The sequence below is a fragment of the Cupriavidus sp. UME77 genome, assembly GCF_014170355.1.
Lineage (GTDB): Bacteria > Pseudomonadota > Gammaproteobacteria > Burkholderiales > Burkholderiaceae > Cupriavidus > Cupriavidus basilensis.
This window is the reverse complement of sequence record NZ_LZZU01000018.1, coordinates 57,672-283,313: the sequence shown is the minus strand read 5'-3', so window position 1 is coordinate 283,313 and position 225,642 is coordinate 57,672. Positions and strand designations below refer to the sequence as shown.

The window sequence follows — 225,642 nt, the reverse complement described above, 5'->3', positions numbered from 1 at the left end:
TCAACGACCCCAGGTCACCGACCCCAAGTCACCGACCCCAAGCGAGGAGCAACCATGAGCACGCAGCCCGAACTGCCAAGACACGACCTGCTGATCGACGGCAAGCGCCTGCCACCCGGCACCGGGGAATACTCCACCGACATCAATCCGGCCACGGAGCTCCCGATCGCCCTGGTCGCGCAAGGCAGCGCGGCCGATGTCGACCTGGCCGTGACCGCCGCCCGCGCCGCGCTCAAGGTCTGGAGCGGCCTGCGCGCGGCCGAGCGTGGCCGCATCCTGTACCGCTTTGCCGACCTGCTGGAAGCAAACCAGGAGGAGCTGATCGCGCTGGAAAGCCTGGATGCCGGCAAGCCGCTGGCCGCCGTGCGGCGCCAGGACATGCCGGCGGTGATCGACACCGTGCGCTATTACGCAGGTTGGGCCGACAAGATCAACGGCCAGGTGGTGCCAACCCGCCCCGGCGCGCTGACCTACACCGTGCGCGAGCCGGTGGGCGTGGTCGCCGCCATCGTGCCGTGGAACTTCCCGCTGATGATCGGCATGTGGAAGATCGCCCCTGCGCTGGCCTGCGGCTGCACCCTTATCGTCAAACCCGCCGAGATCACGCCGTTGACCGCGCTGCGCGTGGGCGAGCTGGCACTGCAGGCCGGGTTGCCGCCCGGCGTGCTCAATATTGTCACTGGCAAGGGCAGCGTCGTGGGCAATGCGCTGGTGGCCCATCCCGGCATCGACAAGGTGACATTCACCGGCTCGCCCGGCGTGGGGCGCGGCATCATGCAGGGCGCCGCCGCCAACTTCAAGCGCGTCACGCTGGAGCTAGGCGGCAAGTCCGCCAACCTGATCTTCGCCGACGCCAACGTGGATGCCGCGGTACGCGCCGCCGCCTCCGGCATCTTCTTCAATGCGGGGCAAGTCTGCTCGGCCGGCTCGCGCATCCTGGCGCAGCGCGAGGTCTATGACGAAGTGGTGGAAAAGCTGGCGGCGCGCGCCGCCTCGATCCGCGTGGGAGACCCCGCCGCGCCGGACACCACCATGGGGCCGCTGGTGTCGTCCACGCAGATGAAGACCGTGCTGGACTATGTGGAAATCGGCAAGCGCGAAGGCGCCGTTGCCGTGACCGGTGGCGAGCGCGTGGGCGGCAAGGGCTACTACGTGCAGCCCACCGTGTTCGCCAACGTCGAGCACGAGATGCGGGTCTCGCAGGAGGAAATCTTCGGGCCGGTCGCCAGCGTGATCCGCTTCGAGGACGAAGCCGACGCCGTGCGCATCGCCAATGGCACCGCGTTCAGCCTGGCGGCGGGCGTGTGGAGCGCCGACATCGGCCGCGTGCACCAGGTGGCCGCCGAGCTCAAGGCCGGCACGGTGTGGATCAACACCTATGGCCACACCGACGTGCGCCTGCCCTGGGGCGGGGCCGGCGACTCGGGGCTGGGCCGGGAGCATGGCGACGCCGCCATCGACAACTTCACCGAGCCCAAGGCGATCTGGCTGTCGCTGCGGCAATAGTGGCCAAGCTGCGGCGCGGGCGCGGAGCCGGGGCGCATGGAGACGGGCGCGCCATCGATCAGCGATCCGGCCATGGGCGGCCGTGCCATCGCAGAGCAGTGGCGCCCACCGGAATCCTCCAGACAGCATGCGTGAAGAACCTGCCCTGCACTGCTTGCCCGGGACTACATCTTCGGGATGCGCAAGGTCTTGCTGATCATCAGCGAGCCGGAGAGCACGAACAGCAGCGCGAGCGGATGCAGGTCCGCAGGGCCGATCGACCACACGCCGCCGTAGAGCGCATCGCCCACCCGGCCCTGCCACGCGCAAAAGGCCAGCACGGCCGTCAGCAGCACGCTGGTGGGAATCGGCGTGCCCTCGAAATACGTCACCTTGTCGCTGCCCTCGGACAAGGTCTCGGCGGTGACATTGAAGCGTGCCAGCCGGCTCACGCCGCAGCAGACGAAGTAGATCAGCGCCGCCATGTCCCAGCCGCCGCGCATGCCCGCCGCAAACGCCAGCGTGGCCGGGCCCACCCCGAAGGAAATGATGTCGGCAAGCGAGTCCAGCTCGCGGCCCAGCGCGGAATGCTGGTGGCGCCAGCGCGCGATGCGCCCGTCCAGCACATCGAAAATGAAGGCCGCGGGCGCCAGCGCTGCCGCCGCCATGAAATGCGCCGGCAAGCCCGAGGCGATGTAGAACATGGCGAAAAACACCGATGCCATGCCGCAGGCGGCGTTGCCCAGTGTGAACAGATCGGCAAGATGCAACTCGCGGATCATGGAGAAATGCTTGGGACGTTCGGGTGTGGATGCCATGGCGGCGGGCTCCTGAATCCTCTGGCGCGTAAGACTGTCGAAATGACGGTCGGAAATCAAGGTTCGCCCGCAACAAGCGAACCAGGCAATCGATCTGGCTGGTCTGGATAGACTGGCTAGAGTGGCTAGAAATGCAATCCCGCAGCACGCAGCGCGCTTGCGGTCTGCGCGGCGCTGGCGTGATGCACGGCCTGCCAGCCCAGCGCCGTTGCCGCAGCTACATTGGCCGCGTTGTCGTCGATGAACAGCAGCTCACCCGGCGCGATGCCCGGCAGGCTGGCGTCGATGCGCGCCTGCATGAGCCGGTAGATGGCCGGATCGGGCTTGGCCAAGCCAACCTCGCCGGACACCAGGATATCGCGGAACCATGACAGGAAATCGCCGATGCGCTGGGCATAGGCATAGGTTTCGCTGGACCAGTTGGTCAGGCCGAACAGCGGCACCTGCGCGTCGTGCAGGCGCTGCAACAGCGCCACGCCATCGGCCAGCGTGCCACGCAGCATCTGCGGCCAGCGCCCATAGAACGCGCGGATCAGGCCGGCCTGCGCGGGATGCTGGGCCACCAGGGACTCGGTGGCCTCGTGCAGCGGCCTGCCGGCATCCTGGCGGATATTCCACGCCGGCGAGCACACCTCCGACAAGAACCGGGCGCGCTCCTGTGGATCCGGAATCAACTCGCGATACAGGTATTCCGGGTTCCAGTCGAACAGCACACCACCAAAATCGAACACTACGGCACGGACAGTCACGGTATCTCGTCAGCTGCGTTGAGGACAAGGCTGCATTCTCGCAGAGTCTGCGCCGCGGCCAATATGAGAATTGGCTCAATCCGCGAGCCGGCCCTGGCTTCTACGCTTGGCATCAGCAGTCCATCCGGACCCACATCGCGCCGAGACCTTGGAGGCCCATCCATGCGCCTGTTGTTGCCAAAGCCTTTCCTGCACGGCTGCCTGCCGCGCATCCTGCCACCCTGCCTGGCGTGGCTCTGCTTTGCCTTGCCCGCCCATGCAGACGCGGGCTATCGCGACCAGGCACGGGCGCTGCTGGCCCCTCCCACCGCGCAATGCGGAGCGCCGGCCACGCTGATCGCGAACCTGCGGGACGAAAGCGAGGGCACGCCGTCCATCGGGCGAAGGGTCGCGCTGGAGGCGGTGGTCACGGCCGACTACTCGGGCACCGACGGCCTCAGCGGCTTCTTCGTGCAGCAGGCCGACGCCCAGCGCCAGCGCCGTCCCGGCGTGTCGGAGGGCATGTTCGTCCATGCGCCGCGCGCGGCTGCGCGGGCAGGCGATCTGGTGCGCGTGCTCGGCACGGTGGAGGAGCGCGCGGGCCAGATGCGGCTAAGGCTGTCCGGCCCGGCCACGGTGTGCGCGGCGGGCCAGGCGGTCACCCCGGAAACCATCACGCTGCCCACGCCGCACACGGGCTCGCTGGCAGCCTATGAGGGCATGCTGGTGCGGCTGCCGCAGACCCTCGCCGTCAGCGAGACCTTCGAACTCGGCCGCTACGGCAGCGTGGTGCTCAGCCTCGGCCGCCCGCCGCTGCCCACCAACGTGGCCTTGCCCGGGGAAGCCGCCGCCGCACAGGCTGCCGCCAATGCGCTCAATCGCCTGGTGCTGGACGACGGCTACAGCCGGCAGAACCCGCCGCGCGTCATCCATCCCTCACCGGGCCTGAGCGCATCGAACACACTACGCAGCGGAGACACCGTCGCCAATGTGCGGGGCGTGCTGGAATGGCGCGCAAACGCCTGGCGCATCCAGCCGCTCCCCGGTGCGCCGCTACCGGCGTTCCAGCCCACCAATCCACGCGCCGGCGCCCCGGCGCGCGCCGCCCGCACCGATCTGCGCGTGGCGGCGTTCAATGTCGAGAACTACTTCAACGGCGACGGCCGCGGCGCGGGCTTCGATGACCCCGGCAATCGCGGCGCCAAGACGCCTGCCGAGTTCGGCCGCCAGGAAGCCAAGATCCTGAGCGCGTTGCAAGGCCTGAATGCCGACGTGATCGGCCTGATGGAAATCGAAAACAATGGCCATGGCGAGCTGAGCGCCATCCACCGGCTCGCGGGCAAGCTCGGTCCGCACTGGCGCTTCATCCATCCTGGCCGGGAGCAACTGGGCGACGACGTCATCAAGGTCGCACTGGTCTACAACAGCCGCACCGTGGAACCCGTCGGCACGCCGGCCACCCTGGCGCTGGGCGCGAGAACCCGCCAGCCGCTGGCCGCCACCTTCCGCCTGCCGGGCCATCCCGCCAAGCTCACGGTGGTGGTAAACCATTTCAAGTCCAAGCGCTGCAACGACGCTCGCGGCGTCAATGCGGACCAGCGCGATGGCCAGAGCTGCTGGAATCCCACGCGCGTGGCGGCAGCCAGCCGCATTGCCGACTGGCTGGCCACATCGCCCACCGGCGTGCGGGACGATGGCAAGCTAGTGATTGGCGACCTCAACAGCTACGCGCAGGAAGACCCGATCCGCCTGCTTGCGCAGCGCGGCTATGCGGACATGATCGCGCGCTTCGCCGAAGCCGGCACCCCATCCTACAGCTATGTCTTTGGCGGCGAGGCCGGCTACATCGACCACGCGCTCGCCGATGCGGGGGCGGCGAGCCGCACCCTCGCGGCCCGCCATTGGCACATCAACGCCGACGAGCCGATTTCCCTGGCCTATGCGCTGGCCCACAAGAGCGAGGCGCAGCAGCAATCCTTCTATGCACCCGACGCCTATCGCTCTTCCGACCACGACCCGCTGGTGGTCGACCTTGCCATGGGCGGCGATGGCGGGGCCACGGGCGGCACAGCGGGCACAGTCGGTAGCGCGGGAAGTACGAGCACTCAAAATGGCACCAGCGGTGGCACCGGCGGTGGCACCGGCGCGCATGCCAGCAAGGACTCCATCGACAAAGCGCAAGCCGGCGCTGGCGCCACGGATCCCTGGCTGCTCTGGGCGTTGGCGGGCGCCACGGCGCTCACCGCGTGGCACTGGTTTGTGCGCCGCGTCCTGCCGCGCTGGCGCGCGTGAGCCGCGTGCTTTTCCGGGGCGGCCGGGGGGAATAGGGCAAATGTATGCCAGCCATTCATGCCCCTGTCACCTGCGCTCAATAGCATCACGGACTTTGCAAAACCCAACCGATCGAGCCGCCCCACATGCGCCTGTCCGTCCTTAGTGCCGCCCTGCTTGCCATCGCCCTGCCCGCTCATGCCGACCTGATCATCAGCGAAGTCGTGGAAGGCACCTCCAACAACAAGGCCGTCGAACTGTATAACCCGGATGCTACCGCGATCGACCTGTCGCAATACAAACTGCAGCAATACAACAACGGCGCCACGGCGCCCACCAGCACCTTCACGCTCAGCGGCACACTGGCCCCCGGCGCGGTCTATGTGATGGCGCATACCAGCATGGCGGCCACACTCGGCAGCCGCCTGAACCAGGTCATCGCATTTACCTTCAACGGCGACGACGCGCTGGTACTGACGCGCGCGGGCACCGTGATCGACCGTTTCGGGCAGGTCGGCGTGCAGCCTGCCGGCGGCGCCTGGGGCACCGGCGCCTCCACCACCAAGGACAACACCTTGCGCCGCAAGGCCGGGCTGGTCACCGGCGACACCGACAGCACCGGGGCCTTCGATCCGGCGCTGCAGTGGGACGGCTTCGGCACCGACGCCTTCGCCGACCTTGGCTACTACAACAACGCACCGGCGCCATTGCCGCCGGCCACCGCGCAGTGCGGCGCCGCGGCCACGTTGATCGCGGATATCCAGGGCGCCGGCACCACCTCGCCGCTGGCCGGGCAGACGGTCGACGTGGAGGCGGTGGTGACGGCCGACTATCCCGGTACGGATGGCTTCGGCGGCTTTTTCGTCCAGCAGGCGGATGCCCAGCGCCAGAACCGTCCCGGCGTGTCCGAGGGACTGTTCGTGTACGCCCCCTCGACGAGTGCCCGTGCCGGCGACCTGGTCCACCTGGTTGGCAAGGTCGAGGAGAAGTTCGGCCAGACGCAGCTGGCGCTCGCCAGCACCGTGGCGGTTTGCGGCAACGGCCAGACCGTCACGCCCGCGGTGGTCACGCTGCCCGCGCAGACCGCGCAATCGCTGGCTGCCTTCGAGGGCATGTTGGTGCGGCTGCCGCAAACCCTCACTGTCAGCGAGACCTATGAACTGGGCCGCTATGGCAGCGTGCTGCTGAGCAACGGCCGCCTGCCGCTGCCTACCAATGTGGCGCTGCCCAAGGACAGCGCGGCCGCGCAGGCCGCGGCCAACGCACTGAATCGCCTGGTGCTCGACGACGGCTCGAACAAGCAAAATCCGGCGGTCGTGCCGTTCCCCGCGCCGGGCCTGAGCGCGGCCAACACGCTGCGCGGCGGCTACACCGTCAGCAATGTGCAGGGCGTGCTGGAAATGCGCTTTGGCAGCTGGCGCCTGCAGACCGTGCCCGGCGCGCCCGCCCCGGCCTTCCAGGCCACGGCAAACCCGCGCACCAGCGCGCCGGCACGCGCGGCCCAGACCGATATCCGGGTGGCCTCGTTCAACGTGCTGAACTATTTCAACGGCGACGGCAAGGGCGCGGGCTTCGACGACCCGAACAATCGCGGCGCCAAGACGCTGGCGGAGTTCGAGCGCCAGGAAGCCAAGATCGTGGCCGCCCTCAAAGCGCTGAATGCCGATGTCGTTGGCCTGATGGAAATCGAGAACGACGGCTACGGCGAATTCAGCGCCATCCAGCGGCTGGTCGGCAAGCTCGGTGCGGACTGGCGTTTTGTCGACCCGGGCGTGGACAAGCTCGGCGGCGACGCCATCAAGGTCGCCCTGATCTACAACAGCCGCACCGTGGAACCGGTGGGCGTGCCTGCCACGCTGGCCATCGACGACAAGAACCGCCAGCCGCTGGCCCGCACCTTCCGCCTGCCCGGCCAGTCCCGCAAGCTCACGGTGGTGGTCAACCATCTCAAGTCCAAGGGCTGCACCGGATCCACGGGCGCCGACGCCGACCAGGGCGATGGCCAGAGCTGCTGGAACCCGACCCGCCTCGCCGCCGCCGGCAAGATCGCCGACTGGCTTGCTACCTCGCCCACCGGCGTCGCGGATGACGGCAAGCTGCTGATCGGCGACCTCAACAGCTACGCCAAGGAAGACCCGATCCGCCTCTTTGCCGACAAGGGCTACGCCGACATGGTGGCGCGCTTCGTCGGGGCCGGCGCCTATAGCTATGTCTTTGGCGGCGAGGCCGGCTACATCGACCACGCACTGGCCAATGACGCCGCGGCAAGCCGCATCCGCGCGGTCAGCGAGTGGCACATCAATGCGGATGAGCCCATTGCCCTGGAGTACTCGGTGGCCTTCAAGAGCGCGGATCAGCAAACGTCGTTCTACGCACCGGATGCCTACCGTTCGTCCGATCACGACCCGGTGCTGGTGGATCTGGCACTGCGCGACGACAGCCTTGCGCCGGAGGGTGAGCAAGCGGGTGCGGGCAACGGCAATGCCGGTGGCGCCACCGCCAGCCAGGGCGGCGACACCGGGACCGGCGCAGCGGACACGTGGATGCTGCTGGTTCTGGCCGGCGCCCTGGCCGCAGCGGCATGGCGCCGCTTTGCAGGCGGCTTTGCAGGCGGCGTGGCGCGCCGCTGACATGCACGCTGACATGCACGTTGGCAGGCGGCGCGCCGCTGGCGGGTGGCTGCTGCTGGCGCTGGCGCTGGTCGCGCTCCAGGCGGCCGGGCCCGCGCTGATGCAGGCCCTGCGCTTTGACCGCGAGGCCATGCTCGCGGGCCAGGCCTGGCGCCTGCTGAGCTGCCATTTCGTGCATCTCGGCTGGACGCATTGCCTGCTCAACGTGGCGGGCCTGCTGATGCTGGCGGCGATCCTGCCGGCGCGCATGCGCGCCTGGCAGGTAGTGCCGCCATTGGCGGCCATGACAGGATTGCTGCTGCTAGCCGGCGAGCCGGAGCTGCTCCGCTATGCGGGCTTCTCCGGCATCAACTACGGGCTTGCCATGGTCGCCCTGCTGCCGCGGGCCCGCTGCGATGGCCTCGCGGCGATGCTGCTGCTCGCGCTGGCGGCGCGCGCAGGCTGGCAGATCCTGGCGGGGCCCGCCGAGGACGCAGGCGCGTGGCTGGGCGGCCCGGTCGTGGCCAGCGCCCACCTGTATGGCCTGGCCGCTGGCGCATTGCTGGCCTGGCCACGCCGGGAGGCGCCTGCGATGGCTAGGCGCCGGCCGGATTGCGCCTGATGCTGTTGGCCAGGTAGACCACGATCAGTACATTGGCGATGGCCAGCCCGATGTGAATCGCGCTGGGATGCACCACCGCCTCGTACAGTTCCACCGGAATATAGACCGCGCCCGACCACACACCCAGCCATTTCGCCCACACACGCTGACGCCACAGGCCGTAGGCCTCCGTGAGGCGCATGGCTGCGTACGTCGCGGCGGATCCGCCAATGGCCCACAGGCGCGCGTCGCTCGGATGGGCCATCAGCGACAGGAAGATGGTCGGGTAGCGGCTCCCCGGGTTCAGGTGCAGGCGGGCCACAATGGCCTCGGCCAGCGCCTGCGCGTCCCGGTGCAGCAGCGCAACCAAGCCCAGCCCCGCCAGGATCACCAGCACCCCCTTGGCGGCCTCGAACAGGGCGATGCCTTTCAGGCCAGCGCCTGTGCCTTGCTTTGCCATCTTGCTTGTCCTCGTCAGCGGTAAGGTCAGGATCGTACCCCGGCGCGGCGGGCGGCGGCAAACCGGGCGCGGCACGCTGGTAACATCCCCGTGCCGGCGCCATCCGAGGACCGCCTGAGGCCGCTCCATGAATCCCGAACACCTGCCACTCCTGCTCACCCGCACCATGCCCTACGGCAAGTACAAGGGCCGCGTCATCGCCAGCCTGCCGGGCACCTACCTGAACTGGTTCGCGCGCGAAGGCTTTCCGCCGGGCGAGATCGGCCAGCTGCTGGCCCTGATGCACGAACTCGACCACAACGGCCTGACCAGCCTGCTGGATCCACTGCGCGGGCGCTATCGGCCCGGGGCTTAGACCGCCGGAGCGCAGCGGGCCTTAGCCCGCAAGGATCCGATGAATCGACCGCCCTGCGGCATCCACCGCCACCGTGGCAGGCATGTCCTCCACCTCGAACTCATAGATGGCCTCCATCCCTAGTTCCGCGAAGGCCAGCACGCGTGCCTTGCGGATCGCCCGGGAGATCAGGTAGGCCGCGCCACCCACCGCGATCAGGTAGGCCGCGCCGTGGCGGCGGATGGCCTCGATGGCCACTGGCCCGCGCTCGGCCTTTCCAATCATCACCAGCAAGCCCGTCTGCTCCAGCAACTGCGGCACGAACTTGTCCATGCGCGTAGCCGTGGTAGGCCCTGCCGGGCCTACCGCTTCGTCGCCCACCGCGTCGACGGGCCCCACGTAATAGATCGCGCGATTGCGCAGCGGCACCGGCAGCGGCTCGCCCGCATCCAGCATGGCTACCAGCCGTTTGTGCGCGGCATCGCGCGCCGTCAGCAGGCGGCCGCGCAGCCGCAAGGTCTCGCCAACCTGCCATTGCGCCACCTCCGCGGCATCCAGATTGTCCAGGTCGACCACGCGCCCCGGCTTGGCGGTCAATGCGCCGGGAATGCCGTCCCAGGTATCGGCAGGCGGTGGCTCCAGCCGCGCGGGGCCTGAGCCATCCAGCTCCACCGTGACAAAGCGCGTGGCCGCGCAATTGGGAATCAGCGCCACTGGCAGCGTCGCAGCGTGACACGGCAGCGCGGCCACCTTGACATCCAGCACGGTGGCCAGCCCGCCCAGCCCCTGCGCACCGATGCCGAGCGCGTTGATGCGCTCGAACAGTTCCAGCCGCAGCCGCTCGGTGTCGTTCGCGGGTCCCTTGTCGCGCAGCGCATGGATATCGATGGGGCTGAACAACGCGCGCTTTGCCGCGACCATGGCCTGCTCCGGCGTGCCGCCCACCCCGACGCCAAGCACGCCGGGCGGGCACCAGCCGGCGCCCATCTGCGGGATGGCGGCGAGGATCCAGTCGACCAGCGAATCGCTTGGGTTGAGCGTGGCAAACTTCGCCTTGACGTCGCCGCCGCCGCCCTTGGCCACCACCGTCATCTTGATGGTGTTGCCGGGCACCAGTTCCAGCTGCAGGAAGCCCGGGGTGTTGTCGCCGGTGTTGCGCCGCTCGCCCAGGGCCGAGCCGACCATGGTGGCGCGCAGCGGATTGGCGCTATGCGTGTAGCCCCGGCGCACGGCAGCGTCCACCATCTGCTGCACGGACAGCTTTGCTGCACCATCGCGCGCCGCAAAGCGCACGTCCATGCCCACGGTCATGAAAACCTGCGCCACACCGGTGTCCTGGCAGATCGGCCGGTGCGCCTCGGCGCTCATGCGGCTGTTGACCAGCAACTGCTCGATGGCATCACGCGCCGCGCCAGCGGGCTCGGCGGCAAAGGCGCGCTTGAGCGCCTGCACGAAATCGACGGGATGGTAGTAGCTGACGTACTGCAGCGCGTCGGCAATGGTGTCGACGACGTCTTCCTGGAAGATCACGGTCATGGCAGGGTGGGCGCAGCAGGCCGAACAGCGGCTGCGCGAATCAATTATGTCTATACATAATGACACGTCCCGCCACCGGAAAGCAAACCCCTGGCCACCCGTCGCCAGACGATCCCCGGGCTGGCGAAGGCTCAGCCCTGACGCTGCAGCACCGTCGAATACGTGAAGCGATCGGCCGGATGCAAGCTCACCACCACTTCGAACAACCGATCCGACTGGTCGAAATACCGCCGCACGAATTCCAGCGCATGCGCATCGGGCGCGGTGCCCAGCACGTCTGCCAGCGCGGCGGGCACGCCCACCGCCCGCACGGTCTGGCGCACTTCCTTGACCAGGCGCCCGGTGGTCTTGCCAACCAGTTCGCTGATCAGGCCGGGATCTGTCTTGAGCAGCTTGCGGATCTTGGCGCCGTCAGCCGCCATCACGTAGACATCGGACCATGACAACGGATGCGATGGCGCTTCGGGATTGGTGCGCGAGGTCTCGATATGCAGCCAGCGCGAGCCCGGCGGGCAGCCCAGCCGGGTGGCCAGTTCGATGTCCAGCACGATCTCGCGCGCGCCGTGGATCACGCGCTGCGTGGCGGCGCCGTATTGCACCAGTTCGTCGATGGTGGAGAGCTTGGGCGTGTACTCGCTGCTGCGTGGCGCGGCGGCTTCCACCCGGGTGCCGGCACGCTTTTTACGCGAGACCAGGCCTAGCTCCTGGATGCGCATCAGCGCCACCCGCACGGTGCCCCGGCTGACGCCGTGCTTCTCGGCCAGCTCCAGTTCGCCCGGCAGGCTTGACCCGACCGGATAGACCCCGCTCGTGATGTCGTGAATAAGTGCCTTGGTCAACTCGGCGTGGCGTGGCTCCATGGGTTCCCTGAATGATCGATCGATGTGCCTGAGGCGAAGCAAATGCTAGCGCCTGGCGGCCCGCAAGCCAAGCGTAAAGGGTAAACGAGATGCGAATCCGGGTTGACGGTCGAGTGCCACATTCCTAAAATATGTTTGAACATATTTATTAAATGTACATATAAGCAGTACCGATCATCGCAGAACAACCAAAACCACCTTGATGATGGAGACAACAATGACCAAGCACCTGGGCGCCGCCCTGGCCCTGCTAGCCCTGTCCACCAGTGCGCTGGCGCAAAGCTACCCCACCCGCCCGATCACGTGGATCGTGCCCTTCGCGGCCGGCGGCCCGACCGATGCGCTTGCCCGCAATATCGCGGACCGCGTTGGGCGCGATCTGGGCCAGCCGGTGCTGATCGAGAACCAGGCCGGCGCCGGCGGCACCATCGGCGCGGGCAAGGCGGCAAAGGCCACGCCCGATGGCTACACCTTCCTGGTCGGGCATATGGGCTATATGGCCGCGGCGCCGTCGCTGTACAAGAAGCTGTCGTATGACCCGGTCAAGGACTTCGAGGGCGTGTTCCGCTTCCCCGATACGCCGCTGGTGCTGCTGGTCGGCGCGAACTCGAAGTTCAAGACCGTGCAGGACCTGGTCGCCTTTGCCAGCGCCAACCCGGGCAAGCTCAACTTCGGCAACGCGGGCGTGGGTTCGACCTCGCACCTGGTCGCCGCCATGTTCGCCCAGCAGGCCAGGATCAAGGTGACCCCGGTGTCGTACAAGGGCGCCGGCCCGGCCCTGACCGATGTCATGGGTGGGCAGGTGGATGGCATGTTCGACCAGACCAACACCGCCTTGCCGCAGGTCAAGGGCGGCAAGGTCGTCGCCGTCGCGCAGACGGCGAAGCTGCGCGTGCCGCAGTTCCCCGGCGTGCCCACCGTGGCGGAAACCGTGGTGCCGAACTTCGAGGCATCCACCTGGTACGGCCTGTATGCGCCGAAGGGCACACCCAAGGACGTCATCGCCCGCAACTACGCCGCGTTCGCCAAGGCCATCGCCGACCCGGAGTTTGCGAAGAAGCTGGCCGACCAGGGCATCCAGCTGCTGCCGGACACCGCCTACAAACCCGCCGCGCTGAACCAGCACACCGCGGCCGAAGTGGCCAAGTGGAAGGCCGTGATCACAGCGGCGGACATCAAGCTCGATTGATGGCGGCTCGGCGCACTCGATCAAGTCGAGTTCAACAATGGTGGCCATTCCGGCATCTAACGGCGTAGATCCCGTGGTGACCAGTCCATTCTGCGTTGCCGCCGAGGCTTTGGTCCTTGCTCTTGAAGTGGCTGGTGTCCTGCAGGCTCTCAATGTTGAGGTTGCTTCCGACGCCGGCCACCACCTGCTTGCCGCTGGCGAGCGCGCCGCGCAGGGTGGTGTCGCCACCGGACTCCAGGGTAAGGCGTTCGCCCGCGGTGACATGGGCATTGGTCCAGGTGACTTCCTTGCCTTCGCCCCTGGAGCTACTGGCATTGGCGGTGATACCCAAGGCCACGCCATCCTGACCGATACACAACCACACAACTACAGCTCACTTGCCGAGCAGGCGCCGTAACCACCCTCGCGCAGGAGCACTTGGCTGTGCTGCAGCTACCGCATCGGGATACCGTGGGCTGCGGCCATCCATCAGCAAGTCGCCGGGATAGTTGGGATGGTCAAGACAGAGGCTGTCGTCGATGCCGAAGGCCTTGGCCACCGCCACTGCCTCAACGCACCAATAGCCGAAGTACGCGCCACCTTCCGGGTTGATCTGGCCGAACGTGTACCAATAGGGAGTACGGTGGCTTGGGGGAAAACTCGGATGGCCCGCATTTTTCAAGCTGACGAACCAATGATCGAGAAACACGCGCAACGCTTTCGGCTGCTGTTCCGGCAACGCATCCACCGCATCGAGAAGCCGCTGATACACGTTCGGAAAGCATAATGTTGTGCCGATCTTGCGGTCAGACTGCCGACTGGCGATCACGCGATCCAGCAGCGCATCCTCGCCGTCGTTACCCATCAGAGCCACAAGACGCTGCCATTGCTCGTCGGGAATATTTAACGTGAGTGCCAAACCGGTTAGCCAGAAGCAAACGATGTAGTGATCGAGATTGACGGTCCAAGCGTGGCGCGTACGCGCCTGCTCGGCCGTCCATACGTTGCGGCCAAGTTTCTCAGACTCTTCCCATGTATCCAGCAGCCCTCCAAAATGCTGAACCAAGTCGGACTTTGAGTCCCCTCGGGAGTAACGACGGAGTATCAATTGAAAGTAGCTCTTGACCAGTTCAAATAGATATTGCGGGCGATAGTTAGCATCGCCCCCTGGCATAGCATCGATTTTCTTTCTATGAGCAATCGAATCGTATTCAAAATCAACCCACTCATTCCAAAACTCGGACGATCCGAGAACTTCTCGTCTCATGGATTCACTCCTAAAATTACTGAGCTTCCTGTATCAGATGGAAGCTTTCCGCTACATCACGCGATTGGAGCCCCTCATAGTTCCCCTCTCACTCCGGCATTTTTTTGTTGATAATGGCAACAACACCGGAATACAGGGCGCCCGCACCCAATCCGATCAATGAGAAGCTGACTACCCGACGAGGCGCCAATTCAGCCCAGAAAGTTGGGTTCGTCCATATTTTCTCCCAGGCATCAGGAAAGAAAGCGCCCTCACTCAAGAGCCAGGCCAGCAGTGTGCAAGCTAGCCCCCCGATGATGTACCGGAATCGATATCGGGTTAGCTTTGAATCAAGCAGTGCCAGCAGTGGCCAACCCAATATCATGGTAAAAATGGCACCTTTTATAAATTCAAATATGACAAGACTTACAGGCACATGTCCCATAAGAACTCCAGGAGCCATAAGTACGAGAGATATTCCGCCACAAACAGGCAGCGCGATAAGTCGTAACTCTTGGTTTGTGAGGGAGTGCCCCTGTGGTATGTCTTCACCATTTTCGGTTTGCTTGGACACTTTTTTGTTAATTATTGCGACGATGCCAGAATAAAGGACACCTGCCCCCAATCCAACTGATGAAAAAAGCACGATGCGGCGAGGCGCCCACTCGTGCCAGAACTTGGGGTTCGTCCAGATTTTTTCCCATGCTCCGGTATAGAAAGCCCCCTCAAGAAAAATCCAGGCCAACAGAGCGCAGACCAAGCCTCCTATAATGTACCGGAACCGATACTGGGAAAATCTCCATTCAATTAAAACCAGCAGAGGCCAACCAACAACTGCGGCTAAGACGGTTCCAATTAAAAAGAACAGGAGAGCCCCACCTAGTTCGAATGCTCCCTCTTTTGCCATCGAATAGACTATAAACGGAAGAGGAAGAGTCACCCCTCCGCATATGGGTAACGCCAAAAATCTGAAAATTCTGTTGCGGCTAGTCACTGACATACCTTCACTCGCTTTTTATCCGCTCCAACGGCATCTATGCAAGCTGGCTGCGCAGGAGTCCAAGGCAATTTGCGGTTCTTGACGCTGTTACCAATACCCTTGGAGTTTGGCCCCTACAGAGGGGTGATGGCCCAGACGTTGGAGGTGTCGCCACCGGACTCCAGGGTCAAGCGCTCGCCAGCATTGACGTGGGTGTTGCTCCAGGTGACGCCAATGCCCCTGGAGCCACTGGCATTGGCGGTGATGCCCAAGGCCACTCCATCCTGACCGATACACAGCCACACAACTACAGCTCACTTGCCGAGCAGGCGCTGCAACCACCCTCGCGCAGGAGCACTTGGCTGTTCTGCAGCTACCGCATCGGGATACCGTGGGCTGCGGCCATCCATCAGCAAGTCGCCGGGGTAGTTGGGATGGTCAAGGCAGAGGCTATCGTCGATGCCGAAGGCCTTGGCCACCGCCACGGACTCAACGCACCAATAGCCGAAGTACGCGCCACCTTCCGGGTTGATCTGGCCGAACGTGTACCAATAGGGAGTACGGTGGCTTGGGGGAAAACTCGGATGGCCCGCATTTTTCAAGCTGACGAACCAATGATCGAGAAACACGCGCAACGCTTTCGGCTGCTGTTCCGGCAACGCATCCACCGCATCGAGAAGCCGCTGATACACGTTCGGAAAGCATAATGTCGTGCCGATCTTGCGGCCAGACTGCCGACTGGCGATCACGCGATCCAGCAGCGCATCCTCGCCTTCGTTACCCATCAGAGCCACAAGACGCTGCCATTGCTCGTCGGGAATATTTAACATGAGTGCCAAACCGGTTAGCCAGAAGCAAACAACATAGTGGTCAATATTCACTTTCCAAGCATGACGGGTGTATCGCGTATCTTCATCCCATATATCGAGACCAAGTCGTTCGGATTCGTCCCATGCGTCTAGTAGACCGGAAAAATACTGCGACAACTCACTTATCGCGTCACCTCGAGAGTAGCGCCTAAGTATTAATTCATAATAATTTTTGACCATTTCATAAATATACTGTGGCCGATAGCTCGGGTTGGCCGAAGGCTGCTTCAGCGTCTCCCAGCCGTCATGGATAGACTCTTCAAGAAAAGAACTCCATTCATTCCAAAATGCCGGTGGCCTGTTTGAGTCTCGTATCATTGCTTCCCCCCTAAAATTACTGAGCTGCCTGTGGATTCACGATGAACTTTCCGGCACCATCCTGCAAGGCAACAGTCACTCAGCCGTCTTATCAGCCTGGCGACTTCGGACTTAAGCATCTCATCGCCAAACTCATACTCCTCCCTAGACTCGTATGAGTTATACATGTCCGCAGCACGAAAAATGCTTGAAAGACATTCATTTAAAGGCCGTGGATCTAGCCGAAGAAAATCGCTATCGCGTTCTATTTTCCACAGTTCAATATAGGCCTCCGCAAAAACTTCAGCAGACAGCCTTCCAGCCACAAACGACTCTGCAAACTTTAAATGGCAATACTCATCGCAACACACCATTTCCAATAAAACTATCGAACCGCATTGTTAATGCAGATACTGGATTGCCAGTATCTCGAAGGGGGAGAGTTTCCGTACGACCATTGGCAATAGTTCACTTGCCGAGCAGGCGCTGTAACCACCCTCGCGTAGGAGCACTTGGCTGTTCTGCAGCTACCGCATCAGGATACCGAGGGCTGCGACCATCCATCAGCAAATCGCCGGGGTAGTTGGGATGATCAAGGCAGAGGGTGTCGTCTATACCGAATGCCTTGGCGACAGCAACAGCCTCGATGCACCAGCGCCCAAAATATCCGCTGTCTTCCAGTTGTTTGTCTCCGAGGGTGTACCAATACGGACGATCATATACTGCGGTAGCTCCTGACAGTCCTGGCCTCTTTGGTGAGCGATGCAATTCCTCATACCAATGCTGTACGAACTCTCTCAAGAGGTTGGCCTGTTTACTCGGCGGTGCCTCAATGGCTTCCAACAATCTGGCATAAGGACTTGCCTGGCAGACTTTCGTTCCGATCTTGCGATCTAACTGTCGTGTCGCTATGACCCGATCAAGTAGTGCATCCTCGCCGTCATTACCAATCAAGACAATAAGTCGCTGCCATTGGTCGCCTGGAATATCTAGTACTAATGCCAACCCAACCAACCAAAAGCAGACTATATAGTGATCAAGATTCAATGACCATGAATGTCGCGTATTGCACTGCTGAGTCGTCCACGTTGTACGGCCCAATCGCTCGGAATCCTCCCAAAAACTCAGGAGTGGCAGAAAGTACTGAGCTAACTCCTGAGGCGCATCGCCCCGCGAATATCTCTCGAGCATCAACTGATAATATTCTTTGACAATTTCAAACAGGAACTGCGGGCGATATTCCGGATCCCCCGATAGGGACAGGGACTCCATAGTGAAACGATCAATTGTCCGCTCGGAGAAATCGACCGCCTCATCCCAATACTCAACTGTACCCTTTGTGTCTCTAATCACTTTAGGTCTCCAAGATATCGATACCCCCTTTGGGCGCCAGCACGTGGCTACCGGTCTGCTGGCAGTGGTTGCCGGCTAATCCTTGTCGCGCCTTCCCCCTCAATACTCCGAAGTCTGACTACACATCCGTTATAACCGTGCTTTACCACCTTGGTTACTGGAGAAAATACCACCCCTTCTGACAAAATCATCGATATATACTGGCGCAACGTCTGAACCCCTCTCGCAATGCTATACCGATTTCTTGATCCGATGATGAGTCAGGCAAGTTAATAAGCTCTGAGCTATCATTTGAGATTCCCGTATAACCATCAACACGATTGTGATGGGTTGGCTTTATCTCTACGTTACCGTTCAAGACCCGTATCCAACAGCAATCCATACCCTTACCCATCTCCCGCTGAGATTTATAGCCGTATTTCTTGATAGCAAAAGCATCTCTTTCCCTCCCAGATTCTTGCACAGCACCTGATTTGTAAATCTGTTGAAACTCATCCACACTCACTTTTTTTCCTGCTCCCCACGCGACCCTCAACGTACGTCCTAGTGTTTCGTCATTGACATCATTTTCCAAGTAGAAAGGTGGGACATCAGGATCGGCATAGTTAAGCAGACCCTGAGACATTGCATCTATACGAAAGAAATCGCGATGAAAATAAGCTGCAGCATATCCATCAAACAGTTTCATCAATTCACCCTAGTCAAAATTATTTGAATATTATGCGGCTCAGCATATTTAATCGACCGAGCAATAGCAGCCGTTTGTTCTGATTTGATACTGACTGGAACTGCCAACTGCGTTTTTTCCACTATACTCTCGCTTGTCAGCTGAAACCCGCTTCTTACCCCACGGCCAGTATAGTTGACCACCTGATCCACATAAAGGTTAACTTGACCAATAATATTTGATTTTTTCTGGCAAACGGATGCGGCAGTAAGCTTTCAACAAAAAGTGAAAGCCGTAGTCGGCCCCGAATCCCTGAAGGATTACCTCGACATCAGCTTCAAGGACCTTGGTGTCGCGGGCTTTGAAGGCCAGCCACTCGTATTTCATCTTGTGCCAGAGCTTCTCGATGCGATTGAGCTCCGGGCTATACGGTGGCAGCAAATACAACGTCAAGCCTTTCGGTAGCGGCCGGAGATAAGGCCGCAGTGCACGAGCCGTGTGGACCGAAGCACTGTCGAGAATCACGGTCAGCGGCTTGCCAACGTGTTCGACCAGCAGCCCTGTCAGCGTATTGCGATGAACTCGAATCCCGAACCTCGCTTCGAGTCGTGCCAGCAGTTCCGCAGCCGTCAGCGCCTCCTGCGTCGCCCACATCTTCAACTGCTCAACCGGCTCCGGCGACAGCTTCGACGGCGCACCGCTACGCGGCGCGTCCGACAGCCCTGATGCCTTTGTCCAACCAACGATAGCGCCTCTCGTACACCGCCTCCAACGTCAACTCCTGCCGCCTGGCTATCTCCTTGGCTACCGCCTACGGCGGGCCAGAGAAGTTGCACTTGTCCGCTCAGGCATCTGAGCGGACAAGTGCAACCAAACCTGGAGTGTTCGCGCTTCAAACCGCAGCGTGTGTAGGAAACTTCTCGAAATTGGTGAGAATTTTCCCAACCTGATTTGATGTTTGGCCGTAAGGCAGTTCGTGCCTGCACATCCGGGGGGGCGTGGGAGCGAGAGAATGCGCTGGCAAGGGTTATCGCCACGGGCGCCGGCAAATCCACCTGGAAAGACGTTGTCGTCACCGCCAGGCGCAGTGAGCACAAGGCCCGGGCGTTCGCGCCTGCTTTTGGTAGTACGATATCGCCCTTGCACGCGTTGCCGTGTTGTCGGGAGAGAGTTTTGCCATCAGTGGATCGCCGTAGCGCCGGCACATCGCGCGCCCGGGCCAGGACCGAAGAACCATCGCAGAATGAGCTGGCCTATGCCGGCCTGCGGGAGCGGCTGACCACGCTGGTCTACCGCCCCGGCGAGCATCTCAACATCTCCACCCTGATCGACGATCTTGACCTTGGCCGCACGCCCATCAACCAGGCGCTGCACCGGCTGGCCAACGAAGGGCTGGTCCAGATCCTGCCGCGCAAGGGCGTGGTGGTCTCGCCACTGTCCATCGACGATGCGCTGCACCTGATCGACGTGCGCCTGGCCAACGAAACGCTGTGCGCCAGGCTGGCCGCCGAGCGCATCACCGCCGCCGGCCTGCACAAGCTCGAAAGCCTGCTGAGCCAGGTGGAAGATGCCGTGGCGCAGCGCAACCTGCCCGAGGTGACCAACCTGGACCGCCTGTTCCACGAGGAAATCGCGCAGGTCTCGGGCAACCCGATCCTGATCGAAATCCTCAAGGTGCTGCACGCGCGCTCGCAGCGCTTCTGGGCCATTTCGCTGTCGTCCGAAGGGCACCTGGCCGAGGTCGGCGCCGAGCACCGCGCCATCCTGAAGGCGCTGCGCGACGGCGACGGCGCGGCAGCGGCCAGCGCGGTCACGGCCCATGTGCTCTCCTTTCGCCAGGCGCTGCTGCAGGGCCGCCGCGAAACGGTCTTCGCGACGGCGCTCGAGGGCTAGCCGAATCAGCTTTCGAGCGGCTTCTTCGCGGTTTCCCGCGCCACCAGCAGCGCCACCAGCGTCAGCGCCACCGCGGCGCTGACATACAGCGAGATCGCCAGCGTCGAGCCATACGACTTGTACAGGCTGGCGATGATCAGCGGCGCAAAGCCGCCTCCCACGATGCCCGCCAGCGTATAGGCCAGCGATGACCCGGCGTAGCGCACCCGCGTGGGGAACTGCTCGGTCACGAAGGCCGCCTGCGGGCCGTACATCATGGCGTGGATGATCAGCCCGACCACCACCGCGGCGCAGATCTGCAGCGGCTGCGCGCTGTCCATCAGGCGGAAGAACACAAAGGCCCACACCACGCCCAGCAAGGCCCCGGCGATGTACACCGGGCGGCGGCCGAGCTTGTCCGACAGGCTGCCGAACAAGGGCACCGCGATGGCGTTGCACGCCGCGCCGATCATGGTCGCGGTCAGCGCCAGCGGCCGGGACAGGTGCAGCACGCTGGTCACGTAGGTCAGCGTGAAGACCACCACCAGCGCATAAAGCACGTCGGAGCCGATGCGCACGCCGCCGGCCACCAGCAGGCGCCGCCAGTGATCCACGAACACTTCCTTGATCGGCGTCTTGGCCGTGCTCTTGCGCGCTTCCATCTCCTTGAACAGCGGGGTTTCCTCAACGCCCTTGCGCAGCCACAGCCCGAACAGCACCAGCAGCACGCTCGACAGGAACGGAACGCGCCAGCCCCACGCCTGGAAATCTTCCGGGCTCAGCCACAGCGACACCACGGCGATAAAGCCGGTGCCCAGCAGCGTGCCACACGACGGCCCCACCTGCGTGAACGATGCATTGCGCCCGCGCTGGTGCTGCTCGCCGTGCTCCATCGACAGCAAGACCGCGCCAGCCCATTCGCCGCCGATTGCCGCGCCTTGCGCGAAGCGCAGCGCCACCAGCAGGATCGGGCTCCAGATGCCCCACGACATGTAAGTGGGCAGCAGGCCCATCAGGCCCGTGGCCACGCCCATCAGGATCAGCGTGGCGACCAGCACGAAGCGCCGGCCGAGCTTGTCGCCCAGATGCCCGAACAGCACGCCGCCAAGCGGGCGCGAGACATAGCCCACCGCATAGGTGGAAAACGCCAGGATCGTGCCCGTGAGCGGATCGAACGACGGGAAGAAAACCGCGTTGAACACCAGCGCGGCCATCAGGTTGTAGACGGTGAAGTCGTACCACTCCAGCGTGGTGCCGATGGTGCTGGCCGCGGCCAGCCGGCCCATCCTGGGCTTGGCGGCGTGGGTGAGCGCATCGAGCGTGCCCGCGGCGCCCTGCGTGCTGGAAATCGTGCTTGCGTTGGTCATCACGCCACCTCCCCGGAGAAGAGCTTCCATTTCAACGCGTAGCGTGCGGCCTGCTGCATCGATGCGCCAAGACGCCTTGCCGCTTCCTGCAGCGCCTGCTCGCTCGCGGCTTCGGCGCTGCTCTCGATCACCAGGATGGGCAGCAGTTGCCGGCCGGCCAGGCTCTCCCTGGGCAACGGCTGGCTTAGCTCGGCATCGGGCATCAGCAGGTAGGACTGGACAAAGCCGGGCTGCGCGGACAGTTGCCCGCCAACCTCGCCCGCCAGGTCGATCAGTGCCAGCGGATCTTCCGGCTGCGCCAGCGGCAGCACGGCAATCCAGCTGCCGGTGCCCTGCCCGACCGTGGCGGTGACTTCGCTCACGCGGCGCATCGGCTGGCGCATGCGGTCCAGGTTGGCCACCGACCATGGCGTCTGGCGGCGAAAGGCCGCCTTGTAAGCCGCGGAGGTGAAGGCACCGAGCGACTCGGTGCGATACAGGCCGAGATACTTGGGGCCGCCCTGCACGGCTTCATAGCGCGCGGCGGAGATGAAGCCTTCGATGCGGGCGCGCTCTTCCACGTGCTCGCGGTCGTACCATTGATTGAAATCGGCCTCGTCGGCCGCATCCACATTCGACGCGACAAACAGCATGCCCTGCGGGGCCATGCCTGCCGCGCGCGCAGTCGCCAAGCTTTCGGTCACCAAACTTTCGGTCGCAAACATCTCGCTCATCAAACTCTCCGGTTGCCACGCCAATACAAAGCGGTGAGAAGATGATCGGCGCGATCGCCGTGCGCGACAAACGGGTTTTTCTTCGTGTTTCCGATCAGTTTTTCTGTTCGATCCGGCCGCGTTCGCGCACCAGCCTGGCGCGCGGCCGTGCTTCACTCCGGCGCAAACGGTGCAGGCAACGAACGCACAAAGCGATCCGATTCGCGGCAGGCCAGATCCGCCACCAGGCGAATCGCCTCCGACGCCGCATGGTCGAGATGGCTCACTACCAGCCGTTGGTGCGGCAGCGGCACATCGCAACAGATCACGCGCAGCTCGCCTCGCTCCACCTCTTCGCGCACCGGCGCCAGCGGCATCAGCGCATTGCCAAAGCCCGCCTTCACCAGCCGCACGATGGCCGCGATGGAGCTCACGCAGTGCACCTTGCCAACGGGCAGCCCGGCCTTGCGGTACAGCTCCTTGAGCGCCACGTGCGGCTGCGATCCCGGGCTCATGGTGATGGTCGGGTGCTGCAGCAACGTGGCCAGTTTCCCCTCATCGGGCTGCGCCGCACCGGGTGGCCCGACCCACCCGATCGCCATCGGCAGGCACGGCGTGCTGGTGATGCCCTCGCCCACTGCGGGGTCCGTCTGCAAGGCGATATCGATGCCGCCGGCGCGCAAGGTCTTGTGTAGCCCTTCGGTGGTCTCGGAGGTGATCTGCACCTCGATGCCCGGATAGGATGATTGCAGGTGCCGCAGGAAGTCGACCAGCCAGGTATGCACCACGCTCTCGATGGCGCCGATGCGCACCAGCCCCAACAGCTCGTGGCCAGAGCGCCCCAGCACCATGATCTCCCGCTGCAACTCCAGCAGCCGCTCGCCGTAGCCAAGCAGGCGCAATCCTACCGGCGTGAGCCGCAGGTCCCGCGCCTCGCGCTCGAACACGCGCGCGCCAATCTCCTGCTCCAGCGAGGCAATGCGATTGGACATGGCCGCCTGGGTGATGTGCAGCTTCTCGGCCGCCGCGCGAAAGCTGCCTAGCCTCGCTACCCACATGAAGGCTTCGACAAAGCGCGTGTTCATGGCGCCGGGCCTTCGCATGCACCGCCCCTGCGGCACTCATGGCACCCACCGCACCCCACCCGCGCCCCACCGCAGTGCGCGCGGCGCGTCAAATCGTCTCCCGGCCAGGGCTGGCCAGCCTCGCTACTTGCATTTTGTCCGCCTTGTGAAATTTCACAGTATTAACAGCGAATTTTTATGCAATATCCGCGCCAGTGCTGTAGTGGGATTCCCTAGCTTGCTTTCATGCCTTCCGGCGGCGGCAAGCCCCCTCTGACGAAGGGTGGCGCTCGCTGAAGCCGAGCGCGCACAAGCCAGTGCCGGGCGCCGGCCGTATTCCCCGCCAGCGTGGGCTTTATTGATCACCCCCAAACGCTACAATGCCGCGTCGCCAGCAACAGCAACAGCAGCAAGACGGACGAGATGAAACCAAGGCAACGTCCCACCCCGCAACCACCGCCCGCCGAGCCCGCCAACGGCGCTCGCTGGGTCAAGCCCTTTGCCCTCGTTGCCGCCACGCTGGCGGTGCTGCAATTCGGCCTGCGGGTGGGAGGCTACAACAGCGACAACGCCCCACTGCCGGCGCACAGCGACGGCGGCGGCAACCTGCACGCACAGTTTCACCCGGAAGCCACCGAAGCCCAGATCCGGGCCTGGCTGCTGCGCGAGGGCCTGCAGATCGTCGGCGGGCCGGACGCCACGCACGGCTATACCCTGCGTGCCGGCGATGCGCAGCGCGCGCTGCCTGTGCCCGGCCCCGACAATCCGCTGGCTCGGCGCGGTCCCTGAGCGCGCTTAGCGGGCGGCGGCGCCCGCAGGCAAGTCCAGCCGCCCGGCCAGGTCCATCAGCGCAGCCGCGCACGAGGCATCCACCTTCAACGCCAGCAGCGCATCGGCACGGGTCTGGCCAAGATTGATGGCCGCCACCGGCTTGCCCAGCTTCTCCGCCGCCAGGCAGAAACGGTAACCGGAGAACACCGTGAGCGACGAGCCGATCACCAGCAAGGCATCCGACTCATCCAGCGCCTGCAGGGACGCATCCACGCGCTCGCGCGGCACCGACTCCCCAAAGAACACCACATCGGGCTTCAGCACGCCGCCGCAATGCCCGCACGCGGGAATGTGCACGGCCTCGAAGCTGGCCAGTTCCAGATGCGCATCACCATCGGAAGCCGGCAGCGCGCGCAGTTCGGCTAGCGACGGGTTGTCCGCTTCGAGCTGCGCCTGCAGCGAGGCGCGCGGGCGGCGCGTGCCGCATTGCAGGCAGATCACGCTGCCCACATGGCCATGCAGCTCGATCACGCCGGTGCTGCCGGCGCGCTGGTGCAGGCCGTCCACGTTCTGGGTGACAAGCTGGCGCACATAGCCCGCCGCTTGCAGCCGAGCCAGCGCGAAGTGCGCGGCGTTAGGCTGCGCGCTGGCAAGCACCGGCCAGCCCAGCATGCTGCGCGCCCAGTAGCGCTGGCGCACCGCATGCGAGCGAAAGAAATCCTGCGCTTGCACGGGCGGCGTGCGCTGCCAGTTGCCCTGCGCGTCACGGTAGCCGGGAATGCCGGAATCGGTGCTGATGCCGGCCCCCGTCAGCACCAGCAGGCGCGGATGGTCCCGCACGAACGCGTGGAGATCGGCCAGCATATTCCGGTCGGTGACGGTCAAGGCAGGCTCCTTGTGTGGTACGTGCGTGGTGGTTGCGTGGTACTTGCGTGGTGCTTGCGTGTCAGGTGTGGCGTGCCAGCCGGATCAGAAGCTGGGACCACCCGTGCCAGCATCGGCCGTCTGGCCGGCGAGCGCCAGCCAGGCCTTGAGCTCGGCACGGTACTGCTCCATCGCCGCGGCGTGCAGGTCGAAGATGCAGGGATCGCAGCCATTGCCGCAGCAATCATTGATATCGGGCGTGGGCGGCGCCACGGGCTTGGGCGGCAATGCCTGCGCTGCCGGCTCTGGCGTAGTCGCCGATTCTGGGGTGCGTCCTGTGGGGGACGCCAGGTTTTCTACCGACACCATCGACTCCAAATGAATTGCACGATCAGTATACGGCCGGCGCGCGCGCATCGCTGCCGATGCCGCTGGCCAGCCATGCCTCGAACGCCTCGCTGCCCGGCTCCCCCGCTACCGCCGCATAGACCACCAGCCGCAGGTGACGCTCCTCGTCCGCAGTAAGCGTGGCATGCTCGCAGCGCACCGTGCCCACCGCATCCAGCCACAAGGCGCGGATGCCGGTGCAAACGCCCTGCACGTCGTGCTGGCGCCACCATTGCCTGAAATCCGGCGCCGCGCGCTCCAGCTCGTCCACCAGCTCAAGCAGGGTCGGATCGTCCGGTGCGCGCGCCAGGTCGCGGCGAAAGCTCGCCAGCATCTGTGGCGCCTGTGCCTCCCAGCCGGCAAAGCGCTCGCGCATGGCCGGGTCCAGAAAGATCATGCGCAGCAGATTGCGATGGCCCGGCGCGCAAGCGCCAAAGCCAAACACGCGCTCGGCCGCCGCGTTCCACGCCAGCACATCCCAGCGCAGGTTGAGCACATAAGCAGGCCGCAGCGGCAGGTCGTCCATCAACCGGCGCACCAGCGGCGGCACCGTGCACCAGGTGCGCCCGCTCTCGGCCGGCGGGCGCTGGTGCGCGAGCAGAAACAGGTGGCGCCGCTCGGCGGCGTCCAGCCGGAGCACGCGCGCCAGGTTCTCCAGGAACGCCGCCGAAACGCCGATCTCGCGCCCCTGCTCCAGCCAGGTGTACCAGGTCAGGCCCACGCCGGCCAACGCCGCCACCTCCTCGCGGCGCAGGCCCGGCGTACGGCGCCGGCCGGCGCTGGGCAGGCCCGCCTGCGCGGGCGAGATGCATTCGCGCCGCTGGCGCAGGAAGTCCGCCAGCGCGGCGCGGGTACGGTCTAGGGTGCGTGGCGGCATGGCGTTAGCGGCATGGCGTTAGTCTGTTACCCGTTGTAATAGCATAAGCAGTTAAATTGTAATACTTTAACGGGCAACTGAGAATGCGGGCCTGAGCGTTCACCAGGATCTCCCATGCCCTCTCCAAGCGACTTGCCCGCGCTGTTCGTACTGTTGCTAGGCGGCTTTGTCACCGTCTTCGACCTGTTCGTGGTCAATGTGGCGATTCCCGCCATCCAGGCCGACCTGGGCGCCAGCTTCGGCGAGGTCGGCGCGGTAGTGGCGGCCTACGAACTGGCCTACGGAGTGCTGCTGATCACCGGCAGCCGCCTGGGCGATCTCCACGGCCGGCGGCGGCTGTTCGTGCTCGGCATGGTGGGCTTCACGCTGGCCTCGGCGCTGTGCGGCATGGCCCCTACTCCGGCGCTGCTGATCGCGGCGCGCGTGCTGCAGGGCGGCGCCGCCGCGCTGCTGTTCCCCCAGATCTACGCCGTGATCCGCGTCAGCTTTGACGATGCCGCACGCCGCCGCGCCTTCGGCCTGCTCGGCATGACGCTTGGCGTGGCCGCCATCGCCGGCCAGGTGCTGGGCGGCCTGCTGGTGCAGAGCAACCTGTTTGGCCTCGGCTGGCGCCTGATCTTCCTGATCAATATCCCGGTGGGCGCGGCTGCCATGCTGGGCGCGCGGCGCATCCCCGAATCGCGGGCCATCGCAGCGCCCGGCTCGCCCGCAAGCGGATTGGACTGGCCCGGCGTGCTGCTGGCCAGCGCCGGGCTGACGCTGCTGCTGGTGCCGTTGCTGGAGGGCCCGGCGCGCGGCTGGCCGGGCTGGACCTTTGCCTCGCTGGCGCTGGCCGCCGCCTTGCTGGCCGGCTTTTTGCGCGTGGAACGGCGCCGGCCCGCGCCGTTGGTGGACCTGGCCCTGTTTGCCCAGCGCCGCTTTGCCCTAGGCACGCTGGTGGTGCTGCTGGTGTACTCCACGGCCAGCGCGTTCTTCCTGTGTTTTGCCCTGCTGTTGCAGGCCGGGCTGGGCGTCGGCCCGCTGCTGGCCGGCAGCGTGTTCGCACCGGCCAGCGTGGGATTCGTTGCCGCGTCGATGTGGGCGCCCCGGCTGGTGGGACGCTTCGGCAACGCCGTACTCGCCGTGGCGGCCTTGCTTTACGCCGGGGCGCACGCCGCCCTGACGCTCCAGGTGGTGGCGGCAGGCGCCATGCTGGTGCCCTGGCATCTGGTGCCCGCGCTGATCCTGTTCGGCCTGGCCCAGGGCATGCTGATGACGCCGCTGCTCAATCTCGTGCTCGGCCTTGCGCGGGAGACGCAGGCCGGCATGGCGTCCGGGGTGGTGTCGACCATGCAGCAAGTCGGCGGCGCATTCGGCATCGCCATCGCTGGCATGTTCTTCCAGCGGGCGCTGCAAGCCGACGGCGGCATTGGCAGCGCGCAACGCTATGCCCACGCGTTTGCCGGTGCGATGGGCTATAACCTGGCGGCGGCGTTGCTCTGTGCCTTGCTACTGTTTGCGCTGGCGCGGCCGGTGGCAAGCCCGGACGCCGCGGCCCAGGCCGCACGCTGATCAGCCGCCCGCGCCGGGCGAGGGCTTGCGGCAATCCACCCAAGTTAAGCCTCAGCAAGCCTTGTCTTGTAGGCGGCATGTCGATGAGGTTTGTGGCGAGGCGGACGTGGCTTAGCGCGATCCGGTCGCACGCGATGGGTACGTGTGCAACCAAGTGCAAGGTCTCATTCAGAGCAGCCTTGGCCCAGGGCAAGCTGAGCAGCGCCGCTGACAGGACAGGCTTGAGGGCAGTGATGGCGCAGGAACGGTTGATCCGATGGTTCGCCTCGACGCCATGTTCCTGTGTGGCGCCAAGGCACCAGAGGGTGTGGAGGTTGTCGATCTAATCCTTCAGGGATTCGGGGCAGACTACAGATTCACTTTTTGTTGAAAGCTTAGCATCTGCACGCCAATGGCGGGCCGGATGGGGCAGCCGCAAGGCTAGCAGAATTGGCGGCATGCCTGTTCGCAGTGCCATCCAAAATCCCTGTAATTTTCGCATTACTACGCATTGTCTGGGTTCAATTCCGGAATAGTCTCATAGACATCCCGTTTCCAGGTCGATAGGCTCGTGAAGCTAAATGCATCGGAGTAGCGGATTTTTTTCGGGAGCCCAAGTCACGTAAGGTGGCCTGGTTTTTTTCGCATTGTGTCAGGAATGCCCCGAGGGCGCCTGACATCAAGGAGCTTACCTGCACGGGTACCGCATTACGCGCGCCGATGGCAGCCTCATCGAAGGCGTGACCAATGCGCACGGGGAGACTGCGCTCAAGCTAGCTGAGTTCGGCGAAGCCGTAAAGATTGAAATTCTATAAGACCGCTTATGGCAACCCATTCCACACATCCTTCGCAAAAGCCGCCCGCAACAACGCCCGCGCAGCCTGCATCGTATCCTGAGTTGACCCTCAAGCCGGGCGGCGCGGTGTGCAAGGTGGCGATACCGCTGCGCCCATTGCGCATCTATTTCCAGCTGTTCCCGGGTATCTCCCGGACTGAAGCCGAGCGCGGGCTGGCCGGCCTCAGCTACAAACTGCGCATCCCTGGACAAACGGATAGCGAAGGCACGACAGAGGCCAACGGCAAGATTCTCTTGCCGGGCCTGCAACCTGGCATCACAGGCGAACTGGAGATTCTTGGCACGCTGATCCAGTTGACCGCGCGTGACTACAGCGATGACGAGAAGACCGACAGCACAACGACGATGGGCATCCAGGGTGCCAAGCGTCGCCTGATGGTGCTGGGTTACTACGACAAGCCTTATCGGTCCGTACGTCCCGGGCAAGTGGCTGTGTCGCAGATTCCCGATGACAAGTTGGACCACATCGAAATCGAGGACGCGATCCTGCGCTTTCAGGTGGACAGCGGCATCGAGCCCAATGGCGAAATTGAGCGGCACGAACTCGCTGGCAGCAAGATCGATCCGTCGCAGGTGTTTGGCTTTCACCGCGACCTCACTGGCTCCAACGTCAAGCAGTTTCACCCCGACTTCGTCGCCAAGCTGGCAGCGGGCGGCGGCAGCGCCCCTCCGGGCACCATGGAGCCATGTACCGTCCCGCCTCCGCCACAACCGAAAAACAAAGGCACAGTCGGATCTGCCACGCCGGGACGGTCACCAAAGCCGCTGGCACGCGAAATCTACGATGGACACCGGTTTGTACCGGTGCGTTTCGTGCGGTACAACGAATCGACCACCTTTCATCCGGGCAGGCCCGAACTGGACGAGCGCGGCTACCGGGAGCATGACGGGCCAATCGTGAGCCTGATGGCTGGACAGAGAATTGACCTGTTGCTGCTGCGCCTGCATGTCGGGGCAAGCGTGCCGCTGAGCTTCGTCAGCACGGATGAGAGCACGGTCAAGATCAGTCAGGCGACGGGTGATCTGATCGAGTTGACGGGAATCGCTGGTCTGCGCAACAAAGCGGAAGGAACGAACGCCGCAATTGAAGTGCACTATGGCAGTCCCAGCGGGCCGCTACTACACACCCTGGCTGTGCAGGTCTACGACCCCATCAACGTCGCTGTGGCGGTGCATTTTGTGTCCATCGGGCAGGCCGGCAAGCCGGAGATTCCACGGGTTCCTCCGTCCCTTCAGCGTCCAAAGCTTGAACCCATCTTCAACAAGATCAATGACATCTGGCGGGCAGCGGGGGTTCGCTTTGAGGTCAAGCAATGGCTGAATGACACCATTGACTTGACGCAGGCAGGGGCGATGACCGTCAAGCCTGCCAAAAACGGGCAACCCGCAGTGAACGAGTTCCCCGCGGTGACCAATCTGAATCGCAAGGCGAGGCATCTGAACATGTATGTGGTGGAATCCACAATCGGTAGTGGCATTGGCTGGGGGCTTTGCAATACCGCCCTGGTGGCCGCCGAGCAGATGCATGGCGGCCAGCCTTCCAGTCAGGATCAGCTCATCCAGACTTTCGCCCACGAGATCGGACATTTTCTCGGACTATGGCACCCCGCAACGCATAACCCCAAGGGGGACGATGTTCACGTGCAAATTCAAGGCAGGGATGAACGCCACAACCTGGAGGATTTCTGGTCTCGCCGGATGCTGATGTATGTCTATACCGGTTTGAACGGCATCGGTCCACTGGACGCCAATACCCGGCAACGAGGACGACAACAGGATGTTGGCAATGGCTGGTATGTGGGCGGCAAGATGCTGTGCTGCAAGACGGTGCCGAAGATTGTGTCCTCCCCGGAGTATTCCGAAATTGTCACGGCACGCGGGATCGCACTACTCAACAAGTCTGAATCGTCAACGGAGAAGAAAACGGCATGGTCACCACCGTCCGACAACGCTGGGCAAGGCGTCTTTGCCTGAGCCTGCTGCTCAGCTGCACCGTAGCGGTACCACAGGTGTGTGCTGCGCAAGATCAAGTCATACAGGAGCAAACGAATATGCCAAGCCTGGCACAAATGATCGACCACGAGCAGTGGGATGAAGCTTATGCCTATGTTCGTCTGCAACAGAATGCCATCGTGCCGGAGGTCCGCGCTATCGTGAGCGATCCAAGAACGAGCAGTACCGCAATGGAAATTGCCTACGGCTTTCTGCGGAAAGTTCCCACGCTTGAATCGGCAACGCTACTGGCGCAAGGCTTTAGTAAAGGAGGAGGTCAAGCAAGCGTACTCGGCTTGATCGAGAACCCTCGTTCCGAGGTTTACCCTATTCTGAAGGGGCAGATGCGACCACCTGCAAAAGAAGGCGACAGGGATCTCCTGCTCACGATGGCGCAAATCCCCGTGCCACCGGAGCAGCGCATCGCCGATCTGAAGCCCTATCTAGTGGCAAAAAACTACGGGGTGCGCGTCGGCGCGGTCTTCGGCCTCGCGCTGCTGGACGACCCCGGCAGTATGGAACTGATGACGCGTGCGTTGAGTGCAGGTAACCGCGACAGGAAAAAGGACCCACTCATGATCTTCTACCAGTTCCGCGCCTGGCGCACGCCGAAGTTCGTGCCGGTGCTGATCCCCGTGCTGAACGACCCGATGGAGATCAAGGATATCGGACTGCGCCGCTATAACGCGGATGGCAGCGAATCGGCCATGACGCCCGAAGAACTGCGCTATCTACGCGCCCGCGACTACGCGCTGAACATCCTTGTCAAGACGCTGAACATCGACGTGCCGTTCAAGATCGAGGACGACGTAACCTATTCCAAGGAGCAGCGCGAGCTGGTCAAGCAGAAGCTGCGCAACTTGGGTTACACGGTGACCGATGAGCCCCATCCGCTCACGAGCGGCGTGTAAGCAAGATGGCCGCCATGGACCCGCAAGGCATCCCCTCGCCCGAGCCGGACAACAAACCAGCAGCCGGTAACGATTCGCAGCCGACGCGAGCCGAAGGCGTCAAGCCGACACCTCGCTGGATTCCGGGGCCGCGAACTTTTGAGCAGCGTATGGTCACCACCGTCCGACAACGCTGGGCAAGGCGTTTTTGCCTGAGTCTGCTGCTTGCCAGCACCATCGCATTGCCACAAACATGGGCTGCGCAAGATCTTGAGGTTCCCCTTGTTTTTCGCCTTCCAAGGGTAAGGGAGTCAAGCCGCCATGTCCCGTGGGTGTTCCCAGTCCCGGAGGTACTGGGCCGGGGACACATAGCCGAGCGTGGAGTGTCGGCGGCTCCGATTGTAAAAGATCTCGATGTAGTCAAAGAGATCGTCTTTGGCTTGCTCGTGCGTGGCGTAGCGCTGGCCATGCACCCGCTCGTTTTTCAGACTGTTGAAGAAGCTCTCGCTCGGGGCATTGTCCCAACAGTTCCCTTTGCGACTCATCGAGCAGACCATGCCGTAATCCACCAGCTTGGCCTGGAAGGCCTGGCTAGCATACTGGCTGCCTCGGTCCGAGTGGTGAATCAATCCCGATGCGGGCTTGCGGCGGAACCAAGCCATCGCCAGCGCATCTGTCACGATATCTGCCGTCATCCGGGGCCGAATCGACCAGCCAACCACTTCGCGGTTGAACAGGTCAAGCACGATGGCCAGATACAGCCAGCCTTCGTCGGTCCAGATGTAGGTCATGTCCGCCGTCCAAACCTGATTTGGCGCTGCGGGCGTGAAGTTGCGCTCCAGTCGGTTCGGCGCGATCGGCAGCGAGTGCCTGGAATTCGTCGTTGCCCGCCAGCGTCGCTTGTGCCGGGCACGAATGCCGTTCTCGCGCATCAGCCGCTCGACCCGTTCCTTGGAGGCTGGGAAGCCTCGCGCACGGATTTCCCGGAGCATGCGTGGCGATCCATATGCGCCTTTGAGCTGGGCATGGGTCGCGCGGATCAACGCCATCATTTGCGTATCGGTCAGGCGCTTGCGCGACGGTGTGCCGCCGCGCTTCCAGGCCCGATAGCCGTTCACACTAACCGTCAGGACATTACAGAGAATCGCCAGCGGATATGTGGCTCGTTCCTGCTCGATCCAGGCGTACTTCACAGAAGGTCCCTCGCGAAGTACGCCGCTGCCTTTTTTGCGATTTCAAGCTCCATCGCCAGGCGCTTGTTCTCCGCGCGCAGGCGCGACAGCTCCATTTGTTCAGGAGTCACAGGCTTGGCACCGGCCCCATTGAGCTTGCCCGCCTCGGCGGCCTTGCGCCAGTTGCGCAGTGTCTGATCAGACACGCCCAATTCCGCAGCCAGCTCTCCTGTCGTCTTCCCGGCACGCAGTTGCCTGACCGCCTGTTCCTTGAACTCCGCAGTGAATTCCTGTTTCGGTATCTTTCGCATTTCGCTTCCTTCCAACTAGTTGAGGTTATACCTCACCTCTTGGAAGGCGAAATTTCGGGGGAAGCTCAAGCCGCCCTGCCGGGGGCAGAGCAATAAGGCTTATGTGGGGCGGTGGTTGCGTCGTACGGCCCGGAGTGTTGGCTGGCGCGCCTTACCGGCTCAAAGGGCATCGCAATTGCATGACCCATGGGTTACGTGGTGGTGCCCCTGATCGCTTTGCTCGGTGAGCGTTCGGGCATCTGCCGTTCGCGGTGCGCAACGCCACGATCCTGCCTGCATTGGTGGTTTCGTGGTTTTGTCTCTGACGGCGGACGCCCGGCCATTTGATGCCCTGCCGTACCGGCGCGAGCGGCACCTTACTTCACCCCCCACTGGTTTCGTGGTGGGCACCGTGGCCCGTCCGCGAGGGCCGCGCCCGCAACTCACCAGGCTTGCCCTCCGAGACAAAACCACGAAACCAGCCACACCCGAAACGGCGCAGCACTTCGCCCCGCGAACGGCAGATGTGGGAATGGTCACCGCACACGAGGTCAGGGGCTGCACCACGTAACCCATGGGTCATGCAGAAACGATGCCCTTTGGGCCGGTAGGATTGGCTAGCCAACACTCCGGGCCGTACGACGCAACCACCGCCCCACATAAGCCTTATTGCTCTGCTCCCGGCAGGGCGGCTTTCTTTTCGTTAGTTTTCTTTGCCGGTCAAAGAAAAGTGACCGGCAGCCCCCGCAGGGGGATGTCGTATGGCCCTTGGGTCCAAAAACCAACGCCGCACAAAGAAACAGCAACCAACCCCGCAAGGGAGATGTCGTACGGCCCTTGGGTCCAAAAACCAACACCGCTCAAAGAAACAAGCGACCAACGCCAAAAACCCAAACTACAAACAACGCCCCACAGGCACCAACTCCTCCACCAAACCCCGCATATGCCGCCAATGCGACCCCTCCCAAAACACCCGCTGGCAGCAATCGCAAGTCACGAACCGCTCCTGGCGCGCGAGCACGCCCGGCGGCACGCGGCCGTCGACCTCGGTTTTGTCGATCGTCCGCAGCGGCGCATTGCAATCCAGGCACAGCGAGAACGGCCGCGCGCTACGGGCCAGGTCGAGCCGCGCGAAGATCTCCCGCAATTGGGGCGTGGCCTTGATGGCGCGCACGTAGCAGCCATGGGTGACCCCGCGCCGTTTGAGCAGCTCGCGGTCCCGCGTGAGCACGATGCGGCCCTCGCGCATGGCGATGGCTTCGATCTCGCTATCGGCGTAATGGTTGTCGTAAAGCGTGTCGAATCCGGTCAGGCGCAACAGGTGCGCCAGACCGCCCAGGTGGGCGTCGGCAACAAAGCGGGTCGCGCGCAGCGGCTCGGCGCGCACGCGCAGCAGCGGTGTGACGTCGAAGGCCTCGAACTTGGGATAGACCGAGACGCGGTCGCCATCCTGCAGCAGGCGCTCGAAGCCGCATGACTCGCCGTTCACCAGGATCAGCTCCACCTCGGTGTGCGGCACGCCCAGCGCTTCGATCATGTGCTTGACGGTGGCGGCGCGCGCGCAGGCGCACACGCAATCCCGGCCGCGCTGCGCGCGCGGCAGGAAATCGTTCAGTTCCTCGTAGAAACGAAACGTGGCGGTGACGGTGGCAGGGTCGGTGGCCATGGGCCAAAGTATGCCACCGCCCGGCGGCGGCTCAGCCCGCCTGGTTGGCCAGCCGCAGCGTGGATTCCACGGAAAGCCGCGCCCAGGCCGTCATGGCCTCGGCCGACTCCAGGCAGGCTGGTGGAGCGCTCAGGTAATGCTGCATGGAGATCTCGCGGCCGTTGCGGCTGTAGCGGAACGGCTCGCCGCCTTCGGCCTCGAAGCCCCCGCGCGTCTGGTCGTCCACTTTCAGGTAGCAGCGCCCGCCCAGCACCAGCGCGAACACCAGTCCGTCGTAGTACAGGGCGTGCCCGCCAAACATGCGGCGCGCGGTGATCGGGCCGATGCGCGCCGCCAGCGGCCCCAGCAGTTCGAGCAGATGGTCGATGAAGGGGTCGGGGCGGCGGGCTGGCATGTCGCTGGTGCGGGCGGATGCCTTAGAGCTTCAGGCGCTGCCAGATGGCCTTGGTCGCGCTGGCCGTGTTGAGCGTATAGAAATGCAGCCCCGGCACGCCGGCCGCGAGCAGGCGCTCGCACAGCGCGGTGACCACATCCAGGCCAAAGGCGCGGATCGACTCGCGGTCATCGCCGAAGCCTTCCAGCCGCTTGGCCACCCAGCGCGGCACTTCGGCACCGCACATCTCGGAGAAGCGCATCAGCTGCGAGGAATTGGTGATCGGCATGATGCCCGGCACGATCGGTACGTCCACACCCATGGCGCGCACATCCTCGACGAAACGGAAATACGCATCGGCATTGAAGAAGTACTGGGTGATGGCCGAGTCGGCGCCGGCCTTGACCTTGCGCACGAAATTCTCGAGATCGTGGCGGGGCGACTTGGCCTGCGGGTGGTACTCGGGATAAGCCGCCACCTCAATGTTGAACCAGTCGCCGGTCTCGGCGCGGATGAACTCCACCAGTTCGTTGGCATAGCGGAACTCGCCGATCTCGCCCATGCCCGACGGCATGTCGCCGCGCAGCGCGACGATATGGCGGATGCCGCCTTCACGGTAGGTCTTGAGGATATTGCGGATGCTCTCGCGCGAGGAACCCACGCACGACAAGTGCGGCGCGGCCTCGATGCCTTCGCGCTGGATCTCCAGCACGGCGTCCAGCGTGCCCTGCTGGGTGGTGCCGCCGGCGCCGAAGGTCACCGAGATGAACTTGGGCTGCAGCGGAGCGAGCTGCGCACGCGTGTTGCGCAGCTTCTCGGCGCCCTCCGCCGTCTTGGGCGGGAAGAATTCAAAGCTGAAGTAGCGGTCTTGCATGATGGTGGCGCGCCGCCTATGGCGCGGCGCGCTGAAGAATTGGCATGGGACGCCGGACGGCGTCAGGCGCTGCGGCGTTCGCCGAGCAGCACGCTCGACAGGGCCCAGGAGATCACGCTGTAGAGGATCGAACCGAGCAGGGCCGCGCCAAAGCCGGTGACCACGAAACCGGCCAGCAGCTTGCCCACGAACAGGAACAGCAGCGCGTTGATCACGAAGATGAACAGGCCAAGCGTGAGCAGCGTCACCGGCAAGGTCAGGATCACCAGGATCGGGCGGATCAAGGTATTCACCAGGCCAAGCACCAGCGCGGCGATCATGGCCGAGCCAAAGCCGCCAAGATGAATCCCATCGATCAGGCTACCCACCAGGAACAGCGCGGCGGCGTTGATGATCCAGACGGCCAACAATCTCATGACGACTCCTTCGCTTGGGTAAAACGGATTCGGGGCAGATTCGGGGCACGGCACCCGCGGCGCGCGGGCGCCGCGGGTTGACGAACCGGCGGTCGATCAAACGCAGATCAGCCGCCGGCCACCGGCAGATCAATAGCGGTAGTGATCGGCCTTGTACGGGCCTTGCTTGTTCACACCGATATAGGCGGCTTGCTGCTCGGTCAGCTCGGACAGCTGCGCGTTGAGCTTCTTCAGCTGCAGGCGCGCGACCTTTTCGTCCAAGTGCTTGGGCAGCGTGTAGACGCCGACCGGGTACTTGCCGCTTTCGCGCTCCTGCCACAGTTCGATCTGGGCGATGGTCTGGTTGGCGAACGAGCTGCTCATCACGTACGACGGGTGGCCCGTGCCGCAGCCCAGGTTCACCAGGCGGCCCTTGGCCAGGATGATGATCTTCTTGCTGGGTTGATCGCCAACGGCGGGGAACACCACGTGGTCGACCTGCGGCTTGATCTCGTCCCACTCGTACTTTTCCAGCGAGGCAATGTCGATCTCGTTGTCAAAGTGGCCGATGTTGCAGACGATGGCCTGATCCTTCATCTTGGCCATGTGGTCATGGGTGATGACGTGGTAGTTGCCGGTGCAGGTGACGAAGATGTCGGCCTTGTCGGCAGCGTATTCCATGGTCACCACGCGGTAGCCTTCCATCGCGGCCTGCAGTGCGCAGATCGGGTCGACTTCGGTCACCCACACCTGGGCCGACAGGGCACGCAGTGCCTGCGCGCTGCCCTTGCCCACGTCGCCGTAGCCGGCCACCAGCGCAACCTTGCCGGCGATCATCACGTCGGTGGCGCGCTTGATGCCGTCCACCAGCGATTCACGGCAGCCATACAGGTTGTCGAACTTGCTCTTGGTCACCGAGTCGTTGACGTTGATGGCGGGGAACTTGAGCTCGCCCTTTTGCGCCATCTGGTACAGGCGGTGCACGCCCGTGGTGGTTTCCTCGGTCACGCCCTTGATGGCGTCCAGGTTACGGCTGTACCAGGACGGGTCCTTGGCCAGCTTTTCCTTGATCGCGGCGAACAGGAAGGTCTCTTCCTCGCTGCCCGGGTTGGCGATCAGCGATGCGTCCTTCTCGGCGCGGGCGCCCAGGTGCAGCAGCAGCGTGGCATCGCCGCCGTCGTCCAGGATCATGTTGGGGGTGCCGCCATCCTTCCAGTCGAAGATGCGGTGGGTGAAGTCCCAGTATTCCTTCAGCGATTCGCCCTTGAAGGCGAACACCGGCGTGCCCGAAGCGGCGATGGCCGCGGCAGCGTGGTCCTGGGTCGAGAAGATGTTGCACGATGCCCAGCGCACGTCGGCGCCAAGCGCCACCAGCGTCTCGATCAGCACGGCGGTCTGGATGGTCATGTGCAGCGAGCCGGCGATGCGCGCGCCCTTCAGGGGCTGGGCAGCGGCGTACTCGTCGCGGATGGCCATCAGGCCGGGCATTTCGGTTTCGGCGATGGCGATTTCCTTGCGGCCCCAGCCGGCGAGGCCCAGGTCGGCCACGAGGTAATCGTTCTTCAGGTCAGTCACTGCGTTCATGTTTCACTCCGATGAAGAGTGGCGACGAAGGACGAGTGCGGGGAATACGGCCGCGCCATGCAAGGATGGTGAAAACCAGGGCCTTTGCATAGCGGGCGGATAGGTCGACTCGCCTCCGTGTGTATGCCACGGATCAGCGAGCGCCGTTGAAGACAGTCCGAGCCTGGCGAATGGCACAATAAGGCCCATTCGTTGCAACGCTCCTCGGAGTGGCGGTATTGTAGCCTGCCCCGGCACGCTTGGCACCGCCACCGCCATGAATTTTTCTTGACCGCCGGCCCAGCACATGACCCTGACGACACACCGCCCCCCGCGCACCCTGACCATCGCCGGCTCCGACTCGGGCGGCGGCGCCGGCATCCAGGCCGATCTCAAGACCTTTGCCGCGCTGGGCTGCTTCGGCATGAGCGCCATCACCGCCATCACAGCGCAGAACACGCTCGGCGTGACCGGCGTACATGCCATCCCGGCCGACATGGTGGCGGCCCAGATCGATGCGGTTGCCAGCGATATCGGCGTGGATGCGGCCAAGACGGGCATGCTGGGCACCGCCGCCATCGTCGAGGCGGTAGCCGCCGCGGTGGACCGGCATGGCATTCGCCAGTTGGTGGTGGACCCGGTCATGATCTCCACCTCCGGCGCCACCCTGGCGGACGACGCCACTACCCAGGCCATGGTGCGCCTGCTGTTCCCGCGCGCCGTGCTGGTCACGCCCAACCTGCCCGAGGCATCCTACCTGCTGGGCCGCAAGATCACCCGGCGTGATGAAATGGAGCAGGCGGCACGCGACCTGGTAGCGCTGGGCTGCCCGGCAGTGCTGCTCAAGGGCGGGCACCTGGATCCGGCCGATGCCGGCCTGGACGACCTGCTGCTGAGTGCCGACGGCACCGTGCGCGTGTTCACGCATCAGCGGGTTGACACCCGCAACCTGCATGGCACCGGCTGCACACTGGCGGCGGCCATCGCAGCGCAACTCGCGCGCGGCGATACGCTGGTGGAAGCGGTGGAAGTGGCGCTGGATTTTGTCGCCGATGCGATCGTGGCGGGTGCTGACTTTGCGCTTGGGGCGGGCAACGGGCCGCTGAATCACGGCTTTGCGCCGCGGGTACTGGGGTGAAACACGAGCCGCCCCCTCCCAATGCGAAGCGAAGCGAGCCGTGACGGTGTTAGAGGCCGTATGGGGCGCCTTCTTTGCCTACTTTCTTGGCAAGACAAGAAAACAGGTCGCTCCCCGCAGGGGAGTGAAACTGCCTTTGACTTAGACTTTGACTTTGAGCTTCCAAGCCCTTACAACACCATGCCCACCCTCACCCACATCGACCTGCGCACCGACCCTGCCGCCGCCCCTTACCAAAAACACGAAGTAGTCCAGGTAGCCTTCGCCAAGGAACCCGGCGAACTCATCAGCCTCGAAGGCCCCAACCGCTACCAGCCAGGCGACGCCATCATCACCGGCTCAACCGGCGACCGCTGGGTCGTCTCGCGCGAACGCTTCGACCCCAAGTACGAACCGCTGCAAGCCGGCACCCACGGCCAGGATGGCGCCTACCAGAACATCCCGGGCGTGGTGCTGGCCAAACGCATGGACCAGGATTTCAGCATCGCCCGCTCAGCCGGCGGCGACGTGCTGCATGGCGCGGCAGGCGACTGGCTGATGCAATACGCGCCGAACGACTACGGCATCGTCCAGCAGGCGCGCTTCGCCCAGGTCTACCGGCCGGCCAGCGGCAACGCCTGAAGCGTCAGTCGCCGCCGCTGCTCAGCGGCACCAGCTTGAACGCAGCTCGCGCCACGCACACCACTTCACCAGCGGCGTTCTTCACTTCGCCCTCGCAAAACGCGATGCGCGCGCCGCGCCGCATGCAGCGCGCTTCCAGGTGCAGTTCACCGCGCGCTGCAGCCAGGAAATGCGTGGACATATCGATAGTGATCACGCCGGTTTCCAGCGGCGCATGCGAGCGCGCGGCGCCGCTGAGCGTGAAATCCAGCGTGGCCATCAAGGTGCCGCCATGCACGTCGCCCCGGCTGTTGACCAGGAACGGGCTGACCGGCAGGCGCGTGCGGCACAGGCCCTCTTCCATCCGCACGGGCTGCAGGCCAAGATGGCGCATCAGCGGCACGTCGATGCCGAAGTAGGGTTTCTCGGGCGTGCCCGGTGCTACCGGGACAATCTGAGCGGGACTTTCCAAAACAATGCTTCCTTATTCGCGTTATGCGAGTTCCACCACAGCCTGGCCCTCGGCGACGGCGTCGCCGGGCTGCACCAGGATGGCCTTGACCACGCCAGCATATTCGGATTCGAGCGGGATCTCCATTTTCATGGACTCGATCATCATCACGGCGTCGCCGGGCGCAATGGTAGCGCCAACTTCGATGTGGATGGCGCAGACATGACCGCTTACCGCGGCTTCGATCTTGTTCATCAGGCAGCTCTCTGGGTAGGTTGTTGGTTCTCTGCGGCAGGCGTGGCCAGCACACGCTGGGCGAGCGCGGTATCGATGCGCCCGGCCAGGAAATCGGGATGCGCGAGCACGCGCAGGATGAAAGGGATGTTGGTCTTGACGCCGGCAACTGCGAAATCCCGCAGCGCCGCGCGCAGCGTGGCGATGGCCTCGCCGCGATCGGCGCCGGTGGCAATCACCTTGGCCAGCATGGGGTCGTAGTACGGCGTGACGCAGGCGCCTTCGGCGTAGCCGGTTTCCACGCGGATGCCCGCGCCTTGCGGCGGGCGGAATACCTCTAGCAGGCCGGGCGACGGGAAGAAGCGCACCGGGTCCTCGGCATACACGCGCGCCTCGATGGCATGCCCTTGCGCGGGGACAAGGCCACCCGGCAGCACATCATCAATGCGCTCGCCGCGCGCCAGCCGGATCTGCGCGGCCACGATCTCCACGCCGGTGATCTGCTCGGTGACGGCGTGCTCCACCTGCAGGCGCGTGTTCATCTCCAGGAAGACGAATCCGGTGGCCGGCGTGTGCAGCATTTCCACCGTGCCGATCACGTCGTAGCCGATGCCGGACAGCAACGCCGAGAGCTTGGCCGCCATGGCTTGCACCTCGGCACGGTCCAGCCCGTGCGCGCGCGCTTCCTCGATGACCTTCTGGTGCCGGCGCTGCACGGAACAATCGCGCTCCCACAGGATGCGCACGCCGCCGTGGCGGTCGGCCAGCACCTGGAACTCGATATGGCGCGGCTGCTCGACCAGCTTCTCCAGGTACAACTCGGCCTGGCCAAAGCTGCGCTGCGCCACCGAGCGCGCCTGCTGCCAGGCGGCGGCCAAGCCGGCCGCGTCACGCACCGGCACCATGCCGATGCCGCCGCCGCCGCCGGCGGGCTTGATCAGCACCGGATAGCCGATACCCTGCGCCGCGGCGGCAACGGTGTCCATATCGTCGGGCAGCACCTCGGAGCTGGGCGCCAGCGGCATGCCTTGCGCGGCCATGAAAGCGCGCGCTTCAGTCTTGTGGCCAAGGCGCCGGATCCAGTGCGGGGACGGGCCGATAAAGCACAGGCCGGCGGCTTCCACGCGCTCGGCGAAAGCGGCGTTTTCCGACAGGAAGCCATAGCCGGGATGCACCGCATCGGCGCCACTGGCGCGCGCGGCTTCCAGCAGCTTGTCCTGGTCCAGGTAGCTGGCCAGCGGCGGCGCTTCGCCCAGGCGCAGCGCGGCATCGGCTTCGCGCAGGTAGGGCAAGCCGGCGTCGGCATCCGAGTACACCGCGACCGACTCCAGGCCCAGCCCGCGCAGCGCGCGGATGATCCGCGCCGCTACCGCGCCGCGATTTGCGACCAGCACTCGGCGTACCGGACATGCTGGACGCACCGGACGTAAGGTTTCACAGGCTTTCGTCGTGGCATTCATGCCGTCTCTCCCGCGCGGATCACCACCGCGTCGACCAGCACCGGCGCCACGCCGGCGCGGCTCACCATGACCGGATTGGCGTCCACCGAGCGTACCTGTCCCTGTGCCCGCACCATCCAGTCACCCAGGCGCACCAGCATTTGCGCCAGCGCATCCACATCGACCGCCTCCATGCCGCGCAGCGCGCCGAAGGCGCGCGCAATGCGCAGCCGGCCGATGGCCTCGCGCGCCTGCGTGACGTTGAAGGGCGCGACGAGAAACTGCACGTCGTCCATCGCTTCGACCAGCACGCCGCCCTGCCCCACCATCACCACCGGTCCGTAGACGTCGTCGATGTGCGCGCCCACGGCCAACTCAAAAGCGCCGCGTTGCTGGCACGCCAGCAAGACGCCGCCATGCTCGATGCCTTGGCTGGCAGACAGCCCTCGCAGCACACGGTCCAGGTCATGGAAGGCGGCCAGTGCCTGCGCCTCGTCGGCAAGGCCGAGGCGCACCAGCCCGAGCTCGGACTTGTGCGTGATATCGGACGAAACGCCCTTGGCGACCACTGGCGTGCCCAGTTCTCCCAGCGCGCGGCGCACGTCATCCGCGCTGCGGCACAGGCGATGCTGCACAACCGGCAGACCGGCCTGCGCCAGCGCCGCCAGGCTTGCCACTTCATCGAGCGATACGTGGGAGGCCGCATTGTCCTTGGCTAACACCGGCGGCAACGCGGCGGGCTCGGCCAACGCGGTGGCATTCACCTCCACGTGCCGCGCGAGCATGCCCAGTGCGCGCATGGCGGCACGCTCGCTGTCGAACACCGGCACGCCTTGCGCGCGGAACGCCTGCGCCACCCATTCCTGGTTGGCGCTGACCGCCACCGGCACGCCGCTGGCAGACGCAAAGCGGCCGGTCTGCGCGGAGAAGCCGGCAAAATCGTAGCCCTCGCCGCCGATAGGAAAGCCCACGTAGATCATGTCGGCCTGGCGCTGCGCGGCCACCACTTCCAGCGTCTGCCCGTAGATGTGCGGCTGGCCCAGCAGCGCAGTGGTCATGTCGATCGGATTGCGCGCCGACACGAACGATGGAAGCACTGCCTTGAGCGCGGCTTGCCCATCGCCTTCGAACTGGCACAGCGCGAGGCCCTGATCCTCGGCCGCATCGGCCGCCAGCACGCATGTTGCGCCGGAATTGCTGATCGCCACCACCTTGCGTCCACGCGGACGCTGCCCGCCGATAAACACCTGGCTGTACTCGACCAGCTCGCGGAAATCAGCCACACGCTGGATGCCGTGCTGACGCAGGAAGGCGTCAGCCAATGCGTCCTCACCGGCCAGCGCTCCGGTGTGCGAGCTGGCGGTGAGTTGCCCGGCCTGCGTGCGGCCAGCCTTGACCGCAAGGATGGGAATGTCGCGCTGGTGCGCGACGCGCGCGGCCTGCGCCAGCACGGCCGGGTCTTTCAGCGATTCGATATAGAGCAGTAGCACCCGGATGTCCGGATCGGCCGCGACCGCGCGCAGCACCTCTGAGGCAGTGATGTCCGCCTCGTTGCCGGTCGCCACCATATAGCGCACGCCGATGCCCTTGCGGCGCAGGCCGCCGTAGACGATGGAAGAGCCCGCGCCGCTCTGGCTGACAATGGCGACCGGCCCGTCCTGGCCGGCTTCCTCGTTGATCATGGTGGAGAAATGCAGGATCGCGCCATCGCGGAAGTTGGCCACGCCTTGCGTATTGGGGCCGAACAAGCGCAAGCCGCCCGCGCGCGCACGCTCGACCAGCCTGCGCTGCTGCGCCGCGCCGGCATCGCCAAGCTCCGCAAAGCCCGATGAATAAATCACCGCCGCGCGCGCGTTGATCGCCAGGCACTGGTCGATGGCCTGTTCGACCTCCTGCCCCGCCACACTGACCACCACGACATCGGGCGCATCGGGCAGCGCGGCAAGTTCGGGATAGGCCTGCAGGCCCTGGATCTGCGCGCGTTTGGGGTTGACCGGATACACACGCCCGGCAAAGCCGTAGCGGCGCAGGTAATCGATCGGCCGGCCGCCGGCCTTGATCGGATTATCGGAGGCGCCAAGGATGGCAACCGAACGCGGGGCGAGCAATTCAAGAATGTTGTCGCTCATCTCAATCCACCTTCACCTTGGCTTCGGTGGCCACGCGCTTCCACTTGACCAGTTCCGCCTGCACAAACGCGCCGAACTGCTCGGCATTCAGCGTGCCGGGCGTGGTTCCGCTCTGCGCCAGGTTAGCCTTGGACTCCGCGGTGTTCATGCTCTTCACGGCGTCGCGGTTCAGGCGCTCCACCAGCGGCTTGGGCAGGTTGGCCGGCCCATAGAAACCAATCCACGTGGTGGCCTCGTAGCCGGGTACGCCCTGTTCGGCAATAGTGGGCACATTGGGCAAGGCCTCGCTGCGCTTGGCCGAGGTCACGCCGATGGCCTTGACCTTGCCGTCCTTCACATAGGGCGCCATGGTCATCACGTCATGGAACAGCGCGGGAATCTGGCCGCCGAGCAGGTCCGACAGCGCCGGCGCCGCGCCCTTGTAGGGAATATGCGTCAGCGGCGTGTTGGTCATCAGCCGCAGCAGTTCCCCCGACATATGCGTGGCGCCGCCGATACTGGATGAGCCGAACGACAGGCCGTCCTTCTGCTTCCTCGCGTACGCAAGGAATTCCTGCAGGTTCGACACCGGCACATTGTTGTTCACCACCAGCACGTTGGGCGTGGTCGCCAGCAGCGCGATTGGGGTGAAGTCCTTGCTGGCGTTGTACGGCAGCTTGGGCCGCACCGCGGGATTGATCACCTGGTGCGTGGCGCTGACGAGCAGCGTGTAGCCGTCCGGGTTGGCGCGTGCCACGATCTCGGTGCCGATCTGGCCGCTGGCGCCGGCGCGGTTATCCACCACGAACGGTTGCTTGAACTCGGCCTGCATGTCGCGCGCGATGCGGCGCGCCAACAGGTCGGTCATGCCGCCGGCGGGAAACGGCACGACGATGGTGACGGGCTTCTGCGGCCAGTGCTCCTGCGCCTGCGCGCCGGTGGCGCTCAGCAGTGTGGCGCCAACGGCCAGCGTGGCAGTGACGATGGCATTGAGGGTGGGACGGTGCGCAAGGATAGGTCGGTGATTGGGCAAGGCGGTCTCCATTGTTTTGTTTGCATCTGATTTGCCTGGCGGTCTCTCGTCTCAGGGACGGATGCCGAACTTGCGCACGCCCGGCTCGCGCAGCGGCGCCGCCAGGTTGGCGAACTCGCACAGCAGCGAGCGCGTATCGCGCGGGTCGATGATGTCTTCCACCACGAAGGCTTCGGCGCTGCGGAACGGCGACGTCAGGCTGCGCACGCGCTGCTCGATCTCGGCGCGCTTTTGCACGGGGTCGTCGGCGCCTTCGATCTCGGCCTTGTAGGCGACTTCCAGCCCGCCCTCGATCGGCAGCGAGCCCCAGTTGCCGGACGGCCATGCGTAGCGGAAGTTGAAGCGGCCCATATGCTGATGCCCGGCCGCCGCCACGCCATAGGCGCGGCGCAGGATCACGGAGCACCACGGCGTGGTGGCCTGGTACACCGCGGCCAGCGCGCGCACGCCGTAGCGCATGGTGCCGGCCTTCTCGGCTTCCAGGCCGATCTGGAAGCCGGCGATATCGACCATATTGATCACCGGCAGGTGGAAGGCCTCGGCCAGGTCCACGAAGCGGATGAATTTCTCCGCGGTGGGGCCGTCCCAGCCACCGCCGTAGTGATATGGATCGCTCGCGACCACGGCCACCGGCCAGCCATCCACGCGGGCCAGCCCGGTCACGATGGCGCGGCCCCAGTGCCGGCCCATCTCGAACAAGGAGCCCTGGTCCACCAGCGTCTCGACAATGGGGCGCACTTTGTAGACGGAACGGCTGTCGCGCGGGATCGCGCTGAGCAGCCATTCATCGCGGCGGGCGGGATCGTCGGTTGGCTCAACGCGCGGCGGCAGTTCATGCACCGAGCCCGGCAGGTAGGACAGGAAGCGGCGCGCGCGCGCAAAGGCTTCTTCCTCGCTCGCCACTTCGTCATCGACCACGCCGTTGCGCGTATGGATCTGGCTGCCGCCGAGCTCGTTCTTTTCCAGTACCTGCCCAATGCGCGCCACCACCGGCGGGCCGGCGTTGAACAATTGCGCGGTGCCCTTGACCATCACCGAGTAGTGGCTCGCGGCCACGCGCGCCGCGCCCATGCCGGCCACCGAGCCCAGCGCCAGCGACACCACCGGCACCAGCGACATGTTCTCCACCACGTGCTGCCACACCTTCATGGTGGGGATGTTGGTGTAGCCCTTGTTCTCGATATTGCGCACGGAGCCGCCACCGCCGGTGCCGTCTACCAGCCGCACCATGGGCAAGCGCAGGTCGTGCGCCATCTTCTCGGCATGGATCAGCTTCTCGCCAACGGCACCGTCGTTGGCGCCGCCACGCACGGTGAAGTCATCGCCCACCAGCACCACCGGGCGGCCTTCCACCTTGGCGCGCCCCATCACCAGGTTGGCGGGCGTCAGGCCCACCAGGCGGCCGTTGCTATCGTACTGGCCGCTGCCGGTGAGCGCGCCCACCTCGCGGAACGATCCGGCATCGGCGATCGCGTCGATGCGCTCGCGCACGGTCAGCTTGCCGGCGTCCTTGTGCCGCTTGACCTTGTCGGGGCCGCCGAGCTGCGCGGCGAGTTGCTTGCGGTAGGCCAGTTCATCGATTTCGGGCTGCCAGGACACGGCGGTCTCCTTAGTGCTGTTGTTATGGTCGTGGGCTATCTAAAGGCATAAACGCAGCAAACGTGCCAGGCGCATCAGCCCTTGATTTCATTGTTCTTTTTATCGCTCGCTGATATTGTGTCCACGATAAGGACACAAAAGTGCCCACAACGGAGACACAGCATGTCGTCATCAGCGACACCAGAAGACACTTTCCCCGGCACTGAAGACAGCCTTGGCGTACTGGTCGCCAGCCACGCGGGAGACGTACTAGCCAGCCTGGGACTCGCTGCCAACGCCACGCTGGCAACCGCCGCGCTAGCCGCCAGCGCAGGGCTCGCCGGCGACGGCGACTCCCCCCAGGATGCCGGCCGCCTGTTCGAATGCACCCTGCCCTGCCCCGACAGCAAGCCCGCGCGCCGCTTCATCGCCATGCGTCTGCGCGACCGCGAGCGGCAGGTCATCCTGCTGCGCCCGGCCGAGCGTGACGCAGCCCTCTTCGACTTCCTCGGCGCGGTGCCCTTTGCCGGCGCGATCCTCGATCACTTCATCACCAACCCCTACCAGGCCATCACCGTGGCGGACCGCGCGGGCAACGTGCGCTTCATCAGCCCGGTGCACGAGAAATTCCTCGGCCTGCGCACCGGTGAAGGCACGGGCCGGCCCGCGGTGGACGTCATCCCCAATTCGCGCCTTGCGCAGGTGGCAGCCAGCGGTAGAGCCGAGATCGGGCAGCTGCAGGAGATGAACGGTGTGACACGCGTGGTGAACCGCATCCCGATCAGCGCCGCGGGCGAGGTGGTTGGCGCCATCGGCCAGATCCTCTTCAAGGAGCCTGAAGCCATCGGCCGCATGCACCGCGAGATGACGCAGTTGCGCTCGCAACTGGCGCAAACACAACGCGAGCTCGACGCGTTGCGCGAGCAGCAGGCCGGCACCGGCCCCGGCCTGCTGATTGGCGATAGCGCGCCCATGCAGCGGCTGCGCCGAGAAATCGACACGGTAGCGCGCCTGGACGTGCCGGTGCTGATCCTCGGCGAAAGCGGCACCGGCAAGGAACTGGTGGCGCGCGCCATCCACGGCGCCAGCCGCGCGGCGCAGGGCAAGCCGCTGGTCAGCCTGAACCTGGCCGCGCTGCCCGCCACGCTGATCGAGGCCGAGCTGTTCGGGCATGCGGCGGGCGCCTTCACGGGCAGCCATCGCCTTGGGCAGGCCGGCAAGCTGGAGCAGGCGGGCGGCGGCACGCTGTTCCTCGACGAGGTTGCCGATATCCCGATGGAGATGCAGGTCAAGCTGCTGCGCGTGCTGGAGGACCATATGGTGGAGCGGCTGGGCAGCCGGCAGGCGCAGCGCGTGGACTTCCGGCTGGTGGCGGCAACCAACCGCGATATCCAGGCACTGATCGATGGCGGCCGCTTCCGCCTGGATCTGTATTACCGCCTGAGCGGCGTGGTGCTGCGCATTCCCGCGCTGGGCCAGCGGCGCGAGGACATCCCTGCCCTGCTGACCCATTTCGTGCGCGGCTTCTGCGTGCGCAACCAGGTGCCGGTGCCGCAAGTGGCATCCGAGGTGCCGCGCTATCTGGCCGAGCGGCGATGGCCGGGCAATGTGCGCCAGCTCAGGCAGAAGATCGAGGAAGCGCTGGTGTTCTGCGACGCACGCGTGCTGCGCGCGGCGGATTTCGCCCGGGGCGAGGAAAGCGCGGTGGCGCACAGCCTGAACGAGCCGGCGTTGCCGTATGACCAGGCAGCGAATGAGGCGGCGGACGAGGCTGAGATCAACGCGGGTGCCGCATCGCCGGCGGACCTGCGGGAAGTCGCGTACGAGGCCGTGCTGCAGGCCATCGCGCGGCACGGTGGCAACAAGAAGCGAGCGGCGGAGCAACTACGCATTTCACGCTCGCATCTGTACAAGCTCCTGGCGCGTGGCGCGCGCGGCTGAGCGCAGGCGCTTGCCAGCGCCTACAGGATCTCCGGGACAAACCAGGCATTGAAGCGGTAGAGCGCAATGGCCGGCATCACGGAAAACAGGAACAGGCTGACGACAGCGCGCCGGTTCCTATACGGGTAGAGCGCCAGCAGATCCCGCAGCGTGTAGCTGGCAACCAGCACCACGAGCGGAACGTAGGCCAGGACGCAAAACAGGAAGATCCAGACAAAGGCGCCGCCCTGCAACGCTCGGTCAAGCATGCCAACACCGGCGATCCAGTGCGCATCCCCGCCACTGAATGTGAGAAGCAGCATCATCAGCGAAACGATCAGCGTGGGATAGCGGAGCATCTAGGCCGGCTCTCTCTCGCCGCCCGGCTCGTCGCCAAACAGCACGCGCAGCATGCGCTCGGGATTGGCCAGGAAATCGCGCGTCACGCGAAAGTGCTCGGTGTCCTGATAGTCGATCCGCGCCACGCCTTCCGGTGAGCAGGTGTAGATGACGAACTGGGACGAGATCATGGGGTTCGCCGGAGTGGATGTGGATGGCACGGCGCTATCGTAACGCAGTGCGGCGCCGGCACGGCTCACAACGCCAGGCGCATGGCGATGCGTTGGCGCAAGCCGAGCGCCGCCTCGCGCGCCAGTGCGGCGCAGAGCGCCGGGCTGAGATCGGCTTCATCGAGGCGGCGAAAGCCGAGGCTTGCGTAGAACGGCGCGTTCCACGGCAGGTGGCTGAAGGTGGTGAGGTTGAGCGACTGCAGGCCTTGCCGGCGGAAACCATCGGCCACGGCGCGCACGAGGGCGCGGCCAATGCCGCGGCGGGCATGGGCAGGGTGGACGTCCATCTCGTCAAGACAGGCATGCTGGCCAAGCACGCTGGCGAGTGCGAAGCCGGCTGGCGTGCCGTCGGGGGCGATGGCGACCCACAGGCGGCGCTCGCGCTGCGCGCGTTGCAGGTCTTCGAGCGGCGTGACTTGCTGGCGCAGCGCGGGGGGCAGGTCGGATTCGGGGAATAGTTCAGCCGCGGCGCGTTCGATGGCAGGCAGGCCGGGTACGTCTTCGGGCGTCGCTAGGCGAATGACTGGCATCGGTATGCGGCGGAATGAGCAAGCTCGGACTCCCGGAGTGAGAGCGGTCGGACGCACGCATGCGCACCCTCGCTCCGGGCCAGGCGGCACATCACGCCGCCGGAAACATCCCCAGCAGATTCGTCACCGCCGCGGGCACGTCAGCCGCCTCGGTAATCGCGCGCACCACGGCCGCGCTGCCAACGCCGACCGCCAGCACCTGCGGCAAGCGCGCCGCATCGACGCCGCCGATGCCCACCAGCGAGGGCACCACAGGCTGCATCAGCTTGACGTAGGCGTGGAAGCGGCCCAGGCCCTGCGGCGCGGTCGGCATGATCTTGGTGGTGGTCGGGAAGATCGCGCCCAGCGCAAGATAGCTCGGGCCGATGGTGGCCACGCGCAACATCTCGGCATAGCCGTGCGTGGACACGCCAAGGCGCAGCCCGGAGGCGCGCAGCGCATCGAGGTCGGCTTCGTCGAGGTCTTCCTGGCCGAGGTGAATGCCATAGATGCCGCTGTCGCCACCCTGGCTGGCGTGGTAGTCGATGGCAGCCCGCCAGTGATCGTTGATGAACAAGCGGGAAGCGCTGCCGCGCGCGGCCTTGGCGGCGCGCTCGATCTCGCCGCGCACGGCCTGCGCGTCATCGGACTTGAAGCGCAACTGCACGGTGGGCACCGCCAGCGGCACCAGCCGCTCGATCCATTCGGCGCTGGGCACCACCGCGTACAGAGCCAGCGGCGGGCACGGTGCGAAGGGCTCGGCGCGCTGCTCCGGCGCGACCAGCGCGGCGTGGCGCACGTGCGGGAAGCGCGCGAAATCCACCGGCCAGTCCAGCGAGCCCCGCTGCCAGGCGCGCGCCAGGCAGAGCGCATCGTGCGCGGGGAAATGCAGCGCCAGGCAAGCCAGCAGCACGGCGACGAAGGCCGGCGAATGCGCGGTGTCGTCGTCGGCATGGGCACTGAAGACCCAGGTGCCCATCGGCGAGCGCACGGTGTCGCTCCATTGCCCGCCTTCGCGGTCGCTCTCGATGGCGATGGCGCCGGCGCCGGCAATGCGCGCCAGCGTGGCCGCGTCGGCCTCGCCGTCGAACAGCACCACGTCGGCATCGCCGAGCGCGGCGGGGGCGTTGCCCTGCACCCACGCGCGCCAGGCCTTGTCGCTGGTGCCGAAGGTGGCGCCATAGCGCGCCAGCAGCGTATCGCGCAGCGCGGCGTCGATGCCGGCAGGCAGAAGATTGCGGGTCATGCGCGGTCCTCCGCGCCTTCGGCGTGCCAGAACGGCATGCCCACCACCGGCGTGCTGGCCTGCGCGATATCGCGCTCCGGCATGGGGCCGGCCAGGTAGGCGGTGCGGCCCGCGTCCACAGCCAGCGCGAAGGCGCGTGCCATGTTGACCGGATAGGCAGCCTGCGCCACGGCGGTGTTCAGCAGCACGCCATCGTAGCCCCACTCCAGCACCTGGGCCGCGTGCGACGGCAGCCCGAGGCCAGCGTCGACGATCAGCGGGGTATCCGGCAGGCGTTCGCGCAACAGGCGCATGGCGTGCGGATTGACGGCGCCCTTGCCGGTGCCGATGGGCGCGGCCCACGGCATCAACGCCTGGCAGCCCACGTCCAGCAGGCGGCGGCATAGCACGAGGTCCTCCGTGCAATACGGCAGCACCTTGAAGCCTTCCTTGATCAGCGTCTCGGCCACGGCGGGCAGGTTGAGCGTATCGGGCTGCAGCGTGTAGTCGTCGCCCACCAGCTCAAGCTTGATCCAGTCGGTCTCGAACACTTCGCGCGCCATCATGGCGGTGGTGATGGCTTCCTGCGGCGCCATGCAGCCAGCGGTATTGGGCAGCACCGGCACGTTCAGCGAGCGCAGCATCTGCCAGAAAGCCTGGCCGCCCTCGCCATCGCCGACCGAGCCCTGGCGGCGCAGCGCCACCGTCAGCATGGCGGGCCGGGCCACCTCCACCGCGGCCTGCAGCGTGGCGGGAGACGGATAGCGCGCGGTACCCAGCAACAGGCGCGAGGCAAACGACTCGCCATAGAGCACGAAGGGGTCGGCGAACAGGTCGCGCCGGGGTTCTGCGGAATTGAAGGTCATTTGGGGTCAGCCTCCCGTCACGGGTTGCACGAGGTCGATACGATCGCCGGCGGCGAGCACGGTGGCCGCATGCGCGGCGCGTGGCACGAACTGGCCGTTGAGCGCGGCGGCAAATGGCGGCGCGATGCCCGCGCCCGCCACCGCATCGGCCAGCGTGGCGTTATCGGCAAGGGCGAGCGGACGGCCGTTGAGCAGGATATCCATGGTCATTGTCGTTCAGTGCAGCACCGGCGAGCCGGTGACGGTATCGAGCGCGGCCGCGATCATGCCAGGCCAGCGCACCGAGGCCGGCACGGCATGCGCGGCAGGATCGCCGTCGAGCAGAGCCCGCACGACCTGGCAGGCGGCCTCGGTGACCGCCGGGGCGATCAGGAAGCCGTGCCGGTACAAGCCATTGAGGCGCACGATGCGGGCATGCTGGTCGACCCGGATGGCCGGCAGGTGGTCCGGGCGCGTCGGGCGGCGCTGCACATTGAGTTCCAGCACGCGCGCCTCGCCAAAAGCGGGGTGCAGCGAATACGCCGCGGAAAGCAGCTCCAGCGCGGAGCGCACGCTCATCGGCGAGTCATCTTCGCTTTCGAGCTCGGTGGCGCCGATCACGTAGAGGTCATTGGGCTTGGGCGCGATATAGATCGGGTAACGCGGGTGCAGCAGGCGCACCGGGCGATGCAGCTTGACCTCGGGTGCGTGCACACGCACGACTTCACCGCGCAGGCCGCGCAATCCCGGCATGCTGCCGTGCGCGGCGGGCTGCCCCGGCCAGGCGGCGCGGGCGCCCAGGCCACGGCAATCCAGCACGGTGCGTGCGCAGATCCCCAGCGCTGGCAGGTCGCCCGCTTCGATTTCACCGGCCTCCCAGACGCAATGCAGCCCGCTTGCCACCGCGCAAGCCAGCAATGCGCGCAGCGTGCCGCGATTGTCCAGCTGGCCTTCGCCGGCCAGCAGCAGCCCCTGGGAGAAACGGCCCGCGAGCGCGGGCTCGAGCGCGGCCACGCCATTGCCGTCCAGCGCGCGCATGCGCTGCGCCACCAACTCCGGCGGCGCCACCGCGCGCACCCGGCTGGTAAACAGCGACATCTCGCTGCGGTCGCGGGTATGCCATACCACCAGCGTGCCGTCCTCCTGGAAGAACACCGGCTCCGGCAATTCGGCCACCCAGGTGCGCCACAAGTCGACGCTGGCGGTGCCAAGCTCGACGATGCGGCGCTCGGCAATGGCGGATTCCGCCAGGGGCGCGAGCATTGCCGCGGCGACGTGCGCGGCCGAGCCAACGCCGTCGGGGCCACCGCGCTCGACCAGCGCCACGCGCAGGCCGGCACGCACCAGTTGCCAGGCGGAAAGGCGCCCGGCCAGGCCGGCGCCGAGCACGGCCACATCAAACGACTGCGTTGTCATGGGATGGTTGTGCCGGTGCTCGCCGCGATGGCGCGGCGAGCACCGGCCTCCTTTAAGTCATGGCGTGCCCTTCGGGGAAGGGGCACGGTACTTCGCGTGCGGCGCTGCACGGGCAGGCGCCGCACCATGGCCCTACGCCTTACGAGTAGATCTTGCTGCCGCTCTTGACGAACTCGATCGACTTTTCCTGCATGCCCTTCTCGGCTTCCGGCTTGAGCGAAGCGGCGTAGTCGCGCACTTCCTGCGTGATCTTCATCGAGCAGAACTTGGGACCGCACATCGAGCAGAAATGCGCGATCTTGGCGCCTTCGGCCGGCAGCGTGGCGTCGTGGTACGAACGCGCACGTTCCGGATCCAGGCCGAGGTTGAACTGGTCTTCCCAGCGGAACTCGAAACGTGCCTTGGACAATGCGTTGTCGCGCAGCTGCGCGCCCGGCCAGCCCTTGGCAAGGTCGGCCGCGTGAGCGGCGATCTTGTAGGTGATGATGCCTTCGCGCACGTCTTCCTTGTCCGGCAAGCCCAGGTGTTCCTTCGGCGTGACGTAGCACAGCATGGCGGTGCCCATCCAGCCGATGTTGGCCGCACCGATGCCGCTGGTGATGTGGTCATAGCCGGGGGCGATGTCCGTCACCAGCGGTCCGAGCGTGTAGAACGGCGCCTCGTAGCAGTGCTTGAGCTCTTCATCCATATTGGCCTGGATGCGTTGCAGCGGCACGTGGCCCGGGCCTTCGATCATGACCTGCACGTCGTGCTTCCAGGCCTTGTCGGTCAGCTCGCCGAGCGTGCGCAGCTCACCGAACTGTGCGTCGTCGTTGGAGTCGGCGATGCAACCCGGACGCAGGCCATCACCCAGGCTGAACGACACGTCGTACGCCTTCATGATTTCGCAGATCTCGTCGAAGTGCGTGTACAGGAAGTTTTCCTTGTGATGCGCCAGGCACCACTTGGCCATGATCGAACCACCGCGCGAGACGATGCCCGTGACACGGTCCGCGGTCATCGGCACATAGCGCAGCAGCACGCCGGCGTGGATGGTGAAGTAGTCCACGCCCTGCTCGGCCTGCTCGATCAGCGTGTCGCGGAACATTTCCCAGGTCAGGTCCTCGGCGATGCCGCCGGTCTTGTCCAGCGCCTGGTAGATGGGCACCGTGCCAATGGGCACCGGCGAGTTGCGCAGGATCCACTCACGCGTTTCGTGGATGTGCTTGCCGGTGGACAGATCCATGATGGTGTCGGCGCCCCAGCGGATCGACCACACCATCTTTTCCACTTCCTCGGCCAGCGACGACGTCACGGCGGAGTTGCCCAGGTTGCCGTTGATCTTGACGCGGAAATTGCGCCCGATCGCCATCGGCTCCAGCTCGGTGTGGTTGATGTTGGCGGGAATGATGGCGCGGCCGGCAGCGATTTCGCGGCGCACGAATTCCGGCGTCATGTCTTCCGGGCGCAGCGGCAGCGCGGCACCCAGCGCATTGCCGGGGTGCTGGCGCAGCAGCGCCTTGTATTCGGGCTTGTCGTACAGCGCTTGCAGGTTCAGCGACTCGCGCAGCGCCACGTATTCCATCTCGGGCGTGATGATGCCGCGGCGCGCATAGTGCATCTGCGACACGTTGGCGCCGGCCTTGGCGCGGCGCGGGTTGGTCAGCTGGGCAAAGCGCAGGTGGGCGGTGGCCGGATCGGCGGCGCGCGCCAGGCCGTATTCCGACGACAGGCCGGACAGCACTTCGGTGTCGCCGCGCTCTTCGATCCACTTGCCGCGTACCGAGGGCAGGCCGGCCTTCAGGTCGATATGGATGTCCGGATCGCTGTACGGGCCCGACGTGTCATACACGGGAATCGGCGGATTGGACATCTCGCCCTTGTCCGTGCGCGTGGACGTCTGCAGGATCGTGCGCAGCGGCACGCGGATATCGGGGCGGCTGCCGGTCAGGTAGGTCTTGCTGGATGCCGGATAAGCAAACTTTTTGTCGAGATCGGTTTCAAGCGACTCGAAAGATGCGGCGGGGGCGGTATTTGTGCGGGCCATGGGTGTCGTCCTCTCTCTTGCGGGGATGGACGAAACCAGGAGCCCTGTGAGCATGGCCGCGGCGGTGTGGCCGGGTCATGTGCCTTGGAGAAGGCAGGAGCTGTTCGGTAACCATGAAACTTCCCACGCCGGTACTAGCCGGATCGGGTTCGAAGGGACTCTCTCAGCCGCACGGCCCATCCGTACGGCACCCCTGTTTCATCCAACGGGGTGAATTTAAGCACAAGGCTCGGGGCTTGACCACCCCTGTTTCAATCTGGAGTGTCGTGCGTCAAGGTATGGCAGAGGGCCGCGCGGGCCCCAGGCGACAGGCATGCACACCATTGCACGCCACTACGCTGCAACGCACCATGACTTAGCGTGCGCATGCACTGCCATTCGAAACCGCAGCCACTTCAAGCCTTGAAGGTCACCCAAGGCTTCAACCGCGCCACCGCTTCGATCAGCCCGGCCTCTTCCTGTGCCTGCAGCACCGGACCGATCGGCTTGTAGGCCTCGGGCGCTTCTTCCGCCCTGCGCTCCTCGCGCAGCGTGACGCAGCGCCACCCGGCGTTGGCATGATCGCTTTTCAAGCGGCGCAAGGCCTGGCGCCGGACACTGCGGCCGGCGCCGTGGCTGCATGACGAGAGCCAGTCGGTGTGACCCAAACCTCTCACTATATAGGAAGCATCCCCCATGGAACCGGGGATCAGGGCCAGGTCGCCGTGATGCGCGGGTGTCGCGCCCTTGCGGTGGATATTGAGGCCGTTTTCGCGCAGCACCACGTTATGCGGCACGTCGACCACCAGCCGCGAAGCCGTCGCGCCGCACAACTCGGCCAGCTCCTTGCGCACGAGTTCAGCCAGCACCACCCGGTTGGCCCAGGCATAGCGTGCCGCCGTGCCCATGGCCACCAGGTACTCGTACGCCAGGCTGCCCGCCAAGCCGTACAGCCCGCTCGTCGGATGCTTCAGGCCGGCGGGCCAGGCCTGGCGCGCCCGGTCCATCCAGCGCCGTCCCACGTAGAAGCCGACATCGCGCGAGCCGCTGTGGATCATCGCCACGACATCGCCGGGCGCCAGGCCAACGCGATACGCGGCATGCCTGTCGAAGATCTCGTCCACGACCTGCAGCTCGACAAAATGATTGCCACCGCCCGGCGTGCCGAGGCAGGGATCGCGAAAGACCTCGCGATTACCGACGTGCGCATCCGGCGCATAGCGGGCACTGCCGCCAAACGCGTCCAGTCCGACGCAAGCGGCAAGTTCGGCCTCCAGCCGGGCCCGATCGACCTGCGCCCACAAGCCTTGGGGGGCCACGCGATCGATGAACGCGGCGGGTCCCTCGTCGAACAGGGCGCGGAACGCGGCGCTATGCACCGGCACGTCTCGTCCGTTTTCGAGCAGGGCACGCGTCAGCCTGCTCACAAGGGCATCCTGCTGCGGCAGCAGGGCGGCTTGCTTCAGGCCTGTGGTGATCAAGCGCATGCCGCAGTTGATGTCGGTACCGATCGCGGCAGGAATGACGAAATCCGCGTCGGTGGCAACGATCGATCCGACCGGCGCGATGCCGCCGGGATGAAAGTCTGGCGTGGCGCAGGCTTTGCAGACGCCGTGGTGGCCGTCCGGAGAACGCACCGCGGCGAAGTCGAGCAACTGCCGTACGGCCTTCGCTTCCAGGGCAAGCGTGGCGGGCAACAGCACCGAGGCTTGCGCGTGTTCGTTGCGCAGGTGATAGACACCCTGGCTGCGTTCGACATGGATGCCCTGGCGCTGCAGGGCTTTTTCAAGACGGGGAAGTGAGGACATGGCTGCTGGGAATACAAGGTACGGGGGTGCCTCCGGGGAACCGGGGCAAAAAGTACCTTCTGCGCAGCAGCGTCGAGAAAGGAGCGTGCAGTGTATCGCCGGGGAGCGGCGAACGGCAAGCGCCGGGCCCGCGAGCCCTGCCATGTCGGCGCAAAGTGTTGGGGGCCGGACACAGTGCAAGCCCACGCACATAGCGCGCCGCTTGCTCTACCATGCAATCAGACATGCCCATGCGCCGCGCGCGCAGAAGACTGCACAGGAGACCTCATGACCCAAGCTGCCACCCACCGCGTGTTCAACCAGGTCCCGGACCTGACCGGCTACAACCTGTTCACCGGCGACCCCGCGCTGCGCGCCGCGCTGGAGCGGCTTGGCGGCGGCTGGCACGCCGGTGCGCTCGATGTCTTCGGTGCACGCCTGGGCAAACCCGATGTGCAGCAGTGGGCGGCCGAGGCTAATCGCCACGCGCCCGAACTGCATACGCACAGCCGCACCGGCGAGCGCATCGACGAAGTGGAATTTCCGCCAGCATGGCACGCCCTGCTGGCCCTGCTGCGCGGCCAGCAGCTGCAGGCGCTGCCGTTCGCGCAGCCCAGGGAGGGCGCGTGGGTGGCGCGCGCCGCCGGCTATTTCCTGCAGGCGCAGGCCGAGTCCGGATCCCTGTGCCCGCCCACCATGACGTTCGCCAGCATCCCGGTACTGCAGAAGGAGGCGGCGCTGTTCACGGAGCTGGGGCCGAAGCTGTTTGCCACCGAGCACGATCCGCGCGACCTGCCCTGGCGCGACAAGCAAGCCGTGATGATCGGCATGGGCATGACGGAAAAGCAGGGCGGCTCCGATGTGCGCAGCAACACCACCGTCGCGCGCGCCGTGCGCGGCGAGGGCCGCGGCGCGGAGTACGCGCTCACCGGGCACAAGTGGTTTTTCTCCGCCCCGATGTGCGATGCCCACCTGGTGGTGGCGCGCATGGGCGCGGAGGATGGGCCGCTGTCGTGCTTCTTCGTGCCGCGCTTTCGCGACGACGGCAGCAAGAACCCGGTGCAGATCCAACGTCTCAAGGACAAGCTGGGCAACCGCTCCAATGCCAGCAGCGAAGTGGAATTCCGCGAGGCCACCGGCATCCTGATCGGCGAGGAGGGCCGTGGCATCCCGACCATCATCGAGATGGCCACCTATACCCGGCTGGATTGCGTGATCGGCAGCGCCGCCATCATCCGCGCGGCGCTGGTGCAGGCCGTCCATCACGCGCGGCATCGCATGGCGTTCGGCCGCCTGCTGGCGGAGCAGCCGCTGATGCGCAACGTACTGGCAGACCTGGCGCTGGAGAGCCAGGCCGCCACCCTGCTCATGATGGAACTGGCGCACGCCTTCGAGCGGGCCGATGCTGATCCGTTGTCGGCCGCCTGGAAGCGCATCGTCACGCCGGCGGCCAAGTTCTGGGTCTGCAAGCGGGCCATCGAGGTGACGGGCGAAGCCATGGAGGTGTGGGGCGGCAACGGCTACGTGGAGGAAGGCCCGATGGCGCGGCTGTACCGCGAGGCACCGGTCAACTCGATCTGGGAGGGTTCCGGCAACATCATGTGCCTGGACGTGCTGCGCGCGCTCCAGCGCAATCCCGAGGACGCGGGGCGGCTATTGCAGGACCTCGGCCGGCGCGCCGGCGGCCATCCGGCGGTGCGGGCCGAACTCGCCTCGCTGCAGGCGATGCTGCGCGACGCGCCGGATCACCTTGAAGCCGGCGCGCGGCGTTTTGCCCAGGGCCTCGTGCTGACCGCGCAGGCGGCGCTGATGCTCGCCCATGCCGACGCCGACGATGCCGAGCGCTTCGTGGCCAGCCGGCTCGGGCGCCAGCACGGCCGCGTGTTCGGCACGCTGGAGGGCGACGATGCCGCGCTGGCGCGGGTCATCGCCCGCGCCTGGCCGGCCTGAGGCACGCGGCCGCGCCGCTCGCCTCGTCACGCTTTTTTCTGGCCATCGCGCTACAGGCGGCGCGGGTCCTGCCGTAAACCCCTTGGTATTAATGTCATGCACTTAATACATAAGTGCGTATTGATCCCCTTTAAATGACCAAGCGGCGCGCCCGGCTACACGGCGGGTGCCGACATCCCGACATGAACATCAGCCAACGCCTGCTGCTATCTTTATCCCTGGCCCTGCTCGCCTTGCTCGTCGTGGGCCTCGGCGGCATCTGGCAACTCAGCGAGTCGGAACAGCGTTTCGAGTACTTCAACGACAACACGCTAGGTAGCGTACGCACCCTGGACACCCTCAAGGACAACGTCAACGCCATGCGTATCTCGCTTTACAGGCACACCATGAGCGAAGACCCCAAGGCCAAGGCCGAAGCCGAAGCCGCCCTGGCCCGCGCCGACGAGAAGTTCGACACCACCGCCGCAAAGTATGAGCGTGACGACATCAGCGACGATACCGACCGCAAGATGCTCGAAGCCGACCGCGCCGCGCTCAAGCGCTACCGCGCCGCGCGTGTCGCCATGCTGGAAAAATCGCGCGCCAACGATTTCGCCACGGCCCACACCATGCTGGTGAGCGGCGAACTGAACGACGCATCGATCGCCTTGCGCAAGGCAATCGACGATCACATCAACTATAACGGCGAGCTGGGCGAACTCTCCGTGAAGCACAATAGCGAGCAGTACACCACGGCGGTTCGCGTGTTCTCGGCGGTCATCGTCGTGGCGGTGCTGGTCACCGGCTTCCTGGCGGCAACGCTGTATCGCCGTATCCACGGCAGCCTGGCCGAAATCGAGGAGAGCCTGGAGTACGTCAGCGACTCCCTGGACCTGGAACGCCGCGCACCGGTGGGCCGCCTGGACGAGATCGGCCGTACCGCGGCCGCCTTCAACCGACTGCTGGAGCGGGTAGCTGTGGCGCTGCGCGAGGTGCGCCATTCGACCGATTCCGTCAGCGTGGCGGCACGGCAGATCGCCGCGGGCAATACCGATTTGTCGGCACGGACCGAACAACAGGCCGCCTCGCTGGAGCAGACCGCATCGAGCATGGAAGAGCTGACCACCACCGTGCGCCAGAACGCCGAGAACGCGCGCCAGGCGAGCGGCCTGGCCGGCAATGCCGCCAGCGTGGCCGAACACGGCAGCACCGCCGTGCAGCAGATGGTGCAAACCATGGGCGCGATCAGCACCAGTTCCAACCGCATCGCGGAGATCACCAGCCTGATCGAGGGCATCGCCTTCCAGACCAACATCCTGGCGCTGAATGCCGCGGTGGAAGCCGCGCGCGCCGGCGAACAAGGCCGGGGCTTCGCGGTGGTGGCCGGCGAGGTGCGCAGCCTGGCGCAGCGCTCGTCCAGCGCCGCCAAGGAAATCAAGGACCTGATCGACAGCTCGGTCAACACCGTGCGCACGGGCTCGGCACAAGCCGAGGATGCCGGCAAGACCATGAGCGAAGTCCAGAACGCGGTGAAGCGCGTATCGGACATCATCGCCGAGATCGCCGCGGCCTCCGACGAGCAAAGCGCGGGCATCGAGCAGGTCAACCAGGCGGTGGGCCAGATGGACGAAGTCACGCAGCAAAATGCCGCGCTGGTGGAAGAAGCAGCCGCCGCCGCGCAATCGCTGGATGACCAGGCCGGCAAGCTGCGCGACACGGTATCGACCTTCCGCCTGGCTACGGCCTGAGCGCCGGTGTGAGGGGCGAACCCCCACCCCTCGCACCGCCCCTCACACGGCCCCTCACACGGCCAATACCTCCGCGATGCGCAACACCACGCGCGGGCCGTGCCGGATCAGGTCATGCGCGCGCTCGCCGATCATGATGGCCGGCGCATTGGTGTTGCCGCCAATCAGCGTTGGCATGATCGAAGCATCCACCACGCGCAAGCCTTCCACGCCCCGCACGCGCAGTTGCGGATCGACCACCGCGTATTCGTCCATGCCCATGCGGCACGTCCCCACGGGATGGTAGATGGTATCCGCATGGGCGCGGATCATCGCGCGGATCGCGCTGTCGTCGCCGCCATCGGCCGGCAAGTGTGCCGAATACAGCTCCTTGCCGCCGAACGCCGCCAGTTGCGGCTGGGCCAGGATCCGGCGCACGATCCGCACGCCGGCCACCAGGCCGTCGAGATCCCGCGGGTCCGACAGGAAGCACGGGTCGATCATCGGCGCCTCGCGGATATCGGGCGAAGCCAGCCGTACCTCGCCCCGGCTTTTCGGGCGCAGCACGCAAACGTGGCAGGAATAGCCATGGCCCAGGCGGATGCGGCGCATATGGTCGTCGGCCATGCCGACCACGAAATGCAGCTGCAGGTCGGGCTCGTCCAGCCCGGCGTGGCTCTTCAGGAAGGCGCCTGCCTCGGCAAAGTTGGAAGTCAGCATGCCGGTGCGCTCGCGCCGGTAGCGCAGTATCTCGGCCAGCAGGCGAAACGCGCCGCCCACCGAGACCCCGAACAGCTCGGACGCCGCCACCCGCTTGTGCACGATGACGTCGAGGTGGTCCTGCAGGTTGGCGCCCACGCCCGGCAGGTCGTGCACCACGGGAATACCTAGCTCGCGCAGATGCGAGGCGGGGCCGATGCCCGACACCATCAGCAGTTGCGGCGAGCCGAACGCGCCGGCCGACACGATCACCTCGCGGCGTGCCCGCAACAGGGTCTCGCGGCCATCCTGCCGCACCACCACCCCCACCGCGTGGCGGCCCTCGAACTCGATGCGCAGCACCTGCGCGCCCGTCATCACATGCAGGTTTTCGCGCCCGCCATTGCTGGCGCGGTCGGCGGCGTCGCCGCGGTGCAGGTAGGCGCGCGCGGCATTCCAGCGCTCGCCGCCATGCTGGGTCACCTGGTACCAGCCAGCGCCCTCCTGGTCCACGCCGTTGAAGTCGTCGTTGCGGCGATAGCCGGCCTGCTGGGCCGCCTCGATAAAGCGCTGGCCGAAGGGATTGGGCGTGCGCAGGTCCGACACATGGAGCGGGCCGCTGCCGCCGTGCCAGGGATCGTCATCGCGCCCGGCCACGCGCTCATTGCATTCGGCCCGGCGGAAATAGGGCAGCACATCGTCCCAGGCCCAGCCGTCGCAGCCGGCCGAGGCCCAGCGGTCGTAGTCCGCCGGCGTGCCCCGCGTGTAGATCATGGCATTGAGCGAGGAACTGCCTCCCAGGCCGCGCCCGCGCGGCTGGTAGCCACGACGCCCGTTCAGCCCGGGCTGCGCAACGGTACGGTAGCCGTAATTATGGCTACCGGCACGCGGCAGCATGGCCGCGCAGCCCGCCGGCGTCGACACCAGCACATGGTGATCGTGGCCGCCGGTCTCGAGCACCGCCACGCTGTCGCTGCCGCTGTCGGCCAGCCGCCCGGCCAGGGCACACCCCGCCGAACCGCCGCCAACGACGAGATAGTCAAAGGTGGTTTCCATCCGTCTCCCCGCCTGGTCCGAGGTCAGTGTGCCGGGGTTGCGCCGAACGCTTCGGCAAGCCGCGCATGCCGGCCAACCCGGTCTGGCTGGCACGCCGAAAGCATGCCGCGAAATCAGTGTAGGGCTTTGCCAGGGCACTGGAAAGGGAGAAGGAGGATCGATGAATACGGTTGTTTGAAGCACGCGGCTAGTGGCCGGCCTCCATTGTCAGGCGGCGCCGCTTGGCATATGGTGCGGGGATCTAAACGCCGCGCGCGCCAAGGGCGGCGCACGACCCCAAGGAGAGCGCGACATGAGAGAAGTGCCCGAGATGTCATCCGTATTCGACGCCATGCGCGCCGCCTCACGCCGCGACCAGGCCCCGGCCTGGGCAGTGCGCGCCGACCGGCTGCGGCGCCTGCGCAAGCTGGTGACCGGGCACATGGACGAGATCGCGCAAGCCATCAGCGCCGATTTCGGCAACCGCCCGCGCCAGGAGACCGCGCTGCTCGAGGCCTTTCCCAGCGTGGCCGGGATCGACGATGCACTGCGTCATGGCAAGCGCTGGATGCGGGTGCGGCGGGTACGCACCGGGCTGTGGTTCAAGCCCGCCACGTCGCGGCTGATGCCGCAGCCGCTAGGCGTGATCGGCATCGTGGTGCCGTGGAATTACCCGCTCTACCTGACCGTGGGCCCGCTGGTGGGCGCACTGGTCGCGGGCAACCGCGCCATGGTCAAGCTCTCCGAGTACACGCCGCGCTTCGCCGCGCTATTCGCGCGCCTGGCGCAACAGGCTTTCGCCGCCGACGAGGTCACGGTGATCAATGGCGACGCGGAAGTGGCGAGCGCCTTCTCCGCCCTGCCCTTCGACCACCTGCTGTTTACCGGCTCAACCCAGGTCGGCCACCATGTGATGCGTGCGGCGGCCGCCAATCTCACGCCGGTCACGCTGGAACTGGGCGGCAAATCGCCGGCCATCGTCGGCCCCGGCGCCGACCTGGAGCGCGCAGTCGAACGCATCCTGGTGGGCAAGCTGCTCAACGCCGGCCAGACCTGCATCGCGCCGGACTATGTGCTGCTGCCCGAGGCCCTGCGCGAGCCCTTCGTCGAAGCCGCCCGCGCCTGCGCCGCCCGCCTCTACCCAGACCAGCCGGACCTGCCGGGCCATGCCGGCAACCCCGACTACACCACCATCATCAGCCCGAGGCACTTCGCGCGGCTGGACGGCCTGGTGAGCGATGCCGCCCGCGCCGGGGCCCGCGTGGTGCCGCTGTCACAGCTGCCCTCGGACCCGGAGCGCCGCCGCCTCGCGCCGGTGCTGTTGCTGGATGTCCCCGCCGACGCCACGGTGATGCGCGAGGAAATCTTCGGCCCGGTGCTACCGCTGGTGACCTACCGCACGCTGGAAGAGGCCATTGACTACATCAACGCCCGCCCACGCCCGCTGGCGCTCTACCTGTTCGAGAAAGACGGCCGCACGATCGACCACGTCATGGCGCAAACCGTGGCGGGCGGCGTCAGCATCAACGAAACGCTGCTGCATATCGCCCAGGAAAACCTCCCCTTCGGCGGCGTGGGCCCCAGCGGCATGGGCGCCTATCACGGCCAGGCGGGCTTTGAGACCTTCTCCAAGCTCAAGCCGATCTTCCGCCAATCCGGCATCAATGGCGCCGGGCTGCTGAAGCCACCCTATGGCAAGCGCTTTGAAACGATGATCAAGCTGCTGATGCGCTGAATGACAAGGAAAACCTGCGGCGTTGATCGAAGCCGCCGAACGGGCCAACGCTGCGCGCCACGACGACGGCTGTCTCTCCCTCTCCCCTCAGGGGGAGAGGGCCGGGGAGAGGGGTGGCTTAGCTAGGAGCCACGCAAAGCGAAGCCCGTGGTGTTTTCCACCCCGCTGGCGTAACTACCACCCAGCCTCAACCCACCACCATCGGCCGCCCCAGCATCCGCGCCAACACCGCTTCCGGCGAATGCGTATGGTCTGAAATCGCTTTCGGCGACAGGTAGTAGGTCTGCTCCATCATGGCCCGGCCGCGCATAGCCGCATGCAGCACCTGGTCGCTGAATACGATCCAGGTCGACCCGGGCGGGAACTGAAATTCCTGCTGCGGCACATTGGCCTGATACGCCAGGTCGGCCTTTGCAAGATCGTGCAGCTGCAGCATCCGATGGTCATACTCCGAGCGCCGGCGCTTGGTGATATGCAGCATCTCCATCACCCGCGCCTGTCCCGGCCACATGCCCTTGGTCTTCGGCACGAAACGCTTGGCGAAATCGCCAAACGGCTCGCCCACCCGCCACACGCGCGGCGCCTGCGGGTCAATGTTGTGGAACACGCGCAGCAGCCGCTGGCCCAGCATCGGGTTGGACGGGAAGGAGTCCACATGCAGGCGCGTGTCGTCCTTGCGCCAGCTCACCGGCCGCCCGGCGATCTCGCTCGGGCGCAGCGAGGTGCCGGCACGCACCATATGCGGGCCATATTCAGGGAACAGGCTGAGCACCAGCTTCTCGCTGTACTCGGCATAGCGGCGAATCAGCACGTACAGGTCTTTCAGGTCCTGCTCGCCGCCCGTCGCACCGCGCACGGCCTGGTCGTTGGCGCGCAGGTTGATGTTCTTTGACTTGCCGTCCGACCAGCGGCTGTCCAGGAATCGCTCCTCGCCGGGCTCGAACTGAAAGCGCAACTGGGGAAAGAACAGCACGGCGCCCTGCTCCAGCTCGCGGCGCAACCCCGCCTTGGTGCCGGCATCGAGTTGCGGGGCCCACTCGGTATAGGGCTGGGGCCGGATCAGGTTGAACGCGGGCGCGGCTGCCCCGGCCGTGGCGGCGGGGCTGGGCGTGGAAGGGGTAAGGGTCGAATCAAGTGACATGGGCATCCTCGGTATGCGGGCTCCGGCGGTCTTGAGCGCGCATGCGCGCGCCGCGGCAGGCGAACAAAGCGCCACTCGCCGGGCCCCCTTGCCATCCCGCGATTCTACCCTCGCGGCCATGGCGCGCCACGCCCAGCCTTGCCCCGCTTGATCCAGGACAAGGCGGTGGCAAGCCAGGAACACCATGGCTGGCGCGAAAAAAAACCGCCCGAAGGCGGTCTTTCCGATGCAAGGTTCGCAGCAGCCTTACAGGCCGGCCGCAGCGCGCAGCAGCGCGACCTTGTCGGTGGCTTCCCACGAGAATTCCGGCTCTTCGCGGCCAAAGTGGCCGTAGGCAGCGGTCTTCTCGTAGATCGGGCGCAGCAGGTCAAGCATCTGCACGATGCCCTTCGGGCGCAGGTCGAAATGCTCTTGCACCAGCGCGGCGATCGCCTCGTCGGAGATCTTGCCCGTGCCTTCGGTGTACACCGTCACATTGATCGGGCGGGCCACGCCGATGGCGTAGCTGACCTGCACCTGGCACTGGCGCGCCAGGCCGGCGGCGACCACGTTCTTGGCGACATAGCGGGCAGCGTAGGCTGCCGAGCGGTCGACCTTGGACGGATCCTTGCCCGAGAAAGCACCGCCACCGTGGGGCGAAGCGCCGCCGTAGGTGTCGACGATGATCTTGCGGCCGGTCAGGCCACAATCGCCCTGCGGGCCGCCGATGACGAAACGGCCGGTCGGGTTCACCAGGTACTTGGTGTCCTTGAGCATCTCGGCCGGCAGCACCGGCTTGATGATTTCCTCGATCACGGCTTCACGGATCTGCGCCTGGGTGATATCCGGCGAGTGCTGGGTCGACAGCACCACGGTATCCACGCTGTGCGGGCGGCCGTCGACGTAACGCACGGTCACCTGCGACTTGGCGTCGGGACGCAGCCAGGGCAGGCGGCCATCGCGGCGCAGTTGCGACTGGCGCTCGACCAGGCGGTGCGAATAATAGATCGGGAAAGGCATCAGCTCCGGCGTTTCATCGCAGGCGTAGCCAAACATCAGGCCCTGGTCGCCGGCGCCCTGGTTCAGGTAGTCGTCGGAGGCGCGGTCCACGCCCTGGGCGATGTCAGGCGATTGCTTGTCGTAAGCGACCAGCACTGCACAGCCCTTGTAGTCGATGCCGTATTCGGTATTGTCGTAGCCGATGCGCTTGATGGTGTCGCGCGCAACTTGGATGTAATCGACGTTGGCAGTCGTGGTGATTTCCCCGGCCAGGACAACCAGGCCGGTGTTGCACAGCGTTTCAGCGGCCACGCGCGCGTACTTGTCCTGGGCCAGGATGGCATCGAGGACAGCATCGGAAATTTGGTCGGCGACCTTATCGGGATGGCCTTCGGAGACGGATTCCGAAGTGAACAAGAAGTCGTTTGCCACGAACTTTTCTCCAGGTTTGGCTATTGCGCGCCAACCTCTAAGCCCGGGCGGCGACGCTTTAGCGGAATTTTCATGCCGTTCCGGTAGAACGGTATCGCCCCGCAAGTTGTCAGTTAACTCGGCGATACGCGCTATTATACGCGCCTGCAAGCTACGCTGCAGCGCCCCGGTTATCTGGCACACCTGCCAATACCGGACGCTGTCGCGGCCAGGCCGCGCCACCCGACAGGCGGCGCGTTTCCGGCCTGGCGCGAGCCTGCGGGCGGTGCAAGCCGTACGGTGGGCCCCGTAACAACACCAGATTCATTTTGATTGCCCCACTAACGGCAGCGCCCGGCAAAACATTAATGACCCACCCGGCCCGCCGGGCCGCTATCGCAATCCGATGACCTTTCTGTTCTGGCTGATTTCCCGCTTGCCGCTCTCCTGGCTGCACGCCATCGGCGGTGCGCTCGGATTGCTGGCGGCACGCCTGCCGGGGCGTTATGGCACGCGGCTCAGGGAAAACCTTCGCCATGCCTATCCCGACGCCAGCGACGCGATGGTGGCGCAGGCGGCCCGCTCGACCGGTCGCATGATCCTGGAAATGCCCTATTTCTGGAGCCGGCGCCATCCCGAGGCGCGCATGTACAGCTTTGCCGACCGGCTCTGGCCGGAACTCGACAAGCTGATGGCACAGGGCCGCGGGCTGATCATCCTGGTGCCGCATCTTGGCTGCTTCGAAGTGCTCCCACAGGCATTTGCCCTGCGGCATCCGGTCACGGCCTTGTACAAGCCGCCGCACCAGGCCTGGCTGCGCGACTGGATCGTCAAGATGCGCACGCGCCCTAACCTGGCCATGGCGCCGGCGCAGCCGCGCGGCGTGCGCATGCTGGTCAAGGCACTCAAGCGAGGCGAGGCCATCGGCATCCTGCCCGACCAGGTCCCGACCGGCGGCGAAGGCGCCTGGGCGCCGTTTTTTGGCAAGCCGGCTTACACCATGACGCTGGTGCAGCGCCTGCAGCAGCTCACGGGCGCGCCCATCGCGGTGATCTTCGCCGAACGCCTGCCGCGTGGCGCGGGCTTCCTCGGCCATATGCAGGTCATCAAAGACCCGCTGCCCGACGACCAGGCAGAAGCCGTCGCGGTGATCAACGCGGCCGTCGAGAAGCTGGTGAAGGCATGCCCGACGCAGTACCTGTGGGGCTACAACCGCTACAAGCAGCCGGGCGGCGCCGAACCGCCACCCGCCCAGCCACCTCGCGCGCCCGCAGCCGACGCTTCGCGCAACCCCCTGGAGGTGCCGGCACCGGCGCCTGTCTCCCACTCCAACGACCAAAGATGAGCCGTATTTTTACCTGGCTTGGCATCGGCCTGCTGACCGTGCTGGGCAAGCTCCCCTATCCGCTCGTGGCACGCTTCGGCGAAGGCCTGGGCAGCTTGCTCTACCTCATTCCCAGCAGCCGGCGCCGCGTGGTGCAGACCAACCTGCGCCTGTGCTTCCCCGAGCGGACCGACGCCGAGATTGAAACGCTCTCGCGGCAGACCTTTCGCACCGTCTTTCGCAGCTTTGCCGAGCGCGGCATCTTCTGGACCGGCAGCGAGGCGCAGATGCGCCGCTGGGTCCAGATCGACGATCAGGCCGACCTGGTGGCGCTGGACGGCACGCCCCACATCCTCGTCACGCTGCATCTCTCGGGCGTCGAAGCGGGCGCGATCCGCCTCACCATCCACCTGCGCGAGCACGTCAAACGCTCCGGAGCGTCGCTCTACACCAAGCAGAAGAACGACCTGTTCGACGGGTTCCTCAAACACGCGCGCGGCCGCTTCGGCGCCAAGATGATTGCCCGCAACGACAGCGCGCGCGACATCATCCGCTGCCTGCGCAAGGGCGAGGCCCTGCAACTGATCGCCGACATGGATTTTGGCGAGCGCGACTCGGAGTACATCCCGTTCTTTGGCGTGGAAGCCCTGACCCTGACCTCGGTATCACGCCTGGCGCGGCTGACGGGGGCCAAGGTTGTGCCGATCTATACCGAGATGCTGCCCGACTACCAGGGCTATGTGCTGCGTATCCTGCCGGCTTGGGAAAACTACCCTGGCGACAGCGTGACCGAGGACACCCGGCGCATGAATGCCTTCTTCGAAGACTGCATCCGCCCCCGCGTGACTGAGTATTACTGGGTGCACAAACGCTTCAAGCACCGCCCCGACGGCGAGCGCGAAAACTACTGACCACGTGGGCGCGGCGGCGGCATCGCCAGCCAGACATGCAGCCCGCGCCACCCTCGACACGCCGCCAGCAAGCGCCGGACGGCCCGACTACAATCGCACTATGAAACTCCAGTTCACCAAGATGCACGGCGCCGGCAACGACTTCGTCGTGCTTGACGGCATCCACCAGACCCTGAACCTGACCCCGGCGCAGTGGCGCGCGCTCGCCAGCCGGCATTTCGGCGTGGGCGCCGACCAGATCCTGGTGGTCGAGAAACCCACCCGGGACGACGTCGACTTCCGCTACCGCATCTTCAACGCCGACGGCGGCGAAGTGGAGCACTGCGGCAATGGCGCGCGCTGCTTCGTACGCTTCGTCACCGACCACGGCCTGACCGACAAGCGCTCGGTGCGCGTGCAAGTGATGAACGGCGTGATCACCTTGACGCTGCAGGACGACGGCCAGGTCACGGTCGACATGGGCGCGCCGGAACTCGAACCTGCCCGCGTACCATTCCGCCCCGAAGGCCTGCCGACCAGGGCCGAAGGCCGCGATACGCTGTACGGACTGGAAGTAAACGGCCGCACCGGGTGGATTTCGGCAGTCTCGATGGGCAACCCCCACGCGGTTCAGGTGGTGGACAACACCGAGACGTTCCCGGTGCTGCAGGACGGCCCCATCATCGAGCACCACGCGAGCTTCCCCAACCGCGTCAACGCCGGCTTCATGCAGGTGGTGGAGCGCCACACGATCCGCCTGCGCGTGTTCGAGCGCGGGGCCGGCGAGACCCTGGCCTGCGGCACGGGCGCATGCGCGGCGGTCGTCGCCGGCATTCGCCGCGGCCTGCTGGACTCGCCGGTGCTGGTGCACACCCATGGCGGCGACCTGACGATTGCCTGGGACGGCGAAGGCGAGTCGGTACGCATGACCGGCCCTGCCACCACGGTATTCGAAGGCAGCATTGACCTGGACCGGCTGCCTGCCTGACCATAGCGGAATGCGGCCAGCCATGGCCGCGCCCTCTATGGAGTGACAATGCCGCTCGCTGATTTCCGCATCACCTCGGGCAAGAACTTCAGCCTGGCCGGCTTCAGTCCCGACGCCAAGCCGTTCTCCGGCGGCGACAAGGTCGCCGACCAGGCCCGCCTCATCGAACTGAGCACCCAGCTCGACGCGCAGCAGGACATCTTCTATGCCGAGCACCAGCGCAAGCTGCTGATCGTGCTGCAAGGCATGGACACCAGCGGCAAGGATGGCACCGTGCGCGGCGTCTTTCGCAGCTTCGACCCGCTCGGCATCCGCGTCGTCAGCTTCAAATCCCCCACCGCCGAGGAACTCGCGCACGACTACCTGTGGCGCATCCATGCCCAGGTGCCACGCGCCGGCGAGATCGTGGTCTTCAACCGCAGCCACTACGAAGACGTGCTGATCACGCGAGTGCACGAGTGGATCGACGAGGCCGAATGCGAGCGCCGCTACAAGCAGCTACGGGCATTCGAGACGATGCTGCTGGAAACCGGCACCACCATCGTCAAGTGCTTCCTGCATATTTCCAAGGACGAGCAGAAGGCCCGGCTGGAAGCACGGCTGGCAGATCCGCAGAAGCAGTGGAAGTTCGACCCGAAGGATCTGGAGGAGCGGCAGTACTGGAAGAACTACGAAACCGCCTACGAGGCCGCCATTGCCGCGACCAGCACGCCGGAAGCACCTTGGTATATCGTGCCCGCGAATTCGAAGACGCACCGGAACCTGATGGTGGCGGAGATCCTGATGGCGGTGTTCGAGAAACTGAAGCCGGCGTATCCGCCGGGAAAGCCGGCGTTGGCGAAGCTGAAGGTGGTCTGAGGCACAAGCGCAACGCGAAGGGACCAGGCCAGGCCGGTCCCTCGCTTTGGGTCAGGCGTGCCCGTTGCCGCGATGGATGTCGTGCGTGACAAACGGCTTCTCGTGTGTCGGCATGGCCAGCCACTCCGGATGCTTCAGCGTTTCCCGGATGTCGTCCAGCCCGCTGGTCCAGTGCTCGTTCATCGTCAGCAAGCCAAACTGATAATCCTTGGCGTTGCCCTCAAACGTCTTGTCGCGATAGATCAGCTGGATCACGTTGCGGCGCGCATCGCATGCATACTCCGCCGCCTTGCGGTACCAGTCATTGTCACGCTGCCCCTGCGGCACCAGCGCCATCACCTCGCTCAGCATGCGGCGGTAGTTCTGCTGCTCGCTCATGTAATCCGTGATGGTGCGCGTGCGGCTGGAATACTGGATGTCTTTCTGCCGCTCGGCCACGTCCAGCAGGTTGTGCGGCAGCTTGCCCCGCGCGCTCCACAGGTCCACCTGGAAGATCAGCGCGTCGCGCCGGGGCTGGGCGGTCAGCACCTCCGACAGCGGCGTGTTGGACACCAGGCCGCCATCCCAATAGAACTCGCCATCGATCTCCACCGCGGGAAAGCCGGGCGGCAAGGCGCCGGAGGCCATGAAATGCTCGGCGCGCAGCTTGCGCCGGGTGTTGTCGAAATAGGCGAAATTGCCGGTCCGAACATTCACCGCGCCCACCGACACGCGCATCTCGTTATGTTGCGAGTTGATGCGATCAAAATCGGCAAAGCGCTCCAGCGTGGCCTTGAGCGGGCTTGTATCGTAATAACTGGCATTGGCGGGGCCGCACTGGCGCTCCACCAGGCTGGGCCACGGACGAGGCTGGAAAAAGCCCCGCTGCCCCTCGAAGATGGCACGCGCGGCCTCGATGCCGTCGAACCAGATGCGCAGCGGATCGGGCCAGTGCGCAGCGCCCTGCGCGGCCACCTCGTAAGGCAGCAGGCTGGGCAGCCAGGGCTGCTGGCAAATGTAGTCCCAGAATGCACGCAACTGCTCGACCCTGCGCTCGGGGGCATTGCCCGCGATCACGGCTGCGTTCAGCGCGCCGATTGAAATCCCGGCCACCCAGTTAGGCTGGATGCCCGCCTCCGCCAGCCCCTGGTACACGCCCGCCTGATACGAGCCGAGCGCGCCACCGCCCTGCAGCACCAAAGCCCGGACCGTGTATTCATGGTGAACCGGCCGCGTGCGGCCGGCGCCCTCGGGCGCGAGGTCCGGCGGCGCGCAGCCGCCGGGGGGCAGGAGGTTGGGTTCCGGCTCTCGTAGCGCTTCGGGCTTTGGCGCCTCGCGTTTGAGCGTGGGCGCCGCCGGGTTCGCTACCACGGCAGCCGCGGCGCTTTTTACAGCCTGCTTCGGCGTGCCCTTTCCCTGTGCCACTGTGTTTTCCTGTGCCACTTTATCCAGCTTCTGCCGACGTCCACCTGCCACGACCCCTCCTTGATGACTTTGCTTTCCGATCTTGCACGCGGTCATGCCGGCCGGGCGGTGGTACCGCCGCCCGGCCGCTTTTCCTGTCGCTTACTGCATGTACCAGCCGTGGCTCACGATAAAGGACTGCCCGGTCAGCGCCGCCGACGGGAAGGCGCACAGGAACAGCGCGGTCTGCGCCACGTCGTCCACGGTGGTGAAGACGCCGTCCACGGTGCCACCCAGCATGACGCGGCGAATCACCTCTTCTTCGCTGATGCCAAGCTCCTTGGCTTGTTCCGGAATCTGCTTGTCGACCAGCGGCGTGCGCACGAAACCCGGACAGATCACGTGCGAGCGCACGTTGTACTCCGCCCCTTCCTTGGCCAGCACGCGCGCCAGGCCAAGCAGCGCGTGCTTGGCAGCAACGTATGCGGACTTCAGTGGCGAGGCCTCGTGCGAGTGCACCGAGCCCATGTAGATCACGGTGCCGCCGCGCTTGTCCTTGTACATGTGCTGGAGTGCGGCCTTGGTGGTGAGAAAGGCGCCATCGACGTGGATGGCCTGCATCTTCTTCCAGTCGGAGAAGGCGTAGTTCTGGATCGGGTTGACGATCTGGATGCCGGCGTTGGAGATCAGGATGTCGATGCCACCGAACGCCTTGGCCACCTCCTCGGTAGCGCTGTTGACCGCGTCCTCGTTGGTGACGTCCATCGCCACGGCGATGGCGCGCCCACCGGCAGCTTCGATATCGGCGGCAGCTTTCTGCGCAGCCTCGAGATTCAGGTCGGCAATGGCGACCGCCGCGCCTTCCTTGGCCAGCAGGTCAGCAATGGCGCGGCCGATGCCGCTGGCAGCGCCGGTCACGATGGCGGATTTTCCTTGGAGCTTCATGGACGTTTCTCCTGTCTGGATGATTCAGGTTAGCCGGGCCGGCCGGAAGGGCCGGAACCGATGGAAACCGTTGGAAATCGTTGGATGCGTGGCCGCTCAGGCCAGGTAGTCGAACACCACCTCGCCCAGCCCCAGGGTGAGGTCGGCAACGTAATGCTTGGCGCCGAGCACTTCCAGCACCGGAAGCCCAGCCACCGGCGCGAGCGCATGCGGTGACAGCGACAGCGCCGCGGGCCCCGTCCACGCGCCCTTCATCTGCACGTCTTTCAGGAAGTAGCAGACCAGTTCGCAGATGCGAGCGGAGCCATCCACGTGCGGAATGATCTTGAGCAGGTAGTTGGGCGTGCTTGCAAGCGCCAGGCCCAGCGCGTCCTTGTCGAGCTCGCGGTGCTTGTAGCCCATGGTGCCGGTGGCGACGCGCACCGGGCCATAGTCGAGCGTACCGACCAGCGTATCGGTGTGGACCGCCAGTGCGGGGCTGGCCAGCTTCTTCGGAAAGCCCCATAGCTCGCGCCCGCCCGCCAGTGGCGGATGGTCGTCGAGGTACATGGCGTGGGTGTAGTTGCCGGGCTTGCCCTGGTAGGTGACGGGAATCACCTGGCCCGATTCGGTGTAATCGCCAAACCCGGTGGAGTCCGGCATGCGGATGAATTCGTAGTTGACCACCGCGTCGGTGATCTCCAGGGGTTCCGGCACCACCGCGCGCAACAGCTCGGGATCCGTACGGTAGGAAATGATGAAGAATTCGCGATGGATGAAGCGGTATGGCCCCATCGGATAGGCCGGATTGGTAAGCGGCATGGCGAATGCCTGCTCGCGGATCGTCTTGATGTCCATCGCCAGCCAACCTCCTGAAGAGATGCTGCGCCGCCTTGCCGGGCGGCAAGGCGAATCGCTGGCGTCGCCCGGGGGGCCGGCCAGCGAGATCAGTCAGACCGGCGATTTTCGTGCGCGGTTCCCTGTAATCTGCTGCATTGCGACAAAGAGTTGCAAGCAGCAGGCAACAGATTCCAGACTATACGCCGTAGCGCTGCCGATAGGCAGCCACTGCCTCGCGCGAGCCGCCCAGCGCGGGATCCTGCGATGCGTCCAGGTAAGCCAGCAGGTCCTTCAGGCTGGCGATGGAGATCACCGGCACGCCATATTCGCGCTGCACATCCTGCACTGCAGAATGCGTCCCGACCTGATCGGCGGTGCCACTCTTTTCCATGCGGTCGAGCGCGATCAGCACCGCGGCCGGCTCCGCGCCAGCCGCGCGGATCATCGCCATCGACTCGCGCACCGAAGTGCCGGCCGAGATCACGTCGTCGATGATCACGACCTTGCCCTGCAGCTTGGCGCCCACCAGCGTGCCGCCCTCGCCGTGGTCCTTGGCTTCCTTGCGGTTATAGGCGAAGCCGACGTCACGTCCGAGCCCGGCCAGCGCCACCGCGGTGGCGGACGCCAGCGTGATGCCTTTATAGGCCGGCCCGAACAGCACGTCGAACTCCAATCCGGATGCCAGCAGGGTTTTCGCATAGAATTGCGCCACCTGGCCCAGCATCGCACCCTGGTTGAACAGGCCTGCATTGAAGAAGTACGGCGACTTGCGGCCCGCTTTGGTCACGAATTCGCCGAAGGACAGTACGCCAGCGTCGAGCGCGAAGCGGATGAAGGTCTGGCTCAGGTCGCCAGCGCCGGGCTGCGGCGTCGTCTGCTGCGTCATCTTTTCTCTCTGATTTCAAAATTTCCCGAGATGTTACGGATTATCAGCGCCAACCTCAACGGCATCCGCTCCGCAGCCAAGAAAGGCTTTTTCGAATGGATGGGCAAGCAGGACGCCGACATGGTCTGCGTCCAGGAGCTCAAGGCGCAGGCTGCCGACATGACGGAAGCGTTCCTGGCGCCACACGGCTACCACGGCTACTTCCATTATGCTGAGAAAAAAGGCTATAGCGGTGTCGGCCTTTACACGCGCCACAAGCCGGAGCGGGTGATCACCGGTTTCGGCGTCGACGAGTTCGATAACGAAGGCCGCTATGTCGAGGTGCAGTATCCGCACCTCGCCGTGATCTCAGTCTATGTGCCGTCCGGCTCCAGCGGGGAAGAACGCCAGCAGGCGAAGTTCCGCTTCATGGAAGCCTTCCTGCCCCACCTGCTGCAGCTCAAGGCCAGCGGGCGCGAGATCGTGCTGTGCGGCGACGTCAACATCGCCCACAAGGAAATCGATATCAAGAACTGGAAGGGCAACCTGAAGAACTCGGGTTTCCTGCCGGAGGAGCGCAGCTGGATCGGCGAGCTGTTCGACGTGCACGGCTATGTGGACGTGTTCCGCAAGCTGGACCAACGCCCCGAGCAGTACACCTGGTGGAGCAACCGCGGCCAGGCCTATGCGAAGAACGTCGGGTGGCGCATCGATTACCACCTGGCCACGGCGAAGATCGCCGAGACCGCGCGAGCCACCTCGATCTACAAGGACGAGAAATTCAGCGATCACGCGCCGCTGTCGATCGACTACGACTTCCCCCTGTAACAGGTTCGGCCGAGGGCGCACCGGCTACGCCGAGCGCACCTCTTCAAGCAGCTCCGGGTGCCGCTCCAACACCTTGAGCAGCTTGACCAGCGCCAGCGGCGGCTTGGTCTTGCCAGTTTCGTAGCGCGAGAAGGCATTGACGCCGCCGCCGAATATCTCGGCGGCCTCGCGCTGGTCCAGGCTCAGCTTCTTGCGCACGGCCACGATGAAGGCGGGATCGACGATGGCGGCATTGACCTGCTTTTGGAAAGCCACCGCCGCTTCGCCGTACCGGTCCGCTTGATTCGGATCCAGCACGATTTCCCCGCACGCCGGACAAAAGCCGCCCGAGACCGCGGAAATGATGACAGTTTCGCCCTTGTACGTATAAGGCACGTCGCGCGTGTCCTGCACCAGTTCCGCACCCCCGCATTCTGGACATTTCATGGTTCCAGCTCCTTGAATGACACGACCAGCAGCGGAACTGGTCAGGCAAACCCGCCCTTCGATGGCCAAGGTCCTGATCACCGAGAGCCTGCAGTGAGGCGTATGTTTCCCCATCGAATTTAACCTACTAGGTTACAACTAACAAGGGAATTTGCGATGCGCCGCGGCATGCGCCCTGCGACGTCCCCCAACCTAGTTACAATGCTGCTTCCCATCCGATTCCGGCATGGGACCCTTCGTATTTCCGAGTGAGTCCGCCATGGTTTTCAAAGTGTTCGTAGATGGTCAGGAAGGCACCACCGGTCTCCGGTTGCTCGACTATCTCTCCGGCCGTTCCGACGTGGAGCTGCTGCGTATCGCCGACGACAAGCGCAAGGATCCGGCCGAACGAGCACGCTTTCTGAATGCTGCCGACGTCGCTTTCCTGTGCCTGCCCGACGTTGCCTCCCGCGAGGCCGTGGCGCTGGTGACCAACCCCAATACCTGCGTGATCGACGCCAGCACGGCGTTCCGCACCACCGACAGCTGGGCCTACGGCCTGCCGGAACTCACGCGCGGCCAGCGCGAGAAGATCCGCGCCAGCAAGCGCATCGCCGTGCCGGGCTGCCACGCCAGCGCCTTCCTGATGGCGGTGCGCCCGCTGGTGGAAGCCGGCGTGATGCAGGCCGACTACCCGGTCTCGGCGTTCTCGCTGACCGGCTACAGCGGCGGCGGCAAGCAGATGATTGCCGAGTTCGAAGCCGGCGGTAACCCGAAGCTGGACAGCCCGCGCCCCTACTCGCTCGGCCTCGCGCACAAGCACCTGCCCGAGATGCGCGTGCAGGCCGGCCTGGCGCAGGCGCCGATCTTCAACCCCATCGTCGGCAACTTCCTCAAGGGCCTGGCCGTGACGGTGCCGGTATACCCGGATCGCCTGGCGCGCAAGGTCACGCCGGAACAGATCGCCGATCTGTACCGCAAGCACTACGAAGGCGAGCAGTTCGTGCGCGTGATGCCGGTGGGCGACGAAGCCAACCTGGACGGCGGCTTCTTCGACGTGCAGGCCAGCAACGACACCAACCGCGTGGACCTGTTCGTGTTCGGCTCGGCCGAGCGCATCGTGCTGATGGCGCGCCTGGACAACCTGGGCAAGGGCGCTGCCGGCGCCGCGGTGCAATGCATGAACGTGCATGTCGGCGCGGACGAGGCGACTGGCCTGAGCGCCTGACACGCTTACGCGCTAATACGGCGGCACCAGCCGCGAATGAAAAAAAGCCGGCGAAACCATCGCCGGCTTTTTTTCGCCCCGGGAAATCCCTTCGGTCAGATCCCGGCCTTGACCACGACGCCCTTGAGCGCGACGCCAAGGTAGGCGCTGCCCTTGGCGCAGACGTAGGTGCTGTCGCTGGCGGTCTCGTCGTCCTTCCAGTTGCTGCGGATATTGACCACGGCGCTGCCGCCTTCCTTGGTCGCGCGCTGCTGCAACTCCTGCACCGCCTGCACGAAGAGGGTGGCGCACAACTCGTCGTCGGGCGGCGGCGGCGGTCCGCCGGTGGAGCTGCTGTTGTCGATAGGCCGGCGCATGCGCTTGACGGTCTTGAAAGACTGGCCGTCCTGCGCGCCCGGCAGCTTGTTGAAACCGAACAGCAGCCTGATCGACGGGTCCACGCGCTCCTTGGCCGCCGGTGTCGCCAGCGCCTTGTCGATCGGCATGCTCAGCAGCTGGTCGGCCGCCTGCGCACTGCCGCCCGCCAGCAACGCGCCGGCCATCAGACTGAATCGCACCCAACGCTTCATGGTCCTCTCCTCATTGCCCCGGTTCGATGTATTTATCGTACAGGATCTGCCATAAAGTGAGCCTCTCGGGTGCCTTTACTTTTTTAGTGGCTTTTGCCGGTCGTCGTCGCCGCTGTCGACCGGCGCAGCGCTCAGGTTGGCCATATTGGCCCGATAGGGCGGCAGCTTGCCGACGCTGGAATCGATGGCGCGCGCGTAGAGCGGCAACACCTCGGGCAGGTGCTTCTCCAGCTCGGCGATGCGCGTGCGGCCCGAGGGATGGGTGGAGAGGAACTCCGAGCCCGACTGCGCCGAAGATTGCGAGACCGCCCCCATCTTTTGCCACAGCGACACGGCGGCGCGTGGGTCGTAGCCGGCACGCGCGGCGATGTCCATGCCGACCAGGTCGGCCTCGGTCTCGTCCGAGCGCGAAAACCGCAGCGTGAGCAACTGCGCGCCGGTGCCAAGGGCCATATTGCCGAGGTTGCCGAAGCCAAACAGTTGCGAGATCACGTTGGCGCCCAGGTTGGTGATCTCGGACTTGGCGGCCCGCTCGCGCGCATGCTCCTGCAGCGCATGGGCGATTTCGTGCCCCATCACCATGGCGACTTCGTCATCGGTCAGCTTGAGCTGGTCGAGCAGGCCGGAGTAGAAGGCGATCTTGCCGCCGGGCATGCAGAACGCATTGACCTGCCTGGAGTTGATCAGGTTGACTTCCCACTTCCATTGCTTCGCGCGCTCGTTCCAGCGCGGGGTCTGCGGCAGGATGCGCTTGGCGATGGCGCGCAGGCGCACCAGTTGCGGGTTGTTGTCGCCGACCAGGGTCTTCTTGGCCTGCGCCTCTTCCTTGAGTTGCTCGTACTCCTGCGAGGCCTGCTGCTCGATGACCTCGACCGGCACGATCTGGCGGATGGACGCGCCGCCGCGTTGCACGCGGATGCCATCTTCAGCGTCCTGCGGCTGGGCCTGGCCCTGGGCCTGGGCCTGGGCCGCACTCATGCTCAACGCGGCGCTGGCCGCCAGCGCCAGCGCGGCCAGTCGACGTGGCAACGCAATCCCGGCCCGCCGGTGGCGGTACTGACAACGCTGGCGATCGGACATGGACGATTCCTTGGATGCGGTTTTCGGCAAGCAGGGTGAGCAAGGGTTGATGCGGCCAGGACACGGTCCGGGCCCGGCGCGCCCCGCGCATCGGGGCGGCGCTGACGGTAATGCAATAATACACGGCGCCTTGCCCAGCCTGATTGCCCCGATTTGCTCCGATTGCCCCGCTTGCCATCCTGATTCATGACCTTTCAAGCCTATCTCGACATTTTCCGCAATCGCCGCATCGGCGCCATGCTCACGCTGGGCTTCGCGTCCGGGCTGCCGCTGGCACTCACCTCCGGCACATTGCAGGCCTGGATGACGGTGGAAGGGCTGGATATCAAGACCATCGGCTTTTTCTCGCTGGTGGGCCAGGCCTATATCTTCAAGTTCCTGTGGGCCCCGCTGATGGACCGCTATACGCCGCCGCTGCTGGGCCGGCGCCGCGGCTGGCTGCTGGTGACCCAGATCGGGCTGGTGCTGGGCATCGCGGGCATGGCCTTCTGCCCGCCGCACGAGGCGCTGTGGACACTGGCGGCGCTGGCCACGCTGGTGGCCTTCTTGTCTGCCTCGCAGGACATCGTGTTCGACGCCTACAGCACCGACGTGCTGCGCGCGCCGGAGCGTGGCGTGGGAGCGGCGGTCAAGGTGCTGGGCTACCGGCTGGCGATGCTGGTGTCGGGCGGGCTGGCACTGTGGCTGGCCGACCGCGTGCTGGGCTGGCAGCAGATGTACCTGCTGATGGCGGGGTTGATGGGCATCGGCATCGTCAGCCTGCTGTGGGCGCCCGAGGCGGAATCGCCGGCGCGCACGCCGCGCTCCATGGAGGAAGCCATCCTGGGCCCGCTGCGCGACTTCTTCTCGCGCCCGGGCGCCTGGTGGCTGCTGCTGCTGATCGTGCTCTACAAGCTGGGCGATGCGTTTGCCGGCAGCCTGTCCACCACCTTCCTGATCCGCGGCGTGGGCTTTTCGGCCGGCGAAGTCGGCCTGGTCAACAAGACGCTAGGACTGGCCGCCACCATTGTGGGCGCGCTGTTCGGCGGCACGCTGATGGTGCGCCTGGGCCTGTACCGCTCACTGATGCTGTTCGGCATCTTGCAGGGGGTGTCCAACCTCGGCTACTGGATCCTGGCGGTGACGCCGCCCCACCTGTGGACCATGGGCGCCACCATCGCGGTGGAGAACCTCTGTGGCGGCATGGGCACGGCGGCCTTCGTGGCGCTGCTGATGACGCTGTGCAACCGCTCGTTCTCGGCCACCCAGTACGCGCTGCTCTCGGCGCTGGCGTCGGTCGGGCGCGTCTATGTTGGCCCCAGCTCGGGCTACCTGGTGGAGGCCTTCGGCTGGTCGGCGTTTTACCTGAGCACCGTGGTGGTGGCGGTGCCCGGCGTAGTGCTGCTTTGGGCGATGCGCAACACCGTGCATCGCTACGAAGCCCGGGCCCGCGCCGCGGCCTAGCCCCCCGACACCCAGCAGCGCGAACGCTGACTCGCTCGGAGGCTGTTTCAAAATGGCCTCTTACTGCTTGTAGTAGACGATCTGGTGCGAGGTCGCGAGCAGTTCTCCCTGCGGGCTCCAGATCTGCGCGCTCTGGTCGAAGAAGCCCTGGCGGAACACCTGCGCCTGGGCGCTGCCCAGCACGTGGCTGTTGCCCAGCGCGGCCAGGGTCGGGCCGTCGGCATGGAAGTACGTGGTCAGCGACACCGTGCCGGCCGGCACGAAGCCGGAGCGCTTGAGGAAGATCCGCGGGTAGAAGGTGTCGCACCACGCCGCCATCGCGGCGAAGTCCGGCGTACGCGCGGGCGCGTCGCGCAGCCAGAACTGGGTCACGCTGTCCGGGTTCTCGGTGCCGACCTCGACATTCGGCTTGGCGCCGCGCACCGGCCGCAACTCATACGCATCCAGCCAGCGCACCGGTGCGAAACCGGCCATCGGGGCGACATCGCTTGCCGGCGGCACCTGCGGGAACACGGCTTCGCCACAATTCCAGGTCTCGCGGCGCACGGCGAAGAAGGCGGTGGCCGTGGTCGCCACTTCATCGCCCTGGCGCAGCTCGATGGTCCAGTGCTGGGTGTTGCGGTTGGTGCGCACCGGACGCGCTTCGATCACGAACGGCCCTTCGACGATCGGGCCGGCAAAGTTGACGGTCAGCGCGGACGGATCGCCCAGCCGCTCGGGATGCTGCAGCACGGCTTGCAGCAAGGTGGCCGCCGTGATGCCACCGAAGGGGCCGATCATGTTCCAGTAGGCCGGCGTGGTGCGGCCGTGGAAGAGATTACCTCCCGCCGGCTCCAGCGCGATCGCGTGGTCGAAGGAATGGACGGTCTGGCTGGCTGGCGTGGCGGACATGTTTGGGACCAAAAAAGTACGATCGTTCGATAATACTGCAAACGGCGGACGGGCGCTGGCACCGCCTCAACCGGGCGCCCCCTCCAGTCCGCCGCAGGGTCAGCCCCCCGCCCGCGCCCGCCGCAGCGGATTCCAGCCAAGCTGGTTGCCGATCACCGCCAACAGGATCAGCGCCATGCCAGCGAGTTGCAGCGGCGTGAGCACCACCCCGAACACCAGCACATCAATCACGATGGCCACCAGCGGATAGACAAACGAGAGCGTGGCGATCGACAGCACGTTGAGGCGCTGGAAGGCGCCATACAGCAGCGTGTACATCACGCCGGTATGCACGAGGCCTAGCGCCAGCAATGCCCCCCAGGTCCGCCCGCCGAACGTCTCGACCGCCGGATGCGCCAGGGGGAACAGCATGACCACCCCCATCGCCATCTGCAGGCCCGCGATCTGCCCCGCCGGAATCCCCTTGAGGCGGCGCGTGGCCATGGTGGTGATGGCGTACAGCAAGGCCGCCAGCATCGCCAGCCCGACCCCGGCCAGCATACTGCCGGTGGCACCGCCGTGCTCCAGCCCGGTAATCGGCACCACGCCGCCAAAGGCCAGCACCAGCCAGGCAAGGCGTCCGGGCGCGATGGCCTCGCGCTGGAACAGCGCCGCCAACAGCAACAGGAAGAAGGGCTGGGTGTGATAAACGACCGTGGACACCGAAATGCCGCTGTACGAATAGGCAGAGAACAAGGCCAGCCAGTTGAAGATCAGCGTGACCCCGCCCAGCGCCAGCCAGCCCCAGTCGCGGGCGCGCATGGGCTGCCAGCCGCGCCGCAGGGCGAGCGTGCCCAGGAGCGCGGCGCCGCCGAAGATGCAGCGGAAAAACACCACGTCCAGCGGCGACTGCCCGCTGGTCACCACGAACCAGCCGATGGTGCCCGACAGGGCCATGGCGGCCACCATGCGCCAGGCACCGCCACGCCGTGCGGGTTCCGTGGCCTGCGGGGCCTGGGTGGCGGCCGGGGAAGCCACGGCGGCGCCAGATCGATCGATATTCATGGATGTCTCCTACGGAGCTTCGTACGCTTGGACGTCATTGTTCCATCGTGCATTCAGGTCAACAATTCATCCGATAAGCAATTACTATTTGATCTGTAATCATAAATGCGAGAGCCAGCCCATGCCGGTCGCGCAACTCAACGCCATGGCCGTATTCGCCCGGGTGGTGGAATGCGGCAGTTTCTCCGCCGCCGCCCGCGAGCTTGGCATGACACCCTCCGCCGTCAGCCGCCATGTGACGCGGCTGGAAGCGGCCATCGGCGGCAGCCTGCTGCAACGGACCACGCGCGCCTTCACCCTGACTGAGCTCGGACAGGCAGTGCACGCCGCGTGCGCCCGGATGGTGGCCGCGGCGCAGGAAGTCAGCACGCTGGCCAGCGACCACGGCGGCGCGCCGCACGGCCTGCTGCGGGTCAGCGCACCGGTGGTGTTCGGGCAGGCCTGGCTGGCGCCACGGCTGCCGGCCCTGCTGGACCGATTTCCCGCACTGGACCTGCAACTGACGCTGGCGGACCGCCTGGTGGACCTGGTGGAAGAAGGCGTGGACGTGGCCATCCGCATTGCGCGCGAACTGGCGCCGGGGCTGGCAGCGCGGCCAATCCGCGCGGTGCGTTACCGGCTGGTGGCGGCACCCGGCTGGCTGGCGCGGCATGGCACGCCAGCCGAGCCGGCGGCGTTAGCCGGGCATCGCTGCCTCTACCTGGGCTATGGCGCCTTTGGCGAGCGCTGGAGCCTGCGGCGCAGGCGCGACGGGCAGACCGTGGCGCTGCGCATCCCGCCCAAGGTCACGCTCAACAACAGCGCGGCCATTGTCGCCATGGCGCAGGCCGGCGGGGGCATCGGGCTGGTGCCGGACTTCTCGGCCGCCGCGGCGCTGGCGTCGGGCAGCCTGGTGCCGGTGCTGGACGACTGGGAAATCCTTGAACCCTACGTAGGCACGGCCTTCGCGGTCTACACGCCAACCCGCCACCTGGCCCCCAAGGTGCGCGCCTTGATTGACTACCTGGTGGCGCAGGCCGCGCTGGAAACCAGCGGCTAGCGCGGCGGGCGGCTAAGCGCAGCCCCCCCGCCCTCGCCGGCTCAGGTGGCGCAAACCCGGTACACCGCCAGGCTGCCGCGCCAGTTCGAGCCCCAGTTGACCGTCACGCCCTCGTGCATCACCACGCGGTCGAGGATGCGCAGGCCGACCTTGGACGCCAGCGATTCAAAGTCGCTGATGGTCAGCACCCGTACATTCGGCGTGTTGTACCACTGGTACGGCAGCGCCTCCGACACCGGCATGCGCCCGCGGAACACCGACAGCCGGTGCGGCCAGTAGCCGAAGTTGGGGAAGGACACGATGCATTCGCGCCCCACCCGCAGCGTCTCGCGCAGGACCTGCGCGGTGTTGTGGATGGTCTGCAGCGTCTGCGACAAGATCACCGTATCGAAGCTCTTGTCCTCGAACAGCGCCAGGCCGCCTTCCAGGTTCTGCTGGATCACGTGCACGCCCTTCTGCACGCATGCCAGCACGCCTTCGTCCTGGATCTCGATACCGTAGGCCTGCACGTCGAGCTCGTCCTGCAGCACGCGCAGCAGGCTGCCGTCGCCGCAGCCCAGGTCGAGCACGGTGGAATTGGGCTCGATCCAGCGCGCGATGGCGCGGAAGTCGGGGCGCAGCGCCAGGATATTGGGGTTGGCCGCGGCGTTCATGCGCCTATCTCCTCGGCGATGCGTTCGTAGTAGGCGCGCATCAGGTTGTGGTAGCGCGGGTCGTCCAGCAGGAAGGCATCGTGCCCGTGCGGCGCATCGATCTCCGCGTAGCTGACCGGGCGCTTGTTGTCGAGCAGGGCCTTGACCAGCTCGCGGCTGCGATTGGGGGCGAAACGCCAGTCGGTGGTGAAGCTGGCCACCAGGAAGCTGGCCCGCGTCTGCGACACCGCGCGCGTGAGATCGCCGCCGAAGGCCAGCGCCGGATCGAAGTAATCGAGCGCGCGCGTGATCAGCAGGTAGGTGTTGGCGTCGAAGTACTCGGCGAACTTGTCGCCCTGGTAGCGCAGGTAGCTCTCCACCTGGAACTCGACATCGAAGGAGAAACGGATGTCATCGGTCTTGAGCTCGCGGCCGAATTTCTCCGCCATGTCCTCGTCGGACAGGTAGGTGATATGGCCGATCATGCGCGCCACGCGCAGGCCGCGCTTGGGCTTGACGCCGTGCGCGTAGTAGTTGCCGCCGTGGAAATCGGGGTCCGACAGGATGGCGCTGCGCGCGACCTCGTTGAAGGCGATGTTCTGCGCCGAGAGCTTGGGCGTGGAGGCCACCACGATGCAGTGGCGCAGCCGATCCGGGTACATCAGGCTCCAGGCCAGCGCTTGCATGCCGCCCAGGCTGCCGCCCATCACCGCCGCGAACTGGGTGATGCCGAACCGGTCCGCCACGCGCGCCTGGGCATTGACCCAGTCTTCCACGGTGACTACCGGGAAGGTGGCGCCGTAGGGCTGGCCGGTGGCGGGGTTGGCACTCATCGGGCCAGTCGAGCCGAAGCAGGAGCCAAGGTTGTTGACGCCGATGACGAAGAAGCGGTCGGTGTCGAGCGGCTTGCCCGGGCCGACCATGTTGTCCCACCAGCCGACATCGCGCAGGTCGTGCGCGTACACGCCGGCCACGTGGTGCGAGGCGTTAAGCGCGTGGCACACCAGCACGGCGTTGGAGCGGGCGGCGTTGAGCGTGCCGTAGGTCTCGACCATCAGGTCGTAGTCGGCGAGCGAGGTGCCGTTGCGCAGCTTCAACGGCTCGGTGAAATGCATGCACTGCGGCGCGACGATGCCGACCGAGTCGGTCGGCAGGGCAAGCGCGGCAGGAGGCGGAGCTACGTCTGTCATGGAATAAGCCCGTTGGCAAACAGGCGTAAAAAAACCCGACCGGCCTTGCGTGGACATTGCCTGCGGATGACATCAAACCTGACATCAAGCACAGCATCAACGACGGCGCAGCCAAATCGGGTTTTGCACGGGTCTTGCGTCCCGCGTGCCGGTGCCTTGCGTGGCAGGGAACCGACCTACCTCTTTAGCCGCATTTATATTGGCTGCCGGAACCCCCAAAACCAATCCTCCAGGGGTTACCATGCCGCCGCGCGCCCGCAAGCCAGTCTTCAAATCGGCGCGACCCGCTTATTATAGAGCAAACAAACGCGCCGGCGGCGGCGCGCCGCCAGACGCCAACCAAACGCCAATCCAGCCTTGACGAAACCACCCAGCATCCTGGTCATCGAAGACGAATCCGCGATCGCGGACACCATCCTCTATGCGCTCTCCACCGAAGGCATGACGGTCGAGCATTGCGCGCTCGGCAGCGCCGCGCTGGCGCGCCTGCGCGCCCAGGCGCCGGACCTGGTGATCCTGGACGTGGGCCTGCCCGACATCAATGGCTTCGAAGTCTGCCGCACGCTGCGTACCTTCTCCGATGTGCCGGTGATCTTCCTCACCGCGCGCAACGAGGAAATCGACCGCATCGTCGGCCTGGAAATCGGCGCAGACGACTATGTAGTGAAGCCCTTCTCGCCGCGCGAACTGGCGGCGCGGGTGCGCGTTATCCTGCGGCGTGCCGGCAAGCGCGCAGCACCGCAGGCGCCGGTGCAAGCCCCGGCGCCGCCCGAAGGCTTCACGCTCGATGCCGACGGCGCGCGCCTGGCCTGGCGTGGCCAGTGGCTCGACCTGACCCGCTACGAGTACCGGCTGCTGGCCTTGCTGCTGCAGCACCCCGGGCGCATCTATTCGCGCGCGCAGCTGATGGACCTGGTCTGGCACGATGCGGTCGACACCATCGACCGCACCGTCGACACGCATATCAAGACGGTGCGCGCCAAGCTGCGCGCGCTCGACCCCGAGTGCGATTCGATCCGCACCCATCGCGGCATGGGGTATTCGCTCGAAATCTGAGCCCGGCTTCCACTTCATTCACAACCCACCCACGGCCACGCATGCATATCGGGCTTCGCATCTTCTTCGGCTTCTTCCTGATCGTCGGGCTGGCGGCTTTCCTCACGCTGCGGGTGTTCGTGCAGGAGGTCAAGCCCGGCGTGCGGCAGGCCATGGAAGACACGCTGGTCGACACCGCCCACGTGCTGGCAGTGCTGGCCGCCGACGACATGAAGAACGGACGCATTGCCAACGGCGCCTTCGCGCGCCGCCTGGCGCGGCTGCGCGAGGACAAGGTCGACGCCAATGTGTGGGGCATGCACAAGGATGCGGTGGGCTACCGCATCTACATCACGGACGAGCGCGGCATCGTGCGCTTCGATTCCGGCGAGGCCGCCGTGGGCGCGGATTACTCGCGCTGGAACGACGTCTACCGCACGCTGCGCGGCGAGTACGGCGCGCGCAGCACCCGCGCCAACCCCGACGACGACGCCAGCACAGTGATGCACGTGGCAGCCCCCATCCGCGACGGCAACAAGACCATCGGCGTGCTGACCGTGGCCAAGCCCAATGTGACCATGGCGCCGTTCATCGAGCGCAGCCAGCGCAAGATCCTGCTCAACGGCCTGCTGCTGATGGGCGGTGCGTTCGTGATCGGCCTGGCCTGCACGCTATGGCTGGTGCACGGCCTGCGCCGCCTGCAGCGCTACGCGCGTGCGGTGGCGTCGGGCGAGCGCGCCGAGATGCCGCTGCGCGGCGCCAGCGAGCTGGCCGAGCTGGGGCGCTCGGTGGAGAGCATGCGCCTGCGGCTGGAAGACAAACAGTACGTCGAGCACTATATCCATACGCTGACGCACGAGATGAAGAGCCCGCTGGCGGCCATCGGCGGCGCCGCCGAGCTGCTGCAGGAAGACATGCCGGCCGCTGACCGCAACCGCTTCGTCGCCAATATCCGGCGGCAGGCGCAGCGGCTTGAGGAAATGATCCGCAAGCTGCTGGCGCTCGCGGCGCTGGAGCAACGCCAGAGCCTGGAGACCCACGCGCCGGTCGCACTGGAGCCGCTGATCGAGCAGTTGCTGCATGAGCTGGAGCCGCGCGCCCGCCAGCGCGACCTGACGCTGCGCTTGCTGCCGCCGGGCCAGCCCGCAGCGGTGGTGAGGGGCGATCCGTTCCTGCTGCACCAGGCGCTTGGCAACCTGCTGGAGAATGCCATCGACTTTGCGCCGGCGGCCAGCACGGTCGACGTGTCCGTGGCGCACGGCAATGAGCCCGCCCACATGATCGCCGTGCGCGTCACCGATCACGGCCCAGGCGTTCCCGACTATGCGCTGCCGCGCCTGTTCGAGCGTTTCTATTCGCTGCCGCGCCCCGGCGGGCAGGACAAGAGCACCGGGCTGGGCCTGTGCTTCGTACGCGAGATCGCCACGCTGCATCACGGTGACATCAAGCTGGCCAACCGCGCCGAGGGGGGCGCGTGCGCGACGCTGACGCTGCCTGCGGCCTAGCGGCTTCACACTCAACACACAATCGCGCGAATCGCTTCACGCAGGCTTCCGCGGCGGCTCACATGGCAAGCCTAAGCTAGCGGCATCGTCACTCCCGCGCGCCTGCCGCCATGAACCGAATCCTGTTTTTCAAGTCCGCCATCACGGCGTTCCTGATCCTGCTGATCCTGATCCCGCTGCACCTCGTGGGCAACGCCGTGCAGGACCGCAAGCACTACCGCGAGGAAGCGGTGCGCAGCGTCTGGCAGAGCTACGCCGGCCCGCAAACCCTGACCGGCCCGGTGCTGGTGCTGCCGTACAAGGAGATCCTGCGCGTGACGGACAGCAGCGACCCCAAGCGGCCCAATGCCACCGTGCTGCAGGCGGAGGCTGGGCAACTGCTGGTCTTCCCCACCACGCTGCGCGTCAAGGGCGAGGTCACGCCGAGCGAGCGCTACCGCGGCATTCACAAGGTGCTGGTGTACGAGATGCAAAGCCGCTGGCAGGGCACCATCGCGCTGCCCGATCCGGCCGAGCTGCCGCGCTCGGCCGGCCACGTCGGCTTTGAGGTGGGCCAGCCGTACATCACGATCGGCATCAGCGACACGCGTGGCCTCATGGCGGCGCCTGCGTTCGAGCTGGACGGCAAGGCGCTGAAGCTGGAGCAAGGCGCACTGCTCAAGAGCCTGTCCCAAGGCCTGCACGCCGAGATCGACCTGCCGCCCGCCAAGGCCGCCAAGCCCGGCCTGGATGGCAGGTCCGCACAGGCACAGCGCGTGGTGCCGTTCTCGCTGACCTTGCCGCTGCTGGGCGCGCAGTCGCTGGCCTTCACCCCGGTAGGCGACCAGAACGATATCTCGCTCGATTCCGCCTGGCCGCATCCGAGTTTCGACGGTGACTTCCTGCCGCGCACCCGCAGCGTGACCGCGCAAGGCTTTCGCAGCAACTGGAGCGTGACCTCGTACAACACCAAGGCTCGCGGCCAGCTCGCTGGCTCGGGCGACGGCACGCTGGAAACGGTGTCGGTGACGCTGATCGATCCGGTCAACATCTACCTGCAGGCGGAGCGCGCGGTGAAGTACGGCGCCATGTTCGTGCTGCTGACCTTTGCCGGCTTCTTCATGTTCGAGCTCATCAAGCGCCTGCGCATCCACCCGATCCAGTACCTGCTGGTAGGCCTGGCGCTCGCGGTGTTCTTCCTGTTGCTGCTGAGCCTGTCCGAGCATATCTCGTTCGCGCTGGCCTACCTGGCGGCCAGCGGTGCCTGCATCGGGCTGCTGGGGTTCTACCTGTCGTTCGTGCTGCAGAGCTGGCGGCGCGGGCTGGCCTTTGCCACGCTGCTGACGGTGCTGTACGGCGCGCTCTATGGCCTGCTGCTGTCGGAGGACAACGCGCTGATGCTGGGCTCGCTGCTGATGTTCGTGATCCTGGCCGCCATCATGGTGATGACCCGGCGCATCGACTGGTACGCCGCGGGCGCCGCATGGCAGCCGCTGCGCGACAAGCCTGCCGCCCCGACCGGCGAAGAAGACGCGGCCGCGGCCTCGGCATCGGCCTGATCGAAGGAGCGACGTCATGCCAACCTACCTTCATTGCGCCCCGCCACTCGCGCTGGCGGCCGTGCTGGGACGGCGGCGGGTGCCGGCCGGCCTGCTGCTGGCCGGCGTCGCAGCGAGCATCGTGCCGGATGTCGACATGCTCAACGTCTGGTACGCCGGGGTGCGCTACAACACCTTGCTGGGCCACCGCGGCCTGACCCACTCGATCGGCTTCGCGGTAGCGCTGGGCCTGCTGGCCGCGCTGGCGGCGCGGCGCTGCGGCTGGCGGCGCGGCATCGCGTTCGTGTTCGTCGCGCTGAGCGCCGTGTCGCATCCCTTGCTGGACCTGCTGACCGACCGCGGCATCGGCACGGCGCTGTTCTATCCGTTCGCTGACCAGCGCGTGACGCTACCGTGGCGGCCACTACCACTGACCTGCGCCGGGCTGTTCGGCGCAACGCGCTTCTGGCTGGAATGCCTGTGGATCGGCTTGCCGCTGATGACGTTGGCGGCTTCCGGTGTTGCGCTGCGTCAGTGGATCGAGCGTGACAAGCCCACCCGGCAGCGTGCGCTCGCGCGCGCCTATGCGGATTGAGGCCAACATGATCACCGCTACGAAGCGCCTGCCCGATCCGTTCCAGCTGCACAGCGGCCGGCACGCCGCATCCAACCGCTTCGACCGCCTGCTCACCGCGCCCCGCCCCGGCCTGGCGCTGGCCGGCGCGCGCCGCGGACTTTGCGAGTTCCTCGCTTTCGGCGTCAAGGAGGCGCGCTCGTGCCTGTTCGCGGGACTGTTCTTCCTGGCGGTCTTCGCCGTGCCGCGCGGCGGCTGGATGGGCGTCCCCCGCTACGACCTGCTGCTGGCGGCAGCAGTCGTGATCCAGGCGGCGATGGTGTGGGCACGGCTGGAGACGCTGGACGAACTCAGGGCCATCAGCCTATTCCACGTGGTGGGTTTTGCGCTGGAGGTTTTCAAGACATCGGGCGGCATCCAGTCGTGGAGCTATCCTGACTTTGCCTACACCAAGGTGCTGGGCGTGCCGCTGTTTTCAGGCTTCATGTACGCGGCGGTGGGCAGCTACATCATCCAGGCCTGGCGCATCCTGGACGTGCGCGTGCGGCACCATCCGCCGCACTGGATGGCCGGCCTGATGGCGGCGCTGGTGTACGCGAACTTCTTCACGCACCACTATATCGGCGACTACCGCTGGTACCTGGCTTGCGGCATTGCCGGGCTGTATGCACGCAGCACGGTGCGCTTCCGCCCGCTGGACCGGGAGCGCGAGATGCCGCTGCTGCTGGCGTTCGTGCTGATCGGCCTGTTCGTCTGGATCGCGGAGAACATCAGCACGTTCTTTGCGGTGTGGCGCTACCCCAACCAGCTGGGCGCGTGGTCCGCGGTGCATGTGGGCAAATGGAGTTCGTGGTCGCTGCTGATCGTGATGACGTTCACCATCGTGGCCAACCTGAAGCACATCAAGGCCAGCATTCACGTGCCGGCGGCCTGAAGGAGAGGCGGCCCCGAGCGGGGCCGCCAGCGGCGCTTAGCCCAGCAGCACGCGCAGTTGCGCGTCCGCGTTCTCGCTGGGCAGCTTGCGAAAGCCGCTCTTGGCATAGCGATGCCACTGTCCCTGCACGGTCGCCACGATCAGCGCGGCGCGCACCGGCACATCGGCGTCGGGCGGAAACGCACCCTGGCTGATGGCGATCTTCAGGCACTGCCGCAGCGAGGCCTCGATCCGGTCCACGACCTGGTTGATGCGCTCCTGCAGGCGATCATGCTCGCCCACCAGCGCTTCGCCGGTCAGCACGCGCGTCATGCCGGGATTTTTCTCGGCAAAGGACAGCAGCATGCGCACCACGGCGTGCGCCTGGCGCAAGCCATGCTCTTCCTGGGTGGTGATCTGATTGATCAGTCCGAAGACGGTCTGCTCGATAAAGCCGATCAGGCCTTCGAACATCTGCGCCTTGCTGGCGAAATGGCGGTACAGCGCCGCCTCCGATACGCTGAGCTTGGCGGCCAGCGCCGCGGTGGTGACCTTTTCCCCGCGCGGCACTTCCAGCATCCCGGCCAGCGTCTGCAGGATCTGCACACGCCGCTCGCCAGGACGCGGGCGTTTGCGTGCCGGCGCCCCGTCCGCGCCTGTGCCCTGCCCGGCGGCGGCCGGAGCCGCACCCGATGGGTGCCCGTTACTGTGCATCATGACCCGATTCTCCGCATTCGTCGTTGGAGTTGATGCATGGATTGTACTTTTACGTCCACATAGCCGGGGCGATTTACGATCCGCGCCCGCACGCGCGGCGCCGATGGCGGCAGCGCCTGCGGCGCTGTCGTGCCAGTCGCCAGCGCGGGCGGATCCTGCGTCTCGGCCGCCACCAGCGTCACTGAATGTTCCTGCGCGGCGTGGCCGGTGTGCTGCCGGTCCTGCGCATCCAGCGTGCTGCGCAGCACGGCGTCGCCGCTGACGCCCGCCACGGCGGAGTCCGCGGGCATCGGCACGTCGTGCGGACGCGATGGCGCCAGCGTGCGCAGGTAGCCCGTCACCCAGGCCGTGCGAATGCCCGTGCCCGCGTAGCGCTTGAGGTGAGACAACGTGTCTTCCACCAGCACCGCGCGGTGCGGCGCCACCCGTTGCTGCACCAGCAACCGGCGCAACATGCGCCGGTCCGGCTTGGGCCGCAGATGGCCGTGCACCCACATGTCCTCAATCGCGACCACCCGCTCGAAACACTGCTGGATGCCAGCCACCTTCATCACCGCGCGCGCGTATTGCTCCGGTGCGTTGGTCACCAGGATCTTGCGCCCGGGCAGGCGGCGCAGGTGGCCGACCAGGCCGCGCTGCACCCGCACCATCTCCGCCAGTTCGGGGAAATCATGCGCGGCGCGCAGGAAGTCGGCCGGGTCCACGTTGTGGTGGCGGATCATGCCCAGCAGCGTCGCGCCATAGCGCTGCCAGTACTTCACCCGAACCTCGCTGGCGGTGGCCTCGTCACTGCCCAGCACGCGCGCGACATACGCCGTCATCAACTGGTTGATGGCGGGAAAGATCGCATGCGACGCGTCGTGCAGCGTGTTGTCGAGGTCGAACAGCCAGACCGTGCGGCCGGAATTGTCGCCCGCGGGGCGGCGTCGGCGCGCACCGCGCAGGTTGCGGCGCAAGGGCGGGGAAATAGAGGGCACGCGGGAAGAAAAAGAAGTGAAGCGGCAGCGCGCGGCGCGCGCTGCCGTAGATGCGTTCTAGTGCGAACGGATCATGGTGCCGAACGCTTGTTCGGTCAGGATTTCCAGCAGCAGCGAGTGTTCGATGCGGCCGTCGATGATGTGCACCGAATTCACGCCGCTCTTGGCCGCGTCCAGCGCCGACGAGATCTTGGGCAGCATGCCGCCGGAGATGGTGCCATCCGCGAACAGTTCCTCGATCTCGCGCGCCGACAGGTCGGTCAGCAGGTTGCCGGCCTTGTCCATCACGCCCGGGATGTTGGTCATCATGACCAGCTTCTCGGCCTTGAGGATCTCGGCCATCTTGCCCGCCACCACATCGGCGTTGATGTTGTAGGCCTGGCCGTCGTCGGAAAAGCCGATCGGCGAGATCACCGGGATGAAGGCGTCGTCCTGCAGGGCCTTGACCACCGCCGGATTGATGGCCTCGATATCGCCCACGAAGCCGATGTCGATGAAGGCACCGGGACTTTCGCGGTCCGGCATCTTGAGGCGCTTGGCGCGGATCAGGCCGCCGTCCTTGCCGGTCAGGCCCACGGCCTGGCCGCCATATTGGTTGATCAGCATGACGATGTCCTGCTGCACTTCGCCACCAAGCACCCATTCGACCACTTCCATGGTCTCTTCATCGGTGACGCGCATGCCCTGGATAAACGTGCCGACCTTGCCGACCTTCTTCAGGGCTTCGTCGATCTGCGGGCCACCGCCGTGAACCACGACCGGGTTCATGCCAACCAGCTTGAGCAGGATCACGTCACGCGCGAAGCCGTGCTTGAGCTTTTCCTCGGTCATGGCGTTTCCGCCGTACTTGACCACAATGGTCTTGCCGTGGAACTTGCGGATATAGGGCAGCGCCTCGGCAAGGATTTCGGCCTTGAGGGCTGGGGCAATTGCGGCCACCGCGGTAGCGGCAGGCCCAGGGGTGTCGGCGTTCATGGCAAGGGACATCCGTGAGATTCAACAGGTATCATGGCAATTCTGACCGGCGGTGAGCCATGGGTTAAGGGGCTTTTTACCCCGCATAGGCCACCTCCGGCCGCGGCAGGCGCCGATTTTACAAGAAACCGCGGCGCACGCGTGCAGACGGTGGTGCAGCGGGGGTTCAAAACCGGTGCATGCGTACTGCGGCGCACCATGGCGTTCTATCCACGCAACAGTTGTCCAACGGTTGTCCAACAGTCGCATCGCCACCGAATAGCGGCAACACAATGAGCCTGCACCCCGACGATCTTAGCGCCCTGCGCCCCCATTTGCTGCGATTTGCCCGCCTGCAACTACGCGACCAGGCACTGGCCGAGGATACCGTCTCCGACACCCTGGTAGCCGCGCTGGAACACCCGGAGCGCTTCAGCGGCCAGTCCGCGCTGAAGACCTACCTCATCGGCATCCTCAAGCACAAGATCATCGATACGCTGCGCAGCGGCCGGCGCGAAGTACGCCTGACGCTCGGCGGCGGCGACGAAGACGGCGAGGCGCAATCGGATATCGATGCCTTCGACGCCCTGTTCGCCAAGAACGGCCACTACCATACGCCACCTTCCGACTGGGGCAACCCGGACCGCGCACTGGAGCGCCGCGAGTTCTTCGAGATCCTCCAGCTGTGCGTGGACAAGCTGCCCGCCAAGATCGGCCGGATTTTCATGATGCGGGAATGGCTAGAGCTGGAAACCGAAGAAATCTGTCAGGAACTCGAGATCACGACGACTAATGCCTGGGTCATGCTGTACCGAGCCCGCATGCGCCTGCGCGAGTGCCTGGAACTGAACTGGTTTGGGCAGAAGGCGTGAGCGCCTGGCGCTCGCCCGAGCTTGTAAGCAGGCCGGGGCAGCCAGGCAAGCTGCCCCGGCCCGAAACCGCCTGTCCGACCGAAGGAAGCCATGCCTGATACGCCCTCCCGCCGCCGGCTGTTGCCAAACTGCCGCGAGATCCACCACCTGACCATGGAAAGCATGGACCGGCCGCTGAGCTGGTTCGAGCGCGTGCGCATGCGCGGGCACATGGCCATTTGCGACGCGTGCACGAACTTTTCGGGCCAGATGCGGCTGATGCGCTCCGCCATGTCCCGGCTGGGCCAGGAAGACGAACTGCCCGGGGACAAGCCGTGAGCGATCCGGCCACGGTGCTGACAGGGCAGTTGCGCCCCATCGAGCATTGCAGCGCCTGCGGCGCCGGCTTTGTCTGCGGCTATGCCGCCGGCCTGCCCCACTGCTGGTGCGCCACCCAGCCGCTGCTGGCCGCCCGCCAGATCGTGCCGGGCCAGCACTGCCTGTGCCCCGCCTGCCTGGCGCGCCGCCGCGAGGATGCCGGCCAGGCACAAGCCAAAGGCTGATCAGTTCGCCGCCTGCGCTGGCGTTGCGCCAGCCGCGCCCGCCGCGGTGAACTGCATCACCACCACCCCCAGCACCACCAGCGCAGCGCCGGCCAGGCGCCCCGGTGTCACGGCGCGCGCCGCGAAGCCCGCCAGGCCAAACTGGTCCAGCAGCAGCGCGCCCACCATCTGCCCCGCCACCACCGCCGCGATAAAGCCGCCGGCGCCCAGGCGCGGGGACAGCACCAGCGCCACGGTAATGTAGAACACGCCCGCCACGCCGCCGACCCACATCCAGGCCGGCCCGCCCGCCGCCAGCGAGGGCAGCGGGACCTTCAGCAGCCACAGCAGCGGCAGCACCACCGCCAGGCTGACCAGCAGCGAAACCAAGGTGGCCCACAACGGATGGCCCAGGCTGCGCCCGAGCGTGGCATTGGCGCCGCCCTGGAAGGGAATCAGCACCCCGGAAACGACGGTCACCAGGACAGGAACGAGGCCGGCAAGCGCCGGCGAAAAGTGATTAGTACCATGCATATCGGCATCTCCTTCGCCAAGAATCGGATGCCTCAGTGTGAAATATTGCGCCGCGAATTTCCAATTCTCGTTTCATAGCGTTAATATGCGCCGGATGAATGATCTCCGCGGTATCGACCTGAACCTGCTGGTGGTGCTGGAAGCCCTGCTGGCCGAACGACATATTTCGCGCGCCGCGCTGCGCCTGCACCTCAGCCAGCCTGCGGTGAGCCACGCGCTGGGCCGCCTGCGCCAGTTGCTGGACGACCCGCTGCTGGTGCGCGGCCAGGGCGGCCTGGTGCCGAGCGCGCGCGCCCACGAACTGGCGGGCCCGCTGGCCGAGGCGCTGGCGCAGGTGCGCATCCTGCTGGGGCCGTCCGGCTTCCAGCCCGCCACGGCGCGCCGCAGCTTCCGCCTGGCCATGTCCGACTACGGCGCCATGGCGCTGCTGCCCGGCCTGCTGCGCGCGGTGCGCAAGATCGCCCCGGGCATCGACCTGGTGGTCAGCCAGGCCAGCCGCGAAGCCATGACAGCCAAGGTCGCGGACGGCGAGATCGACCTGGCGCTGGGCGTGTTCGGGCAGCCCCCGGAAGGCGTGCACTGCACGGAGCTGTTCGAGGAAACCTATGCCTGCATGGTGGATGCGGCCACGGTGCGTGGCCTGGGCAAGCTCGACCAGGTGGCATACCTGGCCCGCTCGCATGTGCTGGTGGCGGCCCACAGCGAGCGCGTGGATGCCATCGACGCCGCCGTGGCCAAGGTGGGCGGGCGGCGCAAGATTGCCTGCGTGCTGCCCCACTGGAGCGTGGCGCCAGCGCTGATTGCCGGCACCAACCTGGTCCTGACCACGGCGCGCCGCAGCCTGGCCGCGTTCGAGGAGGACCCGCGCTTCGCGGTGTTCGATCCGCCCTTTCCCCTGCCGGGCTTTGGCTTCAGCCTGATCTGGCACGACCGTACCGACGCCGATCCCGGCCATAGCTGGCTGCGCGACCGCGTGATCGCGGTGGCCGCCGGCGACGAGCCGGACGACGCGATCAGCCTGCGCAGCTAGGCAGCCCGGCAAGCTGCCTGTACAGCTTCAGTGCTTCAGTGCTTCAGTGCTTGTGGTCACCGTGCGCGCCGGAGGCCGGCGCCGTTGCGGTGAGGTCGCGCACTTCGGCGTCGACCTTCTGCTCGATCACCTTGCCGCCCTGCTCGATCTTGAGCGTCAGCGGCACGGTGTCACCCTTCTTCAGCGGCGCCTTGAGGCCCATCAGCATCACGTGATAGCCGCCCGGCTTGAGCTCGACGTCCTGCATGCGGGGCAGGTCGAGCGCGCCGATGGCGCGCATGCGCATCACGTTGCCGTCCATCTTCATCTCATGCACTTCGGCCGTGGCGGCCGCCGGCGTGCTGACGCCGATCAGCTTGGCGGGCTCGTGCGCATGCAGGGTCATGAAGACACCGGTGGCGGTCTGCGCCGGCACGGTGCCGCGCGCCCAGGCGTTGCTGACATCGACCTGGGCAAATGCTGCGCTCGAGCACAGCGCGGCGAGCAGGGCGGTGGGCACCGCGGCGAGGAATCTGGCTTGCATCTGGACTATCTCCACTGAGATTCAAAGGACTGCACAAAGAGAACATTAGACCATGACGTCCCTGGCGACGTGAGCCAGGCGGCGCAAATCGAGGAACCGGCCGGTTGGCTACCCGGCAGCGAACCGTTCAGTCTGGCAGCGGCCCCGGCGCCGACCAATGCGGCACGGTGTCGCACGCGGCAGGCCGGGCGCCGGTCGTTGTTAAACTCGCGGCATGGATACCATCGCAGCCGTGCCGCCAGACACGGCCCCCTCCCGCCCCGGCTCCGCCACGAGCATCATCCCGGTCCGCCACAACCTGATGAGCCTGCGCCGGCTGTTCTGGCTGCGCTGGGCGCTGATGGGCGGGCAAGCGGTGCTGCTGGTTTCGTGCGAGGCCGTGGCCGGCGTGATCCTGCCGTACAGTCCCCTGCTGGCGATCCTTTCCCTGCAGGCGGTGTTCAACCTGCTCACCGGCCTGCGCCTGCGCATGCACACCAGCCGCGGCGGCATGCCGAGCGACGCCGAGCTGATGGGCCAGCTGATGGTCGACCTGACGGCGCTGTCGGCCAACCTGTTCTTCACCGGCGGCGCGACCAACCCCTTTGTCTCGTTCTACCTGCCAGGCCTGGCGATCGCCGCCGCCATCCTGCCGTGGCGCAACGTGATCGCGCTCGCCGCCTACGCGATGGCCTGCTACAGCCTGATGCTGATCGAGTATGTGCCGCTGAACCTGCACAACCCGGACAACGCCATCAACTATCACCTGGCCGGCATGTGGCTCAACTTTGTCGCCAGCGCAACCATGATCGCGGTCTTCGTGGCGCGCCTGTCCGGCGTGCTGCGCCAGCGCGACGCGGAGCTCAACCTGGCGCGCGAACAGTTGCTGCGCGATGCGCGCATCGAAGCGCTGAACGACCAGGCCGCGGCCGTCGCCCACGAGATCGGCACGCCGCTGGCCACGCTGGCGGTCATCGCCGGCGAGCTGCGCGCCGATGCGGCGGACCCGCGCCTGGCCACCACGCAAGTGTGCGCCTACCTGCCGGACCTGCAGACCATGGAACAACAGCTCGAGCTGTGCAAATCGATCCTGGCCCGCCTGCGCGACGACCACGAGACCGCGGCGCCACAGCGCATCGATGCGTGGCTGGACGGCTATGTGGAGCGCTGGCAATTGCGCCACCCCCATGCCCGGCTGGAAGCCAATGCCATTGGCGAAGCCGCGGCCCTGCCGGTGGAGGCCGCGCGCGTGGGGCAGATCCTGACGATCCTGCTGGACAACGCCGCGCGCAGCCAGCTGGCCGCGGGGCACGAGCAGATTCCGCTGCGCCTGGCCATCGCGCTGGAGGACAACCGCGCGCTGCCGACGCTGATCTTCCGCGTCACCGACCGCGGCCTGGGCATCCCGAAATCCCAGCGCGCGCGCCTGGGCGAAGCACCGATGACCAGCATGCATGGCGGCCAGGGCATTGGCGTGTACCTGGCGCAAAGCGCGGCCCAGCAGATGGGCGGCCGGCTGGCCTGGCATGACCACCACGAGGGCGGCACCGTGGCCGAGCTGCGCCTGCCCGCGCCCTCCCTGGCAGCCTTACCGGCCGCCTCACCGTTTGCCTCAACCCTGACAACGAGCCCGCGATGACCGACGCACTACACGATCCCGCCGCCGATGGCGCACAGCCCGGCGCCAGCGATGCCGCTCCTTTCCTGGTCGTCGACGACGATGCCGTGTTCGCGGGCGCCCTGGCACGCGCGCTGACGCGCCGCGGCTACGCCGTGCAGATCGCCCATAACCGCCAGCAGGCGCTGGCGCTGGCAGCACAAACGCCGTTTGACTACATCACGCTGGACCTGCACTTGAGCGCGCCGCCGGAAGCCGGCAGCACCGCGCCAGCCGAGTCTGGCCTGCAACTGGTCGCGCCGCTGCGCGCGGCGTTGCCCGATGCGCGCATCCTGGTGCTGACAGGCTATGCGAGCATTGCCACCGCGGTGGCCGCGGTCAAGCATGGTGCCGATGAGTACCTGGCCAAGCCGGCCAATGTGGATTCGATCCTGACGGCGCTGATGGCCGGGGTATCGGAAGACGCAGCCGAAGCCGCCATGGAAGAGCCGGTGCCGCTATCGGTGGCCCGGCTGGAGTGGGAGCACATCCAGCGCGTCCTGTCCGAACACGAGGGCAACATCTCGGCCACCGCGCGCGCGCTCAATATGCATCGGCGCACGCTGCAGCGCAAACTGGGCAAGCGGCCGGTATCGCGCTAGGCATCCGCCGCGAATCCGCAAGCTCAGAGGCGCAACTGCACGTAGTCCCAGTCCAGCTCCTCTTCCCGCCCGGGGGCTTGCTCGGCAATGCGCAGCGCATCGCTGGCATGGCGGTCGGCACGCGAGCCGAGATCGCCGGCCTGCACGGCCAGTTCCACCGCGGCTTGCAGCGTGGTGCCGGCCAGGACGGCGGGCTTCGCCACCACCGGCGCGCTCGCCTGGCGATGCACGGGCGCGGCCTCCGGGCGCACGCAGAGAAAGACAGTTGCCGCGGCAAGGCCGCACAGTACGCCGAACGAGGACAGTAGCTCGCGTTTCATTTCGTTTCTCCTGCCAGGTTGGTGGTTGGGGATGCGGGCGCTAACCGGCCGGCTACGATCCTTCGATCGTGCCGGCCGCCACTTTGGCATTGCATCGCAACACGCACCAGCGTGCTTACGAATGCTTACCTGTCTTACGCTTCTCTTTGCTTCTCTTTGCTTCTCTTTGCTTCTCTTTGCTTCTCTTTACCAGCGTGTCTTACCCGGGTCTCTTACCAGCGAGAATCACGCTCCCACGCCTTCAATTCCTCCTCCACGCGCTCCTTGGTGTAGCCATAGCGCTCCTGGATCCGGCCGGCAAGCTGGTCGCGCTTGCCCTGGATCTGGGTAAGGTCGTCGTCGGTGAGCTGGCCCCACTTTTCCTTGACCTTACCCTTGGCCTGGTCCCACTTGCCTGCGATCTGATCCCAATTCATGGTCGTTTCCTCTGTCGTGGATGGGTGACGTGCCGACCTGGCGTGCTGGCTCAACCTGCTGAGCCAGCATGCAGGCCAGTTACTTGGCGTACTTGGTCTTCACGTCAGCCATGCACTTGTCCTTGGCGTCGCCGGACAGTGCATCGCACTTTTGCTTGTCAGCCTTGTAGGCGGCGTCCATGGTGTCCTTCTTGGCGTCGGCGCGTGCTTCGGCGACGTCGGTGCTGGTGCCGGTGGCGGCAGCCTTCTCGACCTTGGCCGAACCCAGGGCCCGCTCGTGGGCAACCTTGGCTTCCTTCACGCACACATCCTTGTCATTGCCCTTAGCGTCGTCGCATTTTTCCTTGGCCACGCTGTAGTCGGCATCGGCCTTGACCTTGTCCGCCTTGGCGCGCGCCTTGGCCGTGCCATCGCGGGTCGCTTCGGCGTTAGCCTTGGCCACGTCCTCGTCGCGCTTGGCTTCCTTCACGCACACGTCCTTGGCGTTGTCCTTGAGGCTGTCGCACTGGGCGCGCGCGGCCTTGTAGTTGGCGCTGGCGGTCTTCACGGCCGCGTCGTAGTCCGCTTTGGAACCCGCGGGTGCGGCATGCGCCAGCGTGAAGGCGGCAGGACCGGCAAACATCATCGAACACACTGCTGCGCTCAGCCATTTCTTCATCATGTCGTGCTCCTTTTTCAGTGGCGGATATTGTGGAGGGCGGTCTCGCTCCTGGCCTATGCCGGGTGCGATCCGCGTTTGTCCACACCGTATGTACAGAGTACGCATGGGCGGCGCCTACAATCAGGCGTGACGCTCCGAAAGCCGCGTAAGACAATTCCGACATGATTTCCGGGGCACACAATGCCTGCGGCCCTGCGCCGCAGGCCCGTGGGCGTCCTTCGGCGCTAGACTGACGCGCATCCCAGGAGAATCCACATGACCGCATCCCGCCTGCTGCCCGCATTGACCATCGCGCTGGCCTCGCTTGGCGCAAGCTGGACGCCCGCCGCGTTCGCGCACATCGTGTTCGAGCAAAAGGCCGCGACGGCAGGCAGCTACTTCAAAGGCGCGCTGATGGTGGGCCATGGCTGCAACGGCAGCGCCACCCGCGCCATCACCGTGACCATCCCGGAAGGCGTGCAAGGCGCCCATCCGCAGCCCAAGGCAGGCTGGCAACTGGAAGTGAAACGCGCGCCGCTGGCCAAGCCCTACACCTCGCACGGCAAGACCGTGAGCGAAGACGTGCGCACGCTGCGCTGGTTCGCCGGCTCGCTGGCCGACGCGCATTTCGATGAGTTCGTGATGCTGATGAAGCTGCCCGAGCAGGCCGGCAAGCTGTATTTCCCGGTGGTGCAGGAATGCGAGGACGGGCGCACCGAATGGACGCAGATCCCCGCGGATGGCCAGAGCCTGCGCGAGCTGAAGACGCCGGCGGCAGAGCTGGAGCTGACCGCGCCAATGCCGGCGGGGCATGCGCACGCGCACTGAGCGGGCGTATTGCAAAACGACAAAGGGCGCACCGAAGTGCGCCCTTTGTCGTTGGATGCCGCTGAACCGGGCTAAGGCTTACAGCACGTAGCGCGACAGGTCTTCGTTGCCGGCCAGGTCGCCCAGGCGCTCATCCACATAGGCCGCGTCGATGGTGACCGTCTCGCCCGATGACTTGGTGGCATGGAAGGACAGGTCCTCCAGCAGCCGCTCCATCACCGTGTACAAGCGGCGCGCGCCGATGTTCTCGACCTTCTCGTTGACCGAGAAAGCGATCTCTGCCAGGCGGCGGATGCCATCCTGCGCGAACACCAGTTGCACCTGCTCGGTGTTCAGCAGCGCCTGGTATTGCTTGGTCAGGCTAGCGTCGGTCTGCGTCAGGATGGCCTCGAAGTCGGAGACCGACAGCGATTCCAGCTCGACGCGGATCGGGAAGCGGCCTTGCAGCTCGGGGATCAGGTCGCTCGGCTTGGACAGGTGAAAGGCGCCCGAGGCAATGAACAGGATGTGATCGGTCTTGATCATGCCGTACTTGGTATTCACCGTGGTGCCCTCGACCAGCGGCAGCAGGTCGCGCTGCACGCCCTGGCGCGACACTTCCGCGCCGCCCACGTCGCTGCGGCTGGCGATCTTGTCGATCTCGTCCAGGAACACGATGCCGTTCTGCTCGACGTTGGCGACAGCCTTGTGCTTGACCTCTTCGTCATTGAGCAGCTTGGCGGCTTCTTCGTCGATCAGCAGCTTGAAGGCTTCGTGCACCTTCATCTTGCGGCGTGCCTTCTTGCCCTGGCCCAGGCCGGCAAACATGGTGCGGATCTGCTCGGTCATGTCTTCCATGCCCGGGGGACCCATGATGTCCATGTTCGGCGAGCCGGCGGCGACCTCAAGCTCGATCTCCTTGTCGTCGAGCTGGCCTTCGCGCAGCTTCTTGCGGAACACCTGGCGCGTATTGGAATCCTTTTCCTCGGGCTGATTGAAGCCGATATCGCGCGGCGGCGGCAGCAGCACGTCGAGCAGGCGGTCCTCGGCGGCTTCCTCGGCCTTGGCGCGCACCTTCTTCATTTCAGATTCGCGCGCCTGCTTGACCGCCATCTCCGCGAGGTCGCGCACGATGGTGTCCACGTCGCGGCCGACATAGCCCACCTCGGTGAACTTGGTAGCCTCGATCTTGATGAACGGCGCATCGGCCAGCTTGGCCAGGCGACGCGCGATCTCGGTCTTGCCGACGCCGGTCGGCCCGATCATCAGGATGTTCTTGGGCGTGATTTCCTGGCGCAGGGGTTCTTCCACCTGCTGGCGGCGCCAGCGATTGCGCAGCGCAACCGCTACCGCCTTCTTGGCCTTGTTCTGGCCGATGATGTGCTTGTCGAGTTCGGAAACAATTTCCGACGGGGTCATGGTATGCGACATGGTATCCGTTCAGAGGAAGACGACGGACCGGAGCGGTGCTGCATCCGGGCCCAGGCGGCCGCGCGTCAGGTCATTGCGCGGCCGGCCGACGCTCATTCCAGCGTCTCGATGACGAAATTGGTGTTGGTGTAGATGCAGAGCTCGCCGGCAATGCCCAGCGACTTCTCGACGATGTCCTTGGGCGAAAGCTCGGTGTTCTCCACCAGCGCCTTGGCGGCCGACTGGGCATAAGCGCCACCCGAGCCGATCGCGGCCACGCCGCCTTCGGGGTCGAGCACGTCGCCGTTGCCGGTGATCACCAGCGTGGTGTCGCGGTCGGCGGTGATCAGCATGGCCTCGAGCCGGCGCAGCGCGCGGTCCGAGCGCCAGTCCTTGGCGAGGTCGACGGCGGCGCGGGTCAGGTTGCCCTGGTACTTCTCCAGCTTGGCCTCGAAGCGGTCGAGCAGCGAGAAGGCATCGGCGGTGCTGCCGGCGAAGCCAACCAGTACCTTGCCGTTGTAGATGCGGCGGACCTTGCGGGCAGTGCCCTTCATCACAATATTGCCGAGTGTGACCTGGCCGTCACCGCCAACTGCAACCTGGTTGCCGCGTCGGACGCTGACGATGGTAGTGCCGTGATACTGTTCCATGATGGCTTCGCGAGAATATGTCAGGGACGTAGGTGGCGACGGCCGCGATGAATTCAAGGGCCGCCGCAAGCGGCTCTACGTGCGCATCCGTTGCCGCACCGACGGCAACCAGAACAATATAGACGAGGCGGCCACCGCAAGCGCGGGGACGCGGCAAGCCAGGGGGATGAAAAACAAAAAGGCCACGCATCGCGCGTGGCCTCAGACTGCTGGCAAAGGTGGATCTGCGCAGGTGGTCTCCCCTCTCCCGCGTGCGGGAGAGGGGCTGGGGGAGAGGGAGTAGCCACCGTCGTCACTTCAGTCGGCGTTGGCGCATCCGGTCAGTCTGCGTAGACGCCGGCCTTCTTGATCACCGGGGTCCACTTGCCGATTTCCCCAGCCAGGAAGACCTTCAGCGATTCCGGCGTGGCGCGCTGCGCGGGCACGGCTTCGGCGCCCAGCTCAGCCATCTTGGCGCGGAAGGTAGGGTCCGTCACAGCCTTTTGCAGCGCTGCCGAGAGCTTGTCCACCACCGGCTTGGGCGTGCCCTTGGGCGCGTACATGGCGTGCCAGATCTTCACTTCGACGCCCGGCAGGCCTTGCTCGGCGGCCGTCGGAATGTCCTTGAAGGCTTCCACGCGGCGGCTCTGCATGGCGGCGTACGGCTTGAGCGCGCCCGCCTTGAGCTGGCCGGCGATATTGGTGGTCTGGTCGCACATCAGGTTGACCTGGCCGCCCAGGATATCGGTCAGCGCCGGCGCCGTGCCCTTGTAGGGCACCGTGGTCAGGTCGGTCTGGATCGCGCTCAGGAAGAGCAGGCCGCACAGGTGCGAGGCCGAGCCGATGCCCGCATTGGCCAGCGACAGCTTGCTGGCATTGGCTTTGATATAGGGCAGCAGATCCTTGAAGTTGGAGGGCGGCAGGTTCTTGTTGCCGACCATCACCATCGGCACGTCGGCGATCTCGCCCACGGTTTCGAAGTCCTTGAGCGGATCGAAGCCGAGGTTGCGGTACAGCGCCGGCGCGGTGGACATGCCGATATGGTGGACCAGGATGGTGTAGCCATCGCCCTTGGCTTGCGCAACCTTCTTGGCGCCGATGGTGCCGCCTGCGCCGCCCAGGTTCTCGATCACCATCGTTGTACCCAGGTGCTTGGACATGATCATGACCAGCTCGCGCGAGACCTTGTCGGTAGGGCCGCCCGCGGCAAAAGGCACCACCACCGATACCGGCTTGCTGCCGGGGAATTCCTCTGCTTGCGCGCCCGCATGCACTCCCATCACGCCGACCGTCAGCGCGGCAGCCACAAACTGTGCAACTCGTTTCATGCTATCTCCTGGATACCCTTCTATTCCCGTCCCGACACTGCCCCGGCCGGAGTGGCGCGCCCTGTCGGACACTGCCATTCCTGCGCTGCCAGCCCGATCCGGGCGGCAGCGCCGACCATGACGCGGGCACAGCGCATATGGCCGCGGCGGCTTGGGCCGCGCGACCGGAGCGCAATGCTATCAATGTCGAAAAGTGGCAAATATCCGGAATAACCCGCTAAGACATTTCTTCGCAAAGGCCCGCCAAATGTATCGAACTCGTCGCAGCTTGCGGGAATCGGTGCTCAACAGGAGAACCCAAAGAGACCAACGGAAGCTCAGCAGAAGATCAACGGAAGATCAACGGAAGAAGCCGAGCATTTCCTCCTGCAGCACCCCGGGCGCCTCCTCCGGGATGTAATGCCCGCAGGGCACCGCGCGGCCGCTGACCTCGCTCGCCACCTCCTGCCACAGCGACAATGGCTCGAAACAACGCGCCACCACGCCATGCTCGCCCCACAGCACGCGCAGCGGGCAATCCAGCCGGCGGCCATCGGCGCGGTCCGCCCGGTCATGGTCCAGGTCGATGGTGGCTGCCGCGCGGTAGTCCTCGCACATGGCGTGCACGTGGGCCGGATCGCGCATCGCAGCGGTGTAGGCGGCCATCGCCTCGGGCGCGAAGGGGCTCAATCCGGCGTGGCGCAGGCCCATCAGCTTGTTGAGGTAGAACTCGGGCTCGGCGTTGATCAGCGTTTCCGGGAACGGCGCCGGCTGGATCAGGAAGAACCAGTGCCAGTAGGCGGTGGCAAATGCCATGCTGGTGCGCTCGTACATGGCCAGCGTGGGAGCGATGTCCAACAGCATGGCGCGCGTGACCCGGCCTGGATGGTCCGCGATGAGCCGGTGCGCCACGCGCGCGCCGCGGTCATGGGCGCACAGTGCGAAGCGGTCGAAACCCAGCTGCGCCATCACCGCCACCTGGTCCTGCGCCATCGCGCGCTTGCTGTAGGTCTCGAAGCCGGCCTTGCCCGGCGGCGCGCTGCTGCCCCCATAGCCGCGCAGGTCGGTAGCGATCACGGTGAAGTGGTCGGCCAGCGCGGGTGCCACCTTGTGCCAGATCAGGTGGCTCTGGGGATGACCATGCAGCAGCAACAGCGGCGGCCCGGAGCCGCCGCGCACGCCGGCGATCTCCAGCTCGCCGATATGCAGGCGAAAGGGCTCGAAGTTGGGGAACAGCAGGGCGCTGGCGTCGTTCTGCATATAGTGTCTCCTCGGGTCTCGGGGGCCTGCTGGCGATAATAGACGCAAACCGCTGGCGCGACGGAGCGCGGGCCGGGGATGGGCGCCAGGGCGCCGAGTCGACGCAACTGAATTGCATCACCCGGGGCGCTATGGTTAAATCGGTCCATGAGCAGCAGCCCCTCCCCCACCCAGGCCATGCCTGGATCCGCCATGCCCCCCGCGCCGGCCATCCTGGACGCCGCCCACGAACGCCTGCGCGAGCTGAGCGCCCGTGTGACCCAGCCGCGCCTTGGCATCCTGGCCTGCCTGATGGAAAGCCATGAGCCGCTGACCCACCAGGCCGTGATCGACCGCATGCCGGCCGATGGCGAAGCGATCGACCGCGTGACCGTGTACCGCGTGCTCGACTGGCTGGTCGAGCAAGGGCTGGCCCAGAAACGGGCCGGCCACGACCGGGTCTTCCGCTTCAGCCTGGTCGAGCATGAGGCTGCCCGCGCGCAGGTGCACCGGCAGCACAGCCACTTCCATTGCAACCGCTGCGACCGCACCTTCTGCCTGGACGGCGTCAGCGCGCCGGCGCAAGCCGCGCCCAAGGTGCCGAGCGGCTTTGCCGTGGAGCACGTGGAGCTGACCGTAAATGGCGTTTGCGCCGAATGCGGCGCACGCACCCCTGGCAAGCATGGCTGAGCGGCGTCATCGCCCGCTCGCCAGATGAACGAACAAGTTACCCAAACCCGACTTACCCCGCGCACGACAGGCCAAAGCGGCATCCCTTCCCGGAGAAAACAATGTCCAAACTGATCCCGGTCACGATCCTGACCGGCTTCCTCGGCAGCGGCAAGACCACCCTGCTCAAGCGCATCCTGAGCGAGCAGCACGGCATGAAGATCGCCGTGATCGAAAACGAGTTCGGCGAAGAGAACATCGACAACGAGATCCTGGTGCAGGATGGCCGCGAGCAGATCGTGCAGATGAGCAACGGCTGCATCTGCTGCACCATCCGCGGCGACCTGGTGGCAGCGCTGTCCCAGCTGATGACCCGCCGCGACGCCGGCGAGATCGATTTCGACCGCGTCGTGATCGAAACCACGGGCGTGGCCAATCCGGGCCCGGTGGCCCAGACCTTCTTCATGGACGACGAGATCGCCCAGCGCTACCTGCTGGACGCCGTGATCACCCTGGTGGACGCCAAGCACGCCAACCAGCAGCTCGACAAGCAGGAAGAAGCGCAGCGCCAGGTTGGCTTTGCCGACGCCATCTTCATCACCAAGGCCGACCTGGTGCCGGAAGGCGAGATCGCCGACCTGCGCCACCGCCTGCTGCACATGAACCCGCGCGCGCCCGTGCGCACAGCGCATTTCGGCGAAGCGCCGATCGACACAATCTTTGACCTTCGGGGCTTCAACCTGAACGAAAAGCTGGAAATCGACCCGGATTTCCTGCGTGCCGAGGCCGAAGAGCACGATCACGACCATGCGCACGAGCACGCTCATGGCGACCACTGCGCCGATGACTGCGGCCATGACCATCATGACCACCACGATCACGGCCATGATCACAAGCACGACCACCACCATCACCACCACCACACCGACCGCATCGGCTCGTTTGTCTTCCGCAGCGAAAAACCCTTCAATTACGCCAAGCTGGAGGAATTCCTGTCTGGCATCCTGTCGGTCTACGGAGAAAGCCTGCTGCGCTACAAAGGCGTACTCTATATGGATGCGGTGGACCGGAAAGTGGTTTTCCAGGGCGTGCATCAGCTGATGGGCAGCGATATCGGCGCAAAATGGGGCGATGAAACCCCCGGTACCAAGATGGTCTTCATTGGCGTGGACCTCCCCAAGGACGCCATCCTGAAGGGACTGGCCACCTGCCTGGCTTGAAGCCGGCGGCCAGCGCCGCCCGCCCTGCCGCCCCCCCTCGTCGGAGGGGGGCCGGGATATCAGGGAAAACTCCCCGCTTTTCTCCCATATCTCCAAATTTTTTGTTCAAGTACAATAGGCTGGATTTAGTGCGGGTAACGTAGCCTTTTGTCTTTTGGCAACAGGCGATTGGCGACGGTGCCCGCAATGCAGGGCGGCGGTCGTCGTCAGCATGAGGCGGGCTGCCGGCAGGTGCGGTCGCAGTGCTTTATGCGGAGACCGCCCTCCGCTTGGGGCACCCGTCACGCGCCGTCATCGATCGACGCGAGAGAGAGGTGTCCCATGGTAGCCGCAACGAAAACGAAACAAAGCCGCAGCAAAAGCAGCAGCGCTGCGGCCGAGACGCTGAAGGCGCAGTCCATGGAGGCTGCGCCTGCTCCCCGCGGCAGTACGGCGCACGCCGGTGCGGGCGAGGCCAAGGGAGGCACGCACAGCAGCCAGTCTGCAGCCAGCCAGAGCGAAACCTCCGCGCCGCGCAAGCGGCCGGACACTGCACCCGAGCGGACCAAGACGCCGCCGGTCGCACCAACAAGAGAATCAGCAGCAACCATGAGCAGCAATAAACTTCTGACTGAAGCTGAAATCCTGAAGATGGGCGACAAGGATTACATGAACGAAGCGCAGCTCGGCTTCTTCAAACATCGCCTTGAGCAGCTGCGCGACGATATCCTGAAGAACGCCGACCAGACCACCGAGCACCTGCGCGAAACGGTCATCGTGCCGGATCCGGCGGACCGTGCCACCATCGAGGAAGAGCACGCGCTGGAACTGCGCACGCGCGACCGCGAGCGCAAGCTGCTCAAGAAGGTCGAGCAATCGCTGGCCCGCATCGAGTCCGGCGACTACGGCTGGTGCGAGGAAACCGGCGAGCCGATCGGCGTGCCGCGCCTGCTGGCCCGGCCCACCGCCACGCTGTCGCTGGAAGCCCAGCAACGCCGCGAACTGCGCCAGAAGCTGTTCGGCGACTGATTCCGCGACTGCCCGGGGCTTGCCGCCCCGCGCGCCAGACGGCCCGGTTCTCCGGGCCGTTTTGTTTGAGCGGCACGACACCGCCAGGCATCGCCGCCATTCATCTTTCGCCTTTGTGGTGTCACAGGCACGGGCCTATCATTAGGAACGCCGGGATTCGTGCGGCCATCGCGCCCTCCGAATTGCCTGCTTTCCCCCCTGCTTTCTGATACAGTCGCAACTTTGTTGCAATAACGCGCGCCCCAACCCCGGCGCGACTCGATGCCATGGCCGATCGCCTGCCCGTCACCGTGCTGTCCGGATTCCTCGGTGCCGGCAAGACAACCCTGCTTAATCATGTTCTGGCCAACCGCGAAGGCAAGCGGGTGGCCGTGATCGTCAACGACCTGGCCGACGTCAACATCGACGCCCGCCTGCTTGGCGATGGCATGCTGGCGCAGGCTGGCGAGCGCCTGATCGAGCTGACCAATGGCTGCATCTGCTGCACGCTGCGCGAGGACCTGCTGACCGAGATCGGCAAGCTGGCGCGCGAGGGCCGCTTCGATTACCTGCTGGTCGAGTCGACCGGGGTCGCCGAGCCGCTGCCCATCGCGGAGACCTTCACCTTCGAGGATGAGCAAGGCGTGGCGCTGGACACCGTCGCCCGCCTGGACACCATGGTGACGGTAGTCGATGCCGCGCATTTCCTGCAAGACTTCAACGAAGCCGACTTCCTCCAGGACCGTGGCCAGGCGCGCGACGAGGACGACGACCGCACGGTGGTCGACCTGCTGATCGAGCAGGTCGAGTTCTGCGATGTGATCGTGCTCAACAAGCTCGACCTCGTCAGCGAGGCCGAACGCGAACGCCTCGCCGGCATCCTGCATTCGCTCAACCCGCGCGCGGCCATCGTGCCGGCCAGCTTCGGCAAGGTACCGCTGGAGAGCATCCTCGACACCGGCCGCTTTGACTTCGACGCTGCCGCCGCTGCCCCGGGCTGGCTGGCGGAACTGCGCGGCGAACACGTGCCGGAGAGCGAGGCCTACGGCATCGGCAGCTTCGTCTACCGCCGCCGCCGCCCCTTCCATCCGCAGCGCTTCGCCGACCTGATCCACACCGAGTGGCTGCGCGAGCATGGCAACGTGCTGCGCTCCAAGGGCTTCTTCTGGCTGGCCACGCGCATGCATGCGGCCGGCACCTGGGGCCAGGCAGGCGGCGTATGCCGCCACGGTGGCGCCGGCGCCTGGTGGGCCGCGCTGGATTCGTCCGAATGGCCGGAAGACGAAGCAGGCCGCGCCGAGCTCGAAGCCGATATGACGGTGGATGGCAAACCCGCGCCCTTTGGCGACCGGCGCCAGGAGCTGGTGCTGATCGGCCAGGACCTTGACCGCCCCGCACTCGAAGCGCTGCTGGACGCCTGCCTGCTGACCGATGCGGAAATGGCAGCCGGCCCGGATGCCTGGGCGCAGTACGCCGACCCGTTCCCGAGCTGGGACGACGGCCTGGACGATGACGGCCACGAGCATGGCGACGACTGTGGTTGCGATGACCACGGCCACGATCACGGCGGGCATGGCCACTGACGCCGTTCGGCCCTGGCAGCGCCTGCAGCGCCGGCGCCAGCGCGGCCTCGGCCTGTGGCCTGCGCTCTGGCTGGCGCTGTGCCTGCTGCTGGCCCAGCATGCCGGGCTGACACACCGTATTCATCACGGCGGGCTGCTCAGCCTGCCGCTGCAAGCTGCCGCCAGCCACGGCGCGGCTGCCCTGCCTGTCACCGCCGCCGCCGCCGACGACGACGACGACGACGAAATCCAGGTCACCGATAGCGCCCGGGCCAATCCCGACCTGCCGTTCTCGCTCAAGCTGGCGGGGCACTTCTGCGTCTTGTTCGACGGCGCCACAGTGGCCGCCAGCCATTGCGGCACGCCGGTCGTGCCGGCGCTCACGCACCTGCAATCGCCGGTGCCGTTCAGCGTGGGCTGGCGCCGGCCCGACCTGCAACATCCCCAGCCTTTCCGCTCGCGCGCCCCTCCGGCCGTTCACGCTCTCGCCTGAACCCCGGGCCGCGGTTGCCAAGCCGCCGCCCGCCGCCTGTCGCATCGCGCCGCGCTCCTGAACCTTGCTGCCCGCCGCCGTCCCGCGCATCTAGCGCAGGACGGCGCGCGGCCGGCATCCGGACGCTGGTGCCACGCGCTCGAAAGCATCCAATAACAATGCGAGCCATGTCTTTCCGCCTCCAACAAACCAATATCTTGCGGCGCACGCCGCTCGCCGCCGTGGCGGCCCTGATCGCCTCCGCCTCCGTTTCCATGGGCGTATTCGCGCAAAGCGCCCCGGCTGCATCGACGGCTCCGGCAGCCCCGGAACCCCCGGCAGCCCCCGCCCCTGCCACGCTGCGCGAGGTGGTCATCACGGCCAACCCGCTGGGCAGCGAGCTCACCGACCTGGTGGCGCCGGTCTCCACCCTCGGCGGCGATGCCCTTGTCGTGCGCCAGGGCAGCACGCTGGGCGACACCCTGGACAAGCTGCCCGGCGTGTCCTCCAGCTACTTCGGCCCGAACGCCAGCCGCCCGATCATCCGCGGCCTGGACGGCGACCGCATCAAGGTGCTGCAGAACGGCGGCACCACCGTCGACGCCTCCACCCTGTCCAACGACCACGCCGTGCCAATCGATCCGCTGGTGGCCGAGCGCATTGAAGTGGTGCGCGGCCCGGCCGCGCTGATGTACGGCGGCAACGCCATCGGCGGCGTGGTCAACGTCATCGACAACCGCATCCCGAAGGAGCCAATCCAGGGCATCGGCGGCGCGGTGGAAGCCAGCGCCACCGCCGGCGGCGACAGCGCGCGCAACGCCAGTGGCCTGCTCGAGGCCGGCAATGGCCAGATCGCCATCCATGCCGACGCCTTCGCCCGCAAGACCAGCAACCTGCGCATCCCCGGCTATGCGCGCAGCGCCAGCCTGCGCAACAGCCAGCCGCTGCCGGAAGGCGAAAGCGAGGCCTACGGCCGCCTGCCCAACAGCAACGCGCAGCAGTCGGGCGGCTCGCTGGGCGGCGCTTATACCTGGGCCGACGGCTTTGTCGGCGCCAACTACAGCGAGTACCACAACGAATACGGCACCCCCGCCGAAGACACCGTGCGGCTGCAGATGCGCCAGCAACGTTTCGCGCTCGAGGGCGAAGCGCGCAACCTGGCCGGCAATACCGGCGGCTTCATCGAATCGGTCAAGGGCAAGTTCAGCTACACCGACTACGAGCACAAGGAGATCGAGTCCGGGCAGACCGGCACCATCTTCAAGAACAACGGCTGGGACGCGCGCTTCGAGGCAAAGCACGCGCGCATCGGCAATATGACGGGCGTGATCGGCACCCAGTTTGGCTCGACCCGCTTCTCGGCGCTGGGCGAGGAAGCCTTCGTGCCGAGCACCGACACCGACAATGCCGCCCTGTTCGTCTTCGAGGAGATGCCCCTGAGCGCCGGCGGCGACCTCAAGCTCAACCTGGGCGGGCGCATCGACCACACCAGCGTGAAGGCGCAGGCCAACGGCAACGACCGCTTCTCCGACGCCAGCCGCAGCTTCAACGCCGCCAGCGCCTCCGCTGGCCTGCTCTACAAACTGGCGCCGGCCTGGTCGCTGACCAGCAACCTGGCCTACACGGAGCGCGCCCCGACCTTCTACGAGCTGTACGCCAATGGCCCCCACGTGGCTACCGGTTCGTGGGAGCAAGGCGACCCCAACGCCAACAAGGAACGCGCAACCTCGCTGGACCTGGGCGTACGCTTCAAGTCGGGCCCGCACAGCGCCGGCCTGTCGGGCTATTACAGCCGCTTCGGGAACTACCTGGCGCTCACCAATACCGGCACCGCGCGCGACGCGCAAGGCGACTTTGTCACGCCCGGCAGCGCCGGCGCATTGCCCGTGATGCAATACATGGGCGTGCCCGCCACGCTGTACGGCTTCGAGGCCGAAGGCAAGGCGCGCGTCGCACAAAAGCTGCTGACCGGCAGCGACACGGTAGACCTGGAGGCCCGCGCGGACTACGTGCGCGGCGAGAACCGCAACACCGGCGAGCCGCTGCCGCGCCTGTCCCCGCTGCGCCTGGGCGGCGCGGTGGTGTACGGCGCCGGCCCGTGGGGCGCGCGCGCGGACGTGACCTACGCCGCCCGCCAGACGCGCGTGCCATCCAATGACACGCCCACCGATGCATACACCTTGCTTGGCGTGTCCATCACGTACAAGTTCAAGATGGCAGGCACCCAGACGCTGGTCTACCTGCGCGGCGACAACCTGACCAACCAGGACGCCCGCAGCGCCACCTCGATCCTGCGCGACATCGCGCCGCTGGCAGGGCGCAGCGTCAAGCTGGGCGTGCGCACGACGTTCTAAGCCTCTGCGCAACTGGCAAGAAACAAGAAACGGGGCGCGTGTTGCGCCCCGTTTCTTGCCTCAGGCAACGCCGTTGCACCCATGGCGTGCAAACCCTTCCCGCGCGCCAAGCCGCTTGAAGTAATCCGCCACCGCCGGATAGTCCGGATGCGGCAACGGCGTGGCGTACCACCGGTTTACCGACAAGCCGATCGGGATATCCGCGAGCGTGAAGCGCTCGCCCGCGACATAGCCGCCCGTCACCGCGAGCTGGCGCTCGAGGATGCCGATATGCCGTGACCAGCTGGCAATGGAAGCCGCGATCTCCCGCTCGTCCCGGTGCAACGGCGATTGCCTGACCAGCGCCATGAAGGCGTAGCGCCACGCGTTGTTCAGCTCCGTCGCCTGCCAGTCCATCCATTGGTCCACCCGCGCGCGCTCGCGCGCCGCAACCGGGTAGATGGCGCCATCGCCATCGCCATTGCCATACTGCGACGCCAGGTAGCGGATGATGGAATTCGACTCCCACAGCACAAAGCCGTCGTCGTCGATCACAGGCACCATCGCGTTCGGATTCAGCGCGAGGAACTCCGCCGTATCGGTGGCGCGGTAGCCCGAGCCCCAGTCCTCACGCACGAACGGCAAGCCCAGTTCGTCGCAGCACCAGAGCACCTTGCGGACGTTGATGGAGGAGGCCTTTCCGAGGATCTTTAGCATGGGCAGGGAGGCGCGCGTGGCGCAAAGAGAATGGCCTCCAATATAAAGCCGGGCTGTCAGGCCGCACAGGCACAGTTGCGCCGGTTTGCCGCCTAACAGTTGATATCCGGCAGTCGGAGAGCCGGAAGCTTGTGCCACGCGGCAGGGCAAACACCCCGCAAAACCGCACGCTCGCTGTGCATGGCCGCCTCGCCCCGGTGCATCCGGCGCTGCGGGTCTGCCCGCCTTGACATGGATGTCTGCATCTCCTGACAATGCCTGCACAGCATCTTGCCTACCAGGGACCCATCGATGACGATCATCCGCCGCGCCCTTGGCGCCGCAGCACTTGCCACAAGCCTCGCCTGCGCCGCACTCTCCCCAGCCGCTGTTGCTGCCAGCCTCACCATCGGCATGTCGGGGGACATCACCTCGCTGGATCCGCACTATCACAACGTCACGCCCAACGCGAATGTGGCCGAGCATATGTTCGAGGCCCTGATCGCCAAGGACGAGAAGATGCGCTTCAAGCCCGCGCTGGCGCTGTCGTGGAAACCGGTCGACGATACCACCTGGGAAATCAAGCTGCGCCCCGGCGTGAAGTTCCACGACGGCAGCGAGTTCACCTCGGCCGACGTGGTCTACTCGCTGAACCGCCCCGCCACGGTCAAGAACAGCCCGTCGCCGTACACCATCTACACCAAGGGCTTCAAGGACATCACCGCGGTCGACAAGCTGACCGTGCGCATCACCACCCACGGCCCTTACCCGTTGGTGCCCAATGACCTCTCCACCATCTACATGCTGTCCAAGAAGGTCGCGGAGAACGCCAGCGGCGACGACTTCAACAGCGGCCGCGCGATGGTCGGCACGGGCCCGTACAAGTTCGTCAGCTTCCGCAAGGGCGACCGCATCGAGCTGACGCGCAACGACAGCTACTGGGGCAACAAGCCGGAGTGGGACACCGTATCGCTGCGCATCCTCACCAACGACGCGCCGCGCGTGGCCGCGCTGCTCGCCGGCGACGTGCAGGTCATCGAGAACGTGCCCACCTCGGATATCCGCAAGCTCTCCGCCGATCCCGGCGTGAGCGTGTTCAAGGTGCCGACCTTCCGCATGATGTACCTGCACCTGGACAGCAACCGCGACGTCACGCCCTTCGTCACCGACAAGGCCGGCAAGCCGCTCGCCAGGAACCCGCTCAAGGATGCGCGCGTGCGCGCCGCCATCTCGCACGCCATCTCGCGCCAGGCCATCGTCGACCGCGTGATGGAAGGCGCTGCCGAGCCCACCGGGCAGCTCGTGAACTCCACGTTGTTCGGCCATGTGCCGGGCCTCAAGCCCGACACCTTCGACGCCGCGGGCGCCAAGAAGCTGCTGGCGGACGCGGGCTATCCCGACGGCTTCGCGCTCACGCTGCACGCGCCCAACAACCGCTACGTCAACGACGAACAAGTCGCGCAGGCGATTGCCTCCATGCTTGCGCGCGTCGGCATCCAGACCCGGGTCGAAGCCATGCCGTCGGCCACGTTCTTCACGCGCGCCAACAAGCTGGAGTTCTCCTTCATGCTTGCCGGCTGGGGCGCGGACACGGGCGAGGCTGGCTCGTCGCTGAAGTCGCTGCTGGCCACCTACGATCCGGCCAAGGGCTGGGGCGCATCCAATCGCGGCCGCTACAGCAATCCTGCGCTGGATGCCAAGCTGGCCACGGCGCTGACCACCATCGACGATCGCGCGCGCGAGAAGCTGCTGCAGGACGCGACCGAGATCGGGATCAAGGATTACGGCGTGATCCCGCTGTATTTCCAGATCAACGTATGGGCGGCGAAGAAGGGGTATAAGGTGGTGCCGCGCCAGGATGAGCGCACCTACGCATTCGCCATCACCAAAGGCTCCTGAGCGTTAGCCCGCCACCCCGATGACCGGCGCGCCAGCGCGCCGGTCACGCCATCGTCGCGCACCATGCCTCACGCGAAGGTGATGAACTGAGCCGACGACCACACCTTGCCGTCGTCTCGTTCCCGGCCATGGAAGTACACCGGGCGGTGGCCATGGGGCCCGTTCACCGGCTCGACGTCGACCACGCCGCTCACGTCCACCGGCAATGCCTTGTCGGTGAGCCGCTCCAGCGCGATAAACAGTTCCGTGCCGCCCAGGTCCAGCCGCAGGCTGTCATTGGCGAGTAGTTCGGCGCCGCTGACCTCCCAGCGAAAATCCGGCGCGTGGGCGAAGGGATTGCGCTGCAGCGGATCTCCCACCTTGATGAAGCTGTCGATGTGCCCTTCGATCACGATGCGCGCGGCAGCGAGGTTGCTTACGTCGATTTCCACGCTGTCCGCGTCGCCATAGGTATCGCTGCGAAAACCGATGTCGGTCGCGCCTTCGCGCCAGCAGGCTTCTTCCTGATGCTCGAAGCCGTGCCCGCCGAAGCGGTTGATCGTGCCATTGAGAATGCGGATGCGGCCTTGCCAGGCGGCCCAGCGATAGCGGTCGCGGATCCGCGCGCCACCCCAGCGCACGCGGATCAGGCGCTCGGAGAAGCCCGCCTCCCGATGCAGGTTGCGCTCCCAGATCAAGCCATTGTGATCATAGGCCGCCAGGTACTCCCAGCCGGTCTGGCCGAGAAAGCGATAGTCGAGCCGGGCCGGGCCGCGATGCGAGGCCGGCAGCGAGAACGCATCGCCCTGCACGAAGTCGCCGCAGCGCACCAGCAGCGCCGTGTGCTCGCCGGTGCTGGCCCAGGTGTGGCGCGCGCGCAGGGCACGGCCGATCGCCTGCCGGTCCAGCCGCTCGGCCAGCACGCCGGTCAGCCCGCCGCGCACGCCGAACACCTGCACGCCGGGCGGGCCGCCGCCGGGGCGGCCACGGTGCTCGTCGCCGCTGGCTGCCACGCCCAGCTGGTAGCCGCGCGCCATCACATCGCGATACAGCCAGTCGAAATGCCCCCAGCTGGAAGCGATCTCCACCAACCGTTCCAGCTCGGGATGATGCCAGTCGGGGATGTAGCGCCGCCCGCCCACGTGCGGCATGATCAGGTGCTGCTCGGGCGCGCCGACATAGGCGTCCCATAGCTCCTCGACCGGCCAGCGCCCCAGCTCGGCCGCGGTGCCCTTCATGTCCTCGTTCCAGACCAGCGTGCGATTGTGTTCGCCGCGGGCGTTGTAGGGAAAATCCGGCGTGCCGTCGCCGAGGAACACGACGTTGTGATCCCCGCCGGCCGTGGAGCTGCCGCACCACTCCTGCACCGGGTAAGCGACAAAGCGGCCGGGCTCGTTGAAGGTTTCCACGGCTTCCAGCCCAAGCTGCCAGTTGGCATCGGTGATCTGGAAATCGTTCACGGTGTAGCCGAACACATCGATGCCGCCCACGTCGCGCGCATAGGCCACGTTGTAGGCCGGGCTATTGGTGCCGACCGTGTCGTGCGCATGCACATGCAAGTCAGCGTAGAAGGCGCGCGGCGCATCGGCTGCGTCGAAGACCGTCAGCCAGGCCGAGCCCTTGGCAACGCGGGGCGCATCCGCCAGGGTAGCTTCCAGGCGCAGCGTGCCAGCGCTGGCGGGCAGGTCGTCGATGCCCACCGATGCCCAGCCCGCCTGGGGCACGGGATAATCGCGCTGGTGGACAAGCTCAAAGCCTTGCCACGCGGCAAGGCGTATCGAGCCGCCCGCCGCGGCGCAGATATTGCCCCACCTGTCCATCAGCGAAGCCCTGAGCGGCAACGGCGTGCCCGGCCGGGCAAAGCGCGGCGCCTGCAGCAGGACCTGCGCCGGCTGCCCGGCGTGGATATCGATCACCGCATCGCCCGGCACCGCCACGAAGCGCGAAGTGCCTAGCGGGTCCACATAAAGCCGGAAGCGAAAGCTGTCTTCGATAAAGGTCTGCACGCGCGTGCCGGACCCGCCGCGGCGCCGGTCGCCAAGGCGGATCAGGATGTGATCGCCGGCATTCAGGTAACCATCGACAACATCGACGATGATCGCTTTCTGGAACGGGCGCTCATGCCCCTTTTGCTCGAAGCGCACGTTGAGCGATTGCACGCTCGCGGGGCTCTGGCCAGGCACAAGCGGCGCGGCCTGGTATTCGGCGCTGATGTAATTGGCGCCGCCCGGGTCGGTGGTCTGGAACAGCGCCCAGTCGGAGTAGAACTTGAACGTCGCCTTGAGCCACGCGCCATCCGCCACGCCGGAGGCACCGACCTCGTAGTCGAGGATGATCTCGGCCCATTCGCCCGCTTCCAGCCGGCTCACGGAGCAGCTCACCCGGCCGGCGAACGGCAGCGCCTTGTTCTGCTCGTACAGGCCGGCGGGCGCGTGATGCGTGCCCAGGCGCTCGCGCAGCGCGGCGTAGCGCGCGGCCAATGTTGTCTTGCCGGTCATTGGGGGGAACTCCGATGTCAATGAAATGGCCACGGCGCGCTGGCATCCCACACCGGGATGCCCAGGTGGGCGTACCAGGGCGCCATGACCAGCAGGCCGTAGGCAATGCCGATCAGCACCGACACCACGCCCACGCGGGCATAGTCCGCCGTGGTGAAGGTGCCGCTGCTATACGCCACCACGGCCGCGGTGATCTGCGTGGGCAAGATGTAGGCAAAGCTGTCGCTGTCGCACACCAGCAAGGTGAACGCGGCGGGATGCAGCCCGAGCTTGGGTGCCAGCGCCAGCATGATCGGCGCGATCATCGTCACGGCGGCCACGTTGGACAGCATGGCCAGGCGCGCCACGTGCGTGCCAAGCATGACGATCAGCAACGCCAGCCACCACGGATGGCCCGCCGCGAAGCGGTACAGCCAGTCGGCCACCCACGGCGCCAGGCCGGTCTCGCCAATCGCGGAGGACAGGCTAAGCGCGCCGGCCAGCAGGAATAACGTGCCCCAGATCGTGCGTGCCTGGATGTCCCTCCAGCCCAGTCCCGTCACCCCGGGCACGAACAGCGCCGCCAGCCCGAGCAAGGCCACGATCTCGGAAGGCAGGCCATGCCACGACTCGGTCGCCCACAGCACGGCCACCACGGCAAACACCGCCAGGATCGATTTGGATTGCACACCTGCCGGCGGCAACGCGGCACGCTCGGCGGCAATCGCCGCCTGGCCGCCAGGCAACCGCACCGCGCGCGACTTGAAGTAGAACTGCACCCACAACTGGGTCAGCACGAACATGCCCAGGTACGGCCATTGCAGCTTGAACCAGTCGAGATAGGAGATGTGCAGGCCAAGGTTTTTCTGCAGCAGGCCGACGATCACCATATTGGGCAGGTGCGCGGTGAGAATGCACATCCCGCTGATCATCGAGCCATACACCAGCGACTGGATCACGATGGCCTTCTTCGCGCTGCGCTCACGCGGCGAGTCGCCGAACAGGCCCACGATGCCGTTGACGACCGGCAGCAACGTCGCCGCGCGCGCATTGGCCGCCGGCACAAGAAAGCCCAGCACGAAGTTGACCACGAACATCACCCAGATCACGCCATTGGCGGTACGCGTCTTCAGCTTGTCGAGCAGGAACAAGGCGATCCGCCGGTCCAGTCCGGCCGCCTGCATGATGGCCGAGAAGATGAACGCCGCCAGGCACAGGAACACCACGGGCGTGGCAAAGCCGCTGGCCGCCTTGGAGAACGGCGTCACCGCATGCGCCAGCACCAGCAGAGCGGGGATCAGCATGCCGCTCACGCCAACCGGCACGGCCTCGCTCATCCAGACCAGGCTCGCCCAGGCCACCACCGCCAGCGTGGCGCGGCCCGCGGGCGGCAAGCCCTCCGGCTGCGGGAGCACGAACAGGATGGCGAAGAAGGCAATCCACGCGGCCACGAAGCCCAGCTGCGCCTTGAGCAACGGACCCGGCCGGAACCAGGCCGGCGGCTTGTGCAGGTATGCTTGCCAACCGGCTCGCGAATGCGCCGATGGCGGATTGAGGGGAGAGTTCACTGCGGCTCCTTGGCGGTTTCCCGATACGCACGTAAGACGCCGCACTGGTCAGTCCGGCCTTGGAAGGCAATAATACGTTTTAATACAAGATGTCCAACGAAGGCATTGGCATATTGTTATGCTGTTTTTCACAAGCCATTGATACAACAGGGTTTTACATGAGTGTTGCGCGTGAGAACGCCATTTCACTGTACGAGCAGATCGCAAATTTGTTGCGCGAAGAAATCCAGAAGCGGCGCTTCGACCCGTCCGGAAAGCTACCTTCCGAGGCCGAACTGGGCGAGCGATTCGGGGTGAGCCGGGTCACGGTGCGCCTCGCGATCACGCGGCTGGTTGACGCTGGCCTGGTCGAGCGCAAGCAAGGCAAAGGCACCTTCGTGGTCGACAAGCGGCTGCGCCATGGCCTGGATACGCTGCGCGGCTTCTACGATTCGCTGGTGTTGCAGGGACACGCGCCGGAGATGCAACTGGTCGCGCTGGAGCGGATCGCCGTGCCGGCCCGGCTGCGCGGCATCTTTCCCGCCGCGCTCGGCCACTGCATCGCCTTGCAGCGCCTGCATCGTCTCGATGGCGAGCCGATTGCGCTCGCCGAGACCCACATTGCCTGCGATGCCACGCCCGGCTGGGAAGATGCCGAGCGCAATCCGTCCTACACCTTGATCGGGCAGTTGCTGGGCATGCAGGTCGATCGGGCCGACCTCGTCATCCGCGCACGCTCGGCCGGCCAGCACCTGGCGGCCGTGCTGCAGACCTCGCGCACGCATCCGCTGCTGGAACTGGAACGCACGTCGTTCACTGCGGATGGCACGGTTTGCGAGCACACGCTGTTTTCCATACGGTCGGAGCGGTATGAGTTCGCGCTCAATAGCGCGGGGGGCGTGCGGGTGCCGGCGTGAGCGGCGCCTTTTATCTCGCCTCCCCCTTGTCTTGATCTTTGTTCTTGTCCTTGTCCTTGTCCCGGGACGGGCCGGCATTGCCGTACCACGGCGGCACCAGCGAGTACATCGCCGCCGAGCACGGCACGCCGTGCAGCACCAGCCGGTTGCGGGCGATGCATTCGAACTGCGCGCCGATCTTCTGCGCCACGGCGCGGCTGACCATGTTGTGCTCGGCGGCGACCACTTCCAGGCGTGTCAGCCCGAGGCGGTGAAAGGCATAGCACGCCATCAGCTCTGCCGCGCGCGCGCCCAGTCCCTGCCGCTGCCGGCTCTGGCGGATCCAGTAGCCGAGGTTGCCGAAGTTGTAGTCCCGGTTGATCTGGTTGATGGAGACGCCGCCATACAGCTCCCTGCCGTCCGGGGCGAATACGCCGATGTCGTAGGCCTCGCCGATGGCCATGCTCTCCGTGCACAGGTCGACCCAGTTCTCGGCATCGCGCACGCTATAGCCCGCGTGGCACCACGGCAGCCATTTGCCCACGGTCTCGAGCGATTCGTGCACGGCGGCCACGAACTGGGGCACGTCGGGATAGCGGAAGGGGCGAAGGAGGAAGCCTTGGCCGTGAAGGGCTTGCATGGTGCATCCTTGGGACTCGGTCAGCGCGGGAACTTGCCGGCGCGGCCTTCTAGCAACGTAACCAGCGCAGTCTGCATCTATGTGTGGCGGTCCGGGAGATCGCGGCAAATGACCCGCTTGTCGGCCTCAGGCGCGCGCGCCCGCTGCATCTCTTAGCCTCATCTCTCGGCCTCATCTCGGCCTCATGGCTTCGCCGATCAGCAGCCTGGCCTGCACGCGCGCATGCAGCAGCGCCATGTCGGCATGGCGCAGGCTCGGGTGGCGGCTCAGCGCGGCCATTACCTTGCCGGACTGCTGGATCGAGCCCACGCCGGCATCGGCGGCGGCGCGGTCGATCAGCGCGTCGATCTCCGCGTCGGATAGGGGTCGGGCGATGCGGGCGGCCAGGCTCAGTGCCGTGTCGTCGAAGCGGGCGCCGTCGTCAAAATGAATGCGGCCCTCGATCGTCACCGGCAAGCCGTGCGGGTCGAGCTTGCCGAAGCACAATTCGCTGATGTCGACCGCGTGGTGGCGGCCGTCGAAGTAGAGCGAGCCGTCGATGTAGCCGGGCTCCGGGTTGAGCGGGAACACGAGGCGCCTGCCGGCCAGCTGTTCCAGGCTGTAGGTAGGCAGGCTCATGCCGTCGAGCCGGATCGCCGTGCGCACCGGCGCGCCGCCGAGCACGAACGGCGCGAGCTCGATCTCGAGGTCGGCGCCATGCGCGTGGATCGTGGAAGGAGAGAGGTGCGCGACCAGGGGGCGAAGCAGTGCGACGGGAAAGGCAGGCATCGACGGTTTCCTCGCAAGGGGTCAGGGACTGGCGCCAGGACATGGTGGCGCCCACGTTACCGGTGTTACCGCTCAATCCCGGTTGTACACCTCGCCGCCTTCCAGCGCCAGCGCGCCGGCGGCGGCCAGCGACGCCAGGATCCGTTCCAGGATGGCCCCCATGTCCTGCGCGGGCATGAAGCGCGCATGGATGCGCTGCATCAGCGGCGCCTGCGCCATCCACGCCAGCAGCGCGTCGCGCCGCATGCGCTGCTGCTCCAGCAGCTTGAACTTCACCAGCACCTTGATGGCATGCGTGGCGTTACGCCCGGCATCGGCGCTGAGGTAGGCCAGCCGCCCAACAGCAACGTCAAGCGCGGCCGCCACGTTGGTGAAGGGCCGCCCGTGGCCGGGAATCACCACGCGCACATCCAGTGTGGCGATGCGTGCCAGCACGGCTGCCTGCTCGGCGAAGCCGCTCTCGCCGTCGAGTTCCGGGAAGATCACGCCAAAGCCGCTTTCCCACAGGGCATCGCCCGAGATCAGGATGCCCTCATGCGGCGCGAACAGCATCACGGCATGGGGATCGTGGCCGGGCGCGCCTACCACCTGCCAGTCGAGCCCGCCCAGGCGCAAGGTGTCGCCGTCCTGCACCACGCCATCGAAAGTGAAGCGGTCGCACTGCTGGCCGGTGGCGCGGTAGCTGAGGGCGTCCACGTCCCACGCGCGCACCGCCTCGGCATCCGCAGCGGGGATCAGCGTGCGCGGCTGCCAGCGGCGCTGCAGCGTGGCGTTGCCGCCGCAGTGGTCGGAGTGCAGGTGCGTGTTCACCAGGCGCCGCAGCGCGCGCCCGCCAAGGCCGGCCTCAACCAGCGCCAGCGTCTGTGGCGCATGCGTGACGTAGCCGGAATCGACCAGCGCGGTGTCATCGCCATCGACAAACAGGATGTTGTTGGCGGATAGCCAGCCGCGCTCGAAAACGCGCATGGTGCCGGGCAGGGCGGGAGACGTGTAGGTGGTTGGCATCGGTGTGTAGGCAGTCGGCTGATCAGCGGCCGGCGGCCGGCGGCCGCTGGGTTGCTCGCTGGCGCATCGGCTCGCCCCGCGCCAACCGGCAATGCGGCTGCGGCACGTAGCGCACCGACACATCGGCTGGCAAGGCCCGGGGCAAGCGCTCGAACGCCAGGTAGGCGAACGGCGAGATCGGGTCGAAGTACCAGTCGATGGCGGTTGTCATGGCCGGGTCACGCTGTGTTGCGGGAGGGATGCATCATGGCGCCGCCCTTGCGGCCAACGCCGCGGCGCGCTGCGGCAGCAGCAGCCAGATCCTGCGCCGCCCGGCCTCGTCGCTGCCGGACCATGCGGCGATCTCGTCGATGGTGCGCAGGCAGCCTTCGCAATAGCCGCTCGCGGCGTCCATGCGGCACACGTTGCGGCACGGCGACGCAACGGGCTGCGCGCGCTGGGCGGCTTGCGCGCCGCGCGTGAGCTCGGCGGCGAGGCGGGTGGCTTGCGACATCGCCTCAGGCCTCACCCGGGATGGCGCGCATGACGCGCATGACGCCTACAAGCAGCGGCTTCATGCTGACTGGCGCTGCGCCACGTCGGCCACCTCGGCCCCGGTCATGCGCTGCAGTTCCTGGGGCGTGAGGTTGAACACGGCGTGCGGGTGGCCGGCGGCGGCCCACAGGCTGTCGTAGCGGAACAGGTCGCTGTCGAGCAGCATGACGGGCGCCACCGCGTGGCCGATCGGGCAGACGCCGCCAATGGCGTAGCCGGTTTTCTCGCGCACGAACCTGGCGTCGGCCTTGCCGAGCGGGCCCACCACGGCGGCGACCTTGGCTTCGTCGACGCGGTTGCTGCCGCTGGCGATCACCAGCACCGGCGCGTCGTCGGCGACGCGGCGAAAGATGATGGACTTGGCGATCTCGGCCACCGAACAGCCGAGGCCGGCCGCTGCCTCGGCCGAGGTCTTGCCGGTGGCAGGCAGCATGACCACGGGCTTGCCGTGGCCAAGGCCGGCCAGCAGGCCGGCCACGCGCTGCGCCGCTTCGGGCAGCGCGGCGGTATCGTTGGCGTTGTCGGGAGAGTGAGCGTTCATGTCGATAGCGTTCGGATGAAAGGCCTTATACGCAGGCAGGCGCAGCGTCCGCGGCGGCACCCCACTTGGTCAGCAGCGCGCGTCCCACGCGCGAACTGTTGGCACGGCCGATCGACTGCGAGATGAAATCGCCCGCGCGCACCACCTGCTCCAGGTCCACGCCGGTGTGGATGCCCATGCCGTGCAGCATGTACAGCACGTCTTCGGTGGCCACGTTGCCGGTGGCGCCCTTGGCGTAAGGACAGCCGCCGAGGCCCGCCACCGAGGCGTGGAAGATCGAGATGCCGACCTGCAGGCTGGCCAGGATATTGGACAGCGCCTGGCCGTAGGTATCGTGGAAATGGCCGGAGAGCCGGTCGATGGGGAATTCGGCGGCGACCGCGTGCATTACCTCCTGCACCCGGCCCGGCGTGCCCACGCCGATGGTGTCGGCGATGTCGATCTCGTCGCAGCCGAGATCGCGCATGCGGCGCACCACGTCCACCACCGCGTGCACCGGCACCTCGCCCTGGTAGGGGCAGCCCAGCGCGCAGGAAATGCTGGCGCGCAGGCGCAGGCCTTTTTCCTTGGCGGCGGCGGCGACAGGCGCGAAGCGCTCGATGGATTCGGCGATGGAGCAGTTGATGTTTTTTTGCGAGAACGCCTCGCTGGCGGCGCCGAAGATCACGACCTCGTCCGCGGACGCGGCAACCGCGCCTTCGAAGCCCTTCATATTGGGCGTGAGCACGGAGTACAGCGTGCCCGGCCGGCGCTGGATGCGCGCCATCACGTCGGCGCCATCGGCCATCTGCGGCACCCATTTGGGCGAGACGAAGGAAGCGGCTTCGATATTGACAAAGCCGGCGTCGCTGAGGCGGTTGATCAGGTCGACCTTGACCTCGGTCGGCACCATGGCCTTCTCGTTTTGCAGGCCGTCGCGCGGGCCGACTTCTACGACTTTTACATAGTGGGGCAGGGTCATGATGTCTCCTCGCTGTCTGGTAGCGGCGCGCGCGTCTTGCCGCGCGCGCCATTCAACTAATGTGCGGACATTGGGCTCGGGCTCCCGGCGGCTCATTCCGCCCCGGCGCCCGGCTTGCTCAATAGCCGCGTTGCAGGTCGACCACGCCGGCGATCGGCTGGCCCGCGCCCAGCGCGCGGATCTTGGCCGCGATCTGGGCGACGCTGTCTTCGCGCAGCGTCAGTGCCGCGATATGCGGCGTGATGGTGATGCGCGGCTCGGCCCAGAACGGATGCTCGGCGGGCAGCGGCTCGGTGCGGAACACGTCGAGCGTGGCGCCGGCGACCTGGCCCGACTGCACGGCGGCCAGCAGGTCTTGCTCGACCAGGTGCGGGCCGCGCGCCACGTTGACCAGGTAGGCCCCTTTGGCGAGCTTGCCCAGCAGGCCGGCATCCAGGATGTTCTCGGTCTCCGGCGTGAGCGGCAGCACGTTGACCAGCACGCGCAGTCCGTCGAGGAACGGCGCCTGGCCAGCCTCGCCGGCAAAGCCCTGCACCCCTTCGATATCGCGCGCCGTGCGGCTCCAGCCGCGCACCGGGAAGCCGAAGCCGGCCAGCGCCTGCGCGATCTGCGCGCCGAGCGTGCCCACGCCCATCACGCCCACGGTGAAATCGGCGCGGCGATGCGGCTTGAGAAAGCGCCAGGTGCCGGCCTGCTGGGCCAGCGCGTACTCGTCCAGGCGGCGGAAATAGCGCAGTACCGCATGTGTCACGTAGTCGATCATCTGCGCGGCCATGCCGGCATCGTCCAGGCGCACGATGGGCACACCGGCCGGCAGCGCGTCCGGGTCGGTGTCGCGCAGGCTCAGGATGCCGTCCACGCCGGCGCCCAGGTTGAACACGGCTTTCAGGTCGGTACGCCCGCGCAGCATCTCGAGCGGCGGGCGCCACACCACGGCGTAGTCGACCTGCTCGTTCTTGCTGTCTTCCCAGGTCAGGCATTGCGCTTCGGGCAAGGCCTCGGCAAAGCCGTCGATCCAGGGCTGGTAACGGCCGTCCGGTACATACAACTGCAACTTCATCTCATCTCCACTCTGGTCTTCTTTCTCTTCTATTTTCGCAGAGGATGGGCGCGGCCTGCGGTTTTCTTGCAGCGGGCGCCGCCTGAAAGGGCGGCTCAGCCGTTGCCGGCATCGAAGGACAGCAATTGCGCGCCTTCGCCGACCTGCTCGCCCACGCCATACAGCACCTCGCCCACCACGCCGTCGGCCGGCGCACTGATGGTGTGCTCCATCTTCATGGCCTCCATCACCAGCAACGGCGCACCGCGCGCGACCCGGCTGCCGGCCTGGACCATGACCGCGATGACCTTGCCGGGCATGGGCGCGGTGAGCTTGCCGCCCTCGCCTTCGCCCTCGGCGGCATGCGCGAGCGGGTCGATCCAGGTGAGGGCCACATGGCGGTGGCCACTGAATACATGGAAGGTATCACCTTCCGCGTGGACCTGCCCACGGGCGCGCCGCGTGCCGAGATCGACACGAATATCGTCCGCCGCGCACTGCGCCCGGAACGGCGCGGCCTGGTCGGCGAAGAACAGCGTGCTGCCGCGCGCATCGGTGGCGAGCGTCACATCGGCGATGTGGCTGCCCGCCGGGCCGCCCACCGAGAAACGCAGGGCGCGCCGCTCCCCGCCATTCAACCGCCATGCGCCGGCATGCTGCCAGGGTGAGTGCGCATCGGCCGGGTCCGCGCGGCGCGCGCGGGCTTGCGCATCCAGCAGCGCCGCCACCGCCAGCGCGATCACTTCCATGCCGACCGGCGCAGGCGGTGGGAACAGTGGCGCCTGGTTGCGCTCGATCAAGCCGGTGTCGAGGTCCGCCGTGCGGAACGCCTGCGAGGTCACCAGCCGCCGCAGGAAAGCCACATTGGTGGACAGGCCCACCACACGGTACTCGGCCAGCGCTTGCGCCATGCGTGCCAGCGCTTCCTCGCGGTCGCGGCCCCACACGATCAGCTTGGCGATCATGGGGTCGTAGTACGGGCTGATGGTGTCGCCCTCGCGCACGCCGGAGTCGATACGCACGCCGGCCGGGCCGTTGCCGTCCTGGCCCAGCGCGAACGTGACCGCTGCCGGTGTGCGCAGGTAGCGCAGCGTGCCGGTGGAAGGCAGGAAGCCCTTGTCGGGGTTCTCGGCGTAGACGCGGGCTTCCAATGCATGGCCGTGGATTTGAAGCTGTTCCTGCTTCAACGGCAACGGCTCGCCCGAGGCCACGCGCAGTTGCCACTCCACCAGGTCCTGCCCGGTGATCATCTCGGTAACCGGGTGCTCCACCTGCAGGCGGGTGTTCATCTCCATGAAGTAGAACGAGCCGTCCTGGTTGGCGATGAATTCCACCGTGCCGGCGCCGACGTAGCCCACGGCCTGCGCGGCGGCAACGGCGGCTTCGCCCATTGCGCGCCGGCGTTCCTCGCTCATGCCGGGGGCCGGCGCTTCTTCCAGCACCTTCTGGTGGCGGCGCTGCACCGAGCAGTCGCGCTCGAACAGGTAGACGCAGTTGCCGTGCGTGTCGGCAAAGACCTGGATCTCGATATGGCGGGGGCGGGTCAGGTATTTCTCGACCAGCACGCGGTCGTCGCCGAAGCTGGCGCTGGCCTCGCGCTGCACGGACGCCAGCGCCGCTTCGAAGCCTTCGCTGGCTTCCACCACGCGCATGCCTTTGCCGCCGCCGCCGGCGCTGGCCTTGAGCAGCACGGGGTAGCCGATGCGGTCGGCCTCGCGGTGCAGCAGGGCGGGATCCTGATCCTCGCCGTGGTAGCCGGGCACCAGCGGCACCGCAGCCGCCTCCATCAGGCGCTTGGCCGCACTCTTGCTGCCCATGGCACGGATGCTGGATGCGGGCGGCCCGATAAAGACGAGGCCGGCTTCGGCGCAAGCGTCTGCGAAGCCGTCGTTTTCAGAGAGGAAGCCGTAGCCGGGATGGATGGCCTGCGCGCCGGTGGCCTTGGCCATCTCGATGATGTGGTCGCCGCGCAGGTAACTGTCGCGCGCTGCCGCGCCGCCGATATGCACGGCCTCGTCGCACAGGGCCACGTGGCGCGCGTTGGCGTCGGCGTCGGAGTAGACGGCTACCGTGCGGATGCCGAGGCGGCGGCAGGTGGCTGCCACGCGGCAGGCGATTTCGCCGCGATTGGCGATCAGGATCTTGTTGAACATGGCGCCCTCCCCTGATGAACCTCTGCCCGCAGCCCGTGTGGTTGCGGGGACGGCGGCCATTGACCATGGGCCCTTGGCCGCCGCCATTGCCGCCAGCTTACCCTGCGTAGCCCTCGGTGCGGATATCCAGCCGTGCCAGCAGCGCGCGATCGCGATCGGCCTGGGGGTTGGCGGTGGTCAGCAGGCGGTCGCCGTAGAAGATGGAATTGGCGCCGGCCATGAAGCACAGAGCCTGCAGCGCGTCGTCCATGGTCTCGCGGCCGGCGGACAGGCGCACCATGGCGCTGGGCATGGTGATGCGCGCCACCGCGATGGTGCGCACGAACTCGAACGGGTCGATCGGCGCGGTGTCGGCCAGCGGCGTGCCCTTGACCGCCACCAGGTTGTTGATGGGCACCGACTCGGGATACGGGTCGAGGTTGGCGAGCTGCGCGATCAGCCCGGCGCGCGCCTCGCGCGACTCGCCCATGCCGACGATGCCGCCGCTGCACACGTTGATGCCGGCCCCGCGCACATGGCCAATGGTGTCCAGGCGGTCCTGGTAGGTGCGGGTGCCGATGATCTCGCCGTAGAACTCGGGCGAGGTATCGAGGTTGTGGTTGTAGTAGTCCAGCCCCGCGTCCTTCAGGCGCTGCGCCTGCTCGGCCTCCAGCATGCCCAGCGTGACGCAGGTCTCCAGGCCCATGGCCTTGACCTCTTTCACCATTTCGATGACCGGCTCAAGGTGGCGATCCTTCGGGCTGCGCCAGGCGGCGCCCATGCAGAAGCGGCCTGCGCCGCTGGCCTTGGCGGCGCGCGCGGCTTCCAGCACCTCGTCGAGCGCCATCAGCTTGCCCGCGGTGACGCCGGCATCATGGTGCGCGCTCTGCGGGCAATAGCCGCAATCCTCTTCGCAGCCGCCGGTCTTGATCGACAGCAGCGTCGAGAGCTGCACGGCGTTGGCATCGAAATGCTCGCGGTGCACCTGCTGGGCGCGGAACAGCAGATCGTTGAACGGCAGCGCGTACAGCGCGGCGACCTCGGCGACGGTCCAGTCGCCCGGCTTGGTGGCGGGGGCAGACTCGGTAAAGCGGCGGGCGGTCTGGCGCAGGGTGTCGGCGGAAATGGTGGCGACGGTTTCGCCGGCGTGGGTGGTTGCGGTCATGTTTGCGATCTGTTCCGGTAATTCGTTCAGTGTTTTCAGTGCTTTCAGTCTTGGTCCGGTGCGCGCTCAGGCGGCGACACCGTTGCCTGCGGCATGGCAAGCGGCAAGCAGCGGCGCCAGCGCGAGCTGGCTGGCGGCTTCGGCCGGCGCGACCTGCCACGGCAGCGTGCCGAGCCAGGGCGCGCCCAGCGCCGCGCGCAGCGTGTCGATGTTCTCGTCGGCGAGCTGCATGCCGGGATCGATGCGGTTGGCGATCCAGCCGGCCAGGTGCAGGCCGCGCACGCGCACGGCTTCGGCGGTGAGCAGGGCGTGGCTGATGCAGCCCAGGCGGATGCCGACCACCAGCACCACCGGCAGGGCGAGCATCACGGCGAGGTCGGCCGTGTCCCAGCCGCCTTGGTCGCGCGGCGCGCCGTCCAGCGGCACGCAAAAGCCGCCGACGCCTTCCACCACCACCGCGCCGGCCCGCGCCTGCAGCGCGGCAAACGCGGCGCGGATCGGCTCGCGCGTGATGCGCGCGCCCTCGATGGCTGCGGCCAGGTGCGGCGAAGCCGGCGTGCGCAGCAAGAACGGGCACGTCTGCGCCTGCGCAACGGTCACCGCGCTGGCGGCGCGCAGCTGCGCCACGTCATCGTTGTGCCAATGGTCATCGCGCCATTCGCTGCCGCTTGCCACCGGCTTCATGCCAACGGCCAGGTGGCCGGCGGCGCGCAGCGCGTGCAGCAGGGTGGCGCTGGCGTGCGTCTTGCCGATGCCGGTGTCGGTGCCCGTGACAAAGCAGGCGATCATGACGCCTCCTTGCGCGGCACCACGCTGGCCAGGCTGGCCAGCAGGCGCTCGACATCGGCCACGGTATGCGAGGCCGACAGCGTGATGCGCAGGCGCGCGGTACCAACGGGCACGGTGGGTGGTCGGATCGCGCCAACGCGGATGCCGTCGGCCTCCAGCGCCGCGGACAGTGCCAGCGCCGCCACGTTGTCGCCGACGATCACGGGCTGGATCGCCGTCGAGCTCTCGCCCAGGCGCCAGCCAGCCGCCCGCGTCAGGCCGGCCAGGCCGCCGCGCAGCGTATGGATCAGCTTATCCAGCTGCGCGCGGCGTTGCCGCCCTTCGTCGCCGGCGATCAACGCCAGGCTGGCGGACAAGGCGTGCGCCACCGCCGGCGGCGAGGCCGTGGTGTAGATGTACTGCCGCGCGGTGTTGACGAGATGATCGATGATGGTCTCGTGCGCAGCCACGAACGCGCCCGCCACGCCGGCGGCCTTGCCCAGCGTGCCGATATAGATAAAGCGCGGCGACGTCAGCGCGAGGTGCTCCAGCACGCCGTGGCCTTGCTCGCCCAGCACGCCGAAGCCATGCGCGTCATCCAGGATGATCCAGGCATCGTGCCGCTCGGCCAGCGTCAGCAGCTCGGCCAGCGGCGCAAAGTCGCCGTCCATGCTGAACACGCTGTCGGTGACGATCAGCTTGAGCGGGCTGGTGCTGGCGGCCAGCAAACCCTCCAGCTCGGCCACGTTGCGATGCGCGTAGCGGCGGACCTCGGCCCGCGCCAGGCGCGCGCCGTCGATCAGCGAGGCATGGTTGAGCGCTTCGCAAAAGAGCGTGGCATCGGCGCTGCCCAGCGCGGTCAGCACCGCCATGTTGGCCATATAGCCGGTGCTGAAGTAGAGCGCGGCCGCGTGCGGAATGTTCGGCGCGAACCACGCCGCCAGTTCCCCTTCGAGCCGGTGATGGGCCAGCGAATGGCCGCTCACCAGGTGGGAGGCCCCGCTGCCCGCGCCGAACTGGCGCGCGCCCTCGGCCATCGCCTCGATCAGCGCGGGATGGTTGGCCAGGCCCAGGTAGTCGTTGCTGCAGAATGTCAGCAAGGAGTGCATCTCGCCGCCGCAGGCATCGCTCACGGCTTGCTGCGGCGCGCAGGCAGAGTACGCGGTGCGGCGGCGCCGCGTCAGTGCCTTTTCGTCGCGCTCGGCGGCGGCCAGGGTCAAGTGCTCAAGCAGCATCGCGTATCTCCGTGGGTGCGCCGGTACCGTTGCCAGCGCTATCGTTCTGGTCCATGCCGGCGAGTACCGTGTCGAGCGTGGCTTGCAGCTGGCCTGCCAGCCATTGCGCAAGCGCCGCGTCGAACACGTACGGGGGCATGATGTAAAGCGTGCGGCCGATCGGCCGGATCAGCACGCCGTGCTTGCGCGCGGCACGATGGAAGCGCGCGGCGAATTCGCCCGCGTCGGCCGCGTATTCCTCGCGCACATCGGCGGCCCAGATCAGGCCGCGCTGGCGTACGTGATGCAGCCGGGCATCCGCCGCCAGCCCGGCCATGGCTTGCTTGAGCCACTGTGCGCGCTGGCGGTTCTGCGCCACCACGTCTTGCTTGGCGAACAGGTCGAGCGTGGCCAGCGCGGCGCGGCAGGCCAGCGGGTTGCCGGTGTAGGAATGCGAGTGCAGGAAGCTGCGGGCGCGGTCCGGGTCGCGCGCCTCGGCCACGAAGGCCTGCTGGATCGCGCTGCGCGACAGCACCAGCGAGAGCGGCAGGTAGCCGCCGCTGATGCCCTTGGACAAGCACAGGAAATCCGGCCACAGGTGCGCCGGCAGCGGTGCGCCGGGCTCGGCCGCGCCGCGTGCCTGCTCCCACGCGAAAAAGGTGCCGGTGCGCCCGCATCCCACCGCGATCTCGTCGGCGATCAGGTGCACGCGGTAGCGGTCGCACAGCGCGCGCACGCCTTCCAGGTAGAGCGGATCATGCATGGCCATGCCCGCGGCACACTGCACCAGCGGCTCGATGATGAGCGCCGCAATCTGGCCGCCGCGCGCCTGCAGCAGCGCCTCCAGCGCATCCAGCGCGCGCTGCGCAACCTGCGCGGCGCTCTCGCCCGGCGCGGCCTGGCGCGCATCCGGCGCCATGACCACGTGCGAGCTCATCAGCATCGGATCGTAGGCATCGCGGAAGATCGCCACGTCGGTCACCGCCAGCGCGCCCACGGTCTCGCCGTGGTAGCCGTGGCGCAGGCAGACGAATTCGCGCTTGCCGCCCAGGCCGGTGTTGCGCCAGTAGTGGAAGCTCATCTTCAGCGCGATCTCCACGGCTGACGCGCCGTCGCTGGCATAGAACACATGGCCGAGCGCGCCGCCGGTCAGCGCGGACAAGCGCTCGGCAAGCTCCACCGCCGGCGCATGCGTGCAGCCGGCCAGCATCACGTGCTCGAGCGTGTCGAGCTGCTCGCGCAGCGCGGCGTTGATGTCCGGGTTGGCGTGGCCAAACAGATTGACCCACCAGGAGCTGGTGGCGTCGAAATAGCGCTGGCCATCGGTGTCGTGCAGCCAGGGGCCCTCGCCGCGGGCGATGGCGAGCGGCGGCTCGCCGGCATCGGGCCGCAGCGGCGTGCACGGATGCCATACCGCGCGCAAGCTGCGCTCGCCGAGCGTGGGCTGGGCAAGATGCGCGCTCGGCGCCGGGGACGCGGAATTGGACTGGTCTTCCAAGGAAACCCTCCTTTGTTGACCGCGCGCTCGCCGGCCCAGGCCGGCGGAGCCTGGCGTGGCGGCACGTGCGTGCGGGTTGGGGAGAGTCATGGTAGGGAGCTACCCGGTGAATTGGCAAACAGCGCCGGATTTACACGTTGGCACCACGTTGAGCGACAAAGCACGAAGAAGTATCTAACCGCCTCATATCCCCACGCTTGCGTGCGCCTATCTCCACCCTGCGCAGCCGGATGCGGCGCGCGATTCCATCCGTCTATCGAAAAAAATCACGCATCATGGCTGCGGATCGAACGAAAGCCCGATCTCCTTGAAGAACCGCTCGACCTCCGGCAGCCAGATCGGCACGCCCGCGCGGGCGCCGAACAGCGTATGGGAGTCACCCGCGAACGTGCCGTAGTCCACCATGCGGGCATTAGCGGCAGGGCCATGCGCCTGCGCGGTATAGGCCTCGAAGAATTTTGCCGGCAGGGGCTGCGGCCAGTAGCTGTCGTTATCGCCGTACAGCCACAGCGAAGGATAGCGCGCCTTTTTGCCGTAGTCGCCGAACGCGTCCACCAGGTTGAATTCCCAGCGGCTGCAAGACTCATCGCGCAGGCCGCCGGCAAAATTGATCACGCCCAGCACGCCCGGATAGGCGACGGTGCTGAATGCCATGGTGGTCAGCCCGCCATGCGACTGGCCAATCACGACGATGCGCGATTTGTCCACATAGGGCTGCTTGACCATGTATTCGAGCGTGGCCACCACGTCCTCGGCCTGCACCAGGCCGTTGCTCTCGACATTGCAGCCGCCGCCGATATAAGCGCCGCCGGATTTGGAAAAGCCCTGGCGCATCGGCAACGCCACAACGTAGCCGCGCTTGACGAATTCCGCGCTCTGCGCGAGGTAGCGTGCGCGCGACTGGAAGGCTGGCTTGCCCAGCGCCTTGCCGTGATTGATCACGACCAGCGCAAACGGGCCGTCGCCGGGTGGCTTGAAGATGGTGGTTTCCAGCTCCAGCGAGAACATGACGCCTGGCTTGGGAACCATGGCGACCTGCTCCGACGATCCGGGGATGATGGCGGTGATCGTCGTCTCTGGTGCCTGCGTGGCCTGATTCGCGGATGGCGCCCGCGCCATCGCCCCGGCGAATGGCAGGGTCAGCAGCAGGGCCAGGGCCAGTCGTTGCATCCACCTCATGATTTGCCTGCTCCTTGGTTGCCCCTGCCGCGCGAGGCGCCGCTTGCCTGCCGCCCGCCGCCTCAGGCCATGCGCTTGGGCAACGGATGCCCCGGCAGCAGGTCGTACGGATGGCGCCAGCCCGGCAGCGCACGCAAGCGCTCGGTCCAGGCGTGGAGTTGCGGATACTCCTTGCGCCAGTGCACGCCGATCTCGTCGTCGTAGAACACGTAGCCGGCCAGCGAGAAATCCGCGATGGTCAGGCGCTCGCCCAGCACGTAGGCCCGCCCGGACAAATGCGCGTTGAGCACGTTCCACGCGCCCTCGCAGCGCTGCCTCAGGAACTGCAGCACTGCCGGGTCCGGTGCCTTGGTGAAGGTGCGCAGGAAGCGGTAGGTTGCGGTGTACGACGTGAACTTGTGGTTGTCGAACAGCAGCCAGCGCAAGACCTCGGAGCGTTCGGCCTCGCTGGCAGGCCCGTAGATGTCGAGGCGCTGCGCGAGCAGGTCCAGGATGGCGCCCGATTGCGACAACCGCTGCCCATCGAACTCCAGTACCGGCGCCTCGCCCATTTCGTTGATGGCACGGTACTCGGGCGTATGCGTCTCGCCGTTGAAGTAGTCGACGAAGCGCGGCGTCCACAGCTTGCGGCCACGCTGCACGCCGACGGTTTCCAGCAGCAAGGCCACCTTGTAGGTGTTGCCGGATTGTGCGAAGCCATACAGCAGGTACTCCGTGTCCCGCGCAGCAGCAGCAGCAGCAGCAGCAGCCATCGATTCCGTCATGGTGTCTCCCCCAGCATTTCGCCATCGACATAAAGCCAGCGCGGCGCCTCGCCGGCGCTGCGCGGCTCGCGTACAAAGCGGCTGCGCTCGTGCAGCCGCCAGGCGCGCCCGCCCACCTTGTAGCGCGCCACGAACTCCACCTGGGCATGCGTCTCGTCCTGCTGCGCATGTGCCTTGACCGCGAGCCCGAGCCAGCGCGTGTCCGTGTCCGCGGCAAGGTCGTCCGGGCAGGTAGATGGATGCCAGGTATGGCGCAGCCAGTCCACGTCGCCCAGCACATAGGCGCTATAGCGCGAGCGCATCAATTGCTCGGCGTTGAACGGCAGCGCCTCGCCGCGATGAAAGCGCCCGCAGCAGGTGGCGTAGTCGCCCCCGCCGCATGGGCAGCCGCCGGTGCCGGCGCCGGACGCGCGCGCTTTCATCCGATCAGCCCCGGCAGCTCGCGCATATCGGTGAAGGTAGTGACTGCGCCGGCTGCCAGAAGAGATTGCGCCGCGTTGCGCGCAGCGTAGCCGAGCACCGTCATGCCCGCGGCAACGCCTGCGGTCACGCCCGTCGGACTATCCTCGATCACCACGCAGCGCGCCGGCTCCACATCCATGGTGCGCGCCGCCAGCAAGTACACGTCGGGCGCCGGCTTGCTGCGCTCGACCTCGGTCGACGAGAAGATATGCTCGCGCTCGTCCTGCTGGAACAGCTCCACCAGGCCGGTGCGCGTCAGCTGCAGCTTGACCTTGATGCGATCCGCGCCCGAGGCCACGCAGACCGGCAGGCCAGTCGCGACAGTCGCGCGCACCGCCTCACGCACATGCGGCACCGCCTGCACTTCCGCCTCAAGGACTGCGTTGCGACGCACGAACCATTCCGACAGCCAGTTTTCTGGCAGCGGCGCGCCACGCCGGCTGGCGATGTTGTCGAGCTCTTCGCGCACCGCGCGGCCGAGAAACCACTTGGTGGACTCCTCGATCGAGATGCGGATGCCAAGTTCGTTGAGCATCTCGTTGAGCACGCGGTTGACGATGGGCTCGCTGTCGACGAGCACGCCGTCGCAATCGAAAATCACGCAGTCGAAACGGGGATGGCGGATCGGCTTGATGCTGGCATTCATGCGGGTTTCTTTTCCTTGCTGCTGTCTGTGCTGTTATCTGCGCTGTTGTCGGTATGGCTTGTATTGCTGTCCATGCCCGGCACGGCACGCAGCGCCATCGGGCGCTTGCTCTTGAGGTGTGCCTCGATCTGGTCGAAGCGGTCGAAGCCCCAGAAGGGCTCGCCGTCGATGATCACAAAGGGCGAGCCGAACACGCCCTTGGCCATGGCCACGTCGATCTCGGCCTTGAGCTGGTCCTTGATCTGGAAGCCGCTGGCGCCGGCATCCATGGCATGCGCGTCGATGCCGAGCGGCTCGGCCAGCTTCACCAATTCGGCCGGCTCAGCGATGTTGATGTCATCCACGAACAGGGCGTGATAGACCGACTTGGCAAACGCGGTGGCGATATCGTCGCCGTGATGGTTCTGCAGCCACAGCACGGCGCGGGCGGCCTGTGTGGTGGGCAGCGGGAAGTGCGTCGGACGCTTGTACTCGATATTGTGGAAGCGCGCGGTACGCTCGAAATCGCGCCAGGAATAGTCGCCCTTGAGCGGCACCTGCGGCAGCGGCGAACTGCCGGTGGTCTTGAACACCACGCCGAGCAGGATCGGATGCCAGGCGACGATGCGCCCGTACTTCTGCGCCAGCTCGTCGATGCGCGTGCTGGCGAAATAGCCGTAGGGCGAGGAAAAATCGAAGTAGAAATCGATGGCGGCAGTCATTGTCTTGGGGGCTCCTGGCTTCTGGCTTTTGGCGTCTGGCCGTTTGGGTTCAGTGCTTCGGTGATTCGATGATGCGCCAACAGGTTGGTTCCGTGCTGCGCGCGAGCCGCCCTCAGGCCAGCGCCCGAGCGATCAGTATCTTCTGGATGTCGCTGGTGCCCTCGTAGATCTGGCAGACGCGCACATCCCGGTAGATGCGCTCGACCGGGAAATCGCTGACATAGCCATAGCCCCCAAAGACCTGGATGGCGGCCGAGCAGACCTCCTCGGCCATCTCGCTGGCATACAGCTTGGCCATGGCGGCCTCCTTCAGGCAAGGCCGCCCCGCATCCTTGAGCGACGCGGCATGCCACACCATCTGCCGCGCCACCTCGATCTTGGTCGCCATGTCGGCCAGGCGGAACTGCACGGCCTGGTGCGCGAACAGCGGCTGGCCGAAGCTCTCGCGTTCCTTGGCATACGCCAGCGCCGCGTCGAACGCCGCGCGCGCCATGCCGATGCTTTGCGAGGCAATGCCGATGCGTCCGCCTTCCAGGCCGGACAGCGCCATCTTGTAGCCGGCGCCCTCCTCGCCCAGCATATTGGCTGCCGGCACGCGGCAATCCTCGAACAGGATCTGCGCGGTGTCCGACGAATGCTGGCCGAGTTTTTCCTCCAGCCGCGCGACGATGTAGCCGGGCGTGGCGGTGGGCACCAGGAAGGCGCTGATGCCGCGCTTGCCCGCCGCCTTGTCGGTGACCGCGAGCACGATGGCCACGTCGGCATTCTTGCCGCTGGTGATGAATTGCTTGACGCCGTTGAGCACGTAGTCGTCGCCATCCCTCACCGCGCTAGTGCGCAGCGCGGCGGCATCCGAGCCCACATGCGGCTCGGTCAGGCAGAACGCGCCGAGCATCTCGCCGCGCGCGAGAGGCACCAGCCACTGCTGCTTCTGCGCCTCGTTGGCGAACGCCATCAACATGCTGCACACCGGGCAATTGTTGACGCTGATGACGGTCGAAGTGCCGCCGTCGCCGGCGGCGATTTCTTCCAGGATCAGCGCCAGCGAGAGATAGTCGAGCCCGGCGCCGCCGTATTGCTCGGGCACGGCCACGCCGTACGCGCCGAGCGCGGCCAGCTCGCGGTGCACCGCCTGCGGGAAGGTCTTGTCGCGATCCCACGCGGCGGCGTGCGGCGCGATCTCCTGCTGCGCGAACTGGCGCACGGCATCGCGGATCATTTCCTGTTCTGGCGTGAGCAGCATGTCAATTCACCAAGGTGGTAGCGGAGTCGGGAACAACGAACACCGTGCTCACCACGGGATCACGCTGCCATCGTAATTGCGAAAGCTGCCGTTATCCTGGCGCGTTGCGCCGGCGATCACGCCGCGCATGCCGGATACGCTTTGCTGCGGCGTGAGGTCGGCTTCCTTGCCGCCCATCTCGGTCTGCACCCAGCCCGGATGGAAGGCCAGGCAGGTAGCGTGCCGCGCGTCGAGCGAGGCGGCCTTGAGCGCCGCGTTGGCCGCCGCCTTGCTGACCCGGTAGAGCCAGCTGCGGTTGCTGTCCATGGTGCCGATGCTGCCCATGCGCGAGGTCAGCACCGCCAGCACACCGCCCTTGCCCGAGCGCCCGGCCTCTACCAGCGGCAGCAGCAACGGCAGCGCCATCATCGGCCCCAGCACATTGACATGCATCACCTTGTCGAAGTCCTCGCGGGTCACGGGCTGTGCGCCTTCGGTGCGCGGGCCGATCACGCCGGCGTTGTAGATCGCTACGTCGATGGACTCGCCGTCCAGCTTCCAACCCAGCCCGGCGACCTGGCCGGCGTCGGTCAGGTCGGCGCGCAACGCCTCCGCGCCAAGCGCTTCGATGGCCTTGATGCCGTCATCGCTGCGCGCGACGGCCAGCACCCGCCAGCCATCGGCACGGTACTGGCGCACAAATTCGAGACCGATGCCACGCGAGGCACCAAGGATGAGAGCGGTTGGCAAGGCAGTACTCCTTCTTCTAGATTGATTGCAGCCTGGCTGCCGCGCGGTGGCGGCAGCCGCTCTGTTGCGGTCGATGCCGCGGGTTCAGACGATCTCCAGCCCCACCGCGGTGGCTTCGCCGCCGCCGATGCACAGGCTGGCCACGCCGCGCTTGCCGCCGGTCTTGCGCAGCGCGCCGATCAGCGTGGCCATGATGCGCGCGCCCGAGGCGCCGATCGGGTGACCCAGCGCGCAGGCGCCGCCGTGGATGTTGACCTTGTCGCGCGGGATCTTGAGATCGTGCATGGCGGCCATCGGCACCACGGCAAACGCTTCGTTGATCTCGAACAGGTCGACGCTGTCGGTCGTCCAGCCGAGCTTGCGGTAGAGCTTGCTCATCGCTTCCACCGGCGCGGTGGTGAACCAGCCGGGTGCCTGCGCATGCGAGGTGTGGCCGAGCAGGCGGGCCAGCGGTTCCAGGCCGAGCCGCCTGGCGGTGGATTCGCGCATCATCACCAGCGCGGCCGCGCCATCGTTGATCGACGACGACGAGGCGGCGGTGATGGTGCCGTCCTTGGCAAAAGCGGGCTTAAGCGATGGGATCTTGTCGACCTTGATGCGGCGCGGGCCTTCATCGGTGTCGATGATGGTGTCGCCACCACGCCCCGCCACCGTCACCGGCGCGATCTCCCAGCGGAAGTCGCCGCGCTCGGTGGCCTGCTGGGCGCGCCGCACGCTCTCCATGGCGAACTCGTCCTGCGCCGCGCGCGTGAAGTCGTACTTGGCCGCGCAGTCCTCGCCGAAGGTGCCCATCGAGCGCCCGCCGCCTTTTTCATCCTTGATGTAGGCGTCTTCCAGCCCGTCCAGCATCATGTGGTCGAAGATCATGCCGTGGCCGATGCGGTAGCCGCCGCGGCCCTTGGGCACCAGGTATGGCGCATTGGTCATGCTCTCCATGCCGCCGGCGATGCCGATCTCGAACGCGCCCGCGATCAGCGCGTCATGCACACTCATGGCGGCGCGCATGCCGGAGCCGCACATCTTGTTGACCGTGGTGCAAGCCACGCCAAGCGGCAGGCCAGCGCCCAGCGCGGCCTGCCGGGCGGGCGCCTGGCCCAGGCCCGCGGGCAGCACGCAGCCGAACACCACTTCCTCGATCTGCTCCGGCGCGAGGCCCGCGCGCTCGACCGCCGCGCGGATGGCGGTGGCGCCAAGCTGCGGCGCCGTCAGCGTGGCGAACTCGCCCTGGAAAGCCGCCATGGGGGTACGGGCGGCGGATACGATGACAACGGGATCATGCATGGGGTGTCTCCAATGATTGGGGCGCTGGCTGGCGGCGATTGTTGGCTCTTCCGGGAATTTCTCTGTACTTGGCTTAGCGAATCGACGCTTGCGGCGGATCGCCGAACTGGCGGTAGGCGGACTCAAGCTGCGCGTGCAGCTCGTCGTTGCTGCTGGCGGCCATGCCCAGGTCGCGCAGCAGGCCATCGGACACGCCGTAGACCCAGCCATGCACCGTGACCGGCTGCCCGCGGTCCCACGCATCCTGCAGCACCGTGGTCTGGCACACGTTGTTGACCTGCTCGATCACGTTGAGCTCGCACAGGCGCGTATGCGCGTCTTCCTCGCGGGTGATGGTGCCAAGGTAGGCGCCGTGCTTGTCGGCCACGTCGCGCACATGGCGCAGCCAGTTGTCGGCCAGGCCGATGCGCTGGCGCTTGAGCGCCACCTTGACGCCGCCGCAGCCATAGTGGCCCACCACGGTGATGTGCCGCACCTTGAGCACTTCCACCGCGAACTGGATCACGGCCAGCGCGTTGAGGTCGCTATGGGCGATGACGTTGGCGATATTGCGGTGGACGAACACCTCGCCCGGTGCCAGCCCGAGGATCTGGTTGGCCGGCACGCGCGAATCCGAGCAGCCGATCCACAGGTACTCGGGCGCCTGCTGGTTGGCCAGGCGCATGAAGAAGCTCGGGTCTTCCGCATTGACGCGGTCCACCCACTCGCGGTTGTTGCGGAAAAGCTGGGCGATGGCGTCACTCATGCGACTCTCCTTGCGGGAGCGGGATCGTTGCCGTGCGCGCGCGCTTCGGCGTCGCCGCTACCGGCGCCGTAGCGATGGATAAAGCGTTCAGAAACATCATAGGCATAGAAATCATGGATTTGCCCGGCCAGCAGCCGGTCCTTGTGAGCCTGCCACATGGCAGGATCGAAAAAATCTTCGTGGTGCCGCAGGAAGGCAGCACGCACGCGCGCGTCGCCGAGCAAGAAGGTGCGGTAGGTCTCGGGGAAGATGTCGTGCCGCCCGACGCTGTACCAGACCTCGCCCGAAAGCTCCTCCTCCTCATTGCGCGGCTGCGGCACGTGGCGGACATTGGTGTCCGTCATGTACTCGATCTCGTCGTAGTCGTAGAACACCACGCGCCCGTGGCGTGTCACGCCGAAGTTCTTGTAGAGCATGTCGCCGGGAAAGATATTGGCGGCGATCAGCTCCTTGATAGCGTTGCCGTACTCGACGATGCCGTGCTCGACCTGCGCATCCGAGCCTTCCTGCAGCCAGATGTTCAGCGGCGTCATGCGGCGCTCAATATACACGTGGCGCACGACAATTTCCTCGCCGCCATCCTTGGCGCGCTGGTACTCGATCATCGACGGCGCATGCAGCTCCAGCTCGCGCACAAGCCCATCGTCGAAGCGCGACAACGGGAAGGCCACGTCGGAGTACTCCAGCGTATCGGCCATGCGCCCGACGCGGTCATGCTGCTTGACCAGTTGGTACTTCGACTTGATCAGCTCGCGCGTGGTTTCCTTGGGCGCCGGGTAGTAGTCCTTGATCACCTTGAACACGTAAGGGTACGACGGCAGCGTGAACACCAGCATCACCAGGCCCTTGATGCCGGGTGCGCTGATGAACTTGTCCGACGAATGCTGCAGGTGATGCAGGAAGTCCCGGTAGAACAGGTTCTTGCCCTGCTTCTGCAAACCCAGCGAGGTGTAGATCTCCGCGCGCGGCTTGCGCGGCATGATGTCGCGCAGGAAGGTCACGTACGCCGACGGGATCTCCATGTCGACCATGAAATACGAGTGCGTGAAGGAGAACAGGATCAGCAGTTGCATCTTCTTGAGCAGCACCGTATCGAGCGACAGCTTGCCATCGGGCGTGTGCACGATGGGAATCGCCAGCGGGAAGGTGCGGTCGGCATTCAGGATACGGCCGATGATGAACGCCGACTTGTTGCGGAAAAACAGCGACGACAGCACATGGATCTGGAAATTCGGCGCAATGCGGAAGTCGCCGAAATACTCGGTGACGGCGCGCACCACATAGCCGATATCGCGCGTGAGATCGTCAAACGGCCGCTCGAGCTGGAAGTTATGGACGATGCGTTCGAAGCACGCCGCCATGCCCTTGCGGCTGCCCGGATAATAGGCGCGAAAGGTCGGCCGGGTGGGCGACTCCTCGTTCTCGATGTACTCGGTCGAGATGGCCGGGCGCACGAAGATGAAGTCGTTGTTGAAGTACGAGCGATGCAGGATGCGCGTGCACACCGAATTGAAGAACGTCTCGGCCAGTTCGGGCTGGTGATGATTGGTCAGCAGCCCGATGTAGTGCAGCTTGATCTGCTGCCAGATCTCGTCCTCGATATTTTCCGCGTCGTATTCGTCTTCCAGGATCACGCTGGTTTCGCGCACCCGCTCGTTGTAGAAGTCGATGCGGTCGCGCTGCAGTTGCTGCAGGCCGAGCCAGTCGGCCGCTTCGAACTTCAGCTTGGCCAGGTGGCTGACTTCGCGGAACAGCCGGTAATGCTTGTCAAACCCGTCCAGCATGGTCCGGGCCACGTCGTAGGCGATCTGCGAGGACAGCAGCTTGGGGAAGTGGGACATGTCGCAGACCGGTGACTAAGGCTGGAGGGGGTTTCCGGAGATTGTAAATTGGTTCGGCGGCCGGGCGAGTGCTCTTTCGGTCAATTCGGCGTGGGCGGCGGGGCACTTAGGCTGGCACTGCCGTTTTGTCTGCTTCGTCGTTTGTGGTCAGACGTGGTCCAGCGTGCGCACGACGCACAAGGTCATCAGCATGGTGGCCACCGCCTTGCGCACGCCGGCGGTCTCGCTATATACGTCGCCCTGCGCCACGATCAAGGTGCGGCCGGGCTTGAGCACGCGGCCCACCGCCACCAGCCGCTCGCCCTGTGCGGGTGAAAGCAGGTTGATCTTGTACTCGGCGGTCAGCCCGGCCTCGCCGTCCCCCACGACCGACAGTGCTGCGTAGCCGCAGGCGCTGTCGGCCAGCGCGCCGACGGCGCCACCGTGGAAAAAACCGTGCTGCTGGGTCACGCCCTCGGACCACGGCATAGCGATCTCCACCTCGCCCCGCATGACCCGCGTCAGCGCCGCGCCGAAGGTGGTCATCAGGCCCTGGCGCGAGAAGCTGGTGGCAATGGCATCCGCGCGCTCGGCGGACAACGGCGTGGCATCGACAGCTTGGGGCATGGGCTTTCCTTGTTTGAGAAGCTATTCTATTGACGTTTACGTAAACGTCAATCAAATCAGATGCACGAGCCAGAACAATGGCTCATCAGGCACTTTTCACCACGGCCGGCGGCACTTCGCACGCATGTGTCGCCAGCAACTCCCGGCACTGCCGCTCGTGCTGATCGATCTCGGCAAGCTGCGCCTGCAGGTCCTCGAGCTGGCGCTCCAGTGTGCTGCGGTGATGCGCCAGCGAATGCAGGAAGCGCTCCAGCTGCGGCGCGGTGTCTCGCGGCGACTCGTACAGGTCGAGAATCTCGCGGATTTCGTTGAGCGTCAGCCCAAGTCGCTTGCCCCGCACAGTGAGCTTCAGGCGCGTGCGCTCGCGCCCGTTATAGACGCGCTTGCGCCCGGTCGGCCCTTCGCGCTCCGGCGACAGCAAGCCCTGGTCCTCATAGAAACGGATCGCACGCGGCGTCACGTCGAACTCGCGGGCGAGATCGGTGATGGTGTAGGTTGGCGTGGCTGGCGAGTCTGGCATGGTGGCCCGGTAAAAAAGTGAACGGTCGTTCGGTATGGAATGAAGTTTTCGCTTAATATGGAAAAAGCCCGCCCCAATTGACGTTAACGTTAGCGTCAAGCAAGGCTGCTGGCAACCGCGATATGCAACCGTGACAACGAGAAAGCCCGCCTGCCCGCGGCACCGCGCGCACAGGGCTTCAGACCCGAGAGACTCCCCATGAACGCACTCGAACACGAACTCCAATACCCGTTTGGCGAAACCCTGCCCGAAGGCGGCGCGCGGCAACAGGTGGCGCCCGGCGTCTACTGGCTGCGCATGCCGCTGCCCTTCGCGCTGGACCACATCAACCTGTGGCTGGTGCGCGACCGCCTCGAAGGCCGCGACGGCTGGACCATCATCGATTGCGGCGTCACCAACGACACCATCAAGGCGCACTGGGAAACCGTGTTCGCCAACGAGCTCGAAGGCCTGCCCGTGCTGCGCGTGCTGGCCACCCACTGCCACCCCGACCACATCGGGCTGGCGCACTGGCTGTGCAAGCGCTGGGACGCTCGCCTGTGGATGAGCCTGGGCGACTACATGAACGCCCGCGTGATGGGCGGCGGCGGCGGCATCGGCTCCAACGCCGGCGGCGACTTCGCGGCCAGCCACTTCGCCCGCCACGGCCTGACGGACCCCGACAGCCTGGAAAAACTGCGCGCGCGCAAGAGCTACTACCCGTCGCTGGTACCCGACCTGCCCACCCAGTACCGCCGCATGATGGACGGCGATACCGTGCATATCGGCACCGACCCGGCGAGGTCCGGTTGGCGAGTGATCACTGGCTTCGGCCACGCGCCCGAGCACGTAGCGCTCTACAACGCCGCCTTGAATGTGCTGATTTCCGGCGACATGGTGCTCCCGCGCATCTCCACCAATGTCAGCGTGTTCGACATGGAGCCGGAAGCCAATCCGCTCAAGCTATACCTGGATTCCCTGGGCAAGTACGAGCCGCTGCCGGAAGACGTGCTGATCCTGCCGTCGCATGGCCGGCCGTTCCGGAACCTGCATATCCGCATCAAGCAATTGCGCGAACACCACGTGGAACGGCTTGCCGAGACCCGGGCGGCCTGCGTGGAGAAGGCCTGTAACGCGCATGACATCGTCGGCGTGATTTTCAACCGGCAGTTTGATATTCACCAGATGACGTTTGCCATGGGCGAGGCGCTGGCGCACTTGCATGTGTTGTGGCATGCGGGGGATGTGAGGCGGGAGATTGGGGAGGATGGGGTTGTTAGGTTTCGGGTTTAAGGGTTAAGGGGTACTGGTGGGGTTTTGCTGCTGCGCCGCTTGCTGAAACTGAAAAATTATCTTCAAATTCAAAGGCTTAACGGCAACATCAACTGCAGTTTCACCACCCCTGCGGGGCGGCGACCTACTTTCTTGTCTTGCCAAGAAAGTAGGCAAAGAAGGCGCGCCGGATGGGGCGACACCCCCTCGGGATTTCATGAAAAGAGCGGCCGGGACCCAAACTCGCATCGCCTTAAGGCGATACTCAGACATGGGTCCCTCTTTTCCGCTCTTTTCATGAAATCCCGAGGCGCCCCATACGGCCTTGGCACACCTCCACGGCTCGCTTCGCGTCGCCATGGGTGTTTCCCGCCCCCAGGTGGGAAACACGGCAGAACCAGTGGTCGTGGGGATCAAATCACCATTCGGGGTAGCCGTGATTGCCGCCTGGGGGCGGCAATCACCCGCCCGCGATGCGCCGCGAGCCGCCTGGGTTTTCATCTCCCGTCATGGGGCGCCTCGTCGGCAGGCAAAAAGAGCGGAAAAGAGGGGGCCATGTCTGAGCATCGCCCTAAGGCGATGTGAGTTTGGCCCCCGGCCGCTCTTTTTGCCTGTCGACGAGGAGGCTTTCGCCCCATCCGGGTCGCTTCTTTGCCTACTTTCTTGGCGAGACAAGAAAGTAGGTCGCCTCCCCGCAGGGGAGGTGAAACTGCAGTTGAAGTTGACGTTAAGCCGTTGCGGTTGTAGCTGAAGTCACAGTCACACCCACTAAACCCCAACCGCAAACCTCGACAAATACCTCACCCCCTCCACAGCCCGGCTCCCGTACCAGGAAACCATCTCCCCATCGATCAGCAATACCTCCTTGCCAATCTGCCGCTCCAGCGCATCGACATGCGCCTCGGTAAACCGATAGGGTTCGCTGGAGAGCAGGACAAGGTCAATCTCCCGCACCAGCGCGTCGCTCCACCGGAAGCTCGGATACCGCGTCTGCGGCGTATTGGGTCGGCTGCACTCGCCGTCAACACAAGCCTGGGGCATGGCGTCAGCCGAAGGCCACGTCTGCCAGTTCACCAACGCCAGCATCTGGCTGATATAGGTCTCGCGCGACACCGTCATCCACGGGTCCTGCCAGATCGCATACAGGACCTTGCGCGCGGGCCACTGCCGGGCACGTACCTGCGCCAGTTCGGACGCCATGGCGGCGCAGAGCGATTCCGCTTCGGCAAGGTGGCCGAAGATGCCGCCAAGCAGCCGGTAGAGCGCCAGGTTGTCCGCGGGCGCACAGGGGTGGGTGACGATCACATGCGGCACAAACGCGCGGATCTCGTCCACCGTCTCGCGCCGGTTCTCGTCGATGTTGACCACTACGTGTGTGGGCGCCAACGCCCGCAGGCGCTCAAGATTGACGTCCTTGGTGCCGCCCACCTTGGCAACGGCACGCACGGCGGGCTCGGGATGGATGCAAAAGCCGGTGCGCGCCACCATCAGGGGCCCCAGCCCCAGGGCGAACAGCAGTTCGGTAACGGACGGCACCAGCGAGGCAATGCGCACCTCGCCTGTGGCAGGGTGGTGCAGGACGCCGGCTGCGTCCTGCCAGCTCATGGCTGCTTGTCCTGGCTACCTCCCTGCGCGCGCGGCTTGCGCGGCGCGCGGGAGAAGATTGCGTCGTAAAGCCAGCGCGGCATCAGGTGCAGGATGGATGCGACCACGCCCATCTGCCAGGGCACCACGGCAAAGCGGCGCCCTGCGGCAATAGCACGCACCGCCTTGCGGGCGAACACGTCGGCGTCCATCAGGAAGGGCATGCGATAGGGATTGTGCTCGGTCATCGGCGTGCGAATGTAGCCAGGCGCGATAGTGACCACGCGGATGCGCTCGCGGCGCTGTTCCAGGCGCAGGCTCTCCAGCAGCTTGATCACGGCGGACTTGGAGGCGCTGTAGGCACCCCCGCCCGGCAGGCCGCGCACGCCGGCCACGCTGGCAATGCCGACCAGCGTGCCGCGCCAGCCGCCGGCGCCGGGATCGCGTTCGCGCATGGGCTGCATGAAGGGCTGGAAGGTGGTGAGCACGCCGAACCAGTTGGTGTCCATCACCATGCGGAAGGCTTCGAGATCCTCGCGCTCGCCGGCGACGGTGCCAACCGATACGCCCGCATTGGCGATCACCACATCGGGGCAACCAAAATGATCGAGGAAGTCCTGGGCGGCGCGCTGCATGGCATCGGCATCGCGCACATCCGCGCCATAGACGCGCACCGCATTGGGATTGGGCAGGGTGAGGGCGAATTCACGCAGCACCTCTTCACGCCGGCCAACCAGGCCGAGGATGGCGCCCTGCGAGGCGTACTCGCGCGCCAGGGCCTGGCCGAGTCCGCTCGACGCGCCGGTAAGGAAGACTTTCTGTGCTCGCATCGGGAGGGTCCAGGGGTAAGCGCAACATGGTTCATGCCGACCGACCCGCCCTGGCGCGCGCCGGACGCCGCTGCGCCTCACCGGCGCCGGCGGTGCCGGTCGACCGCTGGTGGCCATCAGCCGGCTCGCGCGTGGCGAGTCCAAAGGCCGGCGGCCGCAGCCCGGGAATTACATCTTCTTGTCGCGCACCTGGCCGACCAGGTAATCCATGGTCTGGATGGCCGTGCCCTTGGTGCCGGCGATGGACGGCGAGGTCACGTACTTGCCCTGCACCACGATGGTCGGCACGCCGTCGATCTTGTAGGCGTCGGCGATCTTGTTGGCGCGTTGCGAGTTGGTGGTCACCGAGAACGAGTTGTAGGCGTCGAGGAAGGCCTTGCGGTCGATGCCGTTCTTGGCCATGAAGTCGGCGATTTCGTTGGGGTCCAGCATGCGCTTGTGGTCGACGTGGATGGCGCTGAAGACCTTGGTGTGCATGGCGTCCAGCTTGCCGATGGCTTCCAGCGCGTAGAAGATCTTGGTGTGCGGCAGCAGGTCGTCGCGGAAGGCAACCGGCACGCGCTTGAACACCACGTCCTTGCCCTGCTTGCCTACCCAGGCTTCCAGCTCAGGCTCGAAGTCAAAGCAGTGCGGGCAGCCGTACCAGAAGAACTCGGTGACTTCGATCTTGCCCGGCGCGACGGGCTGCGGCGCTTTCAGGACCTGGTATTCCTTGCCCGAGGTGGGCGCGGCTGCCTGGGCGGGCGCGGTCATCAGGAAACCGGTCACAGCGACCAGCGTGGCAAACAAGGTGGCGAGTTTCTTCATGTGGCGCGGCTTTCGAGAATGGGCAATGAGCGTATGACAGCGGCGGGGCAAACCGGTTCAGCGGATCGCCCCGGGGTTACCGTTACTGCTTGTTACTGCTTGGTAAAGCGGATGACCGAAGCCTCGAAGCCGGACGCCTGCAGCCGGTCGCGCGAACGGTTCATGTCGTCGATCTTGTTGAACGGCCCCAGGCGCACGCGATAGAGCTTGACGCCATTGACATCGCGCTCGGTCACCTTGGCTTCGAACCCCTGCATGGCCAGGTTGGCCTTCTGGCGGTCGGCGTCGTCCTGCGAGCGGAAGGCGCCTACCTGCAGCAGGTAGCCTACCTTGTTGGCATCGGCCTGGGCGATCTCGGCGATCGGGTCGGCGACAGGCTTCTCGGCCGGCTTTTCGGCAGGCTTTTCCACCGGCTTCTGCGCGGTCTTGTCGGCCGGCTTCTCGGCGGCGGGCCGCTCGGCAGGCTTGTCCGCGGGCTTCTCGGCGGCGGGCTTGTCGGCTGGCCGGGTGACGGCTACCGGTGGCTGGCGCTCGGGCGGCTTCACCGTGGTCGGCGCCGGGCCGGACGGCTGCTCGGGCTCGGCGGCGGGCCCGACCGGCTTGGCCGGCGTCTTGCTCCACAGCGGCTTGTTCGGATCGCTTGGCGCTTCCTGCGCCGGAGCGGGCAGGTTGCTGACCACATTGCCGGGCTCGGACGGCTTTTGCGCGCCCTTTTGCTGGAATGGCGCCGGCGACTTGGTGATGTACAGGGCGACCACTACCGCGATCGCCAGGCCGACGATCAGGCCCAGCACCAGTCCCAGGAACGTACCTCCGCGCTGCGGGGCGCGGCTGGCATTGCGCGGGGTGCGCTTGCGTTGCTGTTGCATGAATTCCTCTAGCGTGATGGCGCGATTATAGAGCCTGCGCCGATCCCGGCATCACTGTCTGTGGTCAGGGCGATACGGATAAGGCGCGCCATGAAGGGGGCTTGCCCCCCTTCATGGCGCCGCCTGGCTTACATGCGCCGCGGCGCCGAGACGCCGATGACGGCCAGCCCGTTGCGCAGCACCTGGCGGGTGGCGGCCAGCATCGCCAGGCGAGCCAGCTTGACCGTCTCGTCGTCCACCAGCACGCGGTCGGAGTTGTAGAACGCGTGGAAATCGCCCGCCAGGTCCCGCAGGTAGAAGGCGACCGCATGCGGCGCCAGTTCACCCGCCGCTGCCGCCAGCATGTCCGGGAAATCGGCCAGGCGCTGGCCCAGCGCGAGCGCCTGCGGGGTAGCGTCGGCGCCGGTCACGGGGGCCAGGTCGGTGCCGGCCAGGGCAGGCAGCTTGGCCTCCCAGTCCGCGCCGCCCCAGGATTCGAAGATCGAGCAGATGCGGGCATGGGCGTACTGCACGTAATACACAGGGTTCTCGTCGTTCTGCTTGAGAGCCAGGTCGACGTCGAAGATGAATTCCGTATCGGCCTTGCGCGACAGCAGGAAAAAGCGCACCGCGTCGCGCCCGCGGGTGAAGTGCTCGGGCCAGTCAGCCACGCCGGCTTCCAGGCAGCCGCGGATGGTCTCGCCGCCTTCCGCGCCATTGCTCCACTCGATCAGGTCGCGCACGGTCACGTAGGAACCGGCGCGCTTGGAGATCTTGACCTCCTCGCCGTTCTTCATGACGGTGACCATCTTGTGCAGGATGTAGTCGGGGTAGCCTTTGGGGATGCCGATGTCCAGCCCCTGCAGGCCGGCGCGCACGCGGGCGATGGTGCCGTGGTGGTCGCTGCCCTGCACGTTGATGACCTTGGCGAAGCCGCGCTCCCACTTGCTGGTGTGGTAGGCCACGTCCGGCACGAAATAGGTATAGGTGCCGTCGGTCTTGCGCATGACGCGGTCCTTGTCGTCGCCTTCGTCGGTGGTGCGCAGCCACAGGGCGCCTTCGTTCTCGTAGGTCTTGCCCTTGGCCACCAGCGATTGCACCGCGGCTTCGACGCGGCCGTCGCTGTACAGCGAGGACTCCAGGTAGTAGCGGTCGAACTTGACGCCGAAGGCGCGCAGGTCGATGTCCTGCTCGTTGCGCAGGTAGGCCACGGCAAACTTGCGGATCGACTCGATGTCTTCGACGTTGCCGGAGGCCGTCACGGCGTCGCCGTCGGAGGCGCGCACGGTCTTGCCGGCCAGGAAATCGGCAGCGATGTCGGCGATGTAGTCGCCGTTGTAGGCCGACTCCGGCCACGCGGCATCGCCCGGCTTGAAGCCGCGGGCGCGCGCCTGCACCGATACGGCCAGGGTCTGGATCTGCACGCCGGCGTCGTTGTAGTAGAACTCGCGATGCACGGCAAAGCCCTGCCAGTCCAGCAGGTTGGCCAGCGCGTCGCCCAGTGCCGCCTGGCGGCCGTGGCCGACGTGCAGCGGGCCGGTCGGGTTGGCGGAGACAAACTCGACCAGCACCTGGCCGTGCACGCCCTGCGCCTTGGCGCCGTAGCGGTTGCCCTGCTCCAGCACCGCGCGCAGCACATCGGCCTTGGCGGCCGGCGTCAGGCGCAGGTTGATAAAGCCGGGACCGGCGATTTCCAGGCCGGCCACCAGCCCGGCGGTACGCGCGTCGGCCTTGACTGCGTCGACGATCTGCTGGGCCAGCTCCCGCGGGTTGCGCTTGAGCGCGCGGGCAACCTGCATGGCGAGGTTGCAGGCCAGGTCGCCGTGGGCGGCGACCTTCGGACGCTCGAAGACGGCGTCGGGCAGGGCGGTGTCGGCCGGGGCGATTGCGCGCACCGCGTCATTGAACGCAGCGGCAAGATTGGTGGTCTGAACTGGCAGCATGGATGTCGTGGCCCTGAGGCGGTTGTCTGGTGCCGTCGCGGCGGTTCTGCCGCGACGGCACCGTCACGGGCGGCATGTGGAGGCCGCGCCGCGTGGCAGGCAATGAATTGCAGAACGCAGAATTTTATCAGGTGCTATGCTGACATCATGCAGCAAGCCCAAAACCGGCCGTTGCGAGCCCCCTGCCCGGTCCCGGGACAAGCCGCGCGGCCATGGTTTTCGCCCATGTACTTCGCTGTACGCCAAGGAAAGGAAATATCATGCTGATCACCTTCAAATCCCACGCGTCGCAGGACCTCATCATGATGAGAGACCTCGCCGTGACGCTGCTGGGGATTATCGGCAAGCACCTGGGGGAGCGCGGGGTGATCACCATCGAGGAACTGCCACGCTGCATCCATATACTGGAAGCCGCCGTGACGGACGCCAAGAAGGTGCATCCGGCCGTATCGTCGGTCCATCCCGGCAAGAATGACGATGACAACGAGGAAGAGCCCCTGCACCTGGGCCAGCGCGCCTACCCCTTCCTCGATATGCTGCGCGCATCCCAGCGCGAGAGCACCGAGGTGATGTGGGGGGTGTAGGCAGTGCGCCGAATCCCCGCATAAGCGTAGATAGACAACAAGGTAGCCGGCGCCAGCCGGCCACCTTGTCTGCTCTTGCGCTCGCCGCTTCTTGTCCCTGCTTCCTGCCCCGGCCTCCTGGCCCCACGCCCCGCCCCACCCGTTCTCCATTCTCACGCTTACTCGCGCGCCCGGCAAAAAGAACCCAGCCGCTGATTTGGGCCGGGCGTGCCGGATCAGGAAGGAGATCCGGAAGGGGGAAAGAACTGTGTTGAACTGTGTTGGGAGAGCGCGGCCCACGCGGCAAATGAGGCGCATGCAGCACTGTCAGCCTGGCTGGCGCCTAAACGCTAACCCTTGTCCAACATGTCCGCGAGTTCGTCTGCGTGCTCTTCCTCGACCGCCAGTATTTCCTCCAGCATGCGGCGGGTGGTCGGATCGCGCTCGCCCAGGTACTGCACCATCTCGCGGTAGCTCTCGATGGCTATCCGTTCGGCCACCAGGTTTTCCTTGATCATGTCGGTCAGCGATCCGGCCGCGACATACTCGGCATGGCTGCGTGAGGTCAGGGTGTCCGGCGAGAAGTCCGGCGCCCCGCCCAGCTGCACGATGCGCGCCGCAATGCGGTCGGCGTGCCCTTGCTCCTCGTCGGAGTGCACCTTGAACTCGGCAGCGACCGGTTCCGCGTGGATGCCCTTTGCCATGAAGAAGTGGCGCCGGTAGCGCAGCACGCACACCAGCTCCGTGGCCAAGGCCTCGTTGAGCAGCTTCAGCACTGTGGTCCGGTCCGCGTCGTAGTCCTGGGTGACGGCGCCGTCCTCGATGTGCTTGCGGGCGCGTTCGCGCAGCGTCTTGACGTCCGACAGGAAGCCCCCGCTCGCGCCTTTCTCATTCCCGGCCTGCTGATCCTTGCCCTTGCCGGCGGTGGGCTTCTCTTTGGGCTTCTCTTTTACGGGGGTGTCCATGACAGTCATGCTCCTGTGGGGATGTTGGGGGATGGCCGCTGAGGGGGCCGCTTCACGGCTTCACTGTCTCATCAGGCTGGCCGTAATGCCTCGGTCAGTCGTTGCGGCTGCGGCTATTCGCTGCCATCAGCAAGCCGACGAAAGTGCCTACCGCCGCCGCGATACCGATCGCTTTCAACGGCGACGCCGCCACGCGCCGCTGCACGCCATCCACGGCATAGTCGACACGTTCGCGGGCACGGCTTGCGACGTGGTCGCGCAAGGCGCGCGTACGATCCTGCAACCGGCGTGCGGCTTGCTGCGCCTCGGACGAGCCTTCGCGCCCCAGCACCTCCATGGTTTGCTCGAGCTGGGCAATCAGCCGGCTGACCTCGCCGGCCACGGGTCCCGCGGCTTCGCGGGCGGCGCCGCGCGTATCGCGCGCGGCATGCCGGATCTGGCGCACCGTGCTCTCGGCGCTGTCAGCCAGGTGATTCACTTCTTTGCGGATCTTCGGATTGTTGGTCAACATCGGCTTATCTCCGTTTGGTCTGATGACGCACTGTGATGCGGTTCGTGCCGCCTGCCAGGAAATAGGGAAATCGGGGGGCTGCTTGAGCAGTGCGGGGCGGCGGCCCTGCCGACCGCCGCCCCGCCCGCGGCCTTCTCTGCCATCGCGCTGCCATTGCGAAAGCCGCGCCTGACGCCCCCTAGCGCCTGACCAGGCTGATCACAAACGTCACCAGCGCAACCACCAGGAAGATGAAGAACAGGATCTTGGCGATCTCGACCGCCCCTGCCGCGATGCCCCCAAAGCCGAATACCGCGGCGATCAGGGCAATGACAAAAAATACGAGTGCGTAGTGCAACATGGTGATGGCTCCCTAAGTGGATTGGGCTTGCCGCGCCGGCACGCGCACGCTTGGCCAGTGACAGCGGCTGGCGATTGCGATTGGCTATTTCACCGCCTTGAACACGGTCACGCCCAGGACAAGGAACAGCACGAACAGCACCAGGAAGATGAAGAACAGGATCTTGGCAATGCCGGCCGCACCGGCAGCAATACCTGTGAACCCCAGCAAGCCGGCGACCACGGAAACCACTGCAAAAATCAGTGCCCATTTCAGCATTGACGTTCTCCCTCTGTCTTCCCGAGCTGGCTTGACGCAGGGTGCGCAAGCTCATGGAACCATGGTAGAAAGCAGACCTCCGCCCAGACACCGCAGCCGCACCGATTCGCTTGTCAGCCAATTCCTACAGTCCGGGCGCCGGCGCGGCCTCGCGGGCAGCACCGGCGACGCGGCAGGTTGACCGCAGACCGTCGATGTGCTTCCATCGTCGCAGACAAGGTGCAGGCCAGGCGCGGCGCCGCATGGTGCGGGAGACGCCGCGCCGGCCCGGCGCCCGACATCGGGAAACGAACATGTTCAAGCAGTCACTGCTGCGCTCGACCTTGCTTCTGGCGGGCGGCATCGTGCTTACCGTGGTGGTGCTGATCGCCTCCGAGGCGGGCAACATCCGCTTGCGCCAGGGCTATACGCAAGTCATCCAGTCGCAGCAAGTACAGGGCCAGATCAACTCCCTGCTCGGCGAGCTGGTCACCGCCGAAGCCGGCCAGCGTGGCTTCCTGCTGACCGGCAAGGAAAGCTACCTCCAACCTTACTACCAGGCCGTGCCGCGCATCAATGCGCTGATGAGCGCGCTGCGCAACCGCTACGCGGACGACCCGGAGGCGCTCAAGCTGTTCACCGAGGCCTCCACCGCCGTCAGCCGCAAGCTCACCGAGATGGACCTGACACTGATCTACGGCAAGCGCGACGTGGAAGTGGCGCTCGACCTGGTCCGCACGGACTTCGGCAAGCAGACGATGGACAACGCGCGGCGCGGACTGGAGACCTTGCTGCAACGCGAGGCCAAATCGGTGTCGCAGAGCCTGGAGTACGCCGACCGCGACCTTGCTCTGTCGCGCTACGGCATCGGCCTGCTGACCGCCATCAATATCGTGCTGCTGATCGTGGTGGGCTTGCAGCATTCGCGCCGCATGGCGGTCTCGGAAGCGGCACGCAGCGAGCTAGAGGAGGAAAGCGCGCGCCTGGACGGCATGGTGCGCTCGCGCACACGCCAGCTATCGGCGCTGGCATCCCACCTGCAGCGCGTGACCGAGGACGAGAAGACGCGGCTGGCGCGCGAGTTGCACGACGAGCTGGGCGCCATCCTGACCGCCACCAAGCTTGATATGCACTGGGTGCGCCGCCGCGTCCAGGACACCCACCCGGATGTGGCGGAAAAGCTCACCCGCGTGATGCTGCACGTGGACCAGGGGATCCAGATCAAACGGCGCCTGATCGAGGACCTGCGGCCCACCGTGCTGCTCAACCTGGGCCTGAAGGAAGCCGTCGGCCAGCTGGTGGAGGAAGTGGCGGCGCGCAACCAGTGGGAGACGGATGTGCAGCTGGCAGAGGCGGTGCCGCCGCTGCGCGACGACGCGGCCATCGCCCTTTACCGTATCGTGCAGGAGTCGCTCACCAACGCCAGCAAGTACGCGCAAGCGCAGCGCGTGTCCATCGAGCTCGATTGCGCCGGCGGCGTGCTCTCGCTGGCAATCAGCGACAACGGGCGCGGGCTGCCGGAGGACTTCGAATCGCGGCGCTCGGTGGGGCACCATGGCCTGCTGGGGATGGAGCAGCGCGTGATCGCGCTGGGCGGCACGCTTGAGCTCCAGTCGGAACCCGGTGCCGGCGTCACCATCCGGGTGGTGGTGCCGCTCACCGATGCCATCGTAGCGCCGCCGCGCGACGATGAGGACGAGCTCGACGGCCTGGGGGACCCCGGCGAGCAGCCGCAGGACGAGTCCACCGGCACGCCGCCGGCCAACTAGCCAGCCAAGCTGGTGAAAAATGGAAAAGGGGCTCCGCGGAGCCCCTTTTCCATTCCTCTTGTCCACCTGTTCTCTTGCCCGGTTGCCATGCACACGGCACGGCGGCGGGCACCTTTACATCTTCTGCTTGGTGCTCTCGGCGGCGCCTTGCACCTTCTCGCCGCCCTTCTCGATGTCCTTGCCAGCACCGGCCATCGTGTTGCAACCGGTTACCAGGACCACACCTGCCAGGGCACACAGCGCCATCAGCTTTCTCATGATTCTCTCCTTGCTCTAGGTTGACGCGGCATGGCCGCGATTGGAACTGCTGGTACTGACAATTCGGTCGACACGGTCGATGCGGTCAATACGGATTCAGTCACCTGCCTGCGCGTACTCCTCGATCACCCGGAACACCTGCTCGAGCTCAAGCGACTTGTCAAAGAAATAGTCCGCGCCGGCCTCGGCGCACTGCCGCCGGTAGGTAGGCACCTGGGCATGATTGGTGTAAACGATGCGGATGCCCGGCGCGTCGGTCTTCTGCAAGGCGCGCAGCACGTTGATCCCGTTGCCCTGCCGCAACTGCAGGTCGACGACGACGACCTCGTACCTGCCCGCCTCATAGAGGCGCAGCGCTGCGCTTTCGGTATCCGCCCAATCCACGACTTCGATAAACGGAAACGCGTTCAGGTATTCAAGCAACATACCCCGCAACACCGCTGAGTCCTCGATTAGCAGGACCCGCAGCGCGCGATACGAGGTGGCCGCAGCTTGATCCAACATGGTTACATGGTAGCAACAGAGTATAGGGAGAGACCATCGGCGTCCGTCCTACAGCAGCGTCAGGCAAACGCGGCAGAGTGCCGTGGAATGCGCCTTGCCTTTGCGGCGCCTACTCCACCAGGCCGTTCTTGATCGCGTAGTAGGTCAGGTCGGCATTGGTCTTCATGCCCATCTTTTCCAGGATGCGCGAGCGATAGGTGCTGACCGTCTTGACGCTCAGGAACAGCTCCTCGGCGATCACCGAGACCGACTGCCCGCGCGAGAGCTTGCAGAAGATCTGGAACTCGCGCTTGGACAAGGTCTGGTGCAGCGGCTGGTTGGTGGGCTTGTCGAGCCCGCCGATAAGCAGGTCCGCCACGTTGGCGCTGACATAGCGCCGGCCCTGGGCCACGGTGCGGATGGCCTTGACGAGATCGTCGGGCGCGCTTTCCTTGGTCAGGTAGCCGGAAGCGCCCGCGCGGATCAGGTTGATGGCGTACTGGTCTTCCGGGTAGGTGGAGAGGATCAGCACCGGCAGGTCGGGATGGCGCTGGCGCAGCAGCTTGAGCACGTCGATGCCGTTGCGGTCGGGCATCGAGATATCGAGCACCACCACATCGAACTCGAGCTCACGCAGCCGTACCATGACTTCGTCGCCGCTGGCTGCCTCGCCCTCCACCCGGATATCGGGCTCGTCGGCAATAAACTGCCGCAGACCGGCGCGCACGATCTGGTGATCGTCGGCGATCAAAACGCGAATCATGATGTCTCCCTGGGCATGGATGCACCAGCTCTCAGGAGCGGCCGGGCTAATGCATTGTAGTGCTTACAAAACCACCCGACTGTCGGTGTAAGACTGACAGGCTCCCAGCTGGCCGCGCCAATGAAAAAGGGACGGGGTGAACCCGTCCCTGTGCTCCAGCATGCCAGGCTTGCCGGCCTGGCCAGGCTTACTGGGCCTTGGTCGCCGCGCCGGTGTCGGCGGCCGCGCTGGTTTCGGTTGCTGCCTCGCCCTTCTTGGTCTTGGCGTGGCTGCTGTGCTTCTTGGTCTTGGCGGTCGACTTGGCGTGCGTGCCGGCGGCGGCGTCGGCGCCAGCCTTGGCGTCCACGCCCTTGTCGGCGCTGGCCGAAGCGCCCAGGCCAGCGTTCACACCTGCGCTGGCGGCTGCACCCTTGTCGGCGGGCGCGCTGATCGCGGGCGCCGCCTTGGCGCCGATGGCGCCAGCCTTCGCATCAACGCCGGTTCCTTGTGCCATGGCCAGCGAGGAAGCGGCAGCGATCGAGAGAGCGGAAAGGGAGATCAGCAGTTTGTTCATGGAGAGGCTCCTAGCAGTTTGCGCCGCTGCGAAACATTCGCTGCGGTGTTCACTTGATGTGAGCCCTCAGTCTAGGGACGCAGACCCGCGCGGTCTGTTAGGAGATGTAATGCCTTGTAAGGAGTAGTGAAGAACTTACAAAGGCACATGGATGCGCCTAAAGAGGCTTTTCCCTGCTGGCCCAATGGCTTGCGATGGCGCGGCGGTGCAAAACGCCGCCGCGCCGGCACGCAAGTGGTTACAGGTTTGGCGCGAGCGCGCGCTCCAGCACGCTGCGTTCTTCGCCGCGGCGCGCCACCATATCGTCCAGCTGGTCCTCGCCGATCTTGCCGACCGAGAAATACGTCGACTCCGGATGCGCCAGGTAGAAGCCGCTCACCGAAGCGGCCGGCGTCATCGCCAGCGAGTCGGTGATGCCCATGCCGATCTCGGCGGCGTTGAGGAACTCGAACATCGGCGCCTTGACCGTATGCTCCGGGCAGGCAGGATAGCCCGGCGCCGGACGGATGCCGCGATAGGTCTCGGCGATCAGTTGCTCGTTGGTCAGCACTTCGCCGGCGTCGTAGCCCCACAGATCGCGGCGCACGCGCTCGTGCAGGCATTCGGCAAAGGCTTCGGCCAGGCGGTCGGCCAGCGACTTCAGCATGATCGCGCTGTAGTCGTCATGGTCGGCCTCGAACTGCGCTTCCTTCTTGTCCACGCCGATGCCGGCGGTGACGGCGAACACGCCGATGTAGTCGGCAATGCCGCTGTCCTTGGGCGCGACGAAGTCGGCCAGGCAGCGGTTGGGGCGCATCACGCCATCGATCACCGGGCGCTCGCTTTGCTGGCGCAGGTTGTGCCAGGTCAGCGCGACCTGGCTGCGGGTCTCGTCGGTGTAGATCTCGATGTCGTCGTCGTTGACGGTGTTGGCCGGCAGCAGGGCCAGCACTCCGTTGGCCGTCAGCCAGCGGCCCTGGATCAGGCGCGACAGCATGGCCTTGCCATCCGAGAACACGCGGCGGGCGGATTCGCCGACGATCTCGTCATTGAGGATGTCGGGGAATTTGCCCGCCAGGTCCCAGGTCTGGAAGAACGGGGCCCAGTCGATATAGTTGGCGAGCTCCGTCAGGTCGTAGTTGCGGAAGATGCGCCGGCCGATGAATTTCGGCTTGGGTGGCACGTAGGCGCTCCAGTCCACCGGCGTCTTGTTGGCGCGGGCCTTGGCCAGCGACACCATCGGCGTGGCCTTCTTGTTGGCGTGCTGGTGGCGGATGCGTTCGTAGTCGGTCTTCAGCTCGTCCAGGTACCTGGCCGCGCCATCGTCGGACAGCAGGCTGGACGCCACGCTGACCGAGCGCGAGGCGTCCGGCACGTAGACCACCGGGCCCTCGTAGTGCGGCGCGATCTTGACCGCGGTGTGCACGCGCGAGGTGGTGGCGCCACCGATCAGCAGCGGGATCTTCTTGATGCGGAAGTAGTCGTCGCGCTGCATCTCGGAGGCAACGTAGGCCATTTCCTCGAGCGACGGCGTGATCAGCCCGGACAGGCCGACGATGTCTGCGCCCTCGACCTTGGCGCGCGCCAGGATCTCGTTGCACGGGACCATCACGCCCATGTTGACCACTTCGAAGTTATTGCACTGGAGCACCACCGAGACGATGTTCTTGCCGATGTCGTGCACGTCGCCCTTGACGGTGGCGATGACGATCTTGCCGCGCGCCTTGACGTCGCCGCCGGCCTCGGCCAGCAGGCGCTTTTCTTCCTCGATGTAGGGCAACAGGTGAGCCACGGCCTGCTTCATCACGCGGGCGCTCTTGACCACCTGCGGCAGGAACATCTTGCCGGCGCCGAACAGGTCGCCCACGATATTCATGCCATCCATCAGCGGGCCCTCGATCACCTCGATCGTGCGGCCGCCGCGCGCTTCCACCTGCTGGCGCACTTCCTCGGTGTCTTCCACGATGAAGGTGGTCAGGCCATGCACCAGCGCGTGCGACAAGCGGTCGGCCACCGGCACCGGGTTCTCCGGGGTGCCGCGCCACAGCAGGTTTTCCTCTTTCTTCGCGCCACCGCCCTTGTAGCGGTCGGCGATCTCCAGCAGGCGGTCGGTGCTGTCCTCGCGGCGGTTGAGTACCACGTCTTCCACGCGCTCGCGCAGCTCGGCGTCGAGCTGGTCGTACACGCCGAGCTGGCCGGCGTTGACGATGCCCATGTCCATGCCCGCCTTGATGGCGTGATACAGGAACACGGTGTGGATGGCTTCGCGCACCGCGTCGTTGCCGCGGAACGAGAACGATACGTTGGACACGCCGCCGCTGACCTTGGCGTACGGCAGGTTCTGCTTGATCCAGGCGGTGGCTTCGATGAAGTCCACTGCATAGTTGTTGTGCTCTTCGATGCCGGTCGCCACCGCGAAGATGTTCGGGTCGAAGATGATGTCTTCGGGCGGGAAGCCGACTTCATTGACCAGGATGTCGTAGCTGCGCTTGCAGATCTCGGTCTTGCGGGCAAAGGTGTCGGCCTGGCCCTGCTCGTCGAAGGCCATCACCACGGACGCGGCGCCGTAGCGGCGGATCAGCTCGGCGTGATGGCGGAACTGTTCCTCGCCTTCCTTGAGCGAGATCGAGTTGACCACGGGCTTGCCCTGCACGCACTTCAGGCCGGCCTCGATCACTTCCCACTTGGACGAGTCCAGCATGATGGGCACGCGCGCGATATCGGGCTCGGAGGCGATCAGGTTGAGGAACCTCACCATGGCCGCCTTGGAGTCCAGCATGGCTTCGTCCATGTTGATGTCGATGATCTGCGCGCCGTTCTCGACCTGCTGGCGGGCGACCACCAGCGCATCGTCGAACTGGCCGTTCAGGATCATGCGGGCGAAGGCCTTGGAGCCGGTGACGTTGGTGCGCTCGCCGACGTTGACGAAGAGCGTGTCTTCATCGATGGTGAAAGGCTCGAGGCCGGACAGGCGCATCGGACGCGGCGGCAGGGTATCGTTGGTCATGGCTTGATCTTGTTCTGTGGGCTCGCGATGCGAGTTCAGGCGGCGTCGCGGTACTGGCCGGGCCAGGTGCGCGGCTTCTTGCTGGCCACGCGCTCGGCAATGGCGGCGATGTGCTCGGGCGTGGTGCCGCAGCAGCCGCCCACCAGGTTCACCAGGCCGGACGCGGCAAACTCCTCTACCAGCGACGACGTGACCTCCGGGGTTTCGTCAAAGCCGGTATCGCTCATCGGGTTGGGCAGGCCGGCGTTCGGATAGCACGACACAGCCGCGTCGCAGATCTTGGCCAGCTCGGCAATGTAGGGGCGCATCAACGTGGCGCCGAGCGCGCAGTTCAGCCCGAAGGTGATCGGGCGGGCGTGGCGCAGGCTGTTCCAGAAGGCTTCCACCGTCTGGCCGGAGAGAATGCGCCCGGAGGCGTCGGTGACCGTGCCGGAGATCATCACGGGCAGGCGCTCGCCGGTGTCTTCGAACAACTGGTCGATGGCGAACAGCGCGGCCTTGGCATTGAGCGTATCGAAGATGGTTTCCACCAGGAATACGTCGGCACCGCCTTCCAGCAGACCCTTGCCCTGCTCGTAGTACGAGTGGCGCAGCTCTTCGAAGGTCACGTTGCGCGCGCCCGGGTCGTTCACGTCCGGCGAGATGCTCGCGGTCTTGGGTGTGGGGCCGAAGGCGCCGGCCACAAAGCGCGGCTTGTCGGGCGTGCTGTACTTGTCGCAAGCCTCGCGCGCCAGCCGGGCGGCGACGACGTTCATCTCGTACGCCAGGTCCGCCATCTTGTAGTCTTCCTGGGCCACGCCCGTCGCACCAAATGTATTGGTCTCGATCAGGTCGGCGCCGGCGGCCAGGTATTGCTCGTGGATCTCGCTGATGACCTGCGGGCGGCTCAGCAGCAGCAGTTCGTTGTTGCCCTTGACGTCGACATGGTGCCCGGCGAAACGCTCGCCGCGGTAATCCGCCTCGGTCAGCTTGTAGCGCTGGATCATGGTGCCCATGGCACCATCCAGGATCAGGATGCGCTCGCGCAGCAGGGCCGGCAGGTTGGCCGCCCGGGTGTAGGGACGCGCGGGAGGAAGCGAGGCGGAACGTGGGGCGGCGCTCATGTGGAACTCGACAGCAAGAGAAAAGACTGCGATTTTATCAGTTACATCAATGGTTTGCGGAATAACGGCAGCATCCGGGCAGTGCAGCCAGCGGCGCTCGCGGGTTGCCGCGCGGCACCGCCCGGCCCTACACTGGGGCACATTCGCCCTCATGCCCATTCACGGAAAGCCTTGCCCATGCAACACCTCAGCCCCGGCGACGCACAAACGCTCCTCAGCGAGTCGCCCGATGCGCTCTTCATCGATTGCCGCAGCGAAATGGAGTACCTCTTCGTCGGGCACCCCAAGGGGGCACACAACGTGCCCTGGAACGATGGCCCCGACTGGGAGGTGAACCCGCATTTCGTGCAGTCGGTGAAGAAGCTCGCCGGCCAGGCATCGGCGCGCCCGGTGCTGCTGATCTGCCGCAGCGGCAACCGCTCGACAGCCGCCGCGCGGGCCCTGGAGGGTGCCGGGTTTTCTAGCGTCTACAACGTGCTGCATGGCTTCGAGGGCGACCTCGACGCCGAGCGCCACCGCAATACGCTCAATGGCTGGCGCCATGCCGGGCTGCCCTGGGAACAGTATTAGCAATATGGGATGACCGGAAGCTGGCCTGGAACGGAGGCCGGGAACAGATCCTGAAAGCTTGAAAGCCCGATGCCTGAAAGCAAGAAGCCCGCGGTGTGCGCGGGCTTCTTGCTATTTCTCCATGGCTTGGCTTGCCGGCCCGTCACGCGACGCAAAGCCGGCAAAGCCAACCGCGGAGCCTAGTGCATCACTAGCGGGTGAATCATCACTGTATCGAACTTGCCAAGGAAATCATCCACCTCTTCCACCGACGGCTCGCTTTCGATCAGACGCGTCACGTCCGCGCGAAAGCTCTCGGCCATCTGGCCACCGAGGAAAATCTCGCGTTTCAGGTTCTTGTCCACGATTTCATAGCCGCCAGAGGCAAGAGGCGCATGCTCGACATCCGCACCAAACTCGACAATGCAGTAATTGTCGCTGTTGTAGATCATTTGCATGGCATACCTCCTGGCTGTCATGGGTCAAGCGGCGGGCGACTGATTATTTCGATAACCGGCACACTGGCCGGTTGCCCTCCGCGATTTCACCTCCAAGCTGAGGGTGTTTGCCGTGTTTTCAAGTTCTGCTTCGGCAAACCGCAGGTTTTAAGCGTTCCCTCACTACATTGGGCAACGGCCATCCCAGCAAGTTCTTGAGTTTGGTGGGAAAGCTACCGCCCACTGTTCTGCCTTGAGCGCCAAGGTTCGTCTCAGGGTACATCGCACTGTGCGCCGCAAGCCGCATTACCGAGGAAAGCATCCAGCACGGCATGAAAGCGGTCCGCCTGCTCGATATGGGCAAGATGCGCGGCGTAAGGCAGGATTTCGAGCCGGGCACCGGGAATGGCGGCGGCAATCTCGCGGGCCATCGCCGGCGGCGCCCCCAGGTCCTCCTCGCCGGCCACTACCAGAGTAGGACAATGAATCCGCGAAATCGCCCCGGCCAGGTCAAATGCCATGATGGCCTGGCAGGTTCCGACGTACCCGTGCACGGGCGTGGCCAGCAGCATCTCGCGCACGCGGGCCACCTCCTGCGGATGCGCGCCGCTGAATGGTGCGCTGAACCAGCGCTGCATGGTGCTGTCGGCAACGCCCGCCATGCCATGTGCTTCCACCTGGCCGATGCGCTCATGCCACATCGGGTGGACATCCAGCGGCGTGCGGTTGACGGTCGCGACCAGGGTCAGTGACAGCAAACGCTCGGGATGGCGCACGGCCGCGGTCTGGCCAATCATGCCGCCTACCGAGACGCCGACGAAATGCGCAGCCGGCACCTCGAGCACATCCATCAGGCAGGCCACGTCGTCGGCCAGGCGGATCATCGAGTAGGCGCCGATCGGCGCATCGCTCTGGCCGTGCCCGCGCAGGTCGTAGCGCAGCACGCGATAACGCGGTGCCAGGTGGCGCGCCGTGGCATCCCACAAGGTGTGATTGGCGCCCAGCGCATGCGCCAGGACCACCCAGGGGCCGTCGCCCCCGTCGATGCGTACGTGCAGGCTGATATCGCCCACGCGCACGCGGCGGGTCTCGGATGGTGGCAGGGTGGCGCTCATGACGGGTCTCCGGATGTTGGTGAAAACACGGTGAACCACAGCGGCGGCCGAGGCCGCAGCTTGCGGATGGCTTGAGGACGGGCTTCATCAGTCGGCCTGAAAACAGCTTGCAGGCTCAGCGCAGCGGTTCGCTATCGCGATAAACGAGTTCGATCTGCGTGCCGTCGGGCTCCGTCTGCTGCAGCTTCACTGGCATCCACTGCAGCGACTGCGCCAGCCACACTTCCACGCGCCGGCGATCATTGGCATGGCGCGGCAGCCGCACGAAGTGCTTGGCCCGCACCGAGCCATGGCCAGTATCCACCTCCTCGTCCCCCACATACTGCACCTGCATGGGCTCCAGGTCACGCGTATCCGCCACATCGAAGGTTTCCGTCACGCCCGGCGTGGCGTAGCGCTGCGGATTGCCCCGCACCAGCCCCACCAGTTGCAGGAACACGCTGAAACGGTCCTGGCCCGCGGCCGGCAGCGGCTCCTGCTTGCCGCGCCCCTCGAAGACGAGCGTGCCGGCAGCGCGATCGAAGCGTGCCGCCTCGACGCGGTTACGGCGGCTCTCCTCATAGCGCTCGGGCGCGAGGCCGCGCTCGTTGAGCGCGCCGGTGCTGTGAAAGGCGAAGCGGAACCACAGCACCCGTGTCTCCACAGCGAGCTGGTAGTGCGTGCTGTCGTGCTGCCAGCGGATCAGGCCGTCCGGGTTCTGCACGCCATTGACGAAGCTGGCGTAGTGCAGCAGCGTGGATGGGGGCGCCGAGTAGCGGACGTTGTCAGGGGGCGCCGCGGCCTGCGCGGCCGCCGGCGCGGATGCGGGCGCCGCACTGCTCCCGGCGCCGCCAGCGGCGCTCGCCATGGAAGGGCCGGCGCCAGGCGTGGCAAGCAGCGCTGGCGCCTCGGGGGCGGCGGGTGCCTCAACCGGGGGTTCAGGCGTTGGCGTGGGCTCGGCGCGCGCCGCCGGAGGCCGCTTTGGTGCGGCCGGGACCGGGCGTGGCGGCGCTACGGGTGCCGGTGGCGCCGGCGGCGGCAGCAGGATGGCTTCGAGCGGCGGCGGCGCGGTCGGGTCCCGCGGCAGCCCAGGCATATGCAGCAGGCCCAGCACCGCCAGCAAGTGGGCAGCCAGCACCAGCGCAAGCGCCACCGCCCAGCGCAGGCGGCGCAAGGTCGGCTTACGGGTGTGGGCCGTTCGGCCCGCTCGTCGGGCTGCCACCAAGGTAACCAAGCTCCGAAGAAATCTGCCGGGCAATATCGCGCACATGACGGTCGACCGTCCCGCCCCATTCTGCATCGAATACGCTCTGCGCGCCCAGCACGATCAGCGCCATCGCCACGTGGCCGTTGGCATCGAACACCGGCATCGAAAACGCATTGATGCCCGGCAGCACGCCGCCCTTCACACGTGCCGCGCCGTGGGCGCGAACGTCTTCGCAGACCACGTCATAGTCGGCCAGCGAGCGCGGCAGGTCAGGAATATCGTCATGGCCGCGCTCCGCCAGTTCCCGTTCGACCAGCGGCCGCGTCTGTTGTTTCGGCAGGTAGGCGCCGTACAGCCTGCCGGTGGCGGAGTTGAGCATGGGCATCACGTCGCCCAGGCGCAGGCTGACCGTGACCGGGTGGCTGGACTCCTCCCAGTGCACGATGGTCGGGCCGTGGTTGCCCCAGACGGCGATGCCAATGGTCTGGTCCATCTCGTCGCGCAATTGCGACAGGATCGGGCGGGCCTTCTTGACCGGGTCGAGTCGATTGAGGCCGGCGAGGCCCAGTTGCAGCGCGAACGGCCCGAGATCGTAGCGCCCGCCAACCGGGTCCTGCACCACCACACCGAGCCGCTGGAAGCTGACCAGGTAGCGATGCGCCTTGGCCGGATTCATGTCGGCGGCGGCGGCAAGGTCGCGCAGCATCATGGCGCGCGGCGATGCCGCCAGCGCCTGCAGCAGCTTGAAGCCAACCTCGATCGACTGGATGCCGGAACGCAGCTTGGAATCGTCTTCTTCAGGTTCGGTCATGCGGCAACGGGGGCAAGAAATTGAAAAAGAAATGCATCAATCACACATACCGGCTGCGCGCATGCAAAGCAATCATGCCGCCCGGCCCATAAATTTACTATAGCGAAATCGATTTACCAATTTTTAAACCGTCGGTAGACTTTGAGCGCACCTTTGAGCGCACATACGCACATATACAGGTCGGGGCGAATCGATATCTTCGGCACCGGCCAATACCGGCGCGGGCATGCCGCCATCCAATCCAGATGGCGCGGCGCGGCCGCTTTCTACAGGAGACGAAGATGACCCGCCTTTCCCCCTTCGGCCAACGCCCCGCCCTGCAAGCATGGCGCGCCTGCGCTGCGCCGCTGCTAGCCGCGCTGACGCTGGGCGCGGCCGCATTCCAGCCCGCCTGCGCCGCCGACAACTGGCCCGCCCAGCCGATCCGCTGGGTCGTGCCCTATCCGGCGGGCGGCGGCACCGATGTCGTGGCGCGCACGCTGGGCCAGGCCATCACGCCGGCGCTAGGCCAGCAGGTGGTGATCGACAACCGCCCGGGCGCGGCCACCATCGTCGGCGCCGACGCCGTGGCGCATGGCAAGCCCGATGGCTACACGCTGCTGACCGCCGATACCGCCACCCTGGCGGCCAATCCGTCGCTGTACAAGAAGCTGCCCTACAACGCCGACAAGGACTTCGTTCACGTGGGGATGGTGGCGCGCTTTCCGCTGATCCTGGTGGCAACGCCGAACTTCCCGGCGCGCACGCTCAAGGAAGCCATCGAGTATGTGCAGAAGAATCCCGGCAAGGTGAATTTCGCCTCGCCGGGCGCGGGCAGCCCGCACCACCTGGCCATGGAGCTGTTCATGGACCAGACCAAGACCAGGATGACCCACGTGCCCTACAAGGGCGCCGCGCCGGCGGTGCAGGACCTGCTCGCAGGCCAGGTCGAACTGATGTTCCTTGACCTCGCCTCCGGCCAGCAGAACGTGGCGGCCGGGAAGGTGCGCGCGCTGGGCGTGGCCACGCCCAAGCGCCTGACGGCGCTGCCCGCGGTGCCGACGGTGGCCGAAGCCGGCGTGCCCGGCTTCGAAGCCTATGCCTGGCAAGGCGTGGTGGCGCCAGCCGGCACTCCCAAGCCGGTGGTGACCCGCCTGAACGCCGAACTGGTGAAGGCGCTCAAGAGCGCCGACGTGCAGAAACGCTTCGAAGGCATCGGCGTGGAGCCGGTCTCCAGCACGCCCGAGGAATTCGCACAGTACGCGCATGCCGAAGCCGAGCGCTGGGGCAAGCTGATCAAGGCCAAGGGCATCACGGTAGACTAGCGGGCTGCTTATTCAGCTTTTCCGCTATTTGCGCTATTTCCGCTATTTCCGCTTGATCTGCTTTTTTCCTAACGCACCGCATACATGAAACTCGCCACCCTCAAGGACGGCTCGCGCGACGGCCAGCTCGTGGTTGTCTCGCGCGACCTGAAGACCGCCCACTACGTCAACGATGTCGCCGGCAAGCTCCAGACCGTGCTGGATGACTGGAACTTCTACGCGCCGCAACTGCAGGACGTCTACGATGCCCTGAACGCGGGCCGCGCGCGCCACCCCTTCGCCTTCGACCCCAGGGCATGCATGGCGCCGCTGCCGCGCGCCTACCAGTGGGCCGACGGCTCCGCCTACGTCAACCATGTGGAACTGGTGCGCCGCGCGCGCGGCGCCGAGATGCCACCGGAGTTCTGGACCGATCCGCTCATGTACCAGGGCGGCTCCGACGACATGATCGGCCCGCATGACGATATCGTGTGCGCCAGCGAAGCCTTCGGCATCGACTTCGAGGCCGAGGTCGCCGTCATCACCGGCGACGTGAAGATGGGCGCCAAGCCCGAGCAGGCCGCCGACGCCATCCGGCTGATCATGCTGGCCAACGATGTATCCCTGCGCAACCTGATCCCCGCCGAGCTGGGCAAGGGCTTCGGCTTCTTCCAGAGCAAGCCGGCTACCGCCTTCTCGCCGGTGGCGGTCACGCCCGACGAACTGGGCGAAGCCTGGCGCGAGCGCCGCGTGCACCTGCCGATGACCGTCCACTGGAACAGCAAGAAGGTGGGCGCGCCCGACTGCGGCACCGACATGGTGTTTGATTTCGGCCAGCTCATCGCCCATATCTGCAAGACGCGCAATGTGCGCGCCGGCAGCATCGTCGGCTCAGGCACCATCTCCAACGTCGACCGCAGCAAGGGCTACTGCTGCATCGCCGAGAAGCGCATGCTGGAGATCATCGACGGCGGCCAGCCGGTCACCGGCTTCATGAAGTTCGGCGACGCGGTCAAGATCGAGATGTTCGATGCGCAAGGCCGCTCGGTGTTCGGCGCGATCGACCAGCTGGTGTCGGCGAAGGGCTGAGACTAAAGGGAGTGCCGCGGGCCACGCTGTTCGCCGCTGGCCGCGCGGCGATGGGAGTGCTTATAATTGACCGACCGAACGGTTGGCTAATTGCCGTCGACTGCGCCAGGCAGCCACCGGCGGCGACCCGGGCCGTTTTTCGCGGCCCGGCCCCCACGCGTCACCAAGGAATGGCCCCGCCATCGCTGCCCCATGACCGCAATCCCTTCGCAACCGCCTACGCCTTCGCCCACCCCGCTAGCGTCCGGCACGGACAACGTTGACGACGCGCCGTTGTCGCCACGCTACGACCGCTACCAGGCACTGACCCTGCGCCGGCATGGCCCCATCCTCGAGATCGTGATGGGTGCGCAACAGTCCGCCAACCGCAAGCTGGCCACAGCCGATGCCAATATGCACCGCGAGCTGGCCGAAATCTGGCGCGACGTGTCGGCCGATCCGGACGTGCGCGTGGCGCTGATCCGCGGCGAAGGCAAAGGCTTTTCGGCCGGCGGCGACCTGTCCCTGGTGGAAGACATGGCCAACGATTTCGCCACCCGCACCCGCGTGTGGCACGAGGCCCGGGACCTGGTCTACAACGTGATCAATTGCGACAAGCCGATCGTGTCGGCCATGCACGGCCCGGCGGTCGGCGCCGGGCTGGTGGCTGGCCTGCTGGCCGATATCTCGATCGCGGCCAGGACCGCGCGCATTGTCGATGGCCATACGCGCCTGGGCGTGGCGGCGGGGGACCATGCCGCAATCGTATGGCCCCTGCTGTGCGGGATGGCCAAGGCCAAGTACTATCTGATGCTGTGCGAGTCGGTGAGCGGCGAAGAGGCCGAGCGCATCGGGCTGGTGTCGCTGACCGTGGACGAAGAGGAACTGGTCGAGCGCGCCTTCGACGTGGCGCGCCGGCTGGCCGCCGGGTCGCAGACGGCAATCCGCTGGACCAAGTACGCGCTGAATAACTGGCTGCGCATGGCGGGCCCCTCGTTCGATGCCTCGCTGGCGCTGGAATTCATGGGCTTTGCCGGCCCCGATGTGCAGGAAGGCGTAGCCAGCCTGCGGCAAAAGCGGCCGCCGCAGTTCGAGTAACGCAGGTAGTTCCGATCAATGCAGTTCCGCAGCCGGCGCCGCCGGCTGCCGACCCCCGGAGGCGAGACCATGTTCGGCCAGATTCCAGATTTCACCAACGGCTTCGAGTTCCTCCGCAAGATGTGGGGCAGTGCCGCCGGCATGCCGGGCGGGCTGATGCCTGGCCTGCAGGCCATGACCCCACCGATGAACCTGGAGGACGTCGACAAGCGCATCCATGACCTCAAGGCCGTGGAAGGCTGGCTGCAGCTCAACACCAACCTGCTGCGCACCACCATCCAGGGCCTGGAAGTGCAGCGCGCCACGCTGGTGGCGCTGCAGACCATCGGCACCGCGCTCTCGCCGGAGGCGATGCAAAGCGCGATGGAAAACGTGGCGCGCGCGGCCAACTCGCCCAGCGCGGCGCCCTACCAGCAACCGGCCGAGCCCCCTGCGGCCAGGCGCGTCTGGCCCGAGCCCACGGTCGAGGAAAACGAGGACGAGGAAGACAACGGCCCCGATGCGCCCGAAGCTGGCAAGGCGCAAGAGCCGGCCGCGGCATCCGGCCACGCTGCCGGCACCGGCGACGCCCCCCCGCCGGATGCCAGCCTGTGGTGGGATGTGCTGCAGCAGCAGTTCAACCAGATCGCCAGCAGCGCCGCCACCGCCAGCATGTCGCCGTTTGGGAATCTCGGCAACCTGGGCGGCTTTGGCATGCCTGGCATGCCCGGCACGGCCGCGCCCGAAGCCGCGCCCGCGCCCGCTCCCGCCGCCAGGCCGCAAGGCAAGGCGCCTGCCAGCAAGGCCAGGCCGGCCCACAAGCCAGCCAGCAAGGCGGCCGGCACCAAGGCCGGGGCCAAGCCAGCCGCCAAACCCGCGCCCAAGGCCACACGCCCGGCCAGCAAGAAATCCGCGGCGGCCAAGCCCGCCGAGCCGCAAGGCAGTGCCAACGGCTCGGCCGACACTTCCGGCGAGCCATCCTGAGCCTGAGCCGCACCTGAGCCCCGCAACGCCAGGGGAACCCCGTGTGAGCCAACTTCGGAGCGGACGCCAGCAGTGAAGACCACCTCGCTGATCATGATGGGCGGCGGCGCCCGCGCCGCCTACCAGGCCGGTGTGCTACGCGGCCTCGCGCGCATCGCCGCGCAGCACGGCCGCGATCGTGGCCGCATTCCCTTCGACATCATTTGCGGCACGTCGGCCGGCGCCATCAACGGTGCCGGCATGGCGATCAACGCGGCCAACTTCCGCGTCGCGGCCGATAGCCTGGCCGCGCTGTGGAGCGGCATCCATGCCGAGGATGTTTACCGCACCGGCATCGTCGGCGTGGGTGCGTCCGGCGCGCGGTGGCTCTCCGCGCTGGCTTTCGGCTGGGCCATCCGGCGCGCGCCGCGGGCGCTGTTCGACAACGCGCCGCTGGGCGGCCTGCTCAGCGAGCTGTTCGACCCCGAGCGGGTGCAGGGCAGCCTGGACGCCGGCGACCTCCAGGCCTTTGCCGTGACGGCGCTGTCCTATACCACCGGGCGCCACGTCACCTTCTACCAGTCACACCGCCGCATCCATCCGTGGCGCCGCAGCCAGCGGCTTGCCGTGGAAGCCAGGATCGGCGTGGACCACCTCCTGGCGTCGTCCTCCATCCCCTTCCTGTTCCCCGCGCTGCCGCTGGAGCTCGAAGGACACCATGAGTGGTTCGGCGACGGCACCATGCGCCAGATGTCGCCCCTGTCGCCGGCCATCCACCTGGGTGCGTCCCGCATCCTGGCCATCGGCGCAGCCTCCCGCCAGCGCCCGGGCTGGTTCGACACCGTGCCGGCCGGCGGCTACCCGTCACTGGCGCAGGTGGGCGGCCAGGCCCTGGCCAGCATCTTCCTCGACGGGCTCAGCGCGGACCTGGAACGGCTGCAGCACATCAACAGCCTGCTCTCGCGCATGCCGGAGATCGCCAACGACCGCGAAGGCTGGCGCCCGGTTCAGGTGATGACAATCTCGCCCAGCGAGCCCATCGAGTCCATTGCCGCGACGCATGTGCAACAGTTGCCCCGCACCGTGCGCGCCCTGCTGACGCCGTTGGGCGGCACCGAAGCGCGCGGCGCGGCCTTTGCCAGCTACCTGCTGTTCGAGCCCGAGTTCACCCAGGCCCTGATCGACCTGGGCGAGAAAGACGCCCTGGCGCAACAGCACGAACTCGCGGCGTTCCTCTATGATGTCATCCCGCCCGATTATGGCAACGACACGAACGCAACGCCCGCACGGACGGTTACACTTGATATCGAACCACCCGCCGGTGTAACGGCCTGACTTAAGGGCACAACGGGCTTGCCGCATCGTCGGACTTGGCGCAGAGCAACGCATACCGCTCTTTTTCGCACCAGCAAAAGCAAGAAAAGGCGCGATATTCGCCCATAAATTGGGCATCGTGCAGGTTCAGCCGCAAACATCCCCTTCCTTTGCGCTTAAAAAGGGCATTGGGAATAATTCGCATCTGGTAGAATCTGCCCGTAATTTCAAAGGCTTACCATGCTCTACCCCGAACTGTTCAAATCGCTGGAAGCGGTACGTTGGCACATGGACAAGGACATCCCCTGGGATTCCTTCGACCCGAGCCTGCTCACTGACGATCAGGCCAAGACGATCCGCATGAATGCCATCACGGAATGGTCGGCCCTGCCCGCCACCGAGATGTTCCTGCGCGACAACCGCCACGATTCCGACTTTTCGGCCTTCATGAGCATCTGGTTCTTTGAAGAGCAGAAGCATTCGCTGGTGTTGATGGAATACCTGCGCCGCTTCCGCCCGGACCTGGTGCCGACCGAAGAAGAGCTGCACGCCGTGCGCTTCGAGTTCGACCCGGCCCCGCCGCTGGAAACCCTGATGCTGCATTTCTGTGGCGAGATCCGCCTCAACCACTGGTACCGCCGTGCCGCCGAATGGCACACCGAGCCCGTGATCAAGCAGATCTACCGCACCCTGTCGCAGGATGAAGCCCGCCACGGCGGCGCCTACCTGCGCTACATGAAGAAATACCTGAACCAGTTCGGCGACAGCGCCCGCTCGGCCTTCGCCAAGATCGGCGTGCTGATGGCCTCCGCCCGCCGCACTGAAAAGCCGCTGCACCCGACCAACCTGCACGTCAACAAGGCGTTGTTCCCCAACGACACCATCCAGTCGCGCCTGCCGGACCCGGACTGGCTCGAGCACTGGCTCGACGAGCAGATCCGCTTCGACGAAGGCTGGGAGAAGAAGGTGATCGAGCGGATCCTGCACAATATGTCGCTGCTGTTCGAGCGCACTTTCGAGACCGTGCAGGATTTGAACCGGTATCGGAAGGAATTGAATGTGCGGTTGCAGGCGGCGGGTGGTGCGCAGCCGGCGCAGGCATAAGGTTGGTTTTTTGGCTGGGGGTGTCGTTTTGGCGCCTTCGGCGGGACGGGCCCCATCGGTTGATGGGGTTTTGTTTTTTTGGGGGTGTTGGAATTTGGGTGGTGGTTGGTTGTGGCTGCAACTGCAAACTGCAACGGCTTAACGTCAACTTCAACTGCAGTTTCACCACGCCTGCGGCGCGGCGACCTACTTTCTTGTCTTGCCCAAGAAAGTAGGCAAAGAAGGCGCGCCGGATGGGGCGACACCCCCTCGGGATTTCACGAAAAGAGCGGAAAAGAGGGACCCATGTCTGAGTATCGCCTTAAGGCGATGCGAGTTTGGGTCCCGGCCGCTCTTTTCGTGAAATCCCGAGGCGCCCCATACGGCCTTGGCACACCTTCACGGCTCGCTGCGCATCGCGCTCCTGTGTTTCCCGCCCCCAGGCGGGAAACACGGCAGAACCAGTGGTCGTGGGGATCAAATCACCATTCGGTGTAGCCGTGATTGCCGCCCCCAGGCGGCAATCACCTGCCCGCGACGCGCAGCGAGCCGTCTGGGTTTTCATCCCCCGTTATGGGGCGCCTCGTCGTCGGGCGAAAAGAGCGGAAACGAGGAGGCCATGTTTGAGTATCGCCTTAAGGCGATGCGAGTTTGGCCTCCGGCCGCTCTTTTCGTCCGGCGACGAGGAGGCTTTCGCCCCATCCGGGTCGCTTCTTTGCCTACTTTCTTGGCGAGACAAGAAAGTAGGTCGCCTCCCCGCAGGGGAGGTGAAACTGCAGTTGAAGTTGACGTTAAGCCGTTGCAGTTGAACTTCACCCCCCACCCGAACACAATCACAAAACCCTCCGCCGCCCAAACACAACGCCTTTCCCTCCCACCATGCCCGCCTTCGAATCCAAACTAGTCCCCCCCGACAACCCAACCGCGCTAGCAGAAAAACTAGCCACCCTCCCCCGCCCGCTAGTCTTCACTAACGGCGTCTTCGACATCCTCCATCGCGGCCACGCCACCTACCTGGCGCAAGCCAAGGCCCTGGGCGCCAGCCTGGTAGTCGGCGTCAACAGCGACGCCTCAGTGCGCATGCTCGGCAAGGGTGATGACCGTCCCCTGAACCACGAATCGGATCGCATGGCGCTGATCGCGGCGCTGGCATCGGTGGATCTGGTCGTTATGTTCCGCGAGAAAACGCCGGTCGAGCTGATCCGGCTGGTGCGCCCGGACATCTATGTCAAGGGCGGCGACTACGACATCGATACGCTGGAAGAAACCCGCCTGGTGCGCAGCTGGGGCGGCCAGGCGCATGCCATCGCATTCCTGCACGACCGCTCCACCACCAAGCTGCTGTCCAAGGTACGCCAGGGCAGCTGAGCGGAGCAGCAAGCGCTGACGCACGGCTCAGGTGCAGGTCAGCAAGTCCTGCGCACCATAGCGCTGGCGCATCTCGTCCAGCCGCGTGCGCAGTGCCGCGTCGGCGTTGCGCACGCGCAGCCACTGGCGCGTCAGCGGATGCGGCGTATCGGTCAGCACCGCGGTGCGCACGCCGTGCTCGCGCAGGTTGTCGAGGAAATGCTCGGCATGCTCGCGCTCCTGGAACAAGCCCAGCGACACCGTATAGGTTTCCGGCGAGCCGGCGCTGACCACCGATATATCGGTGATATTGCGCCGGCGCAACTCGCCGAGCTTGCGCTGCAGGTTCTCGCGCGAGGCCTGCGGCGGCAGGTGGACCCACCAGCGCGCCTGCTCCTGCCGCTCGAACTGTTCCACGCGCCAGGCGCCGGGCGGCGCGCCGGCCAGCTCATCGGCCACCTTGCGCACCAGTTCCCCGTTGAAACCACCGATCTCGACGCAAGCCATGGCTGGTGCGCCGGCTGGGGGCGTGGCTGTGGTTGCGGCTGTGGCTGCCGCAGTGGCGGGCTCGGATGCCGGCCGCCTGCCGCTTGCCTGCGGCATCAGGCGGAAGCGTTCGGCGCGCATCTGCTGGGCAGCGCGTTCGGGCTCTCGCGCGCTTTCCAGCCAGCCGGCCAGCGGCTGTGGGCCGAACGCGCCCAGCACGGCAGCCAGCAGCAGCACATTGACCAGGACCAGCAGGATTAGGAGGCTTCGTTGGAGCATTGGGGGCGATGCAGGGGGTGGAGCGACGGGTGAAGAAGGCGATGCGGTGCAATGCGGTGTGAGGCGGTTCAGCCCGCTGTGCCGACCGGGCTTTGCGAGGCCATCACATGCAGGCCGAGCAGCACGAGATTATCGTGCATCTCGAACGGCATGGAGAGCGCGTTTGCCAGCACATGGCGGGCGCCGCCGGAGAGCAGGCAGCGCACCGGCCCACGCTCGCGTAGCGCGCGCCAGGTGCGCTCCACGGCACCGGCCTGGGCCGCCAGGCAGCCGGCGGCGATGGCGTCGCGGGTGTTGTCGGCCCAGGGCGTGGCCAGCCCGGCATCGCTCACGTCCAGGGACGGCAATTGCGCTGTGTTGCGCGCCAGCGCGCCCAGCATCAGGTCCAGGCCAGGCAGGATCAGGCCGCCTTCGAAACGGTCCTGCGCGCTCACCACGTCGAGCGTGGTGGCGGTACCCGCGGTAACGATCAGCAGAGCGCCTTCTGGGCGGTAGCAGCGCGCGCCGATGCTGCCGATCCAGCGGTCGACGCCGAGCTGCGTGGGCTCGCGGTAGCCGTTGACGAGGCCACCGAAGCGCGAGCCCGAGCGTACCCAGTTCACACCGATGCCAGGGCCGAACACGGTGTCGAGCGTGGCTTGCAGGCTGGCCGCGATGGCCGGGCCGGCCACGTTGCTGACCCACACCATCGGCTGCGCGCCGGCCGCGCGCAGCGACGCCCATTGCACCACCAGCGTGGCCAGTTCGCCGTGGGCCACCGCGCCGCCGTGCGGCCAGGGCGTGGGCAATGGCGTCTCGTGCAGCACGGCGCCGGACCAGGCCTCGTCGCACCAGGCCCATTTCAGGCGGGTGTTGCCGATATCGATCAGCAGTTGCGGAACTCGCGGCATACCGGCGCTGGTGCCGCTCATGCGCCCGCCCCGTTGTCCGCCGCTTTTTCCGCCAAGCGCAGCGACACTTCGCCGCTGGCAATGCGCTCCAGGCCCGAGGGCGTTTCCAGCAGCAAGTGGCCGTCGCCGTCAACGCCGCGCGCCAGGCCTTCGGCCTGCACGCGGCCGTCGTGCAGCAGGCGTACCGGCTGGTCGCGATAGGCGTCGCGCGCGGACCAGCGGGGCGCCATCGGCGCAAAGCCCTGTGCCAGGAAATCCTCGCGCATCACCGCGAGCCGGTTCAGCACCGCCGCCAGCAGCGCTGTGGGATCGCAGCCCGGCAGGAATTCGGTCACACCGGCCAGGCTGCGCCCGAGCGCGGCTTCCATCTGCGCATCGCGCACCAGGTTCAGGCCAATGCCGACCACGGCCCAGACTCGCTGTGGCCCTGCCGGCACCGACTCGATCAGGATGCCGGCCAGCTTGCGGCCGTCGATCTGCAGGTCGTTAGGCCATTTCAGGCCAACGGCGGCGCCAAGGCGCGCGTCGCAGTCACCCAGCGCCTCGGCCAGCGCCAGCCCCACCGCCAGGCTCAGCCCGCTCAACTGCGAGGGCGCTAGCGGCAAGGGCAGCGCCACCGAGAACGTCAGCCCGGCCTGGCCTTGCCAGGGACGCCCCTGGCGGCCCCGCCCGGCGGTCTGCCGGTAGGCCAGGCGCAGCGTGGCGGACTCGGTCCACGGCGCGCTGCGGCAGGCCAGCGTCAGGTCGGCGTTGGTGGAGCCGGTCTCGTCGACCATGCCGAGGGCCCAGCCGCGCGCGGGGCCGGCGAGCGCGGCGCGCAGGCGATCGGGGTCGATGCGCCAAGCTTGCGCGGGAGCGGCGGGCGCAGGGGTCGGGTCTGGCGTGGGCAAGGATTTGTCAGCGGACATGCGTTTCGACGATGGACAACACAATGGGCACAAGCAGCTACGCATTGTAGCCGTGCGAAACCACGGCCGAGGCGCTGCGCACGCCCGCTGACGCTGCGGGTGGCATAGAATCGGGACTTGCCCATCACTTCTCCCCCTCCTTTGGAAAGCCCTACCACGCCAGCCATAGAAGTGACGCGCGCGGACGGAGCGCAAACCGTGCAACTGCGCGGCGACTGGACAGCGCTTGCGCTGTCCGATTGCCACCGCGCCCGCGCGCTGCGCAGCGAGCTGCACTCGATCGCCGCGGACGCGCACTGGTCGCTGGCAAGCCTCGCCCGGCTCGATCACATTGGCGCACAGCTGATGTGGCAGGCCTGGGGCGGCAAGCTGCCCGAGAAGCTGGAAGCCAACGAGGCCCAGCGCCGCGTCTTTACCCGCATCGCCGGGCTGCGCCGCGAGAACTGGAAGAAACATATGGTGGACCGGTTCAACCCGGTGACCCTGTTCGGTGCCTCGATCCTGTCGATGTTCTCGCAGCTCGGCAATGGCGTGACCATGCTGGGCCAGCTGGCCTTCGACCTGCTGCGCCTGGCGCGCGCGCCGCAGCGCGGCCCCTGGCGCGAGATCTCCGCCAATATCTACAACGTCGGCTACAAGGCGCTCGGCATCACGGCGCTGGTTGGGTTTTTGATCGGCATCGTGTTGTCGTACCTGTCGGCCAACCAGTTGCGCACCTTTGGCGCGAGCATCTTTATCGTCAACATCCTCGGCATGGCGGTGATCCGCGAGCTGGGCCCGGTGCTGGCGGCCATCTTGATTGCCGGGCGCTCGGGCTCGGCCATCACCGCGCAGATCGGCGTGATGCGGGTCACCGAGGAGCTCGATGCGATGCGCGTGATGGGCATCTCGCACGGCTTCCGGCTGATCATGCCGCGCGTGATCGCGCTGGCCATCGCCATGCCGCTGCTGGTGGCGTGGACCGACGTGCTGGCGCTTACCGGCGGCATGCTGGCCGCGCACTTCCAGCTGGATATCAGCGCGGCCTTCTTCCTGCGCGCGCTGCCCGATGCGGTGCCGGTGGCCAACCTGTGGATGGGCCTGGGCAAGGGCGTGGTGTTCGGCATCCTGATCGCACTTACCGCCTGCCATTTCGGCTTGCGCATCGAGCCCAACACGCGCAGCCTGGGCGAAGGCACCACCGCCTCGGTGGTGACCTCGATCACCGTCGTGATCGTGGCCGATGCCATCTTCGCCATCCTGTTCAAGGACATCGGCTTATGACTACCACCACGACCGCCACCGCAACGCCGCCTTCGGGCACCGTGCAGCACGCCCCGCGCACCACCGTGATCGAGGTACGCGACCTGGTCAAGCGCTTTGGCGAGGCGGTTGTGCACGACCACCTCAACCTCGATGTGTACCGGGGCGAAGTGCTGTCCATCGTCGGTGGCTCGGGCAGCGGCAAGACCGTGCTGCTGCGCCAGATCGTGGGGCTTGAGCGGCCCACCTCCGGCACCATCCGTGTGTTCGGCGAGGACCTGACCAAGCTCGACGCGGCCCGGCTGCAAGCCCTGCGCAACCGCTGGGGCCTGCAGTTCCAGCGCGGCGCGCTGTTCTCCGCGCTGTCGGTGATCGACAACATCGCGCTGCCGCTGCGTGAACTTCGCACCCTGCCCGACGATCTCATCTGCGCGGCGTCGCTGCTCAAGCTGCAACTGGTGGGGCTATCGGCCCGGGACGCGGACAAGATGCCGTCCGACCTGTCCGGCGGCATGATCAAGCGCGTGGCGCTCGCACGTGCCCTGGCCCTGGAGCCGGAGCTGGTGTTCCTGGACGAGCCCACCGCCGGGCTGGACCCGATGGCCTCGGACGACTACGTGGCGCTGATCCGCGAACTGCGCCGCGAGCTGGGCCTGACCGTGGTGATGGTGACCCACGACCTCGACACCCTGGTGGCACTGTCCGACCGCGTCGCGGTGCTGGCGGACCACAAGGTACTCGCCGCGCTGCCGATCCGGGAACTGGTGCATGTTGACCACCCGTTCATCCACGAGTATTTCCTGGGCGAGCGCGGGCAGCGCGCCATGCAGGCGCTCCCGGCCTTGCCGGACGCGGCACGCGCGGCAACGCATGCGGCCACACCCGCAGGCCCGCAATCTGGAGAAGCATGATGGAAAACAAGTCACACGCCTTCCTGGCCGGCGTGTTCACGATCGGACTCGCCATCCTGGTGCTGTTCGCCATCTTCTGGTTCAGCAGCGACCACGCGGTGCGCGTGCCGTATGACCTGATCACCCGCTCCACCGTCAACGGGCTGGGGCCGCAGGCCGACGTCAAGTACCGCGGGCTGGACGTGGGCAAGGTGGTGTCGATCCGCTTCGATCCGACCGTGCCGGGCCAGATCATCGTGCGCATCAGCGTCAACCAGGACACCCCGATCACCCACACCACCTATGCCACGCTCGGCTTCCAGGGCGTGACCGGGATCGGCTACGTGCAGCTCGACGACACCACCGCGCAGGAAGGCGGCACGCCGTCGCCGCACCTGGCCACGTCCTCCAAGTCGGTGGCGCGCATCATCATGCGGGCCGGCTTCTTCGAAGAGCTGGAAAAGCGCGGCGACAGCTTGCTCACGCAACTGGAAACGATCATGGGTTCGCTCAACGACATGTTCCAGGCCGACAACCGGCGCGACCTGATGGGGGCGATCCGCTCGGTGCACAAGACCGCCGACGACTACTCGCAACTGGCCAGCTCGATCGCGCCGGCCGTGCGCCAGCTGCCGCAGGTGACCGAGAACCTCAACGCCACGCTGGCCTCCACGCGGCGCCTCACCCAGGAGCTGGCCAGCCCCGACGGTACCGTGATGCGCACCGTCGACCGCGTCGGGCGCGACCTGCAGGGTGCCGCCGATTCCGTGCAGTCGGCCGCTGGCGGTGTCTCGCAAGACACGCTGCCGCAGATCAACGGGCTCGCGCGCGATGCGCGCCAGACCATGCGCAGCATCGACCGCGCCGCCAGCCAGTTCAACGACAGCCCGCGCAGCGTGCTGTTTGGCGGCCCCGCCGCCGTGCCGGGCCCGGGCGAGCCCGGCTTCCAGGCCCCCTGACGCGGACCGCTAGCCCTCATGCCGCGCACCTACGCACTCGCCGCACGCACGCCACGCCTGGCCCGCCAGGCTGGCGCTGCGAATCCTTCGAGCAAACCAAGGCACATCATGATGCGCAATGCCCAAACCCGGCCGGACGGACGCGACACACCCGGCACCTTCGCCCTGCCGCGCCGGCTGGCCGCCGGCGTCGCGCTGGCCTGCCTGCTGCTGGGCGGTTGTGCCCTGACGCCTTCCACGCCCACCATCACCTACGATCTGGGCCCGCCGGCGGGAGCCGCACCTGACGCCGCGCACCTGCCCAAGATGCGCGTGGCGCAGACCGATGGCCCTACCTGGCTGGACGGCAACTCGCTGTACTACCGGCTGCACTACGCCCAGGCGGAGCGCCTGCAGCCCTATGCCACGCAGCGCTGGGTGATGTCGCCGGTGCGCCTGTTCGACGACCGCCTGCGCGAAGCCGTGGCCTCGCGCGGCGCACTGACCTGGTTCGGCGACACTGCCGCGCCGGCGCTCAAGATCGACGTGCTGGAGTTCGAGCAGGTGTTCGACAGCGCCAACGCCAGCCGCGGCGTGATCCGCGTGCGTGCCACGGTATTTCGCAGCGGGCTGATTGGGCAGAAGACCTTCGTGGTGGCGCAGCCCGCCGCCACGGCCGATGGCGCCGGCGGCGTCAAGGCGCTTGCCACCGGCAGCGATGCCGCCATTGCGGCGATCCTGGACTGGGTGGCAACGCTGCCGCTGCAATAAGCGGGCCGCGCATGGCATCGGCTCCCGCGCCGCTCGTTCCCCCGCCACCGCCACCGCGCCACTCGCCGTTGGCGCGGGTGGGGCTGCTGTGCTTCGCCCTGCTGGTGGTCTATGGCAGCCTGTACCCGTTCACGGGCTGGACCGACAACGGCATCTCCGCGCTGGCCTTCCTCACCGCGCCCAAGCCCCGCTACCTGACCGGATTCGATCTCATCACCAACGTGCTGGGCTACTGCCCGCTTGGCGCGCTGGTGGTGCTATCCCTGCACCCGCGCATCTCCGGCGTGCGCGCCGTGCTGCTGGCGCTGGTGGCGGGCACGCTGCTGTCGGGCACCATGGAAGCGCTACAGACCTGGCTGCCCAACCGCGTCTCGTCCAATATCGACCTGATGACCAATGCGCTGGGCGCCCTGCTGGGCGGGGCCGCGGTGGCGCCCTTCTCGGCCGCGCTGATCGACCGCGGCTCGCTGCGCCAGTTGCGCATGGCGTGGTTCGAGCCGCACGCCAGCTTTGCCATCATCCTGATCCTGCTGTGGCCGTTCGCGCAGATCTTCCCGCAGGATCACCTGTTTGGCATGGGCGCGATCGTGCGCGAATGGCTGACCGATCCCGACTCATGGCCCGTGCAGTGGCTGCAAGGCGTATTCCCGGGGCTGCCCGACCTGATCGAGAACATCAGCCTGCTGCGGCCGGATGACGTGCAAGGCCAGCAGTTGCTGGAGTCACTCGTCACCGGATGCGGCTGGGTGGGCACCGGGCTGTTTGCCTCGATCGCCATGCGCAGGCAGGCGCCGATGCTGCGCATCCTGGCGGCCTTGCTGGCCAGCGCGCTGCTGCTCAAGGCGGTGGTGGCCGAGATGCAGTTCCCGGACGACAACGCCTTCAACTGGCTGTCCGAGGGCGGCCGCTTTGCCCTGTTGACGGGGTCGCTGGTGCTGGTTTTGCTGCTGCGGCTGCCGCGCTGGCTGCGCGGCGCGCTGGCACTCGCCACGCTGATGTTGCTGGTGATGTTGTCCAACCTGCTGCCCGCCAATCCGTATTCCTGGATCTCCGAGCAGGGCTGGCGGCTGGGCCGATTCATCCACTTCAACAGCCTGTCGCAATGGCTGGGGTGGATGTGGCCGTTCGTGGCGCTGTGCTACCTGATCTGGCGCTTCGAGCAATTCCAGCTGGATCGCCGCAGCCTGCGGCGTGCGCGCCGCAAGGCGAAGCGGCTGGCGGCGCGCGCAAGCGATGGGCGCGGCGATGGCAACAATCGGGAAGATGCCACGCCGCCGGGCGCCTGAGCGCCGCCTCAGTGCGTCTGGCCGCCCTGCTCGCGGATATCGTTGGTGGTGGCAAGCGCCGTGGTCACCGCGCAGCGGATGCCTTCGATCATCAACGCCAGCGACAGGCTGGGCTGCCCGGGATGGCGCGCCGCCTGCTCAGGCAAATAGGGAATATGGATGAAGCCGCCACGGATCCCGGCAGGCACGCCTTGCGTGGCAAGCAGGTGCATCAAGCCGTAGAACACGTGATTGCAGACAAAGGTGCCTGCGGTCTGCGACACCGATGCGGGCACGCCTGCGGCGCGCATGTCGCGCACGATGGCCTTGATCGGCAGGCTGGAGAAATACGCCGCCGGGCCTTCCTCGGCGATGCGGGTGTCGACGGGTTGCGCGCCGGCGTTGTCGGCGATGCGCGCATCGTCGACATTGATCGCCACCCGCTCCACCGACATCTCGGGGCGCCCGCCCGCCTGCCCCACCGCGATCACCAGCACGGGATTGATCGCGTCGACCAGGTCAGCCAGCGCATCGTTGGCCGCGCCGAACACGCAGGGCAACTGGCGCGCGACGATGATCGCGGCATCCAGGTCGTCGGGCCCGTTGCCGATGCGCACGCCGTCAAGCGCGCGCACCGCTTCCCAGGAAGGATTGATGGGCTCGCTCTCGAACGGCTCGAAGCCGGTCAGCAGCACGGTACGCATGGCAGGGACTCCCGGCAAGAAGCCCGGTTGCCCGGGCTCCTTGCCAATCATTCGCGGCGGGGCCGCGTTCTTACATCAGGAAATACAGCAGCGCGATATTGGCCACCAGGATCATCAGCGCGGTTGGCACCTGCGCCCGGATCACGGCGTTCTTGTCATCGAGCTCCAGCAGCGCGGCCGGGACGATGTTGAAGTTGGCCGCCATCGGCGTCATCAGCGTGCCGCAGTAGCCGGAGAACATGCCGATCGCCGCCATCACCGCCGGGTTGCCGTGGAACATGTTCACCAGGATGGGCACGCCGATGCCGCCGGTCATCACCGGGAAGGCGGCAAAACCATTGCCCATGATCACGGTAAAGAGCGCCATGCCCACGCAGTACACCACCACGGCCACGAGCTTGTAGTCCATGTTGATATAGGCCGTGGTCAGGTGCGCCACCGCCTTGCCCACGCCGGCATCGGCGAACACCAGGCCCAGCATGGCCAGCATCTGCGGCAGCACCAGCGCCCAGCCCAGCGACTCGGTCAGCCGGCGCGATTCGCGCACGCCCTGCACCACCGTGTCGCGGGTGAGCCAGCACGCCACGCCCAGCGCCACCAGGCAACCGATGCCGAGCGAGACGAAGGTGACGTTCTTGGGATCGAGCAGCGCCAGGCCGGCGACCTTTACGTCCTTGAACAGCAGCGTGCCGATCACGGTCACCACGGGAATCAGCAGCGCCGGGATGAACAGCTTGTTGCCCAGGCGCTTGGCCGAGGCGCGGCGCTCGGCCTCCGGCAGCGTGCCGTGCTTGCCGTGGCCCACGCCGCCAAATCCCGCGATCAGCGCCATCACCACGGCGCCGATGCCGACGATGGCCGGCGGCAGCTTGTCGCCGATCAGGAAGACCAGCGCATACAGCGCCCAGAACAAACCCGTGCTGAGCCGGCGCGGATGGTCACGGTCGGCGAAGGTCATCAACGCCGTGATGGCCAGCACCAGTCCGGCGAGCCAGTAGAGATAGTCGATGGAAATGATCATGGCTTACTCCCCGCTCTTGGCTGCCGAGGCAGCACCGGCCGTTGCAGCGGACTTGCCGCCCACTTCGCGCTCCAGCCACATGTCCAGGCGCTTGAGGCGCACGGCGTGGATCAGGAAGGCGCAAATCGCGGTGGGGATGCCCCACACGGCGATATGCAGCGGCTCCACGTCGATGTTGGACGACAGCAGGAAGGTGTGCATCAGCGCGATGGCGCCGAAGGCCACGAAGATGTCTTCGCCGAAGAACAGGCCGACGTTATCGGTGGCCGCGCAGAAGGCCAGCACGCGCTGGCGGATCGGCTCGGGCAGCTTGCCGAAGCGGGTCTCGGCCGCGCCTTCGGCCATCGGGGCCAGCAGCGGGCGCACCATCTGCGGATGGCCGCCGAGGCTGGTCAGGCCCACCGCGGCGGTAAGCTCGCGCACGCCGAGGTAGACGATCAGCAGGCGTCCCACGGTGGCCGACGCGATGCGCGAGATCCACGCCTGCGCGTGCTCGCGCAGCCCGTGGCGCTCGAGCAGGCCGATCACCGCCAGCGGCAGCAGGATGATGAGTGGCAGGTTGCGCGTCTTGACGAAGGCGGTGCCGATCGCCGTGAAGATCTGCATGACCGGCATGGTTGCCGCCAGCCCGGTGGCGATGGCGGCAAGCGCCACCACCATCATGGGATTGAAGCGCAGCACGAAGCCAAGGATGATGATGCCGACCCCAACTAGGGGCCAGAGGTTGACTGCCTGTTCCATGAGAGACACCAATAGAGTGTGATGGAGGCGAGTGCCTTCGCGTCGCGTCATGCTGCTCGACACCCGCGGGGCACAGTGAAAGCCGGAAGCCTGGGGGCGCGTCCGTTAGGTGTGGCGTGCCCCTCAGACTCCGGCGCGGATTGCGATGCCTTCGGCGCCGAGCCGCTCGCGGATGCGGCGCGCAAAGGCAAGCGCGTGTGCGCCGTCGCCGTGCAGACACACGGTTTCGGCGCGGATCGGTACATAGGTGCCGTCGATGGCGCGCACGCGCTGCTCGCGCACCATGTCCAGCGTCTGGCCCAGTGCCACGTTCTCGTCTTCGTGCAGCGCGCCGGGCGTGCCGCGCTTGACCAGCGAGCCGTCGGGGTTGTAGCCGCGGTCGGCGAAGACTTCTTCCTTCACCTTCAGGCCGGCTTCGCGCGCCACCTTCACCATGACGCTGCCGGCCAGGCCGAAGAAGACCAGGTCGGAGTCGAAGTCGCGCACCGCGCGCACGATGGCGTCGGCCAGCTTGGGATCCTTGGCAGCCTGGTTGTAGAGCGCGCCGTGCGCCTTCACGTGGGCCAGCTGGCCGCCTTGGGCGCGCACCAGCGCGGCCAGGGCGCCGATCTGGTAGAGCGTGTTCGCGTACACCACCTCGGGATCGAGCTGCATCTCGGTGCGGCCAAAGTTCTCGCGGTCGGGATAGCTCGGATGCGCGCCGATGGCGACGCCCTGCTCCAGGGCCCACTTCACGGTCTGCAGCATGGTGGCGGCGTCGCCGGCATGCCAGCCGCAGGCCACGTTGGCCGAGCTGATCAGCCCCAGCAATTCGCGGTCGTTGCCGCAGCCTTCGCCGAGGTCGGCGTTCAGGTCGATATGCATTGCGTTGCTCCTCACCGGTCTTGCGGCTTGTGTTGAGGTTTTGGGGTTGCTGTCGTTCTGTCGTTCTGGCGTTCTGTGGTTCTGTCGTTGCGCGCTTGGCGGCTCAGGCCACGGCAGCGCGGGTACGCGTGCGCCGCCGCGAGGCGATCGCCATGCCGTCGCCCTGCCACTGCAGCGCCTGGTCCAGTTGCTGCAGGTACCGGTCCAGCTCGGCTTGCGCGGCGGCGGCCTCATCCAGCGTGACGCGCACGAAGCGCACCGGCGCACCAAGCGGCACCTGCGCCAGCCGCCACAGGTCGGCGCCGATCACCACGCCGATCTTCGGATAGCCGCCGGTGGTCTGCGCGTCGGCCATCAGCACGATGGGCTGGCCGGCCGGCGGCACCTGGACCACGCCCGGCAGCACGCCATGCGAGAGCAGGTCGGCCGCGCGCTCGGGCTGGCGCGCCAGGGCCGGGCCTTGCAGGCGCAAGCCCATGCGGTTGCTGTTGGGGGTGACGATCCAGTCGGACTGCCACAGCGCTTCGCGCGCGGCGGCGTCGAAATCCTCGTACTCGATGCCGGGCAGCATGCGGATCGGCATCGCGTCGCCGAGCTTTTTCACCGGCAGCGCCCAGGATGGCGCCTGCACGCCCAGCCAGTCGCTGTCCTCGGCCACGCCGGGCCGGCCCGCGTCGAGGCGGTCGCCTTCATGCAGCGCGCGGCCACCCAGGCCGCCAAAGCCTGCCTTGAGGTCGGTGCTGCGCGAGCCCATCACCGGCGCCACGGCGATGCCGCCCGCCACGCACAGATAGGTACGGGTGCCGCCCTGCGCCGCCGACAGCGTCAGCGTTTCGCCACGGCGCACGTCGAAGGCATGCCACGACCAGACCGGCACGCCGTCCAGGTTGGCCCGGCATTCGGCGCCGGTCAGCGCCACGCGCATGTCGGCATGGAAGCGCACGGCGGCGCGGCCCAGCGTGAATTCGATGGCGGCGTCGCCCGCCGGATTGCCCAACAGGCGGTTGCCGATGGTGAGCGCGACGGTATCGAGCGCGCCCGCGGTGCCCACGCCAAAGCGGCGAAAGCCGGGACGGCCAAGGTCCTGGACCGAGGCCAGCGCGCCGGGTCGGGTGATTTCGATCATGGCAGCAGCGCCTCGACGACAAAGCGCACGGTATCCCCGGGCGCAAACAGGGATGGCGGATCGCGGTCTGCCAGGAAGAGTTGGCTGGTGGTGTGCCCGATCAATTGCCAGCCGCCGGGGGCGGCTGCCGGGTAGATGCCGGTCTGCTCGCCGCCGATGCCGACCGCGCCCGCGGGCACGGACAGGCGCGGCTCGCGCCGGCGCGGCGTGGCCAGCGCCGGGTCCAGGCCGCCCATATAGGCAAAGCCGGGCTGGAAGCCGAGGAAGTAGACGACGTACTCGCCCGCGCTGTGGCGGCGGACCACTTCCTGCGCCGTGAGGCCCGTATGCGCCGCGACTTCGGCCAGGTCGGGGCCATGCTCGCCGCCGTAGCACACCGGGATCTCGACCAGCTTGCCGGTGGCGGCACGCGCTTCGCCCGAAGCCCAGGCGAGCTTCAGGTTGCGTTCCAGCGCTTCGGGATCGGCTTCGCGGTCGAACACCACGGTGAGATTGTTCATGCCCGGCACCGCATCGACCACGCCGCGCCACTCGGCCGCGCGCTGGGCCATGGCCCAGATACGTCGCTGTACATCTAGCGAGGCCGGCGGGGGCACGCTGCACAGCAGTGCTTGCTCGGCCAGGCGGTGAACGGAACATCGGGTCATGGGCGGCACCAGCGGGGGGACCTGTCTTGCAGTGTAGGCGGGCGCGCTGTACTAGTCAGGCGCGGTGCCGGCTGCGACGGGTCCGGAAGTGAGATCGCTATTTCATCGACGATTTATCGATAAATTCATAATAACCAAACAAGAAGATGCTGTGGCTAGGTGTTGACCCTAGGCACGCGGTGCTACGTCTTCATGCGGGATAGCGCCGGCGCACCGCCTCGGTGCGGGTACCGGACGCGGCGATTGCATCCAGTGCAGGAGCGCTCGGGGCGGCGCTTGCGCCGCATCGGCTCTGCTCGATATGGGTGCGCGCGCCCCTGCCGGGTTGGGCATGGCAAGGGCGAAAAAATCTTCGGGAAATGCGCTCATCCGTGGCGTGCATGCAACGGCAGGACAAAAAAAGACCGGCCGGGAATACCGGCCGGTCTTTTCGACGGACTGATGCGCGCCGCAGCGCGCAAGGCTGGGCCTCAGGCGAACCCGGCCTTATGCGCCTGCTCGTCCGCGTGGTAGGAGCTGCGCACCATGGCGCCCACGGCGGCATGGGTGAAGCCCATCTTGTAGGCCTCGGCCTCGAACATCTTGAAGGTGTCCGGATGCACGTAGCGCATCACCGGCAGGTGGTGGCCCGACGGCGCCAGGTACTGGCCAATGGTCAGCATGTCGATGTCGTGGGCGCGCATGTCGCGCATGACTTCGAGGATTTCCTCGTCGGTCTCGCCCAGGCCCACCATCAGGCCGGACTTGGTGGCCACGGCCGGGTTGCGGCGCTTGAACTCTTGCAGCAGCTTGAGCGAGTGCGCGTAGTCGGCGCCCGGGCGAGCCTGCTTGTACAGGCGGGGCACGGTTTCCATGTTGTGGTTCATCACGTCAGGCGGGCCGGCCTGCAGGATGTCCAGCGCCTTGTCCAGGCGGCCGCGGAAGTCCGGCACCAGCACTTCGATGCGGGTGGCCGGCGACAGCTCGCGGGTCAGCGTGATGCAATCGACAAAGTGCTGGGCGCCGCCGTCGCGCAGGTCGTCGCGGTCGACGCTGGTGATCACCACGTAGTTCAGCTTGAGCTGGGCGATGGTGCGGGCCAGGTTGCCCGGCTCGTTGACATCCAGCGGATCGGGACGGCCGTGGCCCACGTCGCAGAACGGGCAGCGGCGGGTGCACTTGTCGCCCATGATCATGAACGTGGCGGTGCCCTTGCCGAAGCACTCGCCGATGTTCGGGCAGCTGGCTTCCTCACATACCGTCACCAGGTTGTTGGCGCGCAGGATGTCCTTGATCTCATAGAAGCGCGAGCTGCCGGTGGCCGCCTTGACGCGGATCCACTCGGGCTTCTTGAGCTTCTCGGCCGGCACGATCTTGATGGGGATGCGCGCGGTCTTGTCCGCCGACTTCTGCTTGCGGGTCGGGTCGTACTGCTCCGCCTGGGGTTGCGGGGCTTCGCTGGAAGTGGCGATCAGGGCGTCGCTCATAGTGTTCTCCGCACGCGCGGTGCGTGCATATTCGGCTGGATGACTAAGTGGCCAGGGCCGCGGCGGTATTCCGTTGGGCCGCCAGGGCGCGCTCTTGCGCCTCTGCCAGCACTTCACACAGCGCCGCCGCAAGGCGCCGCGCGATATCGGCTTGTTGTGCCGCGGTCACGGGCAAGCGGGACGCACCCGCCGCATCGGCCACCGCGAAGGTGGCCCCCGCCGTTGCCATGTCGACCGTTTCCAGGCCGGCATAGCCGCAGGGGTTGATGCGCAGGAAGGGCGCGAGGTCCATCTGCACGTTGAGGCTGACGCCGTGATAGCTGCAGCCATTGCGGATCTTGAGTCCGAGCGCGGCGATCTTGGCGCCCTGGTGCTGGCCTTCGGAAAGGTAGATACCAGGCGCGCCGGGCTTGCGTTCGGCTGCGAGATTATACGCCGCGAGCGTATCCAGCACGGCCTGCTCGATCGCATGGACGAGCTCGCGCACCATCAGGTGGCGGCGGCGCAGGTCGAGCAACAGATAGGCCACGACCTGGCCGGGACCGTGATAAGTGACCTGACCGCCACGATCGATCCGCACAACGGGGATCGCATCGTCAGGGGCCAGCACATGCGCGGGATCTCCCGCCTGGCCGAGGGTATAGACCGGGGGATGCTCGACCAGCCAGATCTGGTCGGGGGTGTCGGGGGTGCGTGCGGCGGTAAAGGCGCGCATCGCGTCGAAACAGGGTTCGTACTCTTGCCGGCCCTGCTCGATGACTTGTATCGATTGCATCCCGGCAGTTTAGCGAAAAGGGGCGGATCTCACAGGAGGCCGCCCCTTTTCTCGCGTGTCTTTCGGTGTGTCTTTATGACGTTGGCGCTGCATCCCCGCTTGCCGGCCTGGAATGGACCAGCCGCAGATGGCCGCGCGCGCGGCCAGCCGCATCGGTATCCGCTGGCTCAGGAGGCCGTGACCTGGTCCTGGTTAGGCGTCCACTCGGTGCCTCGAACCAAACGCCGCGCCATGCGCGCCACCAGGTGCGACACGTTGGTTGCCGGCCGGCGCGCTTCGGCGATCAGGGCCAGGCGTACCGGCTCTGCCGCGCGCGGGTCCACGCTCAGCGTGATTTCGTCGCCGCTGTTGAGCAGCAGGCTGCCGCCGCAACGCAGCCAGTAATCTTCCGAATCGCCTTCGCGGGTGACCCAGACGTCGGTCCCCGTGGCCTCTTCCACGCGCAGGCGCTGGGCGGCGTGGATGGAGAGGGAGGTAACTTCGCCCGGGCTCAGGGTGAACAGGGTCGTTGTGAGCAATGTTTTCATGTTGGGCATCCTTCGCTGACATCGTCGGCTGCCTCGCCCGCTTGCCCGGAATGGGCGGCCGCCGATCAGCTCAGCCCTGACGGGCATATGCTTGGTCTTGCCTGGTACTGGATCGGCACCGGTGCGGGTAGCGCCCCGATGCATTGCATTCTAGTGATTGCCGGTCCTCTTCCAAAACGATATATTTTCCTTGTTCTTGTTAGGTAAGCTCACATAAGACGAGGTAGATGATGGCGCTGAAGGGAGCATGGGAGAGAGATTTGCCACGTGGCTGGCACCGCGAGCTGCCGCGCCTGCCGGGGCTGACCGCGCTGCGCGCGTTCGAGGCCGCTGCCCGCCACGAGAGCTTTTCGCGCGCGGCCACCGAGCTGTTCGTCACCCATGGCGCGGTCAGCCACCAGATCCGCGCGCTGGAGGAGGAGCTGGGCCAGGCCCTGTTCGAGCGCAACGGCAAGCGTGTGACCCTGACCCCCGGTGGCCGGGCCTACGCCGGGCGCGTGCGCGAAGCCCTGCTGGAGATCGCCGATGCCACCCGGGCGCTGCAGGCCGGCAACCGCGACAAGCGCCTCACCATCAGCACCATGCCGTCGTTCGCCGCGCGCTGGCTCACGCCGCGCATCGGCAGCTTTATCGAGCAGCACCCCGAGCTTGACGTGGAGCTGCTGTCGTCCAACACGCTGGTGGATTTCGGGCGCGAGGAAGTCGACATCGCGTTGCGCATGGGCAGCGGCGACTATCCCGGCCTGTATGTGGAAAAGCTGCTGGACGACGTGTTCTTCCCGGTCTGCAGCCCGGCCTTCAACGGCGGCAAGCTGCCGGCGCGGCCGCAGGACATGAAGGGCATGTCGCTGCTGCGCGGCGAGGGCGATCCATGGAAGCCGTGGTTCGAAGCCGCCGGCCTGGACTGGCCGGAGCCGCGCAAGGGCCTGCTGCTGGAGGACTCCTCGCTGCTGCTGCAGGCAGCCGCCGCAGGCCAGGGCATTGCGCTGATCCGCTCGTCGCTGGCCTATAACGACCTGCTGTCGGGGCGCGTGGTGCGGCTCTTCGATGTGAGCATTACCTGCCCGTGGCTGCTCTACTTCGTCTGCTCGGCAGGCATGCTGGAAGCACCCAAGGTAAAGGCCTTCCGCGCCTGGCTGCTGCCGGAGATGGAAGCCTTCCGGGGCATCCTGGCGCAGTGGGAGGGCTAGCCGTCCTTCCCGGATTCGGCATCTTCGGCATCCTTGCCCCCATCTACGGCCTTCGGCGCGGCTACCGGGGCAACCGCCGGCGCCGGCCCTGAGTGCGCCCTGCCCGCGCGCGGGTGCGCCTTGTCGTAGACCTTGGCCAGGTGCTGGAAATCCAGCGCGGTATAGATCTGGGTGGTGGCCACGCTGGCGTGCCCGAGCATCTCCTGCACCGCGCGCAGGTCGCCCGAGGATTGCAATACGTGGGTGGCAAAGGAGTGCCGCAGCATGTGCGGATGCACGTCGGTCGGCACGCCGGCCCGGATCGCCTGCTGCTTGATGCGCAACTGCACGGTGCGCGCCGGCAAGCGCCGCCCGCGCACGCTCAGGAACAGCGCATGCGCGTCATCCGGCAGCGCGCCGGGGCGCAGCAGCTCCGGACGCACCGCCAGCCACGCGCGCAGCGCTTCCATGGCCTTGCTGCCGACAGGCACGGTACGCCGTCGCGAGCCCTTGCCGATCACCGTGACCTCGGCGCCGTCCATGTCGATCCAGCCAGCGGAGCGGTATTCCCCGTCCTCGGCATAGCGCGCGTCCAGCTGCACCAGCTCCGACACGCGCAGCCCGCTGGAATAGAACAACTCGTAGACAGCCTGGTCGCGCCGGCCCTCGGCGCCGTCGCCCGCGTTGTGCGAGACCAGCGCCACCGCGTGCTCCACCGACAAGGCCTTGGGCAGCCGGTGCCCGGATTTTGGCGCGCGCACGCCGTCCACCGGGTTGGCCTCGACGCCCAGGCCATGGCGCGCGGCCCACAGGAAGAAGCCGCGCCACGCCGACAGCGTGCGGGCAATGCTGGTGCCGGCCAGGCCGCCGCCGTGCATGCGCGCGGCAAAGGCGCGGATATGGTGGGTCTGCAGCGACAACAGCGCAACGCCCGGCGCATGGCGCGCGGCGTGCGCTTGCAGCACAGACAGGTCGCGGGCGTAGTTGGTCAGCGTGTGGACAGCCAGCTTGCGGCTGCTGGCGAGCCACTCCAGATAGCGCACAACGACCGGGTCGGGCGGCGGCTTGTCGAGCGGCGCCTCGGCGGCTTGCTTGCGCGCGGCCGGCTTCTTCGCCGAAGGCGAAGCGGCCTTGCGCGCGCGGCTCGGCGCCATCAGTCGCGCAGGCGATTCAGCGCGGCACCGGCCACTTCACCGATCTGCGCCAGGTAGGCCGTGCCCATGCCCTCGTGGAAGCGCCGCGGCTCGGGCGAGCCCAGCACCAGCAGGCCAAAGGCCGCACCGAGCGTGCCGGCGTCGCGCGTGGGCACGCGCAGCGTCACCATGGCCAGCGAGGCGATGTCGTCGCGCTCCAGCCAGGCCGCGGCCTCGAAGCCACTGTTGGCGCCGCAATACGGCGCGCGCAGGCCCTCGGCAAACAGACGGACATCTTCGCTCGCGCCCTGCGCCACTTCCATGTGCGCGTAGCTCTGCGCCACGTTCCACAGCTTGAGGGCCACGCCAGGCACGTCGAACACTTGCTGCAAGCCGTCCTGCACCGCATACGGCAGCGCGTGCGAGTCCACCTCGGCCAGCAAGCGCAACTGCCAGGCGTGCATGCGCTGCTGGGTGCGGTCGTTGTCATGGCCGTGGCGAACCAGGTCCGCCAGCTTCAGCTCCAGGCCTTTGTTTTTCTCGCGCAGGATTTCCATCTGGCGCTCCTGCAGCGACACCGCGCGGTGGCTGTGCGGGCTGGTGAGTTGCACCGCGGCCAGCAGCTCGGCGTTGTCTTCGAAGAACTGGGGATTGGTCTGCAGGTAGGAGGCAACTTCTTGGGCGTTCATTGGCTTCAACCGGATTGTTTGGGGGGCAGTGTAGCAAATGGTTAGGGGGAAATTCTGGGGGAGTGGTCGGCGTTGGTTTTTGGGCGCAAGGGCCATACGACATTGCCCTGCTGGGTTGGTCGCTGTTTCTTTGAGCGGTGTTGGCTCTTGCACCCAACAGCCATACGACATCCCCCTGCGGGGGCTGCCGGTCACTCTTCTTTGCGTCGGCAAAGAAGACTAACGAGAAGAAAGCCGACCCTGCCGGGGGCCGAGCAATCAGGCTTATGTGGGGCGGTGGTAGCGTCGTACGGCCCGGAGTGTTGGCTGGCCTTTGCCATACCGGCTTGGAGGGCATCGTAAATGCATGATCCGATGGTCACGTGGTGGTACCCCTGATCGCTTTGCGCGGTGAGCATTCGACCATCTGCCGTTACCGGCGCGCGCCATCACGACACATCACCCGTCAATGGTTTCGTGGTGGGGCGGGCGCGGTGGTCAAGGCCTTGGGCATATCAACCCGGTGCCACCGCGCCCACGACGGAACCGGTGCGCCTGCAACTTCGTGGCCGGCCACGCCGCGAGCGACAGACGGCTTGAAGCAAGTGGTGTCTACTACCGGGGGCCTCACCACGTATCCCGGAGGCTGGCAGATTCGTGGCCGGTCAAACCGGTACCGGCAGAAGCGAGCAGAACCGCTGGCCCTACGACGAAACCAGCACCCTTAGCACCCGCGATTGTTCGGCTCCCGGCAGGGTCGGCTTTCTTCTCGTTAGTCTTCTTTGCCGACGCAAAGAAGAGTGACCGGCAGCCCCCGCAGGGGGATGTCGTACGGCTTTTGGGTACAAAAACCAACGCCGACGAAATAAACAGCGAAAGCCCCCCAAAAGCCCCTACACCCCCTACACGCTACGCCCCCAACTTCCTCTTCAACAACTCATTCACCTGAGCAGGATTCCCCTTACCCTTGGTGGCCTTCATCGCCTGCCCCACCAGCGCATTGAACGCCTTCTCCTTGCCAGCACGGAACTCTTCCACCGACTTCGCATTGGCAGCCAGCACGTCGTCGATGATCTTCTCCAGCTCGCCCGAGTCGGACATCTGCTTGAGGCCCTTGGCCGCGATGATGGCGTCGGCGTCGGCACCTTCCTCGCCCGCCCACATGGCCGGGAAGACATCCTTCTTGGCCGTGTTGTTGGACACCGTGCCGTCGGCAATGCGCACCAGCAGCTTGGCCAGCTGTGCCGGCTTGACCGGGGCGGCTTCCAGCGCGATGCCTTCGCGGTTGAGCAGCGACGACACGTCGCCCATCAGCCAGTTGGCAGCTGGCTTGGCATTGGCCGCGCCGGCTTCGGCGACCACCGCTTCGAAATAGTTCGCGAGCGACTTGGAGGCGGTCAGCACGCTGGCGTCATAGGCGGACAAGCCGTATTGCGACACCAGGCGCGCTTGCATGGCCACCGGCAGCTCCGGCAGCTCGGACTTCACGCGCTCGATCCAGGCGGCGTCGATCTCCAGCGGCAGCAGGTCGGGGTCGGGGAAGTAGCGGTAATCGTGCGCGTCTTCCTTGGTGCGCATGGCGCGCGTCTCGCCGGTGTCCGGGTCGAACAGCACGGTGGCCTGCTGGATTTCGCGGCCGTCCTCGATCTCGGCGATCTGCCACTGGACTTCGTAGTCGATGGCCTGCTGCAGGAAGCGGAACGAGTTCAGGTTCTTGATCTCGCGGCGCGTGCCCAGCTTGGGGCTGCCGTAGGGGCGCACCGACACGTTGGCGTCGCAGCGGAAGCTGCCTTCCTGCATGTTGCCGTCGCAGATGCCCAGCCACATCACCAGCGCGTGCAGGGCTTTGGCGTAGGCCACGGCCTCGGCCGAGCTGCGCATGTCGGGCTCGGTGACGATCTCCAGCAGCGGCGTGCCGGCGCGGTTCAGGTCGATGCCGGTCATGCCGGCGAAATCTTCATGCAGCGACTTGCCGGCGTCTTCCTCGAGGTGGGCGCGCGTGAGCTGCACGGTCTTTTCGTAGGTTTCGCCCTTCTTGCCTTCGACCTGGATGCTGATGCTGCCGCCCTGCACCACCGGCAGCTCGTACTGGCTGATCTGGTAGCCCTTGGGCAGGTCGGGGTAGAAGTAATTCTTGCGCGCGAAGATGCTGCGCGGCGCGATGGTGGCGCCGATCGCCAGGCCGAACTGGATGGCGCGCTCGACCGCGCCGCGGTTAAGCACCGGCAACACGCCGGGCAGCGCCAGGTCAACCGGCGAGGCTTGCGTGTTAGGCGCCGCGCCGAAGGCGGTGGAGGCACCGGAAAAAATCTTGGAGGCCGTCGACAACTGCGTGTGCGTCTCGAGGCCGATCACCACTTCCCATTGCATGGCGGTATTCCTGTTCGTGTGCTGTATGTGTTGCTACTTGTTTGCTACGTGTGCCTACGTGTCACTATGTACTGCTACGTGTTCTGTCACGGATTCGGGCTGGCCAGCCATGAATCCAGTTGCGCCAGCGCCGCATCGCGCGAGATCGGGTCGCCGCCCACGGTCACGCCCTGGCCTTGACGCGAACCGTTGGGCACATCGCGCCGCACCCGCAGCGGCTCGGTGCCGTCAAAGCCGTGATACGCGCCGGGGTAGATCTCCAGGCGAAAACGCGCATCCGGCTGGCGCGCCGCGACCGCCTCGCGCAGCATGGCGCAGCGGGTGGCGGGGGTCCAGTCGTCGGCGCCGCCGGTCAGCAGCAGCAGGGGCGTGCGCAGACGGTACTCATGCCGCTGCACTGCGCTCTTGCAGCCCGGGTAAAAAGCCACGGCGCGCTCGATCGCCGGTGCGCCCGCCGGCCAGTCGCGGCTGGCGTCGATGGTACTAAGCACCGCCTGCGCACCGTTGGACCAGCCCAGCAGCACGATATGCGCAGTGTCCACGCCGGGCTGTCGCGCGAGCCACTGCAATGCGGCCAGCACATCGCCGCGCCGGGTGGCGTCGTCGATGACGCGGCTGTCCAGGCGTTCGGTGCAGATGCCGTCCGGCTTGCCGCGCGGGCCAAAACTGTCGGGCAGCAGCACCGCGTAGCCGCGCGCGGTCAGCCACTGCACGTACTCGCGGTAACGGCTCTGGAGCGCCGCCGCATCCGCGCCGCCACTGCGGTGCAGGCCGCCGCAGCCGTGCAGCGCAATCACCACACGTACTGCCGGCACCGGGGCCGCGGCGCCGTGCTGCGGCACGAACCAGTAGCCGCTGAGCGGCTGGCCGCCGTCGGCGCCCGGGAAACGCACCGCCTGCGCCGCCGGCATGGCGCGCTCGCCGGCCGCGGCAACCACGGCCCGCGCCAGCACGGCATGGCTTGCCAGCAGCAAGGCGCACGCGCCCAGGCTGAAGGCCTTCAGGCGAGCGGCGATGCAACCGTGGGCGGTTCGTGACATGGCGTTGAGCGGGTTCACCGGGCCTGCGCGCAGCCGCCACCGCTAGGCTCGAACATCACCGGCCAGGCTTCTTCGTAGATGCCCGGCGAGCAACGTGCCTCGCAATTGGCGTGCGCGAGCGTGACCCGGCGCGGATCCTGCCAGATCATCAGCTTGCAGGCGCTGCCGTCATTGGCGCGCAGCTCGATATGCGGCTTCTTCTGGGTCTGGCGGAATTCGGCCAGGTTGAAACTGCACGAGCCGCGCTTGCCCACCCACAGCTTCCATGACAACTGCTGCACGGTGTTGTCCGCCACGCGCACCTGCGCATCCTCGCGAAAGCCGTCTTCCTCGGTGCGGCGGCAATCGCCGGCGAGGTCGATGTCGCGGCTGGCAATGGGCGGGGGCTTGCCGCCAAAGCGCGGCAGCGGGATGCAGGCCGCCAATGCGGCGGCCAGCCCGATGCCGAGCACGATGCGCGACAGCCAGCGCGCTGCGCTCATGCCTGCGCGGGCCGGCGCAGGTGCCAGTCCGTTGCCTGCTGGAAGGCGTGCGCCGTTTGCAGCAGCTCGGCCTCGCCAAAGTAGTTGCCGATCAGCTGCAGGCCAACCGGCATGCCACCCTCGCCCAGCCCGCAGGGCACGCTCATGCCGGGCAGGCCGGCCAGGCTGGTCGACAGGGTGAAGATGTCGGCCAGGTACATCTGCACCGGGTCCGCGCTCTTCTCGCCGAGCTTCCACGCCACCGTAGGCGCCACCGGGCCCATGATCACGTCGCACTGGGTGAAGGCGCGCTGGAAATCGTCAGCGATGATGCGGCGGATCTTTTGTGCCTGCAGGTAATAGGCGTCGTAGTAGCCGTGCGACAGCACATAGGCGCCCACCATGATGCGGCGCTTGACCTCGGGGCCGAAGCCTTCGGCGCGGGTCTTCTTGTACATGTCCATCAGGTCGCGGTACTCGGCGGCGCGATGGCCAAAGCGCACGCCGTCAAAGCGCGACAGGTTGGACGATGCCTCGGCCGGCGCGATCACGTAGTACACGGGGATCGACAGCTCGGTCTTGGGCAGCGACACCTCGACCAGCGTGGCGCCCAGCTTTTCGTACTCGGCAAGCGCCGCGCGCACGGCTTGCTCCACGTCCGCGGCCAGGCCCTTGCCGAAATACTCCTTGGGCAGGCCGATGCGCAGCCCTGACAGCGGCTTGCCGGCGCTGGCGCCCGCCCGCGCCTGGCCCAGCAGGCGGGTGTAGTCCTCGTCGACGCCGCCCAGGGCGGGCGCAACGCTGGTGGAGTCGCGCTCGTCGAAGCCGGCCATGCCGCCCAGCAGCATGGCGCAATCCTCGGCGGTATGCGCCATCGGGCCGCCCTGGTCGAGCGAGGAGGCGAAGGCGATCATGCCGTAGCGAGACACGCGGCCATAGGTAGGCTTGATGCCGGTGATGCCGGAGAACGAGGCCGGCTGGCGGATCGAGCCGCCGGTGTCGGTGCCGGTGGCGGCAGGCGCCAGGCCGGCGGCCACGGCGGCGGCCGAGCCGCCCGAGGAGCCACCCGGCACGCGGCTGGCGTCCCAGGGGTTCCTGACCGGGCCGAAGTGCGAATTCTCGTTGGACGAGCCCATCGCGAACTCGTCCATATTGGTCTTGCCCAGGGTGACCATGCCGGCGGCGGCGAGGCGCTCGACCACGGCCGCGTCGAACGGGCTTTCGTAGTTGGCCAGCATGCGCGAGCCCGCCGTGGCGCGCCAGCCACGGGTGACGAACACATCCTTGTGGGCGATCGGCACGCCGGTCAGCGGGCCGGCTTCGCCGCGCGCGCGGCGCGCGTCGGCGGCGCGGGCCTGCGCCAGGGTGAGTTCGGGGTTGACGTCGACAAAGGCGTTGAGCGCGCCGGCCTGCTCGATACGGGCCAGGTAATCACGCGCCAGTTCTTCGGCGGAAACGGAGCGGGCCGCCAGCGCGTCGGAAAGCTCGCGCAGGGAGGTCACGGAAGTTGCGGAAAAGGGCATGTCGGTCGGTTTGGCTTGGCAGGTGATGGCTGCCGGCGCAGCCTGGAGGCGGCGCGGCGCAGCCGCTGGGTCGAGGGCCGGGGTGCGTCCGACCTTTATTCGATGACCTTGGGCACCAGGTAGAGGCCGCCTTCGGTGGCCGGGGCGGGACGCTGGTAGTCCTCGCGGCGGCTGGGCTCGGTGACCACGTCGTCGCGCAGCCGCTGCGACATCTCGCGCACCGCGGACAGCGGGTGGGCCAGCGGCACGATGCCGGTGGTGTCGACCGCCTGCATCTGTTCGACCAGGGAGAAGAATTGATTGAGCTGCACAAGCGTCTGCCCAGCCTCGTCATCGTTGATTTCGATGCGGGCAAGGTGGGCGATGCGCTTGACGTCGGATAGGTCGAGAGCCATGGCTTGGGGTCGGTGCGAAAGGCGATGCGGGCGCGGCCGGGGCGGGCCGGGCAAGTGCTGCCGGGAGCGCCCGGGAATCGTCAAAGTTACAGGTTTTTTCGAGGAAGAAGCCCCCGAAACAGGGGGAATTATAAGGTATCATTGCGCGTTGCCATCCTTTGGCCGCGCCTTCGTCACATTGGTGCAAAACCGCCTCCTCCGGAGCTTTTCCCGACACTCCGGCGGGACACCCCGGCGGCGTACTCCGGCACCCGGGCCGGCCAGCACTGGCCATGTGGCCCGACCGCCCCCGCCGGTGCGGGGTTGAAGGCACCCAAGGGATGACAGACAGGTTCCTCCGATTAGGCCGCCCCCGCCAGCAATTAATTTGTAATTGCAGCGCCGTTCCACCGAACTTTCGCGCGTGGTCTAATCAAAGGTTCCCGTAGAGGCTGCTTTCGCCACCCGGCAAAGCGGCCTTGGTTGGCGGCCCTGGCCCTGGCAGTTCGCAGCGTATGACAACGCGGACTGGCAACGGCGCCGGCCCCACCGGACGATCGGGGGCCTTAATACTACCCGTCGCTATGAATATCGTGGCTGGCCCCGCAGCGGCGCCGGCCACTTCGCATACTCGCGAACCACCAGAAAACAGGATTCCTGATGTTCGGATTTCTCCGCAGCTACTTCTCCAACGATCTCGCGATCGACCTCGGCACCGCCAACACCCTGATCTATATGCGTGACAAGGGCATCGTCCTTGACGAGCCGTCCGTGGTCGCCATCCGCCAGGAAGGCGGACCCAACGCCAAGAAGACGATCCAGGCGGTGGGCAAGGAAGCCAAGCAGATGCTGGGCAAGGTACCGGGCAACATCGAAGCGATCCGCCCGATGAAAGACGGCGTGATCGCCGACTTCACGGTCACCGAGCAGATGCTCAAGCAGTTCATCAAGATGGTGCACGACACCAAGCTGCTGCGCCCCTCGCCGCGCATCATCATCTGCGTGCCCTGCGGCTCGACCCAGGTCGAGCGCCGCGCCATCCGCGAATCGGCGCTGGGCGCCGGCGCCAGCCAGGTGTACCTGATCGAGGAGCCGATGTCGGCCGCGATCGGCGCCGGCCTGCCCGTGTCGGAGCCGTCGGGCTCGATGGTGGTGGATATCGGCGGCGGCACCACCGAGGTGGGCATCATCTCGCTGGGCGGCATGGTCTACAAGGGCTCGGTGCGCGTGGGCGGCGACAAGTTCGACGAAGCCATCGTCAACTACATCCGCCGCAACTACGGCATGCTGATCGGCGAGCAGACCGCCGAAGCCATCAAGAAGGCCATCGGTTCGGCGTTCCCCGGCTCCGAAGTCCGCGAAATGGAAGTCAAGGGCCGCAACCTGTCCGAAGGCATCCCGCGCGCCTTCACGGTGTCGTCCAACGAAATCCTGGAAGCCCTGACCGATCCGCTCAACCAGATCGTGTCGGCCGTCAAGATCGCGCTGGAACAAACCCCGCCGGAACTCGGCGCCGACATCGCCGAGCGCGGCATGATGCTGACCGGCGGCGGCGCGCTGCTGCGCGACCTGGATCGCCTGCTGGCCGAGGAAACCGGCCTGCCGGTGCTGGTCGCCGAAGACCCGCTGACCTGCGTGGTGCGCGGCTCCGGCATGGCGCTCGAGCGCATGGACAAGCTCGGCAGCATCTTCTCTTACGAATAAAGCGTAAGCAGAGGATTCGCACGTGGCGCGACGCGGCCTGCCGGACTACCTGGTCGGGGCAGCGCCTTGCCGCGCTACCCTCCCGACGACCCGGCCAGCCCCCGTGCACCACACCGTGCCGCGACGCCCCAGCCACTCCGGCTGGCGTGCCGCGGCGCAGTCGTGCCTGCGGCACCGGGGGACCTTTCTGCCAGCGCACGGGTAAATGGATTACACTCCGCCGCCGCTCTTCAAGCAGGGCACTTCCGCCGTTGCGCGCCTCGTCTTCTATGTGACGATCGCGCTGGCGCTGCTCATCGTTGACGCGCGCTTTGACGCCCTGCGCGTGGTGCGCCAGGTTGCCGCCACCGTGCTGATGCCGGTGGAGCGCACGGTGCTGGTGCCGCGCGACGCGCTGCGCGCCACGTTCGACTACGCCCAGTCTTCCGCCACCCTCGCCAGCGAGAACCGCGACCTCAAGCGCCGCATGGTGACCGAGGCCGAGGGTGCGGTGCGCCAGTCCCAGCTCGAGGCCGAGAACAACCAGCTGCGCAAGCTGCTTGGCCTGGTGCAGCAGTCGGCCACGCCGGTGACGGCGGCCGAGATCCTGTACGACGCCCGCGACCCCTATAGCCAGCGCATCGTGATCGACCGCGGCAGCCAGCATGGCCTGCGCGCGGGCTACCCCGTGATCGACGAACGCGGCGTGATCGGCCAGATCACGCGGGTTTCGCCGTTCCAGTCGGAAGTCACGCTGCTGACCGACAAGGAGCAGGCCATTCCCGTGCAGGTAGTGCGCAACGGCTTGCGCAGCGTGGCCTTTGGCGGCGCCCGCGCCGGCCTGCTCGACCTGCGCTTCATGGCCGCCTCGGCCGACCTACAGCAGGGCGACCTGCTGGTGACCTCCGGCCTGGACGGCACCTACCCGCCAGGCCTGCCGGTGGCCAAGATCGTCCAGATCGAGCGCAAGGCCGATACTGCCTTCTCGCGCGTGTACTGCGAACCGGTGGCCGGCGTGCGTTCGCACCGCCAGTTGCTGGTGATCCGCTACGAAGCGCAGTTGCCGCCGCGCGAGTCCATCGACGGCCCACGCGACGCCAAGGAAGCACGAAGCGTCAGGGCGAACCGCCCGGGCGTGCGGGATGCCGAACGCTCAGGAGAGCGGCCGGCCGAGAAGCCCGCCGACAAGCCTGCTGACAAGCCGTCGGAAAAGCCCGCCGACAAGCCCGCCCCGGCCAAGGAGCCCAAGCGTTGACCAATCCCCAATACCTGCTGCGCCCGGTCAACCCCGCGTTTATCGCGCTGAGTTTCGTGCTGGCCTTCCTGTTCAACCTGATGCCCTGGGGCACCACGCTGTGGGTGCCCGACATGGTGGCGCTGGTGCTGGTGTTCTGGAACATCCACCAGCCGCGCAAGGTCGGCATGGGTGTGGCCTTCGCGCTCGGCCTGCTGATGGACGTGCATGACGCGCGCCTGCTGGGCGAGCACGCCATGGCCTACTCGCTGCTGGCGTACTTCGCCATCACCATCCATCGCCGCGTGCTGTGGTTCACGGTCTATACCCAGGCCCTGCACGTGCTGCCGCTGCTGTTTATCGCCCACGCCGTGCCGGTGCTGATCCGCCTGGCCATGGGCGCGCCGCTGCCCGGCTGGCAATTGCTGCTGGCGCCGGGCATCGAAGCGCTGCTGTGGCCGCTGGCCACCGGCATGCTGCTGGCGCCGCAGCGCCGCAGCGCCGACGTGGACGAAACCCGGCCGATCTGACGCTTTACCCCAACCGAAGTCCCGCCGCGCCCCCCCCCTGGGGGGCGCGGCAAACCGCAAGGCTGACGCAGTACCATGACCGAAATACGCAATGTCGAACAGGAGCTCGGCCGCTTCCGCATCCGCGTAGCGGCGGCGGGCCTGTTTGCCGTGATCTGCTTCGGCCTGCTGTTCAGCCGTTTCCTGTGGCTGCAGTGGTACAAGCATGACCAGTACTCGGCCAAGGCCGAGGACAACCGCATCTCGGTGGCGCCGATCGAGCCCAACCGCGGCATCATCATGGACCGCAACGGCGTGGTGCTGGCGCGCAACTATTCCGCCTACACGCTGGAAATCACCCCGTCCAAGCTGTCCGACACGCTCGACAACACCATCGAGGAACTGGCCCAGCTGATCGACATCCAGCCGCGCGACCGCCGCCGCTTCAAGCGCCTGATGGAGGAGTCGCGCAGCTTCGAAAGCCTGCCGATCCGCAGCCAGCTCACCGACGAGGAAGTGGCGCGCTTCTCCGCCCAGCGCTTCCGCTTTCCGGGCGTGGACGTGCGTGCCCGGCTGTTCCGCCAGTACCCGCTGGGCGAGTCCGCCTCGCACGTGATCGGCTACCTGGGCCGCATCTCGCAACGCGACCAGGAACGCATCGAGGCCATGGACGAGGCCAACAGCGCCGAAGGCGCCAAATACGATCCGCGCAAGGACGCCGACAACTACAAAGGCTCCAACTACATCGGCAAGATCGGCATCGAGCAAAGCTACGAGACCGAGCTGCACGGCCTGACCGGGTTCGAGGAAGTGGAAGTGAGCGCGGGCGGGCGCCCCATCCGCACGCTATCCACCTCCCCCGCCACGCCCGGCAACAACCTGATCCTGTCGCTCGACATCCGCCTGCAGCAACTGGCCGAAGCGCTGTTTGGCGACAAGCGCGGCGCGCTGGTGGCGATCGAGCCGGCCACGGGCGACATCCTGGCCTTTGTCTCCAAGCCGACCTACGACCCCAACCTGTTCGTCGAAGGCATCGACACCAATACCTGGAACGAGCTCAACGGCTCGCCCGACAAGCCGCTCTTGAACCGCCCGCTGCGCGGCACCTACCCGCCCGGCTCCACCTACAAGCCGTTCATGGCGCTGGCGGCACTCACCACCGGCAAGCGCACCGCGGCCTGGGGCTTCCACGATCCGGGCTCGTTCACGCTGGGCAACCACACCTTCCGCGACGACAAGCCAGGCGGCCACGGCTGGGTGGACATGAACGCCTCCATCGTGCAGTCGTGCGACACCTATTACTACATGCTGGCGCGCGACATGGGCGTCAACGGCATCCACGACTTCATGAAGCCGCTGGGCTTCGGCCAGATCACCGGCATCGACATCGAAGGCGAGAGCCGCGGCATCCTGCCCTCCACCGACTGGAAGCGCCGCGCCTACCGCAAGCCCGAGCAGCAGAAATGGTATGACGGCGAAACCATCTCGCTGGGGATCGGCCAGGGCTACAACAGCTTCACCATCCTGCAGCTGGCCAACGCCACCTCCATCCTGGTCAACAACGGCATCGCGATGAAGCCCCACCTGGTCAAGGCGGTGGAAGATTCGGTCAGCCGCGAGCGCGAGCTCACCGTGCCCAAGGAAAGCTACCGCCTGCCGCTCAAGCAGTCGGATATCGACGTGATCAAGCGCGCCATGGTCGGCGTGACGCACTCGGGCACCGCCGCCCGCGCATTCGCCGGCGCCGCCTATGAGTCCGCCGGCAAGACCGGGACGGCGCAGACCTTCACCATGGGCAAGAACGAGAAGTACAACCACCACGCGCTGGACGAGCGCAAGCGCGACCACGCGCTCTATACCGCATTCGCTCCCGCCGACAACCCGAAGATCGCGCTGGCGATGATCGTGGAGAACGCCGGCTTCGGCGGTGCCGTGGCCGCGCCGATCGCGCGCAAGGTGATGGATTACTATTTGACGGGCAAGTGGCCGGAAGAACTGGCGAACATCGCCCCGCCCGCGTCCGAACGCGCCGGCGGCAAGCCGCCCGTGGATACGCCCAGCGTGTTTACCACCGGCCACACCGCCAGCATCGCCAGCGCCACCGTCATGGGCGCAAGCGAAGCCGCCGCCACCAGCGAAGGCGCCAGCGTGCCGGCGGCGCGGGTGGCAGCCCGTGCCGGCGCCTCCGCCACGGCCGCCTCTGCCGTGATGGCGCCGGTGATCGACCCCGCCGCCATCCCACCCGCCTCGGCGGTGCAGACGCTGGACCAGCGCATGGCGCAGGCCCTCGGCCACAGCCGCCCTGCGCCGCCCCCCGCTCCGGCCACGTCGCCCGTCATGGCGCCCGCCAGTTCGAAACCCCGCGCCAAACCGGCAACCGCGCCCACCGCGGCCGGCGGCAACGCTTCACGCTGAAGGAGACGCGCCATGGATCGCCGCCGCGTCCTATCGTTCATCAAGACGGCCCTGACCGGCTTTGACAAGCCGCTCGCGCTCATCGTCTTCCTGCTGTTCGCCACCGGCATCGTGGCGCTCTACTCCGCCGCCATCGACATGCCCGGCCGGGTCGAGGACCAGTTGCGCAACATCCTGCTGTCCTACCTCGTGATGTGGGTCATCGCTTACCTGCCAACCCAGACGCTGATGCGGGTGGCGGTGCCGCTCTATACGGTCGGCGTGGCTCTGCTGGTGGCGGTGGCCATGTTCGGCTTGATCCGCAAGGGCGCGCGGCGCTGGCTCTACGTCGGCATGGTGATCCAGCCCTCCGAGATCATGAAGATCGCCATGCCGCTGATGCTGGCGTGGTACTTCCAGAAGCGGGAGGGCTCGGTCAGGTGGTTCGACTTTGTGCTGGCGCTGGTGCTGCTCGGCGTTCCCGTGGGCCTGATCGCCAAGCAGCCCGACCTCGGCACCGGCCTGCTGGTGATGGCCGCCGGCCTCTATGTGATCTATTTCGCCGGCCTGTCGTGGAAGATCATCCTGCCGCTGCTTGCCATCGCGGTGGTCGCCATCACCGCACTGGTCAGCTTCGAGCACGATATCTGCGCCCCCGGCGTGAACTGGCCGATCCTGCATGACTACCAGCAACACCGCATCTGCACGCTGCTGGACCCCACCACCGACCCGCTCGGCAAGGGCTTTCACACCATCCAGTCCATCATCGCCATCGGCTCCGGCGGCGTGTTCGGCAAAGGCTGGCTCAAGGGCACGCAGACGCACCTCGAGTTCATCCCCGAGAAGCACACCGACTTCATCTTCGCCGTGTTCTCCGAAGAGTTCGGACTGATCGGCAACGCCGTGCTGCTGGTGCTCTACCTGCTGCTGATCTTCCGCGGGCTGTACATCGCGGCCAACGCGCCGACGCTGTTCTCGCGGCTGCTGGCGGGGTCGATCACGCTGATCTTCTTCACCTATGCCTTCGTGAACATGGGCATGGTGAGCGGCATCCTGCCCGTGGTGGGCGTGCCGTTGCCGCTGTTGAGCTATGGGGGAACGGCGCTGGTGACGCTGGGCATGGGCATCGGGATCCTGATGAGCATCTCGCGGCAAAAGCGGCTGATACAAACATAGCCTGGCATGCGATTTGGCCGCTGAAATGACACCTGGCTAAGGTATCCTCTGTCCTTTGGAACGTTCACCTCCAAGGGCTCAAATGCGGCGCGTCGTATTCAATCAGAAGGGCGGAGTCGGCAAGTCGACCATCGTCTGCAACCTGGCGGCCATCAGTGCCAGCGAAGGCCTGCGCACCCTGGTCATCGACCTCGATGCGCAAGGCAACTCCAGCCAGTACCTGCTCGGCGCGCACGCCGCCGAGGCCACCCCGACGGTGGCCGACTTCTTCGAGACCGCGCTCACATACAGCTTCAAGCCGCTGGATGTCACCGCGTTCATCCACGCCACGCCGTTCGAAAACCTCGATGTGATGCCCGCCCATCCCGAGCTCGATACGCTGCACGGCAAGCTCGAATCCCGCTACAAGATCTACAAGCTGCGCGACGCGCTGATCGAGCTGGAAGAAACGTACGACGCCATCTACATCGATACCCCGCCCGCGCTGAACTTCTACACCCGCTCCGCGCTGATTGCGGTCCAGCGCTGCCTGATTCCCTTCGACTGCGACGACTTCTCCCGCCGCGCGCTCTACACGCTGCTCGACAACGTGAAAGAGATCCAGCACGACCACAACGCGGACCTGGAAGTCGAAGGGATCGTGATCAACCAGTTCCAGCCGCGCGCCACCCTGCCGTTGCAACTGGTGGAGGAACTGGTCGGCGAAGGGCTGCCGGTGTTGAATTCACGGTTGTCGTCGTCGGTGAAGATCCGGGAGTCGCATCAGCATGCGATGCCGATGATTCACCTGGATCCGAGGCATAAGTTGGCGTTGGAGTATTTGGCTTTGCATCGGGAGTTGGTGGGATAGGGGTTGCCTTGCGGCGTTGGTCGCTGTTTATTTCATCGGCGATGGTTTTTGGACCCAACAGCCATACGACATCCCCCTGCGGGGGCTGCCGGTCACTCTTCTTTGCGTCGGCAAAGAAGACTAACGAGAAGAAAGCCGACCCTGCCGGGAGCAGAGCAATAAGGCTGTCCGGCCTCAGTGGTTGCGTCGTACGGCCCGGAGTGTTGGCGGGCATCTGCCGGTACCGGCTTGACTAGCCACGAACCTGCCAGCCTCCGGGATTCGTGGTGAGGCCCCCGGTAGTAGACACCACTTGCTTCACGCCGTCTGTCGCTCGCGGCGCGGCCGGCCACGAAGTTGCAAGCGCACCGGTCCCGTCGTGGGCGCGGTGGCACCGCCTTGATTGGCCCGAGACCTTCACCACCGCGCCCGCCCCACCACGAAACCGTTGGCGGGCGATGTGTCGTGGTGCATCGCGCCGGTAACGGCAGATGGCCGAATGGGCAAGGATTCTGCTACCGGGGGCCGTACCACGCATCCCGGAAATCGGCGGCATCGTGGCCCTTCAAACCGGTACCGGCAGATGCCAGCAGAACTGAGGCCATACGACGAAACCAGCGTCCCTCGCACCCGCGATTGCTCTGCCCCCGGCAGGGTCGGCTTTCTTCTCGTTAGTCTTCTTTGCCGACGCAAAGAAGAGTGACCGGCAGCCCCCGCAGGGGGATGTCGTATGGCTCTTGGGTCCAAAAACCAACGCCGACGAAATAAACAGCGAAAGCCCCCCAAAAGCCCCTACACCCCCTACACGCTACGCCCCCAACTTCCTCTTCAACAACTCATTCACCTGAGCAGGATTCCCCTTACCCTTGGTGGCCTTCATCGCCTGCCCCACCAGCGCATTGAACGCCTTCTCCTTGCCAGCACGGAACTCTTCCACCGACTTCGCATTGGCAGCCAGCACGTCGTCGATGATCTTCTCCAGCTCGCCCGAGTCGGACATCTGCTTGAGGCCCTTGGCCGCGATGATGGCGTCGGCGTCGGCACCTTCCTCGCCCGCCCACATGGCCGGGAAGACATCCTTCTTGGCCGTGTTGTTGGACACCGTGCCGTCGGCAATGCGCACCAGCAGCTTGGCCAGCTGTGCCGGCTTGACCGGGGCGGCTTCCAGCGCGATGCCTTCGCGGTTGAGCAGCGACGACACGTCGCCCATCAGCCAGTTGGCAGCTGGCTTGGCATTGGCCGCGCCGGCTTCGGCGACCACCGCTTCGAAATAGTTCGCGAGCGACTTGGAGGCGGTCAGCACGCTGGCGTCATAGGCGGACAAGCCGTATTGCGACACCAGGCGCGCTTGCATGGCCACCGGCAGCTCCGGCAGCTCGGACTTCACGCGCTCGATCCAGGCGGCGTCGATCTCCAGCGGCAGCAGGTCGGGGTCGGGGAAGTAGCGGTAATCGTGCGCGTCTTCCTTGGTGCGCATGGCGCGCGTCTCGCCGGTGTCCGGGTCGAACAGCACGGTGGCCTGCTGGATTTCGCGGCCGTCCTCGATCTCGGCGATCTGCCACTGGACTTCGTAGTCGATGGCCTGCTGCAGGAAGCGGAACGAGTTCAGGTTCTTGATCTCGCGGCGCGTGCCCAGCTTGGGGCTGCCGTAGGGGCGCACCGACACGTTGGCGTCGCAGCGGAAGCTGCCTTCCTGCATGTTGCCGTCGCAGATGCCCAGCCACATCACCAGCGCGTGCAGGGCTTTGGCGTAGGCCACGGCCTCGGCCGAGCTGCGCATGTCGGGCTCGGTGACGATCTCCAGCAGCGGCGTGCCGGCGCGGTTCAGGTCGATGCCGGTCATGCCGGCGAAATCTTCATGCAGCGACTTGCCGGCGTCTTCCTCGAGGTGGGCGCGCGTGAGCTGCACGGTCTTTTCGTAGGTTTCGCCCTTCTTGCCTTCGACCTGGATGCTGATGCTGCCGCCCTGCACCACCGGCAGCTCGTACTGGCTGATCTGGTAGCCCTTGGGCAGGTCGGGGTAGAAGTAATTCTTGCGCGCGAAGATGCTGCGCGGCGCGATGGTGGCGCCGATCGCCAGGCCGAACTGGATGGCGCGCTCGACCGCGCCGCGGTTAAGCACCGGCAACACGCCGGGCAGCGCCAGGTCAACCGGCGAGGCTTGCGTGTTAGGCGCCGCGCCGAAGGCGGTGGAGGCACCGGAAAAAATCTTGGAGGCCGTCGACAACTGCGTGTGCGTCTCGAGGCCGATCACCACTTCCCATTGCATGGCGGTATTCCTGTTCGTGTGCTGTATGTGTTGCTACTTGTTTGCTACGTGTGCCTACGTGTCACTATGTACTGCTACGTGTTCTGTCACGGATTCGGGCTGGCCAGCCATGAATCCAGTTGCGCCAGCGCCGCATCGCGCGAGATCGGGTCGCCGCCCACGGTCACGCCCTGGCCTTGACGCGAACCGTTGGGCACATCGCGCCGCACCCGCAGCGGCTCGGTGCCGTCAAAGCCGTGATACGCGCCGGGGTAGATCTCCAGGCGAAAACGCGCATCCGGCTGGCGCGCCGCGACCGCCTCGCGCAGCATGGCGCAGCGGGTGGCGGGGGTCCAGTCGTCGGCGCCGCCGGTCAGCAGCAGCAGGGGCGTGCGCAGACGGTACTCATGCCGCTGCACTGCGCTCTTGCAGCCCGGGTAAAAAGCCACGGCGCGCTCGATCGCCGGTGCGCCCGCCGGCCAGTCGCGGCTGGCGTCGATGGTACTAAGCACCGCCTGCGCACCGTTGGACCAGCCCAGCAGCACGATATGCGCAGTGTCCACGCCGGGCTGTCGCGCGAGCCACTGCAATGCGGCCAGCACATCGCCGCGCCGGGTGGCGTCGTCGATGACGCGGCTGTCCAGGCGTTCGGTGCAGATGCCGTCCGGCTTGCCGCGCGGGCCAAAACTGTCGGGCAGCAGCACCGCGTAGCCGCGCGCGGTCAGCCACTGCACGTACTCGCGGTAACGGCTCTGGAGCGCCGCCGCATCCGCGCCGCCACTGCGGTGCAGGCCGCCGCAGCCGTGCAGCGCAATCACCACACGTACTGCCGGCACCGGGGCCGCGGCGCCGTGCTGCGGCACGAACCAGTAGCCGCTGAGCGGCTGGCCGCCGTCGGCGCCCGGGAAACGCACCGCCTGCGCCGCCGGCATGGCGCGCTCGCCGGCCGCGGCAACCACGGCCCGCGCCAGCACGGCATGGCTTGCCAGCAGCAAGGCGCACGCGCCCAGGCTGAAGGCCTTCAGGCGAGCGGCGATGCAACCGTGGGCGGTTCGTGACATGGCGTTGAGCGGGTTCACCGGGCCTGCGCGCAGCCGCCACCGCTAGGCTCGAACATCACCGGCCAGGCTTCTTCGTAGATGCCCGGCGAGCAACGTGCCTCGCAATTGGCGTGCGCGAGCGTGACCCGGCGCGGATCCTGCCAGATCATCAGCTTGCAGGCGCTGCCGTCATTGGCGCGCAGCTCGATATGCGGCTTCTTCTGGGTCTGGCGGAATTCGGCCAGGTTGAAACTGCACGAGCCGCGCTTGCCCACCCACAGCTTCCATGACAACTGCTGCACGGTGTTGTCCGCCACGCGCACCTGCGCATCCTCGCGAAAGCCGTCTTCCTCGGTGCGGCGGCAATCGCCGGCGAGGTCGATGTCGCGGCTGGCAATGGGCGGGGGCTTGCCGCCAAAGCGCGGCAGCGGGATGCAGGCCGCCAATGCGGCGGCCAGCCCGATGCCGAGCACGATGCGCGACAGCCAGCGCGCTGCGCTCATGCCTGCGCGGGCCGGCGCAGGTGCCAGTCCGTTGCCTGCTGGAAGGCGTGCGCCGTTTGCAGCAGCTCGGCCTCGCCAAAGTAGTTGCCGATCAGCTGCAGGCCAACCGGCATGCCACCCTCGCCCAGCCCGCAGGGCACGCTCATGCCGGGCAGGCCGGCCAGGCTGGTCGACAGGGTGAAGATGTCGGCCAGGTACATCTGCACCGGGTCCGCGCTCTTCTCGCCGAGCTTCCACGCCACCGTAGGCGCCACCGGGCCCATGATCACGTCGCACTGGGTGAAGGCGCGCTGGAAATCGTCAGCGATGATGCGGCGGATCTTTTGTGCCTGCAGGTAATAGGCGTCGTAGTAGCCGTGCGACAGCACATAGGCGCCCACCATGATGCGGCGCTTGACCTCGGGGCCGAAGCCTTCGGCGCGGGTCTTCTTGTACATGTCCATCAGGTCGCGGTACTCGGCGGCGCGATGGCCAAAGCGCACGCCGTCAAAGCGCGACAGGTTGGACGATGCCTCGGCCGGCGCGATCACGTAGTACACGGGGATCGACAGCTCGGTCTTGGGCAGCGACACCTCGACCAGCGTGGCGCCCAGCTTTTCGTACTCGGCAAGCGCCGCGCGCACGGCTTGCTCCACGTCCGCGGCCAGGCCCTTGCCGAAATACTCCTTGGGCAGGCCGATGCGCAGCCCTGACAGCGGCTTGCCGGCGCTGGCGCCCGCCCGCGCCTGGCCCAGCAGGCGGGTGTAGTCCTCGTCGACGCCGCCCAGGGCGGGCGCAACGCTGGTGGAGTCGCGCTCGTCGAAGCCGGCCATGCCGCCCAGCAGCATGGCGCAATCCTCGGCGGTATGCGCCATCGGGCCGCCCTGGTCGAGCGAGGAGGCGAAGGCGATCATGCCGTAGCGAGACACGCGGCCATAGGTAGGCTTGATGCCGGTGATGCCGGAGAACGAGGCCGGCTGGCGGATCGAGCCGCCGGTGTCGGTGCCGGTGGCGGCAGGCGCCAGGCCGGCGGCCACGGCGGCGGCCGAGCCGCCCGAGGAGCCACCCGGCACGCGGCTGGCGTCCCAGGGGTTCCTGACCGGGCCGAAGTGCGAATTCTCGTTGGACGAGCCCATCGCGAACTCGTCCATATTGGTCTTGCCCAGGGTGACCATGCCGGCGGCGGCGAGGCGCTCGACCACGGCCGCGTCGAACGGGCTTTCGTAGTTGGCCAGCATGCGCGAGCCCGCCGTGGCGCGCCAGCCACGGGTGACGAACACATCCTTGTGGGCGATCGGCACGCCGGTCAGCGGGCCGGCTTCGCCGCGCGCGCGGCGCGCGTCGGCGGCGCGGGCCTGCGCCAGGGTGAGTTCGGGGTTGACGTCGACAAAGGCGTTGAGCGCGCCGGCCTGCTCGATACGGGCCAGGTAATCACGCGCCAGTTCTTCGGCGGAAACGGAGCGGGCCGCCAGCGCGTCGGAAAGCTCGCGCAGGGAGGTCACGGAAGTTGCGGAAAAGGGCATGTCGGTCGGTTTGGCTTGGCAGGTGATGGCTGCCGGCGCAGCCTGGAGGCGGCGCGGCGCAGCCGCTGGGTCGAGGGCCGGGGTGCGTCCGACCTTTATTCGATGACCTTGGGCACCAGGTAGAGGCCGCCTTCGGTGGCCGGGGCGGGACGCTGGTAGTCCTCGCGGCGGCTGGGCTCGGTGACCACGTCGTCGCGCAGCCGCTGCGACATCTCGCGCACCGCGGACAGCGGGTGGGCCAGCGGCACGATGCCGGTGGTGTCGACCGCCTGCATCTGTTCGACCAGGGAGAAGAATTGATTGAGCTGCACAAGCGTCTGCCCAGCCTCGTCATCGTTGATTTCGATGCGGGCAAGGTGGGCGATGCGCTTGACGTCGGATAGGTCGAGAGCCATGGCTTGGGGTCGGTGCGAAAGGCGATGCGGGCGCGGCCGGGGCGGGCCGGGCAAGTGCTGCCGGGAGCGCCCGGGAATCGTCAAAGTTACAGGTTTTTTCGAGGAAGAAGCCCCCGAAACAGGGGGAATTATAAGGTATCATTGCGCGTTGCCATCCTTTGGCCGCGCCTTCGTCACATTGGTGCAAAACCGCCTCCTCCGGAGCTTTTCCCGACACTCCGGCGGGACACCCCGGCGGCGTACTCCGGCACCCGGGCCGGCCAGCACTGGCCATGTGGCCCGACCGCCCCCGCCGGTGCGGGGTTGAAGGCACCCAAGGGATGACAGACAGGTTCCTCCGATTAGGCCGCCCCCGCCAGCAATTAATTTGTAATTGCAGCGCCGTTCCACCGAACTTTCGCGCGTGGTCTAATCAAAGGTTCCCGTAGAGGCTGCTTTCGCCACCCGGCAAAGCGGCCTTGGTTGGCGGCCCTGGCCCTGGCAGTTCGCAGCGTATGACAACGCGGACTGGCAACGGCGCCGGCCCCACCGGACGATCGGGGGCCTTAATACTACCCGTCGCTATGAATATCGTGGCTGGCCCCGCAGCGGCGCCGGCCACTTCGCATACTCGCGAACCACCAGAAAACAGGATTCCTGATGTTCGGATTTCTCCGCAGCTACTTCTCCAACGATCTCGCGATCGACCTCGGCACCGCCAACACCCTGATCTATATGCGTGACAAGGGCATCGTCCTTGACGAGCCGTCCGTGGTCGCCATCCGCCAGGAAGGCGGACCCAACGCCAAGAAGACGATCCAGGCGGTGGGCAAGGAAGCCAAGCAGATGCTGGGCAAGGTACCGGGCAACATCGAAGCGATCCGCCCGATGAAAGACGGCGTGATCGCCGACTTCACGGTCACCGAGCAGATGCTCAAGCAGTTCATCAAGATGGTGCACGACACCAAGCTGCTGCGCCCCTCGCCGCGCATCATCATCTGCGTGCCCTGCGGCTCGACCCAGGTCGAGCGCCGCGCCATCCGCGAATCGGCGCTGGGCGCCGGCGCCAGCCAGGTGTACCTGATCGAGGAGCCGATGTCGGCCGCGATCGGCGCCGGCCTGCCCGTGTCGGAGCCGTCGGGCTCGATGGTGGTGGATATCGGCGGCGGCACCACCGAGGTGGGCATCATCTCGCTGGGCGGCATGGTCTACAAGGGCTCGGTGCGCGTGGGCGGCGACAAGTTCGACGAAGCCATCGTCAACTACATCCGCCGCAACTACGGCATGCTGATCGGCGAGCAGACCGCCGAAGCCATCAAGAAGGCCATCGGTTCGGCGTTCCCCGGCTCCGAAGTCCGCGAAATGGAAGTCAAGGGCCGCAACCTGTCCGAAGGCATCCCGCGCGCCTTCACGGTGTCGTCCAACGAAATCCTGGAAGCCCTGACCGATCCGCTCAACCAGATCGTGTCGGCCGTCAAGATCGCGCTGGAACAAACCCCGCCGGAACTCGGCGCCGACATCGCCGAGCGCGGCATGATGCTGACCGGCGGCGGCGCGCTGCTGCGCGACCTGGATCGCCTGCTGGCCGAGGAAACCGGCCTGCCGGTGCTGGTCGCCGAAGACCCGCTGACCTGCGTGGTGCGCGGCTCCGGCATGGCGCTCGAGCGCATGGACAAGCTCGGCAGCATCTTCTCTTACGAATAAAGCGTAAGCAGAGGATTCGCACGTGGCGCGACGCGGCCTGCCGGACTACCTGGTCGGGGCAGCGCCTTGCCGCGCTACCCTCCCGACGACCCGGCCAGCCCCCGTGCACCACACCGTGCCGCGACGCCCCAGCCACTCCGGCTGGCGTGCCGCGGCGCAGTCGTGCCTGCGGCACCGGGGGACCTTTCTGCCAGCGCACGGGTAAATGGATTACACTCCGCCGCCGCTCTTCAAGCAGGGCACTTCCGCCGTTGCGCGCCTCGTCTTCTATGTGACGATCGCGCTGGCGCTGCTCATCGTTGACGCGCGCTTTGACGCCCTGCGCGTGGTGCGCCAGGTTGCCGCCACCGTGCTGATGCCGGTGGAGCGCACGGTGCTGGTGCCGCGCGACGCGCTGCGCGCCACGTTCGACTACGCCCAGTCTTCCGCCACCCTCGCCAGCGAGAACCGCGACCTCAAGCGCCGCATGGTGACCGAGGCCGAGGGTGCGGTGCGCCAGTCCCAGCTCGAGGCCGAGAACAACCAGCTGCGCAAGCTGCTTGGCCTGGTGCAGCAGTCGGCCACGCCGGTGACGGCGGCCGAGATCCTGTACGACGCCCGCGACCCCTATAGCCAGCGCATCGTGATCGACCGCGGCAGCCAGCATGGCCTGCGCGCGGGCTACCCCGTGATCGACGAACGCGGCGTGATCGGCCAGATCACGCGGGTTTCGCCGTTCCAGTCGGAAGTCACGCTGCTGACCGACAAGGAGCAGGCCATTCCCGTGCAGGTAGTGCGCAACGGCTTGCGCAGCGTGGCCTTTGGCGGCGCCCGCGCCGGCCTGCTCGACCTGCGCTTCATGGCCGCCTCGGCCGACCTACAGCAGGGCGACCTGCTGGTGACCTCCGGCCTGGACGGCACCTACCCGCCAGGCCTGCCGGTGGCCAAGATCGTCCAGATCGAGCGCAAGGCCGATACTGCCTTCTCGCGCGTGTACTGCGAACCGGTGGCCGGCGTGCGTTCGCACCGCCAGTTGCTGGTGATCCGCTACGAAGCGCAGTTGCCGCCGCGCGAGTCCATCGACGGCCCACGCGACGCCAAGGAAGCACGAAGCGTCAGGGCGAACCGCCCGGGCGTGCGGGATGCCGAACGCTCAGGAGAGCGGCCGGCCGAGAAGCCCGCCGACAAGCCTGCTGACAAGCCGTCGGAAAAGCCCGCCGACAAGCCCGCCCCGGCCAAGGAGCCCAAGCGTTGACCAATCCCCAATACCTGCTGCGCCCGGTCAACCCCGCGTTTATCGCGCTGAGTTTCGTGCTGGCCTTCCTGTTCAACCTGATGCCCTGGGGCACCACGCTGTGGGTGCCCGACATGGTGGCGCTGGTGCTGGTGTTCTGGAACATCCACCAGCCGCGCAAGGTCGGCATGGGTGTGGCCTTCGCGCTCGGCCTGCTGATGGACGTGCATGACGCGCGCCTGCTGGGCGAGCACGCCATGGCCTACTCGCTGCTGGCGTACTTCGCCATCACCATCCATCGCCGCGTGCTGTGGTTCACGGTCTATACCCAGGCCCTGCACGTGCTGCCGCTGCTGTTTATCGCCCACGCCGTGCCGGTGCTGATCCGCCTGGCCATGGGCGCGCCGCTGCCCGGCTGGCAATTGCTGCTGGCGCCGGGCATCGAAGCGCTGCTGTGGCCGCTGGCCACCGGCATGCTGCTGGCGCCGCAGCGCCGCAGCGCCGACGTGGACGAAACCCGGCCGATCTGACGCTTTACCCCAACCGAAGTCCCGCCGCGCCCCCCCCCTGGGGGGCGCGGCAAACCGCAAGGCTGACGCAGTACCATGACCGAAATACGCAATGTCGAACAGGAGCTCGGCCGCTTCCGCATCCGCGTAGCGGCGGCGGGCCTGTTTGCCGTGATCTGCTTCGGCCTGCTGTTCAGCCGTTTCCTGTGGCTGCAGTGGTACAAGCATGACCAGTACTCGGCCAAGGCCGAGGACAACCGCATCTCGGTGGCGCCGATCGAGCCCAACCGCGGCATCATCATGGACCGCAACGGCGTGGTGCTGGCGCGCAACTATTCCGCCTACACGCTGGAAATCACCCCGTCCAAGCTGTCCGACACGCTCGACAACACCATCGAGGAACTGGCCCAGCTGATCGACATCCAGCCGCGCGACCGCCGCCGCTTCAAGCGCCTGATGGAGGAGTCGCGCAGCTTCGAAAGCCTGCCGATCCGCAGCCAGCTCACCGACGAGGAAGTGGCGCGCTTCTCCGCCCAGCGCTTCCGCTTTCCGGGCGTGGACGTGCGTGCCCGGCTGTTCCGCCAGTACCCGCTGGGCGAGTCCGCCTCGCACGTGATCGGCTACCTGGGCCGCATCTCGCAACGCGACCAGGAACGCATCGAGGCCATGGACGAGGCCAACAGCGCCGAAGGCGCCAAATACGATCCGCGCAAGGACGCCGACAACTACAAAGGCTCCAACTACATCGGCAAGATCGGCATCGAGCAAAGCTACGAGACCGAGCTGCACGGCCTGACCGGGTTCGAGGAAGTGGAAGTGAGCGCGGGCGGGCGCCCCATCCGCACGCTATCCACCTCCCCCGCCACGCCCGGCAACAACCTGATCCTGTCGCTCGACATCCGCCTGCAGCAACTGGCCGAAGCGCTGTTTGGCGACAAGCGCGGCGCGCTGGTGGCGATCGAGCCGGCCACGGGCGACATCCTGGCCTTTGTCTCCAAGCCGACCTACGACCCCAACCTGTTCGTCGAAGGCATCGACACCAATACCTGGAACGAGCTCAACGGCTCGCCCGACAAGCCGCTCTTGAACCGCCCGCTGCGCGGCACCTACCCGCCCGGCTCCACCTACAAGCCGTTCATGGCGCTGGCGGCACTCACCACCGGCAAGCGCACCGCGGCCTGGGGCTTCCACGATCCGGGCTCGTTCACGCTGGGCAACCACACCTTCCGCGACGACAAGCCAGGCGGCCACGGCTGGGTGGACATGAACGCCTCCATCGTGCAGTCGTGCGACACCTATTACTACATGCTGGCGCGCGACATGGGCGTCAACGGCATCCACGACTTCATGAAGCCGCTGGGCTTCGGCCAGATCACCGGCATCGACATCGAAGGCGAGAGCCGCGGCATCCTGCCCTCCACCGACTGGAAGCGCCGCGCCTACCGCAAGCCCGAGCAGCAGAAATGGTATGACGGCGAAACCATCTCGCTGGGGATCGGCCAGGGCTACAACAGCTTCACCATCCTGCAGCTGGCCAACGCCACCTCCATCCTGGTCAACAACGGCATCGCGATGAAGCCCCACCTGGTCAAGGCGGTGGAAGATTCGGTCAGCCGCGAGCGCGAGCTCACCGTGCCCAAGGAAAGCTACCGCCTGCCGCTCAAGCAGTCGGATATCGACGTGATCAAGCGCGCCATGGTCGGCGTGACGCACTCGGGCACCGCCGCCCGCGCATTCGCCGGCGCCGCCTATGAGTCCGCCGGCAAGACCGGGACGGCGCAGACCTTCACCATGGGCAAGAACGAGAAGTACAACCACCACGCGCTGGACGAGCGCAAGCGCGACCACGCGCTCTATACCGCATTCGCTCCCGCCGACAACCCGAAGATCGCGCTGGCGATGATCGTGGAGAACGCCGGCTTCGGCGGTGCCGTGGCCGCGCCGATCGCGCGCAAGGTGATGGATTACTATTTGACGGGCAAGTGGCCGGAAGAACTGGCGAACATCGCCCCGCCCGCGTCCGAACGCGCCGGCGGCAAGCCGCCCGTGGATACGCCCAGCGTGTTTACCACCGGCCACACCGCCAGCATCGCCAGCGCCACCGTCATGGGCGCAAGCGAAGCCGCCGCCACCAGCGAAGGCGCCAGCGTGCCGGCGGCGCGGGTGGCAGCCCGTGCCGGCGCCTCCGCCACGGCCGCCTCTGCCGTGATGGCGCCGGTGATCGACCCCGCCGCCATCCCACCCGCCTCGGCGGTGCAGACGCTGGACCAGCGCATGGCGCAGGCCCTCGGCCACAGCCGCCCTGCGCCGCCCCCCGCTCCGGCCACGTCGCCCGTCATGGCGCCCGCCAGTTCGAAACCCCGCGCCAAACCGGCAACCGCGCCCACCGCGGCCGGCGGCAACGCTTCACGCTGAAGGAGACGCGCCATGGATCGCCGCCGCGTCCTATCGTTCATCAAGACGGCCCTGACCGGCTTTGACAAGCCGCTCGCGCTCATCGTCTTCCTGCTGTTCGCCACCGGCATCGTGGCGCTCTACTCCGCCGCCATCGACATGCCCGGCCGGGTCGAGGACCAGTTGCGCAACATCCTGCTGTCCTACCTCGTGATGTGGGTCATCGCTTACCTGCCAACCCAGACGCTGATGCGGGTGGCGGTGCCGCTCTATACGGTCGGCGTGGCTCTGCTGGTGGCGGTGGCCATGTTCGGCTTGATCCGCAAGGGCGCGCGGCGCTGGCTCTACGTCGGCATGGTGATCCAGCCCTCCGAGATCATGAAGATCGCCATGCCGCTGATGCTGGCGTGGTACTTCCAGAAGCGGGAGGGCTCGGTCAGGTGGTTCGACTTTGTGCTGGCGCTGGTGCTGCTCGGCGTTCCCGTGGGCCTGATCGCCAAGCAGCCCGACCTCGGCACCGGCCTGCTGGTGATGGCCGCCGGCCTCTATGTGATCTATTTCGCCGGCCTGTCGTGGAAGATCATCCTGCCGCTGCTTGCCATCGCGGTGGTCGCCATCACCGCACTGGTCAGCTTCGAGCACGATATCTGCGCCCCCGGCGTGAACTGGCCGATCCTGCATGACTACCAGCAACACCGCATCTGCACGCTGCTGGACCCCACCACCGACCCGCTCGGCAAGGGCTTTCACACCATCCAGTCCATCATCGCCATCGGCTCCGGCGGCGTGTTCGGCAAAGGCTGGCTCAAGGGCACGCAGACGCACCTCGAGTTCATCCCCGAGAAGCACACCGACTTCATCTTCGCCGTGTTCTCCGAAGAGTTCGGACTGATCGGCAACGCCGTGCTGCTGGTGCTCTACCTGCTGCTGATCTTCCGCGGGCTGTACATCGCGGCCAACGCGCCGACGCTGTTCTCGCGGCTGCTGGCGGGGTCGATCACGCTGATCTTCTTCACCTATGCCTTCGTGAACATGGGCATGGTGAGCGGCATCCTGCCCGTGGTGGGCGTGCCGTTGCCGCTGTTGAGCTATGGGGGAACGGCGCTGGTGACGCTGGGCATGGGCATCGGGATCCTGATGAGCATCTCGCGGCAAAAGCGGCTGATACAAACATAGCCTGGCATGCGATTTGGCCGCTGAAATGACACCTGGCTAAGGTATCCTCTGTCCTTTGGAACGTTCACCTCCAAGGGCTCAAATGCGGCGCGTCGTATTCAATCAGAAGGGCGGAGTCGGCAAGTCGACCATCGTCTGCAACCTGGCGGCCATCAGTGCCAGCGAAGGCCTGCGCACCCTGGTCATCGACCTCGATGCGCAAGGCAACTCCAGCCAGTACCTGCTCGGCGCGCACGCCGCCGAGGCCACCCCGACGGTGGCCGACTTCTTCGAGACCGCGCTCACATACAGCTTCAAGCCGCTGGATGTCACCGCGTTCATCCACGCCACGCCGTTCGAAAACCTCGATGTGATGCCCGCCCATCCCGAGCTCGATACGCTGCACGGCAAGCTCGAATCCCGCTACAAGATCTACAAGCTGCGCGACGCGCTGATCGAGCTGGAAGAAACGTACGACGCCATCTACATCGATACCCCGCCCGCGCTGAACTTCTACACCCGCTCCGCGCTGATTGCGGTCCAGCGCTGCCTGATTCCCTTCGACTGCGACGACTTCTCCCGCCGCGCGCTCTACACGCTGCTCGACAACGTGAAAGAGATCCAGCACGACCACAACGCGGACCTGGAAGTCGAAGGGATCGTGATCAACCAGTTCCAGCCGCGCGCCACCCTGCCGTTGCAACTGGTGGAGGAACTGGTCGGCGAAGGGCTGCCGGTGTTGAATTCACGGTTGTCGTCGTCGGTGAAGATCCGGGAGTCGCATCAGCATGCGATGCCGATGATTCACCTGGATCCGAGGCATAAGTTGGCGTTGGAGTATTTGGCTTTGCATCGGGAGTTGGTGGGATTTTAGGGGTTTTGCCGTTTTGCGGGGGGTGTTGCTGTTTATTTCGTCGGCGATGGTTTTTGCACCCAAGGGCCATACGACATCCCCCTGCGGGGGCTGCCGGTCACTCTTCTTTGCGTCGGCAAAGAAGACTAACGAGAAGAAAGCCGACCCTGCCGGGCGCAGAGCAATAAGGCTTTCGAGTGTCGATGATTTCGTCGTACGGCCCGGGGTGTCGGCGGGCTTCTGCCGGTACCGGTTTGACCGGCCACGAACCTGCCAGCCTCCGGGATTCGTGGTGAGGCCCCCGGTAGTAGACACCACTTGCTTCACGCCGTCTGTCGCTCGCGGCGCGGCCGGCCACGAAGTTGCAAGCGCACCGGTCCCGTCGTGGGCGCGGTGGCACCGGGTTGACTAGCCCGAGACCTTCACCACCGCGCCCGCCCCACCACGAAACCATTGACGGGCGATGTGTCGTGGTGGTCCGCACCGGTAACGGCAGATGGTCGAACGCCCACCGCGCAAAGCGATCAGGGGCACCACCACGTGACCATTGGGTCATGCATAAACGATGACCCTTGAGCCGGTAGGATCTGCCAGCCAGCACTCCGGGCCGTACGACGCAACCACGGAGGCCGGCCAGCCTTATTGCTCTGCGCCCGGCAGGGTCGGCTTTCTTCTCGTTAGTCTTCTTTGCCGACGCAAAGAAGAGTGACCGGCAGCCCCCGCAGGGGGATGTCGTATGGCCCTTGGATGCAAAAACCATCGCCGTTCAAAGAAAGAGCGACCAACCCAGCAGAGCGATGTCGTCTGGCTCTTGGGTGCAAAAACCATCGCCGTACAAAGAAAGAACAACCAACCCAGCAGAGCAATATCCCCTTTCCCTACCGCAAATAAAAAAAACGCTAAAATCACCACCCACCGGAATATCAGGCAATTACACTGCATGCGAGGCAACTGGAAGCCCCCCTTCCCCCAGCCATCCCAGGCAGTGCCACAAAAAAACAAACAAATAATCAAGCGAAGGGAGAAGTCATTGTGGGAATGATGGGTCATGAGTTGCGTGGCATGCTGGCCCGCCTGGCATGCGGGATGAGCCTCCTTGCTTCCGGCAGCCTGCTCGCGCAAGGCAGCGAGAGCAAGGAAAAGGAGATGGAGGCAGCCTGGCAGGCAGCGCAGTCCAGCGCCCAGGCGGGTCCGGCCACGGTAAAACTGGGCGAACAGGCCACACTGAAGCTGCCGGCCAAGGAAGTCTTCATTCCCCAGCCGGCCGCCGGCAAGCTCATGCACGCCATGGGCAACCTCACCGACGAGCGGCTGCTCGGCCTGGTGCTGCCCACTGGCGACGACGACTGGATGGTGGTGGCCAAGTACGAGCCCTCGGGCTACATCCGCGACGACGACGCCAAGGACTGGAATGTCGACGATCTCTTCAAATCGCTCAAGGAAGGCACGGAAGCCGCCAACGAGGAGCGGGAGAAGCGCGGCATCAGCGGGCTTGAGATCGTCGGCTGGGTGGAGCGGCCTCACTATGAGGCGGCCACCCATCGGCTGATCTGGTCGATGTCGGCTCGCGAGAAGGGCCAGCCGGCAGATGCCCCGCAATCCGTCAACTACAACACCTATGCGCTCGGGCGGGAAGGCTACGTCAGCCTGAACCTGATCACCGCGCGCGACCAGGTCGACGCCAACAAGCCCGTGGTGCGCACGTTGCTGTCCAACCTCGACTTCTCCGAGGGCAAGGCCTATGCGGATTTCAATTCCAGCACCGACAAGGTGGCGGAATACGGGCTGGCCGCGCTGATCGGCGGGGTAGCGGCGAAGAAGCTGGGACTGCTGGCCATCCTGGCGGCGTTCTTCGCCAAGTTCGCCAAGGTGATCATGCTGGCAGTGGCGGGCATCGGCTATTCCGCCACCAAGTGGTTCAAGCGCAAGCCGTCCGGTCCCGCAGAGCCGAAGTGAAGCCGCATTCCCGCCCTTCGGCGACGGAGTTGTACCCATGACCAAACTGCTGCTCCTGCTCATGGGCGGCCTGAAGATGGGCAAGCTGCTGACCACGGGCGGCACCATGCTGCTGTCGATCGGCGCTTATGCGCTGATCTTCGGCTGGCGCTATGCCGTCGGCTTCGTGCTGCTGATCTTTGTCCACGAAATGGGGCATTTCCTGGCCGCGCGCCGCCGCGGGCTGGCCGTGGGCGCACCCACCTTCATTCCGTTCGTCGGGGCCTGGGTCGAACTCAAGGACCAGCCGGTCGACGTCGAGACCGAGGCCTATATCGGGCTGGCGGGGCCGGTGGTTGGCACCCTGGGCGCGCTGGCCTGCTATTACATCGGCCGCGGCACCGGCAGCGGCCTGATGCTGGCGCTGGCCTATGCAGGCTTCTTTATCAACCTGTTCAACCTGATCCCGCTCTCGCCGTTCGATGGCGGGCGCGTCACCGCGGTGCTGTCGCCGCGCATCTGGTTCCTTGGCGTGCCGGTGCTGGTGGCGATGTTCCTGTGGCGCCCCAGCCCGATCCTGATCCTGGTGGCGCTGCTGGCGGCCCCGCAGCTGCTCAAGGCCTGGCGCTACGATCCGAAGGCCCCGGAGAACCGCGCCTACTACACCATCAGCGCGGAAATGCGCCTGACCTATACGCTGTACTACCTCGGGCTGGTGGCGTTCCTGGCAGTCATGAGCCATGACCTGCACGGCATGCTGGGCAGCCTGCGCGCCAGCGGCATGGGCGCCTGAGCGCCCGAATCCAATTCAACTTGATACCAAGACGATGAGAAGCAAAACGCTTTACCTGAAGGGCGCAGTCCTGTTGGCTGTGGCAACCATTCCCGCCGTGACCCTGGCGCGTGACTACCGCCAGCCGGGCACGCTCGGCGAAGGCGCGCAGGTGCACCGGTTCGTGCTGCGCGATCCGGCTACCGACCGGCCCCTGCCCGAGGCCCGCTACCGCCTGTTCCTGCCGGGCCAGCGGATCGTAGGCGTCATGCCAAAGCCGAACGAGCAGGACAGTGTGATCTTCGGCATCACCGACAAGCAGGGCAATACCGTGTCGGTGCGGCTGCCTAAGCGCTATCCCAAGGGCAAGTGGATCCTCAACCCGATCATCGGCGATGGGGATTTCGGGGAGTCGTTTTTGCTGCGCGGCGAGACCAGCAACCATCCCATGGGCGGCCTGCCCTATGTGCTCGACCTCAAGGACGGTTTCCTGTTCTGCAACAGGACGGATAGCCGCGGCTATACCTACTATGCGCAAAGCCACAAGGCCCAGACGATCAGCCTGGACTATGAGTTTGGCAGCATGGATGCGACCCAATATGCCTGGTGCAAGCGCCAGTCCGAGACCATCGCCGCCCTGCCCGCCAGCGCCGGGCCGGCGGCCGTGTTCCGGCAGATGCTGGCCAGCTACGAGGCCGGCAAGGACGAAATCAGTGTGAGTTTCCAGGCACGCGTGCGGCGCAAGCTGATCGACCTGGCGATTGCCGGCCGGGACGACAGGCAGCTGGATATCGCGCTTGGCCTGGCGCCGCTCGCCAAGGAGAACCTGAACGAGGTTGGCTATGCGCTGGTCGATGCGAACTGGATGGTGGGGCGCGGCATGGCGATGATCGACGAGGCGCTGGCTCACTCGCCGGACGACCCATTTATCCTCGACAGCAAAGGCTGGGCACTATTCCGCCTGGGCCAGCCGGAGCAGGCGCTCGGCTACATGGAGCAATCGCTGGCCGCTTTTGGCGAGGGCACCGAAGGCAACCTGGGCGCACGCGTGGAAGGCCTGGTGCACAAGGGCGAAACGTTGTGGCAACTGAATCGCAAGGACGAGGCACGCGCCGCGTTTGCGATGGCGACTCACCTGTCGCCCGATGACGAAACGCTGCTGCGCACGCTGGCGCGCCTGCAGGTGGAGCTGCCGTAGGCACACCGCCCCGCGCTAAGGTCGCGGGGCGCCACGGCAAGGCCTTCGAGCCCATGCCAGCCCGCCGGGCACTCAGCCCTGCTGGTGTTCCTTGAACTTGGCCAGCGCAATGGCCAGCGCGGCGCTCCCGATGGTCTTGACCAGCGTGGGGTGCTGCGCGTAGAAGCCGGCAATCTGGTCGACGATGCCCGGATGGACCTGTTCGGCGTGGGTGGCGATCTCCTGCACCTGCGCCGGGCTCAGCTGGCTGGCCTGCTCGGGCGTGACCTGGGTCGCGCCGGGCTGCAGCAGATTGCCCAGTGCGCCGCCTGCCGCCCCGGACAACACCGCCGGCCCGAGCGTTGCCAGCAGCTGGTTAAGCATGCCAGCCTGCTGCGCACCGTTGGACTGGCCGAACAACTCCCCCACCATATTGCCGAAGGCCGGCGTCTGATCCGAATGGAAAGCGCTGGCCAGCAACTGGCCAAGCGCGCCCTCCGGGGCGTTCTGCGCGATGTGGTCCACCTGCTGCTCGGGATTGCCGCCCAGGGCGGAGGCTGCGTTCTGCAAAAAGTCCATCAGGCTCATGATCGGGTTCCGTGATCTGCGTTGCGGGTGCTGCTGCTTGGTGCTTGGTGCTTGGTGCTGCGTGCTTGGCTCTCGGCTCTTGCTGTTGGCGTATAGCCATCAGCGGCTCGGGGCCTAGCTCTTCTTGCTGATCAGGTGATAGGCCAGCAGCAGGATCACCGCGCCCACCACGGCGCCGATAAAGCCTGCCGACTGCCCCGGGCGATACCAGTGCAGGGCTTGCCCGAGAAAGGTGGCCGCCAACGCGCCGCCAATGCCGAGCGCGGCCGTGAGGAAGAACCCGCTAGGGCCGTTGCCCGGGGTAATGGCGCGCGCTACGAGCCCGGCGACGAAGCCGATAACAATGGTCCAGATCAGGTGCATGGTGTCAGGAGAAAAGAAAAAGGGGTGCGCCCCCAGCGGAGCGCACCCTGAACCCGCGCATTACTGCGCGGCGGACTTGGCCGGCGTTGCCGCCTTGGTATGCTTGGTGCTGCTGTGTGTCTTGCTCTTGTGCGCGCTCTTTTCGACCTTGGCAGGCGCCTTGGGGGCGTCGGCGGCCGGTGCCTGGGCGAAAGCACCAGCAGCGAAGAGTCCGAGGGTCAGGATGGCGAGTACCTTCTTCATGTCTATCTCCAGGTGAGGCGCGCAACTTGCGCGTTGCCTGTAAAAACGGCCCGGTGGCAGCGCGTGTTGACAGCGAAAACACAGCGCTATGTAACAGTTCGTATCCGGGTGGTGCGGATGGTGCGGATGGTGGGAAGACTAGCGCAACGCATCCGCCAACAGCACGCTGGTCACAATCGTTTGCAATTCACGCCTGCGGCATAATGCCGACAGAGAAAAAACAAACAGAATAAACAGAACAACAAGAATACGAACAGGACGACAACCCTCCGATGACCACTTCCGCCGCCGGCCGCGCCCGGCTTGACTGGGGCACCCTTGGCCTGCTGACATTCCCGCCGCTGAGCTGGGCCGGCAACGCCATCGTCGGCCACTACGCCGCTGGCGCCATCCCGCCGATCACGCTGAACTTTGCCCGGTGGGCGCTGGCCGGGCTGCTGCTCGCGCCCTATGTCTGGCGGGGCGTGCGCGAGCATGCCGCCACGCTGCGCCAGCATGCCGCGGTGATCACCGCCATGGGCATGCTCTCCGTCTCGGTCTACAACGCCATGCAGTACCTGGCGCTGACCACGTCGTCGCCGATCAACGTGACGCTGATCGGCGCTTCCGCCCCGATCTTCCTGCTGATCATCGGCGCGCTGTTCTTCCGCGAGCGGGTGCGCGGCTGGCATGTGGTGGGCGCCCTGCTATGCCTGGCCGGCGTGGGCGTGGTGATGCTGCGCGGGGATCCCGGGCGGCTGGCCCAGCTGGATTTCGTGGCCGGCGATCTGTTCATGCTGGCGGGCACCATCACCTGGAGCGCTTACACCTGGCTGCTGCGCAAGAAGCGCCCGGACTTGCCGCTGGCCGTGCTGCTGTTTGCGCAGATCGTGACGGGCGTGGCGGCCTGCGTGCCGTTCGTCGCGTGGGAGCTGCTGTCGGGAAGCGCGCCGATTCACTGGAACGGCAAGGCGCTCGGCATCCTGGTGTATGTGGCAACGATCCCTTCGCTGCTGGCCTACTTTGCCTGGGACCGTGCGATTGCCCGCGCCGGGGCGCAGCTGCCGGTGTTCTTCTTCACGCTCACGCCCGTCTTTGCCGCGCTGATGTCTTCCGCGCTGCTGGGCGACTGGCCGCGCTGGTATCACGCGGCCGGGCTGGGCGCCATCGTGGCCGGCATCTGGATCGCCAACCGGCGCTGAACGCGCCGCCGTACGCCTCCTAAGCGGCAACCGCCGGATCCAGCCGAAAGACCGCCACCGAACGCTCCATGCGCTGCGCTTGCTCCTTGAGCGCATCGGCCGCTGCCGCGGCCTGCTCGACCAGCGCCGCGTTCTGCTGCGTGACCTGATCCATCTGCGTCACGGCCTGGTTGACCTGGGCAATGCCGCTGCTCTGCTCCTGCGACGCGCGGCTGATCTCGTCCATCATCACGGTCACGCGCTTGACCGCGGCAACGATGCTGTCCATGGTGGCGGTGGCATCCCCCGCCAGTGCCGAGCCGGCCTCGACCCGCTGCACCGACTGCGAGATCAGCGTGCGGATCTCCTTGGCGGAGCTGCCGGCGCGCTGCGCCAGGCTGCGCACCTCGGTGGCCACCACGGCGAAGCCGCGCCCGTACTCGCCGGCGCGCGCCGCTTCCACCGCGGCATTGAGCGCCAGGATGTTGGTCTGGAACGCGATGCCGTCGATCACCGCGATGATGTCGACGATGCGTTTGGAATCGACCTCGATCTCGCCCATGGTCCGCAGCACGCGGCCCACCGAGGTCCCGCCGGCCACGGCGATGTCGCAGGCCTCGCCCGCCAGCGCGCTGGCCTGGTCCGCGCTGCCGGCGTTCTGCCGCACGATCGC

General features: G+C 66.3%; 220 protein-coding genes, 1 pseudogene and 2 riboswitches (1 of these 223 cut by a window edge). Of the genes and pseudogenes, 78 read left to right on the top strand and 143 right to left on the bottom strand.

The features are described from left to right. The first annotated feature begins 54 nt into the window (after positions 1–54). Entirely contained in the window at positions 55–1,506 is a 1,452-nt protein-coding gene (locus A9975_RS08740) for an aldehyde dehydrogenase family protein (protein ID WP_183032240.1), read from the top strand. Positions 1,507–1,670: 164 nt separating this feature from the next. Here A9975_RS08740 and A9975_RS08735 read toward each other — a convergent pair whose 3' ends face one another. Together A9975_RS08735 and A9975_RS08730 are read right to left on the bottom strand one after the other, a co-directional pair. Next, the gene (locus A9975_RS08735; protein WP_183032239.1) at positions 1,671–2,303 is read right to left on the bottom strand and encodes a phosphatidylcholine/phosphatidylserine synthase; all 633 of its coding nucleotides are present in this window, start codon (positions 2,301–2,303) and stop codon (positions 1,671–1,673) included. A 125-nt stretch (positions 2,304–2,428) separates the two neighbouring features. After that, positions 2,429–3,052, bottom strand: a complete 624-nt coding sequence (locus A9975_RS08730; RefSeq protein ID WP_183032238.1) for an HAD-IA family hydrolase — start codon at positions 3,050–3,052, stop codon at positions 2,429–2,431. A 162-nt stretch (positions 3,053–3,214) separates the two neighbouring features. Here A9975_RS08730 and A9975_RS08725 point away from each other — a divergent pair, with 162 nt between their 5' ends. The 3 genes from A9975_RS08725 to rrtA all read left to right on the top strand — a co-directional run bounded on the left by A9975_RS08725 (position 3,215) and on the right by rrtA (position 8,533). After that, on the top strand, positions 3,215–5,323 hold the full coding sequence (locus tag A9975_RS08725; RefSeq protein ID WP_183032237.1) for an ExeM/NucH family extracellular endonuclease: 2,109 nt from the start codon (positions 3,215–3,217) through the stop codon (positions 5,321–5,323). 125 nt (positions 5,324–5,448) lie between these two features. Continuing rightward, positions 5,449–7,932, top strand: coding sequence for an ExeM/NucH family extracellular endonuclease (locus tag A9975_RS08720; RefSeq protein ID WP_183032236.1), 2,484 nt, complete (start codon positions 5,449–5,451; stop codon positions 7,930–7,932). 1 nt (position 7,933) lies between these two features. Next, on the top strand, positions 7,934–8,533 hold the full coding sequence (gene rrtA / locus A9975_RS08715; RefSeq protein ID WP_183032235.1) for a rhombosortase: 600 nt from the start codon (positions 7,934–7,936) through the stop codon (positions 8,531–8,533). On the opposite strand, the gene A9975_RS08710 is transcribed toward rrtA, so the two are convergent. Then, complete coding sequence (locus tag A9975_RS08710; protein WP_174428099.1) at positions 8,508–8,972, bottom strand: DUF2127 domain-containing protein; 465 nt, start codon at positions 8,970–8,972, stop codon at positions 8,508–8,510. The genes rrtA and A9975_RS08710 overlap by 26 nt on opposite strands. 127 nt (positions 8,973–9,099) lie before the next feature. Between A9975_RS08710 and A9975_RS08705 the strand changes: the two genes are divergently transcribed. Continuing rightward, entirely contained in the window at positions 9,100–9,327 is a 228-nt protein-coding gene (locus tag A9975_RS08705; protein ID WP_174428098.1) for a DUF3820 family protein, read from the top strand. Positions 9,328–9,348: 21 nt separating this feature from the next. Here A9975_RS08705 and A9975_RS08700 read toward each other — a convergent pair whose 3' ends face one another. Both A9975_RS08700 and A9975_RS08695 read right to left on the bottom strand, forming a co-directional pair. After that, positions 9,349–10,842, bottom strand: coding sequence for a fumarate hydratase (locus A9975_RS08700; protein WP_183032234.1), 1,494 nt, complete (start codon positions 10,840–10,842; stop codon positions 9,349–9,351). Between the two features lie 131 nt (positions 10,843–10,973). Continuing rightward, positions 10,974–11,702, bottom strand: coding sequence for a GntR family transcriptional regulator (locus tag A9975_RS08695; protein ID WP_183032233.1), 729 nt, complete (start codon positions 11,700–11,702; stop codon positions 10,974–10,976). A gap of 217 nt (positions 11,703–11,919) precedes the next feature. Between A9975_RS08695 and A9975_RS08690 the strand changes: the two genes are divergently transcribed. Continuing rightward, the gene (locus tag A9975_RS08690) at positions 11,920–12,891 is read left to right on the top strand and encodes a tripartite tricarboxylate transporter substrate binding protein (RefSeq protein ID WP_255503116.1); all 972 of its coding nucleotides are present in this window, start codon (positions 11,920–11,922) and stop codon (positions 12,889–12,891) included. A 94-nt stretch (positions 12,892–12,985) separates the two neighbouring features. On the opposite strand, the pseudogene A9975_RS08685 reads toward A9975_RS08690, so the two are convergent. The 10 genes and pseudogenes from A9975_RS08685 to A9975_RS08645 all read right to left on the bottom strand — a co-directional run. Continuing rightward, positions 12,986–13,237: pseudogene (locus A9975_RS08685) on the bottom strand (hemagglutinin repeat-containing protein); the annotation flags it as partial. Between the two features lie 27 nt (positions 13,238–13,264). Then, the gene (locus A9975_RS08680) at positions 13,265–14,137 is read right to left on the bottom strand and encodes a PoNi-like cognate immunity protein (RefSeq protein WP_183032231.1); all 873 of its coding nucleotides are present in this window, start codon (positions 14,135–14,137) and stop codon (positions 13,265–13,267) included. An 88-nt stretch (positions 14,138–14,225) separates the two neighbouring features. After that, positions 14,226–15,110, bottom strand: a complete 885-nt coding sequence (locus A9975_RS08675) for a hypothetical protein (protein ID WP_183032230.1) — start codon at positions 15,108–15,110, stop codon at positions 14,226–14,228. A 119-nt stretch (positions 15,111–15,229) separates the two neighbouring features. Then, the gene (locus tag A9975_RS08670) at positions 15,230–15,373 is read right to left on the bottom strand and encodes a hemagglutinin repeat-containing protein (protein ID WP_370564178.1); all 144 of its coding nucleotides are present in this window, start codon (positions 15,371–15,373) and stop codon (positions 15,230–15,232) included. A 36-nt stretch (positions 15,374–15,409) separates the two neighbouring features. Then, positions 15,410–16,282, bottom strand: coding sequence for a PoNi-like cognate immunity protein (locus A9975_RS08665; protein ID WP_183032228.1), 873 nt, complete (start codon positions 16,280–16,282; stop codon positions 15,410–15,412). Continuing rightward, entirely contained in the window at positions 16,279–16,635 is a 357-nt protein-coding gene (locus A9975_RS08660; RefSeq protein WP_183032459.1) for a colicin immunity domain-containing protein, read from the bottom strand. The genes A9975_RS08665 and A9975_RS08660 overlap by 4 nt, the downstream gene beginning before the upstream one ends. A 94-nt stretch (positions 16,636–16,729) precedes the next feature. Beyond that, entirely contained in the window at positions 16,730–17,614 is an 885-nt protein-coding gene (locus tag A9975_RS38520; RefSeq protein WP_183032227.1) for a PoNi-like cognate immunity protein, read from the bottom strand. A gap of 187 nt (positions 17,615–17,801) precedes the next feature. Then, on the bottom strand, positions 17,802–18,302 hold the full coding sequence (locus tag A9975_RS08650) for a contact-dependent growth inhibition system immunity protein (RefSeq protein ID WP_183032226.1): 501 nt from the start codon (positions 18,300–18,302) through the stop codon (positions 17,802–17,804). After that, a complete protein-coding gene (locus A9975_RS38515) occupies positions 18,302–18,484 on the bottom strand; it encodes a hypothetical protein (protein ID WP_370564247.1) in 183 nt (60 codons plus the stop codon). Before A9975_RS38515 ends, A9975_RS08650 begins: the two co-directional genes overlap by 1 nt. 16 nt (positions 18,485–18,500) lie before the next feature. Next, positions 18,501–18,935: a transposase gene (locus A9975_RS08645; protein ID WP_183032225.1), complete on the bottom strand. Its 435-nt coding sequence runs from the start codon at positions 18,933–18,935 to the stop codon at positions 18,501–18,503. 528 nt (positions 18,936–19,463) lie between these two features. Between A9975_RS08645 and A9975_RS08640 the strand changes: the two genes are divergently transcribed. Continuing rightward, positions 19,464–20,174 (top strand): GntR family transcriptional regulator, encoded by a 711-nt coding sequence (locus tag A9975_RS08640; RefSeq protein ID WP_183032224.1) that lies wholly within the window; start codon positions 19,464–19,466, stop codon positions 20,172–20,174. Positions 20,175–20,179: 5 nt separating this feature from the next. Here A9975_RS08640 and A9975_RS08635 read toward each other — a convergent pair whose 3' ends face one another. The 3 genes from A9975_RS08635 to A9975_RS08625 form a co-directional block, all read right to left on the bottom strand. Then, positions 20,180–21,439: an MFS transporter gene (locus tag A9975_RS08635; RefSeq protein ID WP_183032458.1), complete on the bottom strand. Its 1,260-nt coding sequence runs from the start codon at positions 21,437–21,439 to the stop codon at positions 20,180–20,182. An 80-nt stretch (positions 21,440–21,519) separates the two neighbouring features. Further along, complete coding sequence (locus A9975_RS08630; protein ID WP_370564174.1) at positions 21,520–22,203, bottom strand: hypothetical protein; 684 nt, start codon at positions 22,201–22,203, stop codon at positions 21,520–21,522. Positions 22,204–22,385: 182 nt separating this feature from the next. After that, positions 22,386–23,297, bottom strand: a complete 912-nt coding sequence (locus A9975_RS08625; protein WP_183032223.1) for a LysR family transcriptional regulator — start codon at positions 23,295–23,297, stop codon at positions 22,386–22,388. 402 nt (positions 23,298–23,699) lie between these two features. On the opposite strand from A9975_RS08625, the gene A9975_RS08620 reads away from it, so the two are divergent. Beyond that, entirely contained in the window at positions 23,700–24,065 is a 366-nt protein-coding gene (locus A9975_RS08620; RefSeq protein ID WP_183032222.1) for a hypothetical protein, read from the top strand. A 6-nt stretch (positions 24,066–24,071) separates the two neighbouring features. On the opposite strand, the gene A9975_RS08615 is transcribed toward A9975_RS08620, so the two are convergent. From A9975_RS08615 to A9975_RS08605, 3 genes are all read right to left on the bottom strand, one after another. Next, a complete protein-coding gene (locus tag A9975_RS08615) occupies positions 24,072–24,932 on the bottom strand; it encodes an NAD-dependent protein deacetylase (RefSeq protein WP_183032221.1) in 861 nt (286 codons plus the stop codon). Positions 24,933–25,016: 84 nt separating this feature from the next. Next, positions 25,017–25,280 (bottom strand): oxidoreductase-like domain-containing protein, encoded by a 264-nt coding sequence (locus tag A9975_RS08610; protein WP_183032220.1) that lies wholly within the window; start codon positions 25,278–25,280, stop codon positions 25,017–25,019. A gap of 22 nt (positions 25,281–25,302) precedes the next feature. Beyond that, complete coding sequence (locus A9975_RS08605; protein ID WP_183032219.1) at positions 25,303–26,175, bottom strand: helix-turn-helix transcriptional regulator; 873 nt, start codon at positions 26,173–26,175, stop codon at positions 25,303–25,305. A gap of 114 nt (positions 26,176–26,289) precedes the next feature. Here A9975_RS08605 and A9975_RS08600 point away from each other — a divergent pair, with 114 nt between their 5' ends. The 3 genes from A9975_RS08600 to A9975_RS08590 all read left to right on the top strand — a co-directional run bounded on the left by A9975_RS08600 (position 26,290) and on the right by A9975_RS08590 (position 31,464). Continuing rightward, positions 26,290–27,726 (top strand): MFS transporter, encoded by a 1,437-nt coding sequence (locus A9975_RS08600; protein WP_183032218.1) that lies wholly within the window; start codon positions 26,290–26,292, stop codon positions 27,724–27,726. A gap of 802 nt (positions 27,727–28,528) precedes the next feature. Beyond that, a complete protein-coding gene (locus A9975_RS08595; protein ID WP_183032217.1) occupies positions 28,529–30,535 on the top strand; it encodes a zinc-dependent metalloprotease family protein in 2,007 nt (668 codons plus the stop codon). Further along, complete coding sequence (locus A9975_RS08590) at positions 30,490–31,464, top strand: hypothetical protein (protein ID WP_183032216.1); 975 nt, start codon at positions 30,490–30,492, stop codon at positions 31,462–31,464. The genes A9975_RS08595 and A9975_RS08590 overlap by 46 nt, the downstream gene beginning before the upstream one ends. A gap of 290 nt (positions 31,465–31,754) precedes the next feature. Here A9975_RS08590 and A9975_RS08585 read toward each other — a convergent pair. From A9975_RS08585 to ahcY, 6 genes are all read right to left on the bottom strand, one after another. Then, positions 31,755–32,926 (bottom strand): IS3 family transposase gene (locus A9975_RS08585; protein ID WP_183032215.1). Its coding sequence is split into 2 segments (ribosomal slippage): positions 31,755–32,662 and positions 32,662–32,926, totalling 1,173 coding nucleotides; the frame shifts between segments, so codons are not numbered across the junction. An 874-nt stretch (positions 32,927–33,800) separates the two neighbouring features. Continuing rightward, complete coding sequence (locus A9975_RS08580; RefSeq protein WP_183032214.1) at positions 33,801–34,571, bottom strand: Mut7-C RNAse domain-containing protein; 771 nt, start codon at positions 34,569–34,571, stop codon at positions 33,801–33,803. A 31-nt stretch (positions 34,572–34,602) separates the two neighbouring features. Further along, positions 34,603–34,965, bottom strand: coding sequence for a TfoX/Sxy family protein (locus A9975_RS08575; protein ID WP_183032213.1), 363 nt, complete (start codon positions 34,963–34,965; stop codon positions 34,603–34,605). Positions 34,966–34,987: 22 nt separating this feature from the next. Continuing rightward, positions 34,988–35,818 carry a methylenetetrahydrofolate reductase [NAD(P)H] gene (gene metF, locus A9975_RS08570; protein ID WP_183032212.1) on the bottom strand — a complete coding sequence of 277 codons (831 nt, stop codon included), beginning with the start codon at positions 35,816–35,818 and terminating at the stop codon, positions 34,988–34,990. Positions 35,819–35,880: 62 nt separating this feature from the next. Further along, the gene (locus A9975_RS08565; RefSeq protein ID WP_150989950.1) at positions 35,881–36,234 is read right to left on the bottom strand and encodes a phage holin family protein; all 354 of its coding nucleotides are present in this window, start codon (positions 36,232–36,234) and stop codon (positions 35,881–35,883) included. A gap of 129 nt (positions 36,235–36,363) precedes the next feature. Next, positions 36,364–37,797 (bottom strand): adenosylhomocysteinase, encoded by a 1,434-nt coding sequence (ahcY, locus tag A9975_RS08560; RefSeq protein WP_183032211.1) that lies wholly within the window; start codon positions 37,795–37,797, stop codon positions 36,364–36,366. Between the two features lie 131 nt (positions 37,798–37,928). Then, positions 37,929–38,009, bottom strand: a riboswitch (S-adenosyl-L-homocysteine riboswitch). Between the two features lie 74 nt (positions 38,010–38,083). On the opposite strand from ahcY, the gene thiD reads away from it, so the two are divergent. Continuing rightward, entirely contained in the window at positions 38,084–38,914 is an 831-nt protein-coding gene (gene thiD / locus A9975_RS08555; protein ID WP_183032210.1) for a bifunctional hydroxymethylpyrimidine kinase/phosphomethylpyrimidine kinase, read from the top strand. Between the two features lie 180 nt (positions 38,915–39,094). Then, complete coding sequence (locus A9975_RS08550; RefSeq protein WP_183032209.1) at positions 39,095–39,535, top strand: PGDYG domain-containing protein; 441 nt, start codon at positions 39,095–39,097, stop codon at positions 39,533–39,535. Positions 39,536–39,539: 4 nt separating this feature from the next. On the opposite strand, the gene A9975_RS08545 is transcribed toward A9975_RS08550, so the two are convergent. From A9975_RS08545 to A9975_RS08520, 6 genes are read right to left on the bottom strand one after another with little or no spacing between them, the layout of a single operon-like run. Further along, entirely contained in the window at positions 39,540–39,986 is a 447-nt protein-coding gene (locus A9975_RS08545; RefSeq protein WP_006156489.1) for a PaaI family thioesterase, read from the bottom strand. A gap of 21 nt (positions 39,987–40,007) precedes the next feature. After that, positions 40,008–40,220, bottom strand: coding sequence for an acetyl-CoA carboxylase biotin carboxyl carrier protein subunit (locus A9975_RS08540; protein ID WP_150989934.1), 213 nt, complete (start codon positions 40,218–40,220; stop codon positions 40,008–40,010). Then, on the bottom strand, positions 40,220–41,659 hold the full coding sequence (locus A9975_RS08535) for an acetyl/propionyl/methylcrotonyl-CoA carboxylase subunit alpha (RefSeq protein ID WP_183032208.1): 1,440 nt from the start codon (positions 41,657–41,659) through the stop codon (positions 40,220–40,222). The genes A9975_RS08540 and A9975_RS08535 overlap by 1 nt, the downstream gene beginning before the upstream one ends. Beyond that, complete coding sequence (locus A9975_RS08530) at positions 41,656–43,767, bottom strand: acetate--CoA ligase family protein (RefSeq protein WP_183032207.1); 2,112 nt, start codon at positions 43,765–43,767, stop codon at positions 41,656–41,658. Before A9975_RS08530 ends, A9975_RS08535 begins: the two co-directional genes overlap by 4 nt. Position 43,768: 1 nt before the next feature. After that, positions 43,769–44,779, bottom strand: coding sequence for a tripartite tricarboxylate transporter substrate binding protein (locus tag A9975_RS08525; RefSeq protein ID WP_255503114.1), 1,011 nt, complete (start codon positions 44,777–44,779; stop codon positions 43,769–43,771). Positions 44,780–44,830: 51 nt separating this feature from the next. Continuing rightward, the gene (locus A9975_RS08520) at positions 44,831–46,378 is read right to left on the bottom strand and encodes a carboxyl transferase domain-containing protein (RefSeq protein WP_183032205.1); all 1,548 of its coding nucleotides are present in this window, start codon (positions 46,376–46,378) and stop codon (positions 44,831–44,833) included. A gap of 162 nt (positions 46,379–46,540) precedes the next feature. Between A9975_RS08520 and A9975_RS08515 the strand changes: the two genes are divergently transcribed. After that, positions 46,541–48,298 carry a sigma-54-dependent Fis family transcriptional regulator gene (locus A9975_RS08515; protein ID WP_183032204.1) on the top strand — a complete coding sequence of 586 codons (1,758 nt, stop codon included), beginning with the start codon at positions 46,541–46,543 and terminating at the stop codon, positions 48,296–48,298. A 20-nt stretch (positions 48,299–48,318) separates the two neighbouring features. Here the strand turns inward: A9975_RS08515 and A9975_RS08510 are convergent, their stop codons facing one another. The 9 genes from A9975_RS08510 to A9975_RS08470 all read right to left on the bottom strand — a co-directional run bounded on the left by A9975_RS08510 (position 48,319) and on the right by A9975_RS08470 (position 56,654). Continuing rightward, complete coding sequence (locus tag A9975_RS08510) at positions 48,319–48,636, bottom strand: hypothetical protein (RefSeq protein WP_183032203.1); 318 nt, start codon at positions 48,634–48,636, stop codon at positions 48,319–48,321. Then, positions 48,637–48,807, bottom strand: a complete 171-nt coding sequence (locus A9975_RS08505) for a hypothetical protein (RefSeq protein ID WP_255503113.1) — start codon at positions 48,805–48,807, stop codon at positions 48,637–48,639. Between the two features lie 65 nt (positions 48,808–48,872). After that, on the bottom strand, positions 48,873–49,376 hold the full coding sequence (locus A9975_RS08500) for a GNAT family N-acetyltransferase (protein WP_183032202.1): 504 nt from the start codon (positions 49,374–49,376) through the stop codon (positions 48,873–48,875). Positions 49,377–49,467: 91 nt separating this feature from the next. Beyond that, entirely contained in the window at positions 49,468–50,601 is a 1,134-nt protein-coding gene (locus tag A9975_RS08495) for a thiamine phosphate synthase (RefSeq protein WP_183032201.1), read from the bottom strand. After that, positions 50,598–51,446, bottom strand: a complete 849-nt coding sequence (locus A9975_RS08490) for a thiazole synthase (protein ID WP_043343126.1) — start codon at positions 51,444–51,446, stop codon at positions 50,598–50,600. Before A9975_RS08490 ends, A9975_RS08495 begins: the two co-directional genes overlap by 4 nt. Before the next feature lie 6 nt (positions 51,447–51,452). Beyond that, complete coding sequence (thiS, locus tag A9975_RS08485) at positions 51,453–51,650, bottom strand: sulfur carrier protein ThiS (RefSeq protein ID WP_150989923.1); 198 nt, start codon at positions 51,648–51,650, stop codon at positions 51,453–51,455. A gap of 12 nt (positions 51,651–51,662) precedes the next feature. Next, positions 51,663–52,841, bottom strand: coding sequence for an FAD-dependent oxidoreductase (locus A9975_RS08480; protein WP_183032200.1), 1,179 nt, complete (start codon positions 52,839–52,841; stop codon positions 51,663–51,665). Between the two features lie 139 nt (positions 52,842–52,980). Beyond that, positions 52,981–54,867, bottom strand: coding sequence for a phosphomethylpyrimidine synthase ThiC (gene thiC / locus A9975_RS08475; protein WP_035868410.1), 1,887 nt, complete (start codon positions 54,865–54,867; stop codon positions 52,981–52,983). 103 nt (positions 54,868–54,970) lie between these two features. After that, a riboswitch (TPP riboswitch) is annotated at positions 54,971–55,072 on the bottom strand. A 190-nt stretch (positions 55,073–55,262) separates the two neighbouring features. Beyond that, entirely contained in the window at positions 55,263–56,654 is a 1,392-nt protein-coding gene (locus A9975_RS08470) for an RtcB family protein (RefSeq protein WP_183032199.1), read from the bottom strand. A gap of 267 nt (positions 56,655–56,921) precedes the next feature. Here A9975_RS08470 and A9975_RS08465 point away from each other — a divergent pair, with 267 nt between their 5' ends. Continuing rightward, positions 56,922–58,583, top strand: a complete 1,662-nt coding sequence (locus tag A9975_RS08465; RefSeq protein ID WP_183032198.1) for an acyl-CoA dehydrogenase family protein — start codon at positions 56,922–56,924, stop codon at positions 58,581–58,583. 182 nt (positions 58,584–58,765) lie between these two features. Then, positions 58,766–60,310 (top strand): methyl-accepting chemotaxis protein, encoded by a 1,545-nt coding sequence (locus tag A9975_RS08460; RefSeq protein ID WP_183032197.1) that lies wholly within the window; start codon positions 58,766–58,768, stop codon positions 60,308–60,310. Positions 60,311–60,364: 54 nt separating this feature from the next. Here the strand turns inward: A9975_RS08460 and A9975_RS08455 are convergent, their stop codons facing one another. Continuing rightward, entirely contained in the window at positions 60,365–62,044 is a 1,680-nt protein-coding gene (locus tag A9975_RS08455; protein ID WP_183032196.1) for a GMC family oxidoreductase, read from the bottom strand. Positions 62,045–62,336: 292 nt separating this feature from the next. Between A9975_RS08455 and A9975_RS08450 the strand changes: the two genes are divergently transcribed. Next, a complete protein-coding gene (locus A9975_RS08450) occupies positions 62,337–63,758 on the top strand; it encodes a coniferyl aldehyde dehydrogenase (protein ID WP_183032195.1) in 1,422 nt (473 codons plus the stop codon). A 187-nt stretch (positions 63,759–63,945) separates the two neighbouring features. Here the strand turns inward: A9975_RS08450 and A9975_RS08445 are convergent, their stop codons facing one another. Continuing rightward, positions 63,946–64,899, bottom strand: coding sequence for a Kdo hydroxylase family protein (locus A9975_RS08445; protein ID WP_183032194.1), 954 nt, complete (start codon positions 64,897–64,899; stop codon positions 63,946–63,948). Positions 64,900–65,145: 246 nt separating this feature from the next. After that, positions 65,146–66,309 (bottom strand): methionine adenosyltransferase, encoded by a 1,164-nt coding sequence (metK, locus tag A9975_RS08440; protein ID WP_043343105.1) that lies wholly within the window; start codon positions 66,307–66,309, stop codon positions 65,146–65,148. Positions 66,310–66,694: 385 nt separating this feature from the next. On the opposite strand from metK, the gene A9975_RS08435 reads away from it, so the two are divergent. From A9975_RS08435 to A9975_RS08420, 4 genes are all read left to right on the top strand, one after another. Continuing rightward, positions 66,695–67,633 carry a lysophospholipid acyltransferase family protein gene (locus A9975_RS08435; RefSeq protein WP_183032193.1) on the top strand — a complete coding sequence of 313 codons (939 nt, stop codon included), beginning with the start codon at positions 66,695–66,697 and terminating at the stop codon, positions 67,631–67,633. Continuing rightward, complete coding sequence (locus A9975_RS08430) at positions 67,630–68,523, top strand: lipid A biosynthesis lauroyl acyltransferase (protein ID WP_150989890.1); 894 nt, start codon at positions 67,630–67,632, stop codon at positions 68,521–68,523. Before A9975_RS08435 ends, A9975_RS08430 begins: the two co-directional genes overlap by 4 nt. A gap of 100 nt (positions 68,524–68,623) precedes the next feature. After that, a complete protein-coding gene (dapF, locus tag A9975_RS08425; RefSeq protein ID WP_183032192.1) occupies positions 68,624–69,490 on the top strand; it encodes a diaminopimelate epimerase in 867 nt (288 codons plus the stop codon). Between the two features lie 48 nt (positions 69,491–69,538). Further along, positions 69,539–70,348 carry a polyphosphate kinase 2 family protein gene (locus tag A9975_RS08420; protein WP_183032191.1) on the top strand — a complete coding sequence of 270 codons (810 nt, stop codon included), beginning with the start codon at positions 69,539–69,541 and terminating at the stop codon, positions 70,346–70,348. Between the two features lie 51 nt (positions 70,349–70,399). Here the strand turns inward: A9975_RS08420 and A9975_RS08415 are convergent, their stop codons facing one another. The 4 genes from A9975_RS08415 to pyrE all read right to left on the bottom strand — a co-directional run bounded on the left by A9975_RS08415 (position 70,400) and on the right by pyrE (position 74,381). Next, a complete protein-coding gene (locus A9975_RS08415) occupies positions 70,400–71,752 on the bottom strand; it encodes a patatin-like phospholipase family protein (RefSeq protein ID WP_183032190.1) in 1,353 nt (450 codons plus the stop codon). 141 nt (positions 71,753–71,893) lie between these two features. Continuing rightward, complete coding sequence (locus A9975_RS08410; RefSeq protein WP_174426068.1) at positions 71,894–72,676, bottom strand: 3-hydroxybutyrate dehydrogenase; 783 nt, start codon at positions 72,674–72,676, stop codon at positions 71,894–71,896. 96 nt (positions 72,677–72,772) lie between these two features. After that, positions 72,773–73,513, bottom strand: a complete 741-nt coding sequence (locus A9975_RS08405; protein WP_150989874.1) for an acetoacetate decarboxylase — start codon at positions 73,511–73,513, stop codon at positions 72,773–72,775. 178 nt (positions 73,514–73,691) lie between these two features. Continuing rightward, positions 73,692–74,381: an orotate phosphoribosyltransferase gene (gene pyrE, locus A9975_RS08400; protein ID WP_006162743.1), complete on the bottom strand. Its 690-nt coding sequence runs from the start codon at positions 74,379–74,381 to the stop codon at positions 73,692–73,694. 30 nt (positions 74,382–74,411) lie between these two features. Between pyrE and A9975_RS08395 the strand changes: the two genes are divergently transcribed. Beyond that, entirely contained in the window at positions 74,412–75,188 is a 777-nt protein-coding gene (locus A9975_RS08395) for an exodeoxyribonuclease III (RefSeq protein ID WP_183032189.1), read from the top strand. Positions 75,189–75,212: 24 nt separating this feature from the next. Here A9975_RS08395 and A9975_RS08390 read toward each other — a convergent pair whose 3' ends face one another. Next, positions 75,213–75,614, bottom strand: a complete 402-nt coding sequence (locus A9975_RS08390) for a type II toxin-antitoxin system MqsA family antitoxin (protein ID WP_174426065.1) — start codon at positions 75,612–75,614, stop codon at positions 75,213–75,215. 259 nt (positions 75,615–75,873) lie between these two features. On the opposite strand from A9975_RS08390, the gene argC reads away from it, so the two are divergent. Then, positions 75,874–76,821: an N-acetyl-gamma-glutamyl-phosphate reductase gene (argC, locus tag A9975_RS08385; protein WP_183032188.1), complete on the top strand. Its 948-nt coding sequence runs from the start codon at positions 75,874–75,876 to the stop codon at positions 76,819–76,821. A 95-nt stretch (positions 76,822–76,916) separates the two neighbouring features. Here the strand turns inward: argC and A9975_RS08380 are convergent, their stop codons facing one another. Beyond that, positions 76,917–77,390 (bottom strand): excinuclease ATPase, encoded by a 474-nt coding sequence (locus tag A9975_RS08380; protein WP_183032187.1) that lies wholly within the window; start codon positions 77,388–77,390, stop codon positions 76,917–76,919. A 75-nt stretch (positions 77,391–77,465) separates the two neighbouring features. Continuing rightward, positions 77,466–78,368 carry a M48 family metallopeptidase gene (locus A9975_RS08375; RefSeq protein ID WP_255503122.1) on the bottom strand — a complete coding sequence of 301 codons (903 nt, stop codon included), beginning with the start codon at positions 78,366–78,368 and terminating at the stop codon, positions 77,466–77,468. Between the two features lie 288 nt (positions 78,369–78,656). On the opposite strand from A9975_RS08375, the gene A9975_RS08370 reads away from it, so the two are divergent. Next, on the top strand, positions 78,657–79,913 hold the full coding sequence (locus A9975_RS08370) for a muropeptide transporter (protein WP_043343074.1): 1,257 nt from the start codon (positions 78,657–78,659) through the stop codon (positions 79,911–79,913). A 60-nt stretch (positions 79,914–79,973) separates the two neighbouring features. Here A9975_RS08370 and A9975_RS08365 read toward each other — a convergent pair whose 3' ends face one another. Together A9975_RS08365 and A9975_RS08360 are read right to left on the bottom strand one after the other, a co-directional pair. Next, positions 79,974–80,804 carry an acyl-CoA thioesterase II gene (locus tag A9975_RS08365; RefSeq protein WP_183032186.1) on the bottom strand — a complete coding sequence of 277 codons (831 nt, stop codon included), beginning with the start codon at positions 80,802–80,804 and terminating at the stop codon, positions 79,974–79,976. A 99-nt stretch (positions 80,805–80,903) separates the two neighbouring features. Further along, positions 80,904–81,848 (bottom strand): DMT family transporter, encoded by a 945-nt coding sequence (locus A9975_RS08360; protein ID WP_370564156.1) that lies wholly within the window; start codon positions 81,846–81,848, stop codon positions 80,904–80,906. 121 nt (positions 81,849–81,969) lie between these two features. Here A9975_RS08360 and A9975_RS08355 point away from each other — a divergent pair, with 121 nt between their 5' ends. Beyond that, a complete protein-coding gene (locus tag A9975_RS08355) occupies positions 81,970–82,887 on the top strand; it encodes a LysR family transcriptional regulator (RefSeq protein ID WP_183032185.1) in 918 nt (305 codons plus the stop codon). A 41-nt stretch (positions 82,888–82,928) separates the two neighbouring features. Here A9975_RS08355 and metW read toward each other — a convergent pair whose 3' ends face one another. Next, the gene (gene metW, locus A9975_RS08350) at positions 82,929–83,540 is read right to left on the bottom strand and encodes a methionine biosynthesis protein MetW (protein WP_150989846.1); all 612 of its coding nucleotides are present in this window, start codon (positions 83,538–83,540) and stop codon (positions 82,929–82,931) included. Further along, positions 83,537–84,709, bottom strand: coding sequence for a homoserine O-acetyltransferase (locus A9975_RS08345; protein ID WP_183032184.1), 1,173 nt, complete (start codon positions 84,707–84,709; stop codon positions 83,537–83,539). The genes metW and A9975_RS08345 overlap by 4 nt, the downstream gene beginning before the upstream one ends. A gap of 357 nt (positions 84,710–85,066) precedes the next feature. Here A9975_RS08345 and creB point away from each other — a divergent pair, with 357 nt between their 5' ends. The 5 genes from creB to A9975_RS08320 all read left to right on the top strand — a co-directional run bounded on the left by creB (position 85,067) and on the right by A9975_RS08320 (position 90,274). After that, the gene (gene creB / locus A9975_RS08340; protein ID WP_183032183.1) at positions 85,067–85,765 is read left to right on the top strand and encodes a two-component system response regulator CreB; all 699 of its coding nucleotides are present in this window, start codon (positions 85,067–85,069) and stop codon (positions 85,763–85,765) included. Positions 85,766–85,806: 41 nt separating this feature from the next. Continuing rightward, entirely contained in the window at positions 85,807–87,249 is a 1,443-nt protein-coding gene (gene creC, locus A9975_RS08335) for a two-component system sensor histidine kinase CreC (protein WP_183032182.1), read from the top strand. A gap of 110 nt (positions 87,250–87,359) precedes the next feature. Further along, positions 87,360–88,787 (top strand): cell envelope integrity protein CreD, encoded by a 1,428-nt coding sequence (gene creD, locus A9975_RS08330; RefSeq protein ID WP_183032181.1) that lies wholly within the window; start codon positions 87,360–87,362, stop codon positions 88,785–88,787. A 16-nt stretch (positions 88,788–88,803) separates the two neighbouring features. After that, complete coding sequence (locus A9975_RS08325; RefSeq protein WP_183032180.1) at positions 88,804–89,361, top strand: metal-dependent hydrolase; 558 nt, start codon at positions 88,804–88,806, stop codon at positions 89,359–89,361. A gap of 7 nt (positions 89,362–89,368) precedes the next feature. Beyond that, entirely contained in the window at positions 89,369–90,274 is a 906-nt protein-coding gene (locus A9975_RS08320) for a DUF817 domain-containing protein (protein ID WP_255503111.1), read from the top strand. 36 nt (positions 90,275–90,310) lie between these two features. Here the strand turns inward: A9975_RS08320 and slmA are convergent, their stop codons facing one another. From slmA to argB, 3 genes are read right to left on the bottom strand one after another with little or no spacing between them, the layout of a single operon-like run. Next, positions 90,311–90,970 (bottom strand): nucleoid occlusion factor SlmA, encoded by a 660-nt coding sequence (slmA, locus tag A9975_RS08315; protein ID WP_183032179.1) that lies wholly within the window; start codon positions 90,968–90,970, stop codon positions 90,311–90,313. Further along, entirely contained in the window at positions 90,967–91,947 is a 981-nt protein-coding gene (locus A9975_RS08310) for a pyrimidine 5'-nucleotidase (RefSeq protein ID WP_183032178.1), read from the bottom strand. Before A9975_RS08310 ends, slmA begins: the two co-directional genes overlap by 4 nt. A gap of 57 nt (positions 91,948–92,004) precedes the next feature. Continuing rightward, positions 92,005–92,934: an acetylglutamate kinase gene (argB, locus tag A9975_RS08305; RefSeq protein ID WP_006162725.1), complete on the bottom strand. Its 930-nt coding sequence runs from the start codon at positions 92,932–92,934 to the stop codon at positions 92,005–92,007. Between the two features lie 260 nt (positions 92,935–93,194). On the opposite strand from argB, the gene A9975_RS08300 reads away from it, so the two are divergent. The 3 genes from A9975_RS08300 to A9975_RS08290 all read left to right on the top strand — a co-directional run bounded on the left by A9975_RS08300 (position 93,195) and on the right by A9975_RS08290 (position 94,315). Next, on the top strand, positions 93,195–93,773 hold the full coding sequence (locus tag A9975_RS08300) for a sigma-70 family RNA polymerase sigma factor (protein ID WP_183032177.1): 579 nt from the start codon (positions 93,195–93,197) through the stop codon (positions 93,771–93,773). 90 nt (positions 93,774–93,863) lie between these two features. After that, positions 93,864–94,091, top strand: coding sequence for a zf-HC2 domain-containing protein (locus A9975_RS08295; RefSeq protein WP_174426052.1), 228 nt, complete (start codon positions 93,864–93,866; stop codon positions 94,089–94,091). Then, positions 94,088–94,315: a cysteine-rich CWC family protein gene (locus tag A9975_RS08290; protein WP_183032176.1), complete on the top strand. Its 228-nt coding sequence runs from the start codon at positions 94,088–94,090 to the stop codon at positions 94,313–94,315. The genes A9975_RS08295 and A9975_RS08290 overlap by 4 nt, the downstream gene beginning before the upstream one ends. On the opposite strand, the gene A9975_RS08285 is transcribed toward A9975_RS08290, so the two are convergent. Further along, positions 94,316–94,828, bottom strand: coding sequence for a DMT family transporter (locus A9975_RS08285; RefSeq protein ID WP_183032175.1), 513 nt, complete (start codon positions 94,826–94,828; stop codon positions 94,316–94,318). A gap of 94 nt (positions 94,829–94,922) precedes the next feature. Between A9975_RS08285 and A9975_RS08280 the strand changes: the two genes are divergently transcribed. Then, positions 94,923–95,858, top strand: a complete 936-nt coding sequence (locus A9975_RS08280; RefSeq protein WP_174426049.1) for a LysR family transcriptional regulator — start codon at positions 94,923–94,925, stop codon at positions 95,856–95,858. A gap of 43 nt (positions 95,859–95,901) precedes the next feature. Here A9975_RS08280 and A9975_RS08275 read toward each other — a convergent pair whose 3' ends face one another. Continuing rightward, positions 95,902–96,381 (bottom strand): copper chaperone PCu(A)C, encoded by a 480-nt coding sequence (locus A9975_RS08275; protein ID WP_183032174.1) that lies wholly within the window; start codon positions 96,379–96,381, stop codon positions 95,902–95,904. Between the two features lie 214 nt (positions 96,382–96,595). Here A9975_RS08275 and A9975_RS08270 point away from each other — a divergent pair, with 214 nt between their 5' ends. Further along, positions 96,596–97,999, top strand: coding sequence for an ATP-binding protein (locus tag A9975_RS08270; protein WP_183032173.1), 1,404 nt, complete (start codon positions 96,596–96,598; stop codon positions 97,997–97,999). Then, positions 97,996–98,619: a response regulator transcription factor gene (locus A9975_RS08265; RefSeq protein ID WP_253930220.1), complete on the top strand. Its 624-nt coding sequence runs from the start codon at positions 97,996–97,998 to the stop codon at positions 98,617–98,619. The genes A9975_RS08270 and A9975_RS08265 overlap by 4 nt, the downstream gene beginning before the upstream one ends. A 23-nt stretch (positions 98,620–98,642) precedes the next feature. Here A9975_RS08265 and A9975_RS08260 read toward each other — a convergent pair whose 3' ends face one another. From A9975_RS08260 to A9975_RS08250, 3 genes are all read right to left on the bottom strand, one after another. Beyond that, the gene (locus A9975_RS08260) at positions 98,643–98,939 is read right to left on the bottom strand and encodes a hypothetical protein (protein WP_183032172.1); all 297 of its coding nucleotides are present in this window, start codon (positions 98,937–98,939) and stop codon (positions 98,643–98,645) included. 212 nt (positions 98,940–99,151) lie between these two features. Next, positions 99,152–99,355 carry a CsbD family protein gene (locus tag A9975_RS08255; protein WP_183032171.1) on the bottom strand — a complete coding sequence of 68 codons (204 nt, stop codon included), beginning with the start codon at positions 99,353–99,355 and terminating at the stop codon, positions 99,152–99,154. A 79-nt stretch (positions 99,356–99,434) separates the two neighbouring features. Beyond that, positions 99,435–100,016, bottom strand: coding sequence for a hypothetical protein (locus A9975_RS08250; protein WP_183032170.1), 582 nt, complete (start codon positions 100,014–100,016; stop codon positions 99,435–99,437). Between the two features lie 255 nt (positions 100,017–100,271). Between A9975_RS08250 and A9975_RS08245 the strand changes: the two genes are divergently transcribed. Further along, positions 100,272–100,823, top strand: coding sequence for a YcnI family protein (locus tag A9975_RS08245; protein ID WP_220810660.1), 552 nt, complete (start codon positions 100,272–100,274; stop codon positions 100,821–100,823). A 78-nt stretch (positions 100,824–100,901) separates the two neighbouring features. Here A9975_RS08245 and hslU read toward each other — a convergent pair whose 3' ends face one another. From hslU to A9975_RS08225, 4 genes are all read right to left on the bottom strand, one after another. After that, positions 100,902–102,233, bottom strand: coding sequence for an ATP-dependent protease ATPase subunit HslU (hslU, locus tag A9975_RS08240; RefSeq protein ID WP_183032169.1), 1,332 nt, complete (start codon positions 102,231–102,233; stop codon positions 100,902–100,904). 92 nt (positions 102,234–102,325) lie between these two features. Beyond that, positions 102,326–102,862 carry an ATP-dependent protease subunit HslV gene (gene hslV / locus A9975_RS08235; RefSeq protein WP_006162714.1) on the bottom strand — a complete coding sequence of 179 codons (537 nt, stop codon included), beginning with the start codon at positions 102,860–102,862 and terminating at the stop codon, positions 102,326–102,328. 320 nt (positions 102,863–103,182) lie between these two features. Further along, complete coding sequence (locus tag A9975_RS08230) at positions 103,183–104,169, bottom strand: tripartite tricarboxylate transporter substrate-binding protein (protein ID WP_183032168.1); 987 nt, start codon at positions 104,167–104,169, stop codon at positions 103,183–103,185. A gap of 339 nt (positions 104,170–104,508) precedes the next feature. Then, entirely contained in the window at positions 104,509–105,408 is a 900-nt protein-coding gene (locus tag A9975_RS08225) for an alpha/beta fold hydrolase (RefSeq protein ID WP_183032167.1), read from the bottom strand. Positions 105,409–105,555: 147 nt separating this feature from the next. On the opposite strand from A9975_RS08225, the gene A9975_RS08220 reads away from it, so the two are divergent. From A9975_RS08220 to A9975_RS08195, 6 genes are all read left to right on the top strand, one after another. Further along, complete coding sequence (locus tag A9975_RS08220) at positions 105,556–106,077, top strand: Fur family transcriptional regulator (protein ID WP_183032166.1); 522 nt, start codon at positions 105,556–105,558, stop codon at positions 106,075–106,077. Positions 106,078–106,178: 101 nt separating this feature from the next. Then, a complete protein-coding gene (locus A9975_RS08215; RefSeq protein ID WP_183032165.1) occupies positions 106,179–107,276 on the top strand; it encodes a GTP-binding protein in 1,098 nt (365 codons plus the stop codon). Between the two features lie 588 nt (positions 107,277–107,864). Next, a complete protein-coding gene (gene dksA, locus A9975_RS08210) occupies positions 107,865–108,284 on the top strand; it encodes an RNA polymerase-binding protein DksA (RefSeq protein ID WP_006164034.1) in 420 nt (139 codons plus the stop codon). 266 nt (positions 108,285–108,550) lie between these two features. Beyond that, on the top strand, positions 108,551–109,846 hold the full coding sequence (zigA, locus tag A9975_RS08205; protein ID WP_183032164.1) for a zinc metallochaperone GTPase ZigA: 1,296 nt from the start codon (positions 108,551–108,553) through the stop codon (positions 109,844–109,846). Then, positions 109,836–110,318 carry a hypothetical protein gene (locus tag A9975_RS08200; RefSeq protein WP_255503109.1) on the top strand — a complete coding sequence of 161 codons (483 nt, stop codon included), beginning with the start codon at positions 109,836–109,838 and terminating at the stop codon, positions 110,316–110,318. The genes zigA and A9975_RS08200 overlap by 11 nt, the downstream gene beginning before the upstream one ends. Before the next feature lie 167 nt (positions 110,319–110,485). After that, complete coding sequence (locus A9975_RS08195) at positions 110,486–112,651, top strand: TonB-dependent receptor (protein WP_183032162.1); 2,166 nt, start codon at positions 110,486–110,488, stop codon at positions 112,649–112,651. A gap of 60 nt (positions 112,652–112,711) precedes the next feature. Here the strand turns inward: A9975_RS08195 and A9975_RS08190 are convergent, their stop codons facing one another. Beyond that, positions 112,712–113,347 carry a glutathione S-transferase family protein gene (locus A9975_RS08190; RefSeq protein ID WP_183032161.1) on the bottom strand — a complete coding sequence of 212 codons (636 nt, stop codon included), beginning with the start codon at positions 113,345–113,347 and terminating at the stop codon, positions 112,712–112,714. A 291-nt stretch (positions 113,348–113,638) separates the two neighbouring features. Between A9975_RS08190 and A9975_RS08185 the strand changes: the two genes are divergently transcribed. Further along, the gene (locus tag A9975_RS08185) at positions 113,639–115,225 is read left to right on the top strand and encodes an ABC transporter substrate-binding protein (protein ID WP_183032160.1); all 1,587 of its coding nucleotides are present in this window, start codon (positions 113,639–113,641) and stop codon (positions 115,223–115,225) included. Positions 115,226–115,293: 68 nt separating this feature from the next. On the opposite strand, the gene A9975_RS08180 is transcribed toward A9975_RS08185, so the two are convergent. Both A9975_RS08180 and A9975_RS08175 read right to left on the bottom strand, forming a co-directional pair. Next, positions 115,294–117,702, bottom strand: a complete 2,409-nt coding sequence (locus A9975_RS08180) for a hypothetical protein (protein ID WP_183032159.1) — start codon at positions 117,700–117,702, stop codon at positions 115,294–115,296. Positions 117,703–117,719: 17 nt separating this feature from the next. Further along, positions 117,720–119,249 (bottom strand): DASS family sodium-coupled anion symporter, encoded by a 1,530-nt coding sequence (locus A9975_RS08175; protein WP_183032158.1) that lies wholly within the window; start codon positions 119,247–119,249, stop codon positions 117,720–117,722. Between the two features lie 158 nt (positions 119,250–119,407). Between A9975_RS08175 and A9975_RS08170 the strand changes: the two genes are divergently transcribed. Further along, positions 119,408–120,145, top strand: coding sequence for a GntR family transcriptional regulator (locus tag A9975_RS08170; RefSeq protein WP_183032157.1), 738 nt, complete (start codon positions 119,408–119,410; stop codon positions 120,143–120,145). 10 nt (positions 120,146–120,155) lie between these two features. Here A9975_RS08170 and A9975_RS08165 read toward each other — a convergent pair whose 3' ends face one another. The 25 genes from A9975_RS08165 to A9975_RS08045 form a co-directional block, all read right to left on the bottom strand. Next, entirely contained in the window at positions 120,156–120,764 is a 609-nt protein-coding gene (locus A9975_RS08165; protein ID WP_183032156.1) for a GNAT family N-acetyltransferase, read from the bottom strand. Between the two features lie 171 nt (positions 120,765–120,935). After that, positions 120,936–121,532: a GatB/YqeY domain-containing protein gene (locus tag A9975_RS08160; RefSeq protein WP_183032155.1), complete on the bottom strand. Its 597-nt coding sequence runs from the start codon at positions 121,530–121,532 to the stop codon at positions 120,936–120,938. Positions 121,533–121,604: 72 nt separating this feature from the next. Beyond that, positions 121,605–122,537: an MBL fold metallo-hydrolase gene (locus A9975_RS08155; protein ID WP_183032154.1), complete on the bottom strand. Its 933-nt coding sequence runs from the start codon at positions 122,535–122,537 to the stop codon at positions 121,605–121,607. Positions 122,538–122,559: 22 nt separating this feature from the next. Beyond that, positions 122,560–122,748, bottom strand: coding sequence for a hypothetical protein (locus A9975_RS37995; RefSeq protein ID WP_255503108.1), 189 nt, complete (start codon positions 122,746–122,748; stop codon positions 122,560–122,562). 33 nt (positions 122,749–122,781) lie between these two features. Next, positions 122,782–123,030 (bottom strand): DUF1289 domain-containing protein, encoded by a 249-nt coding sequence (locus A9975_RS08145; RefSeq protein ID WP_183032153.1) that lies wholly within the window; start codon positions 123,028–123,030, stop codon positions 122,782–122,784. A 60-nt stretch (positions 123,031–123,090) separates the two neighbouring features. Continuing rightward, the gene (locus A9975_RS08140; RefSeq protein ID WP_183032152.1) at positions 123,091–123,612 is read right to left on the bottom strand and encodes a YbaK/EbsC family protein; all 522 of its coding nucleotides are present in this window, start codon (positions 123,610–123,612) and stop codon (positions 123,091–123,093) included. A gap of 25 nt (positions 123,613–123,637) precedes the next feature. Next, positions 123,638–124,573 (bottom strand): hydroxymethylglutaryl-CoA lyase, encoded by a 936-nt coding sequence (locus A9975_RS08135; protein ID WP_183032151.1) that lies wholly within the window; start codon positions 124,571–124,573, stop codon positions 123,638–123,640. A 118-nt stretch (positions 124,574–124,691) separates the two neighbouring features. Then, positions 124,692–125,633, bottom strand: coding sequence for a glyoxylate/hydroxypyruvate reductase A (locus A9975_RS08130; RefSeq protein WP_183032150.1), 942 nt, complete (start codon positions 125,631–125,633; stop codon positions 124,692–124,694). 95 nt (positions 125,634–125,728) lie between these two features. Then, entirely contained in the window at positions 125,729–127,765 is a 2,037-nt protein-coding gene (locus A9975_RS08125) for an acetyl/propionyl/methylcrotonyl-CoA carboxylase subunit alpha (RefSeq protein ID WP_183032149.1), read from the bottom strand. Between the two features lie 97 nt (positions 127,766–127,862). Next, positions 127,863–128,909 carry a biotin synthase BioB gene (gene bioB, locus A9975_RS08120; protein ID WP_183032148.1) on the bottom strand — a complete coding sequence of 349 codons (1,047 nt, stop codon included), beginning with the start codon at positions 128,907–128,909 and terminating at the stop codon, positions 127,863–127,865. Positions 128,910–128,975: 66 nt separating this feature from the next. Continuing rightward, complete coding sequence (gene bioD / locus A9975_RS08115) at positions 128,976–129,698, bottom strand: dethiobiotin synthase (RefSeq protein ID WP_183032147.1); 723 nt, start codon at positions 129,696–129,698, stop codon at positions 128,976–128,978. Then, a complete protein-coding gene (bioF, locus tag A9975_RS08110; protein WP_183032146.1) occupies positions 129,695–130,912 on the bottom strand; it encodes an 8-amino-7-oxononanoate synthase in 1,218 nt (405 codons plus the stop codon). The genes bioD and bioF overlap by 4 nt, the downstream gene beginning before the upstream one ends. Then, positions 130,902–132,389, bottom strand: coding sequence for an adenosylmethionine--8-amino-7-oxononanoate transaminase (gene bioA, locus A9975_RS08105; protein ID WP_183032145.1), 1,488 nt, complete (start codon positions 132,387–132,389; stop codon positions 130,902–130,904). The genes bioF and bioA overlap by 11 nt, the downstream gene beginning before the upstream one ends. A gap of 273 nt (positions 132,390–132,662) precedes the next feature. Continuing rightward, positions 132,663–133,568, bottom strand: coding sequence for a dienelactone hydrolase family protein (locus tag A9975_RS08100; RefSeq protein ID WP_183032144.1), 906 nt, complete (start codon positions 133,566–133,568; stop codon positions 132,663–132,665). A 62-nt stretch (positions 133,569–133,630) separates the two neighbouring features. Further along, positions 133,631–134,332 (bottom strand): glutathione S-transferase family protein, encoded by a 702-nt coding sequence (locus A9975_RS08095; RefSeq protein ID WP_183032143.1) that lies wholly within the window; start codon positions 134,330–134,332, stop codon positions 133,631–133,633. Then, positions 134,329–134,754, bottom strand: coding sequence for a YchJ family metal-binding protein (locus tag A9975_RS08090; RefSeq protein ID WP_174428625.1), 426 nt, complete (start codon positions 134,752–134,754; stop codon positions 134,329–134,331). The genes A9975_RS08095 and A9975_RS08090 overlap by 4 nt, the downstream gene beginning before the upstream one ends. Further along, entirely contained in the window at positions 134,751–135,440 is a 690-nt protein-coding gene (locus A9975_RS08085; protein ID WP_183032142.1) for an HAD family phosphatase, read from the bottom strand. The genes A9975_RS08090 and A9975_RS08085 overlap by 4 nt, the downstream gene beginning before the upstream one ends. Next, positions 135,437–136,141, bottom strand: a complete 705-nt coding sequence (locus A9975_RS08080) for a 2-hydroxychromene-2-carboxylate isomerase (protein WP_183032141.1) — start codon at positions 136,139–136,141, stop codon at positions 135,437–135,439. The genes A9975_RS08085 and A9975_RS08080 overlap by 4 nt, the downstream gene beginning before the upstream one ends. A gap of 112 nt (positions 136,142–136,253) precedes the next feature. Continuing rightward, on the bottom strand, positions 136,254–137,384 hold the full coding sequence (locus A9975_RS08075; protein WP_183032140.1) for an acyl-CoA dehydrogenase family protein: 1,131 nt from the start codon (positions 137,382–137,384) through the stop codon (positions 136,254–136,256). Between the two features lie 48 nt (positions 137,385–137,432). Continuing rightward, positions 137,433–138,113 (bottom strand): SDR family oxidoreductase, encoded by a 681-nt coding sequence (locus A9975_RS08070; RefSeq protein WP_183032139.1) that lies wholly within the window; start codon positions 138,111–138,113, stop codon positions 137,433–137,435. 84 nt (positions 138,114–138,197) lie between these two features. Next, positions 138,198–139,394: an acetyl-CoA C-acetyltransferase gene (locus A9975_RS08065; RefSeq protein WP_183032138.1), complete on the bottom strand. Its 1,197-nt coding sequence runs from the start codon at positions 139,392–139,394 to the stop codon at positions 138,198–138,200. A 73-nt stretch (positions 139,395–139,467) separates the two neighbouring features. Beyond that, positions 139,468–140,139: a carbonate dehydratase gene (can, locus tag A9975_RS08060; RefSeq protein WP_183032137.1), complete on the bottom strand. Its 672-nt coding sequence runs from the start codon at positions 140,137–140,139 to the stop codon at positions 139,468–139,470. Continuing rightward, positions 140,136–141,980: a bifunctional isocitrate dehydrogenase kinase/phosphatase gene (gene aceK / locus A9975_RS08055; protein WP_183032136.1), complete on the bottom strand. Its 1,845-nt coding sequence runs from the start codon at positions 141,978–141,980 to the stop codon at positions 140,136–140,138. The genes can and aceK overlap by 4 nt, the downstream gene beginning before the upstream one ends. A gap of 147 nt (positions 141,981–142,127) precedes the next feature. Further along, positions 142,128–142,586 (bottom strand): PaaI family thioesterase, encoded by a 459-nt coding sequence (locus tag A9975_RS08050; protein WP_150992505.1) that lies wholly within the window; start codon positions 142,584–142,586, stop codon positions 142,128–142,130. Positions 142,587–142,671: 85 nt separating this feature from the next. Further along, positions 142,672–143,106, bottom strand: a complete 435-nt coding sequence (locus A9975_RS08045; RefSeq protein ID WP_183032135.1) for a MerR family DNA-binding transcriptional regulator — start codon at positions 143,104–143,106, stop codon at positions 142,672–142,674. A gap of 198 nt (positions 143,107–143,304) precedes the next feature. On the opposite strand from A9975_RS08045, the gene A9975_RS08040 reads away from it, so the two are divergent. After that, positions 143,305–144,378 carry an MBL fold metallo-hydrolase gene (locus tag A9975_RS08040; protein ID WP_183032134.1) on the top strand — a complete coding sequence of 358 codons (1,074 nt, stop codon included), beginning with the start codon at positions 143,305–143,307 and terminating at the stop codon, positions 144,376–144,378. A 747-nt stretch (positions 144,379–145,125) separates the two neighbouring features. Here A9975_RS08040 and A9975_RS08035 read toward each other — a convergent pair. The 5 genes from A9975_RS08035 to argS all read right to left on the bottom strand — a co-directional run bounded on the left by A9975_RS08035 (position 145,126) and on the right by argS (position 150,369). Next, positions 145,126–145,962 (bottom strand): helical backbone metal receptor, encoded by an 837-nt coding sequence (locus tag A9975_RS08035; RefSeq protein WP_183032133.1) that lies wholly within the window; start codon positions 145,960–145,962, stop codon positions 145,126–145,128. Next, positions 145,959–146,771: an SDR family oxidoreductase gene (locus tag A9975_RS08030; protein WP_183032132.1), complete on the bottom strand. Its 813-nt coding sequence runs from the start codon at positions 146,769–146,771 to the stop codon at positions 145,959–145,961. Before A9975_RS08030 ends, A9975_RS08035 begins: the two co-directional genes overlap by 4 nt. Positions 146,772–146,939: 168 nt before the next feature. After that, entirely contained in the window at positions 146,940–147,578 is a 639-nt protein-coding gene (locus tag A9975_RS08025) for a thiol:disulfide interchange protein DsbA/DsbL (protein ID WP_183032131.1), read from the bottom strand. Between the two features lie 92 nt (positions 147,579–147,670). Next, positions 147,671–148,447, bottom strand: a complete 777-nt coding sequence (locus A9975_RS08020) for an SPOR domain-containing protein (protein WP_183032130.1) — start codon at positions 148,445–148,447, stop codon at positions 147,671–147,673. A gap of 128 nt (positions 148,448–148,575) precedes the next feature. Further along, entirely contained in the window at positions 148,576–150,369 is a 1,794-nt protein-coding gene (gene argS / locus A9975_RS08015; protein WP_183032129.1) for an arginine--tRNA ligase, read from the bottom strand. Positions 150,370–150,629: 260 nt separating this feature from the next. On the opposite strand from argS, the gene A9975_RS08010 reads away from it, so the two are divergent. After that, positions 150,630–150,953, top strand: coding sequence for a DUF1840 domain-containing protein (locus A9975_RS08010; protein ID WP_174428343.1), 324 nt, complete (start codon positions 150,630–150,632; stop codon positions 150,951–150,953). Between the two features lie 329 nt (positions 150,954–151,282). Here A9975_RS08010 and A9975_RS08005 read toward each other — a convergent pair whose 3' ends face one another. From A9975_RS08005 to A9975_RS07990, 4 genes are all read right to left on the bottom strand, one after another. Further along, positions 151,283–151,897, bottom strand: coding sequence for a bacterioferritin (locus tag A9975_RS08005; protein WP_183032128.1), 615 nt, complete (start codon positions 151,895–151,897; stop codon positions 151,283–151,285). 94 nt (positions 151,898–151,991) lie between these two features. Then, entirely contained in the window at positions 151,992–152,408 is a 417-nt protein-coding gene (locus tag A9975_RS08000) for a DUF883 family protein (protein WP_183032127.1), read from the bottom strand. A 178-nt stretch (positions 152,409–152,586) separates the two neighbouring features. Further along, positions 152,587–152,748 (bottom strand): DUF1328 domain-containing protein, encoded by a 162-nt coding sequence (locus A9975_RS07995; RefSeq protein ID WP_150992526.1) that lies wholly within the window; start codon positions 152,746–152,748, stop codon positions 152,587–152,589. Between the two features lie 84 nt (positions 152,749–152,832). Next, entirely contained in the window at positions 152,833–153,006 is a 174-nt protein-coding gene (locus A9975_RS07990) for a DUF1328 family protein (RefSeq protein ID WP_035859073.1), read from the bottom strand. Between the two features lie 293 nt (positions 153,007–153,299). On the opposite strand from A9975_RS07990, the gene A9975_RS07985 reads away from it, so the two are divergent. Then, the gene (locus A9975_RS07985) at positions 153,300–154,754 is read left to right on the top strand and encodes a CHASE3 domain-containing protein (RefSeq protein ID WP_183032126.1); all 1,455 of its coding nucleotides are present in this window, start codon (positions 153,300–153,302) and stop codon (positions 154,752–154,754) included. A gap of 114 nt (positions 154,755–154,868) precedes the next feature. Here A9975_RS07985 and A9975_RS07980 read toward each other — a convergent pair whose 3' ends face one another. From A9975_RS07980 to A9975_RS07955, 6 genes are all read right to left on the bottom strand, one after another. Then, a complete protein-coding gene (locus tag A9975_RS07980) occupies positions 154,869–155,012 on the bottom strand; it encodes an entericidin A/B family lipoprotein (RefSeq protein WP_035859076.1) in 144 nt (47 codons plus the stop codon). Positions 155,013–155,108: 96 nt separating this feature from the next. Beyond that, positions 155,109–155,516, bottom strand: coding sequence for a response regulator (locus tag A9975_RS07975; protein WP_183032125.1), 408 nt, complete (start codon positions 155,514–155,516; stop codon positions 155,109–155,111). 109 nt (positions 155,517–155,625) lie between these two features. Next, a complete protein-coding gene (locus A9975_RS07970; RefSeq protein ID WP_150992532.1) occupies positions 155,626–156,258 on the bottom strand; it encodes a response regulator transcription factor in 633 nt (210 codons plus the stop codon). A 187-nt stretch (positions 156,259–156,445) separates the two neighbouring features. Then, complete coding sequence (locus A9975_RS07965) at positions 156,446–156,811, bottom strand: hypothetical protein (RefSeq protein ID WP_183032124.1); 366 nt, start codon at positions 156,809–156,811, stop codon at positions 156,446–156,448. Between the two features lie 238 nt (positions 156,812–157,049). After that, positions 157,050–159,797, bottom strand: a complete 2,748-nt coding sequence (metH, locus tag A9975_RS07960) for a methionine synthase (protein ID WP_183032123.1) — start codon at positions 159,795–159,797, stop codon at positions 157,050–157,052. A 35-nt stretch (positions 159,798–159,832) separates the two neighbouring features. After that, positions 159,833–160,900, bottom strand: coding sequence for a homocysteine S-methyltransferase family protein (locus tag A9975_RS07955; protein WP_174428352.1), 1,068 nt, complete (start codon positions 160,898–160,900; stop codon positions 159,833–159,835). Between the two features lie 177 nt (positions 160,901–161,077). Between A9975_RS07955 and A9975_RS07950 the strand changes: the two genes are divergently transcribed. After that, entirely contained in the window at positions 161,078–161,470 is a 393-nt protein-coding gene (locus A9975_RS07950; RefSeq protein ID WP_183032122.1) for a rhodanese-like domain-containing protein, read from the top strand. Between the two features lie 179 nt (positions 161,471–161,649). Here A9975_RS07950 and A9975_RS07945 read toward each other — a convergent pair whose 3' ends face one another. The 4 genes from A9975_RS07945 to A9975_RS07930 all read right to left on the bottom strand — a co-directional run bounded on the left by A9975_RS07945 (position 161,650) and on the right by A9975_RS07930 (position 164,998). Further along, positions 161,650–161,907, bottom strand: coding sequence for a DUF3567 domain-containing protein (locus tag A9975_RS07945; RefSeq protein WP_006161303.1), 258 nt, complete (start codon positions 161,905–161,907; stop codon positions 161,650–161,652). A gap of 251 nt (positions 161,908–162,158) precedes the next feature. Beyond that, positions 162,159–163,001 carry a 3-oxoadipate enol-lactonase gene (gene pcaD, locus A9975_RS07940; protein ID WP_183032121.1) on the bottom strand — a complete coding sequence of 281 codons (843 nt, stop codon included), beginning with the start codon at positions 162,999–163,001 and terminating at the stop codon, positions 162,159–162,161. 115 nt (positions 163,002–163,116) lie between these two features. Continuing rightward, positions 163,117–164,202: a DUF3108 domain-containing protein gene (locus tag A9975_RS07935; protein ID WP_370564127.1), complete on the bottom strand. Its 1,086-nt coding sequence runs from the start codon at positions 164,200–164,202 to the stop codon at positions 163,117–163,119. After that, the gene (locus tag A9975_RS07930) at positions 164,162–164,998 is read right to left on the bottom strand and encodes an IclR family transcriptional regulator (RefSeq protein ID WP_150993486.1); all 837 of its coding nucleotides are present in this window, start codon (positions 164,996–164,998) and stop codon (positions 164,162–164,164) included. Before A9975_RS07930 ends, A9975_RS07935 begins: the two co-directional genes overlap by 41 nt. Positions 164,999–165,279: 281 nt before the next feature. On the opposite strand from A9975_RS07930, the gene A9975_RS07925 reads away from it, so the two are divergent. From A9975_RS07925 to rfaE2, 7 genes are all read left to right on the top strand, one after another. Beyond that, positions 165,280–166,302 carry a tripartite tricarboxylate transporter substrate binding protein gene (locus tag A9975_RS07925; protein WP_183032120.1) on the top strand — a complete coding sequence of 341 codons (1,023 nt, stop codon included), beginning with the start codon at positions 165,280–165,282 and terminating at the stop codon, positions 166,300–166,302. Between the two features lie 84 nt (positions 166,303–166,386). Next, positions 166,387–167,370, top strand: coding sequence for a fumarylacetoacetate hydrolase family protein (locus A9975_RS07920; protein WP_183032119.1), 984 nt, complete (start codon positions 166,387–166,389; stop codon positions 167,368–167,370). 192 nt (positions 167,371–167,562) lie between these two features. Continuing rightward, positions 167,563–168,447 carry an enoyl-CoA hydratase/isomerase family protein gene (locus tag A9975_RS07915; RefSeq protein WP_370564124.1) on the top strand — a complete coding sequence of 295 codons (885 nt, stop codon included), beginning with the start codon at positions 167,563–167,565 and terminating at the stop codon, positions 168,445–168,447. A 69-nt stretch (positions 168,448–168,516) separates the two neighbouring features. Continuing rightward, positions 168,517–169,410: a PhaM family polyhydroxyalkanoate granule multifunctional regulatory protein gene (locus A9975_RS07910; protein WP_183032118.1), complete on the top strand. Its 894-nt coding sequence runs from the start codon at positions 168,517–168,519 to the stop codon at positions 169,408–169,410. A 72-nt stretch (positions 169,411–169,482) separates the two neighbouring features. Beyond that, complete coding sequence (locus A9975_RS07905) at positions 169,483–170,724, top strand: patatin-like phospholipase family protein (RefSeq protein ID WP_183032117.1); 1,242 nt, start codon at positions 169,483–169,485, stop codon at positions 170,722–170,724. A gap of 219 nt (positions 170,725–170,943) precedes the next feature. After that, a complete protein-coding gene (locus A9975_RS07900) occupies positions 170,944–171,807 on the top strand; it encodes a ferritin (RefSeq protein ID WP_043342844.1) in 864 nt (287 codons plus the stop codon). A gap of 858 nt (positions 171,808–172,665) precedes the next feature. Beyond that, positions 172,666–173,154, top strand: a complete 489-nt coding sequence (gene rfaE2, locus A9975_RS07895) for a D-glycero-beta-D-manno-heptose 1-phosphate adenylyltransferase (RefSeq protein WP_183032116.1) — start codon at positions 172,666–172,668, stop codon at positions 173,152–173,154. Between the two features lie 27 nt (positions 173,155–173,181). Here rfaE2 and A9975_RS07890 read toward each other — a convergent pair whose 3' ends face one another. The 3 genes from A9975_RS07890 to A9975_RS07880 form a co-directional block, all read right to left on the bottom strand. Continuing rightward, positions 173,182–173,898 carry an SPOR domain-containing protein gene (locus A9975_RS07890; RefSeq protein ID WP_183032115.1) on the bottom strand — a complete coding sequence of 239 codons (717 nt, stop codon included), beginning with the start codon at positions 173,896–173,898 and terminating at the stop codon, positions 173,182–173,184. Between the two features lie 68 nt (positions 173,899–173,966). After that, positions 173,967–174,809, bottom strand: coding sequence for a type III pantothenate kinase (locus tag A9975_RS07885; protein WP_183032114.1), 843 nt, complete (start codon positions 174,807–174,809; stop codon positions 173,967–173,969). Further along, positions 174,806–175,696, bottom strand: coding sequence for a biotin--[acetyl-CoA-carboxylase] ligase (locus tag A9975_RS07880; protein ID WP_183032113.1), 891 nt, complete (start codon positions 175,694–175,696; stop codon positions 174,806–174,808). Before A9975_RS07880 ends, A9975_RS07885 begins: the two co-directional genes overlap by 4 nt. A gap of 141 nt (positions 175,697–175,837) precedes the next feature. Between A9975_RS07880 and A9975_RS07875 the strand changes: the two genes are divergently transcribed. From A9975_RS07875 to A9975_RS07855, 5 genes are all read left to right on the top strand, one after another. Further along, positions 175,838–176,959, top strand: a complete 1,122-nt coding sequence (locus tag A9975_RS07875) for an ABC transporter permease (protein ID WP_183032448.1) — start codon at positions 175,838–175,840, stop codon at positions 176,957–176,959. Beyond that, the gene (locus A9975_RS07870; RefSeq protein ID WP_183032112.1) at positions 176,956–177,849 is read left to right on the top strand and encodes an ABC transporter ATP-binding protein; all 894 of its coding nucleotides are present in this window, start codon (positions 176,956–176,958) and stop codon (positions 177,847–177,849) included. Before A9975_RS07875 ends, A9975_RS07870 begins: the two co-directional genes overlap by 4 nt. Next, positions 177,846–178,787, top strand: coding sequence for an MlaD family protein (locus tag A9975_RS07865; protein WP_183032111.1), 942 nt, complete (start codon positions 177,846–177,848; stop codon positions 178,785–178,787). Before A9975_RS07870 ends, A9975_RS07865 begins: the two co-directional genes overlap by 4 nt. A 111-nt stretch (positions 178,788–178,898) precedes the next feature. Next, on the top strand, positions 178,899–179,537 hold the full coding sequence (locus A9975_RS07860) for an ABC-type transport auxiliary lipoprotein family protein (protein WP_370564243.1): 639 nt from the start codon (positions 178,899–178,901) through the stop codon (positions 179,535–179,537). Between the two features lie 11 nt (positions 179,538–179,548). Further along, positions 179,549–180,823 carry a VanZ family protein gene (locus tag A9975_RS07855; RefSeq protein ID WP_183032110.1) on the top strand — a complete coding sequence of 425 codons (1,275 nt, stop codon included), beginning with the start codon at positions 179,549–179,551 and terminating at the stop codon, positions 180,821–180,823. An 8-nt stretch (positions 180,824–180,831) separates the two neighbouring features. Here A9975_RS07855 and pcp read toward each other — a convergent pair whose 3' ends face one another. The 9 genes from pcp to A9975_RS07810 all read right to left on the bottom strand — a co-directional run bounded on the left by pcp (position 180,832) and on the right by A9975_RS07810 (position 188,673). Then, positions 180,832–181,506: a pyroglutamyl-peptidase I gene (gene pcp / locus A9975_RS07850; RefSeq protein WP_174428505.1), complete on the bottom strand. Its 675-nt coding sequence runs from the start codon at positions 181,504–181,506 to the stop codon at positions 180,832–180,834. 70 nt (positions 181,507–181,576) lie between these two features. Then, positions 181,577–182,527: a DUF979 domain-containing protein gene (locus A9975_RS07845; RefSeq protein ID WP_174428504.1), complete on the bottom strand. Its 951-nt coding sequence runs from the start codon at positions 182,525–182,527 to the stop codon at positions 181,577–181,579. 3 nt (positions 182,528–182,530) lie between these two features. Further along, positions 182,531–183,268, bottom strand: a complete 738-nt coding sequence (locus A9975_RS07840) for a DUF969 domain-containing protein (RefSeq protein ID WP_150992661.1) — start codon at positions 183,266–183,268, stop codon at positions 182,531–182,533. Positions 183,269–183,391: 123 nt separating this feature from the next. Continuing rightward, positions 183,392–184,132 (bottom strand): 5-oxoprolinase subunit PxpA, encoded by a 741-nt coding sequence (pxpA, locus tag A9975_RS07835; protein WP_043342811.1) that lies wholly within the window; start codon positions 184,130–184,132, stop codon positions 183,392–183,394. A 103-nt stretch (positions 184,133–184,235) separates the two neighbouring features. Further along, the gene (locus A9975_RS07830) at positions 184,236–185,258 is read right to left on the bottom strand and encodes a biotin-dependent carboxyltransferase family protein (protein WP_183032109.1); all 1,023 of its coding nucleotides are present in this window, start codon (positions 185,256–185,258) and stop codon (positions 184,236–184,238) included. Next, positions 185,255–185,905, bottom strand: coding sequence for a 5-oxoprolinase subunit PxpB (pxpB, locus tag A9975_RS07825; protein ID WP_183032108.1), 651 nt, complete (start codon positions 185,903–185,905; stop codon positions 185,255–185,257). The genes A9975_RS07830 and pxpB overlap by 4 nt, the downstream gene beginning before the upstream one ends. 470 nt (positions 185,906–186,375) lie before the next feature. Continuing rightward, positions 186,376–187,371, bottom strand: coding sequence for a lipoyl synthase (lipA, locus tag A9975_RS07820; protein ID WP_150992653.1), 996 nt, complete (start codon positions 187,369–187,371; stop codon positions 186,376–186,378). 43 nt (positions 187,372–187,414) lie between these two features. Beyond that, the gene (lipB, locus tag A9975_RS07815) at positions 187,415–188,146 is read right to left on the bottom strand and encodes a lipoyl(octanoyl) transferase LipB (protein ID WP_183032107.1); all 732 of its coding nucleotides are present in this window, start codon (positions 188,144–188,146) and stop codon (positions 187,415–187,417) included. 167 nt (positions 188,147–188,313) lie between these two features. After that, positions 188,314–188,673 carry a DUF2917 domain-containing protein gene (locus tag A9975_RS07810; RefSeq protein ID WP_174428498.1) on the bottom strand — a complete coding sequence of 120 codons (360 nt, stop codon included), beginning with the start codon at positions 188,671–188,673 and terminating at the stop codon, positions 188,314–188,316. Positions 188,674–188,903: 230 nt separating this feature from the next. Here A9975_RS07810 and A9975_RS07805 point away from each other — a divergent pair, with 230 nt between their 5' ends. After that, on the top strand, positions 188,904–189,863 hold the full coding sequence (locus A9975_RS07805) for a transcriptional regulator GcvA (protein WP_043351136.1): 960 nt from the start codon (positions 188,904–188,906) through the stop codon (positions 189,861–189,863). On the opposite strand, the gene A9975_RS07800 is transcribed toward A9975_RS07805, so the two are convergent. The 7 genes from A9975_RS07800 to gatC (A9975_RS07770) all read right to left on the bottom strand — a co-directional run bounded on the left by A9975_RS07800 (position 189,860) and on the right by gatC (A9975_RS07770) (position 197,432). Then, the gene (locus A9975_RS07800; RefSeq protein WP_183032106.1) at positions 189,860–190,996 is read right to left on the bottom strand and encodes a tyrosine recombinase XerC; all 1,137 of its coding nucleotides are present in this window, start codon (positions 190,994–190,996) and stop codon (positions 189,860–189,862) included. The two genes, A9975_RS07805 and A9975_RS07800, sit on opposite strands and share 4 nt — an antisense overlap. Beyond that, the gene (locus A9975_RS07795) at positions 190,996–191,664 is read right to left on the bottom strand and encodes a DUF484 family protein (protein WP_150992645.1); all 669 of its coding nucleotides are present in this window, start codon (positions 191,662–191,664) and stop codon (positions 190,996–190,998) included. The genes A9975_RS07800 and A9975_RS07795 overlap by 1 nt, the downstream gene beginning before the upstream one ends. Positions 191,665–192,552: 888 nt before the next feature. Next, positions 192,553–194,013 carry an Asp-tRNA(Asn)/Glu-tRNA(Gln) amidotransferase subunit GatB gene (gene gatB / locus A9975_RS07790; protein WP_183032104.1) on the bottom strand — a complete coding sequence of 487 codons (1,461 nt, stop codon included), beginning with the start codon at positions 194,011–194,013 and terminating at the stop codon, positions 192,553–192,555. An 86-nt stretch (positions 194,014–194,099) separates the two neighbouring features. Continuing rightward, positions 194,100–195,071: a dienelactone hydrolase family protein gene (locus tag A9975_RS07785; RefSeq protein ID WP_370564114.1), complete on the bottom strand. Its 972-nt coding sequence runs from the start codon at positions 195,069–195,071 to the stop codon at positions 194,100–194,102. Continuing rightward, the gene (locus A9975_RS07780; protein WP_183032102.1) at positions 195,068–195,535 is read right to left on the bottom strand and encodes a hypothetical protein; all 468 of its coding nucleotides are present in this window, start codon (positions 195,533–195,535) and stop codon (positions 195,068–195,070) included. The genes A9975_RS07785 and A9975_RS07780 overlap by 4 nt, the downstream gene beginning before the upstream one ends. Beyond that, positions 195,532–197,037 carry an Asp-tRNA(Asn)/Glu-tRNA(Gln) amidotransferase subunit GatA gene (gatA, locus tag A9975_RS07775; RefSeq protein WP_043342788.1) on the bottom strand — a complete coding sequence of 502 codons (1,506 nt, stop codon included), beginning with the start codon at positions 197,035–197,037 and terminating at the stop codon, positions 195,532–195,534. Before gatA (A9975_RS07775) ends, A9975_RS07780 begins: the two co-directional genes overlap by 4 nt. Before the next feature lie 95 nt (positions 197,038–197,132). After that, complete coding sequence (gatC, locus tag A9975_RS07770; protein WP_006156463.1) at positions 197,133–197,432, bottom strand: Asp-tRNA(Asn)/Glu-tRNA(Gln) amidotransferase subunit GatC; 300 nt, start codon at positions 197,430–197,432, stop codon at positions 197,133–197,135. 639 nt (positions 197,433–198,071) lie between these two features. Between gatC (A9975_RS07770) and A9975_RS07765 the strand changes: the two genes are divergently transcribed. The 6 genes from A9975_RS07765 (at position 198,072) to A9975_RS07740 (ending at position 205,257) form a co-directional block, all read left to right on the top strand. Next, positions 198,072–199,115: a rod shape-determining protein gene (locus A9975_RS07765; protein WP_035859663.1), complete on the top strand. Its 1,044-nt coding sequence runs from the start codon at positions 198,072–198,074 to the stop codon at positions 199,113–199,115. 205 nt (positions 199,116–199,320) lie between these two features. Continuing rightward, positions 199,321–200,349 (top strand): rod shape-determining protein MreC, encoded by a 1,029-nt coding sequence (gene mreC / locus A9975_RS07760; protein WP_183032101.1) that lies wholly within the window; start codon positions 199,321–199,323, stop codon positions 200,347–200,349. Beyond that, a complete protein-coding gene (gene mreD / locus A9975_RS07755) occupies positions 200,346–200,858 on the top strand; it encodes a rod shape-determining protein MreD (RefSeq protein ID WP_150992634.1) in 513 nt (170 codons plus the stop codon). Before mreC (A9975_RS07760) ends, mreD (A9975_RS07755) begins: the two co-directional genes overlap by 4 nt. 75 nt (positions 200,859–200,933) lie before the next feature. Beyond that, entirely contained in the window at positions 200,934–203,252 is a 2,319-nt protein-coding gene (gene mrdA / locus A9975_RS07750) for a penicillin-binding protein 2 (protein WP_183032100.1), read from the top strand. A 12-nt stretch (positions 203,253–203,264) separates the two neighbouring features. Continuing rightward, on the top strand, positions 203,265–204,407 hold the full coding sequence (gene rodA / locus A9975_RS07745) for a rod shape-determining protein RodA (protein ID WP_150993635.1): 1,143 nt from the start codon (positions 203,265–203,267) through the stop codon (positions 204,405–204,407). 82 nt (positions 204,408–204,489) lie between these two features. Then, positions 204,490–205,257: a ParA family protein gene (locus A9975_RS07740; protein WP_183032105.1), complete on the top strand. Its 768-nt coding sequence runs from the start codon at positions 204,490–204,492 to the stop codon at positions 205,255–205,257. A gap of 787 nt (positions 205,258–206,044) precedes the next feature. On the opposite strand, the gene gatB (A9975_RS07735) is transcribed toward A9975_RS07740, so the two are convergent. The 5 genes from gatB (A9975_RS07735) to gatC (A9975_RS07715) form a co-directional block, all read right to left on the bottom strand. After that, the gene (gatB, locus tag A9975_RS07735; RefSeq protein WP_183032104.1) at positions 206,045–207,505 is read right to left on the bottom strand and encodes an Asp-tRNA(Asn)/Glu-tRNA(Gln) amidotransferase subunit GatB; all 1,461 of its coding nucleotides are present in this window, start codon (positions 207,503–207,505) and stop codon (positions 206,045–206,047) included. 86 nt (positions 207,506–207,591) lie between these two features. Next, positions 207,592–208,563, bottom strand: coding sequence for a dienelactone hydrolase family protein (locus tag A9975_RS07730; protein WP_370564114.1), 972 nt, complete (start codon positions 208,561–208,563; stop codon positions 207,592–207,594). Further along, entirely contained in the window at positions 208,560–209,027 is a 468-nt protein-coding gene (locus tag A9975_RS07725; protein WP_183032102.1) for a hypothetical protein, read from the bottom strand. The genes A9975_RS07730 and A9975_RS07725 overlap by 4 nt, the downstream gene beginning before the upstream one ends. Then, entirely contained in the window at positions 209,024–210,529 is a 1,506-nt protein-coding gene (gene gatA / locus A9975_RS07720) for an Asp-tRNA(Asn)/Glu-tRNA(Gln) amidotransferase subunit GatA (RefSeq protein WP_043342788.1), read from the bottom strand. The genes A9975_RS07725 and gatA (A9975_RS07720) overlap by 4 nt, the downstream gene beginning before the upstream one ends. A gap of 95 nt (positions 210,530–210,624) precedes the next feature. After that, positions 210,625–210,924 (bottom strand): Asp-tRNA(Asn)/Glu-tRNA(Gln) amidotransferase subunit GatC, encoded by a 300-nt coding sequence (gene gatC / locus A9975_RS07715; RefSeq protein ID WP_006156463.1) that lies wholly within the window; start codon positions 210,922–210,924, stop codon positions 210,625–210,627. 639 nt (positions 210,925–211,563) lie between these two features. Between gatC (A9975_RS07715) and A9975_RS07710 the strand changes: the two genes are divergently transcribed. The 9 genes from A9975_RS07710 (at position 211,564) to A9975_RS07670 (ending at position 222,636) form a co-directional block, all read left to right on the top strand. After that, positions 211,564–212,607, top strand: coding sequence for a rod shape-determining protein (locus tag A9975_RS07710; RefSeq protein WP_035859663.1), 1,044 nt, complete (start codon positions 211,564–211,566; stop codon positions 212,605–212,607). Positions 212,608–212,812: 205 nt separating this feature from the next. Then, a complete protein-coding gene (gene mreC, locus A9975_RS07705) occupies positions 212,813–213,841 on the top strand; it encodes a rod shape-determining protein MreC (RefSeq protein ID WP_183032101.1) in 1,029 nt (342 codons plus the stop codon). Then, a complete protein-coding gene (mreD, locus tag A9975_RS07700) occupies positions 213,838–214,350 on the top strand; it encodes a rod shape-determining protein MreD (RefSeq protein WP_150992634.1) in 513 nt (170 codons plus the stop codon). Before mreC (A9975_RS07705) ends, mreD (A9975_RS07700) begins: the two co-directional genes overlap by 4 nt. A 75-nt stretch (positions 214,351–214,425) precedes the next feature. Beyond that, positions 214,426–216,744: a penicillin-binding protein 2 gene (gene mrdA / locus A9975_RS07695; protein ID WP_183032100.1), complete on the top strand. Its 2,319-nt coding sequence runs from the start codon at positions 214,426–214,428 to the stop codon at positions 216,742–216,744. Positions 216,745–216,756: 12 nt separating this feature from the next. After that, entirely contained in the window at positions 216,757–217,899 is a 1,143-nt protein-coding gene (gene rodA, locus A9975_RS07690) for a rod shape-determining protein RodA (RefSeq protein WP_150993635.1), read from the top strand. An 82-nt stretch (positions 217,900–217,981) separates the two neighbouring features. Next, complete coding sequence (locus A9975_RS07685; RefSeq protein WP_183032099.1) at positions 217,982–218,752, top strand: ParA family protein; 771 nt, start codon at positions 217,982–217,984, stop codon at positions 218,750–218,752. 1,065 nt (positions 218,753–219,817) lie between these two features. After that, complete coding sequence (locus A9975_RS07680) at positions 219,818–220,687, top strand: DUF2167 domain-containing protein (protein ID WP_255503106.1); 870 nt, start codon at positions 219,818–219,820, stop codon at positions 220,685–220,687. A 37-nt stretch (positions 220,688–220,724) separates the two neighbouring features. Continuing rightward, positions 220,725–221,459, top strand: coding sequence for a site-2 protease family protein (locus A9975_RS07675; protein WP_183032097.1), 735 nt, complete (start codon positions 220,725–220,727; stop codon positions 221,457–221,459). A 34-nt stretch (positions 221,460–221,493) separates the two neighbouring features. Next, positions 221,494–222,636, top strand: a complete 1,143-nt coding sequence (locus A9975_RS07670) for a M48 family metallopeptidase (protein WP_183032096.1) — start codon at positions 221,494–221,496, stop codon at positions 222,634–222,636. 72 nt (positions 222,637–222,708) lie between these two features. On the opposite strand, the gene A9975_RS07665 is transcribed toward A9975_RS07670, so the two are convergent. The 3 genes from A9975_RS07665 to A9975_RS07655 form a co-directional block, all read right to left on the bottom strand. Next, complete coding sequence (locus tag A9975_RS07665; protein WP_150993300.1) at positions 222,709–223,203, bottom strand: hypothetical protein; 495 nt, start codon at positions 223,201–223,203, stop codon at positions 222,709–222,711. 114 nt (positions 223,204–223,317) lie between these two features. Continuing rightward, entirely contained in the window at positions 223,318–223,566 is a 249-nt protein-coding gene (locus A9975_RS07660; protein ID WP_183032095.1) for a GlsB/YeaQ/YmgE family stress response membrane protein, read from the bottom strand. 60 nt (positions 223,567–223,626) lie between these two features. Next, entirely contained in the window at positions 223,627–223,809 is a 183-nt protein-coding gene (locus A9975_RS07655) for a hypothetical protein (protein ID WP_150993302.1), read from the bottom strand. A 272-nt stretch (positions 223,810–224,081) separates the two neighbouring features. Here A9975_RS07655 and A9975_RS07650 point away from each other — a divergent pair, with 272 nt between their 5' ends. Continuing rightward, positions 224,082–224,990 (top strand): DMT family transporter, encoded by a 909-nt coding sequence (locus A9975_RS07650; protein ID WP_183032094.1) that lies wholly within the window; start codon positions 224,082–224,084, stop codon positions 224,988–224,990. Positions 224,991–225,009: 19 nt separating this feature from the next. Here the strand turns inward: A9975_RS07650 and A9975_RS07645 are convergent, their stop codons facing one another. Next, positions 225,010–225,642: the end of a methyl-accepting chemotaxis protein gene (locus tag A9975_RS07645; protein ID WP_370564104.1), read on the bottom strand. Its footprint extends 1,323 nt past the window's final position; the window shows 633 of its 1,956 coding nt (coding positions 1,324–1,956); the start codon falls outside the window, past its right edge; it ends in the stop codon at positions 225,010–225,012.

Bases quoted from the DNA above. Each gene is read 5' to 3' on its own strand.
- A9975_RS07970 (WP_150992532.1), bottom strand. From the start codon at position 156,258: ATGATTCGCGTTTTGATCGCCGACGATCACCAGATCGTGCGCGCCGGT.
- lipA (WP_150992653.1), bottom strand. From the start codon at position 187,371: ATGAGCGACGCCCTGATCGCCACTTCCAGCGAAGCCCCGCAACCCCAG.
- A9975_RS08610 (WP_183032220.1), bottom strand. From the start codon at position 25,280: ATGGTGTCGGTAGAAAACCTGGCGTCCCCCACAGGACGCACCCCAGAA.
- A9975_RS08740 (WP_183032240.1), top strand. From the start codon at position 55: ATGAGCACGCAGCCCGAACTGCCAAGACACGACCTGCTGATCGACGGC.
- A9975_RS08650 (WP_183032226.1), bottom strand. From the start codon at position 18,302: ATGAAACTGTTTGATGGATATGCTGCAGCTTATTTTCATCGCGATTTC.
- A9975_RS08255 (WP_183032171.1), bottom strand. From the start codon at position 99,355: ATGAATTGGGATCAGATCGCAGGCAAGTGGGACCAGGCCAAGGGTAAG.
- A9975_RS07765 (WP_035859663.1), top strand. From the start codon at position 198,072: ATGTTCGGATTTCTCCGCAGCTACTTCTCCAACGATCTCGCGATCGAC.
- A9975_RS08490 (WP_043343126.1), bottom strand. From the start codon at position 51,446: ATGACCTTCAATTCCGCAGAACCCCGGCGCGACCTGTTCGCCGACCCC.
- A9975_RS08125 (WP_183032149.1), bottom strand. From the start codon at position 127,765: ATGTTCAACAAGATCCTGATCGCCAATCGCGGCGAAATCGCCTGCCGC.
- A9975_RS08185 (WP_183032160.1), top strand. From the start codon at position 113,639: ATGACGATCATCCGCCGCGCCCTTGGCGCCGCAGCACTTGCCACAAGC.
- A9975_RS08035 (WP_183032133.1), bottom strand. From the start codon at position 145,962: ATGAGCTGGCAGGACGCAGCCGGCGTCCTGCACCACCCTGCCACAGGC.
- A9975_RS08710 (WP_174428099.1), bottom strand. From the start codon at position 8,972: ATGGCAAAGCAAGGCACAGGCGCTGGCCTGAAAGGCATCGCCCTGTTC.
- A9975_RS07885 (WP_183032114.1), bottom strand. From the start codon at position 174,809: ATGAGCGGCACCAGCGCCGGTATGCCGCGAGTTCCGCAACTGCTGATC.
- A9975_RS07945 (WP_006161303.1), bottom strand. From the start codon at position 161,907: ATGCAAATGATCTACAACAGCGACAATTACTGCATTGTCGAGTTTGGT.
- A9975_RS08025 (WP_183032131.1), bottom strand. From the start codon at position 147,578: ATGAAGAAACTCGCCACCTTGTTTGCCACGCTGGTCGCTGTGACCGGT.
- rodA (WP_150993635.1), top strand. From the start codon at position 216,757: ATGGATCGCCGCCGCGTCCTATCGTTCATCAAGACGGCCCTGACCGGC.
- rfaE2 (WP_183032116.1), top strand. From the start codon at position 172,666: ATGCCCGCCTTCGAATCCAAACTAGTCCCCCCCGACAACCCAACCGCG.
- A9975_RS07920 (WP_183032119.1), top strand. From the start codon at position 166,387: ATGAAACTCGCCACCCTCAAGGACGGCTCGCGCGACGGCCAGCTCGTG.
- argS (WP_183032129.1), bottom strand. From the start codon at position 150,369: ATGCTGCCAGTTCAGACCACCAATCTTGCCGCTGCGTTCAATGACGCG.
- A9975_RS08660 (WP_183032459.1), bottom strand. From the start codon at position 16,635: ATGGTGTGTTGCGATGAGTATTGCCATTTAAAGTTTGCAGAGTCGTTT.
- A9975_RS08080 (WP_183032141.1), bottom strand. From the start codon at position 136,141: ATGACTGCCGCCATCGATTTCTACTTCGATTTTTCCTCGCCCTACGGC.
- dksA (WP_006164034.1), top strand. From the start codon at position 107,865: ATGAGCAGCAATAAACTTCTGACTGAAGCTGAAATCCTGAAGATGGGC.
- aceK (WP_183032136.1), bottom strand. From the start codon at position 141,980: ATGTCCCACTTCCCCAAGCTGCTGTCCTCGCAGATCGCCTACGACGTG.
- A9975_RS08530 (WP_183032207.1), bottom strand. From the start codon at position 43,767: ATGAGCGACAACATTCTTGAATTGCTCGCCCCGCGTTCGGTTGCCATC.
- A9975_RS08355 (WP_183032185.1), top strand. From the start codon at position 81,970: ATGCCGGTCGCGCAACTCAACGCCATGGCCGTATTCGCCCGGGTGGTG.
- A9975_RS08220 (WP_183032166.1), top strand. From the start codon at position 105,556: ATGAGCAGCAGCCCCTCCCCCACCCAGGCCATGCCTGGATCCGCCATG.
- gatA (WP_043342788.1), bottom strand. From the start codon at position 210,529: ATGCCCTTTTCCGCAACTTCCGTGACCTCCCTGCGCGAGCTTTCCGAC.
- pyrE (WP_006162743.1), bottom strand. From the start codon at position 74,381: ATGACGCAGCAGACGACGCCGCAGCCCGGCGCTGGCGACCTGAGCCAG.
- A9975_RS07910 (WP_183032118.1), top strand. From the start codon at position 168,517: ATGTTCGGCCAGATTCCAGATTTCACCAACGGCTTCGAGTTCCTCCGC.
- hslU (WP_183032169.1), bottom strand. From the start codon at position 102,233: ATGTCGCATACCATGACCCCGTCGGAAATTGTTTCCGAACTCGACAAG.
- argB (WP_006162725.1), bottom strand. From the start codon at position 92,934: ATGTCCCTTGCCATGAACGCCGACACCCCTGGGCCTGCCGCTACCGCG.
- A9975_RS08535 (WP_183032208.1), bottom strand. From the start codon at position 41,659: ATGAATGCCACGACGAAAGCCTGTGAAACCTTACGTCCGGTGCGTCCA.
- A9975_RS08285 (WP_183032175.1), bottom strand. From the start codon at position 94,828: ATGCATGGTACTAATCACTTTTCGCCGGCGCTTGCCGGCCTCGTTCCT.
- A9975_RS08620 (WP_183032222.1), top strand. From the start codon at position 23,700: ATGAAACCAAGGCAACGTCCCACCCCGCAACCACCGCCCGCCGAGCCC.
- A9975_RS08635 (WP_183032458.1), bottom strand. From the start codon at position 21,439: ATGGGCCGGCTGGCCGCGGCCAGCACCATCGGCACCACGCTGGAGTGG.
- A9975_RS08295 (WP_174426052.1), top strand. From the start codon at position 93,864: ATGCCTGATACGCCCTCCCGCCGCCGGCTGTTGCCAAACTGCCGCGAG.
- A9975_RS07995 (WP_150992526.1), bottom strand. From the start codon at position 152,748: ATGTTGCACTACGCACTCGTATTTTTTGTCATTGCCCTGATCGCCGCG.
- creD (WP_183032181.1), top strand. From the start codon at position 87,360: ATGAACCGAATCCTGTTTTTCAAGTCCGCCATCACGGCGTTCCTGATC.
- A9975_RS07725 (WP_183032102.1), bottom strand. From the start codon at position 209,027: ATGAGCGCAGCGCGCTGGCTGTCGCGCATCGTGCTCGGCATCGGGCTG.
- A9975_RS08275 (WP_183032174.1), bottom strand. From the start codon at position 96,381: ATGCAAGCCAGATTCCTCGCCGCGGTGCCCACCGCCCTGCTCGCCGCG.
- A9975_RS07925 (WP_183032120.1), top strand. From the start codon at position 165,280: ATGACCCGCCTTTCCCCCTTCGGCCAACGCCCCGCCCTGCAAGCATGG.
- A9975_RS08075 (WP_183032140.1), bottom strand. From the start codon at position 137,384: ATGCTGCTCACGCCAGAACAGGAAATGATCCGCGATGCCGTGCGCCAG.
- A9975_RS08085 (WP_183032142.1), bottom strand. From the start codon at position 135,440: ATGAATGCCAGCATCAAGCCGATCCGCCATCCCCGTTTCGACTGCGTG.
- A9975_RS08460 (WP_183032197.1), top strand. From the start codon at position 58,766: ATGAACATCAGCCAACGCCTGCTGCTATCTTTATCCCTGGCCCTGCTC.
- A9975_RS08575 (WP_183032213.1), bottom strand. From the start codon at position 34,965: ATGCCAGCCCGCCGCCCCGACCCCTTCATCGACCATCTGCTCGAACTG.
- A9975_RS08360 (WP_370564156.1), bottom strand. From the start codon at position 81,848: ATGAATATCGATCGATCTGGCGCCGCCGTGGCTTCCCCGGCCGCCACC.
- A9975_RS08375 (WP_255503122.1), bottom strand. From the start codon at position 78,368: ATGAGTGCGGCCCAGGCCCAGGCCCAGGGCCAGGCCCAGCCGCAGGAC.
- rrtA (WP_183032235.1), top strand. From the start codon at position 7,934: ATGCACGCTGACATGCACGTTGGCAGGCGGCGCGCCGCTGGCGGGTGG.
- A9975_RS08700 (WP_183032234.1), bottom strand. From the start codon at position 10,842: ATGACCGTGATCTTCCAGGAAGACGTCGTCGACACCATTGCCGACGCG.
- A9975_RS08465 (WP_183032198.1), top strand. From the start codon at position 56,922: ATGACCCAAGCTGCCACCCACCGCGTGTTCAACCAGGTCCCGGACCTG.
- thiC (WP_035868410.1), bottom strand. From the start codon at position 54,867: ATGGCCCGCACAAATACCGCCCCCGCCGCATCTTTCGAGTCGCTTGAA.
- A9975_RS08165 (WP_183032156.1), bottom strand. From the start codon at position 120,764: ATGCAAGCCCTTCACGGCCAAGGCTTCCTCCTTCGCCCCTTCCGCTAT.
- A9975_RS08000 (WP_183032127.1), bottom strand. From the start codon at position 152,408: ATGTTGACCAACAATCCGAAGATCCGCAAAGAAGTGAATCACCTGGCT.
- A9975_RS08390 (WP_174426065.1), bottom strand. From the start codon at position 75,614: ATGAAATGTCCAGAATGCGGGGGTGCGGAACTGGTGCAGGACACGCGC.
- A9975_RS08480 (WP_183032200.1), bottom strand. From the start codon at position 52,841: ATGACAACGCAGTCGTTTGATGTGGCCGTGCTCGGCGCCGGCCTGGCC.
- zigA (WP_183032164.1), top strand. From the start codon at position 108,551: ATGGCCGATCGCCTGCCCGTCACCGTGCTGTCCGGATTCCTCGGTGCC.
- A9975_RS08215 (WP_183032165.1), top strand. From the start codon at position 106,179: ATGTCCAAACTGATCCCGGTCACGATCCTGACCGGCTTCCTCGGCAGC.
- metH (WP_183032123.1), bottom strand. From the start codon at position 159,797: ATGACCAACGATACCCTGCCGCCGCGTCCGATGCGCCTGTCCGGCCTC.
- A9975_RS08600 (WP_183032218.1), top strand. From the start codon at position 26,290: ATGCCCTCTCCAAGCGACTTGCCCGCGCTGTTCGTACTGTTGCTAGGC.
- A9975_RS08030 (WP_183032132.1), bottom strand. From the start codon at position 146,771: ATGCGAGCACAGAAAGTCTTCCTTACCGGCGCGTCGAGCGGACTCGGC.
- pxpB (WP_183032108.1), bottom strand. From the start codon at position 185,905: ATGACCCGATGTTCCGTTCACCGCCTGGCCGAGCAAGCACTGCTGTGC.
- A9975_RS07710 (WP_035859663.1), top strand. From the start codon at position 211,564: ATGTTCGGATTTCTCCGCAGCTACTTCTCCAACGATCTCGCGATCGAC.
- A9975_RS08695 (WP_183032233.1), bottom strand. From the start codon at position 11,702: ATGGAGCCACGCCACGCCGAGTTGACCAAGGCACTTATTCACGACATC.
- A9975_RS07915 (WP_370564124.1), top strand. From the start codon at position 167,563: ATGACCGCAATCCCTTCGCAACCGCCTACGCCTTCGCCCACCCCGCTA.
- A9975_RS08505 (WP_255503113.1), bottom strand. From the start codon at position 48,807: ATGATCTCGTCCCAGTTCGTCATCTACACCTGCTCACCGGAAGGCGTG.
- A9975_RS08455 (WP_183032196.1), bottom strand. From the start codon at position 62,044: ATGGAAACCACCTTTGACTATCTCGTCGTTGGCGGCGGTTCGGCGGGG.
- A9975_RS08065 (WP_183032138.1), bottom strand. From the start codon at position 139,394: ATGCATGATCCCGTTGTCATCGTATCCGCCGCCCGTACCCCCATGGCG.
- bioF (WP_183032146.1), bottom strand. From the start codon at position 130,912: ATGCTGCTTGAGCACTTGACCCTGGCCGCCGCCGAGCGCGACGAAAAG.
- A9975_RS07830 (WP_183032109.1), bottom strand. From the start codon at position 185,258: ATGATCGAAATCACCCGACCCGGCGCGCTGGCCTCGGTCCAGGACCTT.
- A9975_RS08495 (WP_183032201.1), bottom strand. From the start codon at position 50,601: ATGACCCGCAATCTTCTGCCTGCCGGCATCGACGCCGCGCTGCGCGAT.
- A9975_RS08720 (WP_183032236.1), top strand. From the start codon at position 5,449: ATGCGCCTGTCCGTCCTTAGTGCCGCCCTGCTTGCCATCGCCCTGCCC.
- A9975_RS08140 (WP_183032152.1), bottom strand. From the start codon at position 123,612: ATGAACGCTCACTCTCCCGACAACGCCAACGATACCGCCGCGCTGCCC.
- A9975_RS07930 (WP_150993486.1), bottom strand. From the start codon at position 164,998: ATGACCGAACCTGAAGAAGACGATTCCAAGCTGCGTTCCGGCATCCAG.
- A9975_RS08345 (WP_183032184.1), bottom strand. From the start codon at position 84,709: ATGACAGACGTAGCTCCGCCTCCTGCCGCGCTTGCCCTGCCGACCGAC.
- A9975_RS07955 (WP_174428352.1), bottom strand. From the start codon at position 160,900: ATGAGCGCCGCCCCACGTTCCGCCTCGCTTCCTCCCGCGCGTCCCTAC.
- A9975_RS08365 (WP_183032186.1), bottom strand. From the start codon at position 80,804: ATGTCCGCCACGCCAGCCAGCCAGACCGTCCATTCCTTCGACCACGCG.
- A9975_RS08370 (WP_043343074.1), top strand. From the start codon at position 78,657: ATGACCTTTCAAGCCTATCTCGACATTTTCCGCAATCGCCGCATCGGC.
- A9975_RS08260 (WP_183032172.1), bottom strand. From the start codon at position 98,939: ATGAAACGCGAGCTACTGTCCTCGTTCGGCGTACTGTGCGGCCTTGCC.
- A9975_RS08435 (WP_183032193.1), top strand. From the start codon at position 66,695: ATGACCTTTCTGTTCTGGCTGATTTCCCGCTTGCCGCTCTCCTGGCTG.
- A9975_RS08500 (WP_183032202.1), bottom strand. From the start codon at position 49,376: ATGCCAGTCATTCGCCTAGCGACGCCCGAAGACGTACCCGGCCTGCCT.
- A9975_RS08135 (WP_183032151.1), bottom strand. From the start codon at position 124,573: ATGACCCTGCCCCACTATGTAAAAGTCGTAGAAGTCGGCCCGCGCGAC.
- hslV (WP_006162714.1), bottom strand. From the start codon at position 102,862: ATGGAACAGTATCACGGCACTACCATCGTCAGCGTCCGACGCGGCAAC.
- A9975_RS08690 (WP_255503116.1), top strand. From the start codon at position 11,920: ATGACCAAGCACCTGGGCGCCGCCCTGGCCCTGCTAGCCCTGTCCACC.
- A9975_RS08050 (WP_150992505.1), bottom strand. From the start codon at position 142,586: ATGCCCCAAGCTGTCGATGCCACGCCGTTGTCCGCCGAGCGCGCGGAT.
- A9975_RS08180 (WP_183032159.1), bottom strand. From the start codon at position 117,702: ATGACCGGCAAGACAACATTGGCCGCGCGCTACGCCGCGCTGCGCGAG.
- A9975_RS08225 (WP_183032167.1), bottom strand. From the start codon at position 105,408: ATGCAGAACGACGCCAGCGCCCTGCTGTTCCCCAACTTCGAGCCCTTT.
- A9975_RS07860 (WP_370564243.1), top strand. From the start codon at position 178,899: ATGCGCAATGCCCAAACCCGGCCGGACGGACGCGACACACCCGGCACC.
- A9975_RS07675 (WP_183032097.1), top strand. From the start codon at position 220,725: ATGACCAAACTGCTGCTCCTGCTCATGGGCGGCCTGAAGATGGGCAAG.
- A9975_RS07950 (WP_183032122.1), top strand. From the start codon at position 161,078: ATGCAACACCTCAGCCCCGGCGACGCACAAACGCTCCTCAGCGAGTCG.
- A9975_RS07870 (WP_183032112.1), top strand. From the start codon at position 176,956: ATGACTACCACCACGACCGCCACCGCAACGCCGCCTTCGGGCACCGTG.
- ahcY (WP_183032211.1), bottom strand. From the start codon at position 37,797: ATGAACGCAGTGACTGACCTGAAGAACGATTACCTCGTGGCCGACCTG.
- A9975_RS08040 (WP_183032134.1), top strand. From the start codon at position 143,305: ATGAACGCACTCGAACACGAACTCCAATACCCGTTTGGCGAAACCCTG.
- A9975_RS07650 (WP_183032094.1), top strand. From the start codon at position 224,082: ATGACCACTTCCGCCGCCGGCCGCGCCCGGCTTGACTGGGGCACCCTT.
- A9975_RS07660 (WP_183032095.1), bottom strand. From the start codon at position 223,566: ATGCACCTGATCTGGACCATTGTTATCGGCTTCGTCGCCGGGCTCGTA.
- A9975_RS08595 (WP_183032217.1), top strand. From the start codon at position 28,529: ATGGCAACCCATTCCACACATCCTTCGCAAAAGCCGCCCGCAACAACG.
- rodA (WP_150993635.1), top strand. From the start codon at position 203,265: ATGGATCGCCGCCGCGTCCTATCGTTCATCAAGACGGCCCTGACCGGC.
- A9975_RS08430 (WP_150989890.1), top strand. From the start codon at position 67,630: ATGAGCCGTATTTTTACCTGGCTTGGCATCGGCCTGCTGACCGTGCTG.
- A9975_RS07680 (WP_255503106.1), top strand. From the start codon at position 219,818: ATGAGCCTCCTTGCTTCCGGCAGCCTGCTCGCGCAAGGCAGCGAGAGC.
- dapF (WP_183032192.1), top strand. From the start codon at position 68,624: ATGAAACTCCAGTTCACCAAGATGCACGGCGCCGGCAACGACTTCGTC.
- A9975_RS08705 (WP_174428098.1), top strand. From the start codon at position 9,100: ATGAATCCCGAACACCTGCCACTCCTGCTCACCCGCACCATGCCCTAC.
- A9975_RS08130 (WP_183032150.1), bottom strand. From the start codon at position 125,633: ATGAAGTTGCAGTTGTATGTACCGGACGGCCGTTACCAGCCCTGGATC.
- A9975_RS08095 (WP_183032143.1), bottom strand. From the start codon at position 134,332: ATGACGGAATCGATGGCTGCTGCTGCTGCTGCTGCTGCTGCGCGGGAC.
- gatC (WP_006156463.1), bottom strand. From the start codon at position 197,432: ATGGCTCTCGACCTATCCGACGTCAAGCGCATCGCCCACCTTGCCCGC.
- mreC (WP_183032101.1), top strand. From the start codon at position 212,813: ATGGATTACACTCCGCCGCCGCTCTTCAAGCAGGGCACTTCCGCCGTT.
- A9975_RS07965 (WP_183032124.1), bottom strand. From the start codon at position 156,811: ATGAACAAACTGCTGATCTCCCTTTCCGCTCTCTCGATCGCTGCCGCT.
- mrdA (WP_183032100.1), top strand. From the start codon at position 200,934: ATGACCGAAATACGCAATGTCGAACAGGAGCTCGGCCGCTTCCGCATC.
- A9975_RS08605 (WP_183032219.1), bottom strand. From the start codon at position 26,175: ATGCCGCCACGCACCCTAGACCGTACCCGCGCCGCGCTGGCGGACTTC.
- A9975_RS08410 (WP_174426068.1), bottom strand. From the start codon at position 72,676: ATGAAGCTCCAAGGAAAATCCGCCATCGTGACCGGCGCTGCCAGCGGC.
- A9975_RS08420 (WP_183032191.1), top strand. From the start codon at position 69,539: ATGCCGCTCGCTGATTTCCGCATCACCTCGGGCAAGAACTTCAGCCTG.
- A9975_RS08470 (WP_183032199.1), bottom strand. From the start codon at position 56,654: ATGTCCTCACTTCCCCGTCTTGAAAAAGCCCTGCAGCGCCAGGGCATC.
- A9975_RS07900 (WP_043342844.1), top strand. From the start codon at position 170,944: ATGCTCTACCCCGAACTGTTCAAATCGCTGGAAGCGGTACGTTGGCAC.
- A9975_RS08395 (WP_183032189.1), top strand. From the start codon at position 74,412: ATGTTACGGATTATCAGCGCCAACCTCAACGGCATCCGCTCCGCAGCC.
- A9975_RS08565 (WP_150989950.1), bottom strand. From the start codon at position 36,234: ATGAGATTGTTGGCCGTCTGGATCATCAACGCCGCCGCGCTGTTCCTG.
- gatB (WP_183032104.1), bottom strand. From the start codon at position 194,013: ATGCAATGGGAAGTGGTGATCGGCCTCGAGACGCACACGCAGTTGTCG.
- gatB (WP_183032104.1), bottom strand. From the start codon at position 207,505: ATGCAATGGGAAGTGGTGATCGGCCTCGAGACGCACACGCAGTTGTCG.
- A9975_RS08230 (WP_183032168.1), bottom strand. From the start codon at position 104,169: ATGAAACGAGTTGCACAGTTTGTGGCTGCCGCGCTGACGGTCGGCGTG.
- A9975_RS08325 (WP_183032180.1), top strand. From the start codon at position 88,804: ATGCCAACCTACCTTCATTGCGCCCCGCCACTCGCGCTGGCGGCCGTG.
- A9975_RS08145 (WP_183032153.1), bottom strand. From the start codon at position 123,030: ATGTCGCAAGCCACCCGCCTCGCCGCCGAGCTCACGCGCGGCGCGCAA.
- metW (WP_150989846.1), bottom strand. From the start codon at position 83,540: ATGAACGCCGCGGCCAACCCCAATATCCTGGCGCTGCGCCCCGACTTC.
- A9975_RS37995 (WP_255503108.1), bottom strand. From the start codon at position 122,748: ATGACAACCGCCATCGACTGGTACTTCGACCCGATCTCGCCGTTCGCC.
- A9975_RS07780 (WP_183032102.1), bottom strand. From the start codon at position 195,535: ATGAGCGCAGCGCGCTGGCTGTCGCGCATCGTGCTCGGCATCGGGCTG.
- A9975_RS08735 (WP_183032239.1), bottom strand. From the start codon at position 2,303: ATGGCATCCACACCCGAACGTCCCAAGCATTTCTCCATGATCCGCGAG.
- lipB (WP_183032107.1), bottom strand. From the start codon at position 188,146: ATGCAATCGATACAAGTCATCGAGCAGGGCCGGCAAGAGTACGAACCC.
- A9975_RS08580 (WP_183032214.1), bottom strand. From the start codon at position 34,571: ATGGCCACCGACCCTGCCACCGTCACCGCCACGTTTCGTTTCTACGAG.
- A9975_RS07795 (WP_150992645.1), bottom strand. From the start codon at position 191,664: ATGAACGCCCAAGAAGTTGCCTCCTACCTGCAGACCAATCCCCAGTTC.
- A9975_RS08045 (WP_183032135.1), bottom strand. From the start codon at position 143,106: ATGCCAGACTCGCCAGCCACGCCAACCTACACCATCACCGATCTCGCC.
- A9975_RS07665 (WP_150993300.1), bottom strand. From the start codon at position 223,203: ATGAGCCTGATGGACTTTTTGCAGAACGCAGCCTCCGCCCTGGGCGGC.
- thiS (WP_150989923.1), bottom strand. From the start codon at position 51,650: ATGGATATCCTGCTCAACGGCCGTCCGCTCGCCCTTGCCGATAACGCC.
- A9975_RS08190 (WP_183032161.1), bottom strand. From the start codon at position 113,347: ATGCTAAAGATCCTCGGAAAGGCCTCCTCCATCAACGTCCGCAAGGTG.
- A9975_RS08515 (WP_183032204.1), top strand. From the start codon at position 46,541: ATGTCGTCATCAGCGACACCAGAAGACACTTTCCCCGGCACTGAAGAC.
- A9975_RS07840 (WP_150992661.1), bottom strand. From the start codon at position 183,268: ATGGAACAGGCAGTCAACCTCTGGCCCCTAGTTGGGGTCGGCATCATC.
- A9975_RS08510 (WP_183032203.1), bottom strand. From the start codon at position 48,636: ATGCTCCGCTATCCCACGCTGATCGTTTCGCTGATGATGCTGCTTCTC.
- A9975_RS08155 (WP_183032154.1), bottom strand. From the start codon at position 122,537: ATGCCAACCACCTACACGTCTCCCGCCCTGCCCGGCACCATGCGCGTT.
- A9975_RS08280 (WP_174426049.1), top strand. From the start codon at position 94,923: ATGAATGATCTCCGCGGTATCGACCTGAACCTGCTGGTGGTGCTGGAA.
- bioD (WP_183032147.1), bottom strand. From the start codon at position 129,698: ATGATCGCCTGCTTTGTCACGGGCACCGACACCGGCATCGGCAAGACG.
- slmA (WP_183032179.1), bottom strand. From the start codon at position 90,970: ATGATGCACAGTAACGGGCACCCATCGGGTGCGGCTCCGGCCGCCGCC.
- A9975_RS08265 (WP_253930220.1), top strand. From the start codon at position 97,996: ATGACCGACGCACTACACGATCCCGCCGCCGATGGCGCACAGCCCGGC.
- A9975_RS08250 (WP_183032170.1), bottom strand. From the start codon at position 100,016: ATGATGAAGAAATGGCTGAGCGCAGCAGTGTGTTCGATGATGTTTGCC.
- A9975_RS07805 (WP_043351136.1), top strand. From the start codon at position 188,904: ATGGCGCTGAAGGGAGCATGGGAGAGAGATTTGCCACGTGGCTGGCAC.
- A9975_RS08550 (WP_183032209.1), top strand. From the start codon at position 39,095: ATGCCCACCCTCACCCACATCGACCTGCGCACCGACCCTGCCGCCGCC.
- A9975_RS07810 (WP_174428498.1), bottom strand. From the start codon at position 188,673: ATGAAAACATTGCTCACAACGACCCTGTTCACCCTGAGCCCGGGCGAA.
- A9975_RS08020 (WP_183032130.1), bottom strand. From the start codon at position 148,447: ATGCAACAGCAACGCAAGCGCACCCCGCGCAATGCCAGCCGCGCCCCG.
- A9975_RS08200 (WP_255503109.1), top strand. From the start codon at position 109,836: ATGGCCACTGACGCCGTTCGGCCCTGGCAGCGCCTGCAGCGCCGGCGC.
- gatA (WP_043342788.1), bottom strand. From the start codon at position 197,037: ATGCCCTTTTCCGCAACTTCCGTGACCTCCCTGCGCGAGCTTTCCGAC.
- A9975_RS08170 (WP_183032157.1), top strand. From the start codon at position 119,408: ATGAGTGTTGCGCGTGAGAACGCCATTTCACTGTACGAGCAGATCGCA.
- mrdA (WP_183032100.1), top strand. From the start codon at position 214,426: ATGACCGAAATACGCAATGTCGAACAGGAGCTCGGCCGCTTCCGCATC.
- A9975_RS08270 (WP_183032173.1), top strand. From the start codon at position 96,596: ATGGATACCATCGCAGCCGTGCCGCCAGACACGGCCCCCTCCCGCCCC.
- A9975_RS07980 (WP_035859076.1), bottom strand. From the start codon at position 155,012: ATGAGAAAGCTGATGGCGCTGTGTGCCCTGGCAGGTGTGGTCCTGGTA.
- gatC (WP_006156463.1), bottom strand. From the start codon at position 210,924: ATGGCTCTCGACCTATCCGACGTCAAGCGCATCGCCCACCTTGCCCGC.
- A9975_RS08005 (WP_183032128.1), bottom strand. From the start codon at position 151,897: ATGGACACCCCCGTAAAAGAGAAGCCCAAAGAGAAGCCCACCGCCGGC.
- metF (WP_183032212.1), bottom strand. From the start codon at position 35,818: ATGCAAGACCGCTACTTCAGCTTTGAATTCTTCCCGCCCAAGACGGCG.
- A9975_RS07670 (WP_183032096.1), top strand. From the start codon at position 221,494: ATGAGAAGCAAAACGCTTTACCTGAAGGGCGCAGTCCTGTTGGCTGTG.
- A9975_RS07685 (WP_183032099.1), top strand. From the start codon at position 217,982: ATGCGGCGCGTCGTATTCAATCAGAAGGGCGGAGTCGGCAAGTCGACC.
- A9975_RS07865 (WP_183032111.1), top strand. From the start codon at position 177,846: ATGATGGAAAACAAGTCACACGCCTTCCTGGCCGGCGTGTTCACGATC.
- A9975_RS08090 (WP_174428625.1), bottom strand. From the start codon at position 134,754: ATGAAAGCGCGCGCGTCCGGCGCCGGCACCGGCGGCTGCCCATGCGGC.
- A9975_RS07655 (WP_150993302.1), bottom strand. From the start codon at position 223,809: ATGAAGAAGGTACTCGCCATCCTGACCCTCGGACTCTTCGCTGCTGGT.
- A9975_RS08300 (WP_183032177.1), top strand. From the start codon at position 93,195: ATGAGCCTGCACCCCGACGATCTTAGCGCCCTGCGCCCCCATTTGCTG.
- A9975_RS08405 (WP_150989874.1), bottom strand. From the start codon at position 73,513: ATGGACATCAAGACGATCCGCGAGCAGGCATTCGCCATGCCGCTTACC.
- A9975_RS08320 (WP_255503111.1), top strand. From the start codon at position 89,369: ATGATCACCGCTACGAAGCGCCTGCCCGATCCGTTCCAGCTGCACAGC.
- A9975_RS08645 (WP_183032225.1), bottom strand. From the start codon at position 18,935: ATGTGGGCGACGCAGGAGGCGCTGACGGCTGCGGAACTGCTGGCACGA.
- A9975_RS07890 (WP_183032115.1), bottom strand. From the start codon at position 173,898: ATGCTCCAACGAAGCCTCCTAATCCTGCTGGTCCTGGTCAATGTGCTG.
- A9975_RS08445 (WP_183032194.1), bottom strand. From the start codon at position 64,899: ATGTCACTTGATTCGACCCTTACCCCTTCCACGCCCAGCCCCGCCGCC.
- pxpA (WP_043342811.1), bottom strand. From the start codon at position 184,132: ATGCATATCGACCTGAACGCCGACCTCGGCGAAGGCTGCGGCAACGAC.
- A9975_RS07800 (WP_183032106.1), bottom strand. From the start codon at position 190,996: ATGGCGCCGAGCCGCGCGCGCAAGGCCGCTTCGCCTTCGGCGAAGAAG.
- A9975_RS08380 (WP_183032187.1), bottom strand. From the start codon at position 77,390: ATGAAGCGTTGGGTGCGATTCAGTCTGATGGCCGGCGCGTTGCTGGCG.
- thiD (WP_183032210.1), top strand. From the start codon at position 38,084: ATGACCCTGACGACACACCGCCCCCCGCGCACCCTGACCATCGCCGGC.
- A9975_RS07880 (WP_183032113.1), bottom strand. From the start codon at position 175,696: ATGTCCGCTGACAAATCCTTGCCCACGCCAGACCCGACCCCTGCGCCC.
- A9975_RS07740 (WP_183032105.1), top strand. From the start codon at position 204,490: ATGCGGCGCGTCGTATTCAATCAGAAGGGCGGAGTCGGCAAGTCGACC.
- A9975_RS07990 (WP_035859073.1), bottom strand. From the start codon at position 153,006: ATGCTGAAATGGGCACTGATTTTTGCAGTGGTTTCCGTGGTCGCCGGC.
- A9975_RS07975 (WP_183032125.1), bottom strand. From the start codon at position 155,516: ATGTTGGATCAAGCTGCGGCCACCTCGTATCGCGCGCTGCGGGTCCTG.
- pcaD (WP_183032121.1), bottom strand. From the start codon at position 163,001: ATGAGCGCCACCCTGCCACCATCCGAGACCCGCCGCGTGCGCGTGGGC.
- A9975_RS08100 (WP_183032144.1), bottom strand. From the start codon at position 133,568: ATGAGGTGGATGCAACGACTGGCCCTGGCCCTGCTGCTGACCCTGCCA.
- A9975_RS07855 (WP_183032110.1), top strand. From the start codon at position 179,549: ATGGCATCGGCTCCCGCGCCGCTCGTTCCCCCGCCACCGCCACCGCGC.
- A9975_RS08245 (WP_220810660.1), top strand. From the start codon at position 100,272: ATGACCGCATCCCGCCTGCTGCCCGCATTGACCATCGCGCTGGCCTCG.
- A9975_RS07845 (WP_174428504.1), bottom strand. From the start codon at position 182,527: ATGATCATTTCCATCGACTATCTCTACTGGCTCGCCGGACTGGTGCTG.
- A9975_RS08540 (WP_150989934.1), bottom strand. From the start codon at position 40,220: ATGAACAAGATCGAAGCCGCGGTAAGCGGTCATGTCTGCGCCATCCAC.
- A9975_RS08160 (WP_183032155.1), bottom strand. From the start codon at position 121,532: ATGCCTGCCTTTCCCGTCGCACTGCTTCGCCCCCTGGTCGCGCACCTC.
- A9975_RS08010 (WP_174428343.1), top strand. From the start codon at position 150,630: ATGCTGATCACCTTCAAATCCCACGCGTCGCAGGACCTCATCATGATG.
- argC (WP_183032188.1), top strand. From the start codon at position 75,874: ATGGTTTTCAAAGTGTTCGTAGATGGTCAGGAAGGCACCACCGGTCTC.
- creC (WP_183032182.1), top strand. From the start codon at position 85,807: ATGCATATCGGGCTTCGCATCTTCTTCGGCTTCTTCCTGATCGTCGGG.
- A9975_RS08725 (WP_183032237.1), top strand. From the start codon at position 3,215: ATGCGCCTGTTGTTGCCAAAGCCTTTCCTGCACGGCTGCCTGCCGCGC.
- A9975_RS08625 (WP_183032223.1), bottom strand. From the start codon at position 23,297: ATGAACACGCGCTTTGTCGAAGCCTTCATGTGGGTAGCGAGGCTAGGC.
- A9975_RS07985 (WP_183032126.1), top strand. From the start codon at position 153,300: ATGTTCAAGCAGTCACTGCTGCGCTCGACCTTGCTTCTGGCGGGCGGC.
- A9975_RS08680 (WP_183032231.1), bottom strand. From the start codon at position 14,137: ATGAGACGAGAAGTTCTCGGATCGTCCGAGTTTTGGAATGAGTGGGTT.
- A9975_RS08195 (WP_183032162.1), top strand. From the start codon at position 110,486: ATGTCTTTCCGCCTCCAACAAACCAATATCTTGCGGCGCACGCCGCTC.
- A9975_RS08665 (WP_183032228.1), bottom strand. From the start codon at position 16,282: ATGATACGAGACTCAAACAGGCCACCGGCATTTTGGAATGAATGGAGT.
- can (WP_183032137.1), bottom strand. From the start codon at position 140,139: ATGAGTGACGCCATCGCCCAGCTTTTCCGCAACAACCGCGAGTGGGTG.
- mreC (WP_183032101.1), top strand. From the start codon at position 199,321: ATGGATTACACTCCGCCGCCGCTCTTCAAGCAGGGCACTTCCGCCGTT.
- pcp (WP_174428505.1), bottom strand. From the start codon at position 181,506: ATGCGTACCGTGCTGCTGACCGGCTTCGAGCCGTTCGAGAGCGAGCCC.
- bioB (WP_183032148.1), bottom strand. From the start codon at position 128,909: ATGACCGCAACCACCCACGCCGGCGAAACCGTCGCCACCATTTCCGCC.
- A9975_RS08450 (WP_183032195.1), top strand. From the start codon at position 62,337: ATGAGAGAAGTGCCCGAGATGTCATCCGTATTCGACGCCATGCGCGCC.
- A9975_RS08590 (WP_183032216.1), top strand. From the start codon at position 30,490: ATGGTCACCACCGTCCGACAACGCTGGGCAAGGCGTCTTTGCCTGAGC.